186 protein-coding genes, 2 tRNA genes and 1 other RNA gene (2 of these 189 cut by a window edge) are annotated in these 230,686 nt (G+C 44.7%); 126 read left to right on the forward strand and 63 right to left on the reverse strand.

Translation table 11 applies throughout. The annotated features are described in order from the left end of the window. From MKY54_RS00845 to MKY54_RS00900, 12 genes are all read left to right on the forward strand, one after another. Positions 1-1,007, forward strand: partial view of a tagaturonate reductase gene (locus tag MKY54_RS00845; protein WP_076303373.1) — the 3' portion only. Its footprint begins 463 nt before the window's first position; 1,007 of the gene's 1,470 nt are visible here — the last part of the coding sequence; its start codon lies off the left edge, out of view; its stop codon occupies positions 1,005-1,007. A 33-nt stretch (positions 1,008-1,040) separates the two neighbouring features. Next, a complete protein-coding gene (locus tag MKY54_RS00850) occupies positions 1,041-2,531 on the forward strand; it encodes an altronate dehydratase family protein (protein ID WP_076219204.1) in 1,491 nt (496 codons plus the stop codon). 207 nt (positions 2,532-2,738) lie between these two features. Next, complete coding sequence (locus MKY54_RS00855) at positions 2,739-2,963, forward strand: DUF1858 domain-containing protein (RefSeq protein ID WP_076280344.1); 225 nt, start codon at positions 2,739-2,741, stop codon at positions 2,961-2,963. Between the two features lie 15 nt (positions 2,964-2,978). After that, a complete protein-coding gene (locus MKY54_RS00860) occupies positions 2,979-4,238 on the forward strand; it encodes a DUF438 domain-containing protein (RefSeq protein ID WP_339189102.1) in 1,260 nt (419 codons plus the stop codon). 209 nt (positions 4,239-4,447) lie between these two features. Beyond that, positions 4,448-5,398, forward strand: a complete 951-nt coding sequence (locus MKY54_RS00865) for an ROK family glucokinase (protein WP_036687097.1) — start codon at positions 4,448-4,450, stop codon at positions 5,396-5,398. Between the two features lie 46 nt (positions 5,399-5,444). Further along, complete coding sequence (rapZ, locus tag MKY54_RS00870; protein WP_076126855.1) at positions 5,445-6,344, forward strand: RNase adapter RapZ; 900 nt, start codon at positions 5,445-5,447, stop codon at positions 6,342-6,344. Positions 6,345-6,398: 54 nt separating this feature from the next. Further along, on the forward strand, positions 6,399-7,346 hold the full coding sequence (locus MKY54_RS00875; RefSeq protein ID WP_169744815.1) for a YvcK family protein: 948 nt from the start codon (positions 6,399-6,401) through the stop codon (positions 7,344-7,346). Between the two features lie 45 nt (positions 7,347-7,391). Further along, positions 7,392-8,321 carry a DNA-binding protein WhiA gene (gene whiA, locus MKY54_RS00880; protein WP_036687104.1) on the forward strand — a complete coding sequence of 310 codons (930 nt, stop codon included), beginning with the start codon at positions 7,392-7,394 and terminating at the stop codon, positions 8,319-8,321. Between the two features lie 97 nt (positions 8,322-8,418). Next, on the forward strand, positions 8,419-8,688 hold the full coding sequence (locus MKY54_RS00885) for an HPr family phosphocarrier protein (protein ID WP_036687106.1): 270 nt from the start codon (positions 8,419-8,421) through the stop codon (positions 8,686-8,688). Positions 8,689-8,857: 169 nt separating this feature from the next. Continuing rightward, a complete protein-coding gene (locus MKY54_RS00890; protein ID WP_076126857.1) occupies positions 8,858-9,613 on the forward strand; it encodes an SIMPL domain-containing protein in 756 nt (251 codons plus the stop codon). A 126-nt stretch (positions 9,614-9,739) separates the two neighbouring features. Next, entirely contained in the window at positions 9,740-10,843 is a 1,104-nt protein-coding gene (locus MKY54_RS00895; RefSeq protein ID WP_339189104.1) for a DUF4163 domain-containing protein, read from the forward strand. Positions 10,844-10,954: 111 nt separating this feature from the next. Further along, complete coding sequence (locus tag MKY54_RS00900) at positions 10,955-11,593, forward strand: GDSL-type esterase/lipase family protein (RefSeq protein WP_076126860.1); 639 nt, start codon at positions 10,955-10,957, stop codon at positions 11,591-11,593. 89 nt (positions 11,594-11,682) lie between these two features. Here MKY54_RS00900 and clpP read toward each other — a convergent pair whose 3' ends face one another. After that, complete coding sequence (gene clpP / locus MKY54_RS00905) at positions 11,683-12,279, reverse strand: ATP-dependent Clp endopeptidase proteolytic subunit ClpP (RefSeq protein WP_036687113.1); 597 nt, start codon at positions 12,277-12,279, stop codon at positions 11,683-11,685. Positions 12,280-12,473: 194 nt separating this feature from the next. Next, positions 12,474-12,548: transfer RNA gene (locus MKY54_RS00910), tRNA-Arg, on the reverse strand. Between the two features lie 268 nt (positions 12,549-12,816). Here MKY54_RS00910 and MKY54_RS00915 point away from each other — a divergent pair. From MKY54_RS00915 to MKY54_RS00990, 16 genes are all read left to right on the forward strand, one after another. After that, positions 12,817-13,869 (forward strand): sugar-binding domain-containing protein, encoded by a 1,053-nt coding sequence (locus MKY54_RS00915; protein ID WP_076126862.1) that lies wholly within the window; start codon positions 12,817-12,819, stop codon positions 13,867-13,869. A gap of 113 nt (positions 13,870-13,982) precedes the next feature. Further along, entirely contained in the window at positions 13,983-14,993 is a 1,011-nt protein-coding gene (gene gap / locus MKY54_RS00920; protein WP_036687120.1) for a type I glyceraldehyde-3-phosphate dehydrogenase, read from the forward strand. 116 nt (positions 14,994-15,109) lie between these two features. Then, on the forward strand, positions 15,110-16,291 hold the full coding sequence (locus MKY54_RS00925) for a phosphoglycerate kinase (protein ID WP_036687122.1): 1,182 nt from the start codon (positions 15,110-15,112) through the stop codon (positions 16,289-16,291). A 26-nt stretch (positions 16,292-16,317) separates the two neighbouring features. Then, a complete protein-coding gene (gene tpiA, locus MKY54_RS00930; protein ID WP_036687124.1) occupies positions 16,318-17,070 on the forward strand; it encodes a triose-phosphate isomerase in 753 nt (250 codons plus the stop codon). A gap of 1 nt (position 17,071) precedes the next feature. Next, a complete protein-coding gene (gene gpmI, locus MKY54_RS00935; protein WP_339189106.1) occupies positions 17,072-18,616 on the forward strand; it encodes a 2,3-bisphosphoglycerate-independent phosphoglycerate mutase in 1,545 nt (514 codons plus the stop codon). 73 nt (positions 18,617-18,689) lie between these two features. Continuing rightward, positions 18,690-19,976 carry a phosphopyruvate hydratase gene (eno, locus tag MKY54_RS00940; protein ID WP_036687130.1) on the forward strand — a complete coding sequence of 429 codons (1,287 nt, stop codon included), beginning with the start codon at positions 18,690-18,692 and terminating at the stop codon, positions 19,974-19,976. Between the two features lie 231 nt (positions 19,977-20,207). Then, complete coding sequence (gene secG, locus MKY54_RS00945) at positions 20,208-20,441, forward strand: preprotein translocase subunit SecG (RefSeq protein ID WP_076126868.1); 234 nt, start codon at positions 20,208-20,210, stop codon at positions 20,439-20,441. Between the two features lie 354 nt (positions 20,442-20,795). Next, positions 20,796-23,663, forward strand: coding sequence for a ribonuclease R (gene rnr / locus MKY54_RS00950; protein ID WP_076308747.1), 2,868 nt, complete (start codon positions 20,796-20,798; stop codon positions 23,661-23,663). 756 nt (positions 23,664-24,419) lie between these two features. Continuing rightward, positions 24,420-24,899, forward strand: a complete 480-nt coding sequence (gene smpB, locus MKY54_RS00955) for an SsrA-binding protein SmpB (protein ID WP_036687155.1) — start codon at positions 24,420-24,422, stop codon at positions 24,897-24,899. Positions 24,900-25,100: 201 nt separating this feature from the next. Beyond that, positions 25,101-25,465: a transfer-messenger RNA gene (gene ssrA / locus MKY54_RS00960) on the forward strand. Positions 25,466-25,761: 296 nt separating this feature from the next. Next, entirely contained in the window at positions 25,762-26,124 is a 363-nt protein-coding gene (locus tag MKY54_RS00965) for a hypothetical protein (RefSeq protein ID WP_339189108.1), read from the forward strand. Between the two features lie 404 nt (positions 26,125-26,528). After that, positions 26,529-26,894, forward strand: coding sequence for a hypothetical protein (locus MKY54_RS00970; protein WP_076126891.1), 366 nt, complete (start codon positions 26,529-26,531; stop codon positions 26,892-26,894). A 792-nt stretch (positions 26,895-27,686) separates the two neighbouring features. Next, positions 27,687-33,050: an S-layer homology domain-containing protein gene (locus tag MKY54_RS00975; protein WP_339189109.1), complete on the forward strand. Its 5,364-nt coding sequence runs from the start codon at positions 27,687-27,689 to the stop codon at positions 33,048-33,050. A gap of 373 nt (positions 33,051-33,423) precedes the next feature. Then, positions 33,424-33,606 carry a hypothetical protein gene (locus MKY54_RS00980; protein WP_139329976.1) on the forward strand — a complete coding sequence of 61 codons (183 nt, stop codon included), beginning with the start codon at positions 33,424-33,426 and terminating at the stop codon, positions 33,604-33,606. A gap of 284 nt (positions 33,607-33,890) precedes the next feature. Then, the gene (locus MKY54_RS00985; protein WP_081388342.1) at positions 33,891-35,198 is read left to right on the forward strand and encodes an aminoacetone oxidase family FAD-binding enzyme; all 1,308 of its coding nucleotides are present in this window, start codon (positions 33,891-33,893) and stop codon (positions 35,196-35,198) included. 31 nt (positions 35,199-35,229) lie between these two features. Further along, on the forward strand, positions 35,230-36,546 hold the full coding sequence (locus MKY54_RS00990; RefSeq protein WP_076126895.1) for an NAD(P)/FAD-dependent oxidoreductase: 1,317 nt from the start codon (positions 35,230-35,232) through the stop codon (positions 36,544-36,546). A gap of 204 nt (positions 36,547-36,750) precedes the next feature. Here the strand turns inward: MKY54_RS00990 and MKY54_RS00995 are convergent, their stop codons facing one another. Together MKY54_RS00995 and MKY54_RS01000 are read right to left on the reverse strand one after the other, a co-directional pair. Continuing rightward, a complete protein-coding gene (locus MKY54_RS00995) occupies positions 36,751-37,197 on the reverse strand; it encodes a YdeI/OmpD-associated family protein (RefSeq protein WP_076279925.1) in 447 nt (148 codons plus the stop codon). 51 nt (positions 37,198-37,248) lie between these two features. Beyond that, complete coding sequence (locus MKY54_RS01000; protein ID WP_179086836.1) at positions 37,249-37,719, reverse strand: DinB family protein; 471 nt, start codon at positions 37,717-37,719, stop codon at positions 37,249-37,251. A gap of 283 nt (positions 37,720-38,002) precedes the next feature. On the opposite strand from MKY54_RS01000, the gene MKY54_RS01005 reads away from it, so the two are divergent. Further along, positions 38,003-38,200, forward strand: a complete 198-nt coding sequence (locus MKY54_RS01005) for a helix-turn-helix domain-containing protein (protein WP_076126901.1) — start codon at positions 38,003-38,005, stop codon at positions 38,198-38,200. Positions 38,201-38,282: 82 nt separating this feature from the next. On the opposite strand, the gene MKY54_RS01010 is transcribed toward MKY54_RS01005, so the two are convergent. Then, complete coding sequence (locus MKY54_RS01010; RefSeq protein ID WP_169744731.1) at positions 38,283-38,459, reverse strand: hypothetical protein; 177 nt, start codon at positions 38,457-38,459, stop codon at positions 38,283-38,285. Positions 38,460-38,802: 343 nt separating this feature from the next. Between MKY54_RS01010 and MKY54_RS01015 the strand changes: the two genes are divergently transcribed. After that, positions 38,803-40,974, forward strand: a complete 2,172-nt coding sequence (locus MKY54_RS01015; protein ID WP_339189112.1) for a pectate lyase — start codon at positions 38,803-38,805, stop codon at positions 40,972-40,974. 142 nt (positions 40,975-41,116) lie between these two features. Here the strand turns inward: MKY54_RS01015 and MKY54_RS01020 are convergent, their stop codons facing one another. The 3 genes from MKY54_RS01020 to MKY54_RS01030 form a co-directional block, all read right to left on the reverse strand. After that, on the reverse strand, positions 41,117-41,338 hold the full coding sequence (locus MKY54_RS01020) for a helix-turn-helix transcriptional regulator (RefSeq protein ID WP_076126905.1): 222 nt from the start codon (positions 41,336-41,338) through the stop codon (positions 41,117-41,119). Positions 41,339-41,538: 200 nt separating this feature from the next. Further along, entirely contained in the window at positions 41,539-42,336 is a 798-nt protein-coding gene (locus MKY54_RS01025) for a WYL domain-containing protein (RefSeq protein ID WP_339189114.1), read from the reverse strand. Then, a complete protein-coding gene (locus MKY54_RS01030; protein WP_339189116.1) occupies positions 42,323-43,636 on the reverse strand; it encodes a WYL domain-containing protein in 1,314 nt (437 codons plus the stop codon). Before MKY54_RS01030 ends, MKY54_RS01025 begins: the two co-directional genes overlap by 14 nt. 229 nt (positions 43,637-43,865) lie before the next feature. On the opposite strand from MKY54_RS01030, the gene MKY54_RS01035 reads away from it, so the two are divergent. The 3 genes from MKY54_RS01035 to MKY54_RS01045 are packed head-to-tail and all read left to right on the forward strand — an operon-like array spanning position 43,866 to position 48,537. Continuing rightward, positions 43,866-44,657 carry a nucleotidyltransferase domain-containing protein gene (locus MKY54_RS01035; RefSeq protein ID WP_076126909.1) on the forward strand — a complete coding sequence of 264 codons (792 nt, stop codon included), beginning with the start codon at positions 43,866-43,868 and terminating at the stop codon, positions 44,655-44,657. Positions 44,658-44,682: 25 nt separating this feature from the next. Next, positions 44,683-45,948: a class I SAM-dependent methyltransferase gene (locus MKY54_RS01040; RefSeq protein ID WP_076192611.1), complete on the forward strand. Its 1,266-nt coding sequence runs from the start codon at positions 44,683-44,685 to the stop codon at positions 45,946-45,948. 3 nt (positions 45,949-45,951) lie between these two features. Beyond that, the gene (locus tag MKY54_RS01045) at positions 45,952-48,537 is read left to right on the forward strand and encodes a metallophosphoesterase (RefSeq protein ID WP_339189117.1); all 2,586 of its coding nucleotides are present in this window, start codon (positions 45,952-45,954) and stop codon (positions 48,535-48,537) included. Positions 48,538-48,751: 214 nt separating this feature from the next. Here the strand turns inward: MKY54_RS01045 and MKY54_RS01050 are convergent, their stop codons facing one another. From MKY54_RS01050 to MKY54_RS01060, 3 genes are all read right to left on the reverse strand, one after another. Next, a complete protein-coding gene (locus tag MKY54_RS01050; RefSeq protein WP_076192607.1) occupies positions 48,752-51,133 on the reverse strand; it encodes a N,N'-diacetylchitobiose phosphorylase in 2,382 nt (793 codons plus the stop codon). Positions 51,134-51,348: 215 nt separating this feature from the next. Next, a complete protein-coding gene (locus MKY54_RS01055; RefSeq protein WP_339189119.1) occupies positions 51,349-51,957 on the reverse strand; it encodes a zf-HC2 domain-containing protein in 609 nt (202 codons plus the stop codon). Next, positions 51,954-52,436, reverse strand: coding sequence for a sigma-70 family RNA polymerase sigma factor (locus tag MKY54_RS01060; protein WP_339189121.1), 483 nt, complete (start codon positions 52,434-52,436; stop codon positions 51,954-51,956). The genes MKY54_RS01055 and MKY54_RS01060 overlap by 4 nt, the downstream gene beginning before the upstream one ends. 205 nt (positions 52,437-52,641) lie before the next feature. On the opposite strand from MKY54_RS01060, the gene MKY54_RS01065 reads away from it, so the two are divergent. Further along, complete coding sequence (locus tag MKY54_RS01065; RefSeq protein WP_036687189.1) at positions 52,642-52,983, forward strand: nitrous oxide-stimulated promoter family protein; 342 nt, start codon at positions 52,642-52,644, stop codon at positions 52,981-52,983. Positions 52,984-53,031: 48 nt separating this feature from the next. Here the strand turns inward: MKY54_RS01065 and MKY54_RS01070 are convergent, their stop codons facing one another. From MKY54_RS01070 to guaD, 5 genes are all read right to left on the reverse strand, one after another. Further along, positions 53,032-54,183, reverse strand: a complete 1,152-nt coding sequence (locus MKY54_RS01070; protein ID WP_339191097.1) for a glycosyltransferase — start codon at positions 54,181-54,183, stop codon at positions 53,032-53,034. Positions 54,184-54,452: 269 nt separating this feature from the next. Then, positions 54,453-55,532 carry a saccharopine dehydrogenase gene (locus tag MKY54_RS01075; RefSeq protein ID WP_339189122.1) on the reverse strand — a complete coding sequence of 360 codons (1,080 nt, stop codon included), beginning with the start codon at positions 55,530-55,532 and terminating at the stop codon, positions 54,453-54,455. A gap of 94 nt (positions 55,533-55,626) precedes the next feature. Then, positions 55,627-55,947: a metalloregulator ArsR/SmtB family transcription factor gene (locus MKY54_RS01080; protein ID WP_076126921.1), complete on the reverse strand. Its 321-nt coding sequence runs from the start codon at positions 55,945-55,947 to the stop codon at positions 55,627-55,629. Positions 55,948-56,275: 328 nt separating this feature from the next. Beyond that, complete coding sequence (locus MKY54_RS01085; RefSeq protein ID WP_076126923.1) at positions 56,276-57,628, reverse strand: solute carrier family 23 protein; 1,353 nt, start codon at positions 57,626-57,628, stop codon at positions 56,276-56,278. Positions 57,629-57,666: 38 nt separating this feature from the next. After that, on the reverse strand, positions 57,667-59,031 hold the full coding sequence (gene guaD / locus MKY54_RS01090; protein WP_076135315.1) for a guanine deaminase: 1,365 nt from the start codon (positions 59,029-59,031) through the stop codon (positions 57,667-57,669). A 311-nt stretch (positions 59,032-59,342) separates the two neighbouring features. On the opposite strand from guaD, the gene MKY54_RS01095 reads away from it, so the two are divergent. From MKY54_RS01095 to MKY54_RS01125, 7 genes are all read left to right on the forward strand, one after another. Then, entirely contained in the window at positions 59,343-59,531 is a 189-nt protein-coding gene (locus MKY54_RS01095; protein ID WP_036687195.1) for a hypothetical protein, read from the forward strand. 87 nt (positions 59,532-59,618) lie between these two features. After that, the gene (locus tag MKY54_RS01100) at positions 59,619-60,341 is read left to right on the forward strand and encodes a GntR family transcriptional regulator (protein WP_076126926.1); all 723 of its coding nucleotides are present in this window, start codon (positions 59,619-59,621) and stop codon (positions 60,339-60,341) included. A 294-nt stretch (positions 60,342-60,635) separates the two neighbouring features. Next, a complete protein-coding gene (locus MKY54_RS01105) occupies positions 60,636-63,017 on the forward strand; it encodes a phosphoketolase family protein (protein ID WP_339189124.1) in 2,382 nt (793 codons plus the stop codon). A gap of 160 nt (positions 63,018-63,177) precedes the next feature. Next, positions 63,178-65,373, forward strand: coding sequence for an ABC transporter ATP-binding protein (locus tag MKY54_RS01110; protein WP_339189126.1), 2,196 nt, complete (start codon positions 63,178-63,180; stop codon positions 65,371-65,373). Beyond that, positions 65,366-65,899, forward strand: a complete 534-nt coding sequence (locus MKY54_RS01115) for a DUF1854 domain-containing protein (RefSeq protein WP_076126929.1) — start codon at positions 65,366-65,368, stop codon at positions 65,897-65,899. Before MKY54_RS01110 ends, MKY54_RS01115 begins: the two co-directional genes overlap by 8 nt. A gap of 153 nt (positions 65,900-66,052) precedes the next feature. Then, positions 66,053-67,375, forward strand: a complete 1,323-nt coding sequence (locus MKY54_RS01120) for an MFS transporter (RefSeq protein ID WP_339189128.1) — start codon at positions 66,053-66,055, stop codon at positions 67,373-67,375. Next, positions 67,347-68,261, forward strand: coding sequence for a polysaccharide deacetylase family protein (locus MKY54_RS01125; protein ID WP_076305131.1), 915 nt, complete (start codon positions 67,347-67,349; stop codon positions 68,259-68,261). The genes MKY54_RS01120 and MKY54_RS01125 overlap by 29 nt, the downstream gene beginning before the upstream one ends. A 36-nt stretch (positions 68,262-68,297) precedes the next feature. Here MKY54_RS01125 and MKY54_RS01130 read toward each other — a convergent pair whose 3' ends face one another. Beyond that, entirely contained in the window at positions 68,298-68,735 is a 438-nt protein-coding gene (locus MKY54_RS01130) for a hypothetical protein (RefSeq protein ID WP_339189130.1), read from the reverse strand. An 816-nt stretch (positions 68,736-69,551) separates the two neighbouring features. On the opposite strand from MKY54_RS01130, the gene MKY54_RS01135 reads away from it, so the two are divergent. The 6 genes from MKY54_RS01135 to MKY54_RS01160 all read left to right on the forward strand — a co-directional run bounded on the left by MKY54_RS01135 (position 69,552) and on the right by MKY54_RS01160 (position 82,247). Continuing rightward, the gene (locus MKY54_RS01135; protein ID WP_076308734.1) at positions 69,552-73,892 is read left to right on the forward strand and encodes a bifunctional 2',3'-cyclic-nucleotide 2'-phosphodiesterase/3'-nucleotidase; all 4,341 of its coding nucleotides are present in this window, start codon (positions 69,552-69,554) and stop codon (positions 73,890-73,892) included. 227 nt (positions 73,893-74,119) lie between these two features. Then, positions 74,120-74,203 (forward strand) — tRNA-Leu (locus MKY54_RS01140). Positions 74,204-74,321: 118 nt separating this feature from the next. Continuing rightward, positions 74,322-75,716, forward strand: coding sequence for an MATE family efflux transporter (locus MKY54_RS01145; RefSeq protein WP_076218289.1), 1,395 nt, complete (start codon positions 74,322-74,324; stop codon positions 75,714-75,716). A 165-nt stretch (positions 75,717-75,881) separates the two neighbouring features. Then, complete coding sequence (locus MKY54_RS01150; RefSeq protein WP_076101108.1) at positions 75,882-76,982, forward strand: glycerol dehydrogenase; 1,101 nt, start codon at positions 75,882-75,884, stop codon at positions 76,980-76,982. Positions 76,983-77,198: 216 nt separating this feature from the next. Next, entirely contained in the window at positions 77,199-77,543 is a 345-nt protein-coding gene (locus tag MKY54_RS01155) for a hypothetical protein (protein WP_076179139.1), read from the forward strand. Between the two features lie 396 nt (positions 77,544-77,939). After that, a complete protein-coding gene (locus MKY54_RS01160) occupies positions 77,940-82,247 on the forward strand; it encodes a glycosyl hydrolase (RefSeq protein WP_339189134.1) in 4,308 nt (1,435 codons plus the stop codon). 99 nt (positions 82,248-82,346) lie between these two features. Here MKY54_RS01160 and MKY54_RS01165 read toward each other — a convergent pair whose 3' ends face one another. From MKY54_RS01165 to MKY54_RS01175, 3 genes are all read right to left on the reverse strand, one after another. Beyond that, positions 82,347-83,102, reverse strand: a complete 756-nt coding sequence (locus tag MKY54_RS01165) for an SDR family oxidoreductase (protein ID WP_339189136.1) — start codon at positions 83,100-83,102, stop codon at positions 82,347-82,349. Between the two features lie 776 nt (positions 83,103-83,878). Beyond that, on the reverse strand, positions 83,879-85,231 hold the full coding sequence (locus MKY54_RS01170) for a HAMP domain-containing sensor histidine kinase (RefSeq protein ID WP_339189137.1): 1,353 nt from the start codon (positions 85,229-85,231) through the stop codon (positions 83,879-83,881). Next, positions 85,209-85,946, reverse strand: coding sequence for a response regulator transcription factor (locus tag MKY54_RS01175; RefSeq protein WP_076126944.1), 738 nt, complete (start codon positions 85,944-85,946; stop codon positions 85,209-85,211). The genes MKY54_RS01170 and MKY54_RS01175 overlap by 23 nt, the downstream gene beginning before the upstream one ends. A 160-nt stretch (positions 85,947-86,106) precedes the next feature. Here MKY54_RS01175 and MKY54_RS01180 point away from each other — a divergent pair, with 160 nt between their 5' ends. Further along, positions 86,107-86,754, forward strand: coding sequence for a hypothetical protein (locus MKY54_RS01180; RefSeq protein ID WP_339189139.1), 648 nt, complete (start codon positions 86,107-86,109; stop codon positions 86,752-86,754). Positions 86,755-86,850: 96 nt separating this feature from the next. On the opposite strand, the gene MKY54_RS01185 is transcribed toward MKY54_RS01180, so the two are convergent. Further along, positions 86,851-87,774, reverse strand: coding sequence for a DMT family transporter (locus MKY54_RS01185; protein WP_339189141.1), 924 nt, complete (start codon positions 87,772-87,774; stop codon positions 86,851-86,853). A gap of 142 nt (positions 87,775-87,916) precedes the next feature. Here MKY54_RS01185 and MKY54_RS01190 point away from each other — a divergent pair, with 142 nt between their 5' ends. Further along, complete coding sequence (locus MKY54_RS01190) at positions 87,917-89,257, forward strand: PLP-dependent aminotransferase family protein (RefSeq protein WP_339189142.1); 1,341 nt, start codon at positions 87,917-87,919, stop codon at positions 89,255-89,257. Between the two features lie 549 nt (positions 89,258-89,806). Here MKY54_RS01190 and MKY54_RS01195 read toward each other — a convergent pair. The 6 genes from MKY54_RS01195 to MKY54_RS01220 form a co-directional block, all read right to left on the reverse strand. After that, positions 89,807-91,117 (reverse strand): 6-phospho-beta-glucosidase, encoded by a 1,311-nt coding sequence (locus tag MKY54_RS01195; RefSeq protein WP_339189145.1) that lies wholly within the window; start codon positions 91,115-91,117, stop codon positions 89,807-89,809. A 6-nt stretch (positions 91,118-91,123) separates the two neighbouring features. After that, a complete protein-coding gene (locus MKY54_RS01200; RefSeq protein ID WP_076303198.1) occupies positions 91,124-92,119 on the reverse strand; it encodes a BadF/BadG/BcrA/BcrD ATPase family protein in 996 nt (331 codons plus the stop codon). Positions 92,120-92,149: 30 nt separating this feature from the next. Further along, positions 92,150-93,139, reverse strand: a complete 990-nt coding sequence (locus tag MKY54_RS01205; RefSeq protein ID WP_076135400.1) for a LacI family DNA-binding transcriptional regulator — start codon at positions 93,137-93,139, stop codon at positions 92,150-92,152. A gap of 135 nt (positions 93,140-93,274) precedes the next feature. Further along, positions 93,275-94,660 (reverse strand): sugar ABC transporter substrate-binding protein, encoded by a 1,386-nt coding sequence (locus MKY54_RS01210; protein WP_076192581.1) that lies wholly within the window; start codon positions 94,658-94,660, stop codon positions 93,275-93,277. Positions 94,661-94,712: 52 nt separating this feature from the next. Next, positions 94,713-95,591: a carbohydrate ABC transporter permease gene (locus MKY54_RS01215; RefSeq protein WP_038568194.1), complete on the reverse strand. Its 879-nt coding sequence runs from the start codon at positions 95,589-95,591 to the stop codon at positions 94,713-94,715. Beyond that, positions 95,588-96,481 (reverse strand): sugar ABC transporter permease, encoded by an 894-nt coding sequence (locus tag MKY54_RS01220; protein WP_339189148.1) that lies wholly within the window; start codon positions 96,479-96,481, stop codon positions 95,588-95,590. The genes MKY54_RS01215 and MKY54_RS01220 overlap by 4 nt, the downstream gene beginning before the upstream one ends. A 362-nt stretch (positions 96,482-96,843) precedes the next feature. On the opposite strand from MKY54_RS01220, the gene MKY54_RS01225 reads away from it, so the two are divergent. Beyond that, entirely contained in the window at positions 96,844-97,641 is a 798-nt protein-coding gene (locus MKY54_RS01225; protein ID WP_339170782.1) for a hypothetical protein, read from the forward strand. Here MKY54_RS01225 and MKY54_RS01230 read toward each other — a convergent pair. Genes MKY54_RS01230 through MKY54_RS01240 form a run of 3 tightly spaced genes read right to left on the reverse strand, consistent with a single transcriptional unit; the run spans position 97,636 to position 100,764 of the window. Beyond that, a complete protein-coding gene (locus MKY54_RS01230) occupies positions 97,636-98,985 on the reverse strand; it encodes a Mur ligase family protein (RefSeq protein ID WP_339189150.1) in 1,350 nt (449 codons plus the stop codon). The two genes, MKY54_RS01225 and MKY54_RS01230, sit on opposite strands and share 6 nt — an antisense overlap. Before the next feature lie 14 nt (positions 98,986-98,999). Continuing rightward, the gene (locus MKY54_RS01235) at positions 99,000-100,148 is read right to left on the reverse strand and encodes a hypothetical protein (RefSeq protein ID WP_143766502.1); all 1,149 of its coding nucleotides are present in this window, start codon (positions 100,146-100,148) and stop codon (positions 99,000-99,002) included. Continuing rightward, complete coding sequence (locus tag MKY54_RS01240) at positions 100,114-100,764, reverse strand: N-formylglutamate amidohydrolase (protein WP_076126962.1); 651 nt, start codon at positions 100,762-100,764, stop codon at positions 100,114-100,116. The genes MKY54_RS01235 and MKY54_RS01240 overlap by 35 nt, the downstream gene beginning before the upstream one ends. Before the next feature lie 333 nt (positions 100,765-101,097). Here MKY54_RS01240 and MKY54_RS01245 point away from each other — a divergent pair, with 333 nt between their 5' ends. The 4 genes from MKY54_RS01245 to MKY54_RS01260 all read left to right on the forward strand — a co-directional run bounded on the left by MKY54_RS01245 (position 101,098) and on the right by MKY54_RS01260 (position 105,512). Continuing rightward, a complete protein-coding gene (locus tag MKY54_RS01245; RefSeq protein ID WP_076126963.1) occupies positions 101,098-102,480 on the forward strand; it encodes an ABC transporter substrate-binding protein in 1,383 nt (460 codons plus the stop codon). Between the two features lie 160 nt (positions 102,481-102,640). Beyond that, positions 102,641-103,483 (forward strand): sugar ABC transporter permease, encoded by an 843-nt coding sequence (locus MKY54_RS01250; RefSeq protein ID WP_036687240.1) that lies wholly within the window; start codon positions 102,641-102,643, stop codon positions 103,481-103,483. Then, the gene (locus tag MKY54_RS01255) at positions 103,483-104,316 is read left to right on the forward strand and encodes a carbohydrate ABC transporter permease (RefSeq protein ID WP_036687243.1); all 834 of its coding nucleotides are present in this window, start codon (positions 103,483-103,485) and stop codon (positions 104,314-104,316) included. The genes MKY54_RS01250 and MKY54_RS01255 overlap by 1 nt, the downstream gene beginning before the upstream one ends. A 164-nt stretch (positions 104,317-104,480) precedes the next feature. Beyond that, on the forward strand, positions 104,481-105,512 hold the full coding sequence (locus MKY54_RS01260; protein WP_248549181.1) for a LacI family DNA-binding transcriptional regulator: 1,032 nt from the start codon (positions 104,481-104,483) through the stop codon (positions 105,510-105,512). 394 nt (positions 105,513-105,906) lie between these two features. Here MKY54_RS01260 and MKY54_RS01265 read toward each other — a convergent pair whose 3' ends face one another. The 5 genes from MKY54_RS01265 to udk all read right to left on the reverse strand — a co-directional run bounded on the left by MKY54_RS01265 (position 105,907) and on the right by udk (position 111,090). Beyond that, a complete protein-coding gene (locus MKY54_RS01265) occupies positions 105,907-106,137 on the reverse strand; it encodes a hypothetical protein (RefSeq protein ID WP_254847760.1) in 231 nt (76 codons plus the stop codon). Between the two features lie 176 nt (positions 106,138-106,313). Next, positions 106,314-107,513 (reverse strand): Ger(x)C family spore germination protein, encoded by a 1,200-nt coding sequence (locus MKY54_RS01270; RefSeq protein WP_339189151.1) that lies wholly within the window; start codon positions 107,511-107,513, stop codon positions 106,314-106,316. 50 nt (positions 107,514-107,563) lie between these two features. Then, positions 107,564-108,688, reverse strand: a complete 1,125-nt coding sequence (locus MKY54_RS01275; RefSeq protein WP_339189153.1) for an endospore germination permease — start codon at positions 108,686-108,688, stop codon at positions 107,564-107,566. A 36-nt stretch (positions 108,689-108,724) separates the two neighbouring features. Beyond that, the gene (locus MKY54_RS01280; protein WP_076192561.1) at positions 108,725-110,317 is read right to left on the reverse strand and encodes a spore germination protein; all 1,593 of its coding nucleotides are present in this window, start codon (positions 110,315-110,317) and stop codon (positions 108,725-108,727) included. A 146-nt stretch (positions 110,318-110,463) separates the two neighbouring features. After that, complete coding sequence (gene udk, locus MKY54_RS01285; protein WP_036687251.1) at positions 110,464-111,090, reverse strand: uridine kinase; 627 nt, start codon at positions 111,088-111,090, stop codon at positions 110,464-110,466. 157 nt (positions 111,091-111,247) lie between these two features. On the opposite strand from udk, the gene MKY54_RS01290 reads away from it, so the two are divergent. Further along, complete coding sequence (locus MKY54_RS01290) at positions 111,248-112,348, forward strand: beta-eliminating lyase-related protein (RefSeq protein ID WP_076305119.1); 1,101 nt, start codon at positions 111,248-111,250, stop codon at positions 112,346-112,348. Here MKY54_RS01290 and MKY54_RS01295 read toward each other — a convergent pair. Genes MKY54_RS01295 through MKY54_RS01310 form a run of 4 tightly spaced genes read right to left on the reverse strand, consistent with a single transcriptional unit; the run spans position 112,334 to position 117,374 of the window. Continuing rightward, positions 112,334-113,650, reverse strand: coding sequence for a glycosyltransferase family A protein (locus MKY54_RS01295; protein ID WP_076279949.1), 1,317 nt, complete (start codon positions 113,648-113,650; stop codon positions 112,334-112,336). The two genes, MKY54_RS01290 and MKY54_RS01295, sit on opposite strands and share 15 nt — an antisense overlap. Positions 113,651-113,669: 19 nt before the next feature. Then, a complete protein-coding gene (locus MKY54_RS01300; protein WP_076126979.1) occupies positions 113,670-115,217 on the reverse strand; it encodes a sugar isomerase in 1,548 nt (515 codons plus the stop codon). Continuing rightward, positions 115,192-116,319, reverse strand: coding sequence for a polysaccharide pyruvyl transferase family protein (locus MKY54_RS01305; RefSeq protein ID WP_076126981.1), 1,128 nt, complete (start codon positions 116,317-116,319; stop codon positions 115,192-115,194). Before MKY54_RS01305 ends, MKY54_RS01300 begins: the two co-directional genes overlap by 26 nt. Further along, the gene (locus MKY54_RS01310; RefSeq protein ID WP_339189155.1) at positions 116,316-117,374 is read right to left on the reverse strand and encodes a glycosyltransferase family A protein; all 1,059 of its coding nucleotides are present in this window, start codon (positions 117,372-117,374) and stop codon (positions 116,316-116,318) included. Before MKY54_RS01310 ends, MKY54_RS01305 begins: the two co-directional genes overlap by 4 nt. A gap of 220 nt (positions 117,375-117,594) precedes the next feature. Between MKY54_RS01310 and MKY54_RS01315 the strand changes: the two genes are divergently transcribed. From MKY54_RS01315 to MKY54_RS01330, 4 genes are all read left to right on the forward strand, one after another. Beyond that, positions 117,595-118,821 carry a Zn-dependent hydrolase gene (locus MKY54_RS01315; protein ID WP_076279950.1) on the forward strand — a complete coding sequence of 409 codons (1,227 nt, stop codon included), beginning with the start codon at positions 117,595-117,597 and terminating at the stop codon, positions 118,819-118,821. 281 nt (positions 118,822-119,102) lie between these two features. After that, positions 119,103-120,236 carry an alanine dehydrogenase gene (gene ald, locus MKY54_RS01320; protein ID WP_076282656.1) on the forward strand — a complete coding sequence of 378 codons (1,134 nt, stop codon included), beginning with the start codon at positions 119,103-119,105 and terminating at the stop codon, positions 120,234-120,236. A gap of 705 nt (positions 120,237-120,941) precedes the next feature. After that, positions 120,942-122,204 (forward strand): helix-turn-helix domain-containing protein, encoded by a 1,263-nt coding sequence (locus tag MKY54_RS01325; RefSeq protein ID WP_076126988.1) that lies wholly within the window; start codon positions 120,942-120,944, stop codon positions 122,202-122,204. A gap of 75 nt (positions 122,205-122,279) precedes the next feature. Then, entirely contained in the window at positions 122,280-123,008 is a 729-nt protein-coding gene (locus MKY54_RS01330; protein ID WP_076126990.1) for a protein-glutamine gamma-glutamyltransferase, read from the forward strand. Positions 123,009-123,164: 156 nt separating this feature from the next. On the opposite strand, the gene hflX is transcribed toward MKY54_RS01330, so the two are convergent. After that, positions 123,165-124,430 carry a GTPase HflX gene (gene hflX, locus MKY54_RS01335; protein WP_076282395.1) on the reverse strand — a complete coding sequence of 422 codons (1,266 nt, stop codon included), beginning with the start codon at positions 124,428-124,430 and terminating at the stop codon, positions 123,165-123,167. Between the two features lie 527 nt (positions 124,431-124,957). Between hflX and MKY54_RS01340 the strand changes: the two genes are divergently transcribed. Continuing rightward, on the forward strand, positions 124,958-125,758 hold the full coding sequence (locus tag MKY54_RS01340) for a hypothetical protein (RefSeq protein ID WP_076126993.1): 801 nt from the start codon (positions 124,958-124,960) through the stop codon (positions 125,756-125,758). A gap of 50 nt (positions 125,759-125,808) precedes the next feature. Here MKY54_RS01340 and MKY54_RS01345 read toward each other — a convergent pair whose 3' ends face one another. Together MKY54_RS01345 and MKY54_RS01350 are read right to left on the reverse strand one after the other, a co-directional pair. Further along, the gene (locus MKY54_RS01345) at positions 125,809-128,829 is read right to left on the reverse strand and encodes a DEAD/DEAH box helicase (protein ID WP_076306811.1); all 3,021 of its coding nucleotides are present in this window, start codon (positions 128,827-128,829) and stop codon (positions 125,809-125,811) included. Further along, positions 128,826-130,472, reverse strand: a complete 1,647-nt coding sequence (locus tag MKY54_RS01350; protein WP_339189157.1) for an SWIM zinc finger family protein — start codon at positions 130,470-130,472, stop codon at positions 128,826-128,828. The genes MKY54_RS01345 and MKY54_RS01350 overlap by 4 nt, the downstream gene beginning before the upstream one ends. Before the next feature lie 409 nt (positions 130,473-130,881). Between MKY54_RS01350 and MKY54_RS01355 the strand changes: the two genes are divergently transcribed. The 4 genes from MKY54_RS01355 (at position 130,882) to clpB (ending at position 136,291) form a co-directional block, all read left to right on the forward strand. Continuing rightward, positions 130,882-131,355, forward strand: coding sequence for an Hsp20/alpha crystallin family protein (locus MKY54_RS01355; RefSeq protein ID WP_339189158.1), 474 nt, complete (start codon positions 130,882-130,884; stop codon positions 131,353-131,355). A 175-nt stretch (positions 131,356-131,530) separates the two neighbouring features. After that, positions 131,531-132,529 (forward strand): J domain-containing protein, encoded by a 999-nt coding sequence (locus tag MKY54_RS01360; RefSeq protein ID WP_339189160.1) that lies wholly within the window; start codon positions 131,531-131,533, stop codon positions 132,527-132,529. Between the two features lie 242 nt (positions 132,530-132,771). Next, on the forward strand, positions 132,772-132,969 hold the full coding sequence (locus MKY54_RS01365) for a hypothetical protein (RefSeq protein ID WP_339189161.1): 198 nt from the start codon (positions 132,772-132,774) through the stop codon (positions 132,967-132,969). Positions 132,970-133,636: 667 nt separating this feature from the next. Then, the gene (gene clpB, locus MKY54_RS01370) at positions 133,637-136,291 is read left to right on the forward strand and encodes an ATP-dependent chaperone ClpB (protein ID WP_248549167.1); all 2,655 of its coding nucleotides are present in this window, start codon (positions 133,637-133,639) and stop codon (positions 136,289-136,291) included. Positions 136,292-136,347: 56 nt separating this feature from the next. Here clpB and MKY54_RS01375 read toward each other — a convergent pair whose 3' ends face one another. Next, a complete protein-coding gene (locus tag MKY54_RS01375; protein ID WP_339189164.1) occupies positions 136,348-137,925 on the reverse strand; it encodes a glycosyltransferase in 1,578 nt (525 codons plus the stop codon). A 400-nt stretch (positions 137,926-138,325) separates the two neighbouring features. On the opposite strand from MKY54_RS01375, the gene MKY54_RS01380 reads away from it, so the two are divergent. The 7 genes from MKY54_RS01380 (at position 138,326) to MKY54_RS01410 (ending at position 144,466) form a co-directional block, all read left to right on the forward strand. Next, positions 138,326-138,469, forward strand: a complete 144-nt coding sequence (locus MKY54_RS01380; RefSeq protein WP_339191099.1) for a peptidylprolyl isomerase — start codon at positions 138,326-138,328, stop codon at positions 138,467-138,469. An 82-nt stretch (positions 138,470-138,551) separates the two neighbouring features. Then, positions 138,552-140,168, forward strand: coding sequence for an ABC transporter substrate-binding protein (locus MKY54_RS01385; protein ID WP_076127005.1), 1,617 nt, complete (start codon positions 138,552-138,554; stop codon positions 140,166-140,168). Between the two features lie 69 nt (positions 140,169-140,237). Then, complete coding sequence (locus MKY54_RS01390; RefSeq protein WP_076127007.1) at positions 140,238-141,188, forward strand: ABC transporter permease; 951 nt, start codon at positions 140,238-140,240, stop codon at positions 141,186-141,188. Between the two features lie 4 nt (positions 141,189-141,192). Further along, the gene (locus MKY54_RS01395) at positions 141,193-142,038 is read left to right on the forward strand and encodes an ABC transporter permease (protein WP_036687295.1); all 846 of its coding nucleotides are present in this window, start codon (positions 141,193-141,195) and stop codon (positions 142,036-142,038) included. A gap of 15 nt (positions 142,039-142,053) precedes the next feature. Next, entirely contained in the window at positions 142,054-143,073 is a 1,020-nt protein-coding gene (locus MKY54_RS01400; RefSeq protein ID WP_076127008.1) for an ABC transporter ATP-binding protein, read from the forward strand. Then, complete coding sequence (locus MKY54_RS01405; protein ID WP_280753353.1) at positions 143,066-143,983, forward strand: ATP-binding cassette domain-containing protein; 918 nt, start codon at positions 143,066-143,068, stop codon at positions 143,981-143,983. Before MKY54_RS01400 ends, MKY54_RS01405 begins: the two co-directional genes overlap by 8 nt. Positions 143,984-144,016: 33 nt before the next feature. Next, positions 144,017-144,466, forward strand: a complete 450-nt coding sequence (locus MKY54_RS01410) for a hypothetical protein (RefSeq protein WP_339189166.1) — start codon at positions 144,017-144,019, stop codon at positions 144,464-144,466. A 93-nt stretch (positions 144,467-144,559) separates the two neighbouring features. Here MKY54_RS01410 and MKY54_RS01415 read toward each other — a convergent pair whose 3' ends face one another. The 6 genes from MKY54_RS01415 to MKY54_RS01440 are packed head-to-tail and all read right to left on the reverse strand — an operon-like array spanning position 144,560 to position 149,757. After that, positions 144,560-145,429 (reverse strand): metallophosphoesterase, encoded by an 870-nt coding sequence (locus MKY54_RS01415; RefSeq protein ID WP_339189169.1) that lies wholly within the window; start codon positions 145,427-145,429, stop codon positions 144,560-144,562. Positions 145,430-145,480: 51 nt separating this feature from the next. Next, positions 145,481-145,822 carry a multidrug efflux SMR transporter gene (locus MKY54_RS01420; RefSeq protein ID WP_248549163.1) on the reverse strand — a complete coding sequence of 114 codons (342 nt, stop codon included), beginning with the start codon at positions 145,820-145,822 and terminating at the stop codon, positions 145,481-145,483. Next, a complete protein-coding gene (locus MKY54_RS01425; protein ID WP_339189171.1) occupies positions 145,819-146,607 on the reverse strand; it encodes an HAD family hydrolase in 789 nt (262 codons plus the stop codon). Before MKY54_RS01425 ends, MKY54_RS01420 begins: the two co-directional genes overlap by 4 nt. A gap of 15 nt (positions 146,608-146,622) precedes the next feature. Continuing rightward, positions 146,623-147,969, reverse strand: coding sequence for an ABC transporter substrate-binding protein (locus MKY54_RS01430; RefSeq protein ID WP_339189173.1), 1,347 nt, complete (start codon positions 147,967-147,969; stop codon positions 146,623-146,625). Positions 147,970-148,004: 35 nt separating this feature from the next. After that, entirely contained in the window at positions 148,005-148,850 is an 846-nt protein-coding gene (locus MKY54_RS01435; RefSeq protein WP_339189174.1) for a carbohydrate ABC transporter permease, read from the reverse strand. Between the two features lie 25 nt (positions 148,851-148,875). After that, a complete protein-coding gene (locus MKY54_RS01440) occupies positions 148,876-149,757 on the reverse strand; it encodes a sugar ABC transporter permease (protein ID WP_076127023.1) in 882 nt (293 codons plus the stop codon). Between the two features lie 219 nt (positions 149,758-149,976). Between MKY54_RS01440 and MKY54_RS01445 the strand changes: the two genes are divergently transcribed. From MKY54_RS01445 to MKY54_RS01455, 3 genes are all read left to right on the forward strand, one after another. After that, positions 149,977-150,534: a transcriptional regulator gene (locus MKY54_RS01445; protein WP_076101159.1), complete on the forward strand. Its 558-nt coding sequence runs from the start codon at positions 149,977-149,979 to the stop codon at positions 150,532-150,534. A gap of 210 nt (positions 150,535-150,744) precedes the next feature. Continuing rightward, entirely contained in the window at positions 150,745-151,929 is a 1,185-nt protein-coding gene (locus tag MKY54_RS01450) for a polysaccharide deacetylase family protein (protein WP_248549159.1), read from the forward strand. A gap of 140 nt (positions 151,930-152,069) precedes the next feature. Beyond that, complete coding sequence (locus tag MKY54_RS01455) at positions 152,070-153,086, forward strand: AI-2E family transporter (RefSeq protein WP_076101160.1); 1,017 nt, start codon at positions 152,070-152,072, stop codon at positions 153,084-153,086. A gap of 107 nt (positions 153,087-153,193) precedes the next feature. Here the strand turns inward: MKY54_RS01455 and MKY54_RS01460 are convergent, their stop codons facing one another. Continuing rightward, complete coding sequence (locus tag MKY54_RS01460) at positions 153,194-153,580, reverse strand: hypothetical protein (protein ID WP_038568262.1); 387 nt, start codon at positions 153,578-153,580, stop codon at positions 153,194-153,196. 256 nt (positions 153,581-153,836) lie between these two features. On the opposite strand from MKY54_RS01460, the gene MKY54_RS01465 reads away from it, so the two are divergent. The 6 genes from MKY54_RS01465 (at position 153,837) to MKY54_RS01490 (ending at position 165,003) form a co-directional block, all read left to right on the forward strand. Then, a complete protein-coding gene (locus MKY54_RS01465) occupies positions 153,837-159,758 on the forward strand; it encodes an S-layer homology domain-containing protein (protein ID WP_339189177.1) in 5,922 nt (1,973 codons plus the stop codon). A gap of 577 nt (positions 159,759-160,335) precedes the next feature. Beyond that, positions 160,336-160,875: a MarR family transcriptional regulator gene (locus MKY54_RS01470; RefSeq protein WP_280753349.1), complete on the forward strand. Its 540-nt coding sequence runs from the start codon at positions 160,336-160,338 to the stop codon at positions 160,873-160,875. A gap of 27 nt (positions 160,876-160,902) precedes the next feature. After that, positions 160,903-162,357: an aryl-sulfate sulfotransferase gene (locus tag MKY54_RS01475; RefSeq protein ID WP_076127030.1), complete on the forward strand. Its 1,455-nt coding sequence runs from the start codon at positions 160,903-160,905 to the stop codon at positions 162,355-162,357. 22 nt (positions 162,358-162,379) lie between these two features. Continuing rightward, on the forward strand, positions 162,380-163,420 hold the full coding sequence (locus MKY54_RS01480) for an ABC transporter substrate-binding protein (protein WP_339189181.1): 1,041 nt from the start codon (positions 162,380-162,382) through the stop codon (positions 163,418-163,420). Positions 163,421-163,431: 11 nt separating this feature from the next. Further along, a complete protein-coding gene (locus MKY54_RS01485) occupies positions 163,432-164,208 on the forward strand; it encodes an ABC transporter ATP-binding protein (protein WP_339189183.1) in 777 nt (258 codons plus the stop codon). 15 nt (positions 164,209-164,223) lie between these two features. After that, positions 164,224-165,003: an ABC transporter permease gene (locus MKY54_RS01490; RefSeq protein ID WP_076306800.1), complete on the forward strand. Its 780-nt coding sequence runs from the start codon at positions 164,224-164,226 to the stop codon at positions 165,001-165,003. A gap of 45 nt (positions 165,004-165,048) precedes the next feature. Here MKY54_RS01490 and MKY54_RS01495 read toward each other — a convergent pair whose 3' ends face one another. After that, positions 165,049-165,816, reverse strand: coding sequence for a hypothetical protein (locus MKY54_RS01495; protein ID WP_076310058.1), 768 nt, complete (start codon positions 165,814-165,816; stop codon positions 165,049-165,051). Positions 165,817-166,095: 279 nt separating this feature from the next. On the opposite strand from MKY54_RS01495, the gene MKY54_RS01500 reads away from it, so the two are divergent. The 7 genes from MKY54_RS01500 to MKY54_RS01530 all read left to right on the forward strand — a co-directional run bounded on the left by MKY54_RS01500 (position 166,096) and on the right by MKY54_RS01530 (position 171,662). Next, positions 166,096-167,208, forward strand: coding sequence for an extracellular solute-binding protein (locus tag MKY54_RS01500; protein ID WP_076278953.1), 1,113 nt, complete (start codon positions 166,096-166,098; stop codon positions 167,206-167,208). Between the two features lie 91 nt (positions 167,209-167,299). Beyond that, complete coding sequence (locus MKY54_RS01505) at positions 167,300-168,220, forward strand: ABC transporter permease subunit (RefSeq protein WP_076306798.1); 921 nt, start codon at positions 167,300-167,302, stop codon at positions 168,218-168,220. Then, the gene (locus tag MKY54_RS01510) at positions 168,217-169,020 is read left to right on the forward strand and encodes an ABC transporter permease subunit (protein ID WP_076186152.1); all 804 of its coding nucleotides are present in this window, start codon (positions 168,217-168,219) and stop codon (positions 169,018-169,020) included. Before MKY54_RS01505 ends, MKY54_RS01510 begins: the two co-directional genes overlap by 4 nt. Continuing rightward, positions 169,017-170,060, forward strand: a complete 1,044-nt coding sequence (locus tag MKY54_RS01515) for an ABC transporter ATP-binding protein (protein WP_076219711.1) — start codon at positions 169,017-169,019, stop codon at positions 170,058-170,060. Before MKY54_RS01510 ends, MKY54_RS01515 begins: the two co-directional genes overlap by 4 nt. 4 nt (positions 170,061-170,064) lie before the next feature. Continuing rightward, entirely contained in the window at positions 170,065-170,940 is an 876-nt protein-coding gene (locus MKY54_RS01520; protein WP_081387133.1) for an alkaline phosphatase family protein, read from the forward strand. 57 nt (positions 170,941-170,997) lie between these two features. Beyond that, on the forward strand, positions 170,998-171,315 hold the full coding sequence (locus MKY54_RS01525; RefSeq protein WP_036687337.1) for a hypothetical protein: 318 nt from the start codon (positions 170,998-171,000) through the stop codon (positions 171,313-171,315). A gap of 110 nt (positions 171,316-171,425) precedes the next feature. Beyond that, positions 171,426-171,662 (forward strand): hypothetical protein, encoded by a 237-nt coding sequence (locus tag MKY54_RS01530; RefSeq protein WP_076219710.1) that lies wholly within the window; start codon positions 171,426-171,428, stop codon positions 171,660-171,662. Positions 171,663-171,766: 104 nt separating this feature from the next. On the opposite strand, the gene MKY54_RS01535 is transcribed toward MKY54_RS01530, so the two are convergent. From MKY54_RS01535 to MKY54_RS01545, 3 genes are read right to left on the reverse strand one after another with little or no spacing between them, the layout of a single operon-like run. Beyond that, a complete protein-coding gene (locus MKY54_RS01535) occupies positions 171,767-172,846 on the reverse strand; it encodes a mannose-1-phosphate guanylyltransferase (RefSeq protein WP_076127047.1) in 1,080 nt (359 codons plus the stop codon). Continuing rightward, positions 172,839-173,945 carry a glycosyltransferase gene (locus MKY54_RS01540; protein ID WP_076310056.1) on the reverse strand — a complete coding sequence of 369 codons (1,107 nt, stop codon included), beginning with the start codon at positions 173,943-173,945 and terminating at the stop codon, positions 172,839-172,841. The genes MKY54_RS01535 and MKY54_RS01540 overlap by 8 nt, the downstream gene beginning before the upstream one ends. Beyond that, positions 173,945-175,126: a glycosyltransferase family 4 protein gene (locus MKY54_RS01545; RefSeq protein ID WP_076275948.1), complete on the reverse strand. Its 1,182-nt coding sequence runs from the start codon at positions 175,124-175,126 to the stop codon at positions 173,945-173,947. The genes MKY54_RS01540 and MKY54_RS01545 overlap by 1 nt, the downstream gene beginning before the upstream one ends. A gap of 216 nt (positions 175,127-175,342) precedes the next feature. Here MKY54_RS01545 and MKY54_RS01550 point away from each other — a divergent pair, with 216 nt between their 5' ends. From MKY54_RS01550 to MKY54_RS01560, 3 genes are all read left to right on the forward strand, one after another. Then, on the forward strand, positions 175,343-175,639 hold the full coding sequence (locus MKY54_RS01550; RefSeq protein ID WP_076127054.1) for a helix-turn-helix transcriptional regulator: 297 nt from the start codon (positions 175,343-175,345) through the stop codon (positions 175,637-175,639). Then, a complete protein-coding gene (locus tag MKY54_RS01555; RefSeq protein ID WP_076127056.1) occupies positions 175,605-176,549 on the forward strand; it encodes a DUF1861 family protein in 945 nt (314 codons plus the stop codon). The genes MKY54_RS01550 and MKY54_RS01555 overlap by 35 nt, the downstream gene beginning before the upstream one ends. 87 nt (positions 176,550-176,636) lie before the next feature. Continuing rightward, on the forward strand, positions 176,637-177,221 hold the full coding sequence (locus MKY54_RS01560; protein ID WP_076101172.1) for a 50S ribosomal protein L25: 585 nt from the start codon (positions 176,637-176,639) through the stop codon (positions 177,219-177,221). A 66-nt stretch (positions 177,222-177,287) separates the two neighbouring features. Here MKY54_RS01560 and MKY54_RS01565 read toward each other — a convergent pair whose 3' ends face one another. Continuing rightward, positions 177,288-179,600, reverse strand: a complete 2,313-nt coding sequence (locus MKY54_RS01565; RefSeq protein WP_339191100.1) for a UvrD-helicase domain-containing protein — start codon at positions 179,598-179,600, stop codon at positions 177,288-177,290. 277 nt (positions 179,601-179,877) lie between these two features. Between MKY54_RS01565 and MKY54_RS01570 the strand changes: the two genes are divergently transcribed. The 4 genes from MKY54_RS01570 (at position 179,878) to MKY54_RS01585 (ending at position 183,364) form a co-directional block, all read left to right on the forward strand. Continuing rightward, positions 179,878-180,108, forward strand: a complete 231-nt coding sequence (locus MKY54_RS01570) for a hypothetical protein (RefSeq protein WP_339189190.1) — start codon at positions 179,878-179,880, stop codon at positions 180,106-180,108. Positions 180,109-180,336: 228 nt separating this feature from the next. Further along, positions 180,337-180,897, forward strand: a complete 561-nt coding sequence (locus MKY54_RS01575) for a hypothetical protein (protein ID WP_339189191.1) — start codon at positions 180,337-180,339, stop codon at positions 180,895-180,897. Between the two features lie 248 nt (positions 180,898-181,145). Next, positions 181,146-181,982: a DUF6492 family protein gene (locus MKY54_RS01580; RefSeq protein ID WP_076306549.1), complete on the forward strand. Its 837-nt coding sequence runs from the start codon at positions 181,146-181,148 to the stop codon at positions 181,980-181,982. 2 nt (positions 181,983-181,984) lie between these two features. Continuing rightward, the gene (locus MKY54_RS01585; protein ID WP_339189193.1) at positions 181,985-183,364 is read left to right on the forward strand and encodes a sugar phosphate nucleotidyltransferase; all 1,380 of its coding nucleotides are present in this window, start codon (positions 181,985-181,987) and stop codon (positions 183,362-183,364) included. A 510-nt stretch (positions 183,365-183,874) separates the two neighbouring features. Here the strand turns inward: MKY54_RS01585 and MKY54_RS01590 are convergent. Continuing rightward, entirely contained in the window at positions 183,875-184,747 is an 873-nt protein-coding gene (locus tag MKY54_RS01590; RefSeq protein WP_076185562.1) for a Cof-type HAD-IIB family hydrolase, read from the reverse strand. 306 nt (positions 184,748-185,053) lie between these two features. Here MKY54_RS01590 and MKY54_RS01595 point away from each other — a divergent pair, with 306 nt between their 5' ends. After that, the gene (locus MKY54_RS01595) at positions 185,054-186,295 is read left to right on the forward strand and encodes a DUF445 domain-containing protein (protein WP_076185565.1); all 1,242 of its coding nucleotides are present in this window, start codon (positions 185,054-185,056) and stop codon (positions 186,293-186,295) included. A 441-nt stretch (positions 186,296-186,736) separates the two neighbouring features. Here MKY54_RS01595 and MKY54_RS01600 read toward each other — a convergent pair whose 3' ends face one another. Continuing rightward, positions 186,737-187,876, reverse strand: coding sequence for a glycosyltransferase family 4 protein (locus MKY54_RS01600; protein ID WP_339189196.1), 1,140 nt, complete (start codon positions 187,874-187,876; stop codon positions 186,737-186,739). Positions 187,877-188,057: 181 nt separating this feature from the next. Between MKY54_RS01600 and MKY54_RS01605 the strand changes: the two genes are divergently transcribed. Further along, positions 188,058-188,834 (forward strand): YheC/YheD family protein, encoded by a 777-nt coding sequence (locus MKY54_RS01605; protein WP_232061115.1) that lies wholly within the window; start codon positions 188,058-188,060, stop codon positions 188,832-188,834. Here MKY54_RS01605 and MKY54_RS01610 read toward each other — a convergent pair. Continuing rightward, positions 188,827-189,642, reverse strand: coding sequence for a hypothetical protein (locus MKY54_RS01610; RefSeq protein ID WP_339189197.1), 816 nt, complete (start codon positions 189,640-189,642; stop codon positions 188,827-188,829). The two genes, MKY54_RS01605 and MKY54_RS01610, sit on opposite strands and share 8 nt — an antisense overlap. Positions 189,643-189,922: 280 nt before the next feature. On the opposite strand from MKY54_RS01610, the gene MKY54_RS01615 reads away from it, so the two are divergent. From MKY54_RS01615 to yfcE, 5 genes are all read left to right on the forward strand, one after another. Beyond that, positions 189,923-192,427 carry a PAS domain S-box protein gene (locus tag MKY54_RS01615; RefSeq protein WP_339189200.1) on the forward strand — a complete coding sequence of 835 codons (2,505 nt, stop codon included), beginning with the start codon at positions 189,923-189,925 and terminating at the stop codon, positions 192,425-192,427. Continuing rightward, positions 192,424-193,047 carry a C39 family peptidase gene (locus MKY54_RS01620; RefSeq protein WP_339189202.1) on the forward strand — a complete coding sequence of 208 codons (624 nt, stop codon included), beginning with the start codon at positions 192,424-192,426 and terminating at the stop codon, positions 193,045-193,047. Before MKY54_RS01615 ends, MKY54_RS01620 begins: the two co-directional genes overlap by 4 nt. A 107-nt stretch (positions 193,048-193,154) precedes the next feature. Continuing rightward, on the forward strand, positions 193,155-195,110 hold the full coding sequence (gene pulA, locus MKY54_RS01625; protein ID WP_339189204.1) for a type I pullulanase: 1,956 nt from the start codon (positions 193,155-193,157) through the stop codon (positions 195,108-195,110). Between the two features lie 249 nt (positions 195,111-195,359). Then, on the forward strand, positions 195,360-196,844 hold the full coding sequence (locus MKY54_RS01630; RefSeq protein ID WP_312151571.1) for a glutamate synthase subunit beta: 1,485 nt from the start codon (positions 195,360-195,362) through the stop codon (positions 196,842-196,844). Between the two features lie 125 nt (positions 196,845-196,969). Further along, positions 196,970-197,521 (forward strand): phosphodiesterase, encoded by a 552-nt coding sequence (gene yfcE / locus MKY54_RS01635; RefSeq protein ID WP_339189206.1) that lies wholly within the window; start codon positions 196,970-196,972, stop codon positions 197,519-197,521. 10 nt (positions 197,522-197,531) lie between these two features. On the opposite strand, the gene MKY54_RS01640 is transcribed toward yfcE, so the two are convergent. After that, positions 197,532-197,831 (reverse strand): hypothetical protein, encoded by a 300-nt coding sequence (locus tag MKY54_RS01640; RefSeq protein WP_339189208.1) that lies wholly within the window; start codon positions 197,829-197,831, stop codon positions 197,532-197,534. Positions 197,832-198,131: 300 nt separating this feature from the next. Between MKY54_RS01640 and MKY54_RS01645 the strand changes: the two genes are divergently transcribed. The 20 genes from MKY54_RS01645 (at position 198,132) to MKY54_RS01740 (ending at position 218,107) form a co-directional block, all read left to right on the forward strand. Further along, complete coding sequence (locus tag MKY54_RS01645) at positions 198,132-199,160, forward strand: agmatine deiminase family protein (RefSeq protein WP_076220272.1); 1,029 nt, start codon at positions 198,132-198,134, stop codon at positions 199,158-199,160. A gap of 53 nt (positions 199,161-199,213) precedes the next feature. Further along, positions 199,214-200,089 carry an N-carbamoylputrescine amidase gene (gene aguB, locus MKY54_RS01650; protein WP_076124702.1) on the forward strand — a complete coding sequence of 292 codons (876 nt, stop codon included), beginning with the start codon at positions 199,214-199,216 and terminating at the stop codon, positions 200,087-200,089. 229 nt (positions 200,090-200,318) lie between these two features. Next, on the forward strand, positions 200,319-201,134 hold the full coding sequence (locus MKY54_RS01655) for a transporter substrate-binding domain-containing protein (RefSeq protein WP_339189211.1): 816 nt from the start codon (positions 200,319-200,321) through the stop codon (positions 201,132-201,134). 93 nt (positions 201,135-201,227) lie between these two features. After that, positions 201,228-201,878: an amino acid ABC transporter permease gene (locus tag MKY54_RS01660; RefSeq protein WP_076124698.1), complete on the forward strand. Its 651-nt coding sequence runs from the start codon at positions 201,228-201,230 to the stop codon at positions 201,876-201,878. Between the two features lie 10 nt (positions 201,879-201,888). Continuing rightward, positions 201,889-202,611 (forward strand): amino acid ABC transporter ATP-binding protein, encoded by a 723-nt coding sequence (locus MKY54_RS01665; protein WP_076282402.1) that lies wholly within the window; start codon positions 201,889-201,891, stop codon positions 202,609-202,611. A gap of 156 nt (positions 202,612-202,767) precedes the next feature. After that, positions 202,768-203,214, forward strand: coding sequence for a tellurite resistance TerB family protein (locus tag MKY54_RS01670; protein ID WP_076185595.1), 447 nt, complete (start codon positions 202,768-202,770; stop codon positions 203,212-203,214). 124 nt (positions 203,215-203,338) lie between these two features. After that, positions 203,339-203,935, forward strand: a complete 597-nt coding sequence (locus MKY54_RS01675) for a TerD family protein (protein ID WP_076124695.1) — start codon at positions 203,339-203,341, stop codon at positions 203,933-203,935. 29 nt (positions 203,936-203,964) lie between these two features. After that, entirely contained in the window at positions 203,965-204,540 is a 576-nt protein-coding gene (locus MKY54_RS01680; protein ID WP_036687420.1) for a TerD family protein, read from the forward strand. 57 nt (positions 204,541-204,597) lie between these two features. After that, positions 204,598-205,179, forward strand: coding sequence for a TerD family protein (locus MKY54_RS01685; protein WP_036687422.1), 582 nt, complete (start codon positions 204,598-204,600; stop codon positions 205,177-205,179). A 133-nt stretch (positions 205,180-205,312) separates the two neighbouring features. Next, on the forward strand, positions 205,313-206,593 hold the full coding sequence (locus MKY54_RS01690) for a TerD family protein (RefSeq protein ID WP_339189215.1): 1,281 nt from the start codon (positions 205,313-205,315) through the stop codon (positions 206,591-206,593). Positions 206,594-206,620: 27 nt separating this feature from the next. Next, the gene (locus MKY54_RS01695; protein ID WP_036687425.1) at positions 206,621-207,361 is read left to right on the forward strand and encodes a TerC family protein; all 741 of its coding nucleotides are present in this window, start codon (positions 206,621-206,623) and stop codon (positions 207,359-207,361) included. A gap of 225 nt (positions 207,362-207,586) precedes the next feature. Further along, the gene (locus MKY54_RS01700; RefSeq protein ID WP_232061116.1) at positions 207,587-208,795 is read left to right on the forward strand and encodes an HpcH/HpaI aldolase/citrate lyase family protein; all 1,209 of its coding nucleotides are present in this window, start codon (positions 207,587-207,589) and stop codon (positions 208,793-208,795) included. Positions 208,796-208,871: 76 nt separating this feature from the next. Continuing rightward, complete coding sequence (locus tag MKY54_RS01705; protein ID WP_076282401.1) at positions 208,872-210,182, forward strand: phosphoribosyltransferase family protein; 1,311 nt, start codon at positions 208,872-208,874, stop codon at positions 210,180-210,182. Then, positions 210,163-211,314 carry a cysteine protease StiP family protein gene (locus tag MKY54_RS01710; RefSeq protein WP_339189218.1) on the forward strand — a complete coding sequence of 384 codons (1,152 nt, stop codon included), beginning with the start codon at positions 210,163-210,165 and terminating at the stop codon, positions 211,312-211,314. The genes MKY54_RS01705 and MKY54_RS01710 overlap by 20 nt, the downstream gene beginning before the upstream one ends. Then, positions 211,311-212,144 carry an HAD family hydrolase gene (locus MKY54_RS01715; protein WP_076278940.1) on the forward strand — a complete coding sequence of 278 codons (834 nt, stop codon included), beginning with the start codon at positions 211,311-211,313 and terminating at the stop codon, positions 212,142-212,144. The genes MKY54_RS01710 and MKY54_RS01715 overlap by 4 nt, the downstream gene beginning before the upstream one ends. Further along, entirely contained in the window at positions 212,141-213,196 is a 1,056-nt protein-coding gene (locus MKY54_RS01720) for an ATP-grasp domain-containing protein (protein WP_076185601.1), read from the forward strand. The genes MKY54_RS01715 and MKY54_RS01720 overlap by 4 nt, the downstream gene beginning before the upstream one ends. Before the next feature lie 34 nt (positions 213,197-213,230). Next, on the forward strand, positions 213,231-213,938 hold the full coding sequence (locus MKY54_RS01725) for a hypothetical protein (RefSeq protein WP_076278972.1): 708 nt from the start codon (positions 213,231-213,233) through the stop codon (positions 213,936-213,938). Between the two features lie 11 nt (positions 213,939-213,949). Continuing rightward, positions 213,950-215,050: a toxic anion resistance protein gene (locus MKY54_RS01730; protein WP_036687432.1), complete on the forward strand. Its 1,101-nt coding sequence runs from the start codon at positions 213,950-213,952 to the stop codon at positions 215,048-215,050. Positions 215,051-215,509: 459 nt separating this feature from the next. Beyond that, on the forward strand, positions 215,510-216,298 hold the full coding sequence (locus MKY54_RS01735) for a formate/nitrite transporter family protein (RefSeq protein WP_076124688.1): 789 nt from the start codon (positions 215,510-215,512) through the stop codon (positions 216,296-216,298). Positions 216,299-216,490: 192 nt separating this feature from the next. Then, positions 216,491-218,107 carry an ATP-binding protein gene (locus MKY54_RS01740; protein WP_312150054.1) on the forward strand — a complete coding sequence of 539 codons (1,617 nt, stop codon included), beginning with the start codon at positions 216,491-216,493 and terminating at the stop codon, positions 218,105-218,107. A gap of 90 nt (positions 218,108-218,197) precedes the next feature. Here the strand turns inward: MKY54_RS01740 and MKY54_RS01745 are convergent, their stop codons facing one another. Together MKY54_RS01745 and MKY54_RS01750 are read right to left on the reverse strand one after the other, a co-directional pair. Then, positions 218,198-220,480, reverse strand: a complete 2,283-nt coding sequence (locus MKY54_RS01745; RefSeq protein WP_339189221.1) for a TPM domain-containing protein — start codon at positions 220,478-220,480, stop codon at positions 218,198-218,200. Positions 220,481-220,655: 175 nt separating this feature from the next. Continuing rightward, positions 220,656-220,799: a hypothetical protein gene (locus tag MKY54_RS01750; RefSeq protein WP_167348483.1), complete on the reverse strand. Its 144-nt coding sequence runs from the start codon at positions 220,797-220,799 to the stop codon at positions 220,656-220,658. A 305-nt stretch (positions 220,800-221,104) separates the two neighbouring features. On the opposite strand from MKY54_RS01750, the gene MKY54_RS01755 reads away from it, so the two are divergent. Then, on the forward strand, positions 221,105-224,227 hold the full coding sequence (locus MKY54_RS01755; protein WP_076185608.1) for an EAL domain-containing protein: 3,123 nt from the start codon (positions 221,105-221,107) through the stop codon (positions 224,225-224,227). A gap of 118 nt (positions 224,228-224,345) precedes the next feature. Here the strand turns inward: MKY54_RS01755 and MKY54_RS01760 are convergent, their stop codons facing one another. Continuing rightward, positions 224,346-225,440 carry a GGDEF domain-containing protein gene (locus MKY54_RS01760; RefSeq protein ID WP_339189224.1) on the reverse strand — a complete coding sequence of 365 codons (1,095 nt, stop codon included), beginning with the start codon at positions 225,438-225,440 and terminating at the stop codon, positions 224,346-224,348. A 234-nt stretch (positions 225,441-225,674) separates the two neighbouring features. Between MKY54_RS01760 and MKY54_RS01765 the strand changes: the two genes are divergently transcribed. Then, on the forward strand, positions 225,675-227,189 hold the full coding sequence (locus MKY54_RS01765; protein WP_339189226.1) for a methyl-accepting chemotaxis protein: 1,515 nt from the start codon (positions 225,675-225,677) through the stop codon (positions 227,187-227,189). Positions 227,190-227,263: 74 nt separating this feature from the next. Here MKY54_RS01765 and MKY54_RS01770 read toward each other — a convergent pair whose 3' ends face one another. Further along, on the reverse strand, positions 227,264-227,836 hold the full coding sequence (locus MKY54_RS01770; RefSeq protein ID WP_339189228.1) for a nucleotidyltransferase family protein: 573 nt from the start codon (positions 227,834-227,836) through the stop codon (positions 227,264-227,266). A gap of 204 nt (positions 227,837-228,040) precedes the next feature. On the opposite strand from MKY54_RS01770, the gene MKY54_RS01775 reads away from it, so the two are divergent. The 3 genes from MKY54_RS01775 to MKY54_RS01785 form a co-directional block, all read left to right on the forward strand. Further along, on the forward strand, positions 228,041-229,645 hold the full coding sequence (locus tag MKY54_RS01775) for a sensor histidine kinase (protein ID WP_280513476.1): 1,605 nt from the start codon (positions 228,041-228,043) through the stop codon (positions 229,643-229,645). Continuing rightward, on the forward strand, positions 229,642-230,370 hold the full coding sequence (locus MKY54_RS01780; protein WP_076134814.1) for a LytTR family DNA-binding domain-containing protein: 729 nt from the start codon (positions 229,642-229,644) through the stop codon (positions 230,368-230,370). Before MKY54_RS01775 ends, MKY54_RS01780 begins: the two co-directional genes overlap by 4 nt. Positions 230,371-230,496: 126 nt before the next feature. After that, positions 230,497-230,686: the start of an OFA family MFS transporter gene (locus MKY54_RS01785; RefSeq protein WP_139330079.1), read on the forward strand. It continues 1,067 nt past the right edge of the window; only the first 190 of its 1,257 coding nucleotides appear in the window; the start codon lies at positions 230,497-230,499; the stop codon falls past the right edge of the window.

The following is a 230,686-nucleotide window of genomic DNA, read 5'->3' on the forward strand; positions in this document are numbered from 1 at the left end:
AAACTTTTAATGGGGAGGCTTCTAAAGGTTTTATCATCATTCCATGCGAGCTGATTGACCGGAATGGTGATGAACTCAAAAAGGTTATTTTGAAATATGCTGAGCTGTGGAATCTTGGAGAAGGTTTTGTGAACTGGTTGAATGAAGCTAATACCTTCTGCTGCAGTCTGGTGGACCGCATTGTTCCCGGTTATCCAAGAGACAGCATTGCCGAGATTACAGAAGAGCTGGGTTATGAGGATAAGCTGGTCGTTGTCGGCGAGCAATTCCATCTTTGGGTGATTGAAGGGCCACAGTGGATTAAAAAGGAGTTCCCGGCTGAACTAGCAGGTCTTAATGTGCTGGTGGTGGATGACATGGCCCCTTATCGCACTCGTAAAGTGAGAATTTTAAACGGAGCTCATACAGCTATGACACCAGTAGCGTATTTGTACGGTATTGATACGGTTGCTGAAGCCATTGAGCACGAAGAGGTTGGGGCGTACGTGAAGTCCTTAATCTATGATGAGATTATTCCAACGCTGGATCTGCCGGCAGAGGAATTGAATTCTTTTGCAGACGCGGTATTAGAAAGATTCCTGAACCCTTATGTGCAGCATTACTTGATGAGCATTTCCCTTAATTCTATATCGAAGTTTAAGACAAGAGATCTGCCTTCTTTACTGCAATATGTAGAGGCCAAAGGACAATTGCCTGAAAAGCTTGTCTTCTCATTGAGCGCATTAATTGCCTTCTATAGAGGACGCAGAGGGGAAGAAAACATTCAACTGGCTGATGATGCGGATATTTTGGAATGGTTCGCCTCCTTATGGGGAGGATGGGATGGCACAGACACCGGGCTGCGCGCACTGGCCGTCGAAGTACTTGCCGCAACCAATCGCTGGGGCTGTGACCTGAATGAAGTGTCTGGACTTACTGACAAGGTGACAGAAGGACTGATTGCGATTGAGAAAAATGGCATGAAGCAAGCCTTAAAAGCGTTCGTGAAGAGACCGGCACACAACTAATACCCTGGAGGTGACAATGATATGATCAAGACGATGAAAGAAGTATTGCAGATTAATGAGGCTGATAATGTCGCTGTTGCACTAAAAGACTATAAAGCAGGCGACACCATTGTGATTGGTTCAAAAGAGATTAAAATTACTGAAGATATCGCTAGAGGCCATAAAATTGCACTATCCAGCATTAGCGAAGGTGAAAATGTATTGAAATATGGTTACCCCATTGGTCATGCTATAGCGTCTATCGCGCCGGGGCAGTGGGTGCATACCCATAACACTAAGACAAACCTAACAGGGGTAGAGGAATATACCTTTGAGCAGAAGCTGACGCCGAATCCTTTTGCAGCGGAGAATTTGACCTTTAAGGGCTATCGCCGCTTTGATGGATCTGTAGGTATCCGCAATGAGCTGTGGATCGTCCCTACTGTTGGTTGTGTGAATGGAGTGGCGGAGCAGATCATCAATATTTTCAAAGCAGAGGTTGGAGATATCGCACCTTTCGATAACGTGCTCGTGCTTAAGCATAACTACGGTTGCTCCCAGCTGGGCGATGATCATGACAATACACGTACGATTCTGGCTAACGCGGTTAAACACCCGAATGCGGGCGGCGTGCTTGTGCTCGGATTGGGCTGTGAGAATAACAATTTGCATATTTTTAAAGACATGCTGGGCAGCTATGATGAGGATCGTGTGCGTTTCCTTGTCTCCCAGGAGGTTGGGAATGAGATTGAAGAAGGCGTGAAGCTGCTGAAGGAAATCTACAATAATGTACAAGGTGATCAACGGGAAGAGGTATCACTCTCCGAGCTGAAGATCGGTCTGAAATGTGGAGGCTCCGACGGGTTATCCGGTATTACTGCGAATCCGCTCCTTGGACGTCTGTCTGATTATATGGCTGCTCAAGGCGGGACCACTGTACTGACAGAAGTGCCTGAAATGTTTGGTGCCGAAAAAATTCTAATGGAACGTGCTGCGGACGAAACTATTTTCAACAAAATTGTCGATCTCATTAATGACTTTAAGCAGTATTTTATGGACTATAAACAGCCGGTATATGAAAATCCTTCTCCAGGAAATAAAGCCGGAGGAATTACTACGCTTGAGGATAAATCATTGGGTTGTACTCAAAAATCCGGGAACGCTACAGTTATGGATGTCCTCAAGTACGGGGAGCTTATCACTAATAAAGGCTTAAATCTCCTTAACGCACCTGGCAATGATCTTGTGGCTTCCTCTGCACTGGCTGCTGCTGGCTGCCAATTGGTGATCTTTACGACCGGGCGGGGAACACCATTTGGTACATTCGTGCCAACGATGAAGGTATCTACCAATACCCCATTGTATGAAGGCAAACGTCATTGGATCGATTTTAATGCAGGTGTGTTGGTGGAAGATGGTTCTCCAGATGAGGTCCTGCGCAGCTTCATAAACTATATTATTGCGGTGGCCAGCGGTGAATGGGTTAATAATGAAAAGAATAATTTCCGTGAGATCTCCATATTCAAAACAGGAGTAACGCTATAATAAATCATTAATTAATGACAAATCAGGCTGTCTCTTATGCTTTTTAAGCGTAGGGGGCAGTTTTTTTAGGTTCACAGCATACATAATCCGTCTTAAAAAGAACGATAATTGCTTTCTTTTGAATTAGTGATTGCAATCACAATGGTCCTGTACGGCCTGTGCTAATCTTTTATTGAGAATAGTTCTCACATAAAGGAGAAGAGTCAGATGGAAAAAGTGCTGAGTTTGGATGAATCTATATTCGAGATGGTATCACGGCATCCGGAGGTCATCGAGATTATGGTAGAGCTGGGCTTTAAGGATATTGCCAAGCCTGGCATGCTGCAGACTGCTGGCCGTTTCATGACCTTATCCAAAGGAATTAAGCTGAAAAAAATGGATCTCGAGCACGTGAAGCAAACTTTTGAACGTCATGGTTTCGAGATTATTTAATAAAGGAGTGTTAATATGAGCGAACTGATTAACAACCGTGAAGTTGATGTGCCGGAACAGACTCGTCGCCAGGCTATGCTTAAGGAGATTATTAAAGAGCTGCATGCAGGGAAAAGTGTAGAAGAGGTTAAGGCGCGATTCGCTGAAGCTGTGGGTGATGTTACCGTAGCGGAGATTTCCGCGATGGAGCATTCATTAATGACCGAAGAAGGAATTCCGGTATCCGAGGTCCAACGTCTTTGTTCGGTGCATACAGCCATCTTTAAAGGCTCTATTGAGCAAATTCACCGCTCGTCCCAGCCCGAGGAGCAGCCAGGCCATCCAGTACACACCTTCAAATTGGAGAATCGTGAGATCGAAAAACTTGTTAACTTCCGCATGGATCTGCACGCAACAAAGTTTCAAAAGAATGATAGTGAGGAACTGATCTTCAAATTGTTGGAGGATCTTAGCTTGCTGCTGGATCTTGATAAACACTATAGCCGAAAAGAAAATCTGCTGTTCCCATACCTCGAAAAATACGGCATTTATGGCCCAACCAAGGTAATGTGGGGAGTGGATGATAATATCCGCCGTATGATTAAAGAGGCAAAAGCTGCGCTCAGCACTTATAGCGGAAACGCAACAGAAATAGGCATTCAGCTTGAGGAGATCATCAAGGAAGTTAATGAAATGATCTTTAAGGAAGAAAATATTCTATTGCCCATGGCCCTGGACAAACTGACGGAAGATGAATGGGTCAAAATCGCCCGGGAGAGTGATGAGATCGGGTTCTGCCTAACCGCACCGGAGCAGGAGTGGATCCCTGAGCGGGCCGCTGAGCCGGACGGCGCAGTGCTGGAAGAAACAGAAGGAGCTACGCCGTCCGGCGGGTTCATCCGTTTTGAGACAGGGTTGTTGTCACTGCATCAGCTGGAGACCGTACTCAACCATCTTCCTGTAGATCTAACCTTCATTGATGAGAATGATGTTGTCCGATATTTTTCACATGGGAAGGAACGTATCTTTGCCCGAACTAAAGCGGTTATCGGCCGTACAGTACAGAACTGTCATCCCCCGCAAAGTGTTCATGTGGTAGAGAAGCTTTTGGAAGACTTTAAGGCAGGCCGTAAGGATGCTGAAGACTTCTGGATCAATATCAAGGATAAGTTTATCTACATCCGTTACTTCGCTGTACGAGACGAGTCAGGCCAATATATGGGCACGCTAGAGTTCACACAGAATATCGCTCCAATCCGAGCATTAGAGGGCCAAAAGCGCATTTTATCAGAATAAATCGGTGCGTTGGGTTATTTTCCAGATAATAATATAGGTACAAGACTCTCTTACTTAGGCGTAAGGGGGTCTTTTTAGAATATAATAGAGTATACTCTTAAAATAAGGAATTCCCGGGTGTGTTGTCTTTCCTTGACCACAGAGAGGGCTTCTATTATAGTTGGTACTTAGGATTAACTATTTTAGTATAAAAAAAGGTGGCTTGTTACATGTCTGAGAATATCTACGTTGGCGTGGATTTGGGTGGAACTGCAATTAAGGTTGGAATCTGTAATGCTGAAGGTACCCTTCTTCATACTTATGAGGGACCTACAGGAACTGCAGAGGGTGTCGATACTGTTATCGATAATATCGAGAAGTATGTACGCCAAATTGTGGAGGATTCCCCGTACTCTTGGGATCAGCTTGCAGGTGTAGGAGCGGGTGTAGCCGGGTTCACAAATATTCGTGAAGGAATCATCATCCTTGCGCCTAACATAGGATTTAGAGATGTGCCGATCCGTTCCATTTTGGAAGATCGTTGGAACAAGCCTGTCAAAATAGACAATGATGCGAATGTGGCTGCACTGGGCGAAGCTTGGAGCGGTGCGGGACGTGGCGTTGATAACTGTGTCTGCTATACGCTTGGAACAGGTGTCGGTGGCGGAATTATTATTAATGGAAAGATTTATCAAGGCTTTGCGGGATTAGCTGGTGAGCTTGGTCATATCACAGTAGTGCCGGATCTGGAAGCTATTCAATGCGGCTGTGGCAACATGGGCTGTCTGGAAACCGTTTCCTCCGCTACAGGTATTATCCGCATGGCTAATGATGCAGTAGCTCGTGGCGATCGTACTTCCCTCTCTATGGTAGAGAAGATTGCTGCGAAAGAAGTCTTTGATGCGGCTAAGGCTGGCGATGAAGTAGCTATCCGTATAGTAAATCGTGCAGCGTACTATCTGGGTAAATCCATGGCTTCTGTTGCGGCTGTGCTTAACCCTGAAGTATTTATCGTTGGCGGCGGTGTGTCTAAGGCTGGAGATATTCTATTTGATGAGGTTCGTCGTGTGTTTGCGAAATTGACACCGGCTCCGCTTCAAACTGGTGTTTCGATTATTCCAGCTGAGCTTGGCAATGACGCAGGTATTGTTGGGGCTGCCGGCCTTTTGCTGCGTTCTTAAAAGACGGGAAGTATTCATATACTAAATCTAGGGAGGGGACGCTTTTATGACCGAATTGGACAATACCCCAACGGCTGGAGCCACCCTGATTATTATTACGGGAATGTCAGGTGCGGGGAAGACAATTGCTGTACAAAGTCTGGAAGACCTAGGGTTCTTCTGTGTCGATAATTTACCACCGGTGCTGATTCCCAAGTTCGCAGAGCTAATTGAACAGTCGAAGGGTAAGATTGCCAAGGTAGCCCTTGTAATTGACCTGCGTGGTCGAGAATTCTTCACTGCTTTGTCTGAGTCTCTTGCCTATATCAAGGATGAGTCAACCATTGGCTGTGAGATCTTGTTTTTGGATGCTACAGATTCAGTACTTGTTCAGCGTTACAAGGAAAGTCGACGTCATCATCCATTAGCACCTAAGGGGCTGCCGCTTGATGGTATCAAGCTAGAACGTAAAATGCTTGAAGAATTGAAAAATTCAGCTACGTTATGTTTAGATACCAGCAGTATGAAGCCCGTGCAGCTTAAGGAGAAGATCGTTTCACGGTTTTCGCATCTAGGAAAAAGTACGCTTTCCGTCAATATTACATCCTTCGGATTTAAGTACGGTATCCCTATTGATGCAGATCTTGTCTTTGATGTCCGCTTCTTGCCTAACCCACATTATGTGGACCATCTGCGGCCTAAAACCGGCCAGGACAGTGAAGTCTACGATTATGTAATGAAGTGGCCTGAAACACAGGTGTTCCTGACCAAACTGCTCGATATGCTTCATTTTCTAATTCCGCAATATCGCAAGGAAGGTAAGTCCCAGATTATCATTGGCATTGGCTGTACGGGAGGTAAACACCGTTCCGTAGCCATATCTGAGTATTTGGGTAAAATGCTGGGCGTTAGCGAGACGGAATCCGTAACCGTTAGTCATAGGGATTCCGAGCGTGATCGGCACTAGAGAGAAGGGGTCATAGTGGCTGAAGAACAAAGACAGCGTCCACGTATCGTCGTTATGGGCGGTGGCACGGGGTTATCTGTTATGCTTCGTGGTTTAAAAGAGAAGCCATTAGATATTACTGCTATTGTTACCGTTGCCGATGATGGGGGAAGCTCAGGTATTTTGCGCAGTGAACTGCAAATGCCTCCTCCTGGGGACATCCGCAACGTATTGACAGCTATGGCTGATGTTGAGCCGCTCATGGCAGAGATTATGAGATACCGTTTCAACACGGGTGAGGGACTAGCTGGTCATAGTCTCGGCAACTTGATTCTTGCTGCGCTCACGGATATATCCGGCGATTTCGTTACAGCTGTACGGGAGCTCAGTCGATTATTCGCTGTTCGCGGCCGGGTATTGCCTGCGGCCGGTGAAGCTGTAATCCTGCATGCAGAAATGTCGGACGGCACGATTATCACGGGGGAGTCCAAAATCCCTGAAGCTGGCGGGATCATCAGACGAGTGTCCTTGGAGCCGCCAGATGTAGAACCGTTGCCCGAAGCGCTTGAGGCGATTCGGAATGCAGACGCGATCCTGCTGGGTCCTGGCAGTCTGTATACGAGCATTCTTCCCAACCTGCTTGTTCCGAAACTGGCAGAAGCGGTTGTATCTTCGAATGCTATCAAAATTTTCGTCTGCAACGTAATGACTCAGCCGGGTGAAACGGATAACTATACCGTCAGCGATCATCTTCAAGCTGTATATGATCATATCGGGATCGATTTATTCGATTATGTTATTGTTAATGACGGTGAGATTCCGGAACAGGTCCAGACGAAGTACGCCGAGAAGGGCGCGCGCCCGGTGCAGCTTGATAAAGAAGCGCTGGATGGCAATGGATACAAGGTTATAGCCGATAAACTGGTTTTATTCCGAACTTATTTGAGACATGATACCGATAAGCTTAGTCATCACATTTATCAGCTTGTGCAGGATTGGATAAACAGAAACCCTAGGGTATAACTTATAGATGAGAACGAAGTACTTATCAAGAAAGAGGTGAGACCCTTGTCTTTTGCGGCCCTTACCAAAAAAGAGCTGACGATGGTGGAGAGTGAACCCTGCTGCGAGAAGGCGGAAATGTCAGCGCTTATCCGTATGAATGGATCTGTGCAGCTTTCAAGCAAAAAGGTTATTCTCGACATTTCGACGGAGAACGCCGCGATTGCAAGGCGGGTATATTCTTTACTTAAGAAATATTACCAGGTCCATATTGAGCTACTCGTGCGTAAAAAAATGCGTTTGAAGAAAAATAACGTCTATATCGTCAGAATCCCAAACCGTGTACAAGAGATCCTAAAGGATCTTAGAATTGTGTCGGAAGGATTTATTTTTACCGATGGTATTGATGATGAGATTGTTGGGAATAACTGCTGCAAGCGTGCTTATTTGCGCGGTGCCTTTCTGGCTGGCGGATCGGTTAATAATCCGGAAGGCTCCTCCTACCATTTGGAGATTTCCTCGATGTATGAGGAACATTGTAAAGCATTAGTGGATCTGGCTGGGGAATTCCACCTAAACGCACGCTGTATTGAACGTAAAAAAGGGTTCATTCTTTACATTAAAGAAGGCGAGAAGATTATTGAATTCTTAAGTTTGATTGGAGCGCATCAGGCGCTGTTCAAATTTGAGGATGTAAGAATTATGCGCGATATGCGTAATTCCGTGAATCGGATCGTGAACTGCGAGACCGCAAATCTCAACAAAACAATAAGTGCTGCGGTGCGGCAGATTGAGAATATCAAGCTGTTGCAGCGAGAAATGGGACTGGAGAATTTGCCGGATAAACTGCGTGAAGTAGCAGAAATTCGAATGGCGCATCCAGATATCAACCTCAAGGAGGTTGGTGAAATGCTCAAAGGTACAGTCAGTAAGTCGGGAGTAAATCATCGGCTTCGTAAGATTGATGAGCTGGCGGACAAGGTTCGAGGCGGCTAATTACTTTTTTTCTAGTGTGGTTTACGTTATAATGATATAATAATATAAAATTAATGTGAAACTTTTGGGGAGAACTCAATTAGGGGGTAAGCGTTTCATGACAAAGCACCCGGTAGTTGTTCGGTTGAAGACAGGGCTTCATGCCCGACCGGCAGCATTGTTTGTGCAAGAAGCTAACAAGTTTTCGTCGGAGATTTTCGTGGAAAAAGATGATAAAAAAGTAAATGCTAAAAGTATTATGGGGATTATGAGCCTCGCTATCAGTTCCGGCACGGAGATTTACATTAGCGCGGACGGTGCGGATGCCGATCAAGCTGTAAACGCTTTGACAAGTCTGGTCAGCAAAGAAGAGCTTGAGAACCAATAATAGGAAGACAACATCGTTTCTGCTAGGAAGACTTTATTTATCGCATGACCAAAAGCCCTTCGGGGCTTTTTTTAATACCAAAAAATAGATGGAGAACGTGCAACATTTACCAAAATGACTCGTCTAGAGGATAATAACAAATCACAAGAAATGAAAGGGGCTGGCAAATATGAAAGGTTTATTGAAGAAAATTGGTTCAGTGATGATCGTAGGGAGTTTGTTAATTGGAGGGATCAGCATGAGTGGTGTTTTCCAAGGTCCTGCAAAGGCTTACGCAGATGAAGTGCAGAAAAATGTCGTTAGTGTAGTAGGTAAAGGCGAATTGTCCCTCAAGCCGGATATCGTATACTTGTCCATCGGTGTGGATACTACAGCCACAACTGCGCAAGAAGCGCAGAAGACCAATGCCGCTAAAATTCAGAAGATTATGACTTTACTGAAGAATACTTGGAAAATTGCAGATAAAGATATTCAAAGCACGCAGTTTTATGTGCAACCCAATTATAGTTACAGCGAAAAAGAAGGACAGCAAGTGAAGGGGTACAACGCCAATCATACGCTGTTAGTGTCTTATAGAGATCTGACCAAGGTTGGTGAATTGCTGGACGCTGCATCTGCGGCAGGGGCGAATAATATCGGAAATGCACGTTTTTCTGTGGAAGATACTTCTGCATTTGAAGCTCAGGTGATTGAAAAAGCGATGGCGAATGCAGATGTTAAAGCAGGGGCTATTGCTAAGGCAGCTAAACGCAGCTTGGGTCAAGTGATCACGGTCAGCCAAAATGATGGCGATATCACTCCGGTTTATTTTGAACAGAATCTAAAAATGAATATGGCTGCAGCAGATGCTGGTGCAAGCACATCCGTGCAACCCGGAGTAGTTAAAGTTACAACTCAGCTGAGCGTAATGTATGAATTGAAATAGTATCAGAACAAGGTGAATGCAGAGAGGAGAGGTGTCTTCCACTAGTAATAGTGGGGGGGCGCCTCTTTTTTTGTGTAAGTTCTCTACGATTCTGTTTAATAAATTGGAAAGGAGAGGAAAAATAAGATGATGAATATTATTTCAAAAGAATCAGCGCGCAAATGGGGCATAGGTCTGATGTCAGCAGGTTTATTGTTTGTTGGAGGCCTACTGCCCAGCGAAACGGGTTATGCAGCAGCTAGTAAAACGGAGAATAAAGCTATTGATTCGCGTATCGTTTTAAAGGCAAACGGGATAAATTCGTTGCAGGAAGGTATTTTGAAGGAAGGACTGGCCTGGATTCCCCTAACTTTTATGCGAGATGTGTTGGGATTACCGCTTGTGTATGATAAGAAGGAAAATGCGTACATGATTGGAAAAGGATCGACCAAGGCCAAGTTGATGTTATCCAGCTACGGTACTTCTGTGTGGGTGAACAACTATTTCATTCGAGAGTATGAAGGGAAGTTAATTAATAATCGCCTCTATGTTCCATCAGGATTGTTAAATGATTATATGGGTTATAAGGTAGATTGGAGTCGGGCCGCCAGTAGGCTGAATGTGGTGAACAGACCGCAGAACGCGCTGACGGTAACCACGGAAACTTATGCTAAAGATCGGGCAGAAGCTTTTATTCAGCTTGATTATCCGAAGATCAGTGGATTGGGCAACTCCAGTGCGCAACAAGCTATTAATAATACTTTGAAGGAAAGTGTTATGAAATTCGCGGCGGGTGCAGAACAGGATATCTCCGATCGAGATGGAGCAGAGCCCAAATACACCTATGATTCAGGTTATGTAGTGACCTACAATCAGAATGGTGTGATCAGCATAGTGATGCATCAGTATAGTGATACGGGCGGCGCCCATGGAATGACTAACCGTGAAGCCTTCACCTTCTCGCTTAAGGATGGTAAACGTCTACTGTTGGGCGACCTGTTTGGAGCTAATCCAAACTACAAAAAACAGCTGAATGCAAAGCTGAGCAAGCTGCTGAAGGCAGAGGATAGTTATTTGGGAGGATTCAACGGATTGAATACGGAGAAATATTTCTATCTGAAGGACGACAAGGTTGTTCTGTTCTTCCAATTATATGAGTACACAGCGTATGCTGCAGGCTTCCCTGAGTATACTTTTAGTTTCAAAGAGCTTTTGCCGGATGGCAGTAGCCCGTTTGCCGGCATGAAATAAATGGAAACTCTTCGTCTCCGCTAATGTCGGCACAAGACATCTCCCCCTTACCAGAGTTGTCTCTTGTTCATATGCTAAAGGGAGTAACTAGTTTATGAACGGGGGAGAGCTATGGGCTACCAATATACTGCAATTGGCGATTCCTTGACGACTGGATTTGGTGCTCTGCCAGGTAACGGTTTTGTTCCGGTGTACCGTAGAATGGCAGAAGGGAGACTGCGGACTACTGTAGCCTCTACGAATTTAGGCGTGAACGGAATGACTACTTCAGAGCTGGAGCAGCGGCTGCGCGGAAATTCCATGATGCGTGAAGCCGTTCGAGAAGCCGATATCATCACTGTGTCTATCGGTGGTAATGATTTGATTCACGCGGCCAAATCAGCAGCAAGACAGCAAGGCAACTTATCCGCAGAACTGCGCAGATCGCTTCAGGAATGCAAACAAAATTTCTCTGCAATTATGAATATCCTTATACAATTGAAGGCGAGGACGCGTAGACCTTTTATCATTAGAATTGTGGGATTATATAACCCCTATCCTCAGGTGGTTGGTGCGACAGAGTGGGTCAGGCAGTTTAATCAATACGCAGCACAGTACAGCAGCCGAGTATGTGGATTTGCTTCGATTTACAGTGAGTTCGCAGGAAATGAGAGAGGGCTGTTATCCATTGATCATTTGCATCCGAATGGCCGGGGTTATCGCGTAATTGCCGAGAAGCTGGATGCGCTAGGTTATGGCGGGCTGGCTTAATTGGATTTAGGTCTTCTATAAAATATAAAGAGGCTGTGCCCTATCCGTTATGGTTAGAGCACAGCCTCTTTATATTTTTACTTTATAGCTTACACACCGCTAGGCAATGTCTTCTCGATTACTTTATCTACGATACCGTATTCAGCCGCGTCTGCAGCAGTCATGAAGTAGTCGCGATCTGTATCCTTCTCAATACGTTCTAGAGGTTGACCCGTACGTTCTGCTAGAATACGGTTCAGCTTATCGCGCAATTTAAGGATGCGGCGGGCACGGATTTCAATGTCCGTTGCTTGACCTTGAGCACCACCCAGAGGCTGGTGGATCATGATCTCGCTGTTAGGCAGTGCGAAGCGTTTGCCTTTGGCGCCAGCGTTTAGCAGGAAAGCTCCCATGGAAGCTGCCATACCCACACAGATGGTGGAAACGTCTGGTTTAATGTACTGCATTGTATCAAAAATAGCCATACCTGCAGTAATGGAACCGCCTGGGCTATTCACGTAAAGGTGAATGTCCTTGTCAGGATCTTCGGCAGCCAAGAACAGCATTTGTGCGATGATAGAATTGGCTACCACGTCATTAACCTCCGTTCCAAGGAAAATGATGCGGTCCTTCAGCAGGCGGGAATAGATGTCATAAGCGCGCTCGCCGCGGTTGCTCTGTTCTACTACCATAGGAATATAACTCACGTGGAAAACCTCCTTGATATTGGTTCTTCAAATGTATTCATTTTTACTCTTGCCGTATTACCCACATGATAAACAAATTCAAACAAAAAGTCAAAGAAAGTCAAACTTATATTCAAAAAAAAGAGCCGACAAGCGGCTCTTTGGTTAAGTAGTAGTATAGGCACTACTAAATTATGTGCAAAAAATGAAATTAATGGCGCGCCCGCCAAGAATCGAACTTGGATCTCAGGCTTCGGAGGCCTACGTCATATCCATTGGACCACGGGCGCAACAAAAATGATTATAATACAATTTTTACACAATTGCAATGTAATATTAATACTGGACAAGCGCTCTAGGGACAGGCATCGGGCGTTATATCTTTTTCTGACCTTATTAATGTATAAGAAGACAAGCCCTTGAGAATTCTACTCTCGGAAGACTTGCGCTTCGAGCAATATTTGGTTAGAATATGGGTGGGACTTAAAAAGTTTACCCGGGACGTTTTGAGACCATGAACAAGGGAATAGAGGAAGACGAAGTTGCAGGAGTGAAAGTATGCGTAATTTATTAGATATCCAAAAGCAGCTTCTGCCTGATCTCATGGAAACCCTTAAGAGACGGTACACGATTCTTCATCAGATCATGCTGTCCGATATTATTGGGCGCAGAACGCTAGCCGCTTCGCTAGATATGACTGAGCGGGTACTGCGTGCCGAGACGGATCTTCTGAAATCGCAAGGGCTTATTGAGATCGAGAGTGTTGGCATGCGCATTAGCGCTGCTGGACGTAGACTGCTTGATTTGCTAGAGCCGGTTGTTAAGAGCCTATTTGGTCTGGATGAGCTGGAAGAGAAAATTCGAGCAACGTATGGTCTGGATAAAGTTATTGTAGTACCGGGTGATTGTGAGTCATCGCCGTTCACCAAACGAGAGCTTGGCCGAGCGGGTGCGAAAGCGCTGCTGAGTATACTTCGCGCAGATGATACAGTTGCCGTCACAGGTGGATCGACGCTTGCCGATATGGCTGATCAACTGGCACCGCCGTTGTCCCTTTCCTATAAGAACGCTTGGTTTGTTCCGGCGCGTGGAGGATTAGGAGAGAGTATGGAGATTCAAGCCAACACGATTGCCTCAACCATGGCAAAGCGGGTTGGAGCCAACTACCGGTTGTTGCATGTCCCTGATTTGCTTAGCGGGGATGCATACCAATCGCTGGCACTTGACTCTAATATTGGAGAGATTGTACAAACCATCCGTAGTTCGCGTATTATTGTACATGGGATTGGGGATGCCATTGAAATGACCCGCCGCCGCAAACTGGACGAGGCTACAGTCTCGGAAATCCAGGGTGAAGGGGCAGTGGCCGAATCTTTTGGCTATTATTTCAATGAAGAGGGTCAGGTTGTCCATACCATGCTTACGATGGGTCTACGTCTAGAAGATATTATCCGGACAGAGAAAGTCATCGGTATTGCAGGAGGCAAACCCAAGGCCAAAGCCATTCATGCCATGCTGCGTTTCGGGCAGGAGAATATTCTCGTCACGGACGAGGCTGCTGCAGTAGAAATAGGCAAGGAAATTGACAATCAACTACAGCTATCTTCGTAGTTTTTAGATTGCAGGCAATAACATACTTCTTGCATCATACTTAACATTGTTGTCATGACAGACCTCACCGTCTGTTTTGAATAAATAAAACGAATTCTAGGAGGAACTATTCAATGAGTGTAAAAGTTGGAATTAACGGTTTTGGACGTATTGGACGCCTTGCTTTCCGCCGTATTCAAAATGTAGAAGGTATCGAAGTGGTAGCAATCAACGACTTGACTGACGCTAAGATGCTTGCTCATTTGCTTAAATATGATACAACTCAAGGTAAATTCCAAGGTGATGTTGAAGTGCATGATGGCTTCTTCAAAGTCAATGGTAAAGAAGTTAAGGTTCTTGCTAACCGCAACCCTGAAGAATTGCCATGGGGCGACCTAGGCGTTGATATCGTACTTGAGTGCACAGGTTTCTTCACAACTAAAGAAGCAGCTGAAAAACACTTGAAAGGTGGAGCTAAGAAAGTAGTTATCTCCGCTCCAGCTACTGGCGACATGAAAACTGTCGTTTACAACGTTAACGATGACATTCTTGATGGTACTGAGACTGTTATTTCCGGCGCATCTTGCACAACTAACTGCCTAGCTCCTATGGCAAAAGTACTGAACGACAAGTTCGGTATCGTTGAAGGCTTGATGACTACAATTCATGCTTACACTGGCGACCAAAACACTTTGGATGCTCCACATGCTAAAGGTGACTTCAGACGCGCTCGTGCAGCAGCTGAGAACATCATTCCTAACACTACTGGTGCTGCTAAAGCAATCGGTCTGGTTATTCCAGAACTTAAAGGTAAATTGGATGGTGCAGCTCAACGTGTTCCAGTTGCAACTGGTTCCCTGACTGAGCTTGTAACTGTTCTTGATAAGAGCGTTACTGTTGAAGAAATCAACGCAGCAATGAAAGCAGCTTCCGATCCAGACACTTATGGTTACACTGAAGATGAAATCGTATCTTCCGACATCAAAGGTATGACTTTCGGATCCCTGTTCGATGCTACACAAACTAAAGTATTGACTGTTGGCGACAAACAACTGGTTAAAACTGTTGCTTGGTATGACAATGAAATGTCCTACACTGCACAATTGGTTCGTACTTTGGAGAAATTCGCTAAAATCGCTAAGTAATTGACTTGATATAAGCAACATCTATAGAGCGGAAACAGAAATTCCTTGTTTCCGCTCTTTCTAAATGTATTTCTTGTTTCCTGCTAGAAACAATTTTGGGTGTGGAGGAATTAATCATGAACAAAAAAAGCGTCCGTGATGTAGAAGTAAAGGGTAAGCGCGTATTTGTACGCGTGGATTTCAACGTACCTGTAGAAGACGGTAAAATTACTGATGATACTCGTATTCGCGAAACACTTCCAACCATTAAATATTTGATCGAGAACGGTGCAAAGATCATTCTTGCGAGTCATATGGGTCGTCCTAAAGGCGAATTCGTAGATTCCATGCGTTTGACTACTGCTGCTGAACGTCTGTCCGAGCTCCTTGGCAAACCAGTAGCTAAAGCTGACGAAGCAATTGGCGAAGCTGTAAAAGCAAAAATCGCTGAGCTAGGCGAAGGCGACGTACTTGTACTTGAGAATGTTCGTTTCTACCCAGGTGAAGAGAAAAACGATCCTGAACTGGCTAAACAATTCGCTGAATTGGCTGATTTGTTTGTTAATGATGCGTTTGGTGCGGCTCACCGTGCACATGCATCGACAGAAGGTATCGCTCATTTCCTACCAGCTGTATCCGGTCTTTTGATGGAGAAAGAATTGTCTGTTCTTGGTAAAGCTCTTTCTAACCCAGAACGTCCTTTCACTGCGATCATCGGTGGTTCGAAAGTTAAAGACAAGATTGATGTTATTGATAACTTGTTGTCTTTGGCTGATAACGTCCTGATCGGCGGTGGGTTGTCTTATACATTCACTAAAGCACAAGGCTTTGAAATCGGTAAATCACTAGTAGACAACGACAAACTTGACGTTGCTCTTGGATTCATCGAAAAAGCAAAAGCACTTGGTAAAAACTTCATGCTTCCTGTTGATGTTGTTGTTGCTGATAAATTTGGTGCTGACGCTAACACTAAGATCGTTGATTACAATGAAATCCCAGAAGGTTGGGAAGGACTTGATATCGGACCTAAGACTCGTGAACTTTATGCCGATATTATCAAGAACTCCAAGCTGGTTGTCTGGAATGGACCTATGGGCGTATTCGAAATCGATAAATTCGCTGAAGGTACACTTGCAGTAGCAAAAGCTTGTGCAACTACTGAAGGTTACACTGTTATTGGTGGCGGAGATTCCGCAGCAGCAGCAGAGAAATTCCACCTGGCTGATCAAATGGATCATATCTCCACTGGTGGCGGTGCATCCCTTGAGTTCATGGAAGGCAAGGCGCTTCCTGGCGTAGAAGCACTGAACGATAAGTAAGACCTAAGAAGGAGGCAACATAAGTCATGAGAACACCTATTATTGCAGGTAACTGGAAAATGTTCAAAACAGTTCCTGAAGCAGAAAGCTTTATTGCTGAAATTAAAGGCAAAGCAGAAGTAGAAGGCGTTGAGACTGTAATCTGCGCTCCATTTACTAACCTGCCTGCACTTGTAGCAGCTGCAAAAGGTACTAACATCAAGATTGGTGCACAAAACCTACACTTTGAAGATAACGGTGCTTACACAGGCGAGATCAGTGGTGTAATGCTAAGTGATCTTGGTGTGGACTATGTTATCATTGGCCACTCTGAGCGTCGTGCTTATTTTGGCGAAACGGATGAAATCGTGAATAAGAAAATGCATGCTGCATTCCGTCACGGAATTACTCCTATCGTATGTGTCGGCGAAAAGCTCGAAGAGCGTGAAGCCGATCAAACTAAAGCAGTATGTAAAGTACAAACTGAAGCTGCATTCCAAGGTCTTAGTGCCGAGCAAGCAGCAAAAGTTGTTATTGCATACGAACCTATCTGGGCTATTGGCACAGGTAAATCTTCCACTTCCCAAGATGCTAACGAAGTTATTGCTTACATCCGCAGTCTTGTAAAAGATCTGTATGATGCAGCAACAGCTGAAGCTGTTCGTATTCAATACGGCGGCAGCGTGAAGCCTGAGAATGTAACTGAGTACATGGGCCAAAGCGACATCGATGGTGCGCTTGTTGGCGGTGCCAGCTTACAACCGGATTCCTTCGTTCAATTGGTTGAGGGGGCGAAGTAAGATGTCAGCTCCAAAACCCGTAGCTTTGATCATCATGGATGGTTTTGGTTTGCGTGGAACGACAGAAGGTAATGCCGTTGCTCAAGCCAACAAACCTAACTATGACCGTTACCTGAAACAATATCCTAACACTACACTCACTGCTTGCGGTGAAGCTGTAGGCCTTCCGGCAGGCCAAATGGGCAACTCCGAAGTAGGGCATTTGAATATTGGTGCAGGCCGGATCGTTTATCAGGATTTGACTCGTATTGATAAATCGATCCGCGAGGGCGAGTTCTTCGATAACGAAACCCTGGTTAGCGCAGTTAGAAATGCTAAGAACACTGGCAAAAAGCTTCACCTTTACGCGCTTGTATCCGACGGAGGGGTACATAGCCATATTAACCACTTGTTTGCTATGCTTGACCTGGCTAAAAAAGAAGATATGCATGAAGTGTATATCCATGCTTTTATGGACGGTCGTGACGTAGCTCCTGATAGTGGGAAGAAGTTTGTCCAAGATCTAGTAGCTAAAATCGAAGAGGTTGGCGTGGGTACAATTGCAACGGTGTCCGGACGTTATTACGCAATGGATCGTGATAAACGTTGGGAACGTGTAGAGAAAGCCTACCGTGCTATGGTTTATGGTGAAGGCCCTAAATACACGGATGCTGTGCAAGCCATCACTTCATCTTATGAAAACTCGGTATTTGATGAATTTGTTGAACCTAGTGTAATTGTAGACAGTGAAGGCAAACCTGTAACGGCAGTAGAGAGCGGCGATTCCGTCGTGTTCCTCAACTTCCGTCCTGACCGTGCTATTCAATTGTCACAAGTGTTCACGAATCAAGATTTCCGCGGTTTCGACCGTGGTCCTTTGTTCCCGCAAAACCTGCACTTCGTATGCCTAACTACTTTCAGCGAAACGGTACAAGGTTATGTAGCCTATTCACCGAAGAACCTGGATAACACATTGGGTGAAGTGCTTGTTCAACAAAACAAGAAGCAACTGCGCATCGCGGAAACTGAGAAATATCCGCATGTAACCTTCTTCTTCAGCGGTGGACGTGACGAGGAGCTTCCTGGTGAAACCCGGATCTTAATCAACTCTCCTAAAGTGGCAACCTATGATCTTCAACCTGAGATGAGCGCATACGAAGTGGCTGCAGCCTGCGTAGCGGAAATCGAAGCGGAAAGACAGGATGCTATCATTCTTAACTTTGCCAATCCTGATATGGTTGGACACTCCGGCATGCTGGAACCAACAATCAAGGCTGTAGAAGTGACGGATGAGTGTGTAGGTAAAGTAGTGGATGCGGTTGTTGCCAAAGGTGGCGTTGCCATTATTATCGCTGACCATGGTAATGCAGATATGGTATTTGACGAGAACGGTCGCCCGTTCACAGCTCATACAACCAATCCTGTTCCGTTCATCGTGACTACTGAGAATGTTGTATTGCGTGAATCCGGTATTCTTGCAGACGTAGCACCAACAATCCTAGATTTGATGAGACTTCCGCAACCTGCGGAAATGACCGGACAATCCATGATTGCTAGCCGTAAGTAAGGTAAGGTATAACGCCTTTGATTTTAAGCTATACAAGTAAGACCAAAACAATGTTAAAAGGAGATTAACTTACATGACTATTATTTCTGATGTATATGCTCGCGAAGTCCTTGACTCCCGTGGTAACCCTACTGTAGAGGTTGACGTTTATCTGGAATCCGGTGCTAAAGGCCGCGCTATCGTTCCTTCCGGCGCTTCCACTGGTGCTCACGAAGCTGTAGAACTTCGTGATGGCGACAAATCCCGTTACATGGGTAAAGGCGTTCTGAAAGCTGTTGAGAACGTAAATGAAATCATCGCTCCAGAAGTTATCGGTATGGACGCTCTTGACCAAGTGGGCATCGACAAATTGATGATTACTTTGGACGGAACTCCTAACAAAGGTAAATTGGGCGCTAACGCAATCCTAGCTGTATCCATGGCAGTAGCTCGTGCAGCTGCAGCAGCTTTGGATATTCCTTTGTACGTATACCTGGGCGGATTCAACGCTAAAACTCTTCCAGTACCAATGATGAATATCATCAATGGTGGTGAGCATGCGGACAACAACATCGACGTTCAAGAGTTCATGGTTCTTCCTGTAGGAGCTCCAAGCTTCAAAGAAGCTCTTCGCACAGGTGCTGAAATCTTCCACAACTTGAAATCCGTACTTCAATCCAAAGGCCTGAACACAGCTGTAGGTGACGAAGGTGGTTTCGCACCGAACCTTGGTTCGAATGAAGAAGCAATCACTACAATCATCGAAGCTATTGAAAAAGCTGGTTACAAACCAGGTGTTGACGTATTCTTGGGTATGGACGTTGCTTCCACTGAGTTCTACAAAGACGGTAAATACACCCTTGCTGGCGAAGGTAAATCTTACACTTCCGCTGAGTATGTTGACCTTCTTGCTTCATGGGTTGAAAAATATCCTATCATCACAATCGAAGACGGTATGTCCGAAGACGACTGGGATGGCTGGAAATTGCTTACTGAAAAATTGGGCGACAAAGTCCAATTGGTTGGTGACGACTTGTTCGTAACTAACACTGAGCGTCTTGCAACAGGGATCGAAAAAGGTATCGGTAACTCCATCTTGGTTAAGGTTAACCAAATTGGTACATTGACTGAAACTTTTGATGCTATCGAAATGGCTAAACGTGCTGGTTACACAGCAGTTATCTCCCACCGTTCCGGTGAATCCGAAGATAGCACAATCGCTGATATCGCTGTTGCGACTAATGCTGGTCAAATCAAAACAGGTGCTCCTTCCCGTACAGACCGTGTTGCTAAATACAACCAATTGCTTCGCATCGAAGATGAGTTGGGTGAATTGGCTCAATACAACGGCCTGAAATCCTTCTACAACCTTAAAAGATAATCTGCCTTTATAGCAGACTTCGAAGACCCGCCGTTATGGCGGGTCTTTTTTATGATTTGAAGAAGATAGACTTTAATAGGTTTGTCCTTATCTTGCAAGAAAAGCTACGACTTAACAGTCTAAGCTGTTGTATTACCGACAGCGCTATGATAAAATAAGAATACTGTTTATGTATCGTGATAACCTAAATTACCATAGATAGTGATGCTTAGGCGTAGGAGGTGGAAGTGAATGGATATCTTTTTGAAAGTTGTGCTCCTGATTTTTTCCGTCGGTCTTATTGCGGTCGTTCTTCTGCAAAAGGGGAAAAGCGCGGGTCTTTCCGGTGCCATCTCTGGCGGTGCTGAGCATCTCTTTGGTAAAACAAAAGCTCGTGGTATGGAGCTTGTACTACAACGTGTAACTGTTGGACTTGCTGCTGGTTTCTTCATCATGGCGATTCTAGCTGCTATTCTAATCGACTAAAAGATCTACCGTAAGCCCTCGCTCTGTTCTAAATGGAATAGAGCGGAGGCTTTTTTGTTATATTAAAAGGAGTTAAAAAGCACCTAAGGGTGCTTTTCTTTTCATATTCGCAAAGAAAAAGGCTGGATCGATAGGAAGTAAATCTGAAATTGGCATGGATGTATTTCAGCAGTTAAAGGAAATTTTGTACTGTGTTAACCTTTGGATGACAGTAACAGGGATGCGCAGGATTGATTTCGTGTATACTAGGGTATGAAGTAGTAAAGGTAAAATTTACTTGGCATTACTGCAGGGCAGGACAAGATATACATATTTGCCAGCGGCTTGAAGCCGCGGAGGGCTGGGGTGACGAACATGATAACACAAGAAATATTACTCGATTTCATGCGGGAAACTGCATATAAACCAATGACTTATGAAGAGCTGGTGAGTCATTTTGCTCTAGAGGATAGTGAAGGGTTTAAAAAGTTCGAGGAGCTGCTGATTGAATTAGAGCAGGATGGAAGAATTGTATTGACCCGTACTGCACGTTATGGCGTGCCAGAACGGATGGATTTACTGCGTGGACGTTTACAAGCACATGCGAAGGGTTTTGCTTTTTTAATCCCGGATGATCGTGATCATCCTGACGTATATATCCATGCAAATGATCTTAAGGGAGCTATGAATGGCGATATCGTTCTGATTCGTATTACCTCTAAAAGTCCGTCCGGCGGACGTATGGAAGGCGAAGTAGTACGTATTGTAAAACGTGGCGTGTTGCAGACGGTAGGTGTTTTTCAGAACCTGGAGACCTATGGTTTTGTGCTGCCTGATGATAAGCGGATTAATCGTGATATTTTTATTCCGAAGCAATCCTTTAAAGGTGCTGTAGATGGTCAAAAGGTCGTTGTGCGTATTGTGAGTTATCCGGAAGGCCGAGCAGCGGCAGAGGGTGAAATTATTGAAATTCTCGGACATAAGGATGATCCGGGTGTTGATATTCTTTCCATTATCCGCAAACATCAATTGCCTGAAGCATTTCCAGCTGAAGTGATGGATGAAGCCGATAGTGCTCCTGATTCAATTACAGAAGAGGAGATTGCGGAGCAAGGAAGACGCGACCTGCGCGGACTGAACATTGTTACGATTGATGGCGAAGATGCTAAGGATTTGGATGATGCGGTAAACGTACAGCGCTTGGAGAATGGACATTACAAGCTGGGCGTCCATATAGCAGACGTAGGTTATTATGTGCGTGAAGGCTCTGAGCTGGATAAAGAAGCCTATGACCGCGGTTGTAGTGTGTATTTGGTAGACCGGGTTATTCCGATGCTGCCGCACCGTCTATCGAACGGGATTTGCAGCTTGAATCCACAGGTAGACCGGTTAACAATGTCCTGTGAAATGGAATTTAACGAGCAAATGAAGGTTGTGAAGCACGATGTCTTTACGAGCGTGATTCGCACCAAAGAGAGAATGACTTACTCCAATGTTCGTAAAATTCTCGAAGACGAAGATCCAGAGCTGCTGGAACGTTATAGTCCACTAATTGACGATTTCCGCCTCATGAAGGAATTGGCGATGAAGCTGCGCGATGCGCGGATGCGCCGGGGTGCGGTTGATTTTGATTTTGAAGAGAGCAAAATCATCGTGGATGAGAACGGCAAGGCTGTAGATATCGTGAAGCGTGAACGTTCTGTCGCGGAACAGATTATCGAGGAGTTCATGCTGGCAGCGAATGAAACAGTTGCTGAGCATTTTCACTGGTTGAAGGTTCCGTTCCTTTACCGGATTCACGAAGATCCAGACCCAGAGAAGCTGCAGAATTTCATGGCTTTTGCGGCCAATTTCGGATATCACGTCAAGGGTCGTGGCAATTCGGTTCATCCACGTGCTTTGCAGGATTTGTTGGAGCAAATCCAAGGCACAAAGGAGCAGACGGTCATCAGTACGATGATGTTGCGTTCTATGAAGCAGGCAAAGTATGATGCGGAGAGCACGGGCCATTTCGGACTGGCTGCGGAATACTATTCTCACTTCACTTCTCCGATTCGCCGGTACCCCGATCTGGTCATTCACCGCGTAATGCGTGAAGTGATTGAGAATGGAGGGGCACTGACCCAGAAACGGCATGATTATTTGTCTAGCCGGATGCCTGACATTGCTCAGCAGTCTTCGGAACGCGAGCGTGTGGCGGTAGAAGCTGAGCGCGATACGGAGCAACTGAAGAAAGCAGAATACATGCAGGATAAAGTAGGCGAGGAATTCGAGGCTATGGTCAGCAGTGTGACCAGCTTCGGAATGTTCATCGAGCTGGATAATACCGTCGAAGGTCTTATTCGTCTCAGTGCAATGAGCGACGATTATTATCACTTCGACGAAGGTCATATGGCGCTCATTGGCGAGCGCACATCGCGTGTGTTCCGCATTGGTGACGAGGTGAAGATCCGAGTCGCCAAAGTAAATATGGATGACCACACGATCGATTTCGAGTTGGTCGACATGAAGCCACGCGCGCCAGGCGAGCACCGCGGCGGTGGTTTTGCAGGCGGCCGCGGAGGCAAGGGCGGCCGTTCGGGCGGCGGCTTCATTAAGCCGGCCGGGGCCAAAGGCGCCGCGGGCAAGGGACGCGGCGGTAAAGGCAAGCCCGGCGGCGCTGCTGCAGGCGCGGGCAAGGGCAAGCCGGGCGCAGCTGTGCGCGCCGGTGAAGGGACGCGCGAAGCGGCCGGTGTTGGCGCAGCGGGCGGCCGCGGTAAGCGGAAGCGCGGGCGCGAGGCCGGCGAGGATGCGAGCCGGGTAGTTGCTGCGCCGGGCGCAGAGCGCGGAGGCGAAGCCGGCGGCAACGCAGGCGCGCCGCGTGAGAGCAGCGGCGGGCGAGGCCGCGGAGGAGACACCGGCGGTGCCGGTGGTGGACGCGGCATCAGCTTCGGCTTTGGCTCAGGCAAAGGCGGATACGGCGCTCCTGCGTCCGACTCCTCCGGCGGCGAAGCGCGGGGCGTGGACGGCAGCACGAAGTTCCGCAGCCGCGAGGATCGCGGGGGGAACTTTGGCGGTGGAGAAGGCCGTAACGGCGCTCCTACAGGCAAAGGCCGCCGCAAAAAGAAAACCAAAGGCGGCGTGTTCATCGGCCAGTCCGTTACACCAGGCAACGTAGAGACTTCTGAGCAAGTCACTTCTAAACGAAGTGACAATAATGGCGGCGCTCCAGAAGGAGCACCACGTAAGCGTAAAAAGAAATAAATGACGGTTATGCGTTGCGTAACTCTATAACGATACTAAGCACCGTCCCTCTTGGGGCGGTGCTTTTTAACTAATCATCAACTTGGTTAATTGCACTATGTGCAGTTAAATTTGGGTTATGTAGTAAAAGTGGCAGTTAGTTGCATTTTGTACATCTAAATCTGATGAGTTACCTCTAATTGGTTTGATTTCGCTTTTTTAGCTGCAGAAAGTGCAACTAATTAGTTTTTTGGCGGTGATAAGGCTTAAATAGTTGCACGAAATACATTTATATAGAAAAACGTAGGTGATAGCAAAGTGGATAGGTAGAGGATAGGTGCAGTATAGGATAGGCACAGTATAGGTAAAAGCGGCACTATTTGAATAGGCGTCGAATAGATGTATATCCAAGTAGGGGGAAGCGGATAATTGAGAACAATAGGTAATAAGTAAATAGGGTAAATGGATATAGATATGTAAGAGATTAGTGGATAACTATCTGTTAATTAAGGCGCACAAGCAAAAGGCTAACCTCGCTATTTTCTAAAAACTCCAGATCAACTCAGCTTAATGTTTTTTTGTAACAAATGCTAGATATTGGGTAATGTTACTGACAACTATATGACAAATTAGGTGAGGTATATTTGGTTGAAGGTTCCTTGCGCTCACTTGATTCCATTTGTTACAATATAGATCAGACGTTCGATGGCTGTGTCGTTTAAGATTAGACAGACATGGTTATTTTAACTTATGAATATGATTCAAGGAGTGATTCTCATGGGTAAAAAAGCAGACGGGAAAGTACTCGCCCAGAACAAGAAAGCTTCCCATGATTATTTTATCGAGGATACTTATGAAGCTGGCTTGGTGCTGACGGGTACAGAGATCAAGTCGCTGCGTAATGGCCGCGCTAATATTGGAGATGCTTTTGCTACGATTCGCAATGGTGAGATTCAGATTCACAACATGCATATCAGCCCTTTTGAACAAGGTAACCGTGCCAATCCTACTGATCCCACACGCACACGTAAATTGTTAATGCATAAGGAGCAAATTCATAAACTGCTGGGCTTGTCCAAGCGAGATGGATTTACGATTGTGCCACTTAAGATTTATGTGCGGAATGGCTATGCGAAGCTGCTGATTGGTCTTGGTAAAGGTAAAAAAGAGTATGACAAACGTGACTCGGCTGCCAAGCGAGATGCTCAACGTGATATCCAGCGTGTACTGCGTGATAAGCAAAAGATCGCCAGATAATCTGGGAGAACTAGACGATTCAAAGGAGTTCCAGTTTCAACCTTCAATTCCTTTAACCCACGTGTTAAAGTGTTGATAAATGTGCTATACTGAGTAAGTAAGTTAGTTATTGCTTCGTTACAGTTTTCTTGAATAAGAAGCTGTAGATTGGATCTCTCTTGCTTGGAAGATCCGCTTGATCCGAAGCGCCCTTTTTAATGAGGGGCCGTTCTTGGATTCGACGGGGGTAGTTCGAGCATGAGTAGCGAGTAGTGGGGACGCGTCCGCTTCATCAACGCTAAAGCCTATTAAACGGCAAACAACAAAACAACTACGCTTTCGCAGCCTAAGAAACTGTGTGCGTGCTTCTACTCTGCATCGCCCATGTGACAGGGATAGGGGCTAACAAATAGTGGGATACGCTGTCTCATCTCCGCCTGCGGTGAGCTGAAGAAGACAATCAGGCTGACCCAACGTATAGCCGGTTACGGGGCGATACTCGGGTGACATCAAAACTGTGACTACACTCGTAGAAGCTTATGTGCCGTTATCTTCGGACAGGGGTTCGACTCCCCTCGGCTCCATATGGAGTATTAGAAAAAGCGACCTTAGGGGTCGCTTTTTTGTATCCTCATAATTAAAGTTAGGCAATGTTTTTTAATGATTTCAGCCAATTCCTCAAATGTGTACTTGTGGTTTATCATGTCTACTATGAGGTCTTCGGAATGTTTGGTATGCATTTTATAAACTAGAAAAGATTTCTCTACCACCACGAATACCGTCCGCATGAGGATGGTTCCCATACTATTGTTAACGATACCCTTTTGCAAAGTTTCTTTGTTATAATTATTATAATAATCTCTTCATTGGCTGGTGATTATGAATGAGTGAAAAATTTTGGTTAGTAGTACAGTATCCTCTAAAAAGTGAAAAAGGAAGCCAACGTGATAACTGGTTAAGAGATAAAGTAATAGAATACCTGGACATATCTCTAATAGATGCTAACTTAGGTTGTGTTGATGGCTTTGATATGGGCAAATGCATTTCCGACCCAAAAAAATATGCTCTTAATATATTTTGTATCATTACGGAAGAAGAACGTAGTATAGCCTTGATAAAGAGAGTGTTAAAAGATAGCAGGTTTGATTATACTCGTATTAAAATTGCTACAATGCCCTATGGAAAAGAAGAAACATATAGTCTTAAATTTTCCTATAAAAAGGGTGTTACCGATTTTTCGCTATAGCACAGTTTTGACTTTAGAATTACAACTACACCGTAAACAATTTTCTGGTGGGAGTCATGAATTTTGTGACATCAAAACTGTAATTACACTCATAGAAGCTTATGTACCGTTATCTTCGGTCAGGGTTCGACTCCCCTCAGTCCCATAAGAAAACCCGCTGAAATAGCGGTTTTTTTGCTGTTTAGTGATTGAATTGTAGACGAATGCAGACAAGGAATTATGGGGAACTAAAAGTATTTATTTTTGTAGACATGTTGTCTACACCTAAAATTAGATCATTCACTTTGAAGTTAATATTTAGTGGCACATTTTCCGAAACTACATCTATAAGAGCTCGAACTGATATAAGATTAGATTATGGCATTAAGCACTTAAAAGCAAAAATATTCGGGGGAATTACTATTATGAGTTTCACTATTGATTATGTTAAAAATAAAAACAGAATTATTGTAACATCGGACGGTATGGAAGTTGAGGATGCCTTTGCGTACGCAGAACAATTTCCGAAGATACTGAAGAAAACTAAGCGAGGGTTTACAGGTATGACTGTAATCACTGGTGGTCTGGTATTTAAGCAAGAGGTGATGGCAATTCTTGCTCCAACTGGTGAAGATGCTGTGAAAGCTGGAATGTCCACAAAACACAAATGGGTGTATGTTGCGCCTACGGCGTTCTACAAAACGCAAATGAATCGTATGTTTAAAGATATTGCAAACTTGTACGAATCGATAGAAGAAGCTGAAGCGTATCTTGATTCCGCAGGGAATTAGCAACTTCTAAAAATTAAAAGGATCCAGCCATCATCTGTAGCGCCAAAGGTACTTTCTGCGTATTGAAGAAGCACTGTGAAAAACCGATATATTCAGGATTAACTTATATAAATGGATCACTATACTAAGGAGTTATTCCTATGACCAGTCTCCTTAATCAGAATGACTTATCAAATATTGGTTAGAATGCTTCTAGGATGACATCAAAACTGTAAGTAGACTCGTAGAAGCTTATGTGTCATTATCTTCGAACAGGGGTTCGACTCCCCTCGGCTCCATTTGAAAGACCCGCTGATTGATATTATCCCCTTCAAGTAGACACTCAAAAAAACCTTCATGTTATCATGTAGGCTTGAGTGCCACTTGGAGGGGATATTTTTTATGGCTAAAAAAGGTCAAACATTTCAGAAGTATACAGAGGAATTCAAATTAAAGGCGGTCAGAGCGTATTAAGAGGGTTCATCGAGCTATAAGGAGGTAGCTGAACGAGAAGGGATACGTAACTGTTCTCAACTGATTGAACACACATGAGGCCAGTTTTTTCGTTCTCTAAAGTATACCTAAATAGGATGAATAATAACTGGTTAAATTTACAAATTTGTCATGTGACAATAGTGATGACAGCAGTAACTATTCTCTCAAATGCTGGAATTATATAATGGATAGATTACATAGACAAGATAGGCTTCGTAAGGCTATTGTCTATAAATTTTTATTTTGTATTATTTATTTATAATGTAATTATATTACATAAAGTATTATATTGATATTTATATGAAATGGGGAGAAACATTGAGAGAAAGAATTCTAACTCTATTCATGACGATTGCTATTCTATTCACGACAATCACACCCGGGTTGGTACCGAGTGCTGAAGCAGCAGGAGGCACAGTTACAAAGACCTATACAGCAACTGCTGATACGATGCAATTAAATGGTCAAGCGGAATATAACGGAATCTATGATAATGACGGAGATGGTTATCTATATGTCGGCATGAGCAATAATGACGGCTTCGTCAATGTGCGCAATAGAATGGCCGCATCTTTCAATTTAGGTGCTCCAGAAGGGACCATTGTATCAGCAGAGCTGGTTGTGACGGTTGCTACTGTATTAAGAGTCCCGAATCACACGCTGTACATGGAGGCAAGGGGCTCTGCTGCGAATAGTTTGGACCATAGTTTTAATGGTACCTTCCCCTTCGTAGATGTGAATAGCCCTTTTTCAGATAAATTTACGGCGAAAAGCACTGCGGAAGTGCCGATGGGCACTTATCTTCAGGATCAATCGATTACTTTCAATGTTAAGAGTGCTGTCGATGCCTTTACGGGTGGTTCTGATCGCACAGTAACTTTTACACTTAACGGCAATGAAGCAGATGCAGACAGCGGGAGATTTTTATTGTATTCCTTAGAAGCTTCGAATGCTGCATTTCGCCCGAAGCTAGTCGTTACTTATGAGACCGGACCGACGAATACCCCGCCTACGGGCTCTTTCAAAATTGCGGAGGGAACAGCGACAAGCGCCAGCACAGTCAATCTATCCGTAACAGGTTCAGATCCTGATGCAGGTGATAGTGTTACCCATATGAGATTTGCGAATAGCGTTGCTAATTTATCGGCGGCATCTTGGTTGCCTTTCAGCAATACAGCAACATTCAGTCTAAGTGGAGGGGATGGGGCGAAGAACATCTATATGCAGGTGAGAGATTCCAACAATGCGATATCTGCCAGTTCTTCTCAGATCATTCTATTGGATCAGACAGCACCAACAGGTGCACTGATTATTAATGATGGTGCTGCATGGACGAAATCAGAGATGGTCACTTTAAAAGGAACCTATACGGATGGAAGCGGCTCAGGAGTTGAGCAGGTGCGTCTCTCCAATGTTAATGGGACTTGGCAGACCAGCTGGTTCAGTATCGCTGATCTGAACGGGAGGTCATGGGTCCTTCCGGCTGGACAGGGAGTCAAAAACGTATATGTACAATATAAAGATAGAGTTGGTAATTCGAGCAACTCAACTATTAGTAGTACAATTACAGTAGATACAATAGCTCCTGTTATTACAAATGTAGTGAATAACATAGTATATAATAGCAAAGTTAATCCTCTATTTTATGAAGGCAGCGGATTGCTTAATGGGAGTCCCTATACCAGTGGTACAGACATCACCCAGGATGGAACGTATACACTGATCGTCACCGATCAAGCAGGCAATAGTGCGACGGTGGTTTTCAAGGTTGATACGATAGCACCTACCGTAACGGGAATAGCGAATGGTGTAATATACAACACAATCAAAACGATTACCTTTAACAAAGGAACCGCGACTTTAAACGGAGCTGCTTTTGTTAGTGGTGCACAGGTTTCACAAGATGGTGTGTATACCCTGATTGTAACGGATACAGCAGGCAATGTAACAACGATTAACTTTGAGATAGACACAACAGCACCTAAAATTAAAGGGGTAAGCGAGGGCGGGGTTTATAAGTCGGTAACTCCCAGTTTTAATGAAGGAACAGCGCAGCTGAATGGAACTGCTTATATGAGCGGTACAAGGATTGATCAGGATGGTGTGTATACGCTGGTTGTAACCGATACAGTAGGTAATGTAACAACGGTTAACTTTGAGATCGAAAATGTGGCGCCAATTGTTACGGGAGTAATGGAGGGCGGAATTTATATATCGGTAGTTCCTAGTTTTAATGAAGGGACAGCGCAATTGAATGGAACTACTTATACAAGCGGTACAAAGATTGATCAGGATGGTGTGTATACGCTGGTTGTAACCGATGCAGCAGGCAACGTCACGATGGTGAAATTCATCATTGACAGAACCGCTCCAACCGTCACCGGCGTTGTTTACGGGGTGAGCTACAACACCGACAGAACGATCACTTTTAACGAAGGTACGGCAACGTTGAACGGAGATCCATTCGCAAGTGGCGAGACCGTTTCCGCTGAAGGCGACTATACACTCATTGTGACCGATGCGGTGGGCAACGTTACGACAGTCAGCTTTACGATCCACAAAACCGGCCCAACCGTTACTGGGGTTGTTTACGGATCGAGTTATAATACCGACAGAATGATCACGTTTAACACGGGAATCGCAACGTTGAACGGCGATTCCTTTGCTAGCGGATCTGAAGTCAGTGCCGAGGGCGACTACACACTCATCGTAACGGACGCGATGGGCAACGTCACAACCATTGCATTCACGATCGATAAAACAGTCCCGATCATTAGCGGTGTGACCGACGGCTCTATCTATAACACGAATCAATCGATTACGTTCAATGAAGGTACGGCGACCTTGAACGGAGATCCATTTGCAAGTGGCGCAACCATTTTCGCCGAAGGTGACTATACGCTTGTGGTGACGGATGAGGCGGGTAACGTTACGACGGCCAACTTCATCATTGACAGAACCGCTCCAACCGTCACCGGCGTTGTTTACGGGGTGAGCTACAACACCGACAGAACGATCACTTTTAACGAAGGTACGGCAACGTTGAACGGAGATCCATTCGCAAGTGGCGAGACCGTTTCCACTGAAGGCAACTATACACTCATTGTGACCGATGCGGTGGGCAACGTTACGACAGTCAGCTTTACGATCCACAAAACCGGCCCAACCGTTAATGGGGTTGTTTACGGATCGAGTTATAATACCGACAGAATGATCACGTTTAACACGGGAATCGCAACATTGAACGGAGATCCCTTTGCTAGCGGATCTGAAGTCAGTGCCGAGGGCGACTACACACTCATCGTAACGGACGCGATGGGCAACGTTACAACCATTGCATTCACGATCGATAAAACGGTCCCGATCATTAGCGGTGTGACCGACGGCTCTATCTATAACACGAATCAATCGATTACGTTCAATGAAGGTACGGCGACCTTGAACGGAGATCCATTTGCAAGTGGCGCAACCATTTTCGCCGAAGGTGACTATACGCTTGTGGTGACGGATGAGGCGGGTAACGTTACGACGGCCAACTTCACCATTGACAGAACCGCTCCAACCGTCACCGGCGTTGTTTACGGGGTGAGCTACAACACCGACAGAACGATCACTTTTAACGAAGGTACGGCAACGTTGAACGGAGATCCATTCGCAAGTGGCGAGACCGTTTCCGCCGAAGGCGACTATACACTCATTGTGACCGATGCGGTGGGCAACGTTACGACAGTCAGCTTTACGATCCACAAAACCGGCCCAACCGTTACTGGGGTTGTTTACGGATCGAGTTATAATACCGACAGAATGATCACGTTTAACACGGGAATCGCAACCTTGAACGGAGATCCCTTTGCTAGCGGATCTGAAGTCAGTGCCGAGGGCGACTACACACTCATCGTAACGGACGCGATGGGCAACGTTACAACCATTGCATTCACGATCGATAAAACGGTCCCGATCATTAGCGGTGTGACCGACGGCTCTATCTATAACACGAATCAATCGATTACGTTCAATGAAGGTACGGCGACCTTGAACGGAGATCCATTCGCAAGTGGCGCAACGGTTTTTGCCGAAGGTGACTATACGCTTGTGGTGACGGATGAGGCGGGTAACGTCACAATGATTTCTTTCACAATTGATCGAACAAACCCGATTATAACCGGTCTAACTGTAGGAATAAGCAACTACACCAGTCCGTTGACGATTGGATTTAATGAAGGTACCGCTACATTAAACGGTCAGCCCTTCACAACCGGAACGAGAGTTATATCTTCTGGCAACTACACGCTAGTCGTCATCGATGAAGCAGGAAATCAGACGATTGCCACGTTTACGCTGAACATCTCGACTCCTGAATCCGGTTCAGGTTCAAGCTCAGACCCAAGTACAAGCTCAAGTACAAGCTCAAGTACAAGCCCAATTCCAAGCTTAGGGCTAGAGATCGAGATCAATGGAGTTAAACAGAAGGATTTAGCCAAAGAAACAACTGCTGTTATGAACGGAAAGAAAGTGACAACGGTAACCATCGACGAGAAGAAATTATCGCGTTACCTCGATTCCTTACCCGATAAGCCAGTCATTAACATACCGGTCCATAATGATTCAGATCGTGTTCTTCTGCTCTTAAACGGTCAGCTTATCACAACACTGAATGACCGAAACGCAGTTATTCTAATTCAAACGGAGCTTGGTTCCTATCTTCTAGCTGCCAACCGGATCGATTGGAGTCTTGTCACGAAGCGTTTCGGTTCGGAGGATGCACTGCGAAACATGGTGATTCAAGTCGAGATTACCAATGTACCAGAAAGCGATATCGTGCAACTTGCTAATAGTATAGGGAAGGCAAGACTCTTGTCGCCGCCGATTGATTTCAACATCACAGCAGCACATGGCGGTAAGACGATTGAGCTCAACAAGTTTCTTAGCTATGTCGAGCGGACGATTGTCATTCCCAATTCAGCAGATGATCACAATAAAAATATAACGGGGATTACGATGACGAAGGATGGAAACATCGTGCCGGTACCTACCCGAATGATGAGGGAGAACGGCAAGACCTTTGCTGTCATTTATAGCCTGACAAATAGCGTCTATGCCGTTATAGAGAATGACAAAACCTTTGCGGATATTCAGAATCATTGGGCGAAGTATGATATCGAACAAGTAGCGTCCAAGCTGATCGTCCAAGGTGTCACTGAATCGAGCTTTCAACCGAACAAGCAAATTACCCGAGCTGAGTTCACGGCGATGTTGGTCCGGGCTCTCGGATTACACACGGTTGATCAGCCTACCAGCTTTACTGACGTCAACAGCGGGCAATGGTATTACGAAACGGTCTCCATTGCGGAAGGCTACGGGTTAGTTACGGCAAGTAACAACAGCCAGTACACTCCCAACGAGAAGCTAAGCCGAGAAGAAGCAATGGTGTTGCTGGGGAAAGCCATGAAGCTTGCTGGGATGGATACAGCGATTTCCGATAGCGAAGCCGCTCAACAGCTTAGCACATTCAAAGACCATCATTTGCTCGACTTGTCTGCAAGAGCGGCAGCTGCACTTAACGTTAAATACGGAATTATCATAGGCAATCAAGGACAGCTTACGCCGAACAATGTCATTACACGTGCCGAAGCTACCGTCATTTTACAACGCTTGCTCGAAGCGGCCAAACTGAGTTCGTAACAGCAAGAACCTTCAACCACAAGCTAAGTGGTTGAAGGTTCTTTTTTGTGTATATTTAGAGGAACTCGTCATGCATTACCTCGTGATCACCCATTACAAACTCCTGCTCAGCCGTTATTTGCCCCTTCTAGATTTGATCGTACTTGCGAAGTTTGTAATTAACCGCTTCGAACGCTTCGTCTAGGTCTTGTTGTCGTTGCAACTCTTTTTTATGCTACTCAAGGATCGCCTTTCTTTATAGGAGAGTTTGTTTTCCTTGAATGGCTAAATCAGTGTAATAAAGATGCTTCCAAAGGCAAAGTTACGGATATGTCTACCGCAAGCTCTTATGCAGTGAATCTAATTAAAGATGAAGCAGAAGCTAGTATTATCAATGGGAAGAAGAATGGCGTATTTGATCCGCTGGGCAATGCCACACGCGCATCGATACGCTGACCAAGGAATGATCTTAAACTATGCTACCTCGCCGAACATCCGAATCATCACACGGCGGCGAATTGTGGATTTGTACAGCCATGGCTCGGCTCCATATGGAGTACTATTGAAGACACCATGAAAGGTGTCTTTTTTCATATTTTCAGAATATGATCTGGACTATGCGTGGCGGTTCAAAAAAATGAGTATCTTGCTAGATCCAGTATCTTTCGTATGTGGAATTAAAGATTGCAGTGAAGAAGGTGTGAAGAAAAATTTAAGGTTCTATATAGGGATAAAAAAGGCAAACCTAGGATAGGAAGAGTTAATAGGGAGATATAAATGAAAACCAGTATACTTATGCTATAATTTAATAAAGTGACTCTGTGTTTTAGAAAAATTGGATAAAGGATGCATTGACCAACCATGTATGAGAATCAGACTTCTATGCACCACAAGCTGTTTATTATCGGCGCAGGTGCTGCCGGACTAATGGCCGCCGTTACTGCGCGGGATATGGGTATCGATACTGCCATTCTGGAGGGTAACGACCGGATTGGAAAGAAGATATTAATGACAGGTGATGGCCGCTGTAACATTACGAATGAATCCACTGCGACGGGTACGGATGAAGCAATTGCTTTATCGCACAAGTATCACAGTAATCAGGCCGGATTTCCACTTGCGGTATTGCAGCAATTTGGCATCCGTCAGACTATAGATTTTTTCTCCTTTCTCGGGCTTCCACTTACAAGATTGAAGGAGGGCTTGATGTATCCAATGTCGCTGCAGGCAGCAGCGGTGCTGGATATTTTCCAGCTTGCGCTGGAGGATCGGAATGTTCCGGTATACCTCAATAACAAAGTGTTGGATGTTACTGTTTCGAAGAATCATCCGCGCTTCAAGATAAAATGCCAAACGGAGACAGAGGAGGAGGTTGTTTATACTAGCGACTATCTACTTCTATCTGCGGGTGGCCTTGCCGGTCCAAATGCGGGAAAAGAACCTCCTGGGTATACACTTGCCGAACGTCTGGGGCACACCCTGATTGAGCCTTTGCCGGCCATTGTGCAATTGAAGCTGCAATATCCGAATATGAGGGCACTGTCCACTATCAAATCTCAGGGACAAGCCCATATCATTGTGAACGGTAAAGTCATCTGCAGTGAACAGGGTGAAATTGCCTTCACGGATTATGGTATTACCGGCCCGCCAATTCTTCAGCTAAGCAGGAAGGCTGCGTATCATCTTGCAAGAGGAGAACAGGTAACATTGTCGGTTGATCTGATGCCGGGCCGCACGGAGGAAGAGTTAGTTGAGTTTTTAGAAAGGCTCTGGGAGACCTTTGGACACCGGACGGTTGCGGATTCTCTCGTTGGCATCTTTAACAAGAAGCTTGTTACGGTCCTACTCAAGGAGACCGGCTTAGATCAGCAACCACAGCTGCTTTGCCAGGCTCTGTCGTTGAAAACTAAGGGGAAATTTTATCAAATCTTGAAGCGTTGGGAATTTAAAGTGACGGATACCAATGGCTTTACGAATGCGCAAGTGACAGCCGGCGGCATTGATACGTCGGAACTCATCGAAGGAACGCTGGAATCCAAGCTGGTGCCTGGGCTGTATTTGGCTGGCGAAGTGATGGATGTCGACGGAGATTTCGGCGGCTATAACCTGCAATGGGCCTGGAGTTCCGGATATGTGGCCGCCATGGCGCTAGCTAAGTCAATTCAATAAATTTATTAGGAAAAGGGATGCATCAATTAACATGTATAAGGATCAGACTTCTAAGCACCACGAGCTGTTCATTATCGGTGGGGGTGCTGCAGGTCTAATGGCTGCAGTTACAGCGAGGGATCAAGGTATTGATACAGCAATTATTGAAAGCAATGACCGGCTTGGGAAGAAAATAATAACGACGGGTAACGGGCGTTGCAACATTACGAACCAATCCACCGCCACCGGTACGGATGAAGCGGCCGCTTTATCACGCAAGTATCACAGTAATCAGGAAGGATTCCCAATACATGTATTGCGGCAATTCGGTGTCCGCCAAACGATCGAATTTTTCTCCTCACTCGGGCTTCCTTTTGTAAGCTTGGAGAATGGCCGGATGTATCCGATGTCGCTGCAGGCGGCTTCGGTGCCGGGTGTATTTAAGCTGGCGCTGGAGGATCGGAATGTTCCCGTATATTATAAACATAAAGTGTTGGATGTTACCGTTTCGGCGGGACATCCGCGGTTCGCGATAACCTGCCAGACGGAGACAGAGGAACAGGTTGTGTATACCAGCGACTATCTTTTTCTATGTGCAGGCGGCCTTACCGCTCCCAAAACGGGAACGGACGGATCCGGTTATACGCTTGTCCAACGCCTGGGGCACACCCTGATCAACCCGGTGCCAGGCATTGTACAATTGAAGCTGGATTATCCGTATTTGAAGGAACTATCGGGCATCAAATTTGAGGGAGAGGCCCATGTTATCGTAAACAATGAAGTCATCCGCACTGAGTCTGGTGAGATTCTTTTTACGGACTATGGTATCTCGGGCCCGCCCATACTTCAGCTCAGCAGAAAGGCTGCGTATAATCTCGGAATAGGAGAATCGGTGACATTGTCGGTTGATTTAATGCCGGAGCGGACGGAGGAAGAGTTAATTGATTTTCTGGAGATCCACTGGGGGATCTTCGGACACCGGACGGTTGCCGATTCTTTTGTGGGCATCGTCAGCAAGAAACTGATTCCAGTTCTGCTGAAGGAGGCTGGAATTGATCAACAGCCGCACTTGCTTTGTATGGATTTATCATGGAAAACCAAGAAAATATTTTATCGAATCTTGAAGCATTGGGAATTTAAAGTGACCGATACCAATAGCTTCACGAATGCACAAACAACAGCCGGTGGCATCGATACGACGGAGCTAATCGAAGGAACGTTAGAATCTAAGTTAGTCCCTGGGCTGTATTTGGCAGGTGAAGTGATGGATGTGGATGGAGATTGCGGCGGCTATAACCTGCAATGGGCTTGGAGCTCCGGCTACGCCGCTGCTATGGCGCTTGCTAATCGACGTGCCAGCACCACGTAAGGGGGCAGAGGGTTGCTGACTCTTAAACGATCACCTATTACTATGGCAGAGGTTTGCTGTAACAAGTCTGGTTTTAGTAATGTGAAAGCGATGAGGATTGTTTCTCATCGCTTTTTCTGTGATTTTTTAAAGTTTTGTGCTCATTTTATTCGTTGCTTAACTCTGATGTCTTTATTTTACCTCAACTTTATTGTCGTCCCTTTATTAATCCTTAAGTTTATCGATTAGAGTTAGTATTCGTCTATTTTTTGTATCTTCCTTTTTAGCAAGCTCAATATAATTAATCTGCTCTCGTTTAATGTAATCAGGCTGGTTTAGAAATGTATTCAGCATGTGGTACTCTTCAAGGTTTGTAGTAATGTAATCAGGTACAATCAGTTTACGATTTTCCTCACATTTCTTAAGTATTATATGTAATGTATCACCGAGCTCTTTTTGTACTGCTCTTCGAATAAATTCGTTATAAACAAAATAATGCCCATTCTTTGACGGCAATAAAGTATGGTCAAATTCGTGCCCGTCAACAGAGATTTGAATAGGTACTTTACCATTAGTATTGAATATCTCCCTTACTGAATAGGGGAAATAGACTACTTTCCATTTCATTTTACCTTCCAGCAGCCTTATCTCACTATCAAATTCATAAACCATACTAAATAACACTCCTCGTGGTAAAGAAGCTGATTTCGGTCACTAATTTTATCATAGCCACTTTGCTGTTTGTAGGTGATTCGAATTCAATATGCTGTTGCAATAACCTATATGATGTTGAACATGCCTTATCTGCATGAGGATAACATCAGTTTTAGTTATTTCTTCGTATAGTACACATGGTTCCAATAATCTGCCGTCAGTAAGTTCAGCAAAAAAATTACGAGCCACACTCAATATCTCCTCTAGGTACGTCGTCATTTCCTCCTTAGTAGGGTAGTCAGAGCACTCCTTATCTAAGTCTTCTGTTATATCTTTACCGAAGTCAGGTATTTTGAATTCTTCATCCTTCTGCTGCCTAAACCAAAATTTCATGCTGGTTGTAGCGTGGAATATATGCTTCCAGTATTTATGCTTGGCATTCTTCCAAAAATGATCAGGACATACTTCGATAAGATTCTTCAACATTTCTACGGTTGGATCAAACTGTCTTCTTAAAACAGCCACCATCTTATCACTCATGTTCATCAACTCACTTCTTGAATTTTAGAATCTTAACTTTATTCTTGTTCTCAGCAACCAAAACCTTCCATTTTACGATGGTGCATTTGGAAAATTTGTGAAACATACTCAATCACAAACCCAACTGTTAGGGGATTTTCCGTTCTTTGAACATCTTGATGATGAATAATTAGCTGAAATTGCTAAGGTATGTGGCGAGCGTACTTATATAAAAGGAGAGTCCATCTTTTTTGAGGGTGAAGAGGGAGAGGAGCACTATCTGGTTCTATCTGGAGTTGCTCACGTGTTGTTGCGTCTAACAGAACAGCACGGAGTGCCCTCTGATAAAGGTGTTCTAATCGATTTGAAATTAACGCATCAACACCTGGCGGATATGACAGGAACGGCGCGTGAGACCGTGACAAAATCATTGCTTGGATTACAGGATGAGCAGTTGATACGTATTGATCAGAGGAAAATACATTATGATGCGGCTCCATAGGTAGTAAAAGAAAAGACACCTTGAAGGGTGTCTTTTTACGTTATTGCAGCTTGAAAAGAAGATGCCAACATTATCCCCGACTTTAATGAAAGTTCCCGGTTTCATTTTCCGTGAATTTTCCGTCGCTGTCATGCTGAGATTGCTTGCGGCGATCATTACGGGCTTGTTGTTGCTGTTGGGCTTCCAGGCTGTTTACGGGCGTGGCTTCCAAATCTTTTACGGTGTTGATCAGATTCTTGTCTGGTTTATTTGCGCTCAATTGAAAATTCCTCCTTGATTACCTAATGGTTGTGAATTTTATTATGTGCTGGCTACTGTGTGGCTATTCGTGTTGTATGATCACAATCCATTCGCTGTCCTATAATCATTAGCTCAGAACACGGTTAGATATGGGAGATATGAGTAAATGATTGTTTCGGAACCTTTTTTAGTTTTGATATGTTGAACGTGTTCTGGTTCCAGAATTTGTATTATTTTCGAAGGGGGACAGGGGCTAGATGCAGGATCTCTTTCTAAATATTTAGGAGGTGAAAAGAGAAACTTCATTTTTTGCAAGCGGTTACAATGATATCTGCAACAAATTAAAATCGGGAGGAAATAAAATGAAAAAAAGAGTTGCAAAGGTAACCAGTATTGTTGTGTTGTTTTCTCTTGCTCTTTCTTTAATAGTAGGTGGATGGACAAATACGGTGGTGCATGCTGCTGGTCTTGCGGTAACAGGCAGTGGAGGCTGGAATGAAACGGCATATGTGGAATGGTCACCTGTAAGCAATGCGACAGGGTATAACGTTTATGTTAAATTGGCAAGTGCAGCGGATTCTGGGTATCAACAAATTAATAATGAGTTAATCCGCAAATATCCTTCCTACTGGAGAGCCGATGCTGTAGGGCTTGCAGCCGGAAATTATGTGATGAAAGTTGAAGCTACCTTGTCAGGGGGGGGGACGGTAAGTGCGGTTTCAAATCCACTATCCGTAACGTCATATGACCGCTCAGGATTTGCTTTTTCGACTAGCTCGCAATATGGTACGGGATCAGGGGCTTATAATGAGAATGGAACCCTCAAGAATGGTGCTCAAGTGCTGTATATAACATCTCAGACTGCGCAAACCGTAACCCTTGGTGTGAAAATCAACAGCTCCGGCGCTGTACAAACAGGGGTTGGCCTGGGCGGTATTCTGGCACTGAGACAAAAAGGCTATGATACAACTCCACTTGCGATTCGAATTATCGGAAAAGTTACAGCTGCTGATCTGAGTGGACAGCTTAACAGCAGTGGGTATCTTGAAGTCAAAGGTAAAAACAATTATTCGGAAATGAATATTACTATTGAAGGTATCGGAAATGATGCTTACGCATACGGTTGGGGAATGCTTCTAAGATATGTAGGTAATGTGGAAGTAAGAAACCTGGGTGTAATGTTATTCCCCGACGATGGCATTTCAATGGATTCTGGCAATATGAATGTCTGGGTGCATAATAATGATATTTTTTATGGAGCTGCTGGAGGCGATGCAGACCAAGCCAAGGGCGACGGTTCCACAGACCTTAAAAATGGATCCAACTATATTACAATCTCTTACAACCATTACTGGGATTCCGGAAAATCTTCGCTAGTTGGTTTGAGTGAGCCGGCTGAATTTTTTGTTACCTTCCACCACAACTGGTTTGACCATTCGGACTCCCGTCATCCGCGGATTAGAGTGGCATCCGTCCATATCTATAACAACTTTTTCGATGGTATCTCCAAATACGGTGTGGGTGTTACTACAGGTGCTTCAGCTTTTGTAGAATCTAATTATTTTAGACATGCTAAGTTTCCAATGATGATCTCCTTACAAGGTACAGATGCTTTAGGGGAGGGCACATTCTCAGGCGAAAATGGAGGTGTGATTAAAGCCTATAACAATCTTATTGTAGAGGCTTCAAGTCTCATCTATGCGAATTCAAACACAGGGACAGCTCCTGCTAATGTTACCTCATTTGATGCTTACTTAGCTTCGTCAAGAAATGAAACCGTCCCAAGCTCATACAAAGCATTAAAAGGCGGAACAGCCTATAACAACTTCGACACGAGCGTAAATACAGGAGTGAACGTATCTAATATTGATAACGTAAACAATGTTGAACAGATTGTTATGGCAAAAGCCGGACGTCTGAATGGCGGAGACTTCACATGGGAATTTAATGATTCAGTGGATGACGTTTCGTATGCGCTTAATACAGCGCTGATGTCTGCAATCAGAAGCTACACAACGGGACTTGTCTCTGTAGGGGGGAATTCAAACCCAACGAACCCGACTCCGACTCCATCAGTAACACCTACGCCATCAGTAACACCTACGCCAACAGTAACTCCTGTGCCAACAGCGACCCCAGCTCCAACAGCAACTCCTGTACCAACAGCGACTCCAGCACCGACGACAACGCCAGTGCCGACAGCGGGAGCAACCGTTCACAACTTTACTACGGATGGAACAACAAGCAGCTTCTTCAATATTCAAGGCAATCTCTCAACAAGTAAGGGAACTGTGGCCTATCAGGGTTTAACCCTAACCCAATGTCTAAAAATCGAGAGTGTTACCAGCATTCAATTCACTGCTGCTAAAGCTTCAACGCTAACCCTAGTGTTCAACACAGAGGGAACGAAAATCAAAGTGGATGGAACAAGTTATCCTATAACCAATGGCATTGCCACTGTCTCTCTAGCCGCAGGTGCACATACCATTACAAAAGATAGTACGGCGAATCTATACTATATGAAGCTGGAATAGGGGAATGGCTGCCTCTACTTTAATATGGAGATCAGAAAAGCAGAAAAGCGACCTGTAGGGGTCGCTTTTCTTTGCTTTTTCTTATGATCTTATTACTTGAGTTATTGTCGATTCAAAAACTATTAATTTTGTGTTGATTTGATTAATCTTTATCATCAACCAAATCAATAATCTCACGAATATCCTCAATATTTAAAGCTTCTGCAATTTTGCCTATATGACTAAAGTTAATATTCTCCCTTTTTCCATTAGCTAACTCACTTAATGCGGCATGTCGGACATCGGATATTCTGGATAATTCTCGTAGGGAAATCTTATGTTTTTTGGTCAATTCTGAAATTTTCACTATAACTCTCTTTCCCACTTCTAATCCCCTCACTAACTCTGAGTTTTTATCTTGACTATACGCATAAGACGGATTTTCTTTTCATGAGAATAAACCTCTCAGTTTTTAAGAAAGCTGCTGTAAGTAAGTAAAAGACACCTTAACCGTGTCCTTTACTTTACTATATAAGCACGTTTCAGCACTTCAGGATAGTTGACCAGCTTATACTAATTCTTCGGTTATTCCCCATACCGGTCAATCGCCATAGCTGCGGATTTCAGCATGCGCCGCTTAAGATGCTCACCCTCGACGATTTTTACGCGGAGGCCAAGAAAACGGATTTTGGACAATAGAAATTCGCTATCGTCTCTCATGTAGATGACTTTGATTCGATAGATGCCCGAATTTTCATCAAAGGACACGGATTTATCAAAACAGGAAAAGGCGTACAGAATTCGTGACAGCTCAGCATTAAAGGTGGGAATGACTTGAATACATGCACATTCTTTCTGATCCTCTAATAATCGTGTTATCCTTGTTTTTAAGTCATCAATCCGTTTGGCAGGGAAGGGAGCTGCTTCGACAGAAACAATGTTTTTTAGTTTAGTGGACATAAGAGAACGTTGCCGGGTACTGTACCATTGCAGATACCACTCCCGCTTATACATGTTGTATTCCAGCTTATGAGGGAACCCGGTTTGGTCAGTTCGTTGGCCTCCATGCTTAATATGGAAAGTAATAAGGATCGCTTGATTCTGCATGATTATACGGCGGAGTGTACGAAGCATTGGATGATAGACCTGCCGCTCTTTGCTTTTAGCTTTCTCCATAATAATTCCCTGCACTTCTGTGGACGCTTCTGCCTCCAATATGGAGTTCAATTTACTTAAGGTATCCAGTGTAAAAGCTGCTTCTGAGGCCGGGTGCATTAACATGGTTTTCAGCCAGGAACGTTCCTGGGAGGTCAGCGCTAATGAACCCACTTCGTCGAGGCGTGAAATGATTTGGAAGTTAAATATTTTCTCAAATGGATTCATAATAGCTGTGAATCTCCTTCCACTCAGCGATAAATTGCTTACGCAGCCAAGGGGGTTCTAATACCTCGCAGCTTGAACCAAAGCTTCGTAACCACGGCTTAATTTCATAAATACCATTCACTGTGATCTCATAAAGGAATGTAGAATCGGACTCTTCCGTAATTTCTCCCCACTGTCCCTGCGCTTCAACCCGCTCCCGAATAAAATTAACACCCGGGCGATTGGGGTTATAAAATCTTGCCACCACTTTAATCGCACGGGTGGTATCTATAACCCAGCTGTTTGTCATCTGTTCTTCCAGATTGCTGAGTTTCAGAGCAAACTCTGCTTCTTCCACAGTGTCGCCCTCCTCAATTTGAGTAAGGCCCTCCATTCGGAATTTCATGATGCCCATACGTGAATTATGTCCGATTAAATACCAGCGCCCATATTGATGGTCATAGATGACGCGGAGCGGAAGAACAGTTTCTGTGACGCCCCTTGTTTCCCGCTCAAAGAGAGGATTGGTATTCTGAGAGGCGTAGTTTTTGCCCTTTTTAGGGGATAGATATAGAAACTTGATTTTTTTTCGCTGCTGAATCGCTGCAAATATCGTATATAGGTGTGCCTCATCAAGAATACGTGAATGATAATTATATTTGTATCTATGGGTTTCCGTAGCTTCGAGGTTATAACCCCGCTTCCGCAGGACCTTTTTTAAGGTGTCGCGCAGCAGATATCCTTGCACAGACGGAGTCTGCGTGTTGGCGATGACATCAACATAGTCGTAAAGATCCAAGAGCTGATCGCCGGATAATTGATCAATCAGATCGTTAGCAGCCTTGTATCGATAAGGGCGACCTTCGTTTACACGAAGAATAACGCCAACTTCCTCAAGGTATTTCAGATCTCCACGGATGGTCTTCTCATCGGGCATTGGATAATGGGTTGGCATTTGCTCACTGCAGACATCCTGTAGATCTTTAGCTGTTAGCTCCTGAGTCTGAAGAGCAGTTAATAATAGAGTAAGCCGGATGCTCTCCGTTTCCTTAAGCGACTTCGCCCGGAACAAGAACAGGAGCAGCGGGTCGGCAGATTCATAGTAGTTATAGCGGAGCCACTCAGAGAGTTCTGTTCCTTGTTCTGTAGACAGGTCCTGTTGTAAGACGGTTACCATGCCCTTCAGGTTGCGCAGCGTTTTGTCATAGGTATGTACAGAAATGCCGAGACGATCGGCGAATTGTTGTCTGCTGTAAGCTCCCCCCGCTAAAGAGAGCATGCGAAGAAATTGAATCTCCTTATCAAAACTTTCCCGGGCCATTTGTATCCCTCCAGCCTGTAGCGAATCCATTAAAAATAGTAGTACTCATTATATTAAGCACCAGAGTTGAATAAAATGGAAGTGTTTTTGGCCGCCGCCATACTTCCGCCCTGTTCGTTACAGGGAAGATGAGCGAAGATAGATCCATGAAGCCGAAGCAATTCTGATGAGGCGTTCGAATAGTAACAAGGGTAGAGAATAGGGAAGTAACCGATCTGGAGGGATGAAGATGGATCCTATAAACAAGCTTATCCGTGAGCAGCTGGAACAGATTGAACAGGAGGAGCAAGTTACAATATTGTATGCCTGCGAATCAGGCAGCCGGGCGTGGGGATTCCCATCGCAGGACAGTGATTATGATGTGAGATTTATTTATCTGCATAAACCGGAATGGTATCTATCTATTTTTGATAAGCGGGATGTGATCGAGCGTCCTATTAACAATATGCTTGATATCAATGGCTGGGATTTGCGGAAAGCACTGAATTTATTTCGGAAGTCTAATCCACCGCTGCTGGAGTGGCTGCAATCACCCATTCAATATGCAGAAAAGTACAGTACAGCAGAGAAGCTTAGAAGCATTTCCCCGTACACATTTTCACCGAAGTCTTGTATGTACCATTACTTAAACATGGCAAGAGGGAACTACCGTGATTATTTGCAAGGCGAACAGGTCAAGATCAAAAAGTACTTTTATGTACTTCGTCCCGTTCTAGCCTGTGAATGGACTCACCGATATGGAGAGATGCCGCCGATGGAGTTCGATGTACTGGTAGAGCGGCTTATTCCGCAGGATGAAGAGCTGTGGCAGGTGATTCAGCAATTGCTGGCACGAAAAAAATCCGGTGAGGAACTAGACTACGAGCCGCAGCTAACCGCGATTAACGATTATTTAGAAGAACAGTTCCAAGTGTTGGATAAGGTGGCGGCGTCCTTGAATGCTAAGGAGAACAACAGAGATCATCAGCTGGATGCTCTATTTCGAGAAGCTTTACAGGAAGTATGGGGACGGGCCCTATAGAAAGATTGATAGGAGGAAGATGGTAGTGGCTATTGTACAACTGAAATCTACGAATCCAAAATTCACTTTTTTAATTAAAAAAAATCCAGTGACAGGTATGCAGCTTCGTCCGGTTCGTCAGGGATTGGCTTATGGATGGTATTCTGATGAGGCAACTTATAACGTTTATTTTAAGGACGCAGATAACGATATATCCTACAAGCAGAACGGAAGCGAGAGCTTTGAGTATTTAAATGTCTCCCGGTTTAATACACCTCTATTTCCGCTTAATACGGTCAATGAGTTTTTCTCTACACCCTTCAAAGCTCAGGATGAACGGGATGCGGAAGGATATGAGCATTCTTTTTTCATCAATATGGTTCAGGTTGAGCGGATACACTATATTGAATTTTTCCAAAAGCATTTAAAGGGCTATACCTTCTCCTTGCAGCATCAGGCACATAAGAGCTATTCGCTGACGATTACCACACATAAAAGCTTGTATCACCTCTTACATGTTGTTGGTGTGCTGTCCTTGTTCTTATCCATATTTGGGGATGAGTACATAGATATTTCGGATGCTATTTTGGATAAATATATCCGCAGCCTTAACGTCATTGATGCACCTTTTTATATAAGAAGTCTATTTGCAAGGAATTTCCTTACCTCTAAGGAACGGTTCAAGCGATATAAAGCCTCCATCGAACAAACAGACCAGTATTCTATTGGGCTGGAGTATGGCGGTACTGCGATGCAGCGGCGTACTTTTATTTCGAGTGTGCTTCCATTCAATAAGCCGATTCTGGACATCGGCTGCGGAGAAGGTTTCTATGCAATTCCGTTTGCCGGAAAAATAGAGAGCACCTATTATGCGGTAGATATAGCCGAGGCGTTGCTGGAGGTTGTGAATCGGAAAGCGAAAGCTAAGGACATTGATAACATTGCAACCTTTGGCTCACTGGACCATTTTCTGGAGTCGTACAATGGGGAGCAGGTTGATGTGATTCTAACAGAAGTTGTAGAGCACATGAGTGAGGGTGAAGCGGCAGAGCTTATTCAGCAAATAATCGGTAATGTGAATTTTCAACAGCTTATTGTGACGACACCGAATGCTGATTTCAATCGTTACTATGAGCTGGAAGGATTCCGGCATGAAGATCACAAGTGGGAAATGGGACAGGAAGCGTTCGGGCAATGGGTTTTGGATACGGTTCAAGGTTTAGCAGTCGAGGTTGAATATTTGATGGTTGGTGACCGGGTTGGCGAGATCCGTACGACGCAATGCGCTATTGTGCGAAGAAAGGAGGAGTAGACAGTGGAAATTCAAACGCGTGTACATACCATATTTCTGCTTGTAGGAGCAACGGAATGCGGGAAATCAACTTTTGCTAAAGAAGTTCTGATCCCGCAGTTAAAACTAGAGGATGCCTCCAAAGGTTTACGTACGAATGTGCAGTATTTATCCTCGGATAGTATCCGCCAGGAGATATTGGGCTACGACTATGATAAGTATGATCAGGTTATGCTGGAGGCGAGTTCGCATACCTTTCAATTATTGTTTGAGAGATTGAAGTTAGTCACTTCTTTTCCGATTAATGCGGAGTTTGTGGTGATGGATACCATTGGGCTATCCGAAGATTACCGTAGTAAAGTCCGTGAGATCGCCGGGCAAAATAATTATAATCTGGAGGTTATTCTGTTTGATTACCGTAAACGGGAGGATTACTACGTCTCGGAGCGCTCGAAGAAGCTGATCTCCAATCATTTAAACCGGCTGAGAAAAGAAGTCCTGCCTGTTCTGTCACGGGAAGGTTACAATAAGATTCATAAAGTGCGTGCTAAAGATTTTATTCTCGAGGGTGAAGGGATACCTAACCCGGACTACCGGGTGATTATACAGGATTGGGATACTTACGCATCTACGGTACTTCTACAAGCACAAGAGTATATTGTGGTTGGGGATGTTCATGAGTGCGTCGAAGAGCTTCAGGGACTATTACATAATTACGGCTACAGGGTGCACGAAGGTAAGTTAAGTGCAACAGATAAGCTCAGTAACACACGAGTCATTCTTGCTGGTGACTGGATTGATAAGGGCAAAAAGACACGGGAGACGATTGAGTTCTTATTTGATAACCGCGAGCATTTCCTATTTGTTATGGGCAATCACGAGAACTTTGTATACAAGTACGTAAAGGGTGAGATTCAAGGAACCGATCCGGAACTGCTAAGAACGTACTTTGATTCCACCCAAGTGCTTAAGGAGGATACCGCGCTTTTTAGTAAATTTTCGGCTTTAGTGGAGCAATCTCAGCCCTTTTACCGCTATATAGGTATGCAAGGTCCTTCTTTTTATGTTACTCATGCTCCTTGCCGTAATAAGTACATTGGTAAGCTGGATACGAATTCACTACGCCATCAGCGTAACTTTCGGCTGGATCGTGAGGTTTCCTTTGAGGAACAGCTTGATTTCCTAAAGCAAGAGGCTGTGAGTAATCACCCCTTGCATCTCTTCGGACATATTGCAGCCAAGCAGACTTTTCGGATCAAAAACAAACTCCACCTCGACACAGGGAGTGCGCAGGGTAATGAACTAACTTCTGTTCGCATGTCGTTTAAACCTTTCTATAAAAGTCAAAAATCGCATGTGACTACGGTGCACGAAGAGCTACCTATCCTGTTCCGGGAAAAGCAAACTGTATCCTTGTTAGAGCTTGATTACGAGTCTGTGCGCAGACTGCAGTATTCCTCGCAGAACCGGGTCAACTTCATCTCCGGGACGATGTCACCTGCGGATAAGGATATGGCTGCCGGTGAGCTTGAGTCTCTGCGAAAAGGGTTGGATTATTATGCCGAGCGTCGTATATCTGAAGTCGTCCTGCAGCCTAAATATATGGGATCACGCTGTAGTGTGTACCTTTACCGGGATATAGAGCAGTGTTACGCAATTAGCCGGAACGGCTACAAGGTTAAGGCGGTCGATCTGACGCCTATCTACGAACAACTGCTGCATAGATTCGGAACCTATATGGCTGAGCAGGGGATCCGTGTGCTTTTACTGGATGGCGAGCTGCTGCCTTGGAAAGCGCTGGGGGATGGGTTAATTGAGCGTCAGTTCCGGCCGATTAGCAAGGCGCTGGAGACAGAGCTGGATTTCTTAAGACAATATGGATTTGAGGAGTCACTGGGTAAACTGATACAGGATTTTGAAGCAAGCGGGTTTGAACAAGACCAGCACCATATGTCGAAAGAGGCGCTTAACAACAACTATGGGTCTCATGTTTATCAGACTTTTAAGTATGTCCGTGACATAAGAGAATCGTATGTAGATCTTGACCAGCGTGAGGAAGCTTACAGAGTATACAAGCAGCAACTGGAGTTGTATGCGGGTGATGCAGAATTAGCGTACAAACCTTTTGCAATCCTGAAGGAAGTACTGGAGAATGGTGCTGAACGGGTACCTGACGGTAAAACCTCCGAATTATACAGGTTCTTAAATGATGATGAATCTCTGGTTTTGGACTTGAAAGAGCCTGATGCCTACATCAGAGCAGAGGAGTATTTCGCAAAGATAACGGTAGAGAAACATATGGAGGGAATTGTAATCAAACCGGAGCAAGAACAGCAGGGAGTAGTCCCATATATGAAGGTCCGCAATCCGGGCTACCTGTCGATCATCTACGGGTACGACTACAAGTTTCCACATAAGTATGCCAAGCTGATGAAACAGAAGAATATCGCTCCTAAGCTTCGGACGTCCTTAATCGAACACCGGCTGGGCAGACAAATGCTAGAAGTGAAGCTGGATGAGATCTCGTCTGACAACGAGGACTACAAGCAAATTGCAGCAAACCTGTTATTCGAGGTAACGAAAGAGAAAGAGATCGACCCGAGGTTGTAGAGGATTGTTACAGGCGAAGAAACTTGGTTTGCCAATTATGAGAATGAGTTCAGGCTGTCGGGAAGGTCCCGGCAGTCTTTTTTTCGTCAATTGTATCCAGCTCAATCGCGGTCATAGAGCCGGAAGGCAAGTGTACAAGCCTCGTTCTAATTGTAAAAACAGGAGGACGCACCTTATCGGGTCCGTCCTCCTATCTATTCCTCATAAATACGCCTTAACCCATAATAACGAGCACGTTGTTTTCTGGCGCCATTTTGGCCACCGGGATCAGGTTGCCTTGAATTTCTTCACCGTTAATAACGATATGGGTAACCCCTTTTTGTACACCCTTCTTGTTCTCCACCTGGATGTTCAGCTTCTTCCCACGGAATTCCCGGACCATGGAAAAGTCTGTCCAGTCGGAAGGAACACACGGGTTGAGGCGAAGGCCATCAAATTGCGGTTGAACCCCCATAATGCCTTCCACCAAGGAGACCATCACGGTTGAAGCGGTGCCGGTCAGCCAGTGGACATGCGCCCGGCCTTGATATGGGCTGTCCTTGGACTCGACAAACTGGCCATGTACATAAGGCTCGAGTTTACGGATTTCAGCCTTATCGTTCATGCTGGCCGGACTGCAATTCAGGAAGTATTCGAACGCGCGCCCACCGTTGCCGATCATGGTTTCCGCCAGAATGAGCCATCCCTGCGGCTGGCTGAAGATGCCGCCGTTTTCCTTAGTTGAGGCGTTGAAAAGAGCCATCAACGCTACTGGCAAACCGTATTCACGGAACGGAGGGTAGAATAACATAGTGCCGTAATCGGTCCGCAGATTCTCATACACTTTGTCCATGGCGAGCTTCGCCTGATCCGGGCGGGCTGCGCCGCTTAATACGGCCCAGCTTTGTGGATTGAGCCAGATCTTGGCTTCATCATTCTCCCAGGAGCCGATGGTATAGTTGTCTTCGGTAAATCCGCGGACGAATTGATCGTTCTCCCAAGCGTGTTTTTGAATGTTATCGTCCAGCTCATCAAGCAGGCCCTGGGCCCATTGAATATCTTCAGGCTTGTTCTTATTTTGTGCAATTTCCATGAACACCTTGAATGCCATATACAGCTGGAATGCGACGAACAACGACTCACCCTTGGCTCCAAGCCGTAGGCAATCGTTCCAGTCGGCATGAAGCCCAACCGGCATGCCGTGTGCGCCCATACGATCCAGACTGAACTGAAGTGCCTGGCGCAAATGCTCGTACACTGTCCCCTCGCCTTTATCCGAATAAGGGATTATTTCATCTGTGAAATCCCAGTTGCCACTTTCATTCAAGTATTTAATGACGGTGGGGAACAGCCATAAAGCGTCATCGGCCCGATAATGGGGGTGACCGGTTTCCCGCACGTATTCTGGATCATCCGGTGTGCCCTCATGCCCAGGATTGTGATCAAATTTCACCAACGGAAGTCCACCGCCGTTGGAAACCTGGGCGGATATCATCAGTCTTAGACGTTCAAGGGCCATCTCATGATCCAGATGAATGATGCCTTGAATATCCTGCACGGTATCCCGATATCCGAGTCCATTACGAAGACCGGAGTATTGGAAGGAGGCTGCACGTGACCAGATGAAAGTGATAAAGCATTGATATGCATTCCAAGTGTTGATCATGTTGTTCAGGTTATCGCTTGGTGTCTGGACCTGGAAGCGGTTAAGCTTGCTGTGCCAGAATGCTTTTAACTCTTCGAGTTCTTTATCTACCACGGACAAGTCCTTATAATGGCTGAGAATCTCGGAAGCGCCTTTCTCATCATACTGTCCCAGTAGAAATACGATTTCTTTCTCTTCTCCCGGCTGTAAATCTACGTTAATCTGCAGGGCCCCGCAGGAGTTAGTATTGTAGTTTAATGAATTGGAGCATTGGCCGTTCTCAACAGAGGCCGGATTGCCATAACTGCGGTAATCGCCTAGGAACGTATCCCGGTCACCGTCATAAGCGGTAACTTCTGCACCTGCAGCGCCGAAGAATCTCCAGGTTTGTTCTTCGGGGGTGTTTTCATTGATGACTTGAAGGATCATATTATTTTTATAGTAGGTCCGTGAAATAAACAGAGTGTACTGAAGGTTGACGGTATCCTGCTCATAGTTGTTATTGTTGGTTAATTCAACAAATCCGAAGAGAGCCAGCTTGCGTGCTTTGGAGCCATCATTGCGCACCTTCATGCGCCACACCTCATAGGTTTTGTTCAGTGGTACATAATATAATGATTCTGTATGGATGTTATCGTAGTCCGAGACAATGTTCGTGTATCCGGTTCCATGATGGCATACCGACTTATATTGCTCCAGATCTTTACCCACTGGCTGCCAAGAGCCGGACCAATAATCCCCGTTCTCCAAATCTCTCACGTAAATATAGCGTCCGGGCTCGTCCTTAGAGTTGAAGTGGTAGCGGATATGCCGCCCATTTGCGCCAGACTTTACAAAGCTATAGCCGCCTGCGTTACCTGAGATGATTGCACCGTATTCCGGCGAGCCGAGGTAATTCGCCCAAGGGGCAGGCGTATTCGGCTTGGTAATGAGGTATTCCTTGTTTTTTCCATCAAAATAACCATATTGCATGACCATTCCTCCTATTAAGTGGTTAATGGGCCGATCTATAAACGCGCGTTCACAAAGAGGTGAAATATCCATGTGTAATTTTATTATAAGATACTTTTAGTAAATCGATAACCCTATATTTTAGCGAAAAAACGAACAAAAATGCTAACTTTTTTAGTAGGGTGTAAAGCGAAAGACACCTTAAAAGGTGTCTTTTTTTATTTTAGCGGCAATGTCTACTCCACTAGAACACCATTAACAAACGTCATAGTTTTATCTTTGAATTCAAGAATAAACTTGTTTGGAAAATCTAGATCAGTATGAATCTCCGTCCCCAACATAACTTTTTTGCCTACATCATCAAAGGGATTATGAAGTAAACCTCTAGGCGTATACCTAGTTTCAGAACCGATTACATTATTATTCTCATCGCGGATAAATTTGGTTTTTCCTGAGAACACGAGGTCCTTGCCATTTTCCAAAGTTAGATGAACTTCCAAACGATCCTTTGTCTTCTGATAATCTATAACTACATCTTTAGAGGATACAGGGAAACCGATAACAAAAAGTCCAATAAGGGCTGTAGCCAGTATGAGTACCGATAAGACGGAAAAAATGAGAGTTTTTATATTCTTTTTTTTCACTTTTTTAAAATAATTGAGTTTGTTAACTTCCTCTTTATCAATAATAGGCACACTTAGATTTGCTGTGGCGGTCATTTCATTATAGGATTGAAGGCAGCTTTCACAGGATTGCAGGTGTTTTTCGATTTCTTCGTTACTATGTACAGAGGTTAGCCTTTCAATATAGGAAGGTAATAAATCCTGAATGATCTCGCATTTCATGAAGATCTTCCTTTCATTAATTTTTGTTTTCCACGGTAAAAGGTAACTCTTGCCCAGGTCTCATCTTTGCCAAGAATTTCGCCAATTTCCCGAAAACTGAATTCTCCGGTCAAACGCAGATATAATACTTCTTTGGTGTTTGGATCAAGTAAATGAAGTTGTTTAAATAAATCCATTTTGTCCTGAGCAAAAATGAACTGGGATTCTGTTGAATTTGCGTTAGCCAAAGGAGCGTCTTCTAATTCCTCAGACTTCCGCTTGCGCTGCTTGTCCAGCTCCTGATACCACACATGTTTAGCAATTTGACAAAGCCAAACGTATACTTTGCAGGTCCCATCGTATTTATCTATCGATTTTATAGCTCTATAAAAAGTTTCTTGGGTGATTTCTTCTGCCAGCAAGTGATTATGACAAAAGCTAAATACGAATTTATATACTTGGGTTGAATATTCCCTGTATAATTGCTCGTTGTCCTCCATCCATTCACCTCCTCAAGTTATATATCCGTAAAAAGCTATAAACGTTACAAGTTTTTTAAAAAAAATTTGATTTATACAATTATCGCCTTTCAACCCCGGTATGTGAGGGAATTAAGGAGGTTCAGCGTTAAGGCTGGTTTCACAGTTGGTTTACCCTTTATAATTACATGAGATCTTATTGTACAAGTTACAAGGGGGTTCATATATGATAACAAAGGTAAACCGGCAGTTAAATGAGGGTCCTAAAATTCAAAAAGAACAAGAGCTTGTTACCAAAATGATTCGTATATATTGTAAGAAAAAACACCATCATAAAGGCTTTTGTGAGGAATGTCAGGAATTAAATGAGTATGCGCTGAAGAGGTTAGCCTATTGTAAGTTTGGTGAAGAGAAAACAGCTTGTGCCAAATGTCCTGTTCATTGTTACAAACCGGATTATCGCCAAAGAATTAAAGGGGTTATGCGTTTTTCTGGTCCGTGGATGCTGCTCTATCATCCCATTGAGTCGATTAGGCATATTCCGCTACCCAATAAATTGAGAAAATAAGTGAAAACCGGACATCATTTGATGCCCGGTTTAATGTATTTTTAGATATCATTCTCCCAGCTTTTCAGCCTTCACCAAAATCTCTCGCAAAACACGGGCAACCCGGCTTTTTCTTCTCTTTACTTTTACACTTATCCGTCTTAACGACTCTTGGTATACGGCGGTATCAATGGGTTCATAGAGCTGTTTGGCGGCAATCCGTAACGTCCTTCTCATTAATATTGCTGATGAACGTGTTGACTTCGTTCGGTATCCTCTGCGCAAGACCCGTATAGTATGTTTGTATTTCTCCAGGTCTTCGTTTGGAGGAACAAGGGCGAACAGATTTAGGGAAGAGTCATTGAACCCGTAGCTTTTGAACATGATTTTTAGATTCTCAATATTTATGAGATTTCCTCTGAAGTGGGTTGGATGTTCTTGGTGAACGCCGACAACTTCTTTGATGCTGTGAAAAGGGATTTTTAATCGATGCAGTCGATACCCAAGATCCCAATCTTCGAGTCCATAGAGGATAAACTGTTCATTAAAACCTCCAGCACGAGTTAATTGGCTGCGTCTTATGGACACACAACGCGTGACGAGTAACATCCAAGGAGCTACATCTGTGCTGGCAAATTGCTTTTTAGTATTTGGAGGAACTCTTGAGGGAAAGGTGACTTTTGATAACGTCTCCGTCTGCTGAAGGATATCATTGGGTGTGATTAATGGGATGATTTCAGTCGCTGATTCGAAGTCAGGATTCCATAAGTTAGAAGGCGAAAGTGTATTGCGGCAATGTTCTTTTTCTTCAGGAGAAAAGTCTGGGTAGTAGTGGGTATAGGCGTCATCCCAAGAGTGTGGAATACCTGAAATTATCGACTTAGGATATTTACGGTGATACTGGTTTACGATCCTAATGAATTCAGGGAATACCAGAAAATCAGCATCGCAGAAGATGACGTATTTCCCTTTTGCCTGACTCAGCCCCAGATTTCTTACGGCAGAACGGCCGCGTTGTTCCTGCTGAGCGACATAAATAAGCGGATAAGAAGTTTGAAAGCTTTCGACCATTTCCTTAGTACCATCTGTAGAACCGTCATCTGCGACGATCACCTCGAACCGATCCTTCGGATAGGTCTGTGTCTCGAATGAAGTGAGTGTAAGTAGCAGCTGCTGAAGTCGGTTATAGGTTGGAATTATGATGCTGTAACGGATAGCCAGAATGATCACCCCCACCATTTAATAAAAGCCCTTGAATAGGATAAATAATAACAATATATTCAGGGACTTTAGCCTGGTCTAGTCAAGCGCCTTTAAGGGTGGAAATAGGCAGGGGACAGGGTTTAGCACGAATCAAAGATTTTATATTTTTGTGAACTTACCTAGCTCCGTCTCATCTCTATTGTAAAGAACCCGCTATATTAGCGGGTTCTTTACTGTCTGTGCGCTTAATTGTAGTAGACAGAATGCTCGGTATATGTGAAGTGCTATTAGTGAGATATAAGAACCCCATATTGTTTAAAAAAGTTGGTGATTTCAGAGATGTCCATCCGTTCATCAGGTAGATCTTCTGGATAATAAATGCCTGGGACCAATGGTTCTTCCTTTGATATCCGCAATAGCTTTTCTGCTTGGACAGCAGCTCCCAAAGCGGTAAGATGAGTCTGACCAAGCGGGTCAGAAATCGCTATTGTCCGTTCAACCCAGTGCCCATTATGATCCAGACCCTTTAGATGAATAAGGATATGATGTGCACTGCCAGTACCAGGATTGTAGAGCAGTCTTCGTCTAAGCGAACGGAATCGGTCTCCGCTGATCATCTTCCATATTCCGCTGTTAACTAGTCCGACAAGGATGGAGGTGGAGGCTTTGCTGTCGAAGGAGATGCGGAAGCTGGCGGAGTCGATATGCTCAGCTGTTGGCAAGGTGACATGATCTGGGGTGTCAAGCCGATAGCATTTTGCTGTATATCCATCTGGAAATTGGACTTTGATGGGGTCAGTCATTGGAAATACAAGACGTTTTCCCCCCCGTTCTGTAATATGGAATGGAATGGTCATACGATCCATGTACGCCGCGGAGTCGGGTCCTGCTTTGTCACGTAGAGAGTACAACGCGTGAATATCAACGGCGACGTTTTGAAGTGTGGCCGAGTGCAGCATGGCGAACAGCGAAGCAGTTCCCGCCATCCATCCCGAAGAAAGCACGATAGGAGCATAGAGGTCTGTTTTTTCTAACTTTGTGATTGATTGTTGGAATATCTCTGTCCAGCGAGTAAGATCGATCAGTGGGATTTTTCTTCTAACTGCAGACATAAGTAGCCGATCCTGCAGATCGTTGACGGAATTGATGATTAGCGATACATTATCGCCTGCATAAAGCAGTGGATCATCCGCATTATTATCAACTACGACTGTTTGTACCCGTGTGGACTCAAAAGGTGCTGCTTTTTGCGGTGACCTTCCTCCCAATATAATCTCGAGATCGGGATGTCGATCGTGTAATATTTGAGCAATTTGTCTGCCGACGGCACCGTATCCTCCTACAATAAGTACCTTTTTCCTATGCATATCTGCAACCTCCGTTTAAATGTTTATATGTTTAAGTTATTTGACATATGGTTTAAAAAAATAGGAATGACAAGTGCTAGTCAGGTTAATGGCATTAGCACTGGCATTCCTCTTCAACGAAATGGACAAGTTGTTTCATAAGCGCTATCGCTTCGTCAAACTCAAGTCTGTAGAACATTTCCGTGCCCTTCTTCTGAACCTTAAGCAGCCCTGCTTGCCGTAATATTTTCAGATGATGAGAGACTGTAGGCCGGGACATGGGGATATGCTCTGCAATTTGGCTCACATTCATACTCTCTTTGTCGATCAGCAATGCAATGATTTGCTGACGAATAGGATCTCCCAAGCCTTGGAAATAGGGGCTTAAATTCTCGAAAATATGAATCGCCTTCTGATTACTATTAGATTCGTTCATAACTCCCTCCGTTATAATGTTTAATTGTTTAAACGTATCATAATATATTTCAGGGAATAATTCAATGCGTTGATAATCTCCGTTATTTTGGAGGAATCCTAGTTTATTAAATATAATCAAGGGACATATGGATATTTGTATTAAAATTGTGAGGTCATATGGTAAGGCGGTTTTATGGATGAACTCAAGTAAAAAGTAATCATGTCCTTAAACAAAAGACACCTCGATGGGTGTCTTTTGTTTAAGGAATTCCAGAAGGTAGCATACAAAGCTCGGCTTATTCGCGGGGATAAAAAAGGATCAATAAGAGGCTGCTCCTTTTTATGTTCTATTTTCCACTAGGTAATAATTTATTCAATAATATTGCTGCCAATGAAGCAGCTAGGATAGGTGAGCCTAATAAATACTGTACGAATGTAGGCAAAGAGTTCAAGTAGTCACCAGGAATGAGTACCAAAGCCAAGGTGATGATCATTGGTAAGGCAATAATGTACATTTCTTTTTCGCCGATGGTTACATTTTTCATTACTTGCACACCATTAATTGCGATGATGCCGCAGATGATGGCGAAGACGCCGCCGATTACAGCGGATGGAATGGAAGAGATCAAAGCGGCGAGTTTACCAGAACAACCAAAGAGGACAAACCATCCTCCTACAGCGAGAAAGACCCGGCGGCTGGCAACACCTGTAATGGAGATGATCCCTGCATTAGTTGAATAACCTGTAACAGGAGTCGAACCGAGCACAGACGCAATAAGACAGCCAATTCCTTCTCCAATTACGCCGCGGTTAATATTTTTGTCTGTCAAAGGTTTATTGATTACATTGCTGACCGCAAACCAGGTGCCTGTTGTTTCAGCCAGCAGCACGATATAAATAATAACCATGGTGATAATAGCTGAAAAATTGAAGGAAAAGCCGAAATCAACAAAAGCGATCCGCGGCATGCTAAACCACTTGGCACTACTTATCGCTGAGAAATCTAAAACGCCCATAATATTAGCCGAAATACATCCGACTACTAACGCCATCATTACGGAAAGAATTCGGAAGACAGATCCTTTATTACGGAACAAAGTACCGAGAACCACAAAAATAAGCAGTGTAGCACCTGAAATAAGGGCTAATAATACATTTTGATTAATTGAAGCCCCGGAGGCTCCGTAGATATTATCTCTGATCGCAACAGGCAATAAAGATAGACCTACAATGAAAATGATTGTGCCACCTACGATAGGCGGAATAAAGTTTTTAACGATTTTATTAAAAATCCCCGCATAACCCAAAATAATAACCAGGATGGCCCCGATTAAGCTGGCACCTAACACGGAGCTCCAACCGAGCTCTCCGCCACCACTAGCTGCATAAATACTGACGATCGCACCCAGCGGAACATAAGAAGGACCTTGAGCGATAGGCAGCTTCATACAGAAATAGGTTTGCACAATCGTTGCAAGTCCTGCGGCAATAAAGGTGGATTGGATTAACGCGCTGGACTGATTGGGCTGTAAGCCGATTAACATCGCAATAAGGAATGGCACTACATAGACATCCATAGCCAATACATGTTGAAAGCCGAGAATGACGGATTTACTAAATGAAACTTTTTCATCGGGTAGGACAGTTAGTAGCTGTGATTCCAAATGTGCTTGCTCTTGTACGTTTACTTGTGTTTTCACTCCGATGCCCACCTTAAGTTTTCTAGTTTAATTAATCTTTAACGCGAATGAACTTTTTCACCCTGTACCCAGACTTCACGGATATTTTCAGGTCTAGCCAGGTACATTATCTTTTGAAAAATATCTTGCAAATCTTCATTCTCATCAAAGACGGGCAATTTCGCCGAGGGTACTTTCGTATCGATTATTTGAACATCCCATGCATAACCTTCTAGTAACCGGCCGATAGGTAAGCTTAAGCTTTCTCCGCCGCCAGCGGTAGCAAGATAAAAGGATTCATGGATCGTAATTCGTGATCCGGGTACTCCGCGGTTTTGTGCAGAAAGTGAGGGATTCACACCATCCTCCAGCATTCTTGAAGACATTACGGCTTGTCTAATGTTGTCGAAGAGACTAGGTGAAAAACCTCCGGAAATATCAGAGCCTAAACCAATCTCAACGCCTTTGGCATGGAAGTCAGCGATCGGAATGACACTATTGGCAAAATACGCGTTGGATATCGGACAATGCGCAATAGCTGTTCCTGTCTCTGCAAACAAATTCACATCATCTTCATCTAAAAAATTACAATGAGCCATGACAGATTTATCACTGAGCAGACCAAAATCATGCAGGGCAAAAGCATCGTTCTTTTGGAATCGTTCTTGCACATAACCGTGCGCCCAATCACTTTCACTGCAGTGCGATTGCACATACGTATCATATTTAGCGGCAAGTTCTCCCAAGCCTTGTAAAGCCTCATTAGTGCAGCTTGGAATGAACCTTGGTGTCACTACTGGATAAACGCCTTGTTTAGTAGATTTAGCGAGTTCTTGTACAGCTAGTATAAATTCTTCCGTATCCACTAGTGCGGTGTGGGTGTCGGAGTCGCGGTAATTCTCAGGATTTCCCTGCGGATCGTCCATAACCACTTTTCCAACGAGTCCACGTTGTCCTTTTTCCGCACATATTTTAGCCAATAATAGACTGGCCTCTTTATGCACCGTTGCAAAATAAAGTGCTGTAGTGGTTCCGTTTGCGAGCAAAGTACCAACCACGTCATCGTAGACTTTTTTTGCAAAAGCCAGGTCCGAAAATTTAGACTCCAGTGGGAAGGTATAAGTATTTAGCCAATCATAGAGCGGGATATCTAATGCAGTTCCAGATTGAGCCCATTGTGGCGCGTGGACATGCAGATCGATAAAGCCGGGCAAAAAATACTGGCCTTCGGCTAATACATGAAAATTGTCCTGACCTTGATAAGCATCAAGCAAGGGTTGATAGTCGGGGTGCTCCGGTGCAACGATCATTTCTATCATCCCATCCGAATTGATACAGAAGAGATGATCCTTTAAAATTTGAATTTCTTTTGGGGATAGGCTAGAAAATGAAGTGCCTAGGAATATTTGCATATAATTTCTCATAATTTCCGCCTTAATGTTCGTCTTTTGGTGTGCATTCGTTATTATAATCCGTGAAAAAGGATAAGTCCAGACCAAAAGTCGAATAAAGGCGTAATTGACGGATAGGAGGAGCTGAGGAATTGAAAGCGAATATGACGCATAGACGTCACGTTCGCTAGGCTAGAATACAGAAAAAGATAGAGGGAAGTAAAAAATGCTGATCGGCTTCGATTTCTTTACGGTTATAGGAAATGAATGCGGTTACTATCTTGTGATATAATAGATGAAATCGATCAATAGTTTGAGAAAATTGGATTAGGAGTGTTGCCTGGATGAGAAGATACAACATTTGGCGCCCGTTGATGTTAATTATTGTTGCTGTACTTACAAAAAGCTTGGTCACTAACCTATGTATTTTGTTTGGTATGCAGGCTGAATCAGCAAGTAGTATGGGGACGCTGGGCATGGTCATTGCCGGTTTAGTGATGTACAATCGCATGACAAATCGCCGACGTAAATAAGCTGGCCGGATAGATTATAAACGTCTGGTTATTATGTTATAGTAAAGATTGAAATAAAACTTGTATCGACCTGAAAAGGAGTACTTCATGACACAGTTTGTCTACAAACAAATTATTGATGACTTAAAAATGAAAATTTTTGCTGGGCAGTTTCCCGATATGAAATTACCGGATGAACGAACGCTTAGTGAAACTTATCAAGTGAGTCGTAGTTCTATTAAAAGTGCTCTGACTAAAATGGCAAATGCCGGCATTATTTTTAAAAAGCGTGGCTCAGGGACATTTATAAATCCTTTATACATAAAAAATGAATCTATTTTTAACTACGAAGGCTCTAATTTAGGTGTCACCGACAATTTTCAAATGAATGGGAAGAAGCCAAAGATTAAAGTTTTGAAATTTGAGGTCATTCCACCAACGGAAGAACTACAACGGGATCTGTTTTTAGGCCCTCATGATTTTGTTTACAAAATCATTCGCTTACGTCTTTTTGATGATGAACCCTTTATGATTGAAACGGGTTATATCCCAATCAAAATCGTGCAGAATTTAAATCAGACCATTATTGAAGGATCTATCTTTAATTATTTGGAGGATTCACGAAATCTGGCGGTAACCAAATCCTTTTTATCGATATCCGCAGAACCCTCTGAGGCTACGGATCAAGAGCTGCTGCATTTGCAGGCAAATGAGCCAGTAAGCATTATGGAAGGGATTTTCTTTTTAGATAATGGCACGCCATTTGAATTCTCCCATATGCGCTTCCACTATAAATACTTAAAATTTAATACCTTTGTGTCCGTTCATTAAAAGTAAGACTGGGGAATTTTTCTCGGTCTTATTTTTTTTATTTTGCGCAAAATAGATGAAGGACAAGTAGTAAATATCCCCCGCAAACTCCAGCCCATATTTTTACATATATATTAATATTGACGTATTTTTACAGACAATTGACACTGTTTTTCATACTATGTTCATATTTTCACAAAATTGGACCGTATCATTTCTTGAAAAGGTTGAATTAATTTTTCGCGGCGGTATGATGTACTTGTGGAAGAAATTACGGCAATGTAGACACAGAAAAAATTTTGGGGAGTGGAAGAAATGGTATTATCCATGGATGTTGATTACTCATCAAAAACTTATTTAGAGAAGCTTGATGCATACTGGCGCGCAACTAACTACATCTCTGTAGGTCAACTGTATTTGAAAGATAATCCGTTGTTAAGAGAACCGCTGAAAGAAGCAGACGTAAAGATTAAGCCCATTGGACACTGGGGAACTATTCCAGGCCAGAACTTTATTTATGCCCATTTGAATCGGGTCATTACTAAATATGATTTGAATATGTTCTACATCGAGGGCCCTGGTCATGGCGGTCAGGTTATGGTTTCGAATTCCTATCTCGATGGTAGCTATACTGAAATTTATCCGGAAATTACACAAGATATCCCAGGCCTGAAGAAATTGTTCAAACAATTCTCTTTCCCAGGTGGAGTTGCTTCCCATGCTGCCCCTGAAACACCTGGATCGATCCACGAAGGTGGCGAATTAGGTTATTCTCTATCCCATGGTGTAGGTGCAATTCTGGATAATCCAGATTTGATCTCCGCTGTTGTTATTGGTGATGGAGAGGCTGAAACTGGCCCATTGGCGGCTTCATGGTTCTCCAACCGGTTCATCAATCCAGTTACTGATGGTGCAGTTCTGCCGATCTTGCACTTAAATGGTTTCAAAATCAGTAACCCAACGATTCTGTCTCGTCAATCCAAAGAAGAAATTACTGCATACTTTAAAGGTATGGGTTGGGAACCGTTCTTCGTTGAAGGCGAAAATCCTGATCTAATGCATCCGGAAATGGCTAAGGTGCTTGATACCATCGTTGAAAGAATTGAAGCGATTCAAAAGAATGCACGTGACAACAATGACCTGACGCGTCCGGTTTGGCCAATGTTGGTCTTCCGTTCTCCTAAGGGCTGGACGGGTCCAAAGCAATGGGATGGTGTTCCGAATGAGAACTCGTTCCGTGCCCATCAGGTGCCGATTCCAGTGGATCAAAAAAATATGAAGCATGCTCCGGCGTTATTGGAGTGGATGAACAGCTATAGACCAGAAGAATTATTTGATGACAAAGGTCGTCTGAACGCTGAACTTGCTGAGATTCTGCCAACTGGCGACAGACGTATGGGAATGAACCCAGTTACTAATGCTGGCAACCAAATTAAAGATCTAAACTTACCGAATTTCCGTAAGTTCGCACTTGATAATTCCAAACCAGGTGAAGTAATAGCACAAGATATGGCCGTTCTGGGTAAATACATGAAAGATGTTATCTCTCTGAACGAAGAGAACCGCAATTTCAGAATTTTCGGACCGGATGAAACAATGTCCAACCGACTGGGACCTGTCTTTGAAGTAACGAAACGTCAATGGTTGGATCAAGTGATTGAACCGAATGACGAATTCCTAGCTTCTTATGGCCGTGTTATCGATTCCCAATTGTCTGAACATCAGGCAGAAGGTTTGCTTGAAGGTTACGTATTGACAGGTCGCCATGGTTTCTTTGCAAGCTATGAAGCTTTCTTGCGTGTCGTGGATTCGATGATTACTCAGCATTTCAAATGGCTGCGTAAAGCAACAGATCAAAGCTGGCGTGCTGATATTCCATCATTGAATGTGGTAGCAACTTCAACTGTATTCCAGCAAGACCACAATGGTTACACTCACCAAGATCCAGGTTTGCTAGGTCACTTGGCTGATAAAAAACCAGAATTTATCCGTGAGTATTTGCCGGCTGATGCCAACTCCTTGCTGGCTGTCTTTGACACCGTCTTAAATGACCGTCAAAAAATTAACTTGATTGTTTCTTCCAAACATCCTCGTCCACAATGGTTCAGTGCGGATGAAGCACAAGAGCTGGTGGATAAAGGACTGAAGATTATTGACTGGGCAAGCACCGATCAAGGTGGAGAGCCTGATGTTGTCTTTGCTTCTGCAGGTACAGAACCAACTATCGAAAGCTTGGCTGCCATCTCTATCCTGCATGAAAAACTGCCGAACCTTAAAATTAGATATATCAACGTGGTAGACTTGTTGAAACTGAGAAGTCAAAAATTAGATCCGCGTGGCTTATCTGACGAAGAGTTTGATCAATTTTTCACAAAAGATAAACCAGTTATCTTCGCTTTCCATGGATATGAAGGTCTGATTAAAGACTTGTTCTTTGATCGCCATAACCATAACCTGCACGTACATGGATACCGCGAGAATGGCGATATCACAACACCATTCGATATGCGCGTATTGAATCAAATGGACCGCTTTGACTTGGCGAAGGAAGCTGTTCTGAGCTTGCCTAATGCTAACGACTATAAAGCGATCGCAGATGAAATGGATGCTATCGTTAAGAAACATCACCAATTCATTCGTGAAGAGGGTATTGATTTGCCAGAAGTAGAGAACTGGGTATGGAAAGCTTTGAAATAAGCGTATAGCCAGTACCATAGGAAGTAATACAAAAAGACACCTTTAGAGGTGTCTTTTTATTTGTTTAAATAACCATACAAAACAATTATAATCATTTTTTCATCTTTACCACTGTAAATATATGTGAGTAAATAGGTGGGTAAAGAAAGGGGAGAAATGTATGACATCTATTGATAAACTTCCCAAGTCTATAGAAATACAGCTTACAGAACAACCTTTATTTCACTCTGTATCTGATTTAATGAAAGATGGGCAATTCGGTGAGCAGTGGCTTGTATTGACTGAGAAGGAGATTTCCGTTTGGGGAACGGACGGGAAACTGGTCTCAAAGCTTCTAGTCTCGAATATTACTGATGCCCGGGTAGTAGGCGGGGTAGGCGGCGGATCGTTGCTTGTGGATACCCAAGAGGGGCCTATTATACTTATACGTTATACAGCATCACTTACCTCTATATTTGGTTTTGCTTCTAAATTAATTGGCGCTGTAGCTAAAGGCGAGGAACGGCCAACCGCTTCTGAAAAAGAGTTTCCAAGAAATTGTCCAAAATGCCGCAATCCGCTGCCGGAAGATTCACAAGCTTGTCCGGTGTGCAAGAGTAACGGCAAGGTTCTATTTCGGATGTTGAGTTACGCTAAGCCTTATAAGATCCAAATGATCGCCGCGGCGATTATGTTGATTTTTACTACATTGGTAGAGCTTGTTCCACCATTTTTGACGAAGATGATCGTTGATAATGTGTTGACAGAAAAGGATATGGGCTCAACGCTTCTATGGATTGTGATCGGGCTAGCAGCCACATCCTTAGTAATTACTTTAATGCAGACGCTACGTGGACTTATAGGGGTATGGATTGGTTCCAAAATCATGGGTGATCTTCGTCATGATGTGTATCATTCCTTGATGAAATTATCTTTATCTTTTTTCGACCGAAGACAATCTTCGCAATTTATTGGACGGGTGAATAATGATTCAGAGGCGATGCGGCAATTTATGACTGACGGTGTAATCTGGGTCTCGGGTGAATCGCTGCGGGTAATCGCTATTTTCACTATTATGTTCAGTATGGATTGGAAGCTAACGCTGCTTGCTATGCTGCCTATGCCGCTTATGGTGGTGCTGTCGACCGTGTTATGGCCGATGATTGGCAGACGTTGGTACCAGCAGTGGAGATCTATTTTTAGATTAAACGCTTTGGTTGGCGATTCTTTGCAGGGGATTCGTGTAGTCAAAGCATTCGGTCAGGAAACAACAGAGATGTCACGTTATACAGTCGCCAATAAGGAGCTGGTTCGGCATAATATTCGGATCGAAGGCTTATGGCAGGGGATGTTTCCTGCTTTTGCGTTGGTTGCTGGTGTGGGTACGTTATTAATTTGGTTTTATGGCGGGAAAACGGTGCTACAGGGCCAATTATCCATCGGTACGCTAATCGCTTTGGTGACCTACCTTGGGATGCTTCTCGGACCTTTGCAGTGGGTGAGCCAAATGATCAACTGGGCCAGCCATGCGATTTCAGCAGCAGATCGGGTCTTTGAAATTATGGATACACCGTCAGATGTGCCTGATACTGTGAATCCAGCAGCCATCGGCCGCGTAAACGGTGAGGTTGAGTTTAAGCGGGTTACTTATGGATACGAAAAACATCATCCTGTGCTCAAGAACGTGGATTTAAAAGTGGGTGCGGGCGAGATGATTGGTCTGGTCGGACATTCAGGTGCCGGTAAGTCGACGTTCATTAATATGATCTGTCGCTTCTATGATACAGATGAGGGAACCATTACCATCGATGGTGTGGACATCCGAAATATCAGCCAGTCAGATCTGCGTAGTCAGATCGGTGTAGTGCTGCAGGAGACGTTTCTATTCGACGGAACGATTGCTGAGAATATTGCCTATTCTAAACCGGACGCTACGGAATTAGAAATCATGCGCGCTGCAAAAATTGCCAACGCCCATGATTTTATCGTTCAATTGCCGGATGGCTATGATACAAGAGTTGGGGAACGTGGCCATAAATTGTCCGGTGGAGAGAAGCAGCGAGTGTCTATTGCTCGAGCAATAATTCACGATCCGCGAATTCTAATCCTAGATGAAGCAACAGCTTCTGTAGATACAGTGACCGAGCGGCAAATTCAAGAAGCGATCTCGCGACTGGTAAAAGGCAGAACGACATTCGCGATTGCCCATCGATTATCCACGCTAAGAAATGCGAACCGTCTTGTAGTGCTTGAACGCGGGAAGATCATTGAAGTGGGTACACATGAGGAATTGCTTGCTGCAGAAGGTGCTTACTTCAAGCTAGTTGAGGCACAGAAGGAAATGTCGCAGATTAAGGGGGTTGAGATGCATGAGTGATTCGAATCTTGTTAACGGGGAATTGAATCCTAAAGATCCCTATGAGATTAACATTCTTGAACCGGGTGCAATCTCTTTTAGCCGCAGTCAAGGTGGCGTGTTTCAAGGAGTAGTGGAGGGTCAAGTCTATGAGGAATTAATTCTTTTTCGTATATTTCCATTCCAATATACCACGGAGTATATTTCAGTTCGTAACTCCAAGAGTGAGGAGATCGGAGTCATTCGTGACATTGATCAGCTCGATGAAGAAAGTCGGGTGGAAGTGGACACAGAGCTCCGGCTGCGGTATTTTCTTCCGGTTGTAACCCGCATTGATTCTATTAAGCAAAAAGCGGATATGTGGATTTGGGAGCTGCAAACGAATCTGGGCCAGACCCGGATCGTTATGCGGAACCTGCACGAGCATATGCAGTATCCAAGTCATAAACGAATCATTCTTACGGATATCAATGGAAAAAGATGCGAAATCCGTGATTATCTAGCCCTGGATGTTCAGAGCCGAAGCAAGCTGAAGGATGTTTTATAGTCTAGTTATGAAAAAGCTCCGCAGCCATTTGTTGATGGCCTGCGGGGCCTCTTTTTTTATCCGTAGTTTCTGCTAAGGAAAAATTTGATGGCGTTCTCTCTTCGGTATGGTAATATATTACAACCGGATCTTTACCATAGGGGAGGTATGTGAGTGAAGCATAAATGGATCAATTCGCCGTACACCTTTGCTTTAGGGATGTTTGCGATGATGGTTCCCAGTCAGGCATTTAGTTCATTTTACAGTTACTTTTATGTTGAAAAATTAGGATTGGGCATTGGACTTGCTACATTAGCCAGAACCATCTTTCTGATCTGGGATGCGGTAAACAATCCGTTATTCGGCTATTGGTCAGATCGCACAGATACTCGTTTGGGTCGACGCAGACCATGGGTGTTTGGCTCAATTCCGTTATTCATGCTGGCATTTGTACTGGTTTTCTCCCCTCCCGGCGGATTATCTGAAAATGGATTGTTCACTTGGTTTCTAGTCACACTTATTTTCTATGAGGCTGTTGCCACTGTGTTATGGGTGAATTATGGAGCGTTACTCCCGGAGCTCTTCCATGGAGACCGTATTCGGGCAAAAGCCTCCGCGATTCAGCAAGGCTATCAAGTTGTAGCTTTGTTAATCGGTACTGCCTTAACTCCAATTATTTTTGCAGCTATTGGTTTCTCTAATATGGCTATAGTGTATGCCTGTCTCTTTGGAGTGTTTATGTTTTTATGTATGATGAATGTCCAAGAAAAGAAGGAGCTCACAGAGCAGGAACCCTTGAAGTTGATTCCGGCTTTTCGGGAGACCATTCGGAATAAAAAGTTTTGGGTGTTTAATATTTCGAACTCTTTTGCCCAAACGGTGAATGGACTTGTAAGCTCGATGATCCCTTTTTATGCAAAATATGTACTTCATATCTCCGAGGCTCAGGTATCGATTTTACTCGCAGCTGTTTTTGTTTCGGTCATTCCATTAGTATTCGTGTGGTACTGGATGATTCGTAAGATGGACGGGGTCAAGGCGTGGCGGTTATCACTGATCTTATATGCGTTATCGGTAATTCCGTTATGGTTTGGTTATGACCTCTTAAGTGGCGTGGCTGCTGGCGTAGTTGTCGGTTTCGGATTAGCCGGATTTCTAGTAACCCCAGCAATAGTAGGTGGCAAGATTATTGATGAGGATGCGGAAAAAACAGGTCTGAGAAGAGAAGGAATCTACACGGCTGTAAGCGGATTCATCACTCGTTCAAGCGGGTTAATCTCTGCGTTAGCTTTTTTCATTGTAGGTATGATCTTTGGCTATCAAGGCGGCGATGATCCAGGGTCCAATCCTGAAGCGACATTTAGGTATTTAATAAGTGTGGTGCCATTATGTCTGTTGGCCATAGCTGTTGTCATATCCTTCACAATGAAATTTACATTTATGGACTCTTTGAGAGGTGAGGCTGACTATGAACAAAAAATTAATCATCAATTGTGATGATTTTGGGCAAAGTCCCCCCATGAATCAGGCGATTAAACATCTGCTGGAAGAGGAAAAGGTATCCTCAGCAACGATTATGGCGGTGGCCCCTGGGTTTGAGGAGGCAGCTGCATGGTGTAGTCGCAGGCAACAACGGAATGTGGGACTTCACTTGACGATGACTAGTGAATTTGAGGCTTTGCGCTGGGCGAGCCTGACGGGAGAGGCTTCTCTTCATGACGAGAGCGGACATCAATATAGGACGGTAAAAGAGTTCGAACAGGGGGCGCAGACAAAAGCCGTACTAAAGGAGATAGATGCGCAGTACGAGCGAGTGAAACAGTCGGGAATAGTGATTAGCCATGTAGACAACCACATGGGTAGTTTATACGGAATGGAAACAGGACGCAGCTTGCTACCGCAGACGTTGTGGAAAATTTCGCGCTGGGGATTGCCCTCACGATTCTTCAGATACATCCATGCTGAGGATCCGCTTTTGGCATCGCTGAAAAATATTGAACGACCAGTTGCCCTTGGAGCAGGGCTGGCGGATACGTTTGGGGTGCCGATTCCCGACTATTTGCTATCGCATCCTTTTGGTGTAGAGGAAGGCGAGACGTATGAAAGTTTTAAAAGATCTATTATTGCTAAGCTGTATTCGTTGCCGGATGGCGTTAGTGAGACCTATATTCATCCCGGGATAGACGATCCATGGATGCAAGCAAATATTCCGCACTGGAGTAAGCGAGTTTGGGAGTATAAGTTGCCCTTTGATGATGATTTTACCTATGCCCTCAGTGATGCTAAGGTTGAATTGACCAATTATCGTTATGTACAGGAGCATCTAAAACATCCACGGTTAAGATCTGCAGCCAGATTGTTAAAGAACCTGATAAGATTATGAGCAAAAATAAAAGACACCTTGAGGGGTGTCTTTTGATTATCCCATTAATCCTTTTAGCCCGTTAAGGAAGGGGGAAATAGATTTAATCATATTGTAGCCCATCTTCATAACCGGCATAGTTTTTTGTACCATTCCAATAAAGTTGCCGATTCCCCCGAACCCGCCAAATCCGCCAAAACCACCGCCTCCAGAACTGGCAGCCCCTGCTCCTGCGGAGCCTAGAGCGCCTCCACCCAATCCGAAAAGTGAGCCGAATAAGGGCATTAATCCTGATACGTTTGCTTTCCGGGAGCGGGAAGAAGAGTGTTTTTTTGATTTTCTGTGTTTGTTTTTACGTGGTTTGGAAAGGGTCAGTCCATTCTTATCGAGGCCGGTTATCCATCCTATATACGTACGTCCATCATGTAACGTAATGCACACGGGTCTACCTTTCAGCTGTTCAGCACGTTTGCGAATCTTCGTTGTATTTGCCATTTGTGGATCACCTCATTGGTCTATTTACTTCTATATTACTCAGATATTTTTGTGTTGCTTGTGCTAGTTCATCATAAAAAAATATTTGGGTGAAAGAGCTACCACTTGTGTTGATGCCCATAATAATTCATTACACTCATATAATTTAATGTGCGATAAATAAATTATGGAGGGGTGAAAACTTGATATCAGCATGGATTGGGAGTATTACTTTTTTGGGAGCAGTGATTCTTTATATACTGCTGTCTCTGGGATTGCCTTATGGGGAATTTGCAATGGGAGGAAGACATAGAATTATGCCTTCATAAATGAGAGTCGCGTGTGGAGTTTCAGTAGTGATACAGCTAGTTGCCATCCTGTACTTATTGCAGGCAGGGAATGTGATCTCTATTGGATTACCTTTTGATAGAAGGGTATGTTATTTTTTTGCCGTCTATTTAATGCTTAATACTATAATGAACTTATTGTCGAGGAGCATGAAAGAAAAACTTGTAATGACACCCTTATCTCTAATAACTGCAATTTGTTTTGGGATTACTGCTATGAATGGGTAAAAAGTAGTGCCAGATATAGATTCGACTTTTCTAGACTTTATATAGGATTGTTTTTAGGACACATCTGGTGAAGATGTGTTCTTTTTGCATCTATTGACTCTTGACCTATAAAAACGGATTCATGAGTCTAGGTCTTTCTTCTTATGTTATTATATTTAACATTGTTTTATATTATTTTTACAATTATATGATAATTGGTTATGTTTGTGTGATATAATATCACAGAAATTATGTGAAAATGATAGGGAGGACTAATATTATTATGGGATGGAAGACACGATGGAATAAGCCGATTGCTTCTGTATTAGCAACTGCAGTGCTTTCTTTGCAGGTGTTTGGAGGTATTGGTTTGGGTGCAGCTTGGGGTACAGATAAAGCTGAAGCAGCATCCGCAGCCACAGCCAAACTCCGGCTGATGAGCACGACGGACGTGCACACCAATGTCTACGGCTGGGACTATTTTAAGAATGCGGCTTCAGTAACTGTCGGTCTTGACCGCACAGCAAGCTTGGTGAAACAAGCCAAAAGTGAAGAACCCAACACCCTCCTGCTCGACAATGGGGACTTGATTCAAGGAACTCCGCTAGGTACTTATGTGGCGAAGGAATCGGATCTGAAGGATCCTACTAATGTCACTGATATCCATCCGATGATTGCAGCCATGAACGCTATGGGATATGATGCTGCGACTTTTGGTAATCATGAATTCAATTATGGATTACAATTTTTAGATCGTACGATAAACGGTAGCGCTGGTAATGAGATGACTACTGGAGCCAATTTTGATTATGTGAATGCCAATATATATAAAATGGATGGCGTTACAAATGCTTATCAACCTTATGTTATTATTCCTAAGAAAGTAACGGATAGTAACGGCGATGAGCAGACGATTCAAGTTGGTCTAATCGGCCTAGTTACTCCTCAAATCATGGAGTGGGACAAGGTTAATCTGGAAGGCAAAGTTGTCGTTGAAGATATTGCTAAAACGGCAGAAAAATTTGTTCCTGAAATGAAAGCAAAGGGAGCAGATATTATTGTTGCTATGGCCCATACGGGGTTTGATGTTAACGCCGTTGTTGGAGACGGTTCTGAGAATGATATTAACGCTTTGAGTAAGGTTCCTGATATTGATGCGATTACGTTCTCTCATACGCATAAGGTATTCCCAACAGGGAATAACGATACGTTGGACGCGTCGTTCAAAGATCCTGTTACTAAACAACCGTATGCAAACGAAAAGGCTGTGATCGATAATGTGAATGGCCACATTAACGGTACGCCTGCTGTACAAGCTGGTTACGGCGGAGCTTATTTGGGTCTAATCGATCTGAACATTGTATACGATGGTAGTGACTGGACGGTAGACAAGCAAAGTTCAAAAGCTTCTGCTCGTTCTATTTATAAGACAGAGAATAAAGTGAATATACCACTGGTTGAGCCTGATGCAGCTGTAGATGCAGCTGTTGCAGCAGCACATGAGGCTACTATTGCTTATACTGGACAAAAGCTTGGTGTTACAACAGCTCCGATGAACAGCTATTTCGCAATGGTTCAGGATGATCCTACGGTTCAACTTGTTACGTATGCACAAAAGTGGTACGTTCAGAATTATATTGATATCAATGTTCCTCAATATAAGGACCTTGCCATTCTTAGTGTTGGTGCTCCTTTTAAAGCAGGACGCAACGGACCTGATGAGTACACCAGTATTGATAAGGGTGACTTGACTATTCGTAGCGCAAGTGACCTGTATTTATACGATAATACCCTTAAAGCAATCAAAGTTAAGGGTACTGTTGTAAAAGAATGGCTGGAAATGAGTGCGGGCGCATTTAACCGCATCAAACCAGGGATCTCGACTCCGCAGTCTCTGTTGAATACGAAATTTTCAGTTTTTAACTTCGATGTAATCGATGGGGTTCAATATAAAATTGATGTGACGAAAAACGCGAAGTACAATCCGGATGGTACGATTAATGATGCTTCTTCGAGTCGTGTAACGGATGTCACTTACAATGATCAACCTTTAGATCTAGATCAGGATTTCATTGTTGTTACTAATAATTACCGCGCAAGTGGTGGCGGGAACTTCCCGGGTGTTAAAGGTGCAGAGCTGGTTGTAGACTCTCAAGATGAGAATCGTCAGGTTCTGATGGACTACATCAGTGAAGCTGGTACGATTGATCCAACTGCTGATGGTAACTGGTCCTTGGCACCTATCAAAGGCAATGTGAATGTTACATTTACAACAACACCTAAAGCGGCAAATGTACTCCCAGCGAACATTTCCGATACTGGACAGCAAGATAATAAGGGCTTTGGAATTTTCAAGCTAGATCTAAGTGTGAAGACACCTGCACCGACGGAAGATGTGGAGGTTCACCTTCTTGGAATTAATGACTTCCATGGTCAACTCGACACTGTTTCTACAGTGAACAATAAGTCTGTAGGCACAGCAGCTTATCTCGCGACTTATTTGAAAGCAACTCGTGCAAAATATGAGAACTCATTACTCTTCCATAATGGTGACTCCGTTGGAGCATCCGCTCCAGTATCGTCCCTTGAGCGCGATGAGCCGACTCATGCTTGGATGAACATGATGAAATTTGATGTGGGTTCTCTTGGTAATCACGAATTTGACCAAGGTGTTGATGCACTGATGACACAGCTTTATGGTGGTATCGACCCTAAGGATAATAAAGTTAACCATGCTGGATCTGATTTTGATTATGTTAATGCGAATGCAGTGGATGCCAAAACTGGCGAGCCAATTATTAATCCTTATGTAATCAAAGAAGTAGGCGGTGTGAAGATCGGCTTTATTGGTCTGGTAACGAAATCCACACCAAGTAAGGTGGCACCTTCCGGTACGGCTGGCGTGCATTTCCTCACGCCTGAAGAGGAAGTGGCGGCTGTTGAGAAATACGCTAAGGAGCTTCAATCTAAAGGTGTTGAGACGATTATCGTGCTTGCACATGATCCTGCAACAACCAAAGATGGTGTGACTACAGGTGAAGCGGCTGATCTAGCCAATGCGCTTCCTGCGGAATCCCCTGTTGATGTTATCGTTGCTGGTGATAACCATGCACTTGCAAATGGAACAGTAAACGGCAAGCTGATTGTACAAGCTTATTCTTACGGTACAGCATTTGAGGATATCAAGTTGATCATTGATCCTAAAACAGGTGATGTGAAGGACAAGTCTGCTGTGGTAACTTCCACCTTCCATGATGGGGTAACCCCAGATCTGGAAAGTGTGGCACTGGTTAATGCTTACCTTGAGAAGCATCCTGAGCTCACTCAACCAGTGGGTACAACGGACGGAACTATCACTCGTACCGATGCTTACAATAATGAGGCTGCACTTGGTAATCTGATTGCTGACTCTATGCGTAATGCTGACTTCGGCGATGGTGCAAAAGCTGCCGATTTCGCCTTTATGAATCCAGGCGGTATCCGTGCGGACCTTCCGAAAGGTCCTGTTACCTTCGGCGATCTGGCTAAAATTCAGCCATTCGGCAACACGCTTGTGAAGCTGACACTAACCGGAGCGCAAATCAAAACATTGCTGCAACAGCAATGGAATGTAAAAGCTGATGGAACACCAGATATCAAAACGCTGCAAATTTCCGGACTGAAATATACAGCGAATATGTATCTGCCAGTAGCCGATCGTATTGCGATCCTCACACTAACTGATGGAACACCAATTAATCCTACGCAGAAATATACAGCAGTAGTAAATAACTTTATGGCTGCGGGTGGAGATAACTACAAGGTTCTGACTCAAGCTAGTGATTCATTGGCTGGACCTATTGATTTGGACGTGTTCTACGACTACATTGTAAAAACGTTTAATGGCAAAGAGATTAAAGCAGCCATTGAAGGTCGTATTATCAATAAATTAAAGGCTGATTCGGGATCAGGCAGTGGCAGTGGAGGCGGTTCTACCGGTGTAACTCCAACGCCTACTCCAACCGCGAAACCAACAGCAACACCAGCACCATCAACAGCACCAACGGCAACACCTGCACCAACTACTGCGCCAGCAGCAAACTTCAAGGATCTGGGCAAGGTAGCTTGGGCGCAAGAAGCTATTGAAGCATTGGCTGCTAAGGGCATTCTGAAAGGTCTGGATGCAAATACTTTTGCGCCAACCAAAACAGTGACTAGAGCAGAGTTCGTTACGATGCTGGTACGCGCACTGAATCTTACGGGTTCAGCAACAACCAGTTCGTTCAATGATGTTAAACAAGGAGTTTGGTACACGGATTCTATCGCCCTTGCGGTGAAGGCTGGACTTGTACAAGGCTCTGGAAATGGCAAATTTGAACCGGGTCGTGAAGTGACTCGTGAAGAGATGGCCATTATGGTTGCTAACGCACTGAAAGACAAACTACAGCCGATTGATAAAAATGCAGCATTGGGTAAGTTTGCAGACAAATCCAGTATTGCTCCTTATGCACAAGAGGCTATCGCACAGCTAACTCAATTGGGAATCGTCAACGGTGTTGATGGTGGGAAATTTGCACCTAAGGGTATAGCTAATCGCGCTCAAGCAGCGGTTATCATCTATCGCATGCTTGGACAAGCATCATAATTCTATTGTTCTAACTAAAAGTGTATCGATGATCCTCTTGAGGGCACCGATACACTTTTTTTAAATATAAGAAAGTATAAGTGACACCAATACTCTTATAGTCTTCCCTTAAACGCTTACTGCCCTTACAAGGGCACCGAAGACGCTTTTACTTGTTAAATTTGTTGTTGCTCTTTCTGTGAAATCATGTTAACTTATATTCTGCACTGTATTTTTTTATATCTTGTGCGGTCGTGGCGGAATTGGCAGACGCGCACGGTTCAGGTCCGTGTGGGCTAACCCCCGTGGAGGTTCGAGTCCTCTCGACCGCATACCTAAGTGCATATAAACAGGCAATACTTTTGAATCGCTCTTCAACCTGAAGAGCCTTTTTCTATTTATACGCATAATTCAATTTGACAAACTCTATGTAAAAGAAGTGAAGCAAAGATGGAGCCTAATGTAGGTGTAAATACGAAGCAAAGTGTGCGGTTTCTAGAAAAGTATTTCTCTGGTGAATCGATAGATTATCGTCAGATGATTGCTTTATTCATCCCTATCCTAGTGGATCAGGCCTTTGTGGTGGGTCTTAATCTAGTGAATACAGCTATGATAAGCTCGTCTGGTGTGGCAGCTATCAGTGCGGTCAATATGATAGATTCTCTTAATATTTTTCTCATTAGTGTGTTTATTGCCGTCTCAACAGGTGGGACGGTTGTTGTTGCGCAGTATAAAGGGAGCGGCAATGACCTCATGGTGTCAAAAGCTACGGCAGGTGCTACGTCATCTGTTTCGCTGATGGCATTTGCTATTGGGATGTTCGGAATTCTTTTTCACAATCCGCTGTTGAATTTACTATTTGGAGCGGCCTCACCGGAGGTTATGGAGAACGCCCGAATATATTTAATCGGGAGCTGTATCTCTTATCTTGGTATAGCTGTTGTGGAAGCGGTATGTGGTGCTCTTCGTGGAATTGGTAGAACGAGGGCCTCGCTTGTACTTTCGCTAATTATGAATTTAACTTATGTCTTATTGAATCTCGTCTTTATTAACCTGTTGCATATGGGTGTTCTGGGGATGACCATTTCTATAAATATAGCTAGATACCTGGGGGCGTTCTGCGCACTTTATTATCTATTCCGATTGGACAACGATCTGCATATCCGTATTCGCGATCTTGTAGCGGTTAAGCTGTCTATGCTGAAAAAAATAATGTTCATCGGGATGCCGTTTGCGGCAGAGCAGATGTTCTTTAATGGTGGTAAAATTCTGACTCAGATCTTCATCGTTAGTCTGGGTACGTATGCACTTGCGACTAATGCGATTGCCTCCTCCTTTGCAGGGATTATGCAAATCCCGGGGAATGCGTTGTCCTTGACGATTATTACAGTGGTGGGACAATGTATGGGAAGCAATAATGTTAAGGATGCTCGAAAATTTATTAAATCATTCCTTGTCGCCTCTTCTCTTTCCCTGGTGGTGATGGGGTTGCTGATTATGCCTTTTTTCAATCCATTAGTGTCTATGTTCCATCCTCCTGCTGAGATTGTGGGTGATATCTTCCTGATTGTGCTCATCAATACGATTGCGCAAATTCCGTTATGGTCTATAAGCTTTATTACGCCTTCGGCGCTTAGAGCGGCAGGGGATTCCAAATTCACCTCCATGGTTTCGATGCTTACGATGTGGCTGTTCCGTGTAGTGCTCGGATACATCTTAGGTATTGTTCTGAACTTTGGTATACTCGGCGTTTGGCTGGCGATGAATTGTGAGTGGGGGATCAGAGGTTTGATTTTCCTGCGGCGATTTATGGGCAAGAAATGGGTTCAGCATCGTGTTATATAATAGATATAAAAAAATCAAAGGACGCCCTGAGGGGTGTCTTTTTTTGCATGCTCTGATGAGTGCCTTTGGAGAATGCAGCTTGAGTATTTCTTGGGTAGCGGGGTAATAATATGTAGGAATTGCGTCTTTATGCTTACTAAAACACACAACAAGGAGTCTTGCACAATGTCACATTTCGTTAGATCCGTTACTTCACCAAAGAAATTTATCTCCGGCCATAACTTACTGTCAGATCTGAATGAGTATATTAAGGCGTTTGGCGATCATGCCTATGTGATCTGTGATGAGTTCATTTTGGAACGTGCTAAGAAAGAGGCGGGGAGTTCCATCGAAGGTGCGGGGAATAAGGCTACTTTTGAAAAATTCAATTATGAATGTACTCAGGAAGAGATTAATCGTAATCGGGAACTTGCCCGTAAAGCTGGGGCGAATATCATCGTCGGTATCGGGGGAGGTAAAACACTGGACACTGCCAAAGCTACTGCGTATTATGAGAAGCTGCCTGTAGTTATTTTTCCGACGATTGCATCTACTGATGCACCATGTACAGCGCTGGCTGTCATTTATAATAAAGATGGTTCATTTGATCAATACTTATTCCTCCCAAGTAATCCGGATGTGGTCTTGGCGGATACAGCGATTTTAGCTTCAGCGCCTTCCCGTTTTTTCGCAGCTGGAATTGGCGACGCACTGGCTACTTATTTTGAAGCCCGTGCTTGTTATGCCTCTAATGGCGACAATCTCGTACTTATGAAACCTTCTACAACGGGTCTAGGTATATCGAGACTTTGTTATGAAGCTCTACTTAAGAATGCGGTAAAAGCAAAACGTGCGGTTGATCAGAAGCTCTATACACGCGCGGTGGAGGAGACCATTGAAGCGACAATTTATCTAAGTGGTGTGGGTGCTGAATCTGGTGGTCTGGCTGCCGCGCATGCTATTCATAATGGGATGACAGCCGTTCCTTCACTACACAAAGCTCAGCATGGTGAAAAGGTTACGTTTGGTCTTTTAGCCCAGCTAGTACTGGAAAATGCCTCAAATGAGGAGCTGGAAACTGTCATTAAGCTTATCAAGGATGTAGATCTTCCGCTAACCCTCGCCGATCTGGGGTGCACGGAATTTATCGAATCCGAATGGCGCCAAGTTGCTGAAGCTGCTTGTGCAGAAGGAGACACAATGGGCAATATGCCGTTCCCGGTTACTCCGGAAGATGTGTACAATGCGATAGTGGTGGCGAACTCGCTGGCAGAGTCTTATAAATAACTAGCACAACTAATATGTAGTGATAATGAAGGCGCCCTTGGGGGTGCCTTTTGTTTTTATATAGGTTAAGCTGTTGAAGTAGAGTAGGGGTAAAATTATGCTTATAGGTATCGGCTTCGGCATACTTAATCACGGGATAGGGTGCCTACGGAAACGAGATTATTGCTAATCGCCCCGTTGCTGTGCCAATATCACTCTATGTAATAAGGAGGAAAGATGAGAAAAAAACATTTAGGTTATCTAGTCCTTATTATCATAATTATTGGAGCGGTAATAATAGCAGTAATTCACGGAAATTCGGAGCGTCAGAACAAGCAGGCAGCAGGAAGCCTTGGAATGGATTATGTGCGCAAAGAGTACACGGAAAGTGCGTCGCTGAGAGTTGCAACGATTTGCAAACCCTTATTTGGAGGGTCGGGTTATCAGGTAGTGCTCGAGGATTCAAGTGGGCAATCGTATTATGTCATTATCGTTCTCGGAACTACACGTAATCTTGTCACTATGGACGATCTGACGAAAGAGGTGCGGGAAGGTACAACTGTGTTTCCGTGCCACCAATAAAACATGATAAATGAATCGGATCTCATCTATATGATTATTGGGAGGCACTCCTGCGGGGTGTCTGTTTTTGTTATATTAAATTGAATTTTGTTATTTATTTTCGGAATTACTAACATTAATACTAACGTAAACAATAAAATAATTATAACAAAAGGGAATATTTAGATTGTTTTATGCCAATGTAACCGCTATAATCTTGCATATACCGAAATATCTAACGAAATTAAAATATTTTGTTAGTGTTTGTTATTAATAACGAAGCTGAGTATGTGGAGGTGAATAGTTAGCGAGTAGGTCTGTAATTGTCTTCTATAAGGACAGATAGTTATTGGGTTCATAACAGCTGGTTGGCTATTCTTATTATCAAATCCATTCATTTTCGAAGGAGAATTAGGAATGAAAAAAGCGAAAAAGTGGCTGGGGAGTATACTTGCCTGTGCAATGATAATGTCTCCTTTCCCCTCTGTAATTTCTGCAGCAGCAGCGCCATCGACTGTGGGATTCGGTGATACACAGGGTCACTGGGCACAACAAAATATTGCGAAGTGGGTAGAAAATGGCGTATTAAACGGGTATCAGGATGGTTCTTTTCATCCCAATGAAGGAATTACAAGAGCTGAGTTTGCTACGATCTTGAATAAGGTATTTGGTTTCTATATGAAGTCAGATCAATCTTTTTCCGATGTAAAAGCGACCGATTGGTATGCAGATCAGCTTTCGTTGGCACGATATGCTGGGTATTATGAAGGATACTCAGAGAATAAAGCACAAGCTACTGATTATATAACGCGTCAGGATGCGGTGACGATGTTGGCTCGGATATTTACTCTTCAAGACATTGAAAGCGCTTCATCGATGAGCGGATTTAGTGATTCCGCTCAGATTCAGGCTTATGCTAAGGATGCAGTTCATGCGCTCTCAGGTTTGATTACAGGGTATGAGGATGGAACCTTTAAGCCGCTTGGAAGGATCACCCGTGCCGAAGTTATAACGTTAATTAATAAAATAGTGAAGAGTTATTACTCGCAATCTGGAAGCTTTGAAGGAGGAATAGTTTTTGGGAATGTAGTCGTTAATCAGGATGGTGTTGTGTTAAAAAATGCAACGATAAACGGAAACCTGTATCTAACTGCTGGGATCGGTAACGGCGAAGTGACCCTTGAGGGTATTAAGGTTACGGGCACCACATTTATTGCAGGTGGCGGGATAAACTCCATTCTTATTAAGAATAGCTCATTAGGCAAAGTAAATATAAATCGTAAAGAGGGTGAGGTTCGTGTCCTCACGAGTGGTACAACCCAAATTTCTCAGCTAACGGTAGATAGTCTAGCAAGACTGGAGTTTGGAACTGGGACGATGATCACCACGGGAATTCTAAATAGCACTGTGGGGCTGATCCTAGGTGAAGGCGCATCGATTGCTAATCTAAACGTAGCTGTCAAAGCGACTGGAACCACTCTTTCCGGTCAGGGCGACATTGCAAAAGCGGACGTTAAAGCAACAGGAGTAACGTTGAACGGTAAGCCCATTGCTCCTGGCACAATTGTCATTATCAAAGGCAATCAAGGTCCTGTAGCAACGACTACCCCAGCGCCTACCTCGGCATCAGGCTCATCAACAACGCCGGCAGGTCCGACTAATCCAACCGCGGCACCTACAGCGACACCAATACCAACGGAAACACCGACACCAACAGCGACACCGACAGCAACAGCAACACCGACACCGACAGACCCGACGGGTCCTGTGGGACGTATCGAGAATTTAGCGGATGTTGGTGCAAGTAGTGAGACTAGATCGCTATTCGCCTATTTACAGGATATCCGCGGCAGTGAGATCTTGTTTGGACATCAGCATGCTACTACAGAAGGACTTTCTATTACTGAAAAGGACGGAACGCAGTCTGAGGTCGAGAATGCAGTAGGCGACCTTCCGGGGCTGTTCGGCTGGGATACGCTTAGTCTTGAAGGTTTTGAGAAACCAGGCGATCTAGGCGCAACCCAGCTGGAGAATCGTGATAAATTAATCGGCGTGATGAAATCTGCTTATGAAAAAGGCGGCGTGCTTACATTAAGCTCGCATATGCCGAACTTCGTCACAGGAAAGGACTTTTATGACACCAAAGGGAATGTGCTTACGCATATATTACCCGGCGGTGACAAACATGCAGAGTTTAATGCATTCCTGGATATGATTGCGGACTTTGCGAATAACTTAAAAGATGATGATGGTAAAGCTATTCCAGTCATTTTCCGTCCATTCCACGAGCAAAATGGTGGCTGGTTCTGGTGGGGTGCGCCTTACCGTACGAAGGAGCAGTATGCTGAAATTTATCGTTATACCGTTGAATACTTAAGGGACAAAAAAGATGTGCATAACTTCTTATATGCGTTCTCACCGGGAAGTCCATTTAACGGCACAGATGCGACATTCCTAGAGACGTATCCGGGAGATGACTATGTCGATATCCTTGGCTTCGATAATTATTATGACGGAACCACTGAGGGTTGGTTTGATTCAGTCGTGAAGGATGCTAAGCTGATCTCGAAGCTGGCGGATGATAAGGGGAAAATCGCAGCATTTACTGAGTTCGGTTATTCGGGTGTGAAGCCAACTGGAACGAAGGACCTGAAATTCTTTACCAAGCTAATCGCTGCGCTGCAGTCTGATCCGGATGCTAAACGGATGGCGTACATGCAGACTTGGGCGAATTTCAATACAGATTCTATCTTTGTCCCTTATAGAAATGCTCCAAACGGGCTAGGGGATCATGAACTGCTCCCTGATTTTGTAGACTATTATAATGATCCGTATACAAGCTTCAGCCATGAAGTGGCTATTGCGGATGCGTATTCGAAACAGGTAACTACAGAAACCGAGCAACCTTTTTTACACATTGCCTCACCAACGGCAAACCAAACAGTGCCCACGACAAAAGCATCGACCCTTCGTGTTCGTGTGTTGAATCAGGATGTGGATAAAGTAACCTACCTGATTGGGGATGACACAACAGAGTACAGCATGGCAGCTGACGCAGAAGGTTTCTATTACTTGGCAGATTGGACACCAGGTGTAGCCTTCGACGAAACTGGCGTGATGCTTACTGTTAAGTCCTATGCAAAGGATGGTTCTGTACTTTTACAAACGATCCTAATCTTTGTAAGTGACGTAGAGGGCAATGGGGACCCATTGATTGTAGATACTTTTGAGAATTACAAAGGGAATGATGAATTACTTCGTGCGGCATTAAGTCCTGCGGGTGATCTAAATACGATCTCACTTGATGCGGACCATAAAAATGATGGCAAGTATGGCCTGAGATTCGATTATAATGTGGATGGCCAGGGTTATACAGGTCGTACCAAAAACATGAATAATGCCGACTGGTCGGACGCCAACAAATTGAAGCTCTGGATTGCACCTGATGGCAGCGACCACAAGCTTGTTATTCAGGTCAATGCAAGCGGCATTTCTTTTGAAGCTTATCCTTCACTGGCAGGTACGACACCTGGCTTGGTGGAAATTCCATTCAGCCAGTTCGCTCCAGCGCCATGGGATACAGGAAATGCCGGTAAAGTAATCACTAAAGAGAACCTTAAGGACATTCGGGCAGTGTCTATCTACGTAAATAAAAAGGACATAGTAGCAAGTACGTCTGGTACGCTGTACTTCGACGATATTGCAGCGTTTAATGATGGAACGGGTGGCGTTCCTAATGGGGGCGAAGGCCCTGGCAGCACGCCAGAACAGGCGAAGCTGTTGTATGGTTTCGAAAAAGATACTCAGGACTGGACAGTAGAGCAAAATAATGCGAGTGCAAGCGCGGCGGTAATCTCGACTGATGAGGCTGCTGAGGGAACTCATTCGTTAAGCACCTTGTTCTCACTCGATTCAGATGGAGCTTTTGAGCTCAGCAAAAATGGCAGTCTGGATCTGAGCGCGGTTGATAAATTAAGCGCACAAATTAAACTGTCGAACGGAACAGCGGATGCACGTTTGTATATTAAGACGGGATCAACCTGGTCTTGGGCTGACAGTGGAGCTGTGAAAGTAGATTCGAGCGGATTTACTACGGTTTCGCTCAACTTGGCAGGTATTGCAGATCTTAATAGTGTAAAAGCCATAGGTATCAAGCTCGAGGGATTCAGTGGTACGGGAACTTCTACGCTGTATCTGGATGATGTTCGGACCCTGAAGAATGGTACCGCACCTGAAGCTGTCGTCTATGGCTTCGAGGACAATACACTGCAAGGCTTCAGCATCAATGTGGATGAAAATAATAAATATAATACAGCGCTGGCTCAGAATCTATCGGTGAGCAATGCTGTGTATGCTGAGGGAACTCATTCGATGCAAGCGGACTTAACATTGAATGGAGGGCAATTCCAGCTGCGTCGTATGGTGGTTACCAACTTAGCGAATGCATCAACAATTACGCTTAAAATCAAGGTTGTACCTATTGATGCAAGCGATGTTAGCGGTGTAATGGCTCAGCTGTTCACCCAAAGTGGCTCAAGCTGGGGAACATGGACTGCTTCTACGGCTACACCAGTAGATGCCAATGGATTTACTACAATAACACTGGATATCAGCAAGGTAGCGGATCGTAATTTGACCCAAGCGATTGGCGTTCAAGTCATGACCACAGCAACTGATCCAGTAGGTAGTGCTACCGTATATGTGGACGAAATCACGATTAAATAGAAAGTAGTAAAGCCGGAAGCGAACATTTTACGATGTTCACTTCCGGCTTATTTATTTAGCATCAAATTTATTCATTTTAAGTCGAGTATCTGCTTGAAATTAACGAAGCTTAATAGACCCGCCATCTACCATGATAGTCTGGCCCGTAATATAATCGGAATCTTCACTCGCTAGGAATACCGCAACACGCCCGATATCACTTTCCAGTTCACCCAATCTTCTCAAAGGGATTTTCGAAATCATGTTTTGGTAATACTCAGGGTTTGCTTCTGCCCATTCAATCATGCCAGGGGAATTAGCAATTGGAGCAATGATGTTTACATTGATTCCAAATGGACCAAATTCATTAGCGGCTACCCGGGTAATTCCACGGATGGCTTCTTTTGCAGCAGCATATGTTCCTTGATTGGTATCCCCGTTGAGGCCAGCGCCCGATGCAAAATTAATAATTTTACCTTGTGCTTCTTTTAAATACGGTAGTGCTGCTTGCATGAAATAGAAGGTTGGATAGAAGCCTGTATCAAAAGATAAATCGAAATCAGCCTGTGTAGTTTCTTCGATAGATTTCATTCTGGATGCGTGGGCATTGTTTACTAAAATATCTATTTTTCCAAATTTATCAGCTACTTGTTTAGCAAGGTGAGCTATTTTATCGTGTTCCTTGAGGTTCGCTTGAATAAAGATAGATTCAGGTTGATATTCTTGTAATTCTTTAATTGTTTCTTTGCCGGTTTCTTCATTGAGGTCAATAATAGCTACCTTAGCGCCTTCTTTAACAAAAGCCAGGGCCATCCCTTTACCAATACCGCCTGCTCCACCAGTAATAATAGCTACTTTTCCTGCAAGTCTGCTCATGTTGGTATCTCCTTTTTGTGAAAAAAATGTAGTATCTAACTCTTATCAGAGGTAAGGTGTAATTGTTACTTCGACTATATATTACCCAAAATAGTAGCTATATTTACCATGAAGTAGAAACGGCATCATTTACCAGTAAAAATATAGATGGTGACCGACGATGAATGTTCAAGTAGCTGATGAGGCCTGTTCCAGCTCTTATGTACATGTTGAGCGATTGAATTAAGCGGCGCACCAAGTGATGAGCAATTGATGATTCATGTGTCGCTCCAAGTGACGCTGCAAGTGATGCAATAGGTGAAGTATTTATAGAGTAATTAGGGAATTTCTCCCTGAAATTCAGAGATTTCTGTTCATCAGACTTATAATTAGGGAAAACTTACCTGATTTTCGGCCGATTTAGTAACTAATTAAGAAATCCCCTATTTATTAGGGAGGAAATCCCTGATTTCGTGCATTTAGAGCGAATATCGGCTATTTTCAGGGAGTTTTTCCCTAATTAGTTTAAACCCTACCGCAAGCCGTATGAAAAACTCACCTAATATATCGTTCACCGCCCAACTGCCCACCATCCAACCTTCCAACCACCCACCGTCCACCGCTCACCGCTCACCGCCCACCATCCAACCGCCCAACCCAATATCAGAGAACGCTACGCGTGGTATATAGTCATATGGCACAGTAAAATCCATTACTTTTCTTTTCAATTCTATTCCATAAAAAAGAAGCTGCCCCAAGTAGAGTTTACTACTTTTGAGACAGCCTCTTATGGATATTTATAAAGGAAACCCCATCGAGATTACCGCACCGCCATTTCTTCGGTTGCCTGCGCTGATCTGACCTCCACAACGCTCGATGATTGCGCGGGAAATAGCCAGTCCAAGTCCGGATTCTCCGTCTTTTCCTTTTACAAAACGATGGAAGAGATAAGGAAGCAGATCGTCCGAAATTCCAGGGCCATCGTCACTTACGGATAACAGAGCCCGGCCCTCCTTGACTGAAACATGGATATAGATATGTTGATTAGCATAACGTGCTGCATTGGAAACTACATTAAGAAGCGCCTGTAGCAGCTTATCCCTATCCGTACGGATCGTAAGAGAATCTTGATGATCGTGGGAGATATGGAGGGTTAATTCTTTTTTCATTAATAGAGGGTTCATTCGTTCGATGGTTTCTGTCAGTAGATCTTTTAAACAAATAACCGTAGGCTTGAATATATCTTCCTCGCTGTCCAGCTTCGCAAGTAAAGTCATTTCGGACACGAGCTTCTTCAAGCGGCTGCTTTCGCTCATGATAATGTCTAGCCCTTTTACTACATTCTCACCTTCAAAAACACCATCCTTAATCCCTTCAGCGTAGCCGGAAATGGACATTAAGGGAGTTTTTAATTCATGAGACGCATTCTGGAAAAATTGTTTCTGCACATGGTTGAAACGATTTAATTCATCTGCCATGTCATATACCGATTGAGCGACAGATCCAAGCTCTCCACCAGCTTTAATTAATTTAACATCTGAGAAGTGCCGTTCTTTGACTTTGCGGAGTTCTTGTTGCAGCCTCATTAGAGGTTGAATCAGCTTCTTGGTGATAAATAGGCCAAATAGGAACATAAATGCTCCCGCTGCGCTGAAAACGATCAGCAGTCTTTTGAGCAAAGCTTGTTCAATAGCAGTGACTGCGCTCATAGGGGTTAGTAGAGTTAGCGTGCCTATAGGTGTAGCCTTCACTTCAGTAATATACCGTGTATCTGTTCCATTCCAAATGTTCTGGAGCTCAGTGGCTTGGCCTGTGACACTCTTGGCATCATAGTTTATTGCAATTGAACTCATCTCTGATGATGTGGACAAGACTTTTCCTGTCTCATCGCTAAGAATGGCTTCGACGCCTGCAGTGCTTAGAGAAGGTAAGGTCACCGGCAGAGCTTCCAGCTGAGTGCCAATCTCCCCGATGTATTTACTTTCTTCAGTCAATGTAACTGACATCGCCGCACCAATGGTTCTTAAATCCTCTTTTTGTGTTCCGACAAAATGGTTGAGTAGTACAAAATGGATCACGACTGCAGTAATAGATAGTAGCAATACCAATGCAATACTAAAGGCTAAATTAATCTGATGTGCTAGTTTCATTCGTATGCTCACCCCCATCTGTTCTCATGCGGTATCCGTGTCCCCATACTGCCTCAATGGGCAAATGCTCCAGTTTTTTGCGCATCCGTTTAATTAGATGATCCACGGCGCGATCACTTCCAAAATAGTCGTCCCCCCACACATAGCTCAGCAGCTCATCTCTTGTAAATGCCCGGTTAGGGGCATCGGCGAATACTTTTAGCATGGTGAATTCCTTGCTGGTCAAGTCCACCTCTTCACCACACCAGAATACACGTCTTTCTTCCGGCAATAGTAGAAGCTGGTCGATTTCAAGACGGGTGGAAGTGGTCTGACTGTTCAACTTTTCGGCCTGATTACTCATTTTGTACCAGCGTTGAAGCTGCCGTTTGATCCGGGCGACTAATTCACGAGGGCTGAACGGCTTGACTAGATAATCGTCACTGCCAAGCTCCAATCCTAATATTTTATCCACTTCATTATCTCTTGCGGAGATCATAATGATCGGTACTTCGGCTTCGTTACGAATCCTTTTACAGAACTCATAACCATCCATGCCGGGGAGCATAACGTCGAGTACCCACATATCCGGGGGGCTAGTCTGCCACAAGGTCCATGCTTCCTCAGCGCTGCCAAGGCCGATGGTGTGGTAGTTTTCTTTTTGTAAATAAGCTTCAACAAGATTGCGTATATGTTCATCATCGTCGACTACGGCAATGAGATATGGATTATTCATTTCGGGTTACCTCCAGATTATTCTCCTACAAGTATATCAATCCAGAGGTGGGTAGGGGCGGCTGCCATCGTTTTTCCACAAATTAACCAATGTTCTGCCACACCCATTATGTAAGCTTGGTCTTGTAAGATCATTCGAATCGACGAGGAGTGTTGTATTTATGAATCAACAGATGTTATTTAAAAAGTTAGCGCTGTCCGCCCTGCTAGTGTCCGCCGTTGCTGCACCGTCTGCAACGAACGCAGCAAGTGGAGCGCAAGACGGAAACACGAAAACAACGGCTGCAGCCGTGGTTACTGCTGCCTCTAAAGGAACAATTGCCACTAAAGTAACCACTATTGATTGGGTAGATCCCCTAGAGTTGGCTAGGACCTACGCACCTAATACCCAAGAAGATTGGAAGAACACCTTGGATCAGTATTATAAGGTTGCTGGATTTAGTGTAACCGCACTTGCCGAGCTTGTGCCTGCGGAACTGGTGGAGGGAGTTCAATTATCTAAAGAAATACTATCCACCGAAGCTCTACCTGCAGGATATATTGAAGCTGGTCGTAACCTTGAAGTAGTACCTGTAGTCGATGATATGCAGGTAGATAGCAATATCACTACTTCAATGAAAGCTGTAGACGCGACTTCAATTGCTATTTCCATTCCAGATCTTAGCGACGCGGATAAAGCTTTTTTCAAAGCCCAAGATGATCTGAATAGTGCCGCTAAATCCAAAGATGCGACTGTGATCAAGGAAGCTTTAGCTAATCTGTTGGATCAATATAAAGAGAAGATCAAGGAGCTTGAAACAGCCAAATAACGGCGATTAGCGAGGCTTGCTACAGAATAGAGATACTGAAAAGGGTAAAGATAAAAGACACCTCGCGGGGTGTCTTTTTTGTATGCATATCAATCTTCACGCTTTGCCTTTGGCCCTTACTTGCTTCCGCCAGTTCACACCGATCACCCCGGCGATGATCATCACTGTACCGGTCCAATGGTACCATTCCAGTTGCTCATTCAGCAGAAGTACACCACCGAGAATAGAGACAACTGTTGAAAGACTGCCGAAAATGCTCACGCGTGAGGCTTCCATCCGTGATAAAGCATAGTTGGAGAGGAAGGAGGTAACGAGGGAGGAGAGTACGCCGAGATAGAGCATGGAGAATATAAATTTGGGCTCTTGAAAAGGTGTGAAATACTGATCCAAGGTTCCTGCCGAACCATGCTTAATGATCGACAGTCCATTAAAAAATATAAATCCGAACAAAGTAATCATATAGGTAAGTTCTTTGGGACTCCAAGTACGTGTCAGCTTTCGAGCTGCAACATTATAACCGGCAAGGGATAAAGCTGAGATTAGGATAAGTAAGACGCCCCAAAGACTAGAAGAAGAGATACTCAAACCTGGAATGGCAAAGATAAGAATAATGCCTGCAACTGAGATTAATGTAGAGATCTTTTGGAAGCTGCTCGTGGTTTCCTTCAAGAACATCGCCGCCAAAAGGATGGTGAAGATGGGCATTGTCGCCTGAATAATACCCGCTACAGCGGAAGTTGTATACAAAAGTCCATACGCCTGAAGGGTGAAATATAACGCTGGATACATTAAAGCCAGTGGGATTATCACTGCGGCCTTGGATATTCCAAACTTCACCCGCCTCCACCCTGGAAAAGTAAATAAAGAAGCGGCAAGGAAAGATAACGTGAAGCGATGAGCTAGCGTATCAAAAGGATCCGAGACGGTTAGGGCCATTTTTACAAATATAAAGGAAAACCCGACGATAATAGCATTCATGACAGCTGCTGCTATCGCTTTTTGAGTAGAAGATGTATTCATTAGTAAAGACCTCCAAAGTGTTGCGCGCATTTAGGTACCGGTCCTGTTCTGCTCTTTATTCTAAGGCTAGAGTAGCTGTGCTACAATGTAATTATTATTCATCTGTACCGGTACAGAATAAGCTTGGAGGAAGGTGAAAGGGATGTATAAGTATTCGGAGTTAATCAACGAGCTGGAAGCGCAAATTGCCGAGGATGCGTATCGTGAGGGAGATAAATTACCGTCTATCCGGGAGTTGTCCTTACGTTATGGATGTAGTAAAAGTACGGTTATTCGCGCGTTGCAGGATCTTCAGGACAAACATTTAATCTATGCCGCCTCAAAAAGTGGTTATTATGTCATGAAACGAAGCGGACAGCGAAAAGACGAAGGTGCACATTGGATCGATTTTACGGTGTCTGCACCCGACCCGGATATTTTTCCGTATCTGGATTTCCAACATTGTATTAATAAAGCGATTGATATGTACCGCAATGACTTGTTCATCTATGGAACGCCGCAGGGGCTTCCTTCTCTTATTCGTGAAATGCAGCGGCATCTGGCTTCTTATCAGGTATTTGCCAATCCGGATCAGATTTTTATTACCTCAGGTGTGCAGCAGGCGCTTGGCGTATTGACCCGAATTCCTTTTCCGAATGGCAGGCAGCGAGTGCTAATTGAGCAGCCGGGTTATCCGCTTTTTATGGAATATCTGAAGACGTATGGCATTGAGACAGAGGGGATAAAGCGTTCGGATGCTGGGGTGGACTTGAATGAATTAGAGCGGTTATTTAAGACAGGCCAGTTCAAGTTCTTTTATACCGTCCCGCGATTTCATAATCCGCTCGGCGTCTCCTATACCCGTACCCAGAAGAAGGCGATTGCTCAGCTAGCAGCTAAATACGATGTGTATATCGTTGAAGATGACTACATGGCGGACTTGGAGCAGGATGCAAAAGAGGATCCGATCTACGCTTATGACGATGCTTCCCATGTGATCTATTTAAAAAGCTTTTCCAAAATTATATTTCCGGGTCTACGTGTCGGTGTCGCTGTACTGCCAGCGGTCCTGTGTGACTCTTTTAACCGATTCAAAAGACTGATGGATATAGATAGCTCTATGCTGTCTCAGGCTGCCCTGGAGTTGTATCTGAAAAGCGGAATGTTCGAGCGCCACCGAAAAAAGATGCGTTCCTGCTACGAAAAAAGATCCACGCTGCTCCATGAATCGATTATGAGAGAGTTAGATACAGCGACAGCACAACATTATTCCTACCATCCAACCGGCCAGCTTGGTGTGCATACGTATCTGAAGCTTAGTGACAGCATAAAGACAGAACAGATGATCAAACGTCTGCAAAAAAAGTTCATTCGCATCGAAATGGCGGACAGCGGGTATCTGCCCTCTTTTAATAAAGAGAAGATTCTAAAGCTCAATGTATCCAGTGTAAAAGAACCCGATATTCGCTCTGGCATTGAACAGGTAATGCAAGAAATACGCTGAGAGCGCAGCAATAAATGAGTGGATAATAATGGTGGAAATGCTGGGAGTCCATTGGAGTAGAAATAAAAAAGCGTTCCTCCAGTAACAGGGATCGTTTTTTGGCGTTGTGGGTCGTTGACAAATCTGGCAGCAGTGAATTGATGGACAGCAGATCTCATTATCGGTACAACTCGCAGTAATCTCTGGTTCTTCTATAAATATCCGAACACATTTTCTGTGCAATCTTCGGCCGAGTCATGCGGACCCAGATAACGTTATTTGCTAGTTTTTAGCCTTTGAAGCAGGTTTTCGGACACCAGCGCCGCTATTCAATTCGAAAGGGGTTATATTGGGTGGTTTTCATGCTAATAACGGCTATGGGGTCCGCTAGCACTCTAAAAATGTGAAAAAGCCGCTTTTAAGGTCAGCTGTGTCCGATAGCGAATTCGCTAAGTGCAAATTACCAAGATGCTTTATTCATTTTTGCTTCGGTAGCGAGTATCAGCAACAAGCGCAAAAAAAGAGACCGGGTTCGGTCTCCTTTAGTTATTTCTCGATAGGAGGTATGAATTAATTCGCAAAAAAGTTCGGCAGGAACTCTTTATTAGCTTCCAGCATTTCGTCCAGCATCCGAATCGCTACGTCCACGGACGGAACAAGCGGGTGATGTGCGAGCGCCTGAAGGGCAAGGGCGCGGTCTCCGGTGACAGCGGCGTCAATCGCCAGCTGTTCATAGGTTTTGACAGCATGAATGAGTCCTTTAGCCATGGTTGGAATTTTGGTCAGTGGCAGAGGTAGCGGGCCGTTTTTGGTGACCACGCAGTTCACTTCAATGCTGGCGTCATCTGGCAGGAAGTCCAATATGCCATGGTTAGCGACATTTAGGGTCTGAATGTCGTTTGATCCGTTATGAAGCGATCTCATGAGATTAACAGCTGCTTCTGAGTAAAAAGCACCGCCGCGCTGTTCCAGCTGCTTCGGCTTCTCGCTTAGCTCTAGATTGCCATAAAGCTCGAAGAGCTCTTCTTCTACACGTTTGACGACTTCAGCACGGTTAATGCCTTGCTTATGGGAGTCCATCTGCTCTTCGAGCATGGCATCGGTCATATAGAAATATTTTAAATAGTATGAGGGCAGTGCATGAAGGGATTGCAGGAATTCCGGGTTCCATTCTCTTGCCGGTACGTTCTTAGCGCTGTAGCTGGTTGTATCTGCAAGCATATCATCCAGCTTGTCTTCACCTTCAACATCGATACGAGTAATCCAGTGCAAGTGGTTGAGGCCCACAAATTCGGCATATACACGGTCTGCTGCTACATTATATTTGGCAGAGACTTGCTTGATCAGGCCGATAGGTGCGTTGCACAGGCCAATACTTTTTACCTTAGAATATTTCAGAACGGCTTCGGTGACCATCCCAGCAGGGTTAGTGAAATTGAGCAGCCATGCGTTGGGAGCCAGTTCCTCGATATCATGGCATACATCCAGAATAACAGGGATGGTGCGCAGTGCTTTCATCATTCCCCCAGGACCTGTTGTTTCTTGGCCAATAACGCCATATTTGAGCGGAATCGACTCATCACGAGCACGGGCATCAAGCATGCCGACACGCATCTGAGTGCTGACGAAGTCGGCGCCTTCGATCGCTTTACGGCGGTCTGTTGTCAGATGAACCTCAATCGGAAGGCCGGATTTCTCCACCATACGTTTTGCCAAGTTACCTACAATATTCAGCTTGCGAAGACCAGGCTCAATATCTACAAGCCATAATTCGCGCACGGGAAGTTCTTTATAGTGAAGAATGAATCCCTCTACTAATTCTGGGGTATACGAAGAACCTCCACCGATAACTGCAATCTTTAATCCTTGGTTTACTGCCAAGATTAATCACTCCTGTCTTGTAGTTTGTTTGATCGATTCATAATCCTGAAATTTCCGCATTTTCTCATATACTTCACTACTAATGGTCAACCCATCTTGATCCATAGCTGACCATACTGCACCGACTACAGGCTCTGTGGCAAGGGTAACCACGGTTGCCTGAGGGGCTGCAGCGTGTACAGCTTTCTCGATAGGCTGGCGAATCCAACCGCGATCCCCTCGGGTTAGCAGACTTCCTGCCAGCACCACATCGAAGGCCTCCTGCTCCATGCCTAGCTTGTGAATGATAGCTGCCGCAGACTTACCTAGTTCAACCCCTTGCCGATGTAAAATCTCCAGCGCTACGGCATCTCCTTCAGCTGCTGCTTCAAAGAGCAGGCGAGCAACATTTACGGGGACTTTTTTCCAATGATCAAGGAAATCGTGAAACATATGCCCAACTTCCTCATAACCTAACATTTTTAGCAGTAAGCCTGTTAATAGGGTGGGCTGTTCCCGGCCGTCCCAAGCTCGGATAACGGAACGAAACACCTCAATATTGAGTGCGCCACCCCCGCCAAAATCACCGTACATATAGTCAAAGCCGCCGCATTGATAATGCTCTCCCTGCAGGTTTCTGCCTGCTGAATTGGTGCCGGTGCCGCAGATGAGCGCGACACCATATGGGCGATTCGTTCCGGCGCGTAGACCGATCATAGTGTCACAGTTAATGGTGTATTTGGTGAATCCTATCTGGCGTATCATCGGATGGAGAATAGCATAGTCGGCCTCGCGATCAGCACCGGCAAGTCCGAGATAGGTATGCTGGATGTCTTCCAACCGGAGTCCGGCTTCAGCCAGCGCCCCGAATGTGGCCTCTTGAATACTGTTGGCGGCCTCAAGGGCGCCTGTCTGGTGGTTGCCGTTACCACTCTTGCCTTTGCCAAGAACATTGCCATGTTCATCGCTTAGCAGAGCGTAGGTTTTCGTGCCTCCCCCATCGATCCCCAAGTAGTAAGTCAATGGTCGTCACTCCTAGTGTATAAATTTAATCTACTCAGCTCCGGTAGATTCACGTACGATAAGTTCAGGATCAATCCGCATCCCGGCTCCACGTTTCATCTTTCCGGAGATGCGTTTGAGCAGCATATCCGCGGCTGCCAGCCCGATTTTGTCTGCAGGCTGACGTATTGTTGTCAGATGTGGATGAAGCTGTGAAGCAATATAATGATCGTCATAGCCGACCACTGCCACCTCTTCGGGTACCTGAATGCCCGCTTCCATCAGGGCATTGATGACTCCAAGTGCGATATTGTCATCCCCGGCGAAGACGGCGGTGGGCAGCTTTCCTTCCTTCAGCCAACGTTTGCAGGTATCGTATCCCATCCCAATATCGAAATCACCAGGCACGATCTCAAAGGGGTCCAGCCCTTGTTCCTGAAGCGCCTGTAGAAATCCACTGCGCCGCTCCCGCGTACTCCGGAACATTTCCTGACCGCAGAGATGAGCGATTGAAGTGTGTCCCAGCTCCAGCAGATGACGCGTAGCTGCGTATCCCCCCTTGAAGTTGTCGATCGTGATGGAGTAGGTATCATTTTCGGGCTTCTGATTATCTATCAGCACATAAGGAATACCCCGCCGTTTTAACTCCACAATATAATTATCCTCTTCCATCGGAGAAAGCAGAATTAAACCGTCTACACGATCCTCCTGAATTAAATAATGGCTATCATCCGATTCGATGCCTGTTGAGATGGATATGGCTAAAAAATAACCATGCATTGCTAATATTTCATTCAGCTCTTTGACCACTGCGTCAAAAAAGGAATCTTGCAGGGTAGTGACAATAATGCCGATAATTCCCGTCTTACCGCTTGCCAGACTGCGTGCCGCAGCATTAGGGCGGTAATCCAGCTCTTTAATTGCCTCCAGCACCTTTTGGCGATTATTCTCGCGTACCGATTCGGCCCCATTTAACACCCGGGATACGGTTACAACGGATAATCCGGATTTTTTGGCTACATCAAAAATACTAACTTTCATCTTTAATTCTCCTCACGGCAGATTTTCCGATCCTGTTTTCTACTTTCAGTATACAGGGTTGGCAGACTGTCCGCTAAACGTATGATTTCACGCAGGTATACCGTCCCTAAAGGGGGCGGTATACCTGCCAAACAGTTATCGCTGAATGATCTCTGTAACCTTCTTCTGAATCGTCGCCATCACCTCTTCAACCGTCTTATGTCCAGTTTCTACTGGCTGCAATTCATTAATGAACATGTCATTAATTTGCGAGTAGTTGGTGATTAAGTGGTTATAGGATTCGAAGCCGTAGTTAACAGCACCCTCGTAGACATTTTTGATATCCTGTGGATCGATACCTTCAAAATGTTTATAGTAAGCTTCTGCAGCTTCGGTGTTGACTGGTGGGTTACCGCCACTAAGCTCAATGGATTTCTCTTGCACTTCGCTTGTGATCAGGTATTTGATCCATTCAAAAGCTTCCTTCGGATGTTTGGAGTCCTTCAAGATCAGCAGCGGATCGACATAAAGGGTGCTGCGTACCTTTTCGTTTCCTCCCCATGGTACAGCGGCTACGCCAATTTTGAAGGGGAAGTCATTTGCACCTGCAAGGTTCCATGAGCCTCCGATAGACATGCCGATTTTACCAGCAACAAAGGGATCGCCGTTCTGTCCAGCTACACTTTTGCTCCATTCGGAAGAAGGAGAGACTTTATCCTTAAAGACAAGATCAAAAAGCTTGTTGTAGGCAGCGATCACTTCAGGGGAGTCAAAATAAGTCTCGGAAGGCACGCCGCCATTAGTCCATGTATCTTCTGAGTAAGGCTCCGCTCCAAAATATAACGGCCGCATATCGCGTTCGGACCAAGTGAAGTCTACGCCATATTGAGTTTTGGCGATATCATCGGATACAAGCGTCATTTGTTTAGCTTCGTCGACCATTTTTTCAAACGTCCAGCTCTTATCTTCATAATCGCTTGTTGGATAAGTCAGTTTGGCAGCATCAAACATGTCTTTGTTATAGAGCATTAAGGTGACATACATATTGACCGGGATGCCGTAAGTGTGATCTTTAACCTTGTAGATACCCATTAGATTCTCTGGGATACTATAATCCTCTGCCTTGAAACCATCCTCTTTCATAAGGTCGGTCATATCGAACAACATACCCTTATTGTAGTATTCTGCGAAACCTCCATACCCCCAGTGACTTGTCACGTCGGGCGATTTGCCGCCGGCAATTAGCGTTTGCAGCTTGCTGTCGAACTGCTCATAGGGCGCTTTTTCCACTTTCACTTTAATATTCGGATGCTGCTTCTCGAAATCAGGGATTAATTTTTCGACAAATGTGCGGTCTTCTGAATCTATTGTGTAATGGGTAATCGTTACCGTTTCTGCTTTGCCTCCAGAATTAGTAGAGCCACCGTTTCCTTCAGATAGGGCGTTACCCGCCGATTTGCCGCCGCTACAGCCTGATAAGGCTAGAACAACGAGCATGGTAGCTGCAAGTAAAAGCGCAATACTTTTCCTGTTCTTGTTCATTAGCTAAACCCTCCATGATTTCAAGTATATTTGGCCGCCGGATGGCGGATTATTACTTAATCCCTGTAAGTACAATCCCTTCGACGAACTGTTTCTGGGCTACAGCAAACAGCGTAACGATTGGGACCATAGCTAGAACCGAAGCAACCATTAGCAGATGCCAAGGTGGAATGCGGAACCTCGATGAGGTAAGAGAAGCCATCCCGACGGGTAGCGTGAACTTATCTGATGAGCTTAAGTAAAGCACTGGCGTAAGCAGATCATTCCAGTTGTAGATAAAAGCAAAGATAGCTACGGTTGCAAGTGCAGGTTTGGAGAGTGGGATTGCTATGGTAGCCCACATCCGTATTTCACCACAGCCATCAATGCGTCCGGCATCAAACAGCTCTTCAGGCAATGTGGAGAAGAATTGGCGCAGCAGAAAAATATTATAGGCTGAGCCGAAGAAAGCAGGCACGATCAGGGGTAAAAAGGTATCTATCCAGTTCATTTGCGAAAAGAGTACAAATTGCGGAATCATAATGGCCGGATAGGGTAACATCATGGTGCTCAGCAGCAGGATGAACCACACCTGATTACCTGTACCTCTGAATCTGGCGAATCCATAGGCAACCAGCGCCGAAGAAATCAAGGTTCCCACAACACTAAAGCCGGCGATAATCAGACTGTTTTTATAAAGTGTACCGAACTGCAGGGTATCAAATATTTCTGTGTAATTGCTCCACTGCCAGCTCTCCGGAAGAAAGGTGGGTGGGAACTTCAGCATCTCGCGTTTGGACTTAAGTGAAGTGGAGACCATGAAGAACAAAGGAAGCAGCATCAGAAATGTTGTAACTACTAGAGTAATAAAGCTGAAAATCTTAACAGGCTCCGCTTTCCGGCGGCGTTTGGTTCCTTTAGTCCGGGGGCTTAGCGCTCTGACTGTACTCATTTGCGTCCGCCTCCTTCATAGTGAACATAACGGTTAGACAATTTCATAATTAGTGCGGTGCAGAGCATAACTACGATAAGGAGCACCCATGCCAAGGCTGAGGAATAACCGGCACGATATTCTTTGAAAGCGCTGGTGTAGAGATTATAGACATAGAACCAGGTAGAGTAATTCGGCCCCCCTTGAGTCATGACAAAAGCTTGGGTAAAGACTTGGAAGGAATCAATCAGTCCCATAATCAGTTGGAAGAGCAGCACGGGAGAGATCATCGGTAAGGTAATGTTCAGGAAGATTCTGAAGCGCCCGGCACCGTCAAGGTTAGCGGCTTCGATCAAGCTAGCCGGTACGCCTTGCAGACCTGCGAGGAATAAAATCATTCCTGAGCCTGCTGTCCAGAAAGTCATGATGATCAAGGCATATAGTGCAGTGTCTGGGTTCATCAGCCAAGCCGGTCCATGAATGCCGAACCAGGAAAGGATGTAATTGAAGAGCCCGATCTGCGGGTTGAAGATCCAGTACCACAGCAGGGACATGGCCACGCCGGATACCATGCTTGGAAAATACATTGCTGTTCTGAAAAAGCCGCGCAGAGGAATGGTCTGGTGAAGCAATAGTGCAAAGCCAAGACCGAGCGCAAGCTGGATAGGTACACCGATGAAGGTATATCTCAGCGTGACAACCACCGATTTCCAGAACAGGTCATTGTGAAACATCTCTGTGTAGTTAGCGATCCCGATAAATTTAGGTGGGTGTATGATGTCATAATCAGTAAAGCTGAAGTAAAGCGATGATAAGATAGGATAAAGGGCGAATACTAGGAAGCCGATAATCCAAGGAGAAATGAACAGATACATGTAGAACGTCTGCCGCCTGTTCTCGCGATTGATCATGACACACCAACCTCTCGTTTTAAAAGTATAAGCGCTTTAACTTTTGATCATACTAACACTATTAATTAGCAATAATACTAGGTACCTAGAGATTAAAGTTTAACCGCTTTAACTTTTTGATTCGCTTTAATAAGCTTATCATAGAGGATGATCACTAAATAATCAACACTTATTTTAACTATAAAAGCGCTGTCAGTCATTAAACGTAACATACAGTCTGTCATTTTTGTGAAAAAGGGACCTGAAATAAGATTCGGGAGATTATTGTGTTAACTATTATAACGCAATTTTATTATTTTTTATTAATATTCCTCATGCTATGATTAGGTTTGGTCATATTTTGTTAGAAATGAGGAAACTGAATGACGACTAGACCTTACTTAAAAATGATCCAGCATTCTGTTACAGCCTCAGGGATTAGCTTTGAGGAAATTACACCGAATTTCGTATATAGAGCGACAGATGGAGTGAAATCATTTGTGATGGTAGACGCTGAGATCGGACTAAACAACAGTGCTTCTACGATCATTGCCATGAGTAAATCTCTAACTTATGATGTTTTGCATAAGGCGAATATCCCAGCCGTAGAACATATTTATTTGCCGCATCCAGACTCCAAATTTAGCAATTTGAATCCTTATCCATTGGCTGAGCGTTATTTCCAAGCGTGCAATGGGGAGGTAGTTATGAAGCAGGATAACGGGGCGCAGGGCAATCATGTGTACAAAATCAATGAGATAGCCGATCTGCATGAAAAGCTGGATTTATTATTTTCTTTACAGCTTAATGGGGCAATAGGTCCTTATTATGAAGCGGAGATTGAGTATAGAATTGTAACTTTTAATCATCAGGCGCGTGTATTCCTTGGCAAAAAAAGAGTTCGTTCGTGGAAGCACAATTTGATTAACGGAGCTGTTACGATTGAGGTGAAAGATCAGGTCAAACAAGAGGCGCTGGCGGAGCTTGCCTCCCGGACCTCTAAAGCGCTGGGCCTTGATTTCTGCTCAGTAGATATCTTAGAGACAAATCAAGGCTTGTTGGTGATCGAAGTCAATCATAAGGTAATGTTAGATGAATATTGCAAGCAAAATCCAAGTGAAGTACCTGGCCTCTCAGACCTTTACAAGGAAGTTATTCTTCAGCGTATGAATCAGTTATAAGCCGATATTCAGCAGCGATTGCCCGAATAATCTTTTGGCATTTCCGATTAGAGTTTGCGTACCCACGATTACAATAATCTCGGAAGGTGATTGTTCTTTAACATACGTGAGAGCGTCCTCTAAATAAGGGAATTCGGAACTTTTTTCGAGAAAACTTTTAGCGATAAGCGGAGCATCCGTAGGGAAAATTAGATGGCTTATATCGGGTTTGGTTACGATTAGTTGATCCGAGACTGTACTCATGACTTCGATGACCCCTGTGTAATCTTTATCCTTAGGGACACCGATGATGGATGTGACGGTACGGCTGCGCTCAGGATTCACTAATTGAATAAGTTCAGCCAGATAGCTTGCAGAATCTCTATGAATAGCTCCGTCAATAATCGTCAGTGGGTCATGACAGATAACTTCACAACGTCCCGGCCATTGTAATTGTTCAAAACAGTGATGTACGATCTCCTGATCAAGGGGTCCCCCTGTAATCTCTTCACAAAGTGCGACTGCGCTGGCAGCATTGACCGCTTGAAACTGTCCCAATAGCGGAAGGGTCAAGGCTGGATAAACGGCTGGCTTCGTCCGGACATCAAAAGTAGTTCCGACAGAAGTGGTTGTGATAGATTCAGCTAAAAACTGTTCTTCATAATATTGCACAGGGTTGGAGGAGAGGTTGTCCTTCATGATCGCAAGAACGTCGGATTTCTGTTTGCTAACATAGACGTTTGTTGTGTTGTTTTTGACAATCCCCAGCTTGTGCAGTGTAATGCTGTTCAGATCAGGTCCCAAATGGGCTACATGCTCTTCCATAATCGGGGTAATGACAGCCCAGTCATTGCTCAGGACATTGGTGTCATCAAACCTTCCTCCTCTACCGCATTCAATCACATTGATATCTGTACCCTTCTCCTTAAAGTACAAAGCCGCAATAGCCAAAGCAACCCCAACCGGACCTTGATATTCATCAGCAGCAAGCTGCTCTTCGATCTGGTGGAAGCCCCCGCGAATTACATTACCTAATCGTACAAAATCTTCTGTGGCTATTGCCTGCCCATTGATCCGGATTCTTTCGTTGAAATCTACCAGGTGAGGGGAGGTGAATAACCCCACTTTATATCCCAAGTGACTTAACAGAGAGGAAATAAATCTAGAGGTGGAGCCCTTACCTTTACTGCCTGTGACCAGTATGTATTTTTGATTGCGATCCGGACTTCCGACTGCATCCAGTAATGCTCTGGTTAACTCCGGTTTTCTAACTTCTTCATCCAAAGTCTCTGTAATGTTGTTAATGGCCCTTAGGTAAGAGCTGTAGATCATATCTTCTACTTGGGATTGTGAAGTGAATTCCACGGAAATCCCTCCATTTAATTAATTTTGGCGCGTTCCTCAGATAGTGTTGTGTAGATGATAATCGGAAGTAACACAAGAGAAATGATGATGGTCAGAGCGATGCTCCAGTTCAAATCCTTATATAGCTGTACTATGGTGAACAACAAAGCGATAACAGGTAAGACCAGTTTGTTTAAGTGCTTTAGGAATAAGGAGTACATACTTCTTTTTACGGTAACTGATGTGCCGATGCTTGGGATTTCTAACTCGTTACGCGATAAGGCGGTGATCCCGATAAATAAGTGGCCGTCGATAAATTTAAGCTGCTCATTATCCGCATGAAGCTTGACTGACTGGGCAATATGCTCCGTATCGATGTCTAAGATGGGGATGGTGATTTGTTTAGAATTATAGGAGATCACGATCTGATCTGTTTCTTCCATGCCTAGCAGTTTTCTAACATTCGGATGAATTCTGCATAAATTCTGGTGCTCATCAAAAGGGTAAGGATGACCCACTCTGAGGGTGAGCTCTCTTTTGCCAATAAAAAAGTTCCCTAATGCACTTAAGGGCCGTTGGATCAGTTGATTTATAAGTTTATGTATGCCTGGCTTGGGTTGAGAACGCGTCCTAGCGCGAGTAATGATTAATGGGTCATGCCCCTCGGAATGGGTTTCAAGCAATAACATAATGTATCTGTTGAAGTAAAGGGTATTCGGTTTGGCTGTGCTATCTTCTCGTAAAGTTAGGTTTACCCGGAAGCCATTTTTGGGATTGATAAGTTCTACTTGATTCGTATATTTACGGACGAGTGCTGGACAGGCTTTTACATAGGGTTTGGCAATCTCGTCCACTTTAGGAATTCCCCGAAGAACTGTGTCGTATTCTGGCTTCGTTATTGTTAATCCTGTAGTCAGGCAGTCCCCGAGCTTGTCCTTTGCCCGCTTGGATAATTGGATTGTACCTCTTGGCACCTCATCTGCCGATAAAATTAAACAGCTGGCTTTGACACCATTCTCTGCTGTAAGATCAACGAAGATATGCTGGACTAAACCTAATTCCTTTAACTCTTCGGAGTTCATTGTGATTTCTTCACGAGGTTGAAGGCTTTGTTTGTCTAGAATAGTAAAGGTTTGCTCGATAATAATGTCAGACACCGCCCAATAGTTTAATGATTTGTTCAAGGGAATGAATGGTTTTTTGGAATAAATCAAACGCATTCGGGTTACGATAATTTCGATTAATTTCAATTTGAATACTTTGAACTAACAATTCCTTAGCGCAATATGAAGTAATCGTTCCAGGATGGGATGCAGAAAATGTATGATTTTGTCGAACATTGGTAATACCATTATTGTTAAAGATGCCTATGACGTCATTTAAATTATTCTCTCGTATAGAGGTTCCGTACAGTGTCCCTAGGTCAATATCAAACTCTCGAAGTTTGGAAGCTCCGTGCAGATCGATCACAAACTGAATGCGATGTTCTTTGACAAGCGCTCGTAGCGCAGCCTTATATTCTCCACCTAAGATGTAATTTGGGTCTTCTTTGGAGAAGCTATTTGAATAAATACAGTAGCAATTAGTGAGCTTTTGTAACAAGAGGGCAAGGGAGCCTGTATACATGTCAGCTGGTTTTACAGCATGTTCTCGAAAATGGTTAATGGCATGTGGAGCTGAGACAAGTACAGGAAGGGAGCCTTCTACAATGGAGTAAGAGGGAGCTACCCCGATATCGCCAAAATAATTATTATTGGAGAATTGTAGCTCATACTGTTCGATCAGAGATAAAATATGCAATCACCTATTCATAGTTATTTAATGGGTCGTTAACCATTAGTATGTCCTAAGCATTCACCATTCATGAATAAGGATGAATCTATTATAACGCTTGCAAGGTTTGCCGTGGGCAGTTTTTCCATAAAATGATTCTAAAAGATTGGCTATTGAAAAGTTCAAAATGGTGTGCTAATATTTCAATTGAAAACGTTACCGATAAGGATACCGAGAAGGATACCAAAAAGTAGGCTGGGGATTACTTAAGCAAATGAAAACGCTGACATAATTTTCACTAACAGCATCGGAACGTCTTCATGCGAAGTAATCTAATAAAAAGTACGAGGGGGAAGAAGAATGAAGAATATCAAAAAATATTTAGGGCTCATGTTAGTAATGTCTATGGTTGTTGTCTTAGCGGCAGGATGTGGGAATAAAGAAAATAATTCTGCATCCAATGATGGAAACGCTACATCTGGTAAAAAAGGGTCAGTTTATTTCTTGAACTTCAAACCTGAGATTGCAGAAATATATGAAAAGATTGCTAAGGATTACGAAGCAGAAACAGGAGTTAAGGTAAAAGTCGTAACGGCTGCTGCGGGTACTTACGAAACTAAATTGAAATCCGAAATCTCCAAGTCTGAAGCGCCAACTATTTTCCAAATTAACGGACCTGTTGGTTTTCAATCCTGGAAAGATTACACCTTGGATTTGAAAGATACTAAGCTTTACAGCTATCTGTCCGACAAAAGCTTGGCTGTAACTGAAGGTGAAGGCGTGTATGGTATCCCTTACGTAGTTGAAGGATACGGCATTATCTACAACGACGCAATTATGAAGAAATACTTCGCTTTGGCTGATAAAGCGGTATCGATCTCCTCCACAACTGAGATCAATAACTTCGACACTTTGAAAGCAGTAGTAGAAGATATGACGGCTAAAAAAGACCAACTGGGCATTAAAGGTGTATTCGCCTCCACTTCCCTCGCTGCTGGTGAGCAATGGAGATGGCAGACTCACCTTGCAAACTTGCCGCTGTACTATGAATTCAAAGACAATACTGAGTTTGACAACACCGTTCTTGCGGGTCTAGCTTCTAAAGAAGTTGAATTCAAATACAACGATAAATTTAAAAACATCTTCGATCTGTACATCAAGAACTCTGTAACTAAAGAATCCTTGCTGGGTAGTAAATCCGTAGCTGACTCCATGGCTGAATTTGCACTTGGTAACGCAGCTATGGTTCAAAATGGTAACTGGGCTTGGTCACAAATCAACGATGTTGACGGTAACGTAGTTAAAGCTGAAGAAATCAAATTCTTGCCTATCTACACAGGTATGGAAGGCGAAGAAAAACAAGGTTTGGCTGTAGGTACAGAAAACTATTTCGCAATCAACAGCAAAGTATCTGCTGAGAACCAACAAGCTTCTATCGCTTTCCTGGAATGGTTGTTCTCCAGTGAAAAAGGTAAAGCTTATGTAACTAACGATCTAGGTTTCATCGCACCATTCAATACCTTTGAAGACAGCGAAAAACCAGCAGATCCACTTGCTAAAGAAGTATCTGCTTGGATGGAAAAAGATCTTACTTCTGTAGCTTGGACATTCGCAGCATTCCCAAGTGAAGAATTCAAAAACGTCTTTGGTGATGCGCTCTTGCAATACGCTCAAGGAAACAAAACTTGGGATGAAGTTGTAACCATCTTCAAGGACACTTGGAAGGCTGAAAAAGCAAAATAATAAATGCATGGAAAGATGCTTGAATAACTCTCAGTTGTCATACAGATAAAAGCTTAGTGCCACTGGGCTCCCTCGGGATTCAGTGGCACTAAGCAACAATTGGAGTGGATCTTGCTACATCTGTTTCATCATTTTCCATACTGAGATAGGAGAAGACTCCATGGAAAAATCGATAAAAAAATATTTTGCTCTTTTTGCATTACCGACCATAATAGCCTTTGGAATTGCCTTTGTGATCCCTTTTCTTTTGGGTATATATTTGTCTTTTACAGAGTTTACTACAGTCAATGATGCAACATGGATAGGGTTTGGCAATTACGCTAAAGCTTTTTCGAATCAAGAGTTTCTAAATGCATTAGGTTTCACCGTTAAATTCACAGTTTTATCTGTTCTTACTATTAATGTGTTCGCCTTCATCTTGGCGATGTTATTAACTAGAAAGCTAAAAGGAACCAACGTATTTAGAACGATCTTCTTTATGCCTAACTTGATAGGCGGTATCGTATTAGGATACATCTGGCAGTTGATTTTTAATGGGATTTTGTACAAATTTGGTGTCACTTTGACCTCTGATGCAACGTATGGATTTTGGGGACTAATCGTTCTTATGAATTGGCAATTGATAGGGTACATGATGATTATCTATGTTGCAGGTATTCAGAATGTTCCTAAAGATATAGTAGAAGCCGCAAGAATTGATGGAGCTTCACGTTCTAAGATTTTGCGTAATGTGACTATTCCACTCGTAATGCCGTCCATTACTATTTGTTTATTCTTAACCTTATCTAATTCATTTAAATTGTTTGACCAGAACTTAGCGTTGACCGCTGGTGCTCCTTCTAAGCAGACCTCCATGTTAGCACTGGACATCTATAATACATTCTACGGAAAATCAGGATGGGAAGGTGTCGGTCAAGCGAAAGCCGTCGTATTCTTTGCTTTAGTAGCCTTAATCGCCTTAATACAACTTGTCATTACTAGAAGAAAGGAGGTTGAGAACTAATGCAAAAGACTAGAGCAAAAGACTACTCTATATTCACCATTTTGTTGGTCTTGGCCATTGCGTTCTTATCTCCTATTTTTATTGTTCTGATGAACTCCTTCAAGGGTAAGTTCTACATTAGTGATACGCCGTTCTTATTCCCTAATGAGACTACATTTGTTGGTTTAAAGAACTATACTAGTGGTGTAGCAAAGATTGATTTCTTCAGTGCCTTCGGAATGTCCTTGTTTATCACGGTATGCTCGGTGGCTGTGATCGTGTTATTTACTTCCATGACTGCATGGTACATTACCCGGGTGAAGTCCAAATTCACAGGCATGATGTATTATGCGTTTGTATTCTCGATGATCGTGCCTTTCCAAATGGTTATGTTCACAATGACTAAGACCGCAAACGTGCTGCATCTCGACAATCCGATAGGGATTATCTTAATCTATTTAGGGTTTGGATCAGGGCTGTCTGTGTTTATGTTTAGCGGATTTGTGAAGTCTATCCCGCTTGAGGTTGAAGAAGCGGTAATGATTGATGGCTGTAATCCACCTCAGGCCTTCTTTAAAGTGGTATTGCCTATCCTGAAGCCTATTGCTGTAACTGTAGCTATCCTTAATGTAATGTGGGTATGGAACGACTTCCTATTGCCAGACCTGCTGATTGGTACAGAATATAAAACGATTCCTATTGCGATCCAGTACCTAAAAGGTGGATACGGATCGATTGACATGGGAGCTATGATGGCGATGCTGGTCTTAGCTATTGTGCCAATCATCATTTTCTACCTGACTTGTCAAAAGTACATCATCGAAGGTGTCGTTGCAGGTGCGGTTAAGGGTTAAGCTTGATCTACCTCGTTAAATAAATTAATATTCATGTAAGAAGCGAGTAGGGTGTTTTTCTTGATGGGTGACCATCAGGAATCCCCTGCTTTCTTATTTTGACTATGAAGTTGAATAAGGATTAAGGAGTTTGATAGATACTAACAAGTAAAGGATAGATAGAAATGGAGAGACTGACTATTATAGACATCGCCAAATTATGCGGTGTTGGCGTGACTACTGTATCAAGGGCTATTAACAATCATCCGGATATTAATGAAGAAACAAAAGCGATGGTTATGAGGGTTATCAAAGAAAATCATTATGTCCCGAACAATAGTGCAAGAAATTTAAAACGTTCTGATTCGAAAACGATTGCAGTATTGATTAAAGGGATATCCAATCCATTTTTTAGCCCGATGATCAAAGTGTTCGAAAAAGAGATTCAACGCAAGAAATACTCCTTCATCCTACAACGAGTTGATGAGAATCAAGATGAGATCGAAGTGGCGATTGAGCTGGAGAAAGAAAAAAGGCTGAAGGGAATTGTCTTTTTAGGAGGTTTATTCTCACACTCTCAAGAGAAATTACAGCAATTAACGGTTCCATTTGTCCTTAGTACGATTGGGATGACGGAAGAGTTTGATTTGAGCGACTATTCTTCTGTATCTGTCGATGACTTTAATGAGAGCTATAAAATTGTCGACTATTTATGTAATCAGGGGCATGAGAAAATTGCGGTCATTACTGCACCAGAAGAAGATGTAAGTATCGGTAAGTTAAGATATGAAGGTTATAAAAAGGCTTTAGCCGATCATGGAATCACTTATAATGAACGGCTAGTGCGGCGGATGAAAGAGGATATCGACAGTTACAGTATGGAAAATGGGTATGCGGTTACAAAAGAATTGCTAGAGTTAGGTGAAGAGTTCACCGCTATTTTTACCTTATCAGATAGTATGGCTATCGGCGCCTGTAAGGCAATATTTGAAGCGGGCAAGCAAGTCCCGGAAGATTACTCTGTGGCTGGTTATGACGGATTGGATATTTCCTTCTATTATAATCCTTCTATTACTACCATCAAACAGCCGGTAGTGGAGATTGCGGAAGCGACGATTAAGATTCTTTTTGATCTCATCAATAAGAAGGTTAAGCATGCGCATCAGATTTTCCCGGCAGAATTAATAGTTAGAGAATCTACAAGGTCTTTATTGTAGTTTCAACAAGTGAGTATGTTTAAGTTTATTTACGAATCGGGGTGGGGAGATAGAACCGCAAGAGATTAAACCTAACGATATCAACAGCATCACACGGTTTCTCACCGCATTTGGTGATCCTACTCGGATTCGGATTGTTACGTTATTAGGGAATAAAGGTCGGCTGAATGTTGGGGAAATTGCAGGTGAATTCGAAATAAGCAGGCCAGCGATTTCACATCATCTCAAAATCCTACGGGATGCCCGCATTGTTGACCATAAAAAGAGAGGTCAGGAAGTCTATTACTGGCTGGCGCGTGAACGGCTAGCAACAAACTTTAGGGCACTTGCTGATTTGGCAACGTCGTTTAATCATGGGGACTAAGCCATCTCAAGGGAATGGTTCAGTCCCATTTTAGGATAACCAGGCATTTACCATATCGGAGACGGGTTTATAGATAAATATCATCCATCCCAATGGGTTAGAGACCGAAATATGTAACGCATTAATAAGACTGAAGAAGGTTCCCAGCAACAGAAGAAATGAGAAAACCCACATCTCCTTGATTAATTTTTTCCTCCACATCAGGGGAACTTCAATGGCTGCTATAACGGCTACAACTATGAGAATCACTACTATACCCAATATTCACAACCTCCCAAACCATCTAGTTTCGAGATATTAAGTCTTTGCTCAGTGCTCTTCTGAACATTACTGCAATTTCACTGTAATAAGTGTAATTTGGTTAACACTCGATACTCTTTCAATTTTAATAGTTGGGCACCTTGCGATGTTATACATGGTTTTGTGACTCCAATTCATCACTTCGTCTCTTCTAGGAAAGAGTTAGTCACTTTCCCTAACAGGCGAATCTTAATATCCATCTTTACGCTTATTGGAAGGTTAACAAAGGTCTTATCCCAATTGTTTCGCAGTTTCTTCCACGCCTGCGGGTTAGAACGATGGATGATTTCACCGAATCCAAAAATATCGCTTTTGTATTCATTCTGTACCTTTTTAATAGTAGTTTTGAATAAATTCTGGACTTTTTTATTGGCGATTTGTTCTAATTCGGTGATAGTTTTTGTGTCTGTCAGTTCAAGATTTCTACACTGAACCTCCCCTATATCTGATTCTATATGTTGCTCAATACTGATTTCTGGTTTGTCATTATGGATGTTGCCTTTCATTTTGGAACGGGCTTCAAATACATCAAGCGAAACCTTTTTACCTTCGGGACATTGGATATAGAAAACAGTACTCTCTACTTTATTGGTTAAATAGTTATACACTTTTGATTCCTCAGGATTTAGCCAACCAATCAATTTGTCTTCCTTGAATACGGCCAATCCGGAGTATTTCAATTCTGTTGGAGAGTCTACCGTTTCAACATTATTCGGAGTTTCTCCTACATCTACACTCCCCTCGATGACAACACCTGTTAAGACTGGATTCTTACCCTTACTGACAAGTTCTGTAATTAGGGTTCCTAATGTCACAGTAGATGTAGGTGCCCAATTTTTCTCCGAGCTTTCCAGACTGGAAAACAATCGCACGGCAGGAATCTTTTCAAGACTGGTTAATATTTTCAACGCATCTTCTGCCTTTGCATCCTTTGCTACCACTATAAAATAATCATTTCGCGTATCAGTGTCTCTTGACATGAAATCAAGAACATCGTTGATTCCCTCTTTAGCCAAATCCTCGCCAAGGACTAGGATCCGTAAATGAGAGATATAAATTTTACGTGGGCTAACGGTTGTGATTTTTCTAAGGGCTTCATATACAGTATTTCCTGTCGCTTTATAAAGGTTGACGGGTGCTTGAGGAGAGCCTCCCTTGGAGCCAGCGATTTGACTGGGTAAGACCACTTGTGCAGAAACTTGATATTGATCTCCAATTTTATCGATCCCTATTCCTACAGCAATCGCAAGATCATTTAATTCTCGGCGGCTCCAGCAACCTGTTACAAATATTTGCATGAGAATAAGAACACAAATCAGAAGCGATCTTCGTTTCATGGTTTAATCCTCCGTTAGATCTTTCGGTATTCATGTCTCCCAGCCCATCTTTAGCTTCGAGATTTTAACCCTTTGTCCAGTGCCCTTCGAAACATTCCCACACCTAACAACACCAAAGGTAGAAATAACCCGAAGGTTATAACATAGTACACCCAATAATTATCGAATACTTTGTTGTAATAGGTGTAATTTGGCGCAATAAGAGGTGCTAGTGTAACCAAAATTAATCCTGTGGGTAGAGTTAGCACCCGGTACTCTTTTAGTTTGAATAATTGAGACAACCCCAGAACGAAAGCATAGAAGTATAAGGTAACTTCTATAAACAAGGTTAACATCCAAAGTAGTGCTATCATGGCTTCCACCCGCTCGAAGAAACCACCAACGGATATGCGCCTTGCAATGTTATAACTGGGATAGATATCCCTGGTTGTCAGATCTGGACCTAGCACTAATATGGAAATAGTAACCGTCAGGAAGATAATAATACCGCCTAAGAAACAGCCTTGTAGTAAGCCTTTGGTTATCTTTTGTTGTTGGTTTACATAAGGGAGAAACATTAGAAAAACAACCGGTTCTATAAAGGTGTAAGCCGTAATGGAAATAGACCCTCTCAACACTGGTTTTATGCCATCCTCCAATATGGGCAGTAATCTGACAATCTCCATCTGAGGAATAATTGCGACCGTCAGAATCAGAAATAGGATAATAATCATAGGTGTAAAGATCTCTCCAGCTCGTCCTATGACTTCAATACCTAGTCGTGTAGCCATAATCACGATCACCATGAATAAGATTAAAACAGCCGGAATAGGGGTTCTCGGTAATATTTCGGATGTAACGAACTCACTGAGTTCTCGCATACTTCCAACGGTGACGATAAGAAAATACATTAAGGTCAAGAGTGATAGAATAGTCCCAATCCATTTTCCAAAAGCCTTTTGAATCGCCTCAATAAGCGTTAGTTTGGGGTACAACTTTACGAACTTGCTGTACATATAGATGGCTAGTAAACCTACGATCATACCAATTAATGCGGAAATCCAGGCATTTTGTCTGGCGTAGTGTGAAGTGGAGGGAGGGATTACGAGAATGGAATCCCCGATCGTAAGGAACATAACCAGTATGGTAAGCTGGCGAGTACTTATTTTACCTTTTTCGAGCATGGCTTTCTTCACTCCAATTTATCACTTCATAGGTCAAGGTTTCAGGGGCTATTCCTCCGTGAGATCTCCCGGTTTCTCCGGTGGTGTACTCTTTTCCCGAACGATATTTTTTTTATTGATAAGTCTAGGGCGGGTAAACATAGCCCAATGCGGCATTCGGAAAAAGGTGTCCTTTTGATCGGCGAGATTATAGGGAGCAAACGGGCTCAAATAAGGAATTCCAAAGGAACGTAAGCTGCACATGTGAAGAACTATCGCAATAACGCCGATAATGATCCCAAACAATCCAAAGGATGCAGCAAGGAACATCATTGGGAAACGGAGCATTCTGATGGTCAGGGCAAGATCGAAGGATGGCAGCACAAAGCTGGAGATAGCAGTAATAGCGACGACAATAAGCATGGCAGCAGAAACAATGCCGGCATCAACTGCCGCAGTCCCAATCACTAGGGTGCCTACAATGGATACAGATTGGGCTATGGTTTGAGGCATTCGTACACTCGCTTCTCGTATAATCTCAAAGGCAAGCTCCATTAAGAGTGCTTCAATAAATGCTGGAAGCGGCACGCCCTCCCGTTGTGCGGCTAGACTGATCAGCAGGGTTGTGGGCAGCATCTCCTGATGAAAGGTAGTAATAGCTACATACAAAGATGGGGCAAGTAGTGAAATGAAAATACTGAAGTATCGAAGCATTCGTACTAAGGTGCTAACATCGGCACGTTGATAATAATCTTCCGCCGTCTGCATGAAGGAAACAAATAAGGTAGGCACCGTCATTACTATAGGAGTCCCATCTACTAATATGGCTACTTTTCCTTCCATAAGAGCAGCTGCTATAACGTCAGGGCGTTCCGTATGATGGATCGTTGGAAATGGGGTATAGGTTTCATCCTCGATTAATTCTTCGATATAGCCACTTTCCAGGATCCCGTCAATGTCGATCCGATCTAAACGTGAGTGTACTTCTTGCAGAATCTCATCACTAACAATGCCATTGATATACATGAGGGCTACGTCTGTCTGTGTTACACGTCCAATTTGCTGTGTTTCTAACCAAAGATTGGGGTCTTTTATTTTCCGCCGGATTAATGCGGTATTCGTGCGTAAGCTTTCTGTGAAGGCTTCCTTAGGTCCACGAATCACCGTTTCAGTGGCACTTTCCGTTACGCCACGGTCTTTCCAGTCACGCATGCCTATGGTGAACCCTTTGGTATATCCATTAAGTAAGAGGATCACATCTCCGGATAATAGAGAGGTGAATAAAGAATTGAACTCCGTCGCATCTTTAATATCCCCTACAGTGAGCATGTGATCTTTTAATAATTGATAGTTGGCTGTTTGTGTATCAAGACTTGGATCTGGAAGTTCTAAGATTAGTGATTCCAGAATGAAATCCTGAATAGCTTTACTATCCGCCAATCCATCTGTATAGAAAATAGCTGCTTTGATCTGGTGTTTGGAACCAATAAAGAATTCTCTAATCACGAGATCTGTACTATTGCCGAGTGTTGTTTTTATATATTGAATATTATCTTGAAGTTTTTCTTTAATAGGTTCCTTGGGTAATTCTTTAGTGGGGTTAGGGTGCCCTAATGAAGGGTTCTTAAAAACTTTTGTTATTGTTCTGTTCAGAAATCCCATAGTTGTTATCCCTCTTCCGCTGGTGCTGTAAATATAGCTATTACCAGAATGAGGTGGGATTATTCTGAACCATGGATGGGTCAACGCATATCAAAAAAGCCGCAGAGAGATTCTCTGCAGCTAGCTAGAAGCGCTTAATTAAGACTTTAAGACGTCCAATCGTTATATAGATGCTTCTCCGTTAGGATGGACAACAACTGAATACCAACCTCATTATGGCCACCTTCAGGGATGATCAGGTCAGCGTATTTTTTGGATGGTTCGATAAAAGCTTCATGCATGGGTTTAACTGTACTCAAATATTGATGATGGATCGACTGGATGCTCCGTCCACGTTCTTCAATATCTCTAAGGACCCGGCGGAGAATGCGTACATCAGGATCGGCATCCACGAATACCTTGATGTCGAGCATTTCACGGAGATTCTCGTCAGAAAGGACGTGGAGTCCCTCGATGATTACAATATTGTTTGGCTTCAGTTCTACCGTCTCTGTAGTGGAGCGGGCATGGACTGTAAAGTCATACACGGGAGCGAATGCGGTCTGTTCTTCGCGCAGAGATTTAAGATGCTCAATGAGCAGCTCGTTATCGAAAGCGAAAGGATGATCGTAATTAATGGATTCACGTTCAGCAAAGCTGAGATGTGAGTGATCCTTATAGTAGTTATCTTGAGATATGAAAGTTACCTTTCCCGTTCCAAGACGGTCAATGACGGAGCGGGCTACGGTTGTTTTTCCCGAGCCGGTGCCGCCGGCGATACCAATAATGAGCATGTGATTCAATAACCCTCCCTAAGATTGCCGTTGCAATTCCAATATTGTAGCACAGCGCTCATGTTTTTTCACCTTAGATCGGGTAAAATTAAGATGGGATTTTTGGAAATTCGTCTATATTAGGGACAAGGCAAATCCGGAAGGGGTTATCCAACGAATGAACGGAAAAAAAACCGTACAAGAGGCTTTTAATGAAACGGCCTATCGAATCGCAGGGAATGGGAATAGAGATGTGCAAGTGTTGAAGGAAGCCTTGGCAGCCGTAGAGAACAGTAAGGCATCTGATATTTATGGAACGGGCGAAGTGATTGAAGATTTCCAGACGAAAATGGCGAATATCCTGGGCAAAGAAACCGCGGTTTTCTTTCCGAGCGGAACGATGGCGCAGCAAATCGCTTTAAGAATTTGGTGCGATGAAAAAGAGGTGAAAAAAGTAGCCTATCATCCCTTATGTCACTTGGAGATCCATGAGCAGGATGGCCTGAAGGAATTACATCATATTGAGCCTATCTTGCTTGCGGACAAGAACCGATTAATCACTTTGGAGGATGTGGCGAACCTAAAGGAGGATATCGCCTGTCTGTTGCTGGAATTACCCCAGCGCGAGATTGGTGGTCAGCTGCCAGAATACACGGAGCTTGAAGCTATTTCTGCTCATTGCCGTGCATGCGGCATTAAATTGCATTTGGATGGGGCGAGATTATTTGAGATCCTTCCGTATTACGGGAAGTCAGCAGCTGAAATCTCTGCACTCTTTGATAGTGTGTATATATCCTTTTATAAAGGAATTGGAGGAATCGCTGGGGCAATTCTTGCAGGCAGTGAAGATTTTACGAAGCAATCAAAGATATGGAAACGGCGGCATGGTGGAGACTTAATCAGCTTATATCCGTACATCATTTCTTCTGATTATTATTACCAGCAAAGAGAAGGCAACATGCAGCAGTATTATGAAGGTGCAAAGGAGCTTGCTGCTTGGGTTAATCAATGTCACGACGTAACCACTCTGCCCGCTCAACCTGTCTCCAATATGTTTCACATGCATTTTCAAATGTCTAAGGAACAAATTGAACCGATTCTGTCAGCGGTGTATGAGGCGACAGGAATCGGTTTAAGCGCGGGTATAAGAGCTACCGGGGAACATACTTCTTATTGTGAGATCAGCATTGGAGACAAGTATGCCGACATCCCAAAAGAAAAGCTTAAAGAGTTTTTTCTGCTGCTCGATAAGCTAATGAGCGAATCATCTGCCGAGTAGCGTGCGGAGTAAGGAGATTCGTAATAGTTGTTTTTTAATAAGCTTCATGCGAAACTCATTTTTTAATTGATTGTAGATCAGCGGGCAATGGTTAAGCGCCCAATGGTACATGAATTTAAAGTCTGTAGCGTCTTTTGCAGAATTTAATAAATAGTATGAGATCGTATCGTAAGCATTGTGGTTGAACCATTCCGTCATTTCCTGTGCGTTATATCCATATTTCTGCACGGCCATATTCTTAATGAGTTTCTTTTCTTCCAGATTCTCAATTAAAAATCCTTGGCTCAGATTAAAGGTGATATTGTTCCCGTGTATTCTGTACACGCCAGCAATCACATCAATGAAGCCCGCATCACCTACCAGCAGGGAACGCAAATAGATGGAAGCATCGTTGACCATATTCATATCTAGGATATCCATAGCCATTAAGGCCTCTCGTTTAAAGACAGTAGTTAAAGTAGAGGCGGGTTTTGGATATCCTTTTTTCTCGAAATTCATGAAATAATCGCGTTTCTTAATAATGCTGCTAAGCTGCAGATTGGAGATTTTTAGTTGTTTGGCTTTGGAATACTCCAGAAACACATTCGCAGCTACAAATGATATTTCGGGATGAAGGAGATGGAAGCGGACAGCTTTACTGAAATAATTCATGTCGATCAGATAATCATCATCATCGAGAAAAAGAACATATTCCCCATCACCATGTGCAGCGAAAGCTTTTCGGCGATTATTTCCAGGTCCGCTATTGGTAGCATTGCGCATGTAAATGACCCGTGGCTCCGCCCCAAAGTGTTGCTGCATTAACTCTTCCGTGCCATCTGTAGAACAATCATCAATCACTGTAATCTCTTTATTGGGATAGTCCTGCATTAAGATACTTTGGATCGCTTGGTATAGGAATGCTTTTCTATTATAGGTGGTGATAATGACACTGATCTTGGGAGAATCGGATAAGGATTGGACTGCTGGGTAGGAAATTTCCGTATCCGAAATGCGGCTTTCCATTTTAACCAACCCCTGAATTAAACCTGCGATATCACTGGCAACAATGTTGAATTGTTCAGACAGATAGAATTTTAAAGTATCCTCTGAAGCCCTCCCCGTGAGAAAGGCATGAATAACCTCAGATAAGGTTTCCAGATAAGGTTTGATTTGTACATTTTGTTCTTGATCTATGATCTGGCGGCATCTTTGCAATAGTTCTGTATCCTCTATTTGGATGGTGGGTGAATGGTTTATTTCATCATTTAGGTCGTTTAGAAAGACGTAACAGGCTTGCTGCAAAACCTCGCTATGATCCATTTCCAGTCCTCCTGTTGTGTTATTTGGATAAACCACTTACCTCAGGCTGAGCGTTAATTTTATTTTTGAGTTTGTATCGATACTTTTTGAGATGTTCCCATGTATAGAGGAAGACTTCCCGTTCCATTAAAGAGCCGATTACAAAATATACAGGCAAGATCACTAGTCCTAGAAGTACACCCCAGATCATAAGCCCCAGATAGGAATGGATCGGGATGTCGATGGCAGTTGTGATGAGAATAATGCCTACAAAAACTACTGCATTCGTAAGCCATCTTCTAAAAGTGACCCATGGACTGCGGTCCAGCAAATGTTTGCTGGCATAAATCACAATATCTATGGAGCGGTATAGGAGGGCAACTATCGTTCCCATCAGTACACCGTAAATTCCCATGAAGATTACGAAGACAACAGAAGCCACCAGATTAATGGCGGATTCCAGAATGGAACGGTTTTGTGTTTTTTTGAAATGTCCAGCGATGGTAATCACATTATTGGAAGACGTTCTGGCATTGGTTAATAATTTGATGACTACGAACAAGACCGGCAGCCACATATCAATGTAATTTACGTCGTTTACCCCAGCGGTATACAATTTCATAAAGGGTAAAATCAAAATGTAAGCCACCGTTAAAATCGAGAAGATAAGCCCCATAAAATACACTTCGTAAGCATCATAAAATTTAATAAATGCTTCTTTACTCTCATGGTAGCTTTGCCCGAGGGCAGCCTTCACACTTCCGTTTATGGTCTGGACGATATTATCCACGATCGTAAAAATCATATTGTACATAACATAGATACTGACGATTTTTAGATTCGTAAAGATAGTTAATATAAGTACGTCAGTATTTCTAAACACCAAATAGGAGATTTCATGGACTAATACGGAATTCTTTTGACCAATGGCTTCATAGTCTGGTTTGAGATTCAGGTTGATCCACTTGTAATTCTTATTCATATAAATATAGAAAGCGATGATTTGAAGTAAAGTTAAGATAAAATAGGAAGCTTGAACCGCAATAATGTCCACACCTTGCAGTAATAACAGAATCCGGATCAGGCTGTTCATAATATTAGCCACAGTGACAATGGAAGTCTCTACATAGCTTTTTCCCTCCGCAGCGAGCAGAACCTTGAATTTCCCCTGAAAATAATAATTGATTGCTCCGCCCATCCCCGTAAGCAAAATAATGACCATAATCGATAATTTATCGATCTCAGATGAGATCACTAGCGGGTACACGATGGCGAGTAGCAGTACGGCGAAGAAATAGTAAATACCTGTTTTTTTATAATAGCTGGAGGTGGCAGCCAGAATAGAGTTGATATTGTTTTTATTATCCGAAGCTACCGGCTTGTAAAGTGCTTGGATCGAGGCCGCCCCAACACCTGCTTCCAGCAGCGCCAAATAACTAATAATCTGCACAATCGAAGCGATCAACCCATTGGCCTCAGAGCCATAGTTGACCATTATCAGTCTGGGTATAAAAAAACCGAGGATAATCGTGATGAGTTGACTTCCCAGTCCAAAGGATAAGTTAAGAATGCTCCGCTTGGCTTTCATAACGAATCCCCCTTTCGTAAAGCGGTAAATACGTATCTAGATGCTCGAAATGTCTTTCGGCTTGTTTTGCTTGCAGTGTGACATCCATAGAGCAGGTGATCATACTTTCAAAAATCTGTGCAGGCTGGACCTGTTCCAGCGTGTTGAAATCGGCATACAGACCTGTAAATCCAACATCTTCCATTACATTGACCATTTTTTTGCTGTAGGCTACAGGGAATACCGGTTTATTAAATACCCAGCCCAGAATCATTGCATGGAATCTTGAAGCCACAATAGAACTGGCATTAGCTAACACGGACAACACTTCTTCCATGTTCGTTTTATATAAATGCACTTGAATAGCATCCTTGTAGGAGGGACCGATAAGGCGCTGAATCTCTTCAATCGCCAGTTGATCGCCTTCGTGTTCGCAAAATGACATGAAATGAACCGCGTAACCTTTTTCAATGAAATAAATTGCGAGTTCTTTCATTTTTTCATAATAGAGGTTGTCAAAACCGTTCAGACCTTTCGCAGAAGGTTTAATAACGGATAAGACGATGTAATCCTCCGGTTCGTTTGGAATATCTGGCGGGTCTAGCTGAAAAATAATATCTGGGGCTAAGCGGACATTATCCAGATCCTTAAATAAATCATAAGAGTACTGTTCTCTGAAACATATATCTGTATAATCCTTGAAAATCCGCTTGTGCTCATCATAGTATTCTTGATTTGTAAAAGGGCCAAAATTAGATCCTAACAGATAGTAAGGCTTATTTTGATTACGAATGACTTCTGCATTCTTGAAATGCTCTGCCCAGTGGTCTGCTTCCATGAAAATTGAGCCGCCGATATGAACGACGCCATCTGAGTGATCTGCCAGATATTTGTGAGCCACATTATGTATCTTTAGCTTCCTGCAAATATAGCCAATGCCTCTTAGAAGAAGGGAATCGGAAGGATACACTTTGAGGTTAGGGAGCTCTTTGAAACATTGTTTATAGAGGCGTGGTGCGCAAATTCTGAATTTGGTATCCGGATATCTTTCGCACAGCACCTTAATGAATAGATCATCGCCCAGATTAAATTCGGTATAGGCGTATATCAGCATCTTTTTCATATTCTAGATTCCTTTCGGGTTCCGTTCCCTTTAAGTAGGTTGCGCTTGAACCGGGATAAGCCTCTCTCCACAGAGATGAATCTGTGATATAGAAGCGGGGAGATTAAAAATGTTCTGATATAAAGGGTTAATCTGCGATTATCTCCTCTATAACGTCTTATGAGTTCATCCATTTCTTGATTGAGCTTGGGATAGGTATGGTTGATGTCACGAAGTAATTCCTGAATGCTTACCCCTTCCGTACCATTTAGACAGGTTTTGAGGTTGAAAAAGTAGTTCTCGATCAGCTCCCGGTTCATTAACAAAGGGGAGATCGTATCTAGTTCAGCAAAGGGATAGGTTTTGAAATATTCATCCACCCTTTTGAAAGCATCCACTACATCGAATTTATTCACGTTATAGCTGTTGGAGATGGAGGAGTTTCTCTGTAAATAAAATGATAGTATATCCGGGATTGAGATGACTCTGGCCGCTCTGGACAAGGCTTTGTAGATGAACTCTTGATCCTCTCCATTCACACAGCGTTCTGTATAACCTAACCCGTGGAGAAGTAAGAATTCTCGCTTATAAGCGATACTCCCTGTCCATATTCGCAAGCTTTTGTTCACGAAAATCCGCGCCAGTGCTTCGCTTCCCGTCACGTCGCTGAAATCAGAGGTACAGCTTAATAGAGTTTCTTTGCCTTCTGAGACATGATTATAACCCCAGCAAATAATCTCGGGTTGTTCATCTTGAGTATAAGAATGAATGGTTGAGACCAAGTCTGCGGAGACATAATCATCTCCATCGACAAAAAGAACATAATTACCTGTGGCTTCAGCTAATCCCCTATTTCTAGCCGCGCTTACTCCATGATTCTCCGTTCGAATGACTTTACAGAAAAGGGCGGGATTACGCGAAAGAATCTTTTCTATAACGTTGTAAGTGTTATCCGTAGAACCATCATCTACGATGATGACTTCGAAATGCGGATCGCTTTGGTCAAGCAGTGAATTAAACATAGGGGTTATATACTGCTCTATATTGTATACCGGGATCACAAGGCTTAGATTCATGGGCTCGCTCCTTTCCTGTGGAAAACTGGATGATAAGCTATCTTAAGCTTACCCCTCGTATGAAAAGATTGTATATACTACTTTAGTTTACTTATTGCTGGCTCCACTCGTTGTAGCATCATGTGAATAATAGTTATTACAATATGTAAAATGAAAATATTATGGTTTGGTTTAACATAGATAGAAAGCCAACAAAATGCTCGAAGCGGAGGGATCTGGGATGCAGCTGCAAAAAATATTCGTGAACGGTGAGAGACTGAAGAATACAATCGAGGCATTTGCCGATTATGGGCGTACAGATAAAAATGGCGTGACCCGATTATCGCTGACGGAAGAGGATCTTAAAGTTCGGGATTATTTTCGTGCCTGTTGTGAAGAGCTCGGAATGTCTGTGAAGATGGATGATATGGGGACGATGTATGCCACACTGGCAGGCGAAACTTCCGGGCCTCCGATTGTGATTGGCTCGCATATGGATACTGTGAAAAAAGGGGGCAGATTCGATGGCGTCCTAGGGGTTATCGCGGGTCTAGAGGTGGTGCGGACGCTTGTAGATTACGGGATTAAGCCGAAGTTTCCGGTGACGATTATGAATTTTACGAATGAAGAGGGGGCACGTTTTGAGCCATCGATGATGGCCTCTGGTGTGTTGTCCGGAAAGTTTGATAAAAGTGTTATGTTGAACAAAAAAGATCCAGCAGGCATCACCTTTGGTGAAGCGCTGGAGAAGAGTGGATATAAGGGAGAAGTGAGCAATCGTATCACCGAAGCCACCGCTTATTTGGAGCTTCATATCGAGCAAGGGCCTGTTCTTGAAAAAGAGGAGCTGACAATTGGGCTAGTTGACTGTGTAGTTGGTATGGCCTGTTACGAGATTGAGGTGACGGGAGAATCCGATCATGCGGGCACAACCCCTATGGCAATGCGCAAAGATGCTTTGTTTGCTGCCACAGATCTGATTATTGAGCTGCGGAGCAAGCTGGGGGCGCTCGATTCCGAGCTTGTGTATACCATGGGCAGAATGAATGTGCTTCCTAATATCCATACCGTCATTCCCAATAAAGTGATTTTCACCATTGAAGCCAGACATAAAGAGATGGAGATTGTGCGTGAAGTGGAAGCCATTATCAACGGTTTGCCAGAGCAACTGCTGGATTGTGAAGTAAGCAAGACTAAGCTTTGGGGCCGAGATACGGTGTGGTTTGATCAGAATGTGTGTGATTTGGTGGAGCAAGCGGCTCAAACCTTGGGTTATTCCAGTCGAAAGATCGCAAGTGGTGCAGGGCATGACGCACAATTCGTAGCCAGCTTTCTGCCATCCGCAATGGTGTTCGTGCCTAGCGTGAAGGGTAAAAGCCATTGTGAAGAGGAACTAACCTCTTATGAAGACTGCGAAAAAGGGGTAAATGTAGTGTTAGAAACAGTGATGTTGTTATTATCAAGATAGGTAATGTCACTTAATATAACATCATGCGATAAGGTAGTCGCTTTAATTTCATACAAAATCGTCAAAAAGGCACTCTATAGGGTGTCTTTTTTTATGAGATAATAAAGATGGTTGTGTTGAGTACCAAAATGGTTAAAGATTAATGGGCAGTTAAGTCTGATCCTTTGTGTAAAAACACAATCATGGTAGATAATATTTTAATTTTTTAACAAAATGGGAATGCTAATCATATGTTATCATTCTTTACATAAGGGATCTACATTAGATGGGAGAGATGAATGATGATTATCGGAGTACCTAAAGAAATTAAAAACAATGAAAATCGTGTTGCCATAACCCCTGCGGGTGTAGTTAGTTTAATTACTGAAGGTCATCAAGTGCTCGTAGAAGCTGGAGCCGGTGTGGGCAGCGGATTTCCTAACGAAGAGTATGTCTCTGCTGGAGCACAATTGATTGAGGATGCAGCAAAGGTCTGGAGCTCTGCTGAAATGGTGATGAAGGTAAAAGAACCATTAGCAACTGAGTACCCCTATTTCCGTCCAGGCCTTATTCTATTTACGTATCTTCATCTTGCTCCAGAGCCTGCCTTGGCTGCTGCGCTAAAAGACAAAGGCGTCTTTGCGATCGGATATGAGACGGTTGTTCATGGACGCACCTTGCCGCTGTTAACACCGATGAGCGAAGTAGCTGGCCGGATGTCCGTCCAATTGGGCGCGCAGTTCCTGCAAAAGAACTATGGCGGACAAGGTATTCTTCTTTCCGGAGTTCCTGGCGTTAGTCGAGGTAAAGTGAGTATCATTGGCGGCGGTGTAGTAGGTACTAATGCAGCTAAGATGGCTATTGGCTTAGGCGCAGATGTTACGATAGTTGACCTCAGCGCGGAGAGACTACGTCAATTAGATGATATTTTTGGAGCACAGATTAATACGTTGATCTCTAACCCTTATAATATTGCCAAAGCAGTGGCTGAAGCGGATCTGCTGGTAGGTGCCGTGTTAATTCCGGGTGCTAAAGCACCGAAGCTGGTTTCCGAAGAAATGGTCAAGACCATGAAGCCGGGATCAGTGATTGTTGACGTGGCCATTGACCAAGGTGGTATTGTAGAAACCATCGACAGAGTGACGACACATGATAATCCCGTGTTTGTGAAACACGGCGTGCTGCATTATTCCGTGGCTAATATGCCAGGTGCTGTTCCTAAGACCTCAACTATTGCCTTAACAAATGTTACAGTTCCATATGCCCTGCAAATTGCCAATAAAGGTGTGATCAAGGCGATTCAGGATAATGACGGCTTAAGAAGCGGCGTGAATGTAGCCAATGGCAGAATCACCTGCCAAGCTGTTGCCGAAGCGTTGGGTGAGACACCTTATTCGGTTGAGCAAGCCATGGAGCAGACATTCACATTGATCTAAAATAGACACGTTCCATAATGGAATGAGCCAAACAGCAAGCTCTCTGCGGGGAGCTTGCTGTTTGGCGTTTCTTGCGGTGGAGACCGGGTGGAAGTTGGTCAGTACGGCGTTAAAGTAAATAGATTGCGTTTCAGTGTAATTAGATGCAGTAGATGTTTGCTCGTGCGGTGCTATGGTGGATAGATTACGTAGTGAAGTTGGATGGATCGGGTGAAAGCTTTGATGAGAGATGTTTTAGGGAAATTCTCCCTAAAAAAACGCGAAAATAGCTTAAAAATGCTGTTATTAGGGAATTCCTCCCTAAAAAACGAGGAATACGCCTGTTTATACGCAAAACAGAAGAAAATCAGGGAGTATATCCCCAATTATGATCGTGTGATGCTTAAAGTGCAGAATATTAGGGAGAATTCCCCTAATTATGATCATGTGATGATTAAAACACAGAATTTCCGGGGGTTATTCCCTAAAAACCACTTATAACATTTGGTAATCACCAACAACTATTAAACCTTCCCAAATACCCCGACAAAACTCTCAACAAAACCCCCGCCAAACATCCCCGTCCCAAACACCTTCCTCAACAAGCCGATCTCGCCCCTCACCTAAACCAGCTATTTATCTTATAGTCAGCTAGGGGGATGCATACTATAATGAAATCACTCTAGAGTACAGGATTTGGTTATTCTTCAGGTGGGAGTGAAGCTAGTGACAGATAAGGATCCATTATTTGATCGTTTCTTCGACAGTATGGAATCATTGGCAGATGCGATAAGTGAATCGCTCCAGTCTCAAGTTACCATTGAGGACAGCAATCATCATGTGATTGGCTACAGCTCGCATGAATTTGAGAGTGACTCCGCGCGGATTTCAACGATTATCGGGAAGCGTGTACCTAACACTGTGATTATTGGCTTGCGCAAAAAAGGGATTATGCAGCAGCTGGAGAGCGCGGCACATCCCATTCGAATTCCTGCAGTGCTGGAGGTGGGACTTGGTCCCCGGCTGGCCATTTGTATCAAACATCAGAAGGAAATTCTCGGGTACATTTGGGTAGTAGATACAGGCAACCTGGTAGAAGGGCATGCCGAAAATATCGTTGAGAAGGCGGCAGGTATCGTAGGCCGTTATTTACTTAAGCAGCGAGGCTGGAAAACGAAGCAGGACAAAACGCATGAGGACTTTTTCTGGAAGCTGATTACCTCCCACTACGACAACGAAGCAAATATTAAAAAGGATGCGGAATTTTGGTCCATTCTTTTGCCGGAAAAATATTATATTAGCGTGTTTGAAAGTGACAAGGTAATCGATGATCATTTAATACTCCGGTTTCGGCAGGTTATGGCATCTTATTCCGGACTGCAATTACTATTTCTGACGGCTGAGCATAATCGGCTGATTATTTTGTTTTCCTTCAGCTTTGTGATCGAGGGGGCGGGTGGATTATCTTCATTCCTGCATAAAACAATGGAGGATATGTATAAGAGTGAAGGCTGCACACTGGCTGCTGGCTGTAGTCTCGATTACACTGAATATATGTCCGCGGCTATTGCCTATTGGGAAGCGGTGTCCATTGTGGAGATCAAAAAGCTGCTGCCTTTTCATGGGCGGGAGCTGCTATTGTACGAGGAAATTGGATTTTGGGCATATATACCGGTTATTATGGAGCAAAAGCGCAGTCGAATTCGTAAAAGCCCGTTGCTATATCCGCTAAAAGAACATGATCGCGAGCATAAAAGTGATTTTCTCAAAACCATCGCTGTCTATTTATCATTAAGCGGCAATTTAAAGGAATCCGCGGCTTTTTTACATATACACACTAATACATTGCTTTATAGATTAAACCGAATTGCAGAGATTACGGGCAAAAGCTTGAAGGATACGGGTTATCGCACTTCTATTTTCCTGGATATTTTGACGGAAGAGACACGGCAGCTTAACCAGTGGTTCGTGGATGCCAGGGAATCATGAGAATTAAGCACCAACCCGGTGACGAACACGTACAATAACCTATATTTAGAACCTATAACATTGGAGGGACTAAGCATGGTGAAGGAAGTTCGTTCACCCGATGCCCTTGACTTTGAGCGCAAAATGAGAGAAAGCATCGTGGAATCGGCTGAAGCTTTAAATGAAAGTGGAGTGGATTTTGCAACATTTGATGATTCCCGCTGCAATCCGCAGTTTTGGACACGTACAGAGATTGGTGGGCTTCAGCTGAACGCTGGCGTGGAACCCACAGTGGGGATTAAAGATATTTTTCGGAATGGTCATTTATATGCCTTTGAATGCGCGACAGCCATGGTCATTGTTATGTATCGGGCGACGATTGAAGCTATAGGTGAAGAAGCGTTTAATAAGTATTTCAAGGATTTGTTCTTATGGGACTGGAATTATGACGAGAATTTACGCTTAATCACAAACTACAACAAGGAACTAACGCAGCGGGGAGACGTTGTATATTTCAAGAATCCCGATCATGCTCCGAGCAAGCCAGAATGGCAGGGCGAGAATGCAATTAAACTCGAAAATGATCTGTTCTACGGCCATGGCATAGGGATTACTACTGGAGAGATTATCATAGACTCTCTGAATCAGGAAAGAGTATATGGGAGTGATATCTCGGCCTATTTAACGGATGAATCGGTGCATCCAGACTTTAATTACTTACAGCGGTTATCTGCAGGAACGGTTTTACCGGCAGCCAACAATAGAAGCTTCCGATACACTGTATGTTCAAGAATAGGGTCTAAAAACTATATTTATAAGATCTAGCGTCTGCCTATTTTATATTTACTGAGCAATGCAAAGAGAGGGCTCTTTTGTATTGTTCATTTTTTTATTCACAAAAGAAAGGGATAGAGCTTCAGATAACTCTGAAAACTCTATCCCTCTTTTTTAATTAAGGATTACCACGTCGTTTCTAATTTGTTATAGCTCAATAAAATCGTTGCGGAATTTCTCAAAATCAGATTTTCTACATTCCAGCTCAAGGCGTGTGCCTGTTTCTTCATAGCTAGTAGATTGAACATGGGCGTGTTCATTGAAATAAGAGACTACATTACCCCGATCAAATGGAACCAGAATCTCACACTGGACATAGTCCGTAAAAACATGGCTGCGGATCAGAGCGGTAAGTTCAGCCATTCCACTATTTTGCTTGGCGGAAAGGTAGACATTGTCACCTTCAATTTGCGGGTAAGGCAAATCAGTCAGATCAGCTTTATTATAGGCATAGATCGTTGGAATCTGGTCAGCGCCGAGTGCTTTGAGCGTCTCATCTGTAACCGCCATATGCTGTTGATGCTGCGGATCGGAAATATCGACTACGTGAATCAATAAGTCCGCTTCGGTAACCTCTTCAAGAGTGGAGCGGAACGCTTTGACCAGATGATGGGGAAGCTGGCTGACGAATCCGACAGTATCTGTTAATAAAAAGGTTTTGTGATCAGGCAGCTCAATGCTGCGAACCGATGTCTCTAGTGTAGCGAACAGCATATCCTTGGCGAATACTTGTTTATGGGAACCCGGATGGTAAGTCTCTACCATGACATTCATTAAGCTGGATTTTCCGGTGTTCGTATAGCCTACCAGGCAGACGACGGGAACTTCATTTTTATGCCGTTGTTTCCGCTGGATTTGACGTCTTGCTACTTGTTGTTGCAGTTCAACCTGTAAAGCAGTAATCCGCTCTTCAATTCTTCTGCGGTCCAGCTCTAGCTTGGTTTCACCAGCACCTCTGTTTTTAAGTCCAGCTCCGCCACCTTGTCTGCCCAGCGACTCACGAAGACCTGTGAGGCGCGGCAGCATATATTGCAGCTTGGCTACTTCAACTTGCAGCTGGGCTTCCTTGGTCTTCGCTCTTTCCGCAAAAATATTCAAGATCAGAATGGTCCGGTCAATGACCTGACGATCCAGTGCGGACTCCAAATTGCGGATCTGTGAAGGTGACAGTTCGTCGTTAAAAATAACAATAGGAGCATCGTGTGCTTCTAAAAGTGCCGATAATTCCTCGATTTTACCTGTCCCGATATAATGGGAGGGGTTAATTCGACTTGCCTTTTGACTAAGCTCTCCTACGACTTCAAGGTCACAGGCAACTGCCAGATTGCTCAGCTCTTCCATCGAATAGGCGAAATTCGTTTCGTTCTGAAGCTGGACACCGACTATAATTGCTTTTTCTCGTATTTGTTCCATATATTTATTCATCCTCCAATAGTAAATAATAAACGCAAAAAAGCACAGGCAATCTGCCTGTGCTTACGGTTCGTTAGAGGACGTCAGAGTTAGGGCCTTCCATAGGTAGAATGAATTAAACAACAGTCCAGTCGCAGGGAAGAGGCACTTTGATCCCTTGCGAGCAGCAGTTGGCTAATCGGCTTCTATGGATGTTCAATTCTTAAAGGAATGGAGGTGAAGAGAATCCTCCCTACACGCTGTTGTTAAATTATCGGGTTACCTTTAAAAATGGGTAGACCAATCCTGAGTCCTCTGCACATGGGCAGAGCTTTAGCGCTATTCAATTAGCCGCGCAAAGTTCTAACTCGGATAAAGTCTATCACACGTAACCCTCCGTTCATAAAAAGTTAAGTCGAGTTTACCACATTCGTTATTTAGTGGCAAATCTCTATTTATGCTCTGGAACATCTCTTGTATTTTAATTATACCCAATAATTCTAAACAATGTTTACATATCATATATGAATTGATATATAGGAGGTGTGATGACATTGCCTGTTCTGTCCACAAACACCATTATTAATTTACCAGTCGACGGTACTCGGCCAATAGATCAAGTAGTGATCAAAGTTGTCAACAATGGATCGGCTGGCGCGTTTTGTTATATTACGGGCTTATCCAATAGTGTCAGTCCCCAGGCCATTTTTGTTGAAGAGTTATTTGAGCTGCAATATCAGGAGACCTTAAGCAAGACCTATGTCATGGTAGAGGATTTATTCCAATTTAATTTTGTATATTCACAGGAGCAGATGAAGATTCAGGTTTTCCTTGTTGATGCGGACGGTGTATGGACGGCCGTTGATCTTGAAGTGTTTCAAGTGAGCCGAATAACTTCGGAAATACGTGATAACGTGACCGTTACATCGACTGACTTTGCAGCAATCAGCTTCATGAGGCGTCCTGGCTTTGCTATTCCACAAGGTCTTGCGGCTGAGATTCGACCGGCAGCTTTAGATGTTATGTCCAAAAGACCTGTGCGATATATGGTCGTTGCAGGCGGGACCCTTGATGGGGCCTTCGAGAATTATCCTACACCGACTACAAATATTCCTGTCACGGACACGGCGCTGCTAGTGAACTATACCTGCACTACGGTCACGGGTGGAAAAGTTATTATGCAAGGTACAGGATCAGGGATTTCTGGGGCGTATGCGAATCTGGCGGTCAATTTACTTAATGAGCGACTCTCATACGAGTTCCATGATGAACCGGTCACATTGGTGGTAAACTCCCTCTCGGGCGGGGACGATCTCGCAGTTACCTTTAAAATGTCCGAGCAATGGTAATTATTCTTGTGAAAAAGGAACATTCGCATTTACGCGAATGTTCCTTTTTGCTAGTCATTTAAGTCACGACGCAAGGTGAAGAGATCTTTCAGAGCCTCTGTGGACAGCTCGGTAATCCAGCCTTCCGAGCTGGAGATCACATTATCGCTGAGCTGCTGTTTATTCTCCAGCATCTCATCAATCCGTTCTTCGAGTGTGCCCAGGGCGATGAATTTATGCACCTGCACATCACGAGTCTGGCCCATGCGGTAAGCGCGGTCAGTTGCTTGATTCTCCACCGCTGGATTCCACCAGCGGTCGAAGTGGAATACGTGATTGGCTGCAGTTAAGTTCAGGCCAACTCCCCCAGCTTTGAGTGAAAGGATGAATACATTCGGCTGATCAGACGGCGATGTGTCTGGGCGTGTAGACCCATCTTCCGCCGAAGGGGCTGGTGTCTGAAACCGCTCGATCATGCGGTCGCGCGCCTGTTTGGAGGTACTTCCGTTCAAATAAAGGACGGGTTCGCCCAGCTCCTGCTGGAGAACCGCCTGAAGCATTTTTCCCATACCCACATATTGAGTAAAAATCAGGCAGCGCTCGTCTTCCGCGCGCAGCTCCTTAACCATGTCCAGCAGTCTTTCCAGTTTGGAGGAACGGTTAATAAGAAAGCTGGTATCCAGTTTATTGTCCGTATCAAGTTCAGGGATAGCTTCTTTTGTCACAAGCATCGGGTGATCGCATAGCTGCTTAAGCCCGGTCAGAGCCCCGAGAATTGCCCCTTTGCGCTCAATGCCTTCCAGCTTCTTCATCCGTTCCAACAGTCCGTTTACGGTTTGATCGTAAAGCGCCGCTTGTTCGGCTGTCAGATGAACATAGGTTTTCATTTCATTTTTATCAGGTAGATCGAGCTGTATATTAGGGTCTTTTTTCTTGCGGCGCAGCATGAAGGGTTTTACTAGATTTTGTAGGTCCGCTGTACGTTTCGCGTCGCGTTCCTTCTCAATAGCATTCGTGAATCGGTCATTAAAAGACTTGGCGCTGCCCAGATAACCTGGGGTTATAAAATCATAAATGGACCACAGCTCGGATAATCTGTTCTCTATCGGCGTCCCTGTTAAGGCGACCCGGTGAAGAGCTGGAAAACTACGTACAGCTGCGGATTGTTTGGTTTGGGCATTTTTGATATTTTGAGCTTCATCCAGGCAGATCGTCGCCCAAGTGAATTCCTTCAGCAGCTCTTGGTCAAGCGCAGCAGTCGCATAAGAGGTCAGTACCACATCGGCTTGCGAAGCTGCGCCATAGAAGAATCCCGCGTCCAGACGGCGGCTTCCGTAATGAAGCATAACATTCAACGAAGGCGCGAAGCGTTGCAGCTCCTTCTGCCAATTGCCTAACACAGAGGTCGGGCAGATGATCAATGAAGGCCAGCCTGGTGGGTCGGTCTGCCGCCGGGCTGAGCTTGCATCCGTGTTTTCTTGGATGTGTAGCAGATAGGCGATGAGCTGTACTGTTTTGCCTAGTCCCATATCATCGGCTAGACAGGCCCCCAGCCCAAAGCGGCGCAGAAAGGTCAGCCAAGCGAATCCTTCATGCTGATAGGTGCGCAGCTCCGCTTTAAGGCCTGCGGGTACGGGCGGCTTAGGCCATTCTGAGCGCTGGCCCAGCTGACCGATAAGGCTGATCAAATGCTCGTTCAGCTCTACCTCCAGACGCAGACGCGCGGCATCCTCTTGCAGCTGCTCTTCCGTAGCTTCAGCGTCTGCCTCTTCACCAGCTCCTAGCAAGTGGAGCTGAAGCACGTCTTGGAAGGACAAGCCTTGCGACTTGTCCATTCCCGCCATGGCTCTTTGGATTTGCGCCAGCAGAGCCGGATCGAGTGAGACCCATTTGCCCTTGAAGCGGACGAGCCGTTCCCCTCTTGCGACCAGCTCGGCAAATTCGGCTTCAGTGAGATCCGCATCGCCGATGGAGATTCGCCAATCGAAATCGATGATCGAATCGAGACCAAACAGCGACTCGCCACCGCTGCGTTTGTCTTCGCCGGAGCTGATCTTTGCGCGCAGGCGCGGCTTTTTCCGGCTGGCGGCTTCCCACCACGCCGGCAGCAGCACTTGCCAGCCAGCTTCCAGCAGCCGCTGGCTCTCGGCCGTCAAGAACCGCCAGGCGATGGCATCGCTCAGCGGTTCGGCCAGCACATCGCCGCCCGCCGCGAAGCGCTCGGGCGGCAGACTGCCGCGGAGGCGCTCCAGCCATCCCGCGGCCCGTTCATGCACGTGAGCCGACCACGCGGTCGGCCACAAGCCGTACGGCTCGCCGTTATCGGCGAGCCTGATGGGAACAAGCGCGGATTCATCGCGCTTGTCCTGAAGGATCAGCTGCAGCCGCCAATAGGATTCATCCTCATCGGGCTCCAGCAGCTGTAGAGCGGGCCGGAAAGGCGCGGTGTCCGCCTTCCAGCCAATGGCGATAAGCCACGCGGCGGTATCCATGCCCGCTGCAAGTGCTCCGCTTCTATCGAAGAGAAGCGGGAATTCGCTGCGGAGGTCGCCGGCCTCGGCCTCCGTGCTGTAATAGCGCTGCGATACGGCGGCAGAGAACGCCGCACGTAATCCACGGCTAAATTCGCTGCCGCCATTTAGCGCCTCAAGGGCTCCCTTAGCAGTGTCACTGTCCACTGCCACCTGCGCAAGAGCCCCCTCGTCCCAAGTCCATTGCAGCCTCCCGGCGCGGTAGGCGGAGATGTCGGGAATATACTGTTTGTGCTCCAGACATATAGCCAGAAGTGGCGCCAGTTCTGTGAGGTGGGCGGCATCGCCCTCCCAGCTCCATTCGATATGCGCCAAAAGCTTCTGCTCGGCAAAGAAGGGGATGACCTGCTCAGCAGGAAGAATCACTAGCTCCACGCCTTCGCCAGCTGGCTGCACGGTTAACTCCGTACCATAAAAAGACGCCTCATGCCAGGCGAAAAGTCGCTGCTTAAGCTGCAAGCCCGGCACGAGATCTTCGCGCTCATTCATTCCAAATATTAAAGCATCGCCATACTGGCTTAATGCAAGCCGGATGGTTAGCGTGCGTAAATGCATGTTCATGGTATTAGCTTTCCTTTCCGAAGCTCCTCTTGCAGCGCACGGAGCCTGCTATGCCTAATGGCGAAGGCAGTGAGGAAATCTTCCCAGCGTTCTTCTTGTTTCAGCTTTTTATACAGCTTGGATAATCGTTTCAATAATTTCACAGCCGCTTTGTAGCTATGTCTGTTCTTATCCAGCACGAATCTTTCGGCGGCCTGATGGTAAAAGGGCAGCAGAACCTCAGGTGCATTCTTTTCCACCGGTTGGAGGTCTTTGACACGAAATTCGGAGGGCTGTTTACCGATGGACAGCTGATAATCCATCCAGGTCTGCCATTTCTCATAGGTGATTAGCTTCTCTTCATAGACTTCGCCAGAGATAGGTAACATGGTGGCTAGTGTGTCCCACATTTGCAGCTCAGCTTCAGGCAGGTGGCGAACAGCTTCTTCCCAACTGGTTGAATAGCTATTGAGATTATAGAGTCTGCTGCTCAGCAGTGGACCGATCTGAACAAGCCAACCCACCAACCGGGACCAATCCCCTGCATCCAGCAGCGGAGAGGTGAAGCTCATGAGCTCATCGGGATGGAGACCCGGGCGCTCGGCAGCCTTATTCAGTAAGTCCCAAGCCTTCTGGTCATCCATCAGATAGTAATACATGCGGCTCTGAGCTAACAGCCAAGCATGTTGTGACAGGGAAGCGCCTAATTCACCTTCTGCTTGCTGCAGCTGTTCGATTTCATTCAGGTAAAGCTTAGTTCCACCTGTATTCGGATAAATCCAATTTCTCCACAGCAGATCATAGCTAAGAGAAAAAGAGGGTTGATCCCGTGAGCGATCCCGTGACTCCGTCAACATCTCGCGCCGCAGATAAGATAGAGTATCGATGACGTATGGCCATAGATCCTGCTCTTGCTCGGGGGACAGCGGAAGTGTCTTTTTTAAAAGACCTGTGATTACTTCCTGTAGCTCTGAGACTGCTACCTGTGTGTAATAACCAAGAGAAGGGGCGTAAGCGGCCTGACCGACGGATTGCGTGGAAGGCTTAGCGAGCTTTTCCAACAGATAAAGATGAGCATGCAGAGTGAACAGCTTCTCCGTTTCCGGAAGCATTTTTGGTTTGAATTTATTAATTGCAGACAAGGCCCGACTCACATATTCAGGATTTCGGGTAGTATGGGCTAGAGGGGAGATACAGAATTCAAAATACTCCCGCCACTCCATTATTTTTCCGCTAGCGATGCGGTTGGCCATCTCTTTCATTTGCTGCTGACGAGTTGCATCGGCTCCAATAGAAGTACTTGTTGCTGTACTTGATATTTTAGGCAAAAAGGATGCAGCTTTAGCGTTAGCCAAAACCTGTACAGATCTATTCTGCTGTTCGGCATAATTCAACAGCACGGCAGCCATATGCTTGCAATGACCTGATACTGGACAATTACAATGACAATTGGTGAAGCCGTCGAGATCAATGGTGACGCGGTAATCCTCTCTACCTTCAACTAGAGCGTTAATCTTACGAGGCTCCGTCATAGTAAACGGCTGCACTCGATTTTGTTTATAATATTGGAACCCCCGCTTGAGGGTAAGATCATCGAAATAATAGGCGACATTTTGGATGAGCTTACTCCACTGCGTATCATCCATAGGATAGGTTGGTTGCATACAATTGGTCTCCTGTAACGAAAATGGTCTTTAGTTGTCTTTCATTATATCACTTCTGCTGGCTTCATCTTTAAATCGTTAAATTTTGATAGATCGTAAGAAAACTCTGTTTAAAAGCTGGCGTGAAGATGATTAGAAGCTAATGGCTTGTATTGAACGGAAGGTCTGAACATATAATAATCGTACTGCAAGTTGGATCATGATTATATAGGTGTCATTTACGAAAGATCAAACAAAGGTCAAAATTGGTCAAATAAATAAAAAGAACTAATTTCGTTGTGGAAAATCAGCTAATTCGCCTGAATTTGAGCGATAATCGGCTTAAATCGGTTTTGTTATTCCTCGGGTAGGGGACTATAATAAGGTCATAGGTCAAATAAAGTCAAAGTCAATGAGAGGAGAATGGATAATGTTTGATATGGTTCCTTTTGGTAAACGTAGAGATGATGCTTTTGGTGTGCTGGCTAAGTCTTTGAATGATGTTTTTAATGATGATTTTTTTGCACCGATTAAGAGCTCCACGATGTCCTTCAGAACAGATATTCATGAGAGTGAGCAGGCTTACCTGATTGAAGCTGAACTTCCTGGTTTGAAAAAAGAAGAAATCGACATTGATTATGCCAGTCCTTATTTGACGATTAAAGCGGTACGTAAGGAAGAAAATGCCGAGGAGAACAAGGAACATCAGATTGTACGCAGAGAACGTCGATATGGTGAATATGTGCGCAGATTCTATGTTCAAGATATTGCCGAGGAAGAAATTCGCGCGTCTTTGAAAGATGGAGTGCTGAAGCTGGAAGTTCCCAAACGGCAAAAAATGCAAGGTAAACGCATCGAGATTCAAGACGGAGATTCTAATTCTACGGGTTCGCAGTCTGAATAAGCATAAATTAAGCGGAATGAACTTCCGCTCAGTCTTTTAGAGATGGCAGCGGGCTTTTAATATAGTGTTATGAATAGAAGGCGCATTGTAGTGGAGGATTCCGGCTATGGTGCGTCTTTTCTCGGAGTGCAATGGTGGTCAATATGAGAATAGGGATGGAAAGGAGGAAGCGCGAGTGGCTAGTAAAAGCTATTATGATGCATTGGGTGTGAGCAAAAAAGCTACTAAACAGGAAATTAAAAAGGCTTATCAGAAGCTTGCCAAGAAGTGGCATCCCGATGTTAACAAAGCCCCTGAGGCAGAGGCGAAATTCAAAGAAGCAGCTGAAGCCTATGAAGTGCTTGGTAATGAGGATAAACGGAAACTCTATGATGAAGAGCTGCTTTATGGAGCTCAACGTGGCAGAGCTAGTGGAGGGGCGGCGAATGGAGCCTCCTCTTGGGATTCAAACTTTGGTGGAAGTGGAAGCTGGAACGGTGGAACTTATTCAACAGGAGGTTCTGGTATTTCGGAGGAAGATTTATTCGGGATGTTTTTTGGGAATCGGGGCTCTGCGGATCGGGCTGGCTTTGATTTTTTCTCGGGAAGTGGAACGGGGCGTGCGAATGGCAATCCGTGGGGCGAGGCCCGTAGTACCATGCAGGCGCAGCTGGATATTACCTTGGAGCAGGCTTATAAAGGTACCACTGTAAGAGTACAGGTCAGTGACAAAACGGTGGATGTGAACATTCCGCCTAGATCCTATGAGGGTACAATTATTAAAATCGCGGGAAACACTCCGGGTGGCGACGTGCTGCTGGCACTTCATATTCTTCCTCATGATATTTATGAGATTCGCGATGGCGACTTATATGGCATGGTTGAAATCGCTCCTTGGCAAGCGGTATTGGGTGGAGAAGTGAAGGTTCCATTACCGGGGGGCGGCGCCGTGAAATTGAAGATTCCAGCAGGAATTCAGAGCGGCAAAACGCTACGTATCCCCGGCAAGGGCTTAAAACGTGAGAATGGTGCGAACGGCGATATTTTATTTGGAATTGAGATTGTTATCCCTGAACCTATCAGCGAAGCGGAGAAAAATCTCTACCGAAAGCTGGCAGACTCCAGCCCTTTCGAAGCCAGAGCTAAACGTCAAAGCACTGGCACCCAGCGGCAGAAGGCGAAAGTGGGTAATTAATAGATAGGTAGAAGAGGTAGAGGTGAGGTGATTTCACTCGTTTGTGATCAACTCTGGTTGGTGAATAAGGTGATTTGAATGCTAGTTGCAGAACAGTAACTTATTTAGCCACTAACTATAAATGAACGTTTCGCTCAAACGGTGAAAGTCGGCACTATGGTGGGAAAAGAGAGTCAAAAGAGAGTCAAAAGAGAGTCAAAAGTGCTTTCGAAAGTGCCTTCGAGAGTGCCAAACTGGGATCGATGGTCGAAAAGAAAGGCAAAAATGCCTTAGAAAGCGCTGAATTAAGCTCGTTGGTCGAAAAGAAAGGCAAAAGTGCCTTCGAAAGTGCCGAATTAGGCTCGATGTGCGAAAAAAGAAGCAAAAATGCCTTAGAAAGTACTGGCGAGGGCTCATTGGTCGAAAAGAGAGGCAAAAGTGCCTTAGAATGCGCTGAATGAGGCTCGATGTGCGAAAAGAGAAGCAAAAGTGTCTTCGAAAGTGCCGAATGGGGCTCGTAGGTCGAAAAGAACGGTATAAATCCCGTAGAATGAGTGCAAACCGACTAGTTACTCGAAAAGAACGGTAAAAATCCCGTAGAATGAGCGCAAACCAGCTAGTTACTCGAAAAGAGCGGCAAAAATCCCGTAGAATGAGCGCAAACCAACTAGTTACTCGAAAAGAACAGTATAAATCCCGCAGAATGAGTGCAAACCACCTAGTTACTCGAAAAGAACGGTAAAAATCCCGCAGAATGAGCGCAAACCAACTAGTTACTCGAAAAGAACGGTAAAAATCCCGTAGAATGAGTGCAAGCCAACTAGTTACTCGAAAAGAACGGTAAAAATCCCGTAGAATGAGTGCAAGCCAGCTAGTTACTCGAAAAGAGCGGCAAAAATCCCGTAGAATGAGTGCAAACCAGCTAGTTACTCGAAAAGAACGGTAAAAATCCCGTAGAATGAGTGCAAACCAGCTAGTTACTCGAAAAGAACGGTAAAAATCCCGTAGAATGAGTGCAAACCAGCCAGTTACTCGAAATAAGCGGGATAAATCCCACTAAATTAACCTATCCCCGGCCCAAAAGGCCGATTTAATATAATCACTCTTAAATAGAAAGGTGAGAGAGCTATGGATTTCAATAAATTAACTCAAAAGCTGCAGGAAGCAGTAGCTGCGGCGCAGTCGCTGGCATCAGACAGCGGTCATCAGGAGATCGATAATCTCCATCTGTTAAAAGCGTTGCTTCAGCAGCAAGAAGGATTGCTGCCAAGATTGCTGCAAAAGATGAATATCCCTGTGGCTGAGCTGATGCGCAGCACAGATGAACTGCTTCAACGCAAGCCGAGCATCAGCGGGTCAGGAGCAAGCACGGTAAGGCGTTACGCCTCGCAATCGCTGATTCATCTGCTGGAGCAGGCGGAGAAGGAAGCGGCGAAGATGCAGGATGAGTTTGTTTCTGTGGAGCATGCGGTGCTGGCCATGGTGTCAGATTCGAGCGGGGAGAATCGTGAGCTAAGGGATCTTTTTGTCCGCCGTGGGCTGACCCGTGAGAAGCTGATGTCGGTGCTTGCTGAGATTCGTGGACATCAGCGGGTAACCAGCCGGGAGCCAGAAGCTACTTATGAGGTGCTGGAGAAATACGGCCGTGATCTTGTAGCAGAGGTTCGCGCGGGCAAGATTGATCCAGTCATTGGTCGTGATGGCGAGATCCGCCGGGTAATCCGGATTTTGTCCCGTAAAACGAAAAATAATCCTGTGCTGATCGGTGAACCAGGTGTAGGGAAAACAGCCATTGTGGAAGGCTTGGCCCACCGGATCGTGCGCAAAGACGTACCAGAGGGGCTGAAGGATAAGACGATTTTTTCACTGGATATGAGTTCACTTGTGGCAGGCGCGAAGTTCCGTGGTGAATTCGAAGAACGCCTGCAGGCGGTATTGAGGGAGGTTCGCGAAAGTAACGGCCGCATTATTCTTTTTATTGATGAGCTGCATACGATTGTGGGCGCAGGTAAAACCGAAGGCTCGATGGATGCGGGCAATATGCTGAAGCCGATGTTGGCCCGGGGTGAGCTGCACTGTATCGGTGCCACAACGCTCGATGAATATCGCAAATATATAGAGAAGGACCCTGCGCTGGAGCGCCGTTTCCAACAGGTGCTCGTGAGCGAACCCGATGTAGAGGATACGATCTCCATTTTGCGTGGTCTGAAGGAGCGGTTTGAAGTTCACCACGGGGTCAAAATCCATGACAGCGCACTGGTAGCCGCAGGGGTATTGTCCAATCGTTATATTACGGATCGATTTTTACCGGATAAGGCGATTGACCTAGTGGACGAGGCTTGCGCCATGATCCGCACAGAGATAGACTCCATGCCGGGTGAGATGGATGAAGTGACCCGCCGCCTGATGCAGATGGAGATTGAAGAAGCAGCGCTAAAAAAAGAAACCGATGACGCCAGCAAACGCCGTCTCGAAATATTGCAGCGCGAGCTCGCTGACCTGAAGGAGAAGCAGCTAGGAATGACGGCGCGCTGGGAGAAAGAGAAGTCGGCCATCCAAGGGATTCGCGACCTCAAAAAACGGCTGGAGCAAGCACGTAAGGATCTGGTCGATGCACAGGAGGAATATGATCTTAATAAGTCAGCCGAACTGAGCTACGGCATTATTCCTGATCTGGAGCGTCAGCTGAAAACAGCGGAAGAAGCGGCACAGCAGGATCAGGATACAAGATTACTACGTGAGGCTGTTACTGAAGAGGAAATTGCAGATATTGTCTCCCGCTGGACCGGCGTTCCGGTTAGCCGACTGGTAGAAGGTGAGCGGGATAAGCTCCTGCGTCTGGAGGATACGCTGCATGAACGGGTAGTGGGCCAAGACGAAGCTGTCAGCTTGGTGGCCGATGCAGTGCTTCGGGCAAGAGCGGGAATCAAAGATCCGAATCGCCCGATTGGCTCATTCCTGTTCCTTGGCCCGACGGGTGTAGGGAAGACTGAGCTGGCTAAGTCGCTTGCGGTATCTCTTTTTGACCGCGAAGATGGCATGATCCGTATAGATATGTCGGAGTATATGGAAAAGCATAGTGTTTCCCGCCTAGTCGGCGCACCTCCAGGATATGTTGGATATGAGGAAGGCGGGCAGCTCACGGAAGCTGTGCGGCGTCAGCCTTATACTGTAGTGCTGCTCGATGAAGTGGAGAAGGCGCATCCCGATGTGTTTAACATTCTGTTGCAGCTGCTTGATGATGGACGGCTGACTGATTCACAAGGCCGAATGGTTGACTTCAAGAATACAATCATCATTATGACTTCCAATATCGGTTCACCTCATCTGATTCAAGGCACCGATGAAAACGGTCAGCTCACGGAAGCTGCCAAGGATAGAGTGATGAAGGAACTGAGTGGTCATTTCCGTCCAGAGTTCCTGAACCGGGTGGATGACATTGTAATGTTCAAGCCGCTGACACTGGGTGAGATCGAGAAAATTGTGGACAAACTGGTGGATGGATTGCGTCTACGTCTGGCAGAACGGGAAATCGGGCTGGCATTAACTGAATCGGCGGTGCGTTTTATCGCTAAGGAAGGTTTTGATCCTGTGTATGGAGCAAGACCGTTGAAAAGATTCATCCAGCGCAGCTTGGAGACACGTGTGGCGCGTGCGATTATTGCTGGTGAAGCCGCAGAGGGATCAGTTATTCAGGTGGATGAATCCGGCAACGGGCTGACGGTAACCATTCTGAAGCCAGAAGTCGATGGGCCACAGAGTTCTGAATTGAGTTCTGAATAAAAAAAGGCGTCCACAAAACCGTAACGGCTTTGTGGACGTCTTTTTTATTGTAAGCCTCACTCCACCCAAGGGATTAGATGAGGCTGTTCATCCAAAATCGACATATACTGCTCTTTCCAGCCGTATTTGCCGTCGGGGTCGAGGAGCATATAACGCAGATATTTTTCCAGCCGGAACTCGGCTTTGGACCAACCGAGATGCTTGAGCCGCAGGTTGCTTAGCTGATGAGACAGCTCGAAGATATTTTCCGGGAACCGCCCACAGTGCTGTGGGGATTCATTCCATACATAGTTGAAGTCTTCTTTATAGCGAAGCAAAAAAGGGCGGTAGTTCAGATGAGAGCGCCAGTAGGTATCCTCCCTGTAATGGTTCGCGTTCCATAAATCGTAAAGGCGGAAGCAGAACAGATCGACCCCATCTGCATACAGCAAGGAATCTATATTTTCTGCAAAGCTGGCTTCAAAGATCTCATCCGCGTCCAGACTCAGAATCCACTCGGGATTTGTCTTTAGGACTTCCTCCCACTGCTGTTTTCGCAGCTCAATTTCATTGCCGAACTTGGATTCGGTATTATGCACGAGATGAACGGGAATGCCTTCAAGTGCTTCCAGACAGACAGCTGCTGTATTGTCGGTGCTGCCGTCATCAATAATGACAGCCTCATCGATATATTTGCGGTGTTCCTCCAGAACCTGTCGCAGGAAGCGCCCGCTTTCATTTTTTACAACCATGGTAAGGGTTAGCTTGGGACGCTTTTTGGTTATAGGAGCAGCTGCAACCTCATTGGAATTTTCCTCGATGGGTGTGGGTGCCGATTCAGCTTTTACCCCTGTTGTTTCTCTGATGAAATCTTCAACTTTGTTCAAATCACTATCTCTGTACAAATGAAGGGCAGGATAATGGGTGTCAACAAATAGCGGAATGCCAAGGGCCGCGGCACGAATGCAGAAATGGCGATCCTCGCCCCAGTATGATATGTTCCGGATCTGATTGTAGCTCACCCCGGCTTTTATCGCATGCTGGCTAATCAAAGTACAAGCGCCGAGACCCCCCACTTCATAGATTCCAGGATTGCGGAGTTTGGCTATGAATTCATGAAATCTGCGGTTGATCTCCTCGGGTTGCAGTTTTTCGCCGGGAAGTATCTCCCACTGATTATATTCGTCATGCATCCAGACCTGCGGCTGAAACATGGTATCTGGCTGCCACTGTGTCCAAAATACCTCTGAAATAATATCTCTGTTCGTCCCTATTAGATGTCTTAGCGTATCGGGGTGGAGGATGAGGTCTGAGTCGATCAGGAACAGGTAGTCGTAGTTCAGGGTTTGCGCTCGGTTAATCATGAGGTTTTTGAAGTTGGCGACTTTCCAGACTAAATCAGAATTCCAATAGTGAGTCGTATCATTGCGGATGTACACATCGTTAAAGCCGGAGCTTTGAATAAAAATATGCTCGCCCTTGCTTTTAAATTCCTGGAGCAGCCGGCTGGATTCCTCATCATCATTGTCATCAATCAGATGGAAATCCAGTTCGATTTGCTCGATATTCAAGCGCAGCAGGGAATTCAGAAATTCCCGTAATACATTGGGCTTTTGATGGATCGGGCTGCCGATTAATACGCGTGTCTTATTCATTGCGGCCTCCTTGGGGGACTCTCCCTTTCTTCCGAGAGGTATAGGTATGTTCTCAATATATTTACAGTGAGAGAGTAATAATCCTTATTTCGCAAAGTTCTTATAGTAAATGAGAAATGAGAGTTGGATAAATTGAACTTTTTAGATATATTAATTTTGATGAATCTGCTGTACAATTACCGGATAATTAGATAAGAATGCAGCCAGATGAGCACAGGAATGAGACTATGGATAAATCACCACTAAAAGTTCAGTAGTTAATCAATCTGTTACTGGCCATGAATCCTCGTGCGGATATGTTCTGGGATGATGGAAAGGGTGAATACCGACCTCTGCTGAATGAGGATGCTGAGGAAATTGATTGCACCGGAAGAGACAGCTAAGACTGAAGCTCATATTGGTGGCTGAATTTGATTATTGCGACCCTTGGCATACTGTATTCGGAAGAGTCATTTCAGGTATGGACCCTGTGGATACTTTAAGGCGTGGGGATGTCATGAAAAAGGTCGAAATTATCAGTTCCCTCAATATTACATTAATGTGAAATGCTATCCATTGTAATTCCTAGTATCCCGATATACAATATAAAAACAAACAAAGACAATATAGACACGGGGGAGAAACTTATGCGTAGAGGATTATCTGGAGTTATTACTTTGGTTTTGTTAACATTTTTGATTAGCGCGTGCTCCGGGGGAAATAACGCCGCTTCGACAAATACAAATCAGACGCCTACGGCTACTGAAGGATCGACAGCAAGCACTGAACCAAAAGATGGCGGCAACTTAATTATTGGGGTCGCTGCAGATCCTGTCATTCTAAATCCGAACTATGCAGGTGATCGTGTCAGTCTGACGATTGACCAAGCGCTCTACGCGCCATTGTTCCAAGTGAATAACGGAGAGAAGACCTTCTACTTGGCAGACAGCCTGACACTTTCCGAAGATAACCTGACTTATACATTGAAACTGAAAAGTGGACTAACTTGGCATGACGGAGAAAAGCTTACAGCTGACGATGTCGTGTTCACGATTGATAGCATCCTCGATGAGAAGCAAAACAGCATGCTGAGAGCGAACTTATTCATCGGTGATAAACCCGTTAAGGCAGTTAAGGTGGATGATCTGACTGTAGAGTTCAAGCTTCCGCAGGTCAGCCCAGCTTTTGAAGCTACACTAGTGCAAGTATTTCCGATTCCAAAGCATATTTTTGAGAATGAGACGGATCTAGAGAAAAGCACCAAGAATGCTGCTCCGGTTGGATCTGGCCCATTTAAATTTAAAGAATACAAAGCAGGCGAATATGTTACACTCGAGAGATTTGATAACTACTTTGGCGGCAAACCACATCTTGATTCTATAACGTACCGGATTGCTAAAGATACGAATGCTGCGAATCTCGCACTTCAGAATGGTGAGATCAACATTAAGTATCTAGATCCACAGGATGTTGGAACGATTGAGGCTTCGAACAATTTCGAAATCCTGCCTTATAGTGAAGGCCGATTGTCCTACCTGTTGTTCAATGCAAACAGTGATAGAGGTGCTCTTGCTAAAAAAGAAGTTCGTCAAGCCTTGTCTTTAGCCCTAAATCGTGATGAAATCATTCAGGCTGCTTATACTTCTAACGAGTATGCAGACCCGGCGAAGTCCTTTTTGACTCCGGATGCATTGTTCTATACTAATGACGTACCTTCTTTTGATAATGATGTAGAAAAAGCCAAAGAGCTTCTGCAATCGGCAGGGGTTAGCGATCTGAAATTGAGATTGATTGTATCGAGCGGTAATAAAGCTCAGGAAGCCATTTCACTATACGTGCAGCAAAAGCTAAAGGCCATTGGCGCTGAAGTTGAACTGCAAAATATGGATGCCTCGGCATATGGCCAGAAATTCAGTGATATGAATTCAACAGATTTTGAACTTGCGATTGCAGGTTATATTATGGGTTACGATCCTGATGCTTACAGAATTTTGTATACTTCTACTGCAGACTCTAACTACTCGCATTATAATAATGCTGAAGTCGATAAGTTGTTCAATGATGGTGCAGGAGAAGCAGATGTAACTAAACGTGGTGAGATCTATAAGAAGATCCAAGAGATCATTGCTGACGATGCACCGATTTATCCAATTGCTAATACTAAGACTATTGTAGCTGTCTCCAAGAACTACGGCGGTCTAGAAGAAGCAGTCTTGAAGCCTGTCGTTATTTTTGAAGATTTATCGAAAATCTACCTTAAATAAGAACGGGAAAAAATAAGCTGGTCAATCCAGCTTATTTTTTTACCGATATAGAACTGGGAGAATATACGTATGAGACAACTTATCGTCCGAAGATTACTGCAAACCCTGCCGATGCTGTTTTTTGTCTCGGTTGTGTGCTTTGCGATGATTAAGCTGGCTCCGGGGGATCCGGTACTATCCTTCGTTACGCCGAATATGCACGCGGATGATATTGAGCGCATCCGGCATAACCTTGGGCTGGATAAGCCAGCCTACATTCAATATTTTATATGGATCAAAGAAGTACTGCAGGGCAATTTCGGTTATTCCCTTGTGAATCATCAGCCTGTATTGGAGCAAATTCTAGAACGTTTACCTGCAACAGCAGGTTTGATGGGCAGTGCAATCGGCTTAGCCGTTCTGTTGGCGATCCCGATGGGTCTGCTTGCTGGAGCTAACCGGAACCGCTGGGTGGATAAAGTAATTAATTTTTTATCCTATATCGGAATTTCAGTGCCTTTATTTTGGCTGGCCATCTTACTTATGTACTTATTCGCAATTAAGCTGCACCTGCTGCCTATTATGGGGATGCGAACCATTGGTGTGGAATCAGCGGTTGATGTATTGAAGCATGGTATTTTGCCTTGCGCCGTATTGGCGTTTGGATTTCTGGCCGGTTACGTACGATACATCCGCTCTAGTACGATTGGACAGCTAAAAGAAGAATATGTGCAGATTCAATATGCTTTTGGATCCAGCAAGACAACGATTCTGTTCCGTCACGTGCTTAAGCATGTACTGTTGCCAGTAATTACATTGCTCGGAATGTCGATGGGTGATCTGGTGGCGGGTGCAATTGTAACGGAGACGGTATTTTCATGGCCGGGTATTGGCTCTTTAGGGATGACTGCGGTTAAAGGGATGGATTATCCCGTAATTATGGGAATAACTTTGTTCTCTTCTTTAATGCTGATCATCGGCAATCTGGTCGCGGATATTCTATATAGCTTCGTGGACCCACGAATTAAATTAACGAGGTGACCTCATGAATCGCAGTAAATGGAAAAGTGTTGGAGATGAGCTATTTACGAATAAATTGGGTGTCGCAGCCCTCATTACTTTAATCGTCTTCACACTAGGCTCTATATTTGCTTTTTTATCCGGACATGATCCGAATGCAATGGATGTTTTGGCACGTTTGAAAGCACCCGGGGCGGATCATTGGTTTGGTACGGATGATTACGGCCGGGATTATTTTGCCCGAGCTTTGTATGGTGGCCGGGTATCTTTGCTAGTTGGTTTTGCTTCAATGATCATTGCCACGGGTATAGGTGTGACGGTGGGCGTAATCAGTGGATATTTTGGCGGATGGATTGATAATCTATTGATGCGGATGCTTGATGTAGTGATGTCCATTCCATCTTTCCTTGTGCTGCTGCTGCTCAGCGTATTTTTGAAGCCGAGTGTAGGAAACATCATTTTAATCATTGCTCTATTAATGTGGATGAACATTGCCCGTGTGATTCGTGCGGAGACGATGACGATTAAAGAACGGGAATATGTACTATATGCAAAAGCTTCCGGCCAGAGCAACTTTGGAATTATCTGGCGTCATATTCTTCCGGGGCTAGTACCTGTTGTGATTGTAGGTGCGACGAATAATATCGCTTCCGCGATTATGATGGAGTCGTCCCTAAGCTTCCTTGGGTTCGGGGTACAACCTCCGAATGCCACTTGGGGCAGTATGCTTAACAATGCGCAGGGATATATCGCTCAGGCACCTTATTTGGCATTGTTCCCGGGGTTATTGATACTATTAACGGTTCTGAGCTTTAATGTTCTGGGCGATATTTTGCGGGTTGGCTTTGAACCGAAGCTGATCCGAAGATAGGAGTGTGAAGACATCATGACGGAACGGCTATTGTCTGTTGAGAATTTGAAGGTTTCCTTCCAAACTCGGGATGGAGAGAATCAGGCAGTTCGTGGCGTTAGCTTTCATATAGATGCTGGAGAAACGGTAGGGATTGTTGGTGAATCCGGAAGCGGGAAAAGTGTAACTGCGAAGGCGATTATGTCGTTGATTACACCTCCGGGTAAAATTATCGCTGGAAATATTAATTTTCGTGGTGACAATTTATCTAACCTTTCGGAAAAAGAGTGGAGAAAACTGCGCGGTAACCGCATAGCGATGGTGTTTCAGGACCCCATGACTTCTCTTAATCCTGTGAAAAAAATCGGCCAGCAGCTTACGGAGGTCATCCGGCGGCATCGCGGCTTAAATAAGGAAGCAGCGTTTAAAGAGGCAGCAAGTATCCTGCGGCAGGTGGGCATTAATAATCCTGAGCAGCGGCTGCAGCAGTATCCGCATGAATTCAGCGGCGGGATGCGGCAGCGGGTCATGATCGCTATGGCTCTTTCCTGCCAGCCAGAGCTATTGATTGCGGATGAGCCGACAACTGCGCTTGATGTAACAATACAGGCCCAAATTCTTGATCTTTTTAAAGAGCTAAAAAATAATACCAGTACAGCTATAGCGCTGATCACTCACGATTTGGGTGTGGTGGCTCAGGTATGTACACGGGTTATCGTAATGTATGGTGGACTAGTGATGGAGGAAGGTACGGTGGAGGATATTTTTTATCGCCCACAGCATCCTTACACGAAAGGTCTGCTTCGCTCCATTCCGAAACGTGACGGCAAATCGCGTGAACGTCTAATTCCAATCGAAGGCACACCTCCGGATTTGTTGAATCCTCCTTCTGGCTGTCCCTTTATGGAACGTTGCCCTAATGCTTTTGCCCGTTGCAGCGAACGTCCTCCGGTAATCGAATTATCGCCCGGTCACCGTTCGATGTGCTGGTTAGCAGATGGTGTGCAGGAGACTCCAGCCGTAGCTGGCGTTGAAGGGAGCGGTTCGGTTGAGTGACAATAAGATTCTAGTGGACGTAAATAATCTCAAAAAACATTTCTCCAAAGGCAAGGATATGTGGGGACGCGATACATCGGTGCTTAAGGCAGTAGATGGCGTAAGCTTTCAGATACGACAGGGAGAGACCTTTGGGCTGGTTGGAGAGTCGGGAAGCGGCAAGTCCACGGTTGGACGCTGCTTGCTGCGCTTATATGACTACACAGACGGTGAAGTGTCTTTTGACGGGCAGCCGCTGAGCAAGCTTGGAGAGAAGCAGCTAAAACCTTTTCGCAGACGCATTCAGTCGATCTTCCAAGATCCCTATTCATCACTTAATCCAAGCTTAAGTGTGCTTGATCTGATCAGTGAGCCGATGAAAATCCACGGTATCCACGAAGGTGAAGAACGCAAAGAAGCTGTTGCGGCATTGCTGGAAAAGGTAGGTTTAAAAAGAGAACATCTCTACCGCTTCCCGCATGAATTCAGCGGTGGCCAACGCCAGCGGATTTCGATTGCCAGAGCATTGTCCGTAAGACCTGAATTTGTTGTGTGTGATGAACCGATCTCAGCGCTGGACGTATCTGTCCAGGCTCAGGTAGTGAACATGCTGGAGGATTTGCAGTCCGAATTCGGCTTGACCTATCTCTTTGTCGCACATGATCTGTCGATGGTACGGCATATTTCTGACCGGATCGGCGTGATGTATGGCGGTCGTCTAGTGGAGGTAGCCGAAAGTGATGAGCTGTACGAGAATCCTATTCATCCTTATACAAAGGCGCTGCTGTCTTCCATCTTGGAGACGGATCCCCGGCGGGCCAATCAGAGAATTATTTTAGACGGATATTCGCAAGAGTACGGCAGAGCTGAGACTTCCACACTACAGGAAGTAAGTCCGGGCCATTATGTTGCTTATGATTTTACGGTATGATTAGACTCTATATATAGATTGGGAGGGATCAGAATGTCAGAGAACTTAAACCGGGTAAAGTTATCCCAGTGGGATGCGTTATTGGTGGAATCACTCCGCTCCTTGGGGTGGTCTGATGAGGATATTCTTCGTAAAGTGGCAGAGGGCGATTTGCCCGTTGACGAGAGCGAATACCAATTTGATTATAAGCAGCTGACTACGTTGCAGTCAGAGCAGCCGGAGTTGTTCGGGCAAGCGGTGAAGACAGGCTATCAGATTAAATACAACACGATTCGTGGGATTCGCAGCTGGATATGGGTAGCTCTGGGCAAAGAAGCGGCTCTGGAGCTTGAGGAAGGTAAGGAAGCCGCTGAGGTGGCTTTAACCTTGGCCGAGAAGGAACGTTTGGCTTCTGTGTTATCCTTCGGTTGGCAGATCGAGAGCGATACGAAGGCAGCGTTTGGAGATACAGCTGTCTACCGGATTGCACCGATTGGACGTTAAGCTGAATAGCTACAGTAAAAAACGATTGTTGCGGGGAAGGACTCCCTGTGCACAATCGTTTTTTTGTTATATTTCTCGCTTAAATGCTTATCTTTAATATATGCTTACCGCTGGGTAAAATACCTCATAGTGTGCAGCCTCAATCCAGCTTCCTGTCTTAAAATCTCTGCCCCGGACAAGCACTTTATCGCTATACACTTCTACATAGAAGCCTTGGCTGCCCTCTTTATGTTTATCTTCATTAGTCCAAAGATAGGCGACAGAAGCAGCATTAAACATCGTTGCGATCTCTCCATCGCCAGGGAACATAGTGTTGTCTACCTCCAGCTCCCAATGGGTATGTCCAGTGAATAACAAGGTCTGAGGGTATCTCGACAGGATTTCTTTTAATTCCGTATCTTGTGTGACACCATACCAATCCTGCGATTCCAGCGATCCGGCTACGGTGTCTTTAAGCGGTTGATGCAGGAAGAGAAAGATAGGCTGATCTGGTGAAGCTTGTTCTCCAAGCTTATGCTCCAGCCAATCAAGCTGTTCAGAAGAAAGATCACAGAATTTGGGCAATCCTTGTTCTGTCCCTAGCATAATAAAATGATAGCCATTGACCCAGTGATCATGATAGGGTCCGGACATTCCGGTCTGTGACGTATACATTCCTAAACGTGATTCCCAATTTCCGAGGCCCACATCATGATTGCCTAAGGTAAAGGTAATCCCGGGCAGTTCGGTTTTGTATTGTTTGAGGATACGAAGCATTTCTTCGTATTCAGCAGGGAAGCCGTGGTCTGTGACATCACCGATATGCATAATCCCGCTGCTGCCTTCCCCATGCGCTGCTATATCACGGAGAGCCAGCTCGAAGTTAAGATTGTACTCATGATTGCGGTCAGCAGTGACATGGGTATCCGTAATGATCTGAAAGGTGATAACTGGTTTATCTTCAGGTGATGTGTTCGTACTCATGTTTGGGCATCCTCCTTCATCTATGAACCTATCCAATACTGTTGCTGTTCGCTAATGCGTCTTGCCGCTAATATTCAGTCCTATGATCCCGACAATGATGACGGCTATCCAAAGTAGTGAGGATAGGGTTAGCTTTTCTTCAAAGAACAGGGTTCCTATGAAGGAAATCAGGATGATTCCCGCTCCTGACCATATCGCATAAGCTACGCCTACCTTAATAGAGGTGAGAGCATAATTCAGGGAGGTGAAGCTGGCTCCATAGAACAGGAACATAAGCACGGAAGGCCAGAGCTGGGTGAACCCTTGAGATATTTTCATTGAGAGGGTCCCTGAGAGTTCGAACACAATAGCCAGCGCCAGAAACATCCATGCCCATATTCCTTCTATTCTCACAGGGAAGTAACCTCAATTCTGAGCTCAGCGTAAGATTGTACAATGAGATCTGCATCCGGGAGAATATGTGTTGAAGCACTAGTACCGTCGCTTTCTGCTAGGCCGATAGCTACCTGTACACCCGCTGCTTTAGCCATTCGCATATCCCCATTAGTATCACCGATAACTGCTGTGTGCGCGGGTTCAACGGCCAACCTTTCGCAGGCAAGCTGCACCATGTCGGGGAAAGGTTTACCCTGATCCACAAGATCTGTTCCAATTACCTCGGAGAAATAATGCCGTATGCCAAGCCATTGGAGATGTTTGTCTGCGGCCTCTGTTTCATCTGCGGTCACCACGGCGAGAGGAATGCCTGCACTCACACACTCATCAAGAAAACGATGAAGTCCCGGAAGGGAGTGAACGGGGCGTTTCTCTTCTAACCTAACATCCGCTTCGAGACGGCATTGATGGACAAGCTCCATGGACTCCGCCCAAGATAAACCTTGCAGATAACCCTGCCATGACAGGATGGCATAGAGGTCACTCATAGTCCCCATAGCCAGGGGGCCGTTCCGATCATAATCGGTAATGCTTCCTTGGGCATTGTGTATAGTTCCCATTAATGCAGGGAGCTGCTCTTCTGCAATCTGTAGCCCTCTTTGCTTCATATACTTCGTGAATCTCTCTAAAAAACATTCGCCCCAGCTGCCCCAGAGGGATACGAACTGGAGCAGCGTACCATCCTTATCGAATAGAATAGCTGCTACAGCGTATCTGCCTTGCGGAGTGATGAGCTCAGACATGAAGTCCACCGCCCTTTATTTTAATTTATCAAGCGCTGCTTGTGCCGTTTCTTGTGCTTCCTTAAGTGCTTGTGCTGCTGGGATATTCTCAATTTGCACCTTATCTGCGGCGATTGTCAACGCATCGTTAATTTTGCCGCCAGTTGGGTCTTGGAAAGGTGCAGAACCATGAGAAGCTTGCATCAATGGGACCCTAATCTGTGGATTACTTTCGCTGAATGACACAAATGCCGGGTCTTGCAATGCGGATTGGCGCACCGAAATATATCCCGTATTAATGGACCAGGACGCAGTATTCTCAGCATTTGTGAAGTAGGTTAGCCATTTCATAGCTGCTTCCTTTTCACTGTCGCTGGCTTTGGATAGAATGCCGGCCATAAGTGCTTGGGCTACGGGTTTGCCCTCACCGATCCCAGCCCAGCCTGGCTGCTCCATAGCCGAAACAATGCTGAAGTCCAAGTCGCCCTGATCGCCGCTGGAGCCGGTGTAGCCTGCGGCTTGACCCTTCATTACATCGTCAATCGTCTTGTACCAATACTCCCAGCCTTGACCGCCGGAATGAATCCGCATGATCTTATCCTCGTGAATCCACTTGCGGAACAAATCCCAGGTTTCAATCCACTCTTTAGAGTCGACCATAACTTGTTTTCCATCCTCACTAAGGATAGTGCCTCCTTTGCTGAGTACGGCATCAATCATGTTCCCTGAACCCCACATAGGCTCCCAACCATAAAGGGTGGTTTTGCCTCCGTCCTTCACTGTCATTTTCGCAGCTGCGGCAGCCAGATCTTCCCAAGTCTTTAGTGTGCTCGCATCAATTCCATTCTTCTCAAAAACATCTTTGCGATAGTACATGACCTGCGTTGTTCCATACATCGGCAGGAAGTATTGCTTACCATCAACCTGGCCCTGATTTAGAAAGGTTTGGACAAAATCCTCTTTATTGAAATCTGGCTGCAGTGCCATAAGCTCGTCTATCGGAGCGAAATATCCTTTACGGGCCCAATCTACATTGGAGGAGAGAGCAGCCGCAGGCACTTTCCCTGTAGCGATAGCTGCTTGCAGCTTCTGTTCGGTTTCCGTGTAGTCTGCCTGCGCGATACCTTTGACAATGACCTCTTGCTGAGAGGTATTAAATTTCTGAATCAGTGCCTCCATATTCTCACCAAGCTTGCCGCCGAGACCATACCAGAATTCAATTGTTACCGGTGCATTTTGTGTGGGTGCAGCCTCTGTGGAGGGGGAGGAAGAAGCTCCATTCGCCGCTGTAACATTGCCTGTATTCGCATTTCCTCCGCAAGCTGTTAACATTGTAAATCCGGCAACCAAAGACAGGGTGGACAGTCTCTTCAATACGTTCATCATCATTCTCCTCTTATTAAAATAGAATTGTTAGCTTATCCTTTGCTGGAACCAGCGGTCATATTGACACTTTGCATGATCGTTTTCTGAGCTAGTAGAAATACTAGCAGCAACGGGGCGATGGTGAATGCGCTAGCGGCCATGATCAGCGGCCATTTTAATCCGTAAGCACCTCCTTGAGTAAAGAAACTACGCAGACCCGCCGAGACTAGCTGGAGATTAGGGTCTTTGGTGATCAGCATCGGCCAGAAATAGTTATTGTACTGATCAATGAAGGTGATCAGGGCTAGCACAGCAAAGGAAGAACGTGTAATGGGGACAAGAATGGTCCACAGAATCCGCATATGTGAGGAACCGTCCACTTCTCCAGCCTCCACCAGCTCATGGGGAACCTGAAGGAAGGCTTGGCGAATTAGAAAGATGGAGAAGACACTTACACAGTTGGATAGAATTAATCCGGCATATGAATCCAGTAGATGGAGCTGGGACAATACCAAATATCCGGGAAGATAAACAGCGGTGGCTGGAACCATATAGCCGAAAAGAATAACGCCTGAGAACAGCCCTCTGAAGCGGAATTTCATATGCGTAAGCGCATAGGCCATCATCCCGGAATTTATGACCTGCAGAATAACAATCGACACAGCGACAAATATGCTATTGCCCATATATCTGAAGAAAGGGGCTTCGTGCCAGGCGGCTGAAAAATTACTCCACAGCGGATCCTTAGGCCAAATTGTGGGCGGAGACTGCCAGATTTCATCATTGGTTTTTAAGGCGCTGGTGACCATCCAATAGAAGGGGAAGGCCATGATCAGTGCAATAGCTGTAAAAAATAGATGGCGGGTCAGCTTGCCCGCGCGTACGATCGTTGCATTCATCAGTCGTTCTCCTTTACAGCAGTTGTTATTGATAATGGGTTGTCCGTTTACTAACCTCTAGCGAGACTACGGATAGCAGCATACATATAAATACCAGAACCATTGCGACACTAGAGGCTTCTCCAATCTGAAAGGCTTCAAAGGCAGACTGATAATACATATAGAGCAAGGTACGTGTTGATCCCGACGGTCCACCTTGTGTAAGTACGTTAATCTGGTCGTAAGCCTGTAACGCCCCGATGATCTGTACGATGAACAGAAACAGTGTCGTTGGCGAGATTAGCGGTAAAGTAATACGGCTGAATTTTTGAACAGCATTTGCTCCATCCAGTTGAGCTGCTTCCAGCAGATCTGTAGGGACATTGCGTAGTGCCACCAAATAAAAAATCATCGCCCAGCCTACCGATTTCCATATTGTCACGAGCAGAACGCCAAGCAGCGCCCATTTAGGGTCTTGAAGCCAGCCGATTTTTTCTAGACCTAAGAGGTCAAGTACAGTATTGGCAAGGCCGATTTCGGGTTCATAGATCCAGGACCAGACAATGGATACAGCCACGGTCGGCGTGACCCAAGGGGAGAACAGCAATACCTGATATAGGGTGGAGCCTTTCAGCTTCCCGTTCATCAGGAGTGCTAGTCCAAGTCCGATCAGAATAACGGGCAGCACACTTCCGGCACAGAATAACAGAGTCACTCTAAGTGCTTTATAGAAGGCAGGATTGCTGAAAAGATCCAGATAGTTGGTTAGTCCGACAAAGGTTTTCTCAGGGCTCATGAAGTCCCATTCGGTAAAGCTGAGATAAAATACATAAAGTAATGGCGCTAGCCAAAATACAACGAATGGAATCATTGCCGGCAAGGTGAAGAGCACCGGTTTCAACTCCCCTATAAATCTCGAACGTTTCATTATTCTGTCGATACCCCATTCCATCTTCTGTTTTTTGCGGTATAATTCTGAGGAAAGCTCTTCCGTTCAAAAAAAATTGTACACTCATCGAGCGGCTGCGTGGTCAAGTGGACGTAAAGATCGATGCGAGATTATGTAAAAAATTAAGAGATTAGCGCAGGTAGTTGCTATTTTGTGTAAAATAGAAGGGTAGATTCTAAGTGGAATGAAGGTGCAGCTATGAAACAGGTAGCCTTTGGTGAAGAGAATAAAGACTTATCTCCACGCGAGCAGCTGCTGCGTCCGATGATCGATGCGATTGCTCAGACGATGGACCTATATGGTGCGAATTATTCATTCGGGCAGCTGTATGGAATTATGTTCTTTGAAGACCGTCCGATGACGCTTGAAGAGATGAAGAATGTGATGAATATGAGCAAGAGTAATATGAGCTATGGAGTCCGTTCTTTGATGGCCTCCAAGATGGTCACTAAGCTGGAGGAGAAGCGGGACCGAAAGGATCTGTATGCAGTGGAAACAGATTTCTTTCAGACCTTTAAGAACTTTTTTGGGATGAAGCTACAGCGGGAGATTGATGTCATGAAGCACGCTTTAGACGTTGTCATTCCTGAGCTGGAGGGATTGGTTCAAGCCGTGGATACGTCTGAGGAGGAGCGGCAATTCTGCCTGAAGGATCTGGAGAAGCTGGAGCATGCCGTTCAATATTATCATTGGCTGCAGCAGTTCGTGGACGAGCTTGGGGAAGAGAATTACTTCGCAGATAAGAGAAGGTCCTAGACCGTCTACAATCACATATAGATGTACATAATTGTATATAGATCTCCATTTTTGCGGGGTGTTCCTTAAGCCGGTTCAGGCTTGAGGTTCGCCCTCTTTTTTATGATAAAGAAACAAAAATAAGAAGAAAATGTAACCAATAGCAGGTGGAACTTCCATAAAATATATAGTTACATAGGGACAAGAAATGTTGTTAAGGAGATTCTGAGATTGAAAACAAAAAAATATATGCTGCTTGTTGTCATAGTTCTACTGCTGAGCCTTGCTGCTATTTTGAATACACAACGTGAACCTTCAACAATAACTATTAACGTAAATGGTCAAATGATAAAGACGATAGCTGCCAATCCAGCCTCGCCTGATGATCTTATGATCCCGAAGGCGGTAGCTGAACAGGCACTAAATACACAAATCGGCTGGCAGAAATCCGGACCTCTTCCAAAAGGTATTTACTACAGAGATCAGGTGGCTGTGCTGATGTATCATCATCTTTCTGAGAAGCCCATGCCACAGTTTCCTTGGGTGTTATCGGTTGATCGGTTTGATGATCAAATGAATCTGCTGAAGCAGGAAGGTTTTCATGTGATCACCATGGCGGAATACCGTGAATTTATGCTGAATAACGGCGCAGTTCCGGACAATGCAGTGCTGCTGACCTTTGATGATGGATATGAGAGTTTCTATAAATTGGCGTTCCCCGTTTTGCAAAAATACGGATATACAGCCGTCAATTTTGTTATCGTATCTACAATAGATCACCCAGATCCGAATAGCGTACCGAAGCTCACTTGGGAGCAAATGCGGGAAATGAAGCATGCTGGGATGGGATTTTATAGTCATACCTATGATTTGCACCATTATGGGATTGTCGATGCCGAGGGCGGGCAGCGGCCAGCTGCAAGTGCCTTGTTATATGTTGATGATGAGAACAGGAATGAGATGAATGTCGAATACTACAGCAGAGTTACACGTGATCTGGCTAAGGCGGAGCAAAGGCTGAAGGAAGAATTGGGCAATACGGATTCGGCGATTGCTTTTCCTTATGGGTCCTACAATGACAGATTGCTGGCTGTTTGTGATTCGCTGGGGATTTCACTGACCTTCAAAATTGAGGATGGGATTAACACCAGAGCGGATCGGAATGCCGCACGAATTAACGGGGGAAGTGAGACACTTACCGCTGCGTTGACGCTTGATCAGATGAAGCATATCGATTTGCCTATGGAATTGACCTTGAACAACCAAAAGGTGAATATGGTAAGGAATTCTCCTGAAATGAGGAAGGGAACCTTGATGGTTCCGTTTCATCAATTATGCAAAGATCTGCATATAGATATGAAATATGATCCGAAACGCCGAATCGTTGAATTGACTCATATGGATGCAGGAGCATGAAAAGTGTCACTTTTATAGATGATGAGATTACAAAAAGTGAGTAAATTCGTCATTTTAGGCGAATCACTAGTTGCTATAAGTGAATTCCTTACTGTAGACTATAAACAGAGTACTAATTGGTAAGCGAATGGAGAGAACTGATGGAATTGTTTAAGCGTTATTACGCAAATTTAACGGTCCGGCGTTTTTTGATTTTAGGATTGGTTGCTCTACTGCTATTCAGTATTAGAGATATGCTTAATTTGGTACTGTTGACGTTTTTGATTGCGTATGTAATGAATAGCTTTCAAGTGCTGCTCACGAAGCGCATTAACAAATATGTAGCAGTTAACAGCAAAGTAATTATTGTTATTCTATACCTTGCCTTAATCGCTGTAGTTGTCATAACCCTCGTTAATTATCTGCCTAAGGTTTTTATACAGATTAAACAGTTAACGAATTTTTTGACCAATTTGACCCCTGAGAACATCCCGCAAAATGATATAGTGCAGTATATATTCGCCCAGCTTAAGGATTTGAACTATCAGTCGTACATGAAAGACGGTATTGAATATGTCTTGAAAATAAGCAATTGGGGCACCAGCTTTGTTTTATCAACTATTTTGAGCTTTGTATTTATACTTGAGAAGAACAGGATCGTTAGTTTCACTTCCCGCCTTAAAGAGAGCAAAATCTCTTGGTTCTATGTAGAGCTTGAGTATTTTGGCAGAAAATTTATCTCCTCTTTCGGAAAAGTGATCGAAGCACAAATTCTGATCGCGTTGTTTAATACATGCTTTACGGTGATCGGACTCTGGATTTTAGGTTTTCCTTACCTTTTCGCATTATCCATTATGATCTTCTTGCTCAGTTTAATTCCGGTAGTAGGTTTTGTTATCTCGCTAATCCCACTTTGTATTATTGGTTACAATATTGGTGGCCTAGTCATGACGATATACGTACTGGCAATGATTGCCGTACTGCATTTTGTAGAAGGCTACTTCCTAAATCCTAAACTGATGTCATCCAAAATGAATTTGCCTATGTTCTATACGTTTATCGTGTTGTTATTCTCTGAGCATTATCTCGGGGTATGGGGTCTGATTCTGGGGATTCCGATCTTTGTATTCTTCCTTGATATTCTGGAGATTAACAGAGAGAACAAGATAGGAACTTAGGGATTCTGTTATAAAATAAGTGTTAAATATACAAAAACCGGCTAAATGGAAGATCCATTTAGCCGGTTTTTTTGTGTGTATGTTACAGCGTCGCTGTATGTATTCCCTTAACCGAAGGAAGTATGGACACTATCTGAAACGATGTCCCTCAGCTCCGCTTTATATGCCGCATACTGCTCGGTTGTTATGCTTCCAGCGGCTAACCGTGAATCCAATTGATCCGTTAGCTGGGCAACCTGTAGATCGATTACAGCTTCAATATCTTGGCCTTGTTCTGATGCAATATCTTGAAGTGACTTACCGTCATATATGGCCTCGTATAGATCCTCGTCCGTTGGCTGGTTAAGTACCTCCAATAATTCGTCTTGATCCGCGACCTCTGCGGTGGACCATTTAACAGGCGAACTTGCATTAGCGGTAAGACTAGTCCAAGCATTTCCGAAAGACATCACTACAACTACCGTTCCGACTATGATCACTCTTTTTATATCCATTAGAGTCCTCTTTTCTTGTTCTGCAATAACTTATCTTGCTTAAGCATCCGTCTAAAGTATCGTTTAAAATGGGTTCTAACTAGTTATATTGTAACCCGCGAAGCTGAACTGAAGCTTAAGCAATATTAAAAATAACCTAAAGATTTAACACGGCTATGATATAGCGATAATACACCGCAGGTATACTTTCCAGATGAGCTTCATTGCATATTTATGCATTGAATCACAATCAAACAAATGGGGAGTGTTCGGAGTTTTGAGAATAACAGCAAAAGCTAAACGTTTATTTTCCAGCATAATTGCCAGCAGTCTGATGTTGGGAATAATGGCTCCAGCAGGGTATGCCGAAGAGCAGCAGCTGGAGACAGAGCAGACATCTTCCGAATTAGAGGCGCATTTTGATGAACAGGTTGAGCTCAACACGCTTTTAAGTCAACCGACTGTAATGGCAGAGGTGTACGCGGTACCTAATAATCCAGGAGCGCTACTGATTACTGAAGTTGTTCCGGATACTAAAAATGTAAAAGGGACAGATGGAACCTCTGTAGATGGTTACGAGTTTGTTGAGGTCTACAATAATACGGACAAGCCGGTTAATTTTAAGGATTATTATTTCTTTTATAATGACAAAGATACATGGGCACCTAATGGTGATGCTGTAATACCGGCGCATGGAAATATTGTTTTCTGGATTATGAACGGCAATAATCTGAATGTTCCTACGGAGGATTTCATCAAAAACTTTAATCCTTCTGCAGCTTTGCAGGAAGGAGTGAATCTGTTCCGGATCAACGGTGGCGGGGGGATGGCTAACACTTCTGCGCGTAATTTACAAATTAAAAGCAAAGCAGGAGATACGCTAATTGTTTCTGCTTCCTATGGAAAAGAACAGGTGAAGGAGAATAACGGGATCTTCTATCAATATTTGCAAGCGGATAGCTCCGTTATGAACCTCATGGCGAATTCGGGAACGGTTGTGGCTACGCCTGGAACCGTAGAGGCAGAACAAGTGCCTGAGCTAGTTCCTGGGAACAAGAAGCCAGTGATTGAACATATTGCACAGAGTAGTGTCGATCCAGCGGATCTCCCTATCAGTGCGAAGATTACTAATCTGGAAAGCGGGGCAGATGGATCACTACCCGTAGTGAAGCTACAGTATGGCTCTCCTTCTCAGGCGAAAGATACGGTAATCACCATGACCTCAAAAGGTGGGGATGAATATGCGGCAATGATTCCTGCAGCTGCGCTGGAAGAGCCGGAGCTGCATTACAGCATCCGCGTTAACAATGTGACAGAGAGTTATTTTGTTCATGTGAATGTGCCGGCGTTCGATCCGAACAATGTGCCGCCGTTGTTAATCACAGAGCTGCTGCCAAACTCGACGAATGTAAAAGGAACGAGCAGCGACGCTTTTGAATTCATTGAGGTCTATAACAATACTGATGCACCAGTTAATTTCAAGGACTACAAGGTCTATTATCGTTATCCTGATAAAGGTAACGCTTCCGATGTGAAGTGGCCTTCGACGCCAGAGAACTTTCTTATTCCTGCACAGCAGTCCGTGGTGTTCTGGGTTATTAATAGTGCCAATAGTACGTACACTGCTAATGATTTCAATACAGAATTCAACACAAACTTAATTGAAGGCACTAATCTCTTTTTGATCAAAAGCGACGGTATGGCGAACTCTGGCCGCCGGGCAGTCGTAATCAAAAGTAACACGGAAAAGGAAATTTCCTCCGCGTATTATGATGCTGACCTCACCTACGATGGTGGAGCTAAAGGTGATGACACCAAAGAGAATAAAGCCCTTCTATATAAGTATCCTGTGAATGGGCTGAGCAAAATGCTCAAGATCAGTACGGGGTCAGCCGTTCCGTCACCAGGCCAGACGGATGTAACACAACTTCCAAATCCACCGATCCATGTGGAGCCGGATACAGAGAAACCAACAGTAGAAGATCTGACGGGCGTAACGGAGATTGATCAGTCGCTGGGTCTCGATTTGAAGGCTTTTGCTGATGACAATAAAGCTGTTACTTCTGTGGAAGTTAGAGTGTCTTCGGACAAGCAGCCGGAGGCTGTTAGCCACAATCTATCCCAAGACTTCAATGATAGCTTGTATCACTTTAAATTGACCTCTGCGGATTTGATTGGCAGAAATGAAATCCAGTATTACTTTGTCGTTTCTGATGGAACGAATGAAACACAATCTCCAGTAATGAAAGTAAAAGTTACAGGAGGACAGGATCAATCACCCCTTCGTTTGAATGTGAAGGAGGGGCAGTTGATCAATGGCTCCGTGACCGTAAAGGGAACCTCTGCCACCGCTAAGGCTGATGTCTTAGGCTTGAGCATTGACAGTAAGTTACTGGGCAATAACGAGGCATATAATGCACTGGAGAATGATGCCTACTTTGTATTTGAAGCTAAAAATGTGGACTATTATTTTAAAAATGCGATCACGATGGGACCGGAAGAACTAGGAGATGCCAGTATTCTGTATACCTTTATGGACCCGATTACTACGTATACTACATTGACTTTTCCTATTTCTTCTGCCGCTTTAAAAAAGGGTACGGATAATGTGATTTACATTCGGGCGGGCTCTAAATCATCTCCATTTGATCCTCGTCCTGAGGAGAATAAGGATGATTTTGAAGTGAAAAATGTTCGTCTCCTGCTGGCAGATGGTACCGAAATTTGGGATCCGGCTTATGCAGAACGTGATAAGGAAATCAAGATGGGGGACAGCGCAGGTAAGCATGAATCCCTCGGCTTCCAGTTTGATCTAAAAGCGGATTTGTTCCGTTCAAAGGCGTACAACTGGAATACTAAGGAAGCAACTGACGGAGAACATAAAGTAACGCTTACCGAAGGTGGAACGAAAGTATCATCAAACGTAATTGTTGACAACACGCCACCATCCATCAAAGCATCAATAGAAGAAGGACAAACTTACCGTGGCAATTTTGAAATTGCTGCTGAAGTTAAGGATACTTATGCGGGTGTAGATAAGGTCAGCGTGAAGCTGGATGGTAATGTTATTGAACTGCCCTATGCTACTTCATCCGGGAAGTTATCGGCTGGGGAGCATACGCTTTCTATCACAGCCTTAGATAGGATTGGCAATCAGGCAGAAAAGGTCATTACATTCCATGTACCGAATGAGAATCCATTTGCGCCACTGCTTATTTCTCCTACAAACTGGGAGACCGCTGTAGGTACTAATCCGACTTTAAAGGTTAAGGTTGAAGATCCTAATCAGGATAAGATAAACGTTACCTTCTTTAGAGGATTTAAGTACGATGCTAACCATCCGGAGCAAGGCTTTGCTGGATTTATAAACGCATCCGATACAGAGCCGCCGAAACAATCCGTACCTGCGGGCGAACAAGCGCTTAGCAGTGACGACTACAGTAAAATAAGTGCGGTGGACGGACAATATTTAATTAATGATGCTGTCGATCAATTCCCTTATCAGCGTTATGAAATTAAGCTGGATGAGTCGGTTAAGGCGTCAGATCGTGTAGATATTGAATGGAAAGGGAATTCGTTGCCGGGACGTAAAGTAAGTCTCTACGCATGGAGTCCAACTCAACAAAAATGGGTACAACTGGATCATTTAATCGCTGGAACAGAGGATTTTGAGCTGAAATCCACGGTTACAGCTGGAGAATATGCTAATGGAAATAGCATTGCAGTAATGGTTCAGGACGAAATTGCTTCGGTGGCTAAGACAGCACCAACAGTAACACAAGATACGTATGACTTTTCTTTTGTATGGATGTCTGATACACAGTATTATTCACAGAGCTACCCTTACATTTACCGTAAAAATGTAGAATGGATAGCTGACAACAAAGAGAGCTTGAACCTGAAGTATGTTATTCATACAGGAGATATCGTGGATAAATCCTATCAGGAGTATGAGTGGAAGGAAGCTGACCGGGACATGAAGGTTCTGGAGGAAGCTAACATTCCTTATGGTGTTCTTGCGGGTAATCATGACGTAGGCCATCAAACCGGGGATTACACGAAATTCTGGGAGTATTTTGGAGAGTGGAGATTCAAGAATATGCCGACCTTCGGTGGCTCTTATGACAACAACAGGGGCCATTACGATTTAGTGTCTGCGAACGGAAATGATTTTGTTATTGTATACATGGGCTGGGGATTGGCTGAGGAAGAAATTGAATGGATGAATGAGATCGTTGCCCGTTATCCAGAGCGTAAAGCGATTCTTTGTCTCCATGAATACTTGCTGGTTTCTAATAACCGTGCACCTATTGCAGATAAGATTTTTGAGATGGTTGTGAAACCTAACAAAAACGTAATCGCAGCACTGTCCGGCCATTATCATGATGCTGAGCTTAAGGTAGACGAGCTGGATGATAACGGTGACGGTATTCCAGACCGCAGTGTCTATCAAATGCTGGCAGATTACCAAGGCGCTGAAGAAGGGGGACTCGGCTATATCCGTCTGCTTCAGTTCGATGTTGCTAATAACAAACTTCGCGTGAAGACTTATTCGCCTTATTTGGATGATTATAACTACTATGATGAAGACGAATATCCAGGCAAAGATGAGTTCGTTCTGGATCTGGATTTACAGCCTGTGACTAAACGTGTGGCTACCGACTATATCGGAGTCAAGGTTTACAGCGACCAGGAAATTGCGGCCAATCCACAAGTAGAGAGTGGCGCGGAGACTCAGGTCACTTGGAGTAAGCTGAATCCGGATAGCTACTACCAATGGTATACAAAGGTTGAGGATGATCACTCCGGTAGTGTGCTTTCAGATATCTGGGGCTTTTACACTGGAAAAGAGGATGTGATGCCGACACCAGAGGTGACACCAACACCAACACCGACACCAGAGGTAACGCCGACACCAGAGGTATCGCCATCGCCAGAAGTGACGCCGACACCAGCACCAGAGGTGACGCCGACACCAGCACCAGAGGTGACAACGGCACCTCCGGTAGTTTCACCAGTGCCAACAGTGACTCCAACGCCTACAGCCACACCTGGAGCGGGAAAGGGAAACATTGAACTGGCATTAGGAAGTAATGGGACGTATACAGCTGATCCGTCAGCCTTGAAGAAACTGATAGAGGAAGCTGCTACAGGGGGAAGCCTAAAGATTAGCGCAGGCGGAGCAACCTCGGCTCAAGATCAGATTAGAATTGCTCTTGATGCAGCCGCTGTTCAACAGGCTGTCGATAAGAAGTTGAATTTGAATATTGTTTCATCTAACGTTACCTTGAGCGTACCAACAAGCTCCTTACCAGCCATTCCGGCAGGCAGTGATATGCTGCTACTAAGCATTGATACGAGTATGATATCTGTACAGGCCAATGACGCTGGAATGAGTCCATTCAGAGCTAACGTTACGCTGAACCTCAGTACATCTGCAGGAGGCAAAGAAACGGCTATCCACCAGCTTAAAGGTGCTGTTACGATTACCTTGACGCTGACTAAGGAACAGCTTGCTAAGCTTGATACAGATTTTGCGGGTGTCTATTATGTAAATGGCAGCACGTTGGAATATTTGGGTGGAGTGTTTAAGGATAATACCGTTACCTTCACAACAAATCACTTTTCCTCCTTTGCGGTACTGGAATACCATAAGCAATTTAGGGATACTGCTGGTCACTGGGCAGAGTCGTATATTTCCAAGCTGACGGCTAAGCATGTGATTAAAGGGATCGACGATACGCATTATGGACCACAGGCGAATGTAACACGTGCAGATTTTGTTACACTGGCCGTTTGTTCTCTCGGATTGGATGAAGCAAATGGGGCTATCGTACAGAGTGCTTTTGCAGATGTATCTAAAGATGCTTATTATGCACAGTCGATAGACAAAGCTGTCCAGCTTGGATTGATCCAAGGCAGTGATGGCAAGTTCCGACCTAAAGATGCGATTACTCGTGAGGAGGCGGCAGTTGTCCTGCAGAAACTGATGCAGTATAAAGCAGGATTGCAAGCTTCCGTTGCTGCTGCTGCAAGCTTTAAGGATATGAATAGTGTATCTGAGTGGGCGAAGCAAGCGGTAATTGATTTGCAAGCAAAGGGAATCCTTGACGGCAAGGGCGACAATAACTTTGACCCTCGTGGCAAAGTGACCCGTGCTGAAATCGCAAAACTGTTATATGGAATAATCAAATTATAAGATAGGTTGGCAAAGGCAGGCAGAGGTGACTCAGGCCTGCTTTTTGTCTTTTTTGCGTGTAGTCTCCTTTTTCTTCTACGTAAAAAGGAAATTCCACTATTCATATGATTTTTCATATATAATATTTTTGAATTAATTTTAAATTTTCAGAATCTTTCAAAATAAAAGTAAATTGCAAGGAGTGCAAGTGAAATTAAATATCTCCAATCTGCCACTTCAGGAGTCGGGTAAAATATATTTACCAGTTAGAGCGTTATTTACCGGCCGTATCATCTTTTATGCAGGTTTATGATGAAGACAGCCATGCGCTTGTACTGGAAAGTGGTCTATAAGCTTCCAAGTTGGAGGGCACCTTTGAGGGTGTTCTTTTTTTGAATATATAAAATACTTACTTGACAGGTAGGAATAAAGGGGTATATGATATCACCAATACTTAAACAGTAATTAAATGAACAGTGAAATAATTCAACTGAGCTGATTGGACCACCAAAGGCTCCCGTACTTTTCCCTTGTCAGGGGTAGGTGCTGGGAGTCTTTTTTTATGGGCTGATTGGGAGAAAGCAGAGGTTAGTAAGCCATGAATGAAAAATATTGGAGACAGCTGGAGGAGACAGATTGGGCATTTCGCAAGGCGGTTCGCAGATTCGTGAAAGAGCGGGATAAAGTCGCCGTAGCAGGTATCTCCTTACCAGGCATGCTGATTCTGCACAAAATCATTCGCGATGGTGAACAAAGGCTAGGAGATTTAGCGGATGAACTAGACTTCACCTCAGGTGCGATTACCGCATTGAGCGATAAGCTTGAGGCGGGTGGATATACCGTACGCAGACGTAAAGAAGGCGATCGTAGAACGGTAATGCTGGATATTACGGGTAAAGGCCGCAAGATGGCGGAGCAGAACAGCAACATCGGAGAACGATGTATTTCGCTTTTGTTTGAGGGGTTTACGGAGGAGGAATTGGCGCAGCAAAATGACTTTTATCAGCGGATCATTAGCAATTTGGAAGGATTCTCGGATATCCTGCTGAAGCTCGCCAAGGAGAATGCAGAGACCTCTCCAGCCCTTGAACAGAAGCCACGAACAACCACCAAAAAGAGTAATTATCTTAGCTACTAAAAAAATTGAACGTAGGAGAGATGAACGATGGGACATTCAACCATTTATCCAACTGGAGCAACCGTATATAACCCTAACAAAGCCTGGAGTGGCTATACCGTATTTCAAGCTGGTGAAGAAGGTGTTGTACTGATTGATATGAACGGTAAAGAGGTGCATTTGTGGAAGGGGCTGCTTGGATTTCCGGCTAAAATCTTCCCGGGTGGTTATGTGCTGGGCAGCACAGGAAGAAGAGATCCTAAATTCGGAATACAGGATAATGTAGATCTGGTACAGGTGGACTGGGATGGGAACATCGTGTGGAAATATAACAGCTATGAACATATAGAAGATCCGGGTTATGAACCCCTCTGGTATGCCCGCCAGCATCATGACTATCAGCGCGAAGGCAATCCGGTCGGATATTTTGCACCGGGGCTTGAACCCAAGGTAGACAGTGGAAAAACGCTAATTCTTGCTCATAAAAACATCTACAATCCTCAAATCTCCGACAAACAATTGCTTGATGACACGATCCTTGAGGTGGACTGGGAGGGGAATATCGTCTGGGAGTGGGCTCCAAATGAACATTTTGATGAGCTAGGCTTTGATGAAGCGGCCAAAAATGTACTATTTCGTGATCCTAACTCACGCTCTTTCGGAAATCTAGGTGGTGGTGTTGGAGACTGGCTGCATATCAATTCGGCTTCTTATGTAGGACCCAATAAGTTTTACGATGCAGGGGATGAGCGTTTCCATCCGGATAACGTGATCTGGGATGCGCGTGAAGCAAATATTATTGCGATCACGGATAAGCGTACCGGAGCCATCGTTTGGAGAATCGGTCCGGATTACTCGCTGCCAGAAGTGAAGCATATCGACTGGATCATTGGCCAGCATCATGCGCACATCATTCCGAAAGGTTTGCCGGGAGAAGGCAACTTACTTGTATTCGATAACGGGGGCTGGGGCGGTTATGGTCTTCCAAATCCATCTTCTCCTTTTGGGCAAAAAAATGCACTCCGCGACCACTCGCGAATTCTGGAGATTAATCCCGTGACTTTTGAGATAGAGTGGCAATATACAGCGGCAGAAGCAGGTTTCTCTGTCCCAACCGATTCTTATAAATTCTACAGTCCATATATCAGCTCCGCTCAACGGCTTCCGAATGGCAACACCTTAATTACAGAAGGTTCTAACGGCAGACTCTTTGAAGTTACGCCAGAACATGAACTGGTATGGGAATATATTTCGCCATTTACGGACTCCAGAAATACCAATATGGTCTATCGTTCCTACCGTGTGCCATATGCATGGGTACCACAGCTGGAAACGCCAGTTGAACAAGCGATTGAGCCAATAGACGTAACGCAGTTCAGAGTCCCGGGGTCTGCACCTAAAGGATCGGATTCTGTGGTAAGTGTGGCGACAACCCTGCCATTTGTTGAAGGAGCTGCTTGTGTAGCGACGACGGATGAAGGCAGCAGCCGCAAGGTAAATTAACAAATTTGAGGAGATGGGTCGGTTGAAAAAATCATGGATCAGCTCAAGCTTTCTGCTCTTATCTTTATCAGTGGTTATCCTTTTATCGGGCTGCAGCTCCAAGGGCGACGCGGCTGCCTCTAATGCCGCTAAAGAGGGAGCGGCGAATAGCAAAGCAGAGACATTAAAGATAAAAATTGCTGACATCAATACGAATCCCACTTTTCGGGTGGCACTAGATAAAGGCATCTTTGCCAAACACGGGATTGACGCTGAACTGGTCAACTTTGGTTCCCCTGCGGAAGGTGTAAATGCCCTTTTTATTAAACAGGTGGATGTGGCTTTCGGGGCAGACTTCCCCTTGCTGAACGCAGTGGCGAAGGGCGATTATGCTATTATCGCCTCGGCGGGATTAGCGACTGATGAAGCGTCCACTGAATGGAAATTGTTCGTACAGGATGATATTCAGAAGGCTGAAGATTTGAAAGGGAAAAAGCTGAGTTTCATACGCGGCACCTTCATTCCGTACCTTTGGGATGAATATTTGAAAGAGCATAATGCTGCTCTCGGTGATGTGGAGTTAATAGGACAGGGTGCCTTTGATGAAGCTTATATCGCTTTGAAGCAAGGTGCTGTGGATGGAGCATGGTTTTATGGTTCGGTTCTGAATGATAAGCTCTATGCACTTAAAGGTGTTCATGAACTGACGGATATGTCTAAAACCACGGTTCGATTGGGGATGGGGATTGTAACGGGAAATGATTTTGCGGCTAAGAATCCGCAAGGTATAGCGAATTTCCTAGCAGCGGTGGATGAAGCCGGAGCCTATGCTCAGGCTCACCCAGATGAGGTTGCTGATCTGATGTATAAGGAAGTGAAGCAGCCTAAGGAATCAACGATAAAAGATCTGCCGAATAATCCGTGGGCACTAGGATTTACTCAAGCAGCGTATGACAGTTTGACCAAGCAGAAGAAATATATGGTCGACAACGGAATCATTGAGAAGGATTTCGATCTGGATAGTAAACTGAATCTCGAGCCGCTGGCGAAGGCATTGCCAGAAGAGGTTACGTACAAGAAATAGGGGGGGTCAGCATGTCATTACCTGCTAAGCAGCATACCATTCATATTGAGCAGCTCCGTAAAAGCTACAACGAACCGACTGCTGGGGACGTTCACTACATTATAAAAGATGTAGATCTCGTAATTAAAGGTGGGCAATTCTTCGTTCTACTCGGGCCGAGTGGTTGCGGGAAATCAACACTGCTGAATATGATCGCCGGGTTTGTCTCCAAATCCGGTGGGCATCTACGGGTGGATAATGTAGAGGTGAATAAGCCTGGCAGAGATCGGGCGGTGGTGTTCCAGCAGGCGGATTCCTCCTTATTCCCTTGGTTAACCGTCCGTCAGAATGTGGAGTTCGGATTGCGGATGAAGAAAATCGCAAGGGGGGAACGGCACACAATATCGGATAGGTTCATCGGGCTTGTTGGGCTAAACGGGCATGAGGAGAAGTTCCCGAAGGAGCTGTCTGGGGGGATGAAGCAGCGTGTTCAGCTGGCTCGGGTGCTGGCGAATGATCCAGCGATTCTGCTGATGGATGAGCCATTTGGTGCGCTGGATGCGATGACGCGCCGAACGATGCAGAAGGAATTGGTCAACATTTGGCGCCAGACACATAAGACGGTGATTTTTGTAACTCATGATATTCAGGAGGCATTATTGCTGGGGGAACGAATTGGTATTATGTCCGTAGGACCGTCCTCTAATATTACGGATATTTATGACAATACACTGCCGTATCCGCGGGACGTAACCTCACCGGAATTCTACTCGTTATACAATCAAATTCAAGGTCATTTCGAAGAATAGGATAGGGTGAGACAGATGAGAAAATGGTTGGAGAAGAAGTGGGTTTCCGTAACCCTTCTATGGATTACCACGTTCTGCGTCTGGCAGCTTGGAGCTGTAATCTATGGCCCCGATGTGATCCCCGGACCATGGAGTACACTTAAGGGCGGACGGGAGCTGCTGGAAGACGGAACCTTGCTGCAATATATCGGGATTAGCTTTTACCGGGTGCTCATTGGTTGGGTACTCGGCAGTTTACTGGCGATTCCCGTAGGGCTAATCATTGGGAAGGTGAACTTGATCCGTATTTTTGCGGAGCCTTTCCTGAACTTTATCCGTTTTATCCCGCCGATTGCATTCATTACATTGTTCTTAGTATGGTTTGGTATTGGGGAGCAGTCGAAGATTGCGTTAATTATGTACGCCACCTTTTTTATCGTGGTGCTGAATACTTTAACCGGTGTGATGTCCGTGGAAGAGGACAAAATCCGCTCAGCCCGCAGTATGGGCGCCAGTGAGTGGCAAATTCTGATTCATGTGGTTGTTCCGGCGACGATCCCTTATATTTTTACGGGTATCCGGTTAGCGATGGGCACCTCATATATGGCGATTATCGGTGCGGAAATGATTGCTTCGAACGAAGGTGTAGGTTATCTGATCTGGAATTCCCGGTTGTTTTTCCGTACGGATTGGATCTTTGTCGGGTTGTTCTGCCTTGGCTTTATGGGCTTCTTTACGGATCGTCTTTTTGGCTGGTTCGGTAAGAAGGTGCTTTACAGATACGGTGTTGTCAGTGTGGCAGCGCGTAGACGGTAATTATATTCATACATGTAAAACTGCCTGGAAATGTCGGGCAGTTTTTTACTTGGATTGAAGTTTATAAGAATATTTTTTGTTATTGTAAGTAAATTGGATGGAATCCAGTGATGAGGGATTAAGAGAATAATCATTTATTTTTTCTTTGTTGCCAGTCAGAAGATTATAAATATAAACTTCGTAACTATAGCTACCATCTGCATTTCCAGGAAGTATGGAAACCGATAGATAAAGTTTTTCTTTTTCATCAACTGCATAACTATAAAATTTACCTCCAGATGAATGGAATTGAGCAATTTCTTTATTAGATGTTGGATCGTCTACTTTCATCACCCAAGCTTGTTCTCGTATCGGCTGAGCGCCATCAGTGAAAATGGAAAAGGTATGATAGAGGATATAATCATCTAATCCAAAAACGCCGCTAACCACCAGAACAGCATCGCCATCATTTAAAGGTAACGTCAATAGCTTCTTGGACTTTTCTACAGCTAGTGTTTTTTCATTAGGAGAACTTAAATAGAAAGTGAATGGCTCTGTTGGAAAATAAAATGGATTTGCTTCTGTTCCAGGGGCAATGTTCATTTTTGGGGCTGGCAACCATACGATACCGGCAGAGGTATTGACAGCGTAGTTGTATTGTTCTGTATTCTGATCACGTAATGGGAGGGTGTAAAGATCACTGTTTATTTGAATGATTTTATTACTTGTATCTGGCGTGTTATTTTTAGGAGGAGTAGCTGCATTGTTGCAAGCTGAGATAAGCAAAGTACATAGAAATAAACCTGTTACCATCTGAATTTTTGTAAACGGCATTTTTCAAGCTCCTCTGAGGGTCATTTCTTATTATGAATAAATACTACTATACATCAGTAAAGTTCTATTTTAGTGTAATTAATGTAATTATTTTCATAAAAACATTTCTAAGGGAAACGGCGGTCATCTAAAAAAGACGACAGGTCGTTTCTTTTTATTTACAAATATTCCTATTCTCCTTAATGCCGCGAAAATAGTACACGCCTATACTGCAATTGGGTGCCTAACAGTTGGACATAAAGAAGCCCGCAAATAAGAAATAGGAGTGAAGGGGAAATCATGAAAAAAGGGATCAAAAATCAATTATCGATGGGTCTAATGTTATCCTTGCTCGTCCTGTTGCTTGCTGCTTGTGGAAATTCAGCCAAGGCTGAAGAAACAACGAATGGAAAGGCTGGCACCAAAGAATTAAGTCTGACTGAGATCGAGAGTAAAGCTAAAGAAGAGGGCAGTATCGTCAGTGTAGGAATGCCGGATTCCTGGGCGAACTGGAAAGATACATGGAGTGATATGAACAGTAAGTATGGTCTTACACATTCGGATACCGATATGTCGAGCGCGGAGGAAATTGCCAAGTTTGATGCGGAAAAAGACAAACCAACGGCCGATATCGGAGATGTGGGGATTGCGTTTGGCTCGGTTGCCGTGGATAAAGGGGTAACCCAGCCTTATAAAACATCCTACTGGGATGAAATCCCCGATTGGGCTAAGGATAAGGACGGGAATTGGATCGTCGGCTATCAAGGCACCATTTCTTTTCTGACTAACACTAAGCTCGTGGCGAATCCACCGAAGAGCTGGGAAGATCTGAAGAACGGTAACTACAAAATCATCGTTGGTGATGTAACCAAGGCTGCTCAAGCACAGATGGCTGTATTGGCCGCAGCGATTGCCTTTGGTGGCGATGAGTCGAACATTGAACCGGGGATTGCTTTTTTCGAGGATTTAGCTAAAAACGGACGTCTCTCCAATGCAGAAGCTTCCCTTGCCAACATTGAAAAAGGGGAAGTAGAAGTTACCCTGCTCTGGGATTTCAACGCTTTGAACTATAGAGACCAGATCAACAAAGATGGCTTCGCAGTAGCCATTCCCCAGGAAGGCAGTGTCGTGAGCGGGTATGCCACGATCATCAACAAATATGCGCCGCATCCTAACGCGGCGAAGCTTACACGTCAATACATCCTTAGCGATGAAGGACAGATTAATCTTGCCAAAGGTTACGCTCGTCCGATCCGTGACAGTGTAACGTTGCCGGATGATGTTGCAGCTAAGCTGCTGCCAAAAGAAGAATACGTCAACGCTAAGCCTGTTGGTGATTACAAGGTATGGGAAGAGACGGCAAAAACCATTCCTCAATTGTGGCAGGAACGTGTGCTTGTGCATTTGAATTAGTATTCATTTCTCCCTAAAAAAGAAGCAGGGCGCCTTCGTCATGATGCCGTAAGGCGCCTTTGTTCTATTCCCGCGACAAGGAGCGAGTAAGATGAAACAAAGAAGCCGCGGTGTGATCCTGGCACTTATTCCATTTGCACTAATGGTGTTAGCCTTTCAACTGGTACCTATACTATCCATGTTGACGGGAAGCTTTCGCACAGCGGACGGAACGGGATTTACGTTAGGCAATTATCTGCATGCGTTGCAAAGTGCCTATTACATGCAGGCGATTAAGAACAGTCTGCTAATCTCCATAACCTCAAGTCTGATAGGGATCATTGTCGGACTTTTTTGTGCTTATTGCATTACCCGGTTTACCCCGAGAGTACGCGATAGACTTCTGATGCTGTCGAATATGACCTCTAACTTCGCAGGTGTTCCGCTGGCTTTTGCTTATATCATTTTGCTCGGAAATAATGGGGTGTTTACACTCTTATTTAAACAGTGGGGCTGGAGTGTTTTTGCCGATTTTGATCTATATAGCTGGTCAGGTCTAATACTGGTGTATGTATACTTTCAGGTTCCGTTAGCCTTACTGCTTTTGTACCCGTCCTTTTACGGAATTCGTGAGCAGTGGAGAGAGGCAGCGTCCTTACTGGGGGCTGGGCCTTGGCAGTTCTGGAAGACGATTGGCCTGCCTATTCTAACTCCGGCGATCTTCGGCACACTTGGAATTCTTTTTGCTAATGCAATGGGGGCTTATGCGACGGCTTACGCATTGGTTGGCGGAAATTACAATCTGTTGGCGGTACGTATCGGTTCACTGATTGCCGGAGATGTGGTTACACAGCCACAAATGGGGAGTACGCTTGCTGTTCTGCTTGGTCTGACTACGATTTTGGCGGTTTATCTGAACCATTTAATGGTGCGGCGTGCGGAGAGGTTCGGAACGAAAGCACTCAGTAAACCGGATGTGAAAATCAAAGCTTCCCGGCGTTTATGGACAGCTCGTGAGGAGGCAGGGCAATGAATATACGTAAAGCAGGCTTTGCTCCACGCACCTTCATGCTGCTGCTCATGGTGTATTTGCTGCTTCCTCTTTTGGCAACGGGCATTTATGCTTTTGCACAAGATTGGCAGAATACCTTGCTGCCCCGAGCTTGGACGCTGAATTGGTTTGGGGAAATGTTTGAGGATATTCGCTTTCTGGAGGCGCTTTGGACCTCGCTTTATTTATGCCTGATCAGCGTGGTGCTGAGTCTGGCCGTGATGCTGCCAGCTGTTTTTGTCATCACCCTCTATTTTCCGCGTTGGGAGAGCTTTATGAAAGGTATTGTTGTTTTGCCTTATGCGGTGCCTGGTGTTGTGGCTGCGGTAGGTCTTATTCGTACCTATTCTTCTGGACCCTTTGATATCGCTGGAACAGCGTATTTATTAGTGGGGGCATATTTTGTGGTCATCCTTCCCTATATGTATCAGGGCATTCGCAATAGTCTGTTAACGGTTAATGCCGTTGAACTGCTGCATGCTGCGGAGCTGCTTGGTGCCCGCCGAAGAACGGCCTTCGTGAATGTGATTTTGCCTAATATATGGCCTGGGGTTATCGTCTCTACACTGTTATCATTTTCAGTTCTATTCGGCGAATTTGTCCTTACGAACATGTTAGTTGGCGGACATATTCAGACGATTCAGGTATATCTATATCAAAGGGTTGGTGAAAGTGGACATTTAGCCAGCGCGATTGCGATCTCTTATTTTCTGTTTATTCTAATTCTTTCGATGGTACTCATGAAGCTCGGTAAAAAGATGGGAGGGGGCGTTAAGGGATGAATGATTATCTAAAGCTGCAGGGTGTACGCAAAATGTTTGGGAATACCTGTGTGTTAGACAATGTTGATTTGGAGATCCGTGAAGGTGAACTTGTGACACTGCTAGGCCCCTCCGGTTGTGGAAAAAGCACATTGCTACGCTGCATAGCCGGTCTTTCAGAGCTGGATGGCGGCAGAATTCTTTTGGAAAATAAAGATCTGGGAAGTTTGCCGCCCCGTAAGCGCGAGGTAGGAATGGTGTTTCAGTCTTATGCCTTGTTCCCCAATCTGACGGTGAGCCAAAATATCGAGTATGGAATGAAAATGCGTGGATTATCGAAATCAGCCCGCCATCATCGCTGCGCGGAATTGCTGGCATTGGTCGATCTGGAGGATAAACGGGATGTATATCCGCAGTCCCTCTCCGGTGGACAGCAGCAGCGGGTAGCGCTGGCTCGTTCTCTAGCGGTGCAGCCCAAAGTATTGCTGCTGGATGAACCCTTAAGCGCACTAGATGCTAAGATACGCAAGAATTTACGTGCAGAAATTCGTGATATCCAAAAAAGGTTTAACATGACGACACTATTCGTGACACATGATCAGGAGGAAGCGCTGATTCTTTCTGACCGCATCTGTATTATGAACGGTGGCCGGATTGTGCAGGATGGCACACCTGAGGGGTTGTACTCCGCACCACGAACAGAGTTCGTTGCCCGGTTTATGGGCAGTTACAATGTATTGACCCGATCAGAAGTGATGACGTTGTTCCGGGGGATAGAGAGCACGCAGGACCGCTTTGCTATTCGGCCTGAGGCGGTTACGCTGCTGCATGAGGGTGCGGGACTTCACGAGGTTGCTGCCGGAGTGCAACTGGTGGATGGCATCATTAAATCTGTCTCCGTGTTGGGCAATATTATTAGGTGTACGGTAGAGGTAGAAGACATTTGCTTAACGGTTGATCTTTTAAATGACGGACGCTGGCTGAGGCTGGTGGAAGGGGCTAACGTCACCTTGGCTCTGAACCCTTCTGAGCTGCTGCATCTGGAACGAGAGGGAGCGTAATAAGATGACTGAAATGAACAATAAACTTATTGTGGTAGTGTTGGACGGACTTAGATATGAGGCCGCACGTGAATATATGGGGTATATGGAGCATTTGGTGGAGCAGGGGAAAATATCATGTCACCGAGTGAAGTCGGAATTGCCTAGTCTGTCACGCCCGCTTTATGAAGTGCTTTTGACGGGGACACCTGTGACCAAAAATGGAATTACGGCTAACCATATTGTGAGACCAAGCCATGAAGAGAGTGTATTCCATCTGGCAGTGGCCGCTAATTTGCGCACAGCTGCTGTCGCCTATCATTGGGTCAGTGAGCTTTATAATTCGGCCCCTTTTGATCCGCTGGCTGATCGCCATCAGCACAATGTGATGAAGCCCATTCAGCATGGCAGCTTTTATTTCGAGGATCACTATCCCGACAGTCATGTGTTTGCCGACGCTGTGTATTTACGGAGTGCCTATGATCCGCATTTCCTATACATTCACTCCATGAATATAGATGACGCCGGGCATCGTTATGGCGGCGAGAGTAAAGAATATGAGCTTTCAGTGCGTAATGCCGACGGTCTGCTGGCCACTGTTTTGCCTATTTGGATGGAACAGGGCTATAAGATTATGATTACGGCAGATCACGGAATGAACGCAAATGGGTACCACGGCGGGATAACCCCTTCCGAGCGAAATGTGCCATTATATACGTTTGGGGTAGATGTATTATCTTCAGAAAAAGAGGAAGAAATGCTGCCACAGCTGCGAATGGCTCCTTTAATGTGCCACTGTTTGGGGCTGGCCCCTTCAGCAGCAATGAGTAAGGAGGGCTTGCCTCCACTTGTGCAGAAGCAATCTCATGACAAAGTGGAAGAACCTTTGCCGTTGGTATGAAATAAAATAATTAGCACGAGAAAAATCATATATTTTACCCAATTAGGAGGTTGTCTATTGAGCGCTTCTAAAGCTATGAAATGGATTACGGGTTCCTGTGAAATTATTTTGGCAATTCCAATTCTGGGTGCTGCTATTGTTATTGGCACGGGGTATTCCGTTCTGGGGTTGATGTTTATTCTACATGTGATTACATTGATTTTATCTTCAAGAGACCGTGAGTCTATCTACGGTTCAGTGCTAGGAATTATAACTTCTTTATTGGCATGGATTCCTTTCGTGGGCTGGTTCTTGCACTTAATTACTGGGATTCTGTTGATGGTGAGTGGAGGACAGAAGTCCCGTTATCCGTCGAACCATATCTATCCACAATGATGTAAAATGACTTCAATACAGCCCAATTCGGACGTTTGTCCGGTTGGGCTGTATTCATGTTATAATGAGGGCACATTTTAGCAGTAAGCACAGAGAGGAGGCGCATCCATATGGAAATAACCGCACAAGAAGTAGCAGAATGGATGGTGAAGGAGATTCGTTTTACGGGTACCTTGCATCAGACGGCGGCGATTGAATATGTGAAAGAGAATTTTGGAGAAGAATTTGTATTTGTGAATGAGAACGGCAATGCCTCACTCTCCAAAGAAGTGAAGAAAGCTTTCCGGAAACTCCATGGCGGGAGAATTGCTTGGGATCGAGACGGGTTCTTGTGGGCTTGGACCTAGGTTTCGCGCTTAAAAAAAATTTATAAACTGTTCAACTTATATAATGAGATGAAAAACGGACCATGCATGTACTGCAATGGCCCGTCTTTTTGCATTCCTTTTTGTTAGATATATTCTGTCATTCCCTGTTCCTTTAGAAGCTCCACGATATCTTTGACTGACTGCGCTTTGTCCTTGGGACAGATTAATAGTGCATCCCCAGTATCCGCAATGATGAACCCGTCTACACCAATGGTCGTGATCAGTCTGCCATTTCCATAGATGATTGAATTATGGGTATCTATCCCCACATGATTTGCTTTTATAATGTTGCCTGCATCATCCGGAGGGAAGATTGAACCCAGTGCATCCCAGCTGCCAATATCATTCCAGCCAAACTGCCCGGAAAGCACGACAACTTCATCAGAGCGTTCTAAAATGCCGTAATCAATCGAAATATTCTGAAGCGTTGGATAGATGGCGTTAATAACTTCCTCTTCCTGATCTGTACCCAAATAATCACTGATGGGCAGCATGGTTTTGTAGAGTCGAGGTAGATAACGTTTGAAATTATCAATAATGACAGAGGTCTGCCAAATAAAAATCCCACTATTCCATAGATAATTACCGGATGCCAGATAACTCTGTGCATTCTGAAAGTTTGGTTTCTCTACAAATTCATCTACATCATATACAGCCACTGGGCTTGTCGCAATCGGCGTCTTATCAAAGGCAATATAGCCGTAGCCAGTAGATGGGAAAGTAGGCTTGATTCCGATGGTTACTATTTTGTCTGACTCCATGGCAACAGTACAGGCTTCGTCTAGTGTAAGACGGAATTGTTCCTCATCCGTTATATAGTGATCGGAAGGCAGGACGACCATTAAGGAATTGCCATGAGATTTCTCTATAGATAATGCTGCAAAAAGAATGCTAGCGGCTGTATTTCGCGCCACAGGTTCAATTAGAATATTAGCTTTGAGAACGCTGCTGTGCATAATACTCTCCAACAATACTGCTTGGGTACGATTAGTAACGATAACTGTATTCTCCTGAGGAATAATCCCTTTGAAGCGTTCAATCGTATCGTTTAGCATAATGTCGTTGCCACTAATATTCAGCAGCTGCTTTGGGATTTCTTGTCTGGACAGGGGCCAAAACCGTGTTCCGCCCCCGCCGGCTAGGATCGTAGCATATTTATTCATAATGCATCACCAACCGGGCAATTGTGAAGGATATAATGCTCTCCGAGCCTTGGTTCAGGTTGAGCCCCGCGGCATGGATGCCGTCATAACAAGCACCAGTCTGCGGATCGATCAGAGGGATTCCCAAGGAATTATGCCCTAGATACCAGTTGTAGCATAATTCTGCTTGCGTAAGATAGGCGGGGTCCTCAAGAACAACAGCTGCTTCCCGGCAGGCCAGCAGCATCTCGCAGGCTTCAATGGGCTGTTCATCATAGGGTGCAGCCAGCCCATCACGCAGCAGCCAGCCATGGCTGCCGATCGGTTTATAGTAACCTTTGCTGGAGAAGGTGGTGGAAGCTAGGAAATCCAGGCTTTCCTTGGCGGTCTCCCGCAGGTCTTTATTCCCGGAGATCAGGAAGGCCCGAAGCAGAGCCCAGGGCAGCATGGAATTGCCATAAGTGATGCTGTTCTCGAACCAATTCCAGCCGTGCCCCTTATAGCGGGTATATTGATTATGCAGCCGAACCGCAATATTTTCGATCAGACTCTCAATGGTTGCCCTTGGCAGAAAGGCGGCTTCTTCGGTCGTGTTTTCAGTATGCGGGTATGGAAAAGCATAACCTAATGAGCCCGGTGCTTCGGTAAGATAACTTAGGCCGATGATGGCATAGGCTCCAGCCCGAGGTGAGCCCAAGGCTTCCAGATGCGGCAGTGCCTGATTGATCAAATACCGGCAGGTATTCATCAGGTTATCGGGCAGGGAAGCAGCATGCGACAGGGCGAACCCGAGTGCCCACAAGGTACGTCCCTGGCAATCTTCAGAACCTTTATCCTCTATAAAGGAGCGGTTATAATCCATGAAATTGCGAAAATTGCCGTCCGCTGTCTGGGAATGATAGATAAAAGAGATATACGTATGAATGAGATCGAGTGCCACGGCATCCCGGGAATTCTCGTACATTAAGACCGCAGCAATCAGGGCGCGGGCGTTATCATCGGTAGTGTAGCCCTTGGAACGGTCCGGAACCCCAAACTTGGTATGCTGAAAGATTCCTGTATCGTCCGTGATTCTGCGGAGATAGCCTGGTTTAGCCTGTACTGTGGTGGAGGTTTCCATTAAATCACGCTCCGATCAGCTGACGCCGAGCTCTGGATATGGCTGTGGAACAAGGCGGCATAGATTTTGGCGATTTCGTTCCAGCGCATAGTGAGCCCGAGCTTCAACGTACGGTCTTCCATCGTTTGCACCAGGGCGGGGCTATTCAGCAAGCGCAAAATGCAGGCTTCCAAGGAAGCAGAATCATGAAAATCAGCCAGTAGACCGCGGCCTTCTGCCAACATTTCCTGGGCGTAGCGGTAAGGGGTCGACACGATGACCCGGCCATAACCGACTCCGTAGGCCAGGGTGCCGCTGACGGCCTGATCCTTACCCAGATAAGGAGTCACATAAATATCTGACATGACCAAGGACTCTATTACTTCTTCTTGGGTCAGCAACTTATCGACGAATTGGACATTGTCCTGCAGGTCAAACATTTCTACGAGGTCCGTCAGTTTCTGGCGGTAAACTTCGCCGGATTCCAGCTTGACGACCGGATGGGTCTTGCCCCAGACAATGTAAAGTGCTTCGGGATGTCGCTTGACCACGCCGCGCATAGCTTCGATGCTGTATTCAATCCCTTTGCCGGGACTGAGGAAGCCGAAGGTGGAGAGGATTTTGCGGTCTGGATAACCGTATTGTGCTTTGAGGCTGGAGCGTGAAGCTGTGCTCACTTGAGGGACACCGTGATGGATGAATGTAATTTTGGAAACTGGGATCTCATAAATAGTAGATAAATCAGTAAGGGTTGATTCCGCCATCGTCACGACCTGCACGCTACGCTCGGCCAGACATCGGATGATCTGATGCTGCTTAGGGGAGGGCTTGGTCAACACTGTGTGAAAAACAACAACATACGGAATGTTCAAACGTTCGACAAAGGGCAGCAGGTATTCACCGCTTTCTCCGCCGTAGATGCCAAATTCATGTTGGATGACCAACAAATCGGTATCAGAATTGTTGAGGAAATCGGCCGTATCTATATAATCTGCGTAATTATGCTGGTCGATCTGCCGTATTACCTGCTGATCGTAAGCGTAGGTTTCATTGTTGTTTATGGCAATAATCCGGGGCGGATTGAAGCCGGGAAGGTGGATAAGTTCATCTAGCAGATCCTGTGTGAACGTGGCGATACCGCACTCTCGCGGCAGACTGGTTCCCAGGAACACGATGTTGTGATTACGGACTGTATTTTTCATTCAAAGAGCCTCCCTAATGGTCTTGCGATTGGTCTGGATACAAAAAAAGAAAATAAAGAAGACTTTATTTTCTGAATAGGGAAAGGTATTTGTTTTTTCTGAAATTAGAAATGTTGCAAATTATTTCCTAATCCCACTGTAACATGACCATTTAATCTTGTCAATTTAATTGACTCCTTGGGTGAGTGCGGATATATTATGGGAGGAGGTGGATGAATGCCAGTCATACGCAGTAAACTGAGCGAGGTCATGCTGAGGCATGATCCGAAATTATCGATCCGTAAGCTTGCCAAAGAGATCAATTACCACTTTGATTCAGTACGCCGAATGTACAAGAATGAGATGGTGCAGTATCCAAGGGATCTGCTGCTAAAATTATGTGTATACTTTAATGTCCAGCCCGGCGAGCTGATCGCCATGGATGCGGAAGACAACGATTGGGTAATCGATCGTTCAAATGATTATGAGGAGGACGATGATGACAAGGAACCCGGCACGGACAGCCACCTGTAAGCAGCTTCTGGATACATATCATGCCGGACGCGGTACAACCATAGTAAATAAACTGACGTTCACCGGTGTCGGGCACCGGGATGTCTATAATATAACCGCCCCGTTTATGTATAACGGGGAGGAAGTACTAATGGGAAGAGTTGAGGAACGGGACAGTGAGTTCTCTCAAGTCTTCTTTTTTACATGCCATGATGGAGTCTGGAGGCCTCGTGCGCATACGCATACGTACAATTTACAGGACCCGTGCTGGACCCGGATCAGGGGGGAACTTATTGTGGGCGGGGTGGAAGTGATTACGGCAGCGGATGATCCGCACCGGATTACCTCCTGGGTGACCCAATTCTACCGGGGGTATCACATCGATTCTTTAACCCACTTTTCTTCAGGTCCCGGCACGATGAAGGATATCCGGCTTATCGAGCTTGATAATGGCAGTGTAGGCGTATTTACCCGGCCACAGGGCGAACGGGGTGGGCGAGGACAGATTGGGTTCACAGTGATTCCTTCGCTGGACGAACTGAATGAGCAGACCTTTATTGATGCCGAGGTGCTTCAGGATCAATTCGTGCCCGAAGAGTGGGGGGGAGCCAATGAAGCTCATCTGCTGCGGGGTGGAATGGTGGGCGTATTGGGCCACATTGCCTGCTTCGATAGCGCTGGAAACAAACACTATTATGCCATGGCTTTTTCGCTGAATCCTGAGACTTATAAAGCAACTCCGGTCAAAATAATTGCAGTCCGCAGTGATTTTCCGGCGGGCCCGGGCAAGCGCAAAGAACTGGAGGATGTCATCTTTAGCGGTGGCTTGAAACGTCTTGGAGGAGGCCGGGCGGTACTATCTGTAGGGGTGAGTGATGCTGAAGCATATGAGATTGAGATCGCGGACCCTTTTGACGAATACGAATCCTAGCATTCTTCCAGTTGGTTTGACTAGATTATATGGTCATGTTACACTTAGTGTGACAAGAATTTATGGTCAAAGAGAGCGGGAAACCCAATGAATAAGTTTATTCAATTCAACACACGTAAGACTGACACCAAGTCCAACATCAATCAGGCGCGTAAGCAAGGACGTATTCCGGCTGTATTATATGGTATTGGTAAAGAGACTCTGACGTTGGAAGTGAATGAAAAAGAACTTCTGGACATTCTCAAAAAGAATCCGCGCGCAATTCTGCAAGGTAAGGTATCGGAAGAGCTGGAGGTTCCGGTCGTGGTTCAGAACATTCAGAAGGATACCCTGTCCGGCAAAATTCTGCATATTGATTTTCAACATGTAAATATGAAAAAGAGCATGGACAGCAAGGTGACTATTCATTTTGCAGGTGAAGCCGTAGGGATTAAAGCAGGCGGCACACTTCAGGTAGAAATCTATGAAGTGGAAGTTCGTTGTATGCCTGAGGATCTGCCTACCTCCATGGAAGTCGATATCAGCGGACTGGATATTGGCGACCAGTTGCTCGTCTCTGATCTGATCTTCAAGGACGGTATTGAAGTGTTGACCGAACCGTCAACCGTAATGATCCAGATCAAGACCGTGCATGAAGAAGAGGAAGAAGAAGCGGTAGTAACTCCAGCTTAAACATATATTTTTTATAAAAAAGGCAAGTTTCCAGGGAAGAGGAAACTTGCTTTTTTTTGCGTTGAATCATACAGGAACTTCTCGTTGGTCCTTTGCCATAGGGGAACTACATAACGGGCAGGGTTTTGAGGTTAAATGATCCTCAGCTCCGCCCGCTTTCATGCGTGTCCAGCCAGGACAGGTACTGCTGGTACAATTCCATACCGCAACGACATGGGTTCTTGTCGCAGTTGTCCGGCTGGTAGGTAAGGATCTTGTTGTCACTGTTCTGCTCACCGTAGTCGTTGCTGTGGAAGAAACGGCAGAGCGGAAGGCTGATAACATGAAGCGGGAGACCTCTGCTTTTTTGCCCCGATGCCTCGCAGGTGAACTGATAAACAGCTCTTCCCGGGCTCTAGTAACAGCTACGTAAGCCAGTCTTCGCTCCTCTTCCAGGGCAGCCAAGCTTGAACTCCCACTATTTGCAGCGGCCAGCTTGCGGTCCTTGAGCCGGTCCCCCTCCAGGGCGGAGCTATGCGGGAGAATTCCTTCAGAGGCTCCAATCAAAAAGACCACAGGAAACTCTAATCCTTTGGATTTGTGAATGGTCATAAGCGCGATCCGATTCCCTTGTTCTTTGGTGCTTGGCTGACGATTATGTTCATTACGTTCCGTAACATTATCTATGAAATCCAGAAAGGCAGGAATACTATCAAATCGCTCTGCAGACGATTCTAGTTCATCTAGCATTTCTTTTAACGTTTCGCGATGCAAGGTTGCTTGATGCCGCTCATTCGCTTCGATGAAATAATCATAGAATTGCGTGCGGACCTGGCGAATCGCTTGGACTGGGGTTAACTCGCGCATATTGCGAATTAGATCCAGCCGCTCTCTAAGCTTAGTGCCCTTGAAATCCTCCATGCCGGGCATGGACAACAGATGGATTAGTGGGCCTTGCTTTGGTTGTCTAGCTTCCATCTGCCGGATGTGATTCATACCTTTTTCACGGTTCATATAAAGAGTAGGCAGGATGTTCTCCATAGCCGCAAAATTCCGCCGATTCACGGAGAGACGCATATGATCCACGACCGGGGAAATTAGCCAGTGTTCGTACAGTAATTGCCCTTCTCCATAATCAATATAGGGAATATCGCGTAAAAGAAGTAATTCCAGAACGGCCCGGTTGCTGCTGGACGCTCTATATAACATGGCGAAGTCGCTATATTCTCTTTTGCCGCTCGAAACCTCGTTTAAAATATGCTCAACCATCTGCTCAGCTTCCTCGTCTGCTGTCTGGGGACGCATATACCGGGGCTGACTCCCGCTCCCTTTGGCAGCTTGCAGGGTTTTGGAACGCCGGCGCGTATTGTGCCGGATAATACCGTTGCCGAGTCCGACTATAGCTGGACCAGAACGGTAATTAATATCAAGTGTAATAACCCTTGCTCCCGGGTACAGCTTCTCGAATTCCAGAATGAATTCACTGCGTGCCCCGTTGAAGGAATAAATCGTCTGGTCATCGTCGCCAACCACCATCAGATTATGCTGCGGGTGAGCAATCATTTTGACTAATTCGTATTGCAGGGCATTGGTATCCTGAAACTCATCCACCATCACGTATAGATATCTCATCTGCAATTCCTGTAAAAGCGTAGGACGCTCCTTCAGCATCCGATAGGCGATTAAGAGGACATCATCGAAGTCGATTTTAAAATTGTCTAGTTTCCATTGTTCGTAGATTTCCAGAATGGATTTCATTTCTTTTTCAGCGGTGGTTCCTTCAGGCAAGCCTTCTACGGTACCCATGTTCATCTTGCAGGAAGAGAGCAGGGAGAGTAGCGTTTCCGGTGGATAGGCATCTTTAGGTAGCCCTAGCTCACGCATGATTTGTTTCAACAGGATGTGCTGGCGCCGCGTCTCACTGAAAATCTCTTGCTGCAATCCTTGTCTGCGCAAGAAAAATAAGAAAAAGGAATGAAACGTGCGGGCCTGCAGCCGCGCGACGTCCGCTGGGCCTACTCCCGGTAATAGGGCGATCCGTTCGCGCATTTCCGCCGCAGCTTTACTCGAAAAAGTCAGCAATAGCAGCTGACTTGGCGAGACACCGCGCACGGACAACAAATAACCGGTTCGGCAGATCAGAACCGAGGTTTTGCCGGAGCCTGCGCCGGCCAGTGTTAGAAGCGGCCCTTTATGATGCCGTACCGCAGAAATCTGCGGACGATTGAGCAGGATGCCGCCTTCTTCCAGCCTGCGAAAATAAGCGGAGTCCTCATCCTCCCGCTTCACCAGTTCTTGGCTTGTCTGCGCTGAGGCCACAGCCGCTTGCGGGATCCGCTCACCAGTAGCTCCCAGTGGGATATTATGAAATAAAAGCTTATTCAATAGATTCACCTTCATTATTTCTGTATAGAGTGGTCTCAACAAATCTAGTTCTATGATGTTTGAGTTCATCTTAAAATGTGCCGAAAATTTAGCCAATCTACAATATACCATCCCAGGCTTTTTACTGCACAGGAAAAGTGTTGGATATTGAGCCAGTAAAAATATGGGGATTGGTGTGGGAGTGGGACACAACGGTGGTATAAATCCCGTAGATAGGCTGGAATGTGACTGCGTGGGCGGAATGTACGGTATAAATCCCACAGATAGGCTGGAATGTGGCTGCGTGGACTGAATGTACGGTATAAATCCCGTAGATTGGATGGATTGTGGCTGCGTAGGCGGAATGTACGGTATAAATCCCGTAGATTGGATGGATTGTGGCTGCGTGGGCGGAATGTACGGTATAAATCCCGTAGATTGGATGGAAAGTGGCTGCGTGGGCGGGATGTACGGTATAAATCCCGTAGATAAGCTGGGATGTGGCTGCGTGGGCGAAATGTACGGTATAAATCCCGTAGATTAGCTGGAATGTGGCTGCGTGAGCGGAATGTACGGTAAAAATCCCGTAGATTAGCTGGAATATGGCTGCGTGGGCGGAATGTACGGTATAAATCCCGTAGATTGGATGGAAAGTGACTACGTGGGCGGAATGTACGGTATAAATCCCGTAGATTGGATGGAAAGTGGCTGCGTGGGCGGAATGTACGGTATAAATCCCGTAGATTAGCTGGATCGTGGCTGCGTGGGCGGAATGTACGGTATAAATCCCGTAGATTGGATGGAAAGTGGCTGCGTGGGCGGAATGAGGGGCAAAAACGCCCTAGAAAAGGGCAAATCCGCCACCGTAAGCGAAAAGAGAGGCATATATGCCCTAGAAAGAAGCAGAAGAGGAGTTGGGACATGGAAGAGAGGCAAAAATGCCCTAAATAAGGGCAAATCCGCCTCCATAAGCAAAAAGAGAGGCATATATGCCCTAGAAATGAGCAGAAGAGGAGCAGCGACGTGGAAGAGAGGCAAAAAAGCCCTAAATAAGGGCAAATCCACCCCCATAAGCGAAAAGAGAGGCATATATGCCCTAGAAAGAAGCAGAAGAGGAGTTGGGACATGGAAGAGAGGCAAAAATGCCCTAAATAAGGGCAAATCCGCCTCCATAAGCAAAAAGAGAGGCATATATGCCCTAGAAATGAGCAGAAGAGGAGCAGCGACGTGGAAGAGAGGCAAAAAAGCCCTAAATAAGGGCAAATCCGCCTCCGTAAGCGAAAAGAGAGGCATATATGCCCTAGAAATGAGCAGAAGAGGAGCTGCGACGTAGAAGAGGGGCAAAAATGCCCTAGAAAAGGGCAAATCCGCCTCCATAAGCGAAAAGAGAGGCATATTTGCCCCAGTAAAGGGCGCCGGGTGCAGGTCTGTTTCTATTTTTATAATATAAAAATTTCTGCCCGCGCATCGCAGGCTTGTCCAGCGCACATTTGCCACTCTCCTGAACAATTCTGTGATGCCCATTCCCTTTTCCTATCATGCTCATATCCTAAAGCAAAAACATGATATGGAGATGACCCTATGCCCTCGCCCAGTAAGGCCCGCATCAGACATGCCGTTACTATAGATGTACTGATTCCCGCGATTGAAAAAGATTTACAGACCCTTCCCCATGTGATTGACGCTGTTAGAAAGCAGGTTAAGCATCCCATCGGCCGGATATTAATTGTTGCTCCCAAAAAGAAACGGATGATTGAGTTCTGCCGCACAAAAGGCTGTACCTTTATTGACGAGAATACGGTGCTGCCGATTACGAAAAAAGACATTCATTACCGCTCACGCACCTGGGAACGTTCCGGCTGGCTATTCCAACAGCTGCTGAAGCTGAATGGCGACAAGCTCTGCACGGCGGATTATTTTTTGGTCATTGATGCGGATACCGTTCTGATTACCCCCCACCGTTTTCGGGCGGACGGCAAGACACTCTTTTACAGCCGGAACTGGAGCCAACCACAGTATTTTGTAACCTATAAGAAACTCATGGGCCGCAAGGTGACCGCAAAATCATCATTTGTGACCCATTATATGCTGTTTGAACGCAGTCAATTGGCTCAAATGAAAAGAGAGATAGAAGCAAAACACCAAATGCCCTGGTATCGAGCTATTTTACACAGTATGAACCGCTCCAAGCAATTTGCCTTTTCCGAATTCGAAACCTATGCCAATTACCTGTATTCGAAGAATCGCGAGGGAATGAAGATTCAAAAAGCGCGTAATAAAGGTCTCCATATGAATGCAGGACAGCTATCCAAGCAGAAAGTGAATCAGCTGGCTGAGAAGTATAGATCATTGTCTTTTCATAAACGAAAGGGGTATGTGAGAACACCGGGGGCTAAATCCAGCGCAGGGGGGCGATAGGGTTGCAGATCGTACTCCTTTCAGGGGGATCGGGGAAGCGGTTGTGGCCGCTATCAAATGAGATCAGGTCAAAAGCTTTTTTAAGGCTGCTTCCAACAGAAGCTGGCGGTATGGAGTCGATGATCGAGCGGGTATGCAGAGGGCTGGAAGAGGTAGGTTTGTTGGATTCAAGTTGCATAGTGACTCATCGCAGTCAGGTGGAGATTACTCGCAAATCCGTTGGTGCTCAAGTCCCTTTATTAGCGGAGCCGCAGAAACGAGGGACTTTTACTGCAGTAGCTCTGGCGGCGAGTTATCTGCATTCTGTGAAGGGTATGGACTCAAAAGAGATCGTAGTGGTCATTCCGGTGGATTCGTATGTGGAGACTTCTTTTTTTAAACAGCTTCATCAATTTCCAAGTGTGCTTGCCGAATCACAAGCGGACATTGCTTTGATTGGTGTTTTACCTGAATTTCCTTCTACACAGTTCGGTTATATTCTGCCGGGTGAAGGGTCTGGGGTAGGGGGGACGTCTTTTTTAAATGTTAAGCAGTTTGCGGAGAAACCGAACGAATCGACAGCCGCCGAGTTCATTTCTCAGGGAGGACTGTGGAATTGCGGCGTGTTTTCCTGCTCATTAGGGTACTTGCTCTCAAGTATGGTCGAACGGGATCTTCCAGTAGATTACTTGGAGTTTATGGAGCATTATGATCAATTGCCAGAACGAAGCTTTGACTATGAGGTGCTAGAACACACGCGGCGAGCGGTTGTCATCCCCTATATTGGGGTGTGGGCGGATATTGGCAGCTGGGATGCACTTGTTCCCCATTTGCAAGGAAGAGTAATTGGCAGTGGGAGTATTTCTGAGGATTCAAAAGGTACCCATTTGATCAACGAACTCTCTTGTCCTGTGCATATCATCGGCGCTCCTGGTTTAATCGTGGCGTCGGGGCCAGATGGCATTTTGGTTGCTGGGATAGAGCAGGCAAAACGAATTAAGCAGAAGCTGGAGGGCCATGCGGCGAAGCCGATGATTGAAGAAAAACGCTGGGGTACCTCACGCATTTTGGACTTCTCTCGCACGGCGGCAGGTATTGAGGTTACGACCTCTAAAATAACCATTTTGGCAGGCGAGCACACCAGCTACCATTTTCATCGGCATACTAAAGAAGTTTGGTCTTTTCTTTCTGGAAATGGAGAATACCGGATGAATGGCCATCTTCATGCGGTTGCCGCCGGGGACACGGTCACGATTCCTGCTGGTACGAAGCATGGACTGCGGGCCATTACAGCGCTCGAATTGATTATTATTGAACTGTTGGAATTTCCTGAGGTGGATGACTACGTACGAGTGTCTGCCGAATGGGAGGGGGAGGACAGCTTCCTTGATGATTTGGGATGAATGGAAAGGTAGTTCGCTTTAACCCGGAGGCAGTTGTAGACATGGGGAGATTGACCGGCTGAAGTGAAATAGATGTATTCAGTGCAACTATTTCGTGGAGTAGCGAATCCCTTGCGATTTAGATGTAGTTTGTACAGTTAAAAATCGCGAATTTTTGCGTTTTGAATAGATTTGCTGAATATAAGTGTACAGAGTGCAATTAAATCCGAATTATCGCCTAAAAGAGGGCATTTAACTGTACGAAGTACAACTAATTCTTGAGAGGGACGGGGGATGCAATAGGCAAGCCACAGTAAGCTACAGGAAAGCGATAAGTAAGCAATAGGTAAGCCACAGTAAGCTACAGGAAAGCGATAAGTAAGCTATAGGTAAGCCACAAGCTAAACCACAAGCTAAATCTAAACCTAAAGTGTGATGGAAGCCCCCTACCTAGCAAAAATAAACCCACAAATAGCACCGTGAGCAGAACGCCCACGGTGCTATTTGTGCATTCACTGCTTTATATAGAAATTATTCTTTAGATTTTCTATTCAAAAGATGCTCAATTCCTGCCGCGACTCCGTCTTCCTCATTACTGGTGGTAATGAATTCCGCCATTTCCTTAAGAATTGGCGCTGCGTTAGCCATAGCAATCCGGTAGCCGGCCTTCTCGAACATCGGCTGATCGTTATAACTGTCGCCCATGACAGCTACATCCGCTAGCGAGATACCATAATGGTCAGCAAGCATGGTTACACCGGAGCCCTTGTTGGCCTCTTCATGGTTAATCTCGATATTATTTACATGGGAGGCGGTAATAATTAAGCCCGGAATAGCTGCGAAGCGTGTGGAAGCTTCCTTGAGCAGCTCTCGGTTTAGAGAAAAAGCCAATGTTTTATAAATAACATTTTCCTCCTTGCTCCACACCTCTTCCATACTCTCCACATAGGTTACCGCTGCTTGTTGAAACTGTTGATCGATCATTGCTTTCAGCAGCCAGCTGACTTCTTCAGGAACTTCATCATCGCTTAGTGCAGATAATTTCTCTAACCGTACACGTTTGTTCAGCTCTACATAAACGTTATCCTCAGTGTATACCTCGTAATACAAGTCCGGAATTTCGTTCATCCAGCGCAGGGCGGGAATGATGTCTGCTTTATTCAGCGGCGTGCTTGCCGCGAGGGTGCGATCAGATAATGTGACGACTGCGCCATTTAGACTGACTACAGGACATTCCAGATCCGCTAGCCGAAGCTGACGTTCTGCATCCATAAAAGAGCGCCCTGTAGCAATGATAACAATGTGACCTAGTTTCTGAGCTTTTATAATAGCTTCGCGGTTTTTTGGACTGATGTTTCCTTCTTCGTTCAGTAATGTTCCATCCATATCTAAAGCAATCAGCATATTGTATGAGCTCCTTTTCCAGGTAAAGTGGTACTTTTTAAGGGGGATTGAAACGTTACTTGTATCTTATCATTAATATTCTGAAAACCAAAAACCATTTTCATGCAACTGTACAATAATGAACGTCCAACAAGAGATAAGAGGTTTTTACAGTATATTTTTAGATAATAGTTCAGTCGTGGTACAATAGTTATCAAACTAACCGACTAGCCGAATCTATCGTCAGCTTATGTTCGTGGAACGTGACCCGACGGTATTTTTCCTGTGTAAGGACATCGGCAGCTGCTTATGTAAAGGGGACTATTTATGAGATCCAAAAACTTAGCCACCATGTCACTCGCCTTTATGGCATGTGGGTTTCTGATTACACTGTTTCTACCTGAAAACCTAGCCGTGATTCTACTGAGAGGTGGTTTCGAAGCCGGTTTGGTAGGGGGGATTGCCGACTGGTTCGCGGTAACGGCGCTGTTCCGCCATCCGATGGGGCTACGTATTCCACACACCTCACTACTGCTCAAGAATCGCGATAAGATCATCCAATCACTAATCACCGCGATGGAGACTGAGCTTCTTAACAAGGAAAGCATTGAGAACAAGCTGCGTAAGTTTGGCTTTATATCAATGGGCTCCAAGCTGCTGACAAAGTTTTTTAGTAAAAAGAAGGCAAGAGTACAAATATTGGAGCAGCTTGGCGAATTCGTGTCTCGTCTTCCGGTAGAGAAGGCAGTACCGTTTCTGCAAAAGGCAGCCTCCGAATATGTTCGTGAAGCTGAGCTTGGCGTTGCGGCTGATAAAATAGTTACTAAGTTAATGAATGACGGTAAAGATGTAGCTGCTCTAGACTATGCGCTGGAAGGGGTATCTACTTGGAGTGGACGTCCTGAAACGAAGGCTATGCTGGGCAAGATTGCCAGCGAGAAATTGGCTGAAGTGAAGCTTGGCGGACTTAAAGGTATGGCTTTTCAGGCTTTTGTCGGGTTTATGGATGCAGATATGCTTGGTGAAATGCTGCAAGGTATGTTGCAGTCCGGTATCCGCGATTTTCGGGAAGAGGATAGCCCATACCGTGAAGAGATTATCCGCGAGATTCGAGTGGCCCTGTTCCAGATTGTTAATGACGAGGCTAGACTGGCTTCATTAAAAGAATGGGCACTGAATGAGCTTGAAGGCGAAGCAGCAACCGCATTTCTGCATGCGCAATTGGAGAACATTCGCAGCAAAGCAATTTCCCTGTTGGAGGAAGATCGGGCGGCTGGCGGACGCAAGCTGTTCACGTTATATACCCTGCTTGTACGTCGTATTGGCAAGGAGCAAGAATGGATCAGCAGCTGGGAAGAGCGGATTCGCGCTTCGCTAATTGCCTTTGTAGAGGCTAACCACTACAGAATAGGTCTTTTGGTAAAAGAGAATCTGGACAGCATGGATGACGCTAGTCTAGTGAATATGCTGGAAGATAAAGTGGGTAAAGATCTGCAATGGATTCGTGTGAACGGAGCTTTATGCGGGTTTGTCGTAGGGCTTGTGCTTACAGTTATTCAATTGATTTGAATGAAACTTACCTATTTATTGTAAAATACGGAAAAAAAGCAGAGCAGCGATTCTCCCGTGAGGGAGGATCGCTGCTTTTTGTTGTTGCTCATGGCCTGTCTGCATCGTGGAGTAATAATCCTCCTCTGAGGCTTAAGGACCCATATGACGTTATTTGTTAGTTTTTGACCCTTGGAACATGTTTGCGGACTCCACTGGCGTTATTCCTATGGATGACGTTCATATGGGACATTTTTCATGCCAATAGTGGTTATAGGGTTCTTTAGCATTGCAAATGAGGGATAAAGCTGCGTTTGGGGTCAGCTGTGTCCGATAGCTACCTTGTATGCGCATATGTTACCTAATTCAATCGGAGATTGGTGCTTAGCTCAAGCAAGCTCCAAAAAGAAAGGGAACCCAGCAGCCAGTTGATGGCTTAGGAGGCCCCTACTTTGGGTGAGTCTACAATTGCATTCCACCTGCAAGAGTTCTGTTCCCCCGCTGTGGTGTTGCAGAAGCTTGGTACAGCTGTTCTAAATGGTTTGCTGTACGCTGCCAATTGAAGGCTTCAAGCGCGTCGGCTCTCCCTTGTGATCCGATGGTAACTGCCAATTGTGGATGGCGGGCTATCCGCAGCAAATACCGGGCAAAGGGTAAAGCCTCGCGATATCGTTCTACCAGATAACCGTTATGGCCAGAGGCGACTATCTCTCGGATGCCCCCATTATTCGAAGCGATAACAGGTAGACCGGATGCCATAGCTTCTACATTAACAAGACCGAAGGATTCATGGTTCTGGGAAGGGCATACAAAGCAGTCTGCCGCCTGATAAAGGGTGTGAATATTCTCATGAGCCACATTTCCTAGAAAAGTAACAGACACTCTCAGCCGCCGTGCAAGGAGCTTCAACTGCCGTATGTACGACGGTTTGCCTTTGCCGGCGATGACCAGATGAGCGGGGAGGTGTTTGTTTAAATGCGACATAGCACGGATTAATATAGGCACTCCTTTGCGGGGTATAACCCGACCCACGAACAAAACTGTGAAGGTCTGCGGGAGTTTGTAGAAACTACGAAGCTGTTGTTTTTCAGATATCTGCACAGGGGTAAACCGGTCAAGATCAGCTCCCAATAAGACAATATGAATCCCTGTGGTCAGTTGCGGGAAGCGGCGATCCAATCTTCGCTGTAAGGAGTGGCTGTTGGCAATGATCAGATCTGCTTTTGCTAAGGCATTGGCCACTTTATCTGTACCCGGTGTGAAGGTAAGCGAGTGCAGGAACAGAAATACCGGGATATGAGGAAGCTGCTTCTTTACAGCAGACATAAGATGGGGGCGATTATCAACCTGAATGATGTCAAAGGATTCTTTCTGAATGTATTCTAATACCGAAGTAAGATAATGGGCTGGGGTGCTTGCAGGCAATCGGATAATTCTGACCTGCTCCAATATAGTGGCAGCAGGTAGTCCAGGTACCTTCCGACTTACAATGGTTACCTTATGTCTCTCCGCCAGTCTTCTGGCAATGGCCCAAATGCAGATTTCTACAGAACCGTCTCCCGGAACTGGGAACTGCTCCGGTGCAATGATACAAATGTGCATGGTTCACGCCTCCTTTTATCCGCTAATGGATATCCTCTTCCACCATATGCAACACAGTAAACAGTAGATACATCCGAAAGCGGAGAGGGCGTTTCACTCATGCCATTTGTACAGTTGCAGCATAAAATACTAAGGCTTACTAAGGCCGTGATTATTTTTTGAGGGACAGGGGAGAGGACAGTTGGGAAAGAAGTTAAAGTCTGCATTGACCAGCAAATGGATTAAAACCAAGGTGCTCATGCGAAGCGCTGAAATTTCACCGTTGATTCCCGAAACGATAAAATTCAGTAAAGTCAATCTGAAAGCTATGCTGCTGAAATATGGAATGGTTTATGTTAAACCGGAATACGGTACCTATGGCAATGGTGTGATGAAGGTTGAGCAGAGTAGAGAGGCTCATGGAACAGAATATAAGTACCAAAGTGGAACAAGACTCAAAACCTTTAGAACCTTCGACGCCTTCCATTTATCTTTAAAGAAAGCAACGCGTGGACGTAGTTACCTGATCCAAAGAGGAATAGTTTTGCTAAAACACGGAAAACACCGCTTTGATATCCGTGTGATGGTCCAGCTCAGCCCGCAGGGCAAATGGGAAACTACCGGTCTGATCGGCCGGGTAGCTGAGAAAGGTAAGATTGTTACCAACTATCATAGCGGCGGCAAACTAACTGCTATGGAAAAGCTGCTGTCTCCTTATCTGAACGAAGCTCAGCAAGCGCAAATGCTTAAGATCCTGAGAAAGCTAGGAGAAGATACCGGACGTTTCTACCATAAGAAATATCCTGGGTTTAGACAGATTGGTGTCGATGTAGGATTGGATAGATCCATGACGCCTTGGATTATTGAAGTGAATACTAGTCCGGACCCGTATATTTTTAAACATCTTTCTGATAAAAGCATGTACCGCAAAGTAATGGCTTACCGCAGAGCGAATGAGAAGAAAAAGTCCGTTAAATGATCTGTTTCCTCGTATTTGCAATGACAGCAGAAATCTTTTGTTCTAATTCTATGATTTTTTGCTTGTGTGTTGCGATTTGGCGGTAACCGGAGACGAGTGAGGACAGAGACTGAGTGGTTAATGTAAGGTTTTGCTTGTGAATCGCTGCTTTTAAGTCACTCCAATCTGCGGAAATCCGTTTATTCAATGAGGTGACTACGCTTTTGTTTGATTTAATTGAGACCTGTGGACTATCAATGCCAGACAAGGTTTTGCGGGCATAGGTTATCTTTCGGGTACGTGTCTGTTTCGCTGCATTCAACTGATTCTGTCTGTCGCTAATTTCTTTGCGTGCCAACTGAACCAGGATCTTCATAGCATCACCTTGGGCTTGTAATACGGTATTCAAAGTCTTGTTTTTAAGACCCTTGGCGATCTTGATACGCTTATTAAGCGCATTGTACTGGTCGAATAAGGGCTGATAGTGCTGTTTGCAGCTCTTAACGGTAGCCTCCAGTTGAGCTACGGTTTCTAAATCAATCTCTTTAATTTGCTTACGTACTGCAATCAGTGTTTGCTCATTATTATAGTGAAGGGTTCGGATCTGCTCCTCACGATTATTGTATTGCATCTTTAAAGTAGATAAATCATTGTACAGATTAGTCATCTTTATCCTTGTAGGACCGTCGGCAGTCGCAGCTGTTAGATCAAAAGCCGCTTGAATAGAGGGTGTTAATTCAGTCGTTGCTGCAGCAAAAGCTTCCGTTGATGTGCTTAACGATAGCAGGATCACCAGTAGTAGTAAGGGGAATGACTTTAGTGCGTTCATTAATTCGCTCCTCCTTTTGTCCGTATCCCTGAAGACAACAAAAAAGCACCCGTAGCAAAGGCAAAAGCCTTTATTACGGGTGCTTCCATCGTAATAGGTCACGAACGATATATTTATTCTTAAATATAAGTTGTTTATTTGCTAGCGTCAATAATTTAAATTTAAATATTTCCAATTTAAAATAATGCGCTAGACATTTCTTTCCCCAGTTCTCTTATCGTATACTGACATAAGAAGGTATGAGAGCTTTAGCACTAGCAACAAAGGAGGTCTGGCTTAAATGGGCAGCTCGGTAGAATTTAACGCAATTCTGGATCATGCATTTATGAGGTCTCCAGAAGGAATGGCCGTACTGTTTTCGAATAACGGCGATTTCAACTGGATAAAAGTCAATCCGGCTTTTTGCAATCTACTTGGCTTTACGGAGGCCGAGTTTCTTGCCGGGGCTCTTTTTACAGAATCGGAAAATAGAGAGGCACATTCAAAAGAGCTCTCCTATAGATTAGTAATGGACGAGCTTCAGAAATCGCCAGCGGGCAGCTGGAAGAAGGAACATTGTTTTTTAAACAAAGAAGGTCAACCCGTTTGCCTGTCTCTCATGTTCTCTGGATTAGGAGCAGAAGAAGGACAAGCCCCTTCGTATATTATAGTATACGCAGAGGATATTACGGAACTAAAGATCGCAGCTCAGGAAACGGTGGATCATCGGGATCAGCAGCAGCAAATGGAAGAACAAATTCGCCAAAGTGAACGCAATTATAGATTGATGTCTGAGAATTCGCTGGATTTAATCTCGCGTCATGCGGTCAAAGACAGTGTTTTCTTATATTGTTCTTCGGCTAGCCGTACCCTGCTTGGTTATGAACCTGAAGAGATGGTTGGGACAAGCGCCTATAATTATCTTCACCCCGATGATCTAGTTATGATGCAAGGTTTAATGGAGCAGAGCCGCAGCTCTGGCGTTATTCCGGCTGTAGCTTACCGCTACCGCCATAAGAATGGCACCTATGTCTGGTTCGAGTCGAGCAGTCGTTATACCTATGATGATGAGGGAAATGTCTTGGAGATTATAGCGATTGGGCGGGAAATTACGGAGCGCAAGCAGTTCGAGTTCAAGCTTAAGGAGAGCGAGCAACGGTATAAATCATTGTTTGAATACAATCCATCTGCTGTGTACTCTATGAATTTGCATGGAGACTATTTGACTGCCAATGCGAATTTGGAGAAGTTGACCGGGTATTCGCTGGAGGAACTGATCGGAATGTACTTTGGCCCCATTGTGCATGAGAAGGACATAGAGAAGACGTTGTATCATTTTAACTTAGCCGCCCAGGGTTATCCTCAAAGCTATGATCTAACGCTTATTCATAAAGACGGACACTTTGTAGAAATTAATACTACCAATATTCCGATCATTGTAGATGACCAAGTAGTGGGTGTGTATGGGATTTCCCGTGATATTACAGAGCGCATCCGTTATACAGAACAAATTGAGAAGCTTAGCAATGAGTATACCCTTATTTTAAATGCGGTTTCAGAAGGCATCTTTGGACTCGATATGGAGGAGAAGGTGACGTTCATTAACCCTGCAGGTTTGCAAATGCTGGACTATGAACATGATGAAATTATGGGCCATCCTTATTTGGATCATATTCAGCAAATAGCGCTTGATGGGAGCCATTATCGGCCGCAGGAATCTCCACTGATGAAGGCTATTAAGTCAGGTGTATCTTATCAGAGTAAAGATGCGGTCTTGTGGCGTAAGGACGGTTCTAGCTTTCTTGCGGAATACCAGGTAACCCCTCTGTTTGATAAAGGGGAGCCGAAGGGTGTTGTTGTAGTATTTCGGGACATCACGGATGAGAAGGAAATCATTCGGGCGAAGGAATCCGCAGAAAAAGCAGACCAGGCTAAGTCTGAGTTCTTAGCTATTATGAGCCATGAAATCCGTACGCCGATGAACGGAATTGTAGGGATGACGGATCTCCTGGCGGAGACGGAGCTTGATGAAGAACAGCTTGGATATACTGACATTATTAAGGAGAGCAGCAGCTCGCTCCTATCTATTTTGAATGAAATACTGGATTACAGCAAAATTGAAGCCGGAAAAATGATGATTGTAAATGAGCCCGTGCAGCTTCAAGCCGTATTGGACAGCGTAATCGATCTATTTACAGCTAAGGCTTTGGAGAAAAATATTCAGTTATCATGCAGCATGGCACCTGGAGTCCCGCCACTGATTATGGGCGATGCCGGGCGGTTGCGTCAGATATTGGTCAATCTGGTCAGCAATGCAATCAAGTTTACAGATCGGGGCAGTATCAGTATTTACGTAGAGCAGAAGCTGTCCGCAGATCAAAAGAAATTAACTTTGAAATTTAATGTTAGGGATACGGGGATCGGCATTCCTCTAGAGAAGCAGCATCGGCTGTTTCAGTCCTTTTATCAGCTGCATTCCTCGTTTAATCGCAAATATGGCGGGACCGGATTGGGGCTGGCAATTTGTAAAAAGCTCGTTGAGCTGATGGGCGGAGCTATCGCTGTAGAGAGCAGTGAAGGAGAGGGCTCTAATTTCTATTTCACGCTGCAGATTAATCCTGATAGTAGTAAATCTGAGATAAATGTGGAAGATACAGTGCAAACAGAAGAACGGGAGACAACAATGGAAGGGGCAGCAGCTGCAGAAGGAGAATTGGATGCCGGTGCAAATGTAATTCTACTTCCGGAGGCAACTCCACATTGTACTCCTAAGTCTAGCCCTTTAAGAGGGGATCTATCCGAATGAAGCATGGACAGCCTCGGATTAGCAAGAAACTGCCTGCGGAGCCATATACACAGTGGGAGGTTGGGGTCGAATCCCCGTCCTCTGCATGTGGCCCAGCTACGATGGCAGCGTTAGCGGAGTATTGGAACACCCATTTAGGAGCGGACTTTATTCGGGGCAAAGGTCATTTTCCTTCCAAAGCCGCTCATATTAATTACATATACAGCCATCACGGTGGAAGACCTTGGGGGATGAGTGTGCGCCGTTTTACCAAAGGACTGAAGAACTATATCCATTCAGTGATTTTACCTAAGGATCAGCAAAAGTTACTTATTACTACGTTTAATGATTTTGAAGTATATAAAACAGAAATTGATGCCGGCCGGCCTGTGGCTGTTAAATTTGATAAGTGGTTTCGTCTGCGGTGGAGAGGTGAGTTTACTTACGATTACCATTGGGTACTAGGTATAGGATATGAGGGATTTGAGGACGGAGAGCGTGCTACCCTGATTGTCCACGATAATGGTGTGCGGTACAAGGACGGTAGAGTCACTCTAGGGAAAGAACGGCGTATTCCGTATTTTGCGAATAAAGACATTATTACGATGGTCGGGCTAGATATTGCAGCTGCATCGAGGTAGAGGGATTGTCCTGACAAAATAGCTTGAAAAATTTGAGTCCAAACGTTTGCACTACTTAGACGATCATACTATAATCCAGTTAATAACTGGAAAAGGGGATAGGTGCTTTGTCCGTACAAAGGGAAATGAAGGAACCCATTTATTATGGGGATCCTGCGGCTACTAGAGGGATTTCCGTGTTTGCTCAGGAGTTTGATCAGTTATTCAGCTATGATGGGGACGATCTTGGCCTAACGTACTCACCGGGGAGTTCAGCTTTTTGTTTATGGGCGCCCACCGCTCAAGAAGCGGAGCTGGTACTCTATAATTCATGGCAGGGAGCAGCAGAGTGTAAGTATTCTATGATCCGTGATGTCCGGGGAACGTGGAGAATTACAGTTGACGGTGATTTAGATGGCAAGTTCTATACCTACCGAGTACGTCTTGGAGAACAGTGGAATGAGGCGGTTGATCCTTATGCACGTGCTGTAGGAGTGAACGGTGATAGGGGAGCTATTTTAGATTTACGCAAAACAGATCCGGAACGGTGGACGGAAGATAAGCCACCCTTGGATGATCCTGTGGATGCCATCATTTATGAGCTTCATTTGCGAGACTTATCCATTCATCCAGCAAGCGGTATGACCCATAAAGGACAATATCTTGCTTTGGCGGAAGAAGGAACCCGCGGACCGGAGGGTATTCTCACTGGACTCGATCATATCGCGAACCTCGGTGTAACCCATGTGCAGCTATTACCTGTCTATGATTATTCTACAGAGAGTGTAGATGAGACGAGGCTGGATGAACCGCATTATAACTGGGGTTATGATCCGAAGAATTATAATGTGCCAGAAGGCTCCTATGCTACAGATCCATATGTGCCTGGACTGCGTATCCGGGAACTAAAAACAATGATTCAAGCACTTCATGATCGGGGTCTCCGCGTCATTATGGATGTGGTTTACAACCATGTGTACGATGGCTATCGTGTGAATTTCACCAAGCTGGTTCCCGGCTATTATTTGCGTTACAAGCAAGACGGAAGCCTGTCGGATGGCTCTGGCTGCGGGAATGACGTGGCTTCAGAACGCTTGATGATGTCCAGCTTCATCGTGGAATCCGTAGTTTATTGGGCCAAAGAATACCATATCGATGGTTTTCGTTTTGACCTGATGGGCTTGATTGACCTCGCCACGATGGAGGAAATCCGGCGTCGTCTGGATGGGATTGACCCGTCCATCATGACGATTGGTGAAGGTTGGATGATGGGGACGGAGTTGCCGATGGAGCGGCTCGCTCATCAGAAGAATGCTGCGCTTCTGCCGGGAATCGGACATTTTAATGATGATTTCCGGGATGCCATTAAAGGGAATATTTTTCTGCATGATCAACCGGGTTTCATCAGCGGAATGATGGGACTGGAGCTTGCGATAAAGGCAGGGGTCGCGGGAGGCATTGCTTATGCCCCAGGCATTGGACAATTTGCCGTGGAGCCTCAGCAAACCGTCAATTATGTGGAATGTCATGATAATCATACGTTATGGGATAAAATATTACTGTCCACACAAGGGCAGACGGACAAACAGCGTCAATCTATGCATAGGTTAGCTTCTGCGATAGTGTTCATGAGTCAGGGAATCCCCTTTGTCCATGCGGGTCAGGAATTTATGCGCACGAAAAACGGGATAGAGAACAGCTATAAATCCTCGGTGAAGATCAACCAATTGGATTGGGAACTGTGCGCTGCTCATCAAGATGATGTGGTTTATCTGAAGCAGCTAATTGCCTTGCGTAAAGCACATCCGGCTTTCCGTATGCGAACGGCAGATGAGATTCGGAATCATCTAGTATTTGAAAAAGCACCGGTAAGTTCGGTAGCGTATACATTGCGTGGCCATGCTGGAGGCGATGCGGTGAAGCATATCTATGTGCTTTTTAATGCTAATGTAGAACAGACGACTTTGGTTCTGCCACAGCTTGGTGCATGGAAAACAGTTTTTGGAGCCGATCTTGCGCAGAATCTGACGGGTAATAAGCTAACTGTAAGCGGGATTGGAATGGTAGTGCTGACGGTGGACTAGATGTTTTTTTACAGATAATTCTTCAAAAGCATGCAGTGTATTGTGCTCAATGAGTGCAGTACTCCGCGTGCTTTTTTGTGTGGAACTTTCTTTTGAATGGATGCTCTTATTTTACATAAAAAGGTGACATTACTCATTTTCGTTAAAGATCTAGGATGCTAATATTAAGGCATTTACTTTGGCGCTTTAGAGTGGCATAACAGCAGAAAGTGACAGAGAGTACTTTTCTTTGGTGAGAGGATGAAAGAGATGGGGAAAGCAACCGGATTTTTAGAGTTTGAACGACAGACACCCTCCGAGTGTGAGGCATTGGAGCGAATTAAGAATTGGAATGAATTCTCGATACCTATGGATGAAGAAAAGCTGCGCGAGCAAGGGGCGCGTTGTATGGATTGCGGTACGCCATTTTGTCATGTAGGACGTCTGTTGTCTGGTATGGCTTCCGGCTGCCCTTTGCACAACTTGATTCCTGAATGGAACGATATGGTCTATCGTGGAAATTGGGAGATAGCGCTGAAACGTCTGCATAAGACTAACAACTTTCCTGAATTTACAGGCCGTGTCTGTCCCGCTCCTTGCGAAGGCTCTTGTACGGTAGGGATGAATGGCAAACCTGTCACCATTAAATCTATTGAGAAGTCGATTGTAGATAGAGGTTTTGCAGAAGGCTGGATTGTGCCTGAGCCGCCGCTTCATCGCACGGGTAAAAAGGTAGCTGTAGTGGGTTCAGGTCCGGCAGGGCTTGCCTGTGCGGCACAGCTTAATAAGGCAGGACATACGGTGACTGTGTATGAACGGGCGGACCGGATTGGCGGTCTGCTTACCTATGGTATTCCCAACATGAAGCTGGATAAAAAGACTGTACAGCGCCGGGTGGATCTGCTTGCAGCTGAGGGCATTACCTTCGTAACTCGAACAGAGATCGGCCGAGATCTCCCAGCATCACAGCTCAAGGCAGAGCATGATGCTGTAGTACTGTGTGGTGGATCTACACAGGCACGTGATCTGCTGATAGAAGGACGCGATTTGCGTGGGATTCATCAAGCTATGGAGTTTTTAACGCTGAATACAAAGAGCCTACTGGATTCAGGGCTTGCCGATGGGGAATATTTATCAGCAGCAGGTAAGGATGTAGTTGTAATCGGCGGTGGGGATACTGGAACAGACTGTGTAGCCACTTCGATCCGTCACGGCTGCCGCAGTGTGACTCAGCTTGAGATTATGCCACAGGCGCCGCTGACACGTCAGTCTAACAATCCTTGGCCGGAATGGCCAAAGGTGCTTAAAGTGGACTATGGTCAGCAGGAGGCCGCTTCACTGTATCAAGAAGATCCGCGCCGTTATCTGGTTTCGACGAAACGGTTTGTCGGCGATGAGTGTGGGCAAGTGCAGGAGCTGCGTACAGTGCGCATTGAATGGACTCATAATGAACAGGGACGAATGGTACCGGTCGAAGTGCCGGGCAGTGAGGAGACCCTGCAAGCGCAGCTGGTATTACTGGCTTTGGGATTCACAGGACCCGAAGAAACTATACTGGGCGAGCTTGGGGTGAAACGCGATGAGCGGGGGAACGCCAAAGCAGAGTTCGGAGCACAAGTAACCAATGTAGAAGGTGTGTTCACAGCAGGCGATATGCGGCGCGGGCAAAGCCTTGTAGTCTGGGCTATTGACGAAGGGCGTCAGACTGCGCGCGAAGTAGACCGCTTTTTGATGGGATCCTCGAATTTACCGTGAGTGTTAAGATATAGCGAACAGGGCGTTCCTTTGGGGACGTCCGCTTTGCGTTGTGGTATGTTCAAGGTTAAGATTATTGTCTAAGCGCATATTTAATTAAGTTAAGTTGAAAAGGAGAATACATGATGAAGTTAATGTTTATTTCCGACATTCACGGATCTTTATTTTGGCTGGAACGGGCTTTGGAAAAGGTGGAAGAAGAGCAGCCGGACAGTCTTATTATTCTAGGAGACTTTTTATATCATGGTCCAAGAAATCCGCTGCCGAAGGACTATAACCCACAAGAGGTTGCTAATAAGCTTAATGCATATAACAAAAACAAGCCGATAACCGCAGTACGTGGAAACTGTGACGCCGAGGTAGACCAAATGCTGCTGGAATTCCCGATGATGGGCGATTATGTAATGCTTTTGCACGAAGGCAGACGGATTTACGCTACACATGGTCATGGCTTTAGCATTGAGCATTTGCCGGCGCTTTCCGAGAAGGATATTTTTATTCAGGGACATACCCATATACCAGTTGCCGATGTAAAAGAGGGAGTGTATGTACTGAATCCCGGCTCCATATCGCTGCCTAAAGAGAATAATCCGAATTCCTATGCTATTCTAGAGGGCGGGCAATTTATCGTTAAGGATTTTGAAGGCAATGTGGTAAAAAAGATTACCGTATGGTGAGAGATATCGTTTAAAGGAACTCCTGAAGATTGAGAGATTGAATAAGGGAGACAACGCCGAAAGACAACATTACCAATCCGGACAGTTTGTTGAACATGAGCTGTTTCGAACGCCCTGACATTATGTTGATTCTGAACAAAGCGGTGCTCCCTGTCAAACCCATCCACCATAATGCGGAACCCAGAAAGACGCCGCTAACTAGAAACGACATATTGGAGCTGCTATGAGACAGAAGGACGCCAGATGCCGAACTGGTCATGCGGCCGTTGCTTTTCAGTAATTCCAAGATTTGAAGATCGATGTCATCCATTGCAACCCACTCCTTTAAGCTAATTATATAAAATCCATTAGAAATGAAAATGGAATCACTAAAATAAGTAAAATTATTAAATGATATCCTGATTTATATTAAAATAATTAAATTTAGCTTCGTTGTTACGGATGAAAACTTAAATTTTTTAACTGTAAAATGGGGGCTGCGAACAAAAAAATTCCTTCCAACATTATTAATGTCCCAGGGAATTGAGCACTAGAACATATTATTGTATGATGAGGAAGGAGTTTTAAGGGTAGGACTGGCTCCAAATATATTAGTAAAGGTAGTTAACACATGAATCCTAAAGATTTGAACTATACAATGCCACCGGAATGGGGCAAGCATGAACGTACTTTTATCTCCTGGCCGGTGCAGGAATCTATGTGTTTCCCGGATAACCACGAGTCAGTGTGCCAAGGTTATGCTGACATTATCACAGCCATCGCCGAGTTTGAACCAATCACGGTCATTGTGAACCCGGAGGATGTGGAGCGGGTAGAGCATTTGGTCGGCGGACCGAATGTAACGCTGCTGCCTATTGCGCATAGCGATGCTTGGCTGCGTGATAACGGACCTACCTTTATTGTTAATAAAGAAGGACAAATGGCAGGTGTGAACTGGAAGTTTAATGCTTGGGGCGGTAAATATTCACCTTGGGATCTGGATGACGAAGTGGCTCCGAAGATTCTGGAGCATGCGCAGATCACCCGTTTTGATGCACCGCTTGTGATGGAGGGTGGCTCGATTCATACGGATGGAGAAGGCACTTTGCTTACTACAGAAGAGTGTCTGCTTAACCTAAACCGCAACCCGGAGCTGAAGCGCGAAGAGATCGAAGAGTACGTGCGGAACTATACAGGTACAGAAGCTATTATCTGGCTGAGACGTGGCCTTAGTGGCGATGAAACCGATGGTCATGTCGATAATATTGCTTGTTTTGCTGCACCAGGCAAAGTTATTATCCAGGTCTGTGAGGACCCGCAGGATGAGAACTATGAGATTACGCAAGAGAATCTGCGTATTCTGGAGAACGCTACAGATGCCAAAGGGCGTAAGCTGGAGATTATCAAGATTCAGCAGCCACCACGGGTCGATCATGACGGCAGTCGTCTGACGCTCAGTTATTTGAACTTTTATTTCGTGAACGGCGGAATTATCTTGCCTGTGTTTGGGGGTACCGCGACAGAAACGGATACACTTGCTGAGAAAGTACTGGCTGGTTTGTTCCCGGATCGCAAGATTCGTACAGTTAACGGAATGGCCGTTATCACCGAAGGCGGAAATGTCCACTGCACTACGCAGCAAATGCCTGCACAGCTATAATTGAAGGAAACTAGACGTCCAAAGGGACATTTATATACAAGGAGGACAGATACTTGAGAAATGTAAAAGTAGCTGCGACACAAATGAGTTGTTCCAGCAATATTGAGGAGAATATCAGCAAAGCCGAGACATTGGTCAGAGAAGCGGCAGCACAGGGTGCGCAAATTATTTTGCTCCAGGAGCTGTTTGAGACCCCGTATTTCTGTCAAAAAGAGAAAGCTGATTATTACGCATACGCAACAGAGCTTGAGCATAACAAGGCGATTAATCATTTCAAAGCAGTAGCCAAGGAGCTGCAAGTGGTACTGCCGATTAGTTTTTATGAGAAAAAGAATTACGCGCGTTACAACTCACTTGCTGTAATTGATGCTGATGGAACGGTGCTGGGCAAATACCGCAAGAGTCATATTCCAGATGGCCCAGGTTATGAAGAGAAGTTCTACTTTAATCCGGGAGATACTGGCTTTAAGGTATGGAACACTCGTTATGCCAAGATTGGTGTAGGCATCTGCTGGGATCAATGGTATCCAGAGGCGGCTAGAGTAATGAGCCTGATGGGAGCAGAAATTCTGTTCTATCCAACGGCTATTGGGTCTGAACCGCAGGATGGATCGATCGATTCCAAGGATCATTGGCAGACCTGTATGCTTGGACATGCAGCTGCGAATCTTATTCCAGTCGTGGCTTCCAACCGTATTGGTGAGGAAATTGATGAGGATTCGAGCATTAATTTCTACGGTTCATCGTTCATTGCAGGTCCTCAGGGCAATAAAATCGTTGAGGCTGGACGTGAGGAGCAAACCGTGCTGGTAAGCGAATTCGATCTGGATGCTTTGGAAGTTGGCCGGATCGAGTGGGGAATCTTCCGTGACCGCCGGCCGGATCTGTATAAATTGATCGGTTCTTATGATGGAGATATCACACTTTAATAGGTTTAAAGTTAAATATGCTAAAGGCATTGCTAGAGAGAATAGAATCTCTGGCAGTGCCTTTTTCTGTTTGATGGTATTTTTTTTGAGAGTGATGTACGCATAAAATGTATAAAATAATAATATTGTGTTATATAACCTTACATTGTTTAGAAAAGTTAATTGTCATGAATCCTTTAATCTGTTAAAATCTCTTTAAGTTATTTCCAAAAATAGGGGGAGTGGGGATATGAAAATAAAAAGTCGTGTTTTAATGTCAGCTTTTATATCATTTGTGGTGGTTGCATTGGTAGGTTGTGGAGCAAATAACAGTAAAGCTGGTAACGAATCCTCAGCGGAGAAAATTAAGTTTGCCAGTGATGCCAGCTACGCTCCTATGGAGTATATGGACACGGATAAAATCAAAGGATTCGACATCGATTTCATTAAGGCAGTTATGGAAGAAGCGGGAATAGACTATGGCGTAACGAACACAGGCTGGGAAACGATGCTGCAAAGTGTGAAGCAGGGAACGGAGTATCAAGCAGGGCTATCTTCAGTATCGATTACGGATGAACGTAAAGAAACCTATGACTATTCCATCCCTTATTTCGAATCTACCAATATGATTATGGTTAAAGAAGGCAGCGACATCAAAAACGCACTTGACCTTAAAGATAAAGTAGTTGCAATACAAGGGGCCACAACTGCAGATGACCTGATGAGCGGAATAATGGGTGTCGACAACCCTAACTTGAAACGTTTTGACAGCAATGCGGTGGCATTGATGGAACTGAATGGCGGCGGAGCCGATGCGGTTGTAGCGGATATTGCTATTGTACGTGAGTACATGAAAAACAATCCTAAGCAGAAGCTGGTGGGGATTGTAGACACAGAGAACTTCGGAGCGGAATATTACGGCATTCTTTACCCTAAGGGCAGTGAGTTAAAAGCGAAACTGGATCCGGCTATTAAGAAGGTATTGGAAAACGGAAAGTACACGGAAATCTACAAAACTTGGTTCGGCGAAGAACCTAACCTGGATAGCTTATTGAACGCAAAATAAGGAAAAAACCTAATAAGCATGCGTAATGATAGCTATTGCGCATGCTTATTTTTTTAAAGAGAGATGACATAAAGAAGAGAAGGGGAGAGTCCTATGGATTTTAGAATGGACATTATCATTCATTATTTGCCCGTCCTTTTAAAAGGGACACTGCTGACTATTGGTATTTCTGTAGTTTCTATTTTATTTGGCTCTATTTTGGGACTGGGGATCGGATTTGGCAAAATGGCCCCAAAATGGTATTTGCGCTGGCCTTTTCATTCATATATCAATTTTTTTCGAGGAACACCACTGTATGTGCAGATTCTGATTGTTCACTTTGGAGTGATTCCCCCGCTTTACGGCAAAACCAATGCTCTAATTACTGCGTTTGTTGCTCTGTCGCTTAATTCGGCTGCTTATTCGGCTGAGATTTTTCGGGCAGGCATTCAGTCGGTTGATCGTGGGCAACGGGAAGCGGCTATTTCACTGGGGATGACTAGTCGGCAAGCGATGAGATTTATTATTTTACCGCAAGCGATCAAACGGATGGTTCCGGCTTTTGGTAACGAGTTTATTGTGCTTGTGAAAGACTCCTCTCTTCTGGCTTTGGTGGCTGCACCGGAAATAATGTATTGGACCAACACGATGAAAGGGCAATATTTGCGGATATGGGAGCCTTATTTGACAGCGGCACTTATTTATTTCATTCTTACCTATTCTCTTAGCAAGCTGCTGAATTACGTTGAACGGAGGCTGAAATAGGATGGAGCCTATGATTTCAGTACGGAACTTACATAAATCATTTGGAACAAATACGGTGCTGGCCGACATAAGTATCGATATTTTCAGTCAAGAGGTAGTGGTGATTATTGGACCGTCCGGATCGGGTAAATCCACCTTTTTGCGTTGCCTTAATTTACTGGAGCAGCCGCAGGCCGGCGAGATTGTAATTGAAGGCACTTCTTTGATGGCGGCGAGTACGAAGATTAACGATATCCGTACAGAGCTTGGGATGGTGTTTCAGCAGTTTAATCTATTTCCTCATATGAGGGTTATAGAAAACATTATGCTGGCGCCGGTTCAGGTGCGTAAATGGTCTCCGGATAAAGCGCGGCAAAAAGCGCTGGAGCTGCTGCGAAAAGTAGGTCTAAGTGAAAAAGCAGAGATGTATCCAGCCTCATTGTCTGGGGGTCAGGCTCAGCGGGTAGCGATTGCAAGGGCGCTGGCTATGGAGCCCCAAATTATGCTCTTTGACGAACCAACCTCAGCGCTTGACCCGGAGATGGTGGGGGAAGTGCTGGCGGTGATGAAGGAACTGGCCCGTGAGGGGATGACGATGGTCGTGGTGACACATGAAATGGGCTTTGCGCGTGAGGTGGGGGATCGGGTGCTGTTCATGGAACAAGGTGAGATTGTGGAAGAAGGAAGTCCGGAGCAGCTGTTCGGAAATCCTATGCAAGAACGGACACGATCCTTTCTATCAAAGGTGCTGTAATTTAGTGGAAAGTAGAATCTTGTTATTTTATCAGGTATATTAGAAGAGTAACGGTTAATTCAGGGATTTATATGCAAAATCTGTCGGAACGTGGAGAGGAGGCTCTGGGGATATCTTTTGTTATCATAATCTTGCAGTGATAGAGGGAGAAATACGATGAGCACATTTAAAAACTGGTTAAACACAACCAAAAACGGACTAACAGATCAAGTGAAAAAATTCAAAAATAAAGACTTCATGAACGCGATAGTTGCAGGCTGCGCTTTGGTTGCTGCGGCTGACGGTAAAATAGAAGATGCAGAGAAGAATAAAATGGTCGGCTATATAAATCTAAGTAATGAATTGAAGGTATTTGACATGAGAGATGTCATTGCTCAATTCAACCATTATGTTAGTAACTTCGAGTTCTCTCCGGAAATAGGGAAACAAGAGGCTTTGAAAGCGATCGCTAAGTTTAGCGGCAAACCAGAAGCGGGCCGTCTGATCGTGGGCGTATGCTCGGCAATTGGATCAGCTGATGGTGATTTTGATGATTATGAAAAAGCAGTTGTGCGGAATATTTGTGGTGTCTTAGGATTAAACCCTAGCGAATTCAGTTTATAAATTAGGTGAAGTCATAGATAAAAGTTCGTTGAAACGTAATTTATTCTTTATCGTATCACTGATATAACACCTAAAAGCTAGACTAACAGATAATGATTTTTATCGGAAACGGAGGTACGTTGATTTGGCTGGAATTAATCTGGTAAAAGGTCAAAAGATTGATTTGACTAAAGGTAATGCGGGCTTGTCCAATGTAATTGTGGGCTTAGGCTGGGATCCAATTGAAGCCTCGCGGGGATTCTTTGGAGTCAAGAAACAGGCGAATGTCGACTGTGATGCCTCAGCACTGCTATTAAATGAGGATGGTAAGCTAACTAAGAAGGGTAACCTGATCTGCTTCCACAACAAGCAAAGTCCTTGCAACTCGGTCATTCATTCCGGAGATAATCTGACGGGTGAAGGCGACGGAGATGACGAGCAAATCATGGTTAATTTGAAAGCCATTCCTGCCGATGTTCACAAGGTTCTGGTTGTCGTTAACATTTACGATGCGGTGAATCGCAAACAGGATTTTGGAATGATCAAATCAGCGTATATTCGGGTAATAAATGCTGCCGGGAATAGTGAATTGATTAAATTCAACTTGTCAGACAACTACACAGGTTTTACGGCACTTATTTGTGGAGAGCTTTACCGCCAAGGTGGAGAATGGAAGTTCGCTGCAATTGGTGAAGGCAGCCACGCCGCTCATATCAATCAACTTGCAGAACGCTACGTATAATCCAAATATAAGAAAAGAGGTATGTAATCATGGCAATTAATCTATCCAAAGGTCAAAAAATCGATTTAACGAAAACAAACCCAGGTCTATCCAAAATCACAGTAGGTCTTGGTTGGGACACTAATAAATATGACGGCGGAAAAGATTTCGATTTGGACGTATCCGTCTTTTTGACCAATGCTAGTGGTAAAGTTGATAAAGAAACCAACTTCATTTTCTTCAATAACAAGCAAAATGAGAATGCTTCTGTTGTTCATACCGGAGATAACCGTACAGGTGAAGGCGATGGTGATGATGAGCAGGTTCAAGTGGATCTTCAGAACATCCCTGCTGATGTAGACAAAGTAGCTTTTACTATTACAATTTATGATGCTGAAGCAAGAAGCCAAAACTTTGGACAAGTCTCCCGTTCCTACGTACGTATCGTAAACGATCTGAACAATGAAGAATTGATTCGTTTCGACCTAGGTGAGGATTTCTCTATTGAAACTGGTGTTGTTGTAGGCGAATTGTATCGTAACGGTGCAGAATGGAAGTTCAATGCTATCGGCAGTGGCTACAAAGACGGCTTGAGCGGTTTGACTCGCGACTACGGCCTGCAATAAATTTCATTCTGCATGCTAAAGATGAATTGAATTCATAAATGAAAGAAGGTTTTGTCAGTGACGATCAGTCTCTCTAAAGGACAACGGATTGATCTTACCAAGACTAATCCGGGTTTGACGAAGGTAGTAGTAGGATTGGGCTGGGATACTAATAAGTATAGCGGCGGCCAAGATTTTGACCTTGATGCCTCAGCCTTTTTACTGCATGAAGATGGTAAGGCCAAGGGCTCCGATGATTTTGTATTCTACAACAATCCTTCGGGTGGCGCAGGTTCCTTGACTCATACGGGGGATAACCGTACAGGTGAGGGTGACGGAGATGACGAGCAGATTGTTGTTGATTTCAGCAAAATCCCTGCTCATATTCAGCGCATCGGAATAACGGTAACGATCTATGATTATGAAACTCGGGCACAAAACTTTGGACAGGTTTCCAATGCTTTTGTACGTGTAGTAGATGCTTCTAATGATCGTGAAGTGCTTCGCTTCGATTTAGGTGAAGACTTTTCAACTGAAACAGCTGTTGTATTCTGTGAGTTCTACCGCAATGGTGCGGATTGGAAGTTCCAGGCGATTGGAAGTGGCTTTGCCGGCGGTCTAAGCGCTTTATGCAGAAACTATGGACTGGACGCGCAATAACATCCAAGTGGGCGGGGTCATTACCGATCCTGCCCTTTTTCTAAATATTTAGAGCAGTACAGACTCCACTTTGTGGGGTTCTTTTTTACAAAATTATTAGTTGGTTTACTCCATTTATAAAGGTGGCGTAAGAATGAGTGTTAACGTAGTCAAAGGGCAAAAAGCTGATCTGACCAAAGGCAATGCTGGACTTCATTCTATAATCGTAGAGATCGGCTGGAATGCTCCGGCTGCTCTGGAGATTGATAGCTCTGCTTTCCTGCTTGGATCAGAGGGTAAAGTAAGTAAAGACGAGGATTTAATATTTTATAATAATCCAGCCACATCTTATATTAGGTATAAGGATGTGCCAGGATTCAATGACCGCAAGCAATTCGAAGTTCAATTGGATAAGATTCCTTCCGATGTGATGAAGATTGCCTTTACGCTTACCATTTATGATGGGGAGAAAAGGGGTCAAAGTTTTGGGCAAGTTAGTCAGGCCTATTTTCGGATTCTCAATCAAGTGACAGGTGCGGAACTGCTCCGATGTGATCTCGACAATCTTTTCTCCGTGGAAACGGCCATTGTGGTAGGGGAATTATATAGATATAACAGTGAATGGAAGTTCAGTGCCATTGCAGCGGGGTTTGCCGGAGGTTTGAAAGAGATATGCAGCAACTTCGGTATTGAAGCGAATGAGGAGCCTGCTCCTGCTGCTCCACAGCCGGAGGTTAAGCCGCAGATTCCACCACAAATCTTCGCAACGCCGCCTGCGCAGCCAGTGAAACGTGAAGAAAGCTCTCCACCCACACCTCCGCCTTCGCCAATGAATCTCAACTTGAAGAAAATCGAGCTGAAGAAAAAAGGCGATTCCATCAATTTGAAAAAATCAGCCAGTGGTGATTTAGGGGAAGTGTTGATTAATCTCAACTGGAACCAGAAACAGGGCGGACTCTTTAGTCGTAAAAATGGCGTAGATCTAGATCTTGCTTGTCTGTATGAACTGAAGAATGGCAGTAAAGGAGTGGTACAAGCGTTGGGCAATGCCTTTGGCTCATTGAATCAACCTCCTTATGTCATGCTTGATGGGGATGATCGGACAGGCTCCGTAACTACTGGTGAGAATTTGCGTATAAATGGTATCAAAATTTCCGAGATTGAACGCATTCTAGTGTTTTCCTTTATTTATAAAGGGGTAACCAACTGGTCGGAGGCCGATGGGGTTGTCACCATCAAACAAGGCGGAGGACCTGATATCATTGTAAATTTGGACGAGCATAACAACCATAAAGGGATGTGTGCCATTGCGTTATTCCGGAATGTAAGCAATGAAACATTTAGTGTTGAACGGCTGGTGCAATATTACAGTGGTCATCGTGAGATGGATGAAGCCTATGGCTGGGGGCTGCGCTGGGTTGCGGGCAGCAAATAATCGATTTTACCGGAGGCGCAAAGTGTAATGGATTGGTTCGCAGATTTTTTTAGAAATATTAGTGAGAATTACGGGCATTTTTTCTCATGGAGTGATGTAGTAGGTACACTCTCTGATCCTGTGAGCTGGGGGATTATCGGGAGCTTAATTCTACTAGAAGGTTTGCTCTCTGCAGATAATGCACTTGTGCTTGCCGTTATGGTTAAGCATCTACCTAAGGAGCAGCAGAAAAAGGCGCTTTTCTACGGTATCTTAGGGGCTTATTTGTTCAGATTCCTGGCCATTGGACTAGGGACATTTCTTATTAAGTTTACTTTGGTTAAGGTTCTTGGTGCACTGTATCTCTTTTATATCGCATATAAAGGTTTATTTAAGGGCAGTGGCGAAGAGCATACGGAGAATAAAGGCACTTCTTTTTGGAAGACGGTTCTCCTTGTTGAATTAATGGATATTGCTTTCAGTATTGACAGTGTTATTGCAGCATTTGGACTTAGTGATCAGGTTTGGGTTCTCTTTATGGGTGGTATCTTAGGGGTTCTGATGATGCGCGGAGTGGCGCAGGTATTCTTGAAGCTTATTGATAAATTCCCTGAATTGGAACAGGCAGCTTTCCTGCTTATCGCCATTATTGCGGGTAAGATGCTAGCGGGTGCTTTTGGTTTTGAATTGCCGCATGTCGTATTCTTTACAATCCTTATAGCGGTATTCGTGGGTACGATCCTCTATAGTGCTAGACGTAAGAAAAAAGATGCCCATAAAAGTGCATGATTAAAAAAGTAATTGCACCATAGAGAAGTCGGAGCCGATCATGCAAGAATAGAAACGCCTGCTTCTTTCAGGTAATCGTATATGTTATAGCGTAGGCCTTCACTTATATTTGAGAGAGCCAAGATGCCATCCCCAAGGGAGAGTATTGCCGGTTCTGACACTCTCTATGAGGAGAGGTCTACGCTTGTTTTGCTTGGCTTCGCAAAACTATAAGGGGGAACCGATTTGAGATACTTCGATTACCTGACGAAAGAACAAGAAATCTCTTTGTTTTACACTCCGCCTATCTCATTTGATCATACCACGAACAAGGAACTGCTAGCCTACGCTGTCGGCGCTGCCCTCTATATGCCGGCTACCCGTGCAAGTGTTGCAGAAGACATCATTAAGCTCAAGAATGCAGGTCTAGTGACGGTTATTATAGATCTGGAGGACGCAATCGGAGATGACCAGGTTGACAATGCAGAGGAGTCTATTATCCAGCATCTTATTTACCTAGCTGCTTACGCAGAAAATGAGCTGGATTCATCGAACAGCCTCCCGCTTCTTTTTATACGAGTACGTAACCCGGACCAACTCCGGCAAATGATTTTCCGCTTGGGATCCTTGGTAACGATGTTAACAGGGTTTGTATTTCCTAAGTTCTCTGTGGACAATGGAATTCAATATTTTGAAACGTTAGCTGAGTACAACAATACGCGTGGTTATAATGATCCTGTGCTTTACGGGATGCCAATCTTGGAAACTGCACCTATTATTTATCGGGAAAGTCGAGTGGACAGTCTGCTATCTATCCGTGATTTACTCCGTAATTACCGTGAGCTTGTCCTAAACGTCAGAATTGGGGCAACGGATTTCTCCAGCCTGTTCGGACTGCGTCGCAGTCCTGATGTTAGTATTTATGATCTTACTCCTATCCGTGACTGTATCTCGGACATTATCAATGTGTTTGGGCGGGTTGAAGAGGGATATGTGATCTCAGGACCTGTCTGGGAGTATTTTGCGAATAAAGGTCATCGAGTTCTCCGGCCGCAGCTACGGCAGACGCCATTTGAGGATACTTACGGCAAAAACGGCCGTGATATGCGGAATAGCTATATCTCGAGCAGTGTGGATGGGCTAATTCGTGAGGTTATTTTGGATAAAGAGAATGGAATTGTGGGTAAGACGATTATCCATCCTTCTCATCTCAGACCTGTTCAGGCGATGTATACAGTGATGCATGAGGAATACGTCGACGCTTTAAGCATTGTAGAAAGTAATGATGGCAGTCTGGGCGTGTTTAAGAGTCAATATTTTAATAAAATGAACGAAATTAAGCCCCATCTGAATTGGGCAAGACGAATTTTACTACGATCTCAAATATACGGGGTGTTACATGAACAACAGCATTTTGTCGGATTATTACCCGAAAACGAATTTACGCACGTATAACATAGTCGAGAACCTGCAAGTGAATGTAACCGAAACCTTTAACCCCTTTCATATGCCTCTGGATTCTTTATTTTCTATGGCGGCGCGAATTAATAAAAAACGAACTTTTCTGTTTGTCAGTAAGGTGCTTGGCAAGCATATCCCCGTCGATCCGTATACTTCACTTCTAAGCGGAGCAGCGTTGGCGCTGCTGTTATATCAAGAGATGAACGGCGATTCCGTGGATAGTGATCGTATGACAAAGTTATTGGATATGGCGGTTCATGGGCTGATTCATCCTGAATTTGCTAAGGAAGCCTATCAACATTTACTAGCGGCCCGGCTGGTTTTGCCCAAGCCTGTGGTTTTTATTGGATTCGCAGAAACGGCAACTGCACTGGGTCACAGTGTGTACAACATCTTTGCTGAGCAGGCATCCTATATTCATACTACGCGTGAGCATATTCCTGATTTGGAGTCTGTTGTAAGTTTTGTAGAAGAGCATTCCCATGCAGTTGATCATCTATGTTATGCCTTGGATACCGAACTCTTATCTGGGACAGAGCCCATTATATTGGTAGATGACGAGATTACGACCGGGAAAACCGCGATCAATACAATTCGAGATATTCAGTCAAAATTCCCGCGGGAGGAATATGTGGTAGTCTCTCTTCTGGATTGGAGAAGCGGCAGCAATCTTCAACACTATAGTGAGCTTGAGCAGGAGCTGGGGATTCGCATTAAGTCGTTATGTCTGCTGCAAGGGAATATTGAAGTGATAGGTTCACCGGTGTTTAATAAGGATACTGAGCAGCTGGATAGAGAGGCCATTTCTGAGTGTGAGGTTGTAACTACTTATGCTCAAGATGGAATGGAACGACTGGAGGTATCCTCTATCGATTCCTATGGTGAGATCAACACAGCGCCGTATATGAAATATAGTGGACGGTTCGGAATGGAGTCACAGGATAATCTGGAGCTTGATCAGGGTGTGAAACGAATAGCTGAGCAGCTGCGGCAATTGCGTAGAGGACCGAAAGCCTTGGTAATGGGTGTAGGAGAATTTATGTATCTTCCGATGAGAGTGGCAGCGGAAATGGGGGAAGGGATTGCTTACCAGTCTTCCACTAGAAGTCCAATTCACCCTGAGCGTCGGCCGGATTATGGGGTACATAGTGCTGCTGCGTATCCTTCAGCTGGTGACCCGGAAATCACAAACTTTATTTATAATATAGCTCCTGGTCAATACGATGATATATTTGTGCTGATTGAGCGTGATGTACCGCATGAGCGTATGAAACCTATGCTTGATATACTGAAGAAACTGGCCCGCCATAAAGTGCATCTTATTGTACTGACCTCGGAAAGAAGAAGTGGAGGCCCTACCTATGAAGGGAACAGTAACTGAAAAAATTCTAAACAGAAGTATAGCCGAACCGGTTCCGCTAGGCAGCTATTCTCCGTCAGATGTTATATTTTTGCTTAAGGATCTGAGCGATGTTTCACTGGAGCGGGCGACTGACGAAAGAGAGGCCGCCATTCAATCAGGTGTACACTACTCTGAGATGCTGCCCGTGGAATATCAGCCTACTGAGCAGTATATTGAGTTATTTCACGAGACGCTGGAGCAATCTGCGGAGAAGGTCGCTCTAGCAGTAGCGGTAGTCTCTGAGATGATTGTCGCTCAAAGGGGACTTGATACGGTGTTAGTCTCTTTGGCAAGAGCGGGAACACCAATTGGTGTACTGATTAAGCGTTATATCCAAGAGCGATATGGTGCTGATCTGCCGCATTATAGTATCTCTATCATTCGGGGCAAGGGGATTGATGAGAACGCAATCCTTTATATTCTGCAAAAGCACGGGCTTGACGCTGATTTGCAGTTTGTCGACGGATGGACGGGGAAAGGGGCTATTCGCCAGGTATTGATTGAAGCGTGCAACAGCCTGTATGAGAAATATGGCATTCGGCTAAATGATGACCTGGCCGTATTGGCTGATCCCGGGAACTGTTCAGGCACGTTCGGGACTAGAGAGGATTATCTTATTCCTAGTGCATGCCTCAATTCTACAGTGTCAGGACTGATGAGCCGGACAGTGCTGCGCGATGATTTAATCGGTCCGGAAGAATTCCATGGGGCTAAATTCTACAAGGAATGGCTCGATACGGATGTATCCAATGTATTCATTGCGGCGATCTGCCCGTATTTCTCCTCCGTTGCGGAAAAAGCACAAGCGATTGCTGAACAGATGCAGCAATCGTCGCCAGAAATTACATGGCAGGGCCTGCGTGATATTCAGAGTATTCAAGAAGTGTTCGGCATAGATAACATCAATTTGGTCAAGCCCGGAGTCGGAGAAACTACCCGAGTGCTGCTGCGCAGAGTACCGTGGAAGATTCTTGTCGATACTATGGATAATCCAAATCTTCGTCATATTATTCTCTTAGCAGAGGATAGAGGGGTTCCAGTAGAAGTATTCCCTGGACTCACCTACTCCTGTTGCGGGATTATTAAGCCGCTGAGAGGTGAGACGGAATGATCTATGCCAGTGATTTGGACCGAACGTTAATCTATTCCTTAAATGCAATCGGTGTCCCGGAGAATACTCCGGGCCTGGTTCCTGCGGAGGTTGTGGATGGTAAGACGGTTTCATACATTTCGCAAAAAGCATTGGCTGATCTGATGGAGCTTACTTCCCGTATTATCTTTATGCCCGTTACAACACGTACCATAGCGCAGTATAAGCGTATTAATCTGTTTCAAGACACGATTATTCCAGACTACGCGATTACTAGTAATGGCGGGAATATTCTGATTGGTGGCGAAGTAGATAAGAGCTGGAGAGCTTCGGTGGGCAGGCTTGTTCAAAATGAATCGGCTGCGGCAGAAGAAGTTAGAATGCACGTTAGGTCTGTAGTGCACGAGGAATGGATCATTAGTGAGCGGTATTGTGATGATTTATTTTATACTTTTGTAGTAGTGCGTGATTTATTACCTATGGATGAGATCACGAATCTGGCAGAGCAATTATACGATTTGGGCTGGCGGATATCCTTACAAGGACGCAAGCTATATGTCGTTCCTGCCGCTGTGAATAAAAGTGATGCGATTGTTCATGTGCGCCGGACGGTTCGGTCAGAACCGATGGTAGCATCGGGAGATTCCTTGTTGGATAAGAGTTTACTAGAAAGTGCGGACTATGCGATTGCTCCTTGTCATGGAGAAATATTTGCAGAGCAGCAGAGTGGTCTTGTAAAATCAAGGTATCCCTTTACGAAGCAAGCGGGTGTTTTTGCTGGTGATGAAATTCTACAGTATGTAAACATGATCTATAATAACTTAACCGTATTGGGAGTTGGGCCACTATGAAAAAGGTAAACATTTATTTCAATCGCTGGTTTTCCGTCGCTTACCATTATATGAATCTCATCCGCAATAATGAGGATGGCGTTCCTGTACAAATCTTCGCCACGCATCCTGATATTCACCATATGTCCCTTCAAGGTGCTGATGTTGCTGGGACTGAACCAGCACTGACTGGAATAGAATATGTTCAATTCTGCGTGGATTTCTGTCGCCGCAATGAGATCGATATCTTCATTCCACGGTTACATATGCTGGATATAGCTTTGCATGCTGCTATGTTTGATGCGATTGGCACCAAGGTTCTGGTCTGTAGAGATTTGGACTTATTGGAGACCATCATGGATAAGGGGAAGTTCTACGAAAGTGTTAAGGAAACAGGGATTATGACAATTCCTGATTATCATGTGGTGAGTACAGCAGAGCAGTTCAAAGAGGCTTATCATGATCTTGTAGCCAAAGGACACCACGTATGCTTTAAACCCACGGAGACAGAGGGAGGCCTTGGCTTCCGTATCATTGATAACACACGTAGTCCTTTACAGGAGCTGTTTGGTCATGTAACTCCGCTGATATCCTTCGATGAGGCCTATCGTATTCTGGGAAGTGAACCTACATTCCCTGAACTTATGGTGATGGAATTGCTGGAAGGTTATGAATACAGTATAGATTGCTTGTCAGATGAGAATGGCAGGCTGTTAGCGGCTGTACCCCGTCGTAAAGCTGGCGGTCGTCTGCGGCTGATGGAGCATATTCCGGAGCTGGAGGAGATCGCTTCCCGGGTAGCAGAGGTATATAAAATACCTTTCAATTTCAATATTCAAATGAAGTATAGTGGTGGAATTCCTAAACTGCTGGAGATTAACCCCCGGATGTCTGGAGGTCTTCATATTTCTTGTCTGTCTGGAATTAACTTTCCATACCTGGCTGTCAAAAGTGCACTCGGCGGAGAGGTCCAGCCTGCGGAGTTCGGCGATAATGTGCTTGCCAGCCATGTAGAGCAGCCGCTAATTATGAAAATAAACGGCGAATCCGTAATTCCGGATCCCGTGAATTGAGCGTTCGCAATCTCGCTCACAAGAGGTGAGAAAAATTAAATTTAAATCGAAAATATTGCTGTATGCCGGTATTGGCTATGTTGTCGCTGTATTAACGAGTTCTTTTTTGCCTGAGTTACTCTCCTTGCTGTTGCCTGTAGCGGGTGCAGCGGTAGGGGTTCTTGCAACGAGAAGTCCAAGAACCAACCTTCCGGCTGAGGTGCTGCCAGCAGGTCCAGAGACGGTGCCTGTTGCTCCAGCTCCCTCTGCAAATGCTCCGCAATTACCTAGTGTGGCAAATAATGCTGCACCAGGTAATCCGGGCAATAGTGGTAGAACTGAGGCCGAACCAACGAAGATTGGACCGGAATTTGCTCCAGTAGTTGAGTACCTTAGCATTCTGGAAGATATGATTATCTCCGAGGGGCAGAAGGATACACTGGACAATGAAATTGTCGAGAAATCACTGGCGCTTTTTGCGAGACTTCAACGTGTAATTCCGCTGCTGCAGGAGCTCAATAATGGCGATATTAATCATACGGTCCGCAGATTGATTCTGAAGGATTTAAATGGTGTGATTAACCCATTTTTGCGCCTAAGTGGTGAAGCGAAGACGAAGAATCGGAGAACGCTGCTGAACGGTCTAAGAGATGTTGATTCCAAAATATCGGATATTGCTTCGACGATCGAACATAAAGACCTGATGGAACTTCAGACGAAGGCGGAACTGATTCATCAGCGGTATAGCAGTTCCGAATTATAGGAGGGAAACCCATGTCCACGCAGTTGATCCAATTAAAAAAAGAAGATGAACAAAAGGTAGTCGAAGAAGCCGCACAATTGATCGAGAAGGTATCCCAGACAGATACAGTCACGTTGGATTCTTTAATGGATGATATCGGGAAGCTTGGGGTGAAGACGCAGGAAAAAGCAGGCCAAACGCTCAAGCTGCTGGATCGTCCGGTAAATGACCTGATGTCCGGTAAGCGTGTTGAAGTGCCTAACATGATTATGAAGCTGCGGAATGAGTGTGAAAATCTGCAACAGAGTAAGAATGTTAGCTTTTTCGGCAAAATGCTGCGGAAGAGTCCGATGAAGAACTATGTGTACAAATATCAGTCTGTCCGCACAAATATTGATGCGATTGTTACTGGTCTACGCGACGGCAGAGATACCCTCGAAGAGAGTATTGTAAATATGCGCCAGCTGAAACGTACCTCTATGGAGGAGATCTATAACCTTCAAACCAAAATTGCCTTCGGCAATAAGCTAAAAGAGCTGTTCGAGGTGGAGATTGCGAAGCCTGAGAATGAGTTCCGTAAAGCTTATCTGGAGCGTGGTCTGCGTAAAGTGATGGTTCGTATTCAGTCCATGACAGAGATGATTCTGCTCTACAATCAAGCGATTGCTGCTACAGATATCATCAATGACAATAATGATAAACTGATCGATTCCGTAAATAATGCGATTGATAAAACTTCTAATCTGATTACAGTGTCGGCAATGATTGCGATGTCGCTGGCCGATCAGGAGAATGTTATCAACGCTGTAGAAGCAACAAATAAGACGATTGAAGATCAGTTTAAAGAAAATGCACGCTTGCTGCGTACGACTACAGAAAAAACGACCGAGCTTCTATCCAAACCTTCCATGTCTATGGAAGCCGTGAATCAAGCGATCGGCGATCTGCTTAGCGCATTGGATACTTCGGAACAGTCAAACCGTCGTATTATCGAAAGCTGCCAGGATTATACATCCAAAATGACGACGATCAATACCCAACTGGGCAATCGTCTAGGACTCAATGAAGCGGACAAGCCTGAGGCGCTGAAACAAGGTGAAGCAGAGAGCCAACTGAGCAGCTTCTTGAACTAATTGTTTTTAAAAAAAGTTCATAAAAATATAGCAGAGCAGTGATTCTTCATTTCTGGGGGTTCGCTGCTCTGCTTTTTTTTGGATATGAAGTAGCTTACTTCAACTACATAGGCGTAAACGTGATCTAATCAAATGATGTTTACTGTAGCCAAACATAAAGCCCTATTCAAATACATAAGTTGTCACAAGACTACATGTGGAGGAAGTGGGGATAGGCTATGGTTTTAGGCTGTTTGATACTCGTGCTTATCATCGTCGCCAGCAGTGAAAAAGCAGAAGCCATTGCTAAAATGAATGAAGACAATTAGCAAGAGGTAGCTTCGCTTCCCCGTAAGTATTCAGGGATTTTTTGCCGCGAGTTGGTTCAAGTAATTTCCAGCGGGTTATTGGGTATAATAACGCAAGGCTGTCGATTAGCCCATAATCAGCTGGAAATACCAAAATCCCTAAGGAGGTCACATGGAGAACGAGGCACTGCTTCAGGTTGAACAATTAGCACTTAAGAAACAGAAGATATTCCGGCAAAGCGTAATGCGCTATATTGCCAGAGCCATGCTGGCCAGTATGTTTATCGGATTCGGTGTAATTGTAGCATTTAAGACAGGCAACTATTTCTTTATGGAGCAATCCCCCTTTGCATATCCAATGGCTGCGATTACTTTCGGAGCGGCTATTATTCTAATTTCTTTTGGTGGTGGCGATTTATTCACCGGAGATACTTTTTATTACACATACACGGCACTAAGACGGAAAATGAAATGGTCTGAGGTTGTCCGCATGTGGATCATGAGTTATATCGGTAATATTCTTGGGGCTGCCGTTTTTGCCTTGCTGATTTTTTTGACAGGACTGTTCTATAGCTCAGATGTAAACGGTTTTTTGCTATATGTAGTGGAGCATAAGATGGAAGCCCCGGCAGGTCAGCTTTTCTTTCGGGCTATTCTTTGTAACTGGCTCGTTTGTATGGCTTTTTTTATACCGATGAATATGAAAGGCGATGGGGCCAAAATGTTCGCCATGGTCTTATTCGTATTCTGTTTTTTCATCTCCGGCTATGAACATAGTATTGCCAATATGTGTACCTTTGCGATTGCGCTAGTACTTGATCATCCCGGAACGGTATCGTGGTATGGCGTGGTGCATAACCTTGTCCCCGTTACGATCGGCAATTTAATTGGCGGTGGCGTACTGATGGGGGTAATGTATTATTATGTGAATAAACCTTTTTTGGATGATACTAAGCATTAACAGAAAAATAGAAAATAATAATCCTCCAAAACTTCGCTCTTGTATAGGGGTGGAGTTTTTTTGTGCAGAAAGTTATTTTTTAACATTGGGATTATTTGATTTTTAAGGATTGAAAAGGATTAGAGGGAGAGAGGTAGAATACATAATTATGCAATGCAAAATTGAAGATTCATACAGAATGGGGTAAGGGCTTTGGATGAGACAACAGGGATACTGACGGATGAGACCATTATTAAGGCTTCCAATCAGCATTGTATTGACCAAGGAATTGATCCTGAGCAACCGCCTGTCTTTGCAAAGGGATATTCTACTGATGAATTGGGGGCACAGCTTAGCGCATATAGTGAAGTGATTGAGGTTATCGAATTTTTTGTCAAAAAATTTCTTTCCTCAGTCAAAGGGAACCCGATCCTAGTTACGATTTCGGATGATGCAGGTTATCTATTGGCGTTCCAAGGAGATGCGACGATTATTGATCTCGTAGGACAGGTAGGCATCAAAGAAGGCGTGCAGATGAATAAAGAGGTGGGTACCAATTCAATCGCTTTAGCCCTTGAATATCAGAGGCCATTCCAGCTGACAGGACGAGACCATTTCCATCATATTTTGCATCATTTAGTATGCTGTACAGCTCCATTTTATAAAGAAAATGGGCAAGAAATTTTAGGAACAATTTCATTTATGGCAGATATAGATGTAGCCCATCCCCATTTGCTGCCTCTGCTCTGTACGATGGCTGACTCGATTGAACGTGAGATTTTGTTGCGGAGAGGGAATTCTCAGCTGCAATTATTAAATCGGATTTTGCTAGAGACCAATTACTTAGGGGTAATCATAACAGATCAATTCGGAACAGTCGTGAATATAAATGAGAACGGTTTAGCTATGCTTCATTTGGGTGGTGAGCATCAAGAGTCTGTTGTTGGAACTAGTGTCTTTGAAATTAGGAATGTGGGCGCATACTTTCAACATGTCATCATACATCATGTCGCATGTGCCGGGTTAGAAGTGATTCAGGAGAAAAACGGGTTGTTCGAGCATTATATGTTAGATGTACTACCCGTTTACGATGCGAATGGTTACTTAGCGCGTGTGATTGGAAGTTTGCGCAACATCACGGAGATGAAAAGAACGGAAGAAGTGCTGCGCAATACAGAAAAGCTAGTGGTCGCAGGACAACTGGCTATGAGCATTGCACATGAGATCCGCAATCCCCTGACTACGGTGAAAGGGATGCTTCAACTGGCTAATAAAGATTCACGACTGCTGCATTATGATCTCATTATGTCTGAAGTGGAAAGAATGAATCTTATTGTGAGCGAGTTTCTTATTCTGGGTAAACCGCAGGCTGCGCATTATATGACTGAACAATGTAGCACGATCCTGCTGGAAGTATTGAATATCTTCGCGATTCAGGTGGAAATGAATAATATAGTGTTAAATACAAAGATCCATTATGATGCTGAGATCGAATGTGACCGCAATCAGATTAAGCAGATTTTCCTCAATATCCTAAGAAATTCAATGGAAGCTTTGCCTTTTGGCGGGAGCATTACAGTGACTCTTGATGTGAAGGATGAATTTCAGGTGATTACCTTCACCGATAATGGAGAGGGGATGAATAAGGAAGTTCTGGATAAATTAGGAGAGCCTTTTCACACGACTAGAGGCGATGGGAATGGACTTGGCTTCATGATTGTCAAAAAAATCGTGACTGCCCACAGAGGATATGTGGCAATAGCTAGTGAAGAGGGAGTAGGCACGGCCGTTACAATTTATCTTCCGATGGCACATTCATACCACAAATAAAACAGCAATAATTCATAATTAAAAAGACTCTTCCGCCCATATAAGCGAAAGAGTCTTTTTGTATATCCATTTGCATCTAATGGTGAGGAATTACCACTTAGAGCCACCCGATGAATTTCCACCGGATTTGCCGCCGCCACCGCCCCAAGAAGAGCCGCCGGAGGATTTGCCTCCACTGCCGCCACCACCCCAGGAAGAGCCGCCGGAGGAACGTCCCCCACCGAATCCGCCTGAAGAAGGAGGACCAGAGGACATCCGTTTACGGGCTTGTGCACGCCGCTGTTGCTCTCTCATCATGGCTAGCTGGGCAAGCCGTTCTTCCTCTTCTTTTTGGCGAACGATTCGGTTCGCTTCATTCACAAAGGAAGTGATCTGAGCGTCATAAGCGCGGCCAATCGATTCCAATTCCTCCAGGTTGTAAGGCCGGGATGACAACCGTTGCTCCAACTGGCTATATTCCGGTAGTAAGGATAACTCAAAGCGGATTCTGGAAGATAAGCCTCTGCTGTGCAGCATTCGCTGGGTCGTCTCTACCCGACTTTGTCCTTCGGAGAAGAGACGTTGTACTTTATCCAGTCTTTCATTTAATGTATTTAGACTTTCAGAGACGCCGTCATATTGCCGGCCAGCTTCATCCTGCAAGGACAGCAAGCGCTCCAGCGCATCGTGGGCCTTGTCATATTCGCCCCGTTCATCACTGGTCCAGTTCTCAATTTGTGCCACTTCACCTGCGCCTTCCCGAAGACGTGTGCTCCACTCCGTCAGAATGTTCTCTACGGTAGCTACATGCTGTTCTTCGAAATGTACACGTGCTTCTGTAATTCGGGCCTGCAGCTCGTCTCGCCGCTGCTTCAAGTGGCTCCATGTGGTGCGGAATGTCTCTAGATCTCTGCGGTTATTCTGCCGCAGCAGTGCTTGCTGCTCTGTCATAGCAACAGCTTCATCCAGAAGCAGATCTAGACTGGCGCCGATTCTGCGCACCTCATCCATATCTCCTATACGCAGCGGCGCTTCAAGAGTCAACGATTCTACGCGGGCCTGCTCCAGGTGGTCATATGGCTTAACCTTCATATTGTGCAGTGAATTCTGTTCAATGATCCCGGTGATTTTGGCACGTGCCGCAGCTAATACCGTAGGAAATTTGTTTAGCTTATCATCATAGAGATCAACATCCTTCAGATCCTGTTCGATTTTTTCCTGACGTTCTTGTGCATCCTCGGTAACCTCTTGTGCAGCAATGGGATCAAAAAGCTCCAATTGGTCTGCCTTAGCAGTTTCCTCCGCAAGCTCCTTAAGTTCCTCTACAATTTCTTGAAGCTCATATCCGGTTTCTTTAACTGCACCTTGCAGCTGTTCTTCAAGCTCTGGCGTATCCTCTTTCAGCTCTGTAATACGCTGTTTGACATTGCGGTCAGCTTCGTTAATGACAGCAATGTGTTTCTCTTCCTCTTCAAGCGCTGTGCGGAAGGCAGCTTCGGTCTGCTGCAATTGTTTCACGGCTGTCTTGAGGGCAGCCAAACGATAAAATGCTGGCTGAACGCCTTGACCTTCGCTTTGTAGTGCGGAGATTTCAACGAGCTTGGCGGACAGCCGCTTGGAAATACCTTCGACTAGCTCTCCCGTCTTCCCTTGAACGATCCCTTGAAAAGGGTTTAGCGATTCCAGTGCCCGATTTGCCTGGACCATTAAATTAGATAACTGTTTCTGTTGCTCGCTAAGCTGCTTGCGTCGACGCAGACCTGTAACCATTACAAAGAGTAGAAGGAGGATTAGAAGGGCTCCGATAAGAATCGCTGCAATCATAAACATGGAGCTGCTGGAGCGGTTTACATCATTCCCGACCCCGGCTGCGCTCCCGCTTCCTGCGGTTCCTCCAGTATTGCCGGCACGATCTCCGATGGAATGGATGGCATTAATCAAAGCCTTTGTCCCGCCAGCGAAGTCCCCTTTTTGGGCATAAGGAATGAAATAGGTGTCGAGCAGTTTTTGGATGGCTGAACTTCCCGAGGACCCTCCCTGATTCTTAGACCAAGTATTTAACGAGCTTTGAAAGCCTGGATTTAAGAAATTTAGCTCAATGGACTGGTCACCAGCGGAGATCAGCAGTAGAAGATCCCGCGTGGACAGTTTCCACGAGTCGTAAACCTTGTCTGCATACTTATCAGCTGGAGTACCGTCTGTGGAATCTACAGTGAGTACATGGATGGTCATGAGTTCTCCAGTGGCGGTAGCAGAAATAGACGCGGCTTCTGCGGAACTGAACATTTCAGCGTTATCGGTAACAAATCCCTGCTGTGCAGGAATTCCAGCGGCGTATGCACCAGGTACCCATAACAGGCTGAGCATTAAGAATAAAGCTATATACTTTTTCAAGCTGACACGCTCCGATCTGAAGGACTTTTTATTCAATATATTATGCTGATAATTATACTATATCATTAACCATCAGGTGACCTGGAGATACTCCAATTATTATATAGTTATGTCTGCATACCAACAAAAAAAGCCATGCCCCTAAATAAGGGAACATGGCGTATAATCGGAAGCATTATCTTGTCGGCAGACAGAGAATGTATTGCAATCTGGATTTAATTTCTTTTTGCCATTTCAAATCTCCAACTTTAACGGCAAGATTGAGCAGATCCAGATAATCGTCAACCTGTAATGTTGTTCGGGTAGAGGTAACGTTCATGGGTGATCAGTCTCCTTTTAACTTAAATATAGTAAATTGAAATTATTAACGCTTATAATAATGATAATCATTATCAACGTTTATCGTTATTGCTATTATCCACATTTTCTATGTAAAAAGCAATATAAAAATCAAGACTTCGTAACTTTTATCATTTACAAATAAAAGAGTCCATCGAAAGATGGGGATTTGCGTATAATGTGTGGTTTTAGGAAAGAATTAGCAGGAATCTTACCATATTTTGTCGAATACTTTTTAGAATAATGCTTTAAATTCTAAATTTTAGCAAAAAGGGGAATTGGGCAATGAAGCGGTGCACAATGTTGCTTCTGATTATTTTTCTGCTTTTGCTCGTACCTCCTACAGCCGCTCACGCCGAAAGAGAGGATATAAGGTACCAAGTAGAACTGGAATATCCACCTTATAAATATGTAGAAAACGGGTATTTGACCGGGTTTGATATTAATTTGAGCACGATGATTTTTGAGAAGCAGGATTACCTTATTCACTACAGTACTGGGCAATGGGATGAAGTATACAGTCGGCTGATTCAAGGAGATATTGAGATAGCAGGTCTTATGGCAATTACGGAGTCGCGTAACCAAGAGGTGTTATTTTCAGATCCAGTTATTAAGAATTATATTTCCATCTATGCAAGGCGAGAGCTTGAGGATGAGATCGATTTAAAGACGTTGGGAAGTTATAAGATTGGGTTAGGGAATGGACAGTATTCTGCAACCGTGCTGAACAGCAAGGTGGGGATTACAAATTACATAGAATATGCAACGACTCCTGAAGCTTTGAAGGCTTTAGAAAATGGGGAAATCGACCTTCTATTTGAGAATCAGGAAGTGATTGATTATCTGATTGCAGAGCAGAAATTGAAGGGGAGTATTATCAAAAAAATGAGCAATCTCTACCCTAGGGATGTCGCTTTTGCAATAAGTAAATCCTCTCCGGAGCTAGTGACTTATGTTAACGAGAGATTGGATCGCCTGCATCGTTCAGGTGCTTTTGAAGAGCTGTATCAGCACTATTTTTTCGTTCATTCGGATTATTATAAAGTTATGATGCGCAATAGATTTATTGTGGGAGCCATTATTCTGCTCGGCCTTCTGATCATTAGTGCGGTTTTGCTAAAAATGTATATTAATCACTTACGGCGGGCGGTTTATTCGGAACAGCAATTTTTTGAGGATGTAATAGAGCATAGCGGTATGGTAGTTTGGGCTGTGCAGGCGGATAAAAAGGTAGTTCGGTTTAACAATTACGCTGAGCGAATGACGGGCCTATGCGAGAATGAAGTAGTGGGCAAAAACATTGAGGATATAGAGGGGCTGACAGGCAGTACGGCGGCTATTCGGAATCTGCTGGAAAGGGCCGTACAGCTTGACTATGTTGATAATATCGAGCATAAACTTCCTTACAATTCGCCAGCAGCGCGGTATTTTTCATTTCGGACCACCTTGTTGAAAGGATTGGATAAGCAGGCAGCTGATATTTTTGTGCTTGTAGGAGTGGATATCGATGAGCGCAAACAAAATGAGCTAAGGCTTCAGCAAAGTTATGAGGAACTGGAAGCTACTTACGAAGAGCTGTCAGCGACAGAGGTCGAGCTACAGGAGCAATTTGCTAAGCTGCAAGTAGGTGAACGACGGTTCAGTCTCGCGACAGAGGGTTCTGGTGCATACATGTGGGAGCTTGATTGGGAGACAGGACTGTATAATCTATCGGATCGCTGGTACAAGCTCATGGGCTATACGGAGGATGAAATCAATTCTTTCGAAAATGGGGTGCTTAGTATTATTCATCCCGATGACCAGCCATCATCCCAAAAGGCAAGACATGATCATCTGGCAGGTTTAACACCTATCTACGAGACGGAATACCGCATGCGGACAAAAGATAATCAGTTCGTCTGGTTTGAGGTAAGTGGTAAAGCTATCGTTGATCCAAAGAATGAAGTTGTGTTATTTATCGGTTCGCTGATTGATATTAGTAAGCGGAAGCAGGTAGAGCTAAAGCTGAGCAACAGTTATCAGGAGCTTGAGGCAACCTATGAACAGCTTACAGCCACACAGCAGGAGCTTGTAGAGCAATACGATATGCTGGTGGAGAATCAAAAACACATGCATCGTCTAGCTTATGTGGATGAGCTTAGTAATCTACCCAACCGTGTATGTCTACTGGAATCTATGGAGAAATATCTGCAATGTTCAGGAGGCAAGGCGGCGCTGTTGTTCGTAGATACCGATAATTTTAAATACATCAATGATACCTTAGGGCATAAATCCGGTGATGTTCTTATTCAGAAGGCTAGCAAAAGGCTGCAGTCGGTGGTGCGGGAAGGAGATATGCTCTCTCGGCTCGGCGGGGATGAATTCGTGATTTTTATTAAGGATATAGAAAACCACGAGGATGTGCTAGACCTGGCGGAGCGTATCATGAGAGCGTTCAGGCAGTCCTTTTTAATCGGAGAGAGTTATTTGTACGTTTCCGTAAGCATCGGAATTTCCTTTTATCCGGAAGATGGTGAGACCACCGAGCAAATCTTAAAAAATGCGGATGTCGCTATGTACCGGGCAAAAGAGGATGGTAAGGGGACTTATGTGGTATATGACAAATCTATGCATACTGCGTTTAATGAACGGATGAATATAGAGAAACATTTGCGCAGTGCCATGAATAATAATGAGTTTGAGTTATATTATCAACCGCAGGTGGATATCCAGTCTGGATTAATCTCGGGTTTTGAGGCTTTAATTCGCTGGAATAGTCCAACGCTGGGCTTTGTATCTCCACTTTCCTTTATCAAAATCGCCGAGGATTCCAGGCTGATTATTTATATTGGAGAATGGGTGCTTAGGGAATCGTGCATCTTTATGAAGGGCATTCAAGATCGTATGGGCATTCCTTACAAGATATCAGTTAACATTTCCATTATTCAACTATTGCAGGATGATTTCGTCGAGATGGTGCAGGAAAGTCTGGCTGAAAGTGGGCTAAAGCCTAGTTGTCTTGAACTGGAAATCACCGAGTCAATTTTTATGGAATCGTTTGAGAGTATCGTGAATAAGCTTCAATTCCTCAAATCCCAAGGCATTCGTATTGCGCTGGATGATTTCGGAACGGGATACTCATCTCTTAGTTATTTGCAGCAATTGCCGATTTCTACGCTTAAAATGGATAAAACCTTTATCGATTCGCTTTCGGAAAAAGCTTACAGCCAGTCTTTTGTGCAGACCATTATACAGCTGGGCCACAATATGGGGCTGGAGGTCGTTGCGGAGGGAGTGGAAGAGATCAGCCAGCTGGATTTCCTCAGAAAATCGGGCTGCGATAAGGTACAGGGATATCTGGTTAGCAGGCCTGTTCCGAAGCAGGAAGTGGTGGAGCTTTTGGAACCGCAGAAGCGTTACGGAATATAGCAGTGGATACACAGCCCTCATCTCAAGGTGGGGGTTTTTGGTATGAAATGCTTCTGAAATTAAGGCTTTGCAAAAAAAACAAGCTCCGACAGATAAACAGTGTCTGTGGAGCTTGTCACTAGCTGATGACAATTTTGTTCTTCCCGGTGTTTTTAGCTTCGTAAAGTGCATCATCAGCCTGCTGAAAAGTAGAATTTTTGGAGTCTGCACCTGTGTAATCATGCATCCCGATACTGACGGTTATGCTTTTCCCTTCCATTTCGGCAAAAGGGGTATCGGCGACTTTGGCTAGAATTTGTTGCATGATTTCATAGGATTGCTCAAAGGTTTTGGTTGTCAGAATGACAATGAATTCCTCGCCCCCGTACCGCGCGGCGAAATCATCAGGACCGATATACTCGAGCAGGATCGCTGCGACTTTTTGTAATACGATATCTCCAACGGAGTGTCCATAGCAATCATTTACTTTTTTGAAATTATCGATATCCATAACGGCAAGCTGCATGGAGAATGGATTACTCTGCTGATGCTCGATTAGCCAACCCAAATATTCGTGAAAAGTCTTGTGATTATACAGATCAGTCAGGGGATCTATCTTAGATAGACGATCCATGATTATATTCTGAATGCGTAATTCCTGTTCTGACTTGACGGAGTTCTGCAGGGATTGCATCAAATCACGTCCACGAACGATTACTGCAAAACCTGCCAAAGCAGTGCCTGCAAAAATAAGAGCGATAATGATTGTTTGGGTGATCGGTAAGTACTCGTGAATGGATGTTTTGGTGAATAAAATGATCGTGTACAGTAGAGAAATAGCAGAAGTGGCTATCATATAACTGCTCTTCAGATAGATCATCGAGACTAGTAGCGGGAACAGCATAATTAATGATTTAACATGCAACTCATCGCTGAGATTGACGATAATCAAAACCGCAAATAGATGGCTTGCAACCGTAATGGCGAGTTGGGCCCACAGAGGCCTCCATCTATAGATTACTTCTAGAATAATGATCAAACTCACTATGATGGAATCAGAAATCAACGAGTGCTCAATATAATCGTTCCTGGTAGGGGTTTCCGGACGCTGGCTCCATAAGGATAGAGAAACAATGAACTGAATACTTAAATACACAATCAGGATGATCCAGAATGAATTGAGAAGCACACGATTCCAATAGGTCTGACGAGGAGTTTGAGGTGTGGCGCGCATAATGTGATCCTCTTTTCCAGTGGCAATATGCTTATATATTCGACAATAAGCTCAGGTTTCCTCTTGATGGCTTTCTTGGAAGCGGGAGATCAACAAGCATCTTTATAAGGGGAGATTGCCTGGCCCGGGGAATGATTGATCGAAAAGGAATACTATAGAAAGTATTTCCTTTAATTAACTCTGCTGATATAATGTTAGAATACATAACATCAATCGAGTGGAGTGGAAGTAAAGATGCAGATCCGTCGAAACCAGATTTTCGTAGTCGTCCTGTTGCTTCTTGTCAGTGTGTACAGCTTATTGATTGATATGCTCTGGATGCATAAGCTGGTGATTATTCTGCTTATGGGTTCTCTAGGATGGTTCTCGCTGAATACATCCCGCTACGGTTATCGCAAAGAAGCGCTGCTGAAGGAGTCACAGAACAAAGTGGAGCTTCTTGGCAATGAGATTGTAGTTACCTCGGATCGGCTGCATGGTGCGCTTGAAGAAATCAGCCGCCATACAGAGCAGCTGCAGCAGACAGCAGATTATTCACACGCGTATGAAACGGATTTAAGGATTCGCAGCAACGAAGCTAAAGCCAATATTGAAGGGGCCTATCAGACGATGGGCGGTGTAGCCTCAGTTACAGCACATATCGAAGAATTGACGGAAAAACTAGGCTCGAATATGCAATATGCTCGGCAAGGAATGACAGCAATGGTAGATTCCCTGAGCATTGCAGATGTGGTGATGAAGGATCTGCAAACACAGAGTGGGGACATGTTAGCTAAGTTTACTGCCCTGAGTAATCATATTGCGATGGTAGAGGAGATCAATACATTGATTAACTCCATTGTGAATGAGACCTCGTTGCTCGCGCTGAATGCTTCTATTGAAGCGGCCCGGGCCGGTGAACAGGGCCGCGGATTTGCAGTAGTGGCCAGCCGGATTCGGCAGCTGGCTGATCAAAGCAAGAGCTCGGTAGACCGCTCCTCAGGCATCTTGCTTGACATTAATAATGGAGTACAGCAGGTGCTGGAATCCGTTACGAAAGAGCAAGTCTCAGTGGAGCGTGGGGTGAACGAGGTCGGCACGGTGAAGCTTCGACTCGATGATATCGCGTCGAGAGTAGATGAAGTAGGCAGCGCCGTGACGGAAACAATCGATGCTGCCGCGAAGCAGGGCAAGCTGATTGTAGAAGTGACAACGGAGCTGAGCGGTGCGGTGGCTATCGTGAATGAGACGATTGCCAATGTAGACCTTACGCTGGAGCAGGTGACACGGCAGCGGAACCAAATTGGGCAGCTGAACGAAGTCAGCGCCAATCTGTTAGCGGAGTCGCAATCCTTGCAGCAATCGGTTACTAGCATTGCGGGCAGAGCGGAAATTGAGATGAGCCAATATGCAGCCCGGCTTCAGGAAATGCAGAGTCTCTTGGAGACGATTTCCGCCAAGGAAGAACTTTACGCTCCAGATACTGAAGTTCATCAAGGTATTTTGAACGCTTACATTAAGAAAATTCCAGATGTACAAGCCATTTGGTCCAATCGGACGGATGGAACCTTTATCTACTCCGAGCCAGCGGCTGGCCTGTTGAATGCTAAGCGGCGTGATTGGTGGAATGGGGCCATGAATGAAGGTGAATATGTCTCTAAACCTTATGTATCCGCGATTACGAAACGTTCTTGTATTACATTATCTAGAGCAATCCGGAATCGTCAGGGAGATGTAGTAGGCGTGGTTGGTATTGATTTAGCGGTGTGATAAAGCAACAGCAGCAAGCCCTTCTGTAGCAGAGGCTTGCTGTTTTTTTATTCCGATGCTAACACAACTTAGCTTTAGGTAGCGCTGACCTGCAATTGCTTCCACGTTGCCTGCCAGTTTTTTTGTGCAATTCGTTTTTCATAAATAGGTAGTAAGTTCGGATTATTGTTGAAATGTGGGGTAGCCCGTAACACTACATTAATAACATCTGCAGTCCCATGCGGAGCGGTTAGGATAACTTTACCGTATTCATCTAAGGAAAGCCCAAGCGCTGTAGCTGTTTCCGGAAACTTGGAGATGGCATCTACAGATGACGTATAGGGCGCAAGGTTGTTAATGGTATGCATTCTTGCTTCATTCTTAACGGACCATGGCACATGGGGATCTAAATTTCTTAGTTTTGCCTCCCATTGCTTTTCCACTTCCTCATGAAGATTGCTGCCGTCATAATAAATAACATCAATATCTGGCAAAGGGGTCCGCTCTTCAAAGCCATGTAAGGTATCCCAGATTTTTGAACGTACAAACCCAGCACAAACCCACCAGTCAGGTAACTGTAGCGATCTGGCATTTTCTAAAATATCCATCATCCAGGGGTCATTATGTACAAGCTGAATGATATCTGCCTCGTGTTCTATCTTGTGCAAACTGCCACCTCCGAATATTCATGCTTCCAATCTGTTAATATCATACAACAAGAGTTTCAATAGAGGTATAAAGGGACAGGCTGAATGGACAGAGGCATGAACTATCTTTATAATGAATCGACATCGAGACCTTTGGAGGCGGTGACCGTGCAATATACGTTTACTATATTACTGCAATTGTTGGAAAGAGCTGCGTTATTGCTGATGTGTCTGTTTGTATTGACTCGTCTGCCGCGGTTTAAAGAGGTTTTTCAAAAAGGGAGTTACGCTCCGCAAGAGCTTGCTATTGCGACGATGATCTTCAGCTTATTTGCCATTTTCGGCACTTATAGCGGGATTAATGTGGAAGGTTCGCTTGTGAATGTGCGAATTATCGCCATCGTATCTGGCGGGATTTTGTTCGGACCATGGGTTGGACTTATAACAGGCATCATCTCAGGGGTTCACCGTTTTCTGATTGATATCGGAGGGGTAACCTCTCTTCCTTGTCTGATTACGAGTATCACCGCAGGCATAGTGTCTGGGATAATCTATCGCCGCACCTCTGGTGAACGTCGCTGGATAGCAGGGATTTTGGCGGGAATGGCCTGTGAGGCACTGACGATGCTGCTCATTCTAGCGATGGCTCAGCCGATGTCGCTGGGTGTGGATATCGTGTCCAAGATCGCTTTTCCGATGATTATGAGCCAGATTAGTGTCGGCCTGATTGTTGTGCTAGTGCAGAGCGTGGAAGGTGAGAAGGAACGGATCGCGGCTAAGCAGTCCAAGCTGGCGCTTGATATTGCCAATAAGACCTTGCCGTATTTTCGCAATATTAATCAGGAGTCGCTGCACACCATCTGCCAGATCATCAAAGAGGATATCGGTGCAGACGCTGTAGCGATTACGGATACTCGGTTTATTCGTGCCTATGTTGGCGTGGGTGAGGAGGATTATGAGACAACTAACGATATTATCAGTGAGGAAACTAAAGTAACGTTGTCCAGTGGTGAAATTACCATCCGTAACGATGATAGTGATTACGTGAATCCGCAGATCAAGTCGCTGATCATTATTCCTTTGAAGGAAAAGGGTGAGGTGACGGGAGCGCTCAAAATCTATTACACCAAAGCCCACAAGATTACCTATTCGCTTCAAGCTATGGCCGTGGGTCTGTCACAAATGATCTCTACCTTGATGGAAGTGTCGCGGGTGGAAGGCATTAAGGAAATGGCGAACAAAGCGGAGCTGAAGGCACTGCAGACCAGCATTAACCCGCATTTTTTGTTCAATGCACTGAATGCGATTGCGTCCTCGATTCGAATTAACCCGGATAAGGCACGCGAGCTGATTGTGAATCTGTCCGGTTATATGAGATACAATCTGGAGCTTACCGATGAATTCATTGATATCAAACGAGAGCTACAGCAGGTCCAGCAATACGTAGAGATCGAAAAGGCGCGTTTTGGAAGCCGGCTTAACGTGCTTTATGATATTGATGAGGTTCAGGTTCGGATTCCGAGTCTGATCATTCAGCCGCTTGTAGAAAATGCGATTATACATGGCATACTGAAGGTAAGAGGGACAGGAACAGTAACGATTTCTGTAAAAGACCACGGGGATACCGTACGGGTGGGCATTCGCGATACCGGAGCTGGCATCAGCGAGGAAACGATAGAGAAGGTCTATACTGGCGATATGCCGGAGAATAAAATCGGGCTGTTTAATGTACACCAACGGGTAAAGCTGATCTATGGGACTGGACTTACCATTCAGAGATTGGATAAAGGGACGAACATCTTTTTTGATGTTAAAAAGGAGGACCAATGAGAGCGATCATCGTAGAGGATGAAGAGCTGGCAAGACAGGAGCTGGCTTATTTAATAGAGACGCACAGCGGGATCGATATAACGGCACAGTTTGAAGATGGGCTGGACGCGCTTAAATTTTTGCAGAGTGATACGATAGATGTGATTTTTCTGGATATTAATATTCCTTCCATCGATGGGGTGCTGTTGGCACAAAATATCAGTAGATTCTCGGTAAAACCCTACATAGTGTTCATCACTGCGTATAAGGAGCATGCCGCTGAGGCGTTTGAGATTGAAGCTTTTGACTATATTCTTAAGCCTTATAGCGAGGTACGCATCAAAGCCATGCTGCACAAGCTGGAAAATGCGTTTGCCAGCCGTGGACGACAGGGGGAAGAAGAGCGTAATCCGGTCAGTGACAAGGTTAATCTGTGGAAAAATGAAAAGATTATCGTAGTGAATGCCGACGATATTTATTACGCCTCCGCGCAGGAAAAAAGTACAAGTGTGATGACTAAAGGTGAGGAATACAGCATGGCACTTAGTATTAGCGATTTCTTTCAGCGGCTGCCGCAGGATCGTTTTTTTCGCTGCCATCGTTCCTATATTGTTAACCTGTCCAAGATCAAGGAAATCATCCCGTGGTTCAACAATACGTATTTGCTGCGCCTGCATGATTTAGGTTTTGAAGTGCCGGTAAGTCGTAGTAAGGTAAAGGAATTCAGGCAGATTATGCGCTTATAAATGCAATTCATTCTTCATTTCCGTCATCTCATGCCGGATTTCTCTCAACATCGGCTGGTTTAGCTACAATAAAGAGGCGATAGAAGCTCTTGTAGCAGACAACGAGAGAGAAAGAAGGAAACGACCATGACTACGACAATGGACAGCAAAAGCACCAAACGGTGGCTAATCGTATTAGGTACAGTAATTATGCAAATGGGCCTAGGTACCATCTATACATGGAGTTTATTTAATGCGCATCTGGTAACAAAATTTGGCTGGGAGCTTAACTCCGTTTCGATTACTTTTTCTATAACGAGCTTTGCACTCGCTTTCG

The sequence above is a fragment of the Paenibacillus sp. FSL P2-0121 genome (assembly GCF_037975345.1).
GTDB classification, from domain to species: Bacteria; Bacillota; Bacilli; order Paenibacillales; family Paenibacillaceae; genus Paenibacillus_AQ; species Paenibacillus_AQ odorifer.

What these genes read in the sequence shown, in the direction of transcription:
- MKY54_RS00850 (WP_076219204.1), top strand. Translation starts at nt 1,041, where the DNA reads ATGAAAGAAGTATTGCAGATTAATGAGGCTGATAATGTCGCTGTTGCA.
- MKY54_RS00855 (WP_076280344.1), top strand. Translation starts at nt 2,739, where the DNA reads ATGGAAAAAGTGCTGAGTTTGGATGAATCTATATTCGAGATGGTATCA.
- MKY54_RS00860 (WP_339189102.1), top strand. Translation starts at nt 2,979, where the DNA reads ATGAGCGAACTGATTAACAACCGTGAAGTTGATGTGCCGGAACAGACT.
- MKY54_RS00865 (WP_036687097.1), top strand. Translation starts at nt 4,448, where the DNA reads ATGTCTGAGAATATCTACGTTGGCGTGGATTTGGGTGGAACTGCAATT.
- rapZ (WP_076126855.1), top strand. Translation starts at nt 5,445, where the DNA reads ATGACCGAATTGGACAATACCCCAACGGCTGGAGCCACCCTGATTATT.
- MKY54_RS00875 (WP_169744815.1), top strand. Translation starts at nt 6,399, where the DNA reads ATGGGCGGTGGCACGGGGTTATCTGTTATGCTTCGTGGTTTAAAAGAG.
- MKY54_RS00885 (WP_036687106.1), top strand. Translation starts at nt 8,419, where the DNA reads ATGACAAAGCACCCGGTAGTTGTTCGGTTGAAGACAGGGCTTCATGCC.
- MKY54_RS00890 (WP_076126857.1), top strand. Translation starts at nt 8,858, where the DNA reads ATGAAAGGTTTATTGAAGAAAATTGGTTCAGTGATGATCGTAGGGAGT.
- MKY54_RS00895 (WP_339189104.1), top strand. Translation starts at nt 9,740, where the DNA reads ATGATGAATATTATTTCAAAAGAATCAGCGCGCAAATGGGGCATAGGT.
- MKY54_RS00900 (WP_076126860.1), top strand. Translation starts at nt 10,955, where the DNA reads ATGGGCTACCAATATACTGCAATTGGCGATTCCTTGACGACTGGATTT.
- MKY54_RS00915 (WP_076126862.1), top strand. Translation starts at nt 12,817, where the DNA reads ATGCGTAATTTATTAGATATCCAAAAGCAGCTTCTGCCTGATCTCATG.
- gap (WP_036687120.1), top strand. Translation starts at nt 13,983, where the DNA reads ATGAGTGTAAAAGTTGGAATTAACGGTTTTGGACGTATTGGACGCCTT.
- MKY54_RS00925 (WP_036687122.1), top strand. Translation starts at nt 15,110, where the DNA reads ATGAACAAAAAAAGCGTCCGTGATGTAGAAGTAAAGGGTAAGCGCGTA.
- tpiA (WP_036687124.1), top strand. Translation starts at nt 16,318, where the DNA reads ATGAGAACACCTATTATTGCAGGTAACTGGAAAATGTTCAAAACAGTT.
- gpmI (WP_339189106.1), top strand. Translation starts at nt 17,072, where the DNA reads ATGTCAGCTCCAAAACCCGTAGCTTTGATCATCATGGATGGTTTTGGT.
- eno (WP_036687130.1), top strand. Translation starts at nt 18,690, where the DNA reads ATGACTATTATTTCTGATGTATATGCTCGCGAAGTCCTTGACTCCCGT.
- secG (WP_076126868.1), top strand. Translation starts at nt 20,208, where the DNA reads ATGGATATCTTTTTGAAAGTTGTGCTCCTGATTTTTTCCGTCGGTCTT.
- rnr (WP_076308747.1), top strand. Translation starts at nt 20,796, where the DNA reads ATGATAACACAAGAAATATTACTCGATTTCATGCGGGAAACTGCATAT.
- smpB (WP_036687155.1), top strand. Translation starts at nt 24,420, where the DNA reads ATGGGTAAAAAAGCAGACGGGAAAGTACTCGCCCAGAACAAGAAAGCT.
- MKY54_RS00965 (WP_339189108.1), top strand. Translation starts at nt 25,762, where the DNA reads ATGAGTGAAAAATTTTGGTTAGTAGTACAGTATCCTCTAAAAAGTGAA.
- MKY54_RS00970 (WP_076126891.1), top strand. Translation starts at nt 26,529, where the DNA reads ATGAGTTTCACTATTGATTATGTTAAAAATAAAAACAGAATTATTGTA.
- MKY54_RS00980 (WP_139329976.1), top strand. Translation starts at nt 33,424, where the DNA reads ATGGGAAGAAGAATGGCGTATTTGATCCGCTGGGCAATGCCACACGCG.
- MKY54_RS00985 (WP_081388342.1), top strand. Translation starts at nt 33,891, where the DNA reads ATGTATGAGAATCAGACTTCTATGCACCACAAGCTGTTTATTATCGGC.
- MKY54_RS00990 (WP_076126895.1), top strand. Translation starts at nt 35,230, where the DNA reads ATGTATAAGGATCAGACTTCTAAGCACCACGAGCTGTTCATTATCGGT.
- MKY54_RS00995 (WP_076279925.1), bottom strand. Translation starts at nt 37,197, where the DNA reads ATGGTTTATGAATTTGATAGTGAGATAAGGCTGCTGGAAGGTAAAATG.
- MKY54_RS01000 (WP_179086836.1), bottom strand. Translation starts at nt 37,719, where the DNA reads ATGAGTGATAAGATGGTGGCTGTTTTAAGAAGACAGTTTGATCCAACC.
- MKY54_RS01015 (WP_339189112.1), top strand. Translation starts at nt 38,803, where the DNA reads ATGAAAAAAAGAGTTGCAAAGGTAACCAGTATTGTTGTGTTGTTTTCT.
- MKY54_RS01025 (WP_339189114.1), bottom strand. Translation starts at nt 42,336, where the DNA reads ATGAATCCATTTGAGAAAATATTTAACTTCCAAATCATTTCACGCCTC.
- MKY54_RS01030 (WP_339189116.1), bottom strand. Translation starts at nt 43,636, where the DNA reads ATGGCCCGGGAAAGTTTTGATAAGGAGATTCAATTTCTTCGCATGCTC.
- MKY54_RS01035 (WP_076126909.1), top strand. Translation starts at nt 43,866, where the DNA reads ATGGATCCTATAAACAAGCTTATCCGTGAGCAGCTGGAACAGATTGAA.
- MKY54_RS01050 (WP_076192607.1), bottom strand. Translation starts at nt 51,133, where the DNA reads ATGCAATATGGTTATTTTGATGGAAAAAACAAGGAATACCTCATTACC.
- MKY54_RS01055 (WP_339189119.1), bottom strand. Translation starts at nt 51,957, where the DNA reads ATGAAATGCGAGATCATTCAGGATTTATTACCTTCCTATATTGAAAGG.
- MKY54_RS01060 (WP_339189121.1), bottom strand. Translation starts at nt 52,436, where the DNA reads ATGGAGGACAACGAGCAATTATACAGGGAATATTCAACCCAAGTATAT.
- MKY54_RS01065 (WP_036687189.1), top strand. Translation starts at nt 52,642, where the DNA reads ATGATAACAAAGGTAAACCGGCAGTTAAATGAGGGTCCTAAAATTCAA.
- MKY54_RS01075 (WP_339189122.1), bottom strand. Translation starts at nt 55,532, where the DNA reads ATGCATAGGAAAAAGGTACTTATTGTAGGAGGATACGGTGCCGTCGGC.
- MKY54_RS01080 (WP_076126921.1), bottom strand. Translation starts at nt 55,947, where the DNA reads ATGAACGAATCTAATAGTAATCAGAAGGCGATTCATATTTTCGAGAAT.
- guaD (WP_076135315.1), bottom strand. Translation starts at nt 59,031, where the DNA reads ATGAGAAATTATATGCAAATATTCCTAGGCACTTCATTTTCTAGCCTA.
- MKY54_RS01095 (WP_036687195.1), top strand. Translation starts at nt 59,343, where the DNA reads ATGAGAAGATACAACATTTGGCGCCCGTTGATGTTAATTATTGTTGCT.
- MKY54_RS01100 (WP_076126926.1), top strand. Translation starts at nt 59,619, where the DNA reads ATGACACAGTTTGTCTACAAACAAATTATTGATGACTTAAAAATGAAA.
- MKY54_RS01105 (WP_339189124.1), top strand. Translation starts at nt 60,636, where the DNA reads ATGGTATTATCCATGGATGTTGATTACTCATCAAAAACTTATTTAGAG.
- MKY54_RS01110 (WP_339189126.1), top strand. Translation starts at nt 63,178, where the DNA reads ATGACATCTATTGATAAACTTCCCAAGTCTATAGAAATACAGCTTACA.
- MKY54_RS01115 (WP_076126929.1), top strand. Translation starts at nt 65,366, where the DNA reads ATGAGTGATTCGAATCTTGTTAACGGGGAATTGAATCCTAAAGATCCC.
- MKY54_RS01125 (WP_076305131.1), top strand. Translation starts at nt 67,347, where the DNA reads ATGAACAAAAAATTAATCATCAATTGTGATGATTTTGGGCAAAGTCCC.
- MKY54_RS01130 (WP_339189130.1), bottom strand. Translation starts at nt 68,735, where the DNA reads ATGGCAAATACAACGAAGATTCGCAAACGTGCTGAACAGCTGAAAGGT.
- MKY54_RS01135 (WP_076308734.1), top strand. Translation starts at nt 69,552, where the DNA reads ATGGGATGGAAGACACGATGGAATAAGCCGATTGCTTCTGTATTAGCA.
- MKY54_RS01145 (WP_076218289.1), top strand. Translation starts at nt 74,322, where the DNA reads ATGGAGCCTAATGTAGGTGTAAATACGAAGCAAAGTGTGCGGTTTCTA.
- MKY54_RS01150 (WP_076101108.1), top strand. Translation starts at nt 75,882, where the DNA reads ATGTCACATTTCGTTAGATCCGTTACTTCACCAAAGAAATTTATCTCC.
- MKY54_RS01155 (WP_076179139.1), top strand. Translation starts at nt 77,199, where the DNA reads ATGAGAAAAAAACATTTAGGTTATCTAGTCCTTATTATCATAATTATT.
- MKY54_RS01160 (WP_339189134.1), top strand. Translation starts at nt 77,940, where the DNA reads ATGAAAAAAGCGAAAAAGTGGCTGGGGAGTATACTTGCCTGTGCAATG.
- MKY54_RS01165 (WP_339189136.1), bottom strand. Translation starts at nt 83,102, where the DNA reads ATGAGCAGACTTGCAGGAAAAGTAGCTATTATTACTGGTGGAGCAGGC.
- MKY54_RS01170 (WP_339189137.1), bottom strand. Translation starts at nt 85,231, where the DNA reads ATGAAACTAGCACATCAGATTAATTTAGCCTTTAGTATTGCATTGGTA.
- MKY54_RS01175 (WP_076126944.1), bottom strand. Translation starts at nt 85,946, where the DNA reads ATGAATAATCCATATCTCATTGCCGTAGTCGACGATGATGAACATATA.
- MKY54_RS01180 (WP_339189139.1), top strand. Translation starts at nt 86,107, where the DNA reads ATGAATCAACAGATGTTATTTAAAAAGTTAGCGCTGTCCGCCCTGCTA.
- MKY54_RS01185 (WP_339189141.1), bottom strand. Translation starts at nt 87,774, where the DNA reads ATGAATACATCTTCTACTCAAAAAGCGATAGCAGCAGCTGTCATGAAT.
- MKY54_RS01190 (WP_339189142.1), top strand. Translation starts at nt 87,917, where the DNA reads ATGTATAAGTATTCGGAGTTAATCAACGAGCTGGAAGCGCAAATTGCC.
- MKY54_RS01205 (WP_076135400.1), bottom strand. Translation starts at nt 93,139, where the DNA reads ATGAAAGTTAGTATTTTTGATGTAGCCAAAAAATCCGGATTATCCGTT.
- MKY54_RS01210 (WP_076192581.1), bottom strand. Translation starts at nt 94,660, where the DNA reads ATGAACAAGAACAGGAAAAGTATTGCGCTTTTACTTGCAGCTACCATG.
- MKY54_RS01215 (WP_038568194.1), bottom strand. Translation starts at nt 95,591, where the DNA reads ATGAGTACAGTCAGAGCGCTAAGCCCCCGGACTAAAGGAACCAAACGC.
- MKY54_RS01220 (WP_339189148.1), bottom strand. Translation starts at nt 96,481, where the DNA reads ATGATCAATCGCGAGAACAGGCGGCAGACGTTCTACATGTATCTGTTC.
- MKY54_RS01225 (WP_339170782.1), top strand. Translation starts at nt 96,844, where the DNA reads ATGACGACTAGACCTTACTTAAAAATGATCCAGCATTCTGTTACAGCC.
- MKY54_RS01245 (WP_076126963.1), top strand. Translation starts at nt 101,098, where the DNA reads ATGAAGAATATCAAAAAATATTTAGGGCTCATGTTAGTAATGTCTATG.
- MKY54_RS01250 (WP_036687240.1), top strand. Translation starts at nt 102,641, where the DNA reads ATGGAAAAATCGATAAAAAAATATTTTGCTCTTTTTGCATTACCGACC.
- MKY54_RS01255 (WP_036687243.1), top strand. Translation starts at nt 103,483, where the DNA reads ATGCAAAAGACTAGAGCAAAAGACTACTCTATATTCACCATTTTGTTG.
- MKY54_RS01260 (WP_248549181.1), top strand. Translation starts at nt 104,481, where the DNA reads ATGGAGAGACTGACTATTATAGACATCGCCAAATTATGCGGTGTTGGC.
- MKY54_RS01270 (WP_339189151.1), bottom strand. Translation starts at nt 107,513, where the DNA reads ATGAAACGAAGATCGCTTCTGATTTGTGTTCTTATTCTCATGCAAATA.
- MKY54_RS01280 (WP_076192561.1), bottom strand. Translation starts at nt 110,317, where the DNA reads ATGGGATTTCTGAACAGAACAATAACAAAAGTTTTTAAGAACCCTTCA.
- udk (WP_036687251.1), bottom strand. Translation starts at nt 111,090, where the DNA reads ATGCTCATTATTGGTATCGCCGGCGGCACCGGCTCGGGAAAAACAACC.
- MKY54_RS01290 (WP_076305119.1), top strand. Translation starts at nt 111,248, where the DNA reads ATGAACGGAAAAAAAACCGTACAAGAGGCTTTTAATGAAACGGCCTAT.
- MKY54_RS01295 (WP_076279949.1), bottom strand. Translation starts at nt 113,650, where the DNA reads ATGGATCATAGCGAGGTTTTGCAGCAAGCCTGTTACGTCTTTCTAAAC.
- MKY54_RS01300 (WP_076126979.1), bottom strand. Translation starts at nt 115,217, where the DNA reads ATGAAAGCCAAGCGGAGCATTCTTAACTTATCCTTTGGACTGGGAAGT.
- MKY54_RS01305 (WP_076126981.1), bottom strand. Translation starts at nt 116,319, where the DNA reads ATGAAAAAGATGCTGATATACGCCTATACCGAATTTAATCTGGGCGAT.
- MKY54_RS01310 (WP_339189155.1), bottom strand. Translation starts at nt 117,374, where the DNA reads ATGAATCTAAGCCTTGTGATCCCGGTATACAATATAGAGCAGTATATA.
- MKY54_RS01315 (WP_076279950.1), top strand. Translation starts at nt 117,595, where the DNA reads ATGCAGCTGCAAAAAATATTCGTGAACGGTGAGAGACTGAAGAATACA.
- ald (WP_076282656.1), top strand. Translation starts at nt 119,103, where the DNA reads ATGATTATCGGAGTACCTAAAGAAATTAAAAACAATGAAAATCGTGTT.
- MKY54_RS01330 (WP_076126990.1), top strand. Translation starts at nt 122,280, where the DNA reads ATGGTGAAGGAAGTTCGTTCACCCGATGCCCTTGACTTTGAGCGCAAA.
- hflX (WP_076282395.1), bottom strand. Translation starts at nt 124,430, where the DNA reads ATGGAACAAATACGAGAAAAAGCAATTATAGTCGGTGTCCAGCTTCAG.
- MKY54_RS01340 (WP_076126993.1), top strand. Translation starts at nt 124,958, where the DNA reads ATGACATTGCCTGTTCTGTCCACAAACACCATTATTAATTTACCAGTC.
- MKY54_RS01345 (WP_076306811.1), bottom strand. Translation starts at nt 128,829, where the DNA reads ATGAACATGCATTTACGCACGCTAACCATCCGGCTTGCATTAAGCCAG.
- MKY54_RS01350 (WP_339189157.1), bottom strand. Translation starts at nt 130,472, where the DNA reads ATGCAACCAACCTATCCTATGGATGATACGCAGTGGAGTAAGCTCATC.
- MKY54_RS01355 (WP_339189158.1), top strand. Translation starts at nt 130,882, where the DNA reads ATGTTTGATATGGTTCCTTTTGGTAAACGTAGAGATGATGCTTTTGGT.
- MKY54_RS01365 (WP_339189161.1), top strand. Translation starts at nt 132,772, where the DNA reads ATGGTCGAAAAGAAAGGCAAAAATGCCTTAGAAAGCGCTGAATTAAGC.
- clpB (WP_248549167.1), top strand. Translation starts at nt 133,637, where the DNA reads ATGGATTTCAATAAATTAACTCAAAAGCTGCAGGAAGCAGTAGCTGCG.
- MKY54_RS01375 (WP_339189164.1), bottom strand. Translation starts at nt 137,925, where the DNA reads ATGAATAAGACACGCGTATTAATCGGCAGCCCGATCCATCAAAAGCCC.
- MKY54_RS01385 (WP_076127005.1), top strand. Translation starts at nt 138,552, where the DNA reads ATGCGTAGAGGATTATCTGGAGTTATTACTTTGGTTTTGTTAACATTT.
- MKY54_RS01390 (WP_076127007.1), top strand. Translation starts at nt 140,238, where the DNA reads ATGAGACAACTTATCGTCCGAAGATTACTGCAAACCCTGCCGATGCTG.
- MKY54_RS01395 (WP_036687295.1), top strand. Translation starts at nt 141,193, where the DNA reads ATGAATCGCAGTAAATGGAAAAGTGTTGGAGATGAGCTATTTACGAAT.
- MKY54_RS01400 (WP_076127008.1), top strand. Translation starts at nt 142,054, where the DNA reads ATGACGGAACGGCTATTGTCTGTTGAGAATTTGAAGGTTTCCTTCCAA.
- MKY54_RS01410 (WP_339189166.1), top strand. Translation starts at nt 144,017, where the DNA reads ATGTCAGAGAACTTAAACCGGGTAAAGTTATCCCAGTGGGATGCGTTA.
- MKY54_RS01415 (WP_339189169.1), bottom strand. Translation starts at nt 145,429, where the DNA reads ATGAGTACGAACACATCACCTGAAGATAAACCAGTTATCACCTTTCAG.
- MKY54_RS01425 (WP_339189171.1), bottom strand. Translation starts at nt 146,607, where the DNA reads ATGTCTGAGCTCATCACTCCGCAAGGCAGATACGCTGTAGCAGCTATT.
- MKY54_RS01430 (WP_339189173.1), bottom strand. Translation starts at nt 147,969, where the DNA reads ATGAACGTATTGAAGAGACTGTCCACCCTGTCTTTGGTTGCCGGATTT.
- MKY54_RS01435 (WP_339189174.1), bottom strand. Translation starts at nt 148,850, where the DNA reads ATGAATGCAACGATCGTACGCGCGGGCAAGCTGACCCGCCATCTATTT.
- MKY54_RS01440 (WP_076127023.1), bottom strand. Translation starts at nt 149,757, where the DNA reads ATGAAACGTTCGAGATTTATAGGGGAGTTGAAACCGGTGCTCTTCACC.
- MKY54_RS01445 (WP_076101159.1), top strand. Translation starts at nt 149,977, where the DNA reads ATGAAACAGGTAGCCTTTGGTGAAGAGAATAAAGACTTATCTCCACGC.
- MKY54_RS01455 (WP_076101160.1), top strand. Translation starts at nt 152,070, where the DNA reads ATGGAATTGTTTAAGCGTTATTACGCAAATTTAACGGTCCGGCGTTTT.
- MKY54_RS01460 (WP_038568262.1), bottom strand. Translation starts at nt 153,580, where the DNA reads ATGGATATAAAAAGAGTGATCATAGTCGGAACGGTAGTTGTAGTGATG.
- MKY54_RS01470 (WP_280753349.1), top strand. Translation starts at nt 160,336, where the DNA reads ATGAATGAAAAATATTGGAGACAGCTGGAGGAGACAGATTGGGCATTT.
- MKY54_RS01475 (WP_076127030.1), top strand. Translation starts at nt 160,903, where the DNA reads ATGGGACATTCAACCATTTATCCAACTGGAGCAACCGTATATAACCCT.
- MKY54_RS01485 (WP_339189183.1), top strand. Translation starts at nt 163,432, where the DNA reads ATGTCATTACCTGCTAAGCAGCATACCATTCATATTGAGCAGCTCCGT.
- MKY54_RS01490 (WP_076306800.1), top strand. Translation starts at nt 164,224, where the DNA reads ATGAGAAAATGGTTGGAGAAGAAGTGGGTTTCCGTAACCCTTCTATGG.
- MKY54_RS01495 (WP_076310058.1), bottom strand. Translation starts at nt 165,816, where the DNA reads ATGCCGTTTACAAAAATTCAGATGGTAACAGGTTTATTTCTATGTACT.
- MKY54_RS01500 (WP_076278953.1), top strand. Translation starts at nt 166,096, where the DNA reads ATGAAAAAAGGGATCAAAAATCAATTATCGATGGGTCTAATGTTATCC.
- MKY54_RS01505 (WP_076306798.1), top strand. Translation starts at nt 167,300, where the DNA reads ATGAAACAAAGAAGCCGCGGTGTGATCCTGGCACTTATTCCATTTGCA.
- MKY54_RS01510 (WP_076186152.1), top strand. Translation starts at nt 168,217, where the DNA reads ATGAATATACGTAAAGCAGGCTTTGCTCCACGCACCTTCATGCTGCTG.
- MKY54_RS01515 (WP_076219711.1), top strand. Translation starts at nt 169,017, where the DNA reads ATGAATGATTATCTAAAGCTGCAGGGTGTACGCAAAATGTTTGGGAAT.
- MKY54_RS01520 (WP_081387133.1), top strand. Translation starts at nt 170,065, where the DNA reads ATGACTGAAATGAACAATAAACTTATTGTGGTAGTGTTGGACGGACTT.
- MKY54_RS01530 (WP_076219710.1), top strand. Translation starts at nt 171,426, where the DNA reads ATGGAAATAACCGCACAAGAAGTAGCAGAATGGATGGTGAAGGAGATT.
- MKY54_RS01535 (WP_076127047.1), bottom strand. Translation starts at nt 172,846, where the DNA reads ATGAATAAATATGCTACGATCCTAGCCGGCGGGGGCGGAACACGGTTT.
- MKY54_RS01540 (WP_076310056.1), bottom strand. Translation starts at nt 173,945, where the DNA reads ATGGAAACCTCCACCACAGTACAGGCTAAACCAGGCTATCTCCGCAGA.
- MKY54_RS01545 (WP_076275948.1), bottom strand. Translation starts at nt 175,126, where the DNA reads ATGAAAAATACAGTCCGTAATCACAACATCGTGTTCCTGGGAACCAGT.
- MKY54_RS01550 (WP_076127054.1), top strand. Translation starts at nt 175,343, where the DNA reads ATGCCAGTCATACGCAGTAAACTGAGCGAGGTCATGCTGAGGCATGAT.
- MKY54_RS01555 (WP_076127056.1), top strand. Translation starts at nt 175,605, where the DNA reads ATGACAAGGAACCCGGCACGGACAGCCACCTGTAAGCAGCTTCTGGAT.
- MKY54_RS01560 (WP_076101172.1), top strand. Translation starts at nt 176,637, where the DNA reads ATGAATAAGTTTATTCAATTCAACACACGTAAGACTGACACCAAGTCC.
- MKY54_RS01565 (WP_339191100.1), bottom strand. Translation starts at nt 179,600, where the DNA reads ATGAAGGTGAATCTATTGAATAAGCTTTTATTTCATAATATCCCACTG.
- MKY54_RS01570 (WP_339189190.1), top strand. Translation starts at nt 179,878, where the DNA reads ATGTACGGTATAAATCCCGTAGATTGGATGGATTGTGGCTGCGTAGGC.
- MKY54_RS01575 (WP_339189191.1), top strand. Translation starts at nt 180,337, where the DNA reads ATGTACGGTATAAATCCCGTAGATTGGATGGAAAGTGGCTGCGTGGGC.
- MKY54_RS01580 (WP_076306549.1), top strand. Translation starts at nt 181,146, where the DNA reads ATGCCCTCGCCCAGTAAGGCCCGCATCAGACATGCCGTTACTATAGAT.
- MKY54_RS01590 (WP_076185562.1), bottom strand. Translation starts at nt 184,747, where the DNA reads ATGCTGATTGCTTTAGATATGGATGGAACATTACTGAACGAAGAAGGA.
- MKY54_RS01595 (WP_076185565.1), top strand. Translation starts at nt 185,054, where the DNA reads ATGAGATCCAAAAACTTAGCCACCATGTCACTCGCCTTTATGGCATGT.
- MKY54_RS01600 (WP_339189196.1), bottom strand. Translation starts at nt 187,876, where the DNA reads ATGCACATTTGTATCATTGCACCGGAGCAGTTCCCAGTTCCGGGAGAC.
- MKY54_RS01610 (WP_339189197.1), bottom strand. Translation starts at nt 189,642, where the DNA reads ATGAACGCACTAAAGTCATTCCCCTTACTACTACTGGTGATCCTGCTA.
- MKY54_RS01615 (WP_339189200.1), top strand. Translation starts at nt 189,923, where the DNA reads ATGGGCAGCTCGGTAGAATTTAACGCAATTCTGGATCATGCATTTATG.
- MKY54_RS01620 (WP_339189202.1), top strand. Translation starts at nt 192,424, where the DNA reads ATGAAGCATGGACAGCCTCGGATTAGCAAGAAACTGCCTGCGGAGCCA.
- MKY54_RS01630 (WP_312151571.1), top strand. Translation starts at nt 195,360, where the DNA reads ATGGGGAAAGCAACCGGATTTTTAGAGTTTGAACGACAGACACCCTCC.
- yfcE (WP_339189206.1), top strand. Translation starts at nt 196,970, where the DNA reads ATGAAGTTAATGTTTATTTCCGACATTCACGGATCTTTATTTTGGCTG.
- MKY54_RS01640 (WP_339189208.1), bottom strand. Translation starts at nt 197,831, where the DNA reads ATGGATGACATCGATCTTCAAATCTTGGAATTACTGAAAAGCAACGGC.
- MKY54_RS01645 (WP_076220272.1), top strand. Translation starts at nt 198,132, where the DNA reads ATGAATCCTAAAGATTTGAACTATACAATGCCACCGGAATGGGGCAAG.
- MKY54_RS01655 (WP_339189211.1), top strand. Translation starts at nt 200,319, where the DNA reads ATGAAAATAAAAAGTCGTGTTTTAATGTCAGCTTTTATATCATTTGTG.
- MKY54_RS01660 (WP_076124698.1), top strand. Translation starts at nt 201,228, where the DNA reads ATGGATTTTAGAATGGACATTATCATTCATTATTTGCCCGTCCTTTTA.
- MKY54_RS01665 (WP_076282402.1), top strand. Translation starts at nt 201,889, where the DNA reads ATGATTTCAGTACGGAACTTACATAAATCATTTGGAACAAATACGGTG.
- MKY54_RS01670 (WP_076185595.1), top strand. Translation starts at nt 202,768, where the DNA reads ATGAGCACATTTAAAAACTGGTTAAACACAACCAAAAACGGACTAACA.
- MKY54_RS01680 (WP_036687420.1), top strand. Translation starts at nt 203,965, where the DNA reads ATGGCAATTAATCTATCCAAAGGTCAAAAAATCGATTTAACGAAAACA.
- MKY54_RS01690 (WP_339189215.1), top strand. Translation starts at nt 205,313, where the DNA reads ATGAGTGTTAACGTAGTCAAAGGGCAAAAAGCTGATCTGACCAAAGGC.
- MKY54_RS01695 (WP_036687425.1), top strand. Translation starts at nt 206,621, where the DNA reads ATGGATTGGTTCGCAGATTTTTTTAGAAATATTAGTGAGAATTACGGG.
- MKY54_RS01705 (WP_076282401.1), top strand. Translation starts at nt 208,872, where the DNA reads ATGGCGGCGCGAATTAATAAAAAACGAACTTTTCTGTTTGTCAGTAAG.
- MKY54_RS01710 (WP_339189218.1), top strand. Translation starts at nt 210,163, where the DNA reads ATGAAGGGAACAGTAACTGAAAAAATTCTAAACAGAAGTATAGCCGAA.
- MKY54_RS01715 (WP_076278940.1), top strand. Translation starts at nt 211,311, where the DNA reads ATGATCTATGCCAGTGATTTGGACCGAACGTTAATCTATTCCTTAAAT.
- MKY54_RS01720 (WP_076185601.1), top strand. Translation starts at nt 212,141, where the DNA reads ATGAAAAAGGTAAACATTTATTTCAATCGCTGGTTTTCCGTCGCTTAC.
- MKY54_RS01730 (WP_036687432.1), top strand. Translation starts at nt 213,950, where the DNA reads ATGTCCACGCAGTTGATCCAATTAAAAAAAGAAGATGAACAAAAGGTA.
- MKY54_RS01735 (WP_076124688.1), top strand. Translation starts at nt 215,510, where the DNA reads ATGGAGAACGAGGCACTGCTTCAGGTTGAACAATTAGCACTTAAGAAA.
- MKY54_RS01750 (WP_167348483.1), bottom strand. Translation starts at nt 220,799, where the DNA reads ATGAACGTTACCTCTACCCGAACAACATTACAGGTTGACGATTATCTG.
- MKY54_RS01755 (WP_076185608.1), top strand. Translation starts at nt 221,105, where the DNA reads ATGAAGCGGTGCACAATGTTGCTTCTGATTATTTTTCTGCTTTTGCTC.
- MKY54_RS01760 (WP_339189224.1), bottom strand. Translation starts at nt 225,440, where the DNA reads ATGCGCGCCACACCTCAAACTCCTCGTCAGACCTATTGGAATCGTGTG.
- MKY54_RS01765 (WP_339189226.1), top strand. Translation starts at nt 225,675, where the DNA reads ATGCAGATCCGTCGAAACCAGATTTTCGTAGTCGTCCTGTTGCTTCTT.
- MKY54_RS01775 (WP_280513476.1), top strand. Translation starts at nt 228,041, where the DNA reads ATGTGTCTGTTTGTATTGACTCGTCTGCCGCGGTTTAAAGAGGTTTTT.
- MKY54_RS01780 (WP_076134814.1), top strand. Translation starts at nt 229,642, where the DNA reads ATGAGAGCGATCATCGTAGAGGATGAAGAGCTGGCAAGACAGGAGCTG.